We start from the raw sequence: 223596 nt of genomic DNA, 5'->3' as shown, positions 1-223596 counted from the left end.
CCCTAACTACCTAAATCAAAATTTTAATGTTCCTCAGCCCAATCAAGTCTGGGCTAGTGACATTACCTATATTAATTTAAATGCCTCTTTTGCTTATCTCTGTGTTATTATGGATTTATTTTCTCGTAAAATTATTGCTTGGAAGCTCTCTCTTAAAATTGATACTTCTCTTGTTAAGGATACTTTTATCAAAGCCTTTTATTCTCAAAAACCTTCTACTTCTCTTATTTTTCATTCTGACAGAGGTTCCTAATATACTTCTTTTATCTTTAGAAAGCTCCTTGATTCTTTTGGTATCATTCAATCTTTTTCTAAGCTTTCTCATCCTTGGGACAATGCTGTCGTTGAGTCCTTTTTAAATATATGAAAAAAGAAGAAATTCTTCGTAGGTCTTTTTCTTCCTTTGCTCAAATTAAGCTTTCCTGCTTTGAACACATTGAGGGCTTCTACAACCCCCTATACGTCCCCACTCTGCTAATAACATTCTTTCTCCTAATTCCAAAGAAGACTATTTTTTCACTTCTATTAAAACTTAATTTCACTTTTTCTATCTACTCTATTGACATTCTTCCAGTAGCTTGCATCATTTTTTCCACATAATTGACATTTCATTTTAGTTTCCTCCTTCGCCAGCTAAAAAACCATTAAATTTTTCATCATAATAGCTCTTATGTTATTTCTTTCCTTTTTTATCATCAATTGGCAAACTTTCATCTTTAATAAGTTGCCAGATAATTGCTAATCCTCTATCTGTAATTATTTTTTCTTCTCCAAGTCTTTCCAGAATTTTCTTCCCCATCATACTGGTCATTTCTCCTGAAACACATTCAATCTTCTTTAGAAAAGAAGGAATATCTGAAGCGGATATTTTTTCAATTTGCACATAACCACCTCCACCGCGTTTACTTTCTACCAGATAACCTCTCTCAATTGTAAATCTAGTATTTAAAACATAGTTAATCTGTGAGGGAACACAGGAAAATTTAAATGATAAATCCATTCTTTTTAAATGAACAGATCCATTTTCACTACCTTTAATAATATCTAAAATATAGGCTTCAATTACATCACTTAGGGTCTTCATTATTCTCACTCCTGACTATATTTGACTATATTTGACTATATTTTCGATGTTTTGTCAATACTTTTTTGAAATTTATATATATTACTTTTAAAACTGCTTTTTACATTCTTATCAAAAAGTCTCTAGTATTATTAATCACGCTCATCTGTCTATGCCATATTAAATGCTTTTCAGCCAACTCAATCGACTACATTCCTGTATTTTCAGAAGGATTCATTATTGACATGCAAAAAGTGTATTGTATAATTAAATAGTTCAGAATAAATAAATATCAACTCTATCCTTAAATTTATATTTACATAATACTTTAAACAAAGGAGAACAATTTGAATATAATAATTAATCTGTTTTTAGTTTCTTTGCTTTTTATATTAGCATTTATCATAATATTTTTAGCTTACAGAAAATATAGACAGAAAAAAATCATTACTTATACTAATAGCAATAGCATTATTGCTAATAATGGTATTAGTGAATTAAGAAAAGTAGTATTAAATAATTCAGAACAATATATTTATATTGAAGCAACAGATAAGAATAAGCCAGTTGTATTATTTTTACATGGTGGCCCAGGTATTGCCTATCCTTTTGGTGTAAATTCAAGAGGAATTTATCCTGAAATTACAGAAAATGCAGTAGCCGTTTACTGGGATCAAAGAGGTGCTGGAAAATCCTATAATAAAAATGTAAATGTAGCTGATCTTACTATAGAACAGATTGTAAATGACACGAATGCTTTGGTAGATTACCTTTGCAAAGAATTTAATCGTTCAAAAATATTTATTGTTGGCGCTTCTTGGGGGACAATACCGGCTATTAAGCTTATACAACAATATCCGCAAAAATTTTATGGTTATATTGCTTATGCTCAACTTCTTAATATGGATAAAGGAGATTTAGATACATACACTTGGCTACTGGAAACAATAAAAAAGAAAAAAAGAAATTCGTCTGTTAAAGCAAATAGGGTGTCCACCTTATAAGCAGAAAAAAGATTTAAAAATATTTAGTACAATTTGGGAGAATAATAATAAAATTGAAAGTAATAATGGAGAAAACAAAATTAGTATATCAAGGTTATTATCTGGTGTTATATTTTCACCTGATAATACTTTAATTGATATACCTATCTATTTTATTCATGGCAAATATGATAAAACTAGTTCTTTTAAAATTGCTTTTGATTATTTTCAAAACTTAAATGCCTACCATAAAGAATTTAAAATTTTAGAATGGTCTGCCTATATTCCGAGCCAAATAGATTTTGATAGTATTATTAAATATATTAGCAATATTATTAAAAAATATTAGTATATCTGTGTAATTACTAATTTCTTTCTTTTGATTTTTATTTTTGCTAGAACAATCAAATAGCTTCACCCACTTTTTAATAGCAAATCTAATTTTTATTGCTATTAAAAACCCCCTTTGAAATTTCCGTTAATAGAGTATTTTGCTCTTTTTATTAACGATTCACTCAAAATGGATATATTAACTATTCTTTTCCACTGATATTATTTTTTTATCTATTTATATGTGGATTATATGTGGACCATTTTTTTACTGCATCTTCAGCCATCTATGCTTTCGTATCTTTATGTTCCTTATGAAGGTTCATTTCTTTTAGCTGTTTAGCTTGATTCTCATTAATAATACCTGCAGATACTAAATCAGAAAATTTATCGGCTCCTTTTTAGCATTATCTTTGTTATTTTTTAAAAACTCTAACATTTTGTTTGCTATTGCTTTATCAATAATTCCCTTTGATACCGCTTCTTCAAATTTTGATGCTCCTTTACACTTATAGCCAATCTGTTTTGCTGTAATAGCATTAGCTTTCTGATTAGCTGAATTATCATTTGTAGCTGCAAATAAAGTAGTTCCTCCAATTCCCAATAATGTAAGTGCTGTTAATCCAATAGCTAATGTTTTTTATTTTTGCATTCATATACATTTTCCTCTCAAAATATTCATAGTATCCTCCTTAACTACTATAATATCTTACTAAACATATATGAAGTTCATAAGTCCTTTAAATGTGTGTTTTGTGTATATTAAATGAGAAATATGAAGTTTGAAAGTGGAAGAATAATATTTCAATTGCATTTTTCATTACTATTTTCCAGTAACAAAAAAATATATCTTTATACCATTCCCATACAAAGAATCAGCTATTTTAAACGAGCGAGCACATATAGTGGAGCAACTTTATGAAACACAAATAGCCTACTTCACTCTCTTAATAAAGGAAATGAAAGATGTAATAAAAATGCGCCACAATATACATAACCACCTTACCATAATTGATGGTTTTATAGAGAATCATCAATATGCTAAACTCAGGGAATATGTTTCAACTTGGCAATCTTACCTACCCAATAACCAGATAAAAAATATTGTAACTTATATATGATTAATATTTTATCTCATTTTGCTACAGAAAATAATATTAATTTTAAGGTTCGCTGTAATTTAAAAAATAATAACCAGCAAACAAATAATATTTCAGATGCTGACTATGTTCTCTCTATTCAAACTTAACGAAAAATACTATTGAGGATTGTTTGTGCATTAAAGAGAATAAGCGCTTTATAAAAGTAGCTATTGTAAGTATTACAAACCATTCATTAATGATAGCTTTTGATTATTAACTATAATAAAAGGACTGAATTTATAAAATGCAAATTCAGTCCTTTTTCAAACCTATTTTTCAATATAGATTCCTTGACTCCCCATCTGTTTCCAGGCAGCAATAAAATTTTCTTTATCGGTTCTATAGTCTTTTTCACCATAAGGATCATTAAGGTAAATAAAATCTTGATCATATCCAACTACTACAACACTATGCATGGAATATGTAATTTCCATTATTCCTTGTCGTGTAGGCCAAGCCTCCATATCAGCGGCAGGCATAAAATCTATTGTTTTAATAACCCAAACAGGAGAACCTAAAGCAATAGCTTTTTCAACCTCTTGAAAAGACTCTCCAGAAATATTTTTCACCTGATTCTTATTGACATATTTCACTAATACATCTTCAACGGGTTTATTGTAAACCCCTAACCCAGAATCAATACCCTCAATATCACCCTACAAAACCAATATTGAAATTGCCATAGAATCCATCTTCATCAATAAAGGGTTCTTTATTAATCTCCTGAGCTAATTGATTTTTACTAATATCATAACCGCTGTTACTCAGAATCATTGCTAAAGAAGTAACCTCACAGCCATTATATAAAGGAGGATCATCAAATTGATAAAGTAAAGGCATATCAATAAAAGCTTCTACTGGGTAAGATTGTGCTTCAACACTGACCCTATCATTATGTAAAGTAAAAACTGATTCAAACTTATTTATGGTATTTAATAAAGCAAAAGCTATAACAAAAAATCCTATTAATGCTATTAGGCAAATAATAATTATTATCCTATTTTTTACCTTTACTATGCATTATTATCCCCCTCCTAGTTTATTCTTAAAACATTTCTTATCTAATATCTTAAATCTATTATAATCCTCAAAGAGTCACTATTTCTATAGCTTTCTCAAAAAGCCTACGAAAAAAACACAATTTAAAAAGAAGCCAGTTAAATAACCAGCTTCTTTCTATATGATACAAATTTGTTTAACTTATGATTTAGTATAACGTAAGTTTGGCTCTCTAGCTGCTTTTACTTCGTCTAGACGCTTAATTCTAGTCATATGAGATGCAGAAGTAACAATAGACGCATTAGCCTTAGCCTCTGCTACAATCTTGCCTACAACCTCAGCAAAACCTTCAAGAGTCTCTTTTGTTTCAGTCTCAGTTGGCTCAACCATCATTGCCTCTGCAACAATTAATGGAAAGTAAATTGTTGGTGGATGATATCCATAGTCAATCATTCTCTTAGCAATATCAAGTGTATGAACACCTGTATCAGCAATATTTGCCGGAGTCATAATAAACTCATGCATTGCAAAACGTTCTGGTGCTTCTACATGTAAAAACTCACTTACGAGTTTCTTTAAGTAGTTTGCATTAAGCACAGCATACTGAGAAGCTTGTTTTAAGCCTTCAGGTCCAAGTGCACGCATATAAGTATATGCTTTAACAAGAACAGAGAAGTTACCATAGAACATTTTCATTCTGCCAATTGAATTTGGAATATCATATTCTAAGTAGTATCTTTCTTCATCTTTATTGTACTCTGCAATTGGTGCTGGTAAAAATTCAGCTAAGTGAGCTTTTACACCAATTGGGCCTGCACCTGGTCCACCGCCACCATGAGGGGCAGATAATGTTTTGTGAACATTAAGGTGAACAACGTCAAATCCCATATCACCAGGTCTTGTAATACCCATAATAGCATTAGCATTAGCACCATCATAGTAAATTTGACCACCTGCATCGTGAACAATTTTAGTAATTTCTTTAATGTTTCTTTTAAATAAACCAAGGGTACTTGGGTTAGTTAACATTAAGGCAGCTGTGTCATCACCAACAGCTTCTTTTAATGCTTCAATATCTACATCACCTTCTGGTGAAGACTTAATCTCAAAGATTTCGTATCCAGCCATAACTGCAGTAGCAGGGTTTGTACCATGGGCGGCATCAGGAACAATAACTTTTGTTCTTTTGAAATCACCTCTATTTTCATGGTAAGCTCTGATTACTTTAATACCAGCTAACTCTCCATGAGCCCCTGCTGCAGGTTGTAATGTTACAGAATCCATACCAGTTAATTCAGCAATTAATTTTTGCAATTCATACATTAACTGTAATCCGCCTTGCATTGTACTTTCTGGTTGGTAAGGATGCATCCAAATAAATCCTGGCAAACGGCTTGTATTTTCATTTAATTTAGGATTATATTTCATTGTACAAGAGCCTAATGGATAAAATCCTGTATCAACACCAAAGTTCATACTTGATAAGTGAGTAAAATGACGTACAACTTCAATTTCGCTTACCTCTGGTAAATCAGCCTCTTCTTTACGGAGCATTCCTCCTGGCAAAACATTTCCTTGATCTACTTTAGGTACTTGTAATTCTGGAAGACTATAACCTTTATGTCCTGGAGTGCTCATTTCAAAAATAAGTGGTTCTGCTTTATTTAGCATTGATAATCACCTCCACTGCGTTAACTAATGCATCCATTTCTCCTTTTGAACGAAGTTCATTAACAAAGAATAGACCAACATGATCTAATTTCTCGTTAAAATGACCTAAGTCAACTGGAGCTAAGAATCCATTTTCTAATAATTTTTCTTGTAAAACTTTAGCTTTAATTGGTAATTTTAGAGCAAACTCACAGTAAAATGGTTGATTATACAATAATTCAACTCCTTCAATTTTTGTAAGTGCATCTTTTAAGTAATGGGCATTAGATAAACTTTTTTCAGCTACTTCTTTTAAACCAGCTTTTCCTAAAGCAGATAATGTAATATTTACTGCTAAAGCATATAGGGCTTGGTTGGAACAAATATTAGAAGAAGCTTTGTCTCTTCTAATATGTTGCTCACGAGCTTGCATAGTCAATACATATGCTTTTTTTCCTTCAACGTCTTCTGTAACACCAGCAATACGTCCAGGTAATTTTCTACCTAGTTTAGTTGTTGTTGCAATTAAACCAATATTTGGTCCTGAAAATGAAGTAGGTCCAGCAAAACAGATACCATCTCCAACAGCAATATCTACACCTAAACTGCCTGGAGATTCTAAAACACCCATTGCAGATAAATCAGTTACAACTGCAATAACTAATGCTTTTCTCGCATGTGCTGCTTCAACAATTTTAGCAACATCTTCTACTGACCCAAAGAAGTTAGGGTATTGAATAACATAAGCAGCAGCCTTTTCTGTTGCCAAAGCTTCAAAAGCCTCAACCGGTGTAACGCCGTCTTTCATTTCAGCAATTTTCACAACTTGTCCTGGTCCATGGGCATATGTTTTAGCAGTTTCAATATATTCAGGATGAACACCAGCAGAAATAACTACTTCATTTTTTCTTTTATCACATGCCATAATCATAGCCTCTGCTAATGCAGTTGCACCATCATAAACTGATGCATTCGAAACATCTAAACCAAATAACTCACAAACCATTGTTTGGAATTCATAAATATTTTGTAATGTTCCTTGGCTGATTTCAGGTTGGTATGGTGTATAAGCGGTGTAGAATTCTGAACGGCTAATCAGATGATCTACAATAGTTGGTACAAAGTGGTTGTACGCACCAGCACCCATGAAACATGGGTTAGCATTTGTATCTTTGTTTTTTCCTGCCATTTTCATTAGCAGTTGTCTTGTTTCATATTCTGAAAGGCCTTTCGGCATAGCCATAGTATCTTTCAAACGTAAATCCTCAGGAATGTCTTGAAATAATTCCTCAATAGATTTTACGCCTATTTTCTGAAGCATCGTTTCTTTTTCTTGCTCCGTAATAGGTACATAATTCATAAAATCGCTCCTTCCAATTAAAGGGATTACCCTTTTTTGTAAAATGGTGTTTTAACTACAACTGCTTCTACATCTTTGCCACGAATTTCAACAGCGATTTTGTCATCAACTGCAACATCCATAGAAACCAAAGCTAAGCCTAAGTTTTTCTTTAATGATGGAGAATAGCTACCAGAAGTAATATAGCCAACTACATTACCATCTTTTTTCACTGGGTAATCATCTCTAGCAATTCCTCTGCCAACCATTTCTAAACCCACAACTTTACGTTTTCTACCTTCAGCTTTTTCTTTATCTAAAGCATCTTTACCAATAAAATCATCTTTGTCTAAATCAACAAAACGACCAATACCAGTTTCTAATGGAGAAATTTCATCACTTAGCTCATGACCATATAAAGGTAACTTCATTTCAAAACGAAGTGTATCTCTACAGCCTAAACCTGCTGGTTTAATATCTTCTCCGCTAACTTCTAAAATTTTGTCCCAAACAATGTTAATATCTTTACCATCATTTGATTCAACATAAATTTCAAAACCATCTTCTCCAGTATAACCAGTTCTTGAAACAATAGCCTCAACACCAGCTACTTTACCTACTTTAAAAGAATAAAAAGGAATATCTTTTAAATTAATATCTGTAATTTTTTGTAAAATTTTCTCGGCTAAAGGCCCTTGAATTGCTACTTCACCAGTCACATCTGATTTGTCTTCAAATACTACATCAAAGCCATCTTTATGATCTAAAATCCATTGATAGTCTTTTGGTGTATTAGATGCGTTTGGCACTAATAAATATTTTTCATCGTTAAATTTGTAAGCCAATAAATCGTCAACTGCTTTACCAGTAGGTAGCATTAAAACACCATACTTAATAAAACCATCCTTTACATTTGTTACACTGCTTGATAGTAAGTAATTAATAAACTTACTAGCATCTTTTCCTGTAATCCAGAATTCTCCCATGTGGCTAACATCAAATAAACCTGATTTTGTTCGAACTGCTTCATGCTCATCTAAAATACCTGAATACTGAACCGGCATATCCCAGCCACCAAAATCCACCATTTTAGCTCCTAGGTCATAATGCTTTTGATTTAAAGGGGTTTTTTTCAAATTATCTGACATAAATTGCACCTCCAAAATATTTTCAACATATAATAAACAAATAACTTGTAAAAAGGACACGAGAAAAAACTTGCGCTTTTTCCCTGTCCTTTTACCTGAAGACTTTTGCACTATCTAAGCGCTTATTCTCTTTGGTGTCTCACATGCGAGATCTCTCCAGAGTTCGTGTCCACCAACAGTACCTTGTACCTGAGAGATTCCTCAATTAACTCGCATTGTTAACAAGTTGCTCCATCGGTGTGGCTTTTCACCACTCTCCTGCTGATATTCATTCACCAATATGTTCTTACTTATAAGAATATAGTAAAATTGAATAAAAATCAATCTTTAATAAGTGTTTCCAAATGTTATATTTTTCTCAAGCTATGTAATATCCTGCTTAAACTTCATTTTTTTCAGAGCATAGTAAAAAGGAATTCCCAATCCATAGAGAATTACTATCTCGCCTAAGAAAACCCCTCCGGCTGAAAACCAGAAAGGAATCCCTGCAAATACAGTTAATTCAATACCCACTATTAAGCTATTGGCAATTAACGGTGGTAACATTACCCAGCCAATTTTACGATGCCTTAGCTTATAAACAATCCCTACACCAACAGCTGTTGCTAAAGTGCCAAAAATAACATCCGGCAATCCAAATGGGCTAAACAAATTAGCAATTAAACACCCTACTATTAAACCTGGTAAAGCTGAACGTCTAAAACATACTAAAACAATTAAAGCTTCTGCTATTCTAAATTGAATAGGTCCATAGCTAATAGGCAATACAACTGTTAGTACAGCATATAAAGAAGCAATGATTGCAACTTCAGCAAAAAAACGACCTTGTGACTTAAAAGTAATCTTCATTTTATCTCCCCCGTCCTTGATTATTGTCTTTGTATATCTTATCATAAATGGAGATAATTTTATACTGGTAAGAAAGTAGGCGTTAAAATGAGACAGGTAACAATGGGCATTCTATACAAGCCGACTACTCAAAAAACCTAATCGGTAAAAGAAATTAAAACAAACCATTTCCTGGTTATTTTGAATTTCCAGGAGGTAAATTAGAATACCCTGAAACCATCTTAGAATCTCTTGAAAGAGAGCTTTATGAAGAATTAAATCTAACCATTCCATATGCACATTTTCTTTTTAAAAATAACAGTGAAGATTTTATACTCTATTTTTCTTTATTGGTGATTCTTTTAATAATTTAGAGGATTATGAATACGAAACTGCTTATTGGATTTCTATTAAAGACTTAAAAAAATATAATTTACTACCACATAATCGCCCTTTAGTTCCCCTGCTAGAAAAGTATGAACATTTTTTAACTTCAAACCTAACAAAAAAGAACTCTCCAAAAAAGAAAAACAACAATTACTTAACATTCAGATAAATGAAAATCTTTTTTTATGGTACAAAAAGAATAAAAGAGAGCTACCCTTTAGAGAAAATAAAAACCCTTACTATATTCTATTGTCAGAAATAATGTTGCAACAAACACAAATGCAAACTGTAATCCCTTACTTTAGCCGTTTTATAGAAGCTTACCCAACACTAGAAGCCCTCAGTCTAGGAACTGAAGAAAAAGTATTAAAACTTTGGGAAGGTTTAGGCTACTATTCTCGAGGTAGAAATCTCCTTAAATGCGCCCAAAAGGTTAGACAAAGAATTTTAATAGTCGACTACCCCAATCTTTTGACGCCTTAAAAAAATTACCTGGCATTGGTGACTATACAGCTGGTGTAATTGCAAGTATTGCATTTGGAGAAAAACCCCTGCTGTTGATGGTAATCTACTAAGAGTATTCAGCCGTTTATTCGGTCTTAAAAAAATATTTCAAACCCTAAAACAAAACGCTATTTTCAAGAAAAATTAAAAATATTATGTCCGAAGATAATTCTGGAGACTTTAATGAAGCATTGATGGATTTAGGTTCCCTTGTTTGCGCCAAAAAAATCCAGCCTGCACCAGCTGCCCATTTAGCCCAATTTGTATGGCCTATAACAACAATGCCATTGAAGCGTTTCCGGTGAATAAAAAGAAAATAAAAAACAGTTAGTTATTTAGAAGTTGGCTATGTAACCTATGATAACTGTCTTTTATTTGAAAAAAGACCGAGTAGAGATTTACTAGCTAATTTAGATGGGCTTACCTGCAGATGAAAATTTAAAGGAGTATTTCCTCAAAAAATACCATACGGAAGTTACTTCGGGAAAACCATTAAACCAAAAACCCATCATTTTACCCATAAAACTTGGCATCTGACACTCTACCCTATTAAGCTCAGTAAAAAAATAGAAGCCCCTAATATTTTTTGGATAAAAAAAGAGGATATAAATACCCTCTCCATTCCTACAGCATTTAAAAAGCTTCTTTAATTTAAATTTTATATTTAATGAAACCATGGGTCTCATTAAAAAGTTTATCTTCAATTGTAATATTAATTGGTTTTTTAAATAGAGGTCCTGCAATTACAGCCGTATGAAATTCTCCACCTTCACCAGAGGGTTCAATACCCTCTAACTTCATTCTATCAACAATATTATGGGTTAATACCTCACCTAAATACTTTTTATCAACAACATCTAGCTTAATACTTGTAATAATTGCTTTAAAGCATAAGTCTATAAACTGTCTTGTATTGGCTTCTCTGCCTTTTAACCATAAAGGCATAAGAGCGTCCATGCCAACCTTTTCACAAACCATTTCCTGCCATTGACGATGAGCTTCTAAGTCCATATCTCCAAAAACGCCATAGTCGATGCCTTGTTTTTTTAAAATAGCTAGTTGCTTCACAAAGGGTACAGTCCTTTCCACCACTCCATGATGTGAAAAATCTTTTCATGTTTAGCCTCCTATAAACTACCAACTTAAATAACCATATCCTGATTGATCCAAGCCCACTTTCATGTAGCGGCCATTTCTAACTTTAAAACGCCATAACATACTATCATCCAATTTTAAAATATGGATTAACATACACTGAATAACCCCTAAATGGGTAAACACGGCTATAGTTTCTTCCTCTGTCTTTAAAAAATCTTCTATCAACTGATTTACATATTTGCCGACTCTATTATAAAATTTCTTAAAAGACTCTCCTTCAGGAAAGCTAAAATTCAGAAAATCCTCACTCCAGGCCTTTTGTTCCTCTGGAAATCGATTGCTAATTTCACTATAGCTTAAACCTTCAAAAAGACCAAAATTTATTTCTTTAAGTTGACTTTCTGCTCTGGAAAAAGCAAATTTGACGTTTCTTCTGCCCTAATTAATGGACTCGAAATAATCTGACTAATATTTTCTTTTCGCAAGCAACTTTTAGGCTCTTTTAAAATAGCCATTCCCTCTTCAATTAAAGGCAAATCCAAATGACCACAGTAACGACCTTCTTTATTAGCACTTTTCATACCATGGCGAATAATAATTAATATTTTCATAAAAAGCCTCCTCGTTGTAAAAGAAATAAGCTAATAAGGTAAACAAGTTGAGTTAATTCTACAACAGCTCCAATAGTATCTCCAGATACACCACCTATTTTTCTGCTGAAAAATCGACTGGCTAAAAACGCAAAAACAAAGATAATACTATAAATGACTAAGCCTCCATAAGAAAAACAAACAACAAAAATAATTGCACTTATTAAAAGCATTGGAAAACAATTCTTTAAATTAGCATAGGAAACAAAATCTTTCGACATACCATAACTTCGATATATATAGTTGTTTGTAGCCCCTGTCACAAGACAACTTACACGACCTGCAACAGGCTATTAGAAAAATCCCTATAGCGCCGCCTATGGACGGTGGTAAAAAACCAATAAAAATACCATCTAATATTAAAATAAATAAGATTGCCAACAAGCCATTGGTTCCTAAACGGCTATCCTTCATAATCTCAATAATCTTATCTTTTTCCCTATAGGAAAACACCCCATCAAAAGTATCTCCCAAACCATCTAAATGAAGACCACCCGTTAAAAATACATAAATTATTAAACAAATAAAACCAACAATAAGTGGCGGAAAAAGAAAAGAAAATAAATAATAAATTAATGCTAATATAGTCCCTAAAATAACCCCTACTAAAGGACTTAACATTGCACATTTTCCAAAATCTGTTTCATTAAATTTTATCCGAATGGGAATAGGAATTTTCGTTAGAAATTGTAAACTCATAATGAATCTTTTAATCCACTTCAAAAAATCCGCCCCCTTAACCTTCATAGGTATTCCGGAAATACAAAAATAAACAGTGTCAGCTATACTACCAATCTTCTGATTGACTCGACCTACTAAATCTCTAAAAAATCGACTGCTTCTATATTCTTGCACAAGACCTAAACCAATTTCATTGGTTACTAGAATAGCAGTACCATTAATTTTTCTTAAAAATTCAATTAATGCTTGGACTTCCTTATCAACCAGCGCTTCAATCAGCTCTTCTTTAGCTGTATCTAAATCCTCAAAATTTACAATATCTTCCATTTCTTCGAGAAATAAATTGGTCACCATTATTGTTAGACAATCCAATAGAACATGACCTTTGAGTGGCACTAAATCAGAAAAACCTTTATAAGCTTCTATTGTTTGCCAATGGTTCGGTCGCATGGCTTGATGTTTTTTATTCTGTTTACCATTTCTTCATCAAAAGGAATACCAGTAGCTATGTATGTAACAGACTTGCCATCTGACTCCAGCTCCCTCATCCAACGTTCTGCTTGACTGCTTTTTCCGCTTCTGGCACCGCCGGTTACTAAAACAATTTTGCCCATTTATCTCACTTCTCTCTATTGTTTCCTTAAATCAACCATGTTCTCTTTTTCCATTGCTACACCATCAAGAGTTCCCATACCTTTCATTAGTGCCAAAGCACTATCCATTATCTTAAAAAGAAGAGGGCAACCTTGGATATATACTTCTTTTATCTTTAGAAAGCTCCTTGATTCTTTTGGTATCATTCAATCTTTTTCTAAGCTTTCTCATCCTTGGGACAATGCTGTCGTTGAGTCCTTTTTAAATATATGAAAAAAGAAGAAATTCTTCGTAGGTCTTTTTCTTCCTTTGCTCAAATTAAGCTTTCCTGCTTTGAACACATTGAGGGCTTCTACAACCCCCTATACGTCCCCACTCTGCTAATAACATTCTTTCTCCTAATTCCAAAGAAGACTATTTTTTCACTTCTATTAAAACTTAATTTCACTTTTTCTATCTACTCTATTGACATTCTTCCAAGCTCTTGAGGTGTTGAGGCAATGCCCTCTTCAAAAACACAATTATCGCTACACATAACAATCATAGCCTTTTGTTTCAATTGATTATCTAATTTCCCTGTTATCCGACTGATTCTAACAGCCATTTTCTCCAAATAGCCTAAACTACCCAAGGGTTTTGCCAAGCCATCAATCTGCTGTGTCATAGCCTCTCCAACTTCATAATTTACAGAATTAATTTCTTTTTTAACTTTCTCAAATGAAATCATTTTTCTCCCTCCTTACAGGTAACATGTAAAATAAAAGGTCTTTTGGTAACAGGATTCTCTATAATAGTAGCCGTAAGCCCATAAACATTCTTCAATAATTTAGGATTTAATACAGTTTCCGGAATACCCTTAGACACAAGCTTACCCTTATCTAATAGTAATAGCTCATCACTATATTGACTGGCTAAATTTAAATCATGAAGGACAACAATTGCTGTTAGACCTTCAACATCAACTAATTGTCTTAATAAATTCATAATGCCAATTTGATGCTGAATATCCAATTGAGAAACAGGTTCATCTAAAAGCATAATAGGTGTTGCCTGAGCCAGTGCTCTAGCCAAGATTATTCTCTGCCTTTCACCACCGCTAATCTGTTCAACTAGCCTATTTTTAAGGTGTACTGTGTTGGTTTTAATCATAGCCTCCTGAACAATATCATAATCTTTTTTTGATTCTCTTGCTAAAGGAGTTAAGTAAGGCATTCGGCCCATTAAAACCACTTCTTCATTTCGGAAGTCTGCATCAATACTTGTATTTTGAGGCACTAAAGCAACCTGCTTTGCAAAGTCTTTATATTTATAAAACTCAATTAATTCTCCTGCAACCTCTACTTTTCCAACATGGGTTTCCAGTTGTTTAGCAATGATTTTTAATAATGTTGTCTTACCAGACCCATTAGGTCCAATAATACTATAGAGCTTCCCTTTTTCTACCTTAAAATTAACATCATTTAAAACTTGTTGTTGATGATATTTAAATTTTAAAGATTCAATATTCACCATAGTATTTTTATTCATCAACTCTGCCGCCCCCTTCTATTTTTAACCAAAAGAAAAACAAAGAAAGGCGCTCCAAAAACGGCGGTAATTGAACCAACAGGCATTTCACTAGGCAGTACCATTAAACGAGCTACTGTATCACAAAAGACTAAAAATGCAGCTCCATAAACAATAGAAAAAGGTAATAACACCTTATAATTACTCCCCACAATTAGGCGGGTTATATGGGGAATAATTAAACCAACGAAACCAATAATACCGGACATAGATACAATAACACCTATAATCAAAGCAGATACAATAATTAGTATTTTCCGTACAAGTTTAACAGGAATACCAAAACTCTGAGCATGTTCATCGCCTAAAAGAAAGGCATTTAATTCCCTTCTAAAAATAAGAAAAACAATACTACCTATTAAAACAAAAGGTAAACATAATACGACTTGTTGCCAACTAGCCCCTGCTAAACTCCCCATATTCCAGAGGATAATTTTATTAATCTCATCATGATTCATAAACATAAGCATTGAAACACAGGCAGTTGAAAAGAAATTCATAGCAACGCCTGCTAAAAGCAATGTAGACATATCCTGAGTTCTACTTAAACGAGTAATAATAAATATAATTGCAATTGTAATCAATGCCCCAACAAAAGCAAAAACAGGTACAAATAGTGAGCTAATAATTAGTTGACTCCCTAAAACAATGGCTATTGTAGCTCCTAAAGCACCTCCAGATGAAACACCTAAAACAAAAGGATCCGCCATTGGATTTTTAAAAACTCCTTGAAAAACAGCGCCGACTACAGAAAGCCCTGCGCCAATTATTGCGGCTAGAACAACCCGTGGTATTCTTAATTTCCAAAGTATTAGTGCTGCTCCTTTAGAAACACTGTCTCCAGAAAACCATTCATTAACAAAGGGTATTTTAGAAAATACAGTATCTACAACTTCTTTTAAACCAATATCTGCTGCTCCTAACATAATAGCTATAAGCATTAGTAAAATCAAGGCAACTACACTCACAAAAAAAGCTATATTTAATTTTAGTCTACCTTCCAATGTACCCATAACACACTACCTATCTTTCTTTACTTGCTAAAAATCTCCGGATGAATAATTGCTGCTAGAGCTTCTAAGCCTAAAGCCAGTCTAGGTCCAGCCCTATTAATAAGATTACTATCAATTAAATAGACTTTATTATTTTTTACAGCGTCTAAATCCTTATAACCCTCCGTATTTTTCAAATCATCAATGGTCCCTGCCATATTATTTAATATTAAAATATCAGGATTTTTTTCAATTAAGCTTTCCTTATTGTAGCTCCACCTTGTACCATCTGCAGCAATATTAGTCCCACCAGCCATAGTAATCATTTCATTGATAAATGTTTCTCCAGTTGCTGTAAAATCACCTTTAATAAAGCCTAAAACATAATAAACACTAGGTTTATTCCCAGTCTCTTTAACTTTAGTTTCCACAGAGGAAACTTTGCTTTTCATTCCGTCAATAACTTCCTTGCTTTTATCTTTTCCATTAAGTACTTTTCCTATCATTTCAATATCATCATAAGCACCATTAAAACTCTCTGAAGAATATGTTACTACTAATGGTATCCCAAGCTGTTTTAATTGTTCCTTAGTCCCTTCATCAACAAATGCCGATGCTAAAACAACATCAGGTTCAGCCCCTGCCACTAATTCCATATTGCGCGTTGTTAAATTCCCAACGACTGGAATAGACTCTACTGATGGCGGATAATCACAGAAAGAGGTTCTTCCTACTAAAACATTTTTCTTGCCAATGGCTGTTACAGTTTCTGTAACCACTGGTGAAAATGACACCACTTTTTTAGGTTCTTTTTCAATAGTTACTTGGCTTCCAGTACTATCTGTAATAGTCAGGGGATAATTCACACCATTTACTGAACCACTTTCCTTATTGCCACACCCCCCTAAAAAAATAGCAAACCCCATTATTAATACAATGGTCATTAAAACTTTTTTCATTTTCTTTCCCTCCTAAAATAAAAAATCCTCTTCCAAAATGGAAGAGGATTTTAAAATCACTAACCTAACTGTCATATACCTCCTGCCGAAATATACAGTCTAAGCCTGTAGTATGATATCCTGACTTACACATCCTATTCTGTTCTTGCCTTCCCATCCGAGACAGTGGCATATTAAGAACATCATCCGTGTTTACAGTAGCGGAGGCTGTAATGGATTCTCACCATTTTCCCAATACTAAAAACTCTTATTTATTTAGTTTGTTAATTTAATTGTAAATCAATTCACAGCATCTTACAATACTCTTTAAAAACTTTTTATGATTTTACAAAACTACATATTTTCAGCAAATTCATTTTTAAATGCTTTAGCTAACTTTTCATCCCAGTTTACTTCAACACCACCTGCTGCTTTAGGTTTTAAGCGTCCAATAAAGAAACGCAAAACTTCAGGCTCATATTCAAATTCTAAGCCTCCAACTAGATGTCTGTTTTTATAAAGCCACTTAATGCGATCCACAACATACTCAATATGAGATATTGTAAATGTTCTTCTAGGAACGGCTAAGCGAACTAACTCTAATTCAGACATTACTTCTGTACCGTCAGGTAAACGTTCAGTAGAAATAGTTCCTCGCTCCATGCCTCTTGCTCCAGATACAATAAAGATGTCTCTCTGCAGCTAAAGCACCTGCTGGAAGTCCTCATGCTTTAAATTCGGCAAAAACTTGCAAGCGTCAATGTGAGCACCTACAGCACCTGGAGGTGCTCACTACAGGAATTCCTGCTTCCTTTAAACGCGTTACAAAATAATCAATTAAATCAGTAGCAGAACCTGCAATATAAGTATCCGTCATTTCACGTAGCTCAACAGCCATAGATTCAATTTCTCTTGTAGAGGATACCACCATAGGTTAAAAAGCCTTCATAGACAGGAATTAATGGCGCCATAAGATTATACATATCCTTATTGCTTGTTGCAATTAATCCCCCTCTTGACATACAGCTTTTACGCGCTGACATATAGATTAAATCTGCCATACTCAGCATTTCCTCAATAATTTCAGCAATTGATTTATTTTTAAACTCAGATTCCCTCATTTTAATTAAATAAGCATTATCGCCAATTAAACTTGTATCAATTATAACTTTAATGCCATTTAAATCAGCAACTCTCTTAACTGCTCTTAAGTTTGCCATTGAAAAAGGGTTGTCCTCCCAATAAGTTTGCAGGCGCTTCCATTCTAACAAAAGGTACATTATCTTTACCAACTTTTTCAATTAATGCCTCAAATTTATCTATATCAATATTACCTTTAAATGGATAATCACTCTCAGTATTAAAAGCTTCATCAATACAAATTTCCTCTACTTTACCGCCACAAATCTCAAAATGAGCACTTGTTGTAGTAAAATGTTGGTTCATAGGAATAAAATCCCCTTCCTTAACAAAGCACTTAGCAATCATATGCTCAGCAGCTCTGCCTTGATGAAACAGGCAACGTATATTTCATTTTAAAAACATCTTGAACTGATTTTTCTAGCTTATAAAAGCTTTCAGATCCTGCATAGGCATCATCAGCTTCCATCATAGCACCCATTTGTTTATCACTTTGTGCATTGGTACCTGAATCAGTTAACATATCCAAAAACAACTGACTTGAACGAAGTAAAAAAGTATTAAATCCACCAACTCTTATAGACTCTAGACGTTCCTCAACATTAGGAAATGGTAATTTTTGAATAACCTTTACTTTGTGCATGTCTAACGGGATCATTCTTCCATCTGATAATTGAATCATAATTATTTACACCTCTTTAAATTATTCATTATGTTCTATCCATTTTACCATAAATAACCTCTAACCTAAATAGGCTTTTAGTTTAATTCACTTTTAATAGTTTTATGGAAACATTTAAATTAACTATTTTCTATTTTTCAGTTTTCAAAGCAAAAAACAACAAAATTAAGATATTTAAAAATACAGTCTACACTTTTAAAACCGTAGCTAATAACCACTTAAGTTGCTCATCTAATGTTGTAGTTTTATCAAAAGAAATCCTATAATAATATGCTTCAATTTCTTCTTTACTTAAATCTTTTACTTGAACAAAGTCATGCCACTGCTGAATCATTATGTTCTCAATACTCTCAAAGTTACTCTTAATTTGATCCGCATTTATAAAAACACCTTTTTCAGTAAGTAATTCAAAACACTTATTGTAAAGTATTTTCTTATACTAATTTTCTAAATGATGAATCGATAATGCTGAAATAACTGCATCATACTTATCTGTAAATTCAAACTTTAGTATAATCGCCTGAAATATAATTTATATTAGGCATATTTTCAAAACGCTTCCGTGCAAGATTTAGCATATTTTCTGCCTAATCTACTAAAGTACGCTCAGCTTTAGGATACTTAGAAAGCGCAAATGCTGACATTAGCCGAGTTCCAGCTCCTAAGTCAAGAATTTTAGGTGTAGAAAACTCACAGGCAAGTAAAGCTACTGCTGATTCATAAAAAGTATCATATAAAGGAATAAATTTTCTTCGGTTTTGATCATAAGCTTCATTATAATTATTAAAAGCCTCAAATATTTTTTCATCCATAATAATGACCTCCAATTCATACAACATTTATCCTCATCTACGCTACGGTAATTCTCTATAACTAATTTCAGGATAATGTTATCTTATCTTTGTTTGTGTCTTATCTTTCCAGTTAATAGCCTGCTTTGGACACCAATGAAGACAGGCTAAACATTGTTCGCGATAATGATTAAAAATGGGGTTCCCATCAATTAAATCAATATTTTGTCCAGGACAAACATGAACACAAACACCACAATGATTACATTCTTTTGAAACTGAAAAACAGCAATCCCTTTCTGCAAACTTCACATAGAATCGATTATTTATAGTATTTACAAGGCTATTGGATTTTTTATTCTATTCTTTTTTTGCTTATTAATATCATTTCTTCTCCCTGCTTTTTAACAATCTTTTCTTAACAGTTTTAGGTTTTATCTTGAATAGTGGTATATAGTTATTTACCATTTTTAGGGAAAAGCCATAAGCAATTCTAGCGCCTTTTTCTAAGAATACTCTGAACAGCAGGTAGCCCATTGCCAAGAAACAGGCCATATGTTAATACAACAAATATATAACTTTGGGGGATTAACATATAGATTATTAATAAATTGAAATACTCGATTAGGTATTCCACCGAAATAAACTGGGAAAACAAAGCCAATAACTTGACTCTGACAAGAATTGTATTCTTCTAGCCCTTGACTCATCGAAATTAACTCATTAGCTTCTATCTTTGTTTTTATTTCTTTAGCTGTCTTCAAACTATTACCTGTACCAGAAAAGTAAAAAATAGTTTTTGACATATTTTACTCACCTCTTAATTAACTCTATCAAACTTCACTTGAACTGTAAACTCTGTTTGTTTACCTTTCAGTTACTATGGTATAATGAATTATGGAAAGCCATAAGGAGTGACACAATGAATAAAAAAAGAATGGGCATCATTATTGGATTTACACTAATTGCACTAGCAGTTTTTCTCTATGTATTCCTTAATGGAACCCGCTGGCACAATGAAATGTTTTCAACAAGATATCCAGTTCAAGGTATTGACATATCCCATTACCAGGAGAATATTGACTGGGAAAAAGTAAGTCAAGAAAATATTATTTTCGTATTTATGAAAGCCACTGAAGGTCATGACTATGTTGACCCAAATTTTAAATTCAACTGGGAAGAGACAGGGCGCTCGGGTATTAAAAGAGGTGCTTACCACTTTTTTTCAATGAGAAGCTCTGGTGCAGAACAGGGAGCAAGAATAAAAGAAATTGTTCCCTACGATGAAAATAGTATGCCGCCTGTAATTGACATAGAAATACCTACAAATTATAATGAACTTCTTGTTAAAAAAGAGCTTCAGGATTTAATTCTACAATTAAAAAAATATTATAATAAAGAACCTATTCTTTATGTCACCTATGACACCTATAATACCTATATTAAAAATGATTTCCAGAACTCCCCAATTTGGATTAGGGACATACTAAAGCCACCCCTTTTATATGGTGGTAGAAATTGGACTTTTTGGCAATTTACTGATCAAGGCAAAATCAATGGCATTGATGGCTATGTTGATAAAAATGTTTATAAAAGCACTTTAGAACAATTTAATGACTCATTTTCAAAATAAAAATTGTAAAAACAACTTATGAAAAATGTTGTGTTTTATTTATTATTAATAGGATAAAATAAATTCATACTATCAATTTATTAATACATTATTTTGCTTTCCCACACCCTTTCTTGTAACATCGGTTTTGTAATAGCGCATCTTTTTTGGAATGCTTTTTTTGTTTTTATATCTCTAAATTCCCCAGGACAAGTCCAACAAAACAACTTTACATTGCAATTTAAGCACTCTTCTAAATTAGCAGGATGTATTTTTCCAACATGCTCACAAACATAATCATTAGTATCGGCTTTTAGCATATCACTTATTTTCTTGAAATTCAAAAGATTTCCCATAGAAAAATTTTCATTCATATAACTAGGACAAGGATATACCTCTCCATTATTTCCAACAATTAATTCATTTTTCCCTGCAGAACAAGTCGTTATTCCAAATGGTTCTCCATTTGGTTTCAAGTATTCTTTTGGAAATATATATCGTCTTCAGTTTTTTCAGTAAAAATAAAACGGTTATTTGCGCCTCTGCCTATAGCAGAAAAGATTCTACAAATTGGCGTTGTCCCTAACGCTACATTCAACTCACGAAAGGCATTCATTAAATGCTCATTTTTATCTGAAAAAACCATTGATAAATTTATGTTCTTTGCCCCACTTTCTTTCAGCAAATTGATTTTTTGGCATACTTTATTAAATACCCCTTTACCTCTCACAAGAGCACATGTAGATTCATCAATTCCATCAACACTTATTTCGAAACTATCGCACATTTTGACAAGTTCAGCAATATTATCATTATTGATTAGTAACGAATTAGTAGAAAGTATTATTTTCCCTTCATATCGTTCATATAGGTATGATAAAATTTCTATAAAATCTTGCTGAAACATTGGCTCACCACCACTGAGCATTATATTTACGGGATTCCATTCAATTACTCTTTATCAATGATAAGGCGCCACTGCTCAAATAGCAAATCATCTATACAGTAGACTGTATTATCTGCATCAACACAGCAATGCGTACATCGCAAATTACAATTATTTGTCAGTTGCAATGATATAATTTTATGCATTTCAACTTTGTGGTAATTCTCTGGCACAAGAATATTCATTTCTATAAGATTATCCAGTGTGCTTTTTGCAAATGAATAATCCTCTTCTGAATCAAATAAATCTTTACTCATTGTTGCAATATTTTCCAACTCTAATATTTGTTTCAAAATTTCATAAACTTCATTTGAAACTCTTATCCAACCACAAGTTTCACGATTTGCCAAAATAACTTTCCCTAAATTAACAATTATTTCGACATGATTCCCAATAACCATTTATAATTTCCTTTCATATTTGTGCCTCATTAATTTTTTTGTATAACCCATTTTGCCTCATTAAATTACTGTGAGTGCCACTTTCAATTATTCTTCCATCATTCATAACATAAATTCTATCTGAAAATTTGGCTATTTCCATTCTATGAGCAATAAATATTACAATTTTATCTTTAAATAAATCCTCTAAGTTTGTCATTAATTCTTTTTGTGATATATTATCTAATGAAGAAGTTGATTCATCAAAAATAATTACATCACAATTTGATAACATAGCCCTAGCTATTGCTACTCTTTGTTTTTGGCCACCAGATAACTTATTTCCCCGTTCTCCTATTGTCATCGGATGCTCAGTCATTAATAAATCAACACCTGTTTTCCAAAAAAATCGATTTAATCCGTCATTTGAAAATTCTGATTTATTAAGAAGAATATTTTCCCGTATGCTAGCATTAAACAGTAGAGGGTCTTGATTTAAAATGCAGATTTTCTCTCTAATTGATTTTATAGTATATAACTCAAAGTTCTTTTCGTTAATTAAAACTTCTCCACTTTTAGGCACCCAAAGTCGATATAAAAGATTTAACACTGTTGATTTTCCACAGTCACTCTCTCCAACGAGAGCAACAGTTTCTCCTTTACAAACTTCCAAGTTAAAATTATCTAATGTGCACTCATCTTTTCCATAATCAAAATTAATATTTGAAAATTTTATTTTTTGAATATTATCTTTTAATTCAATACTATTAGCTAAATCTTGGCAAATTTTAATTTTGTCAAATTCAGAATATATTCTATCCAAAGATACATTAGTCTGTTTAATTTGAATATTTGCTTTAATAAAGTACATACATGGAGCAATTAATAGTGTGATATACTGTGCAAATGCAATTAATTATCCTAATGTTATTTGCTTGGATATAACCATTAAGCCACCTAAAAAATATGTAACTATGACAATTATTGAACTTGTTGTATTAGCAAATTGTAAGTGAAATGCAATTAATAAATTAACTTTTTTGGATTCATCTACAAAATCACCTTGCTTTTTCTTATTACTTTCTCAAAATATCTTGTCGCATTAGTTAATGTTACTCCTTTTATATTTGAGACAAATTGTTCTTGAAGATTAGACTGTTCACCTGCAATTTTTCTTATATGTTTTATTCTTGCTTCTACTTTTTTTGATATCTTATCTTGAATTACAAAAGTAAAAACCTGAATTATTAAAACAACTCCTAATAAGATTGGACTAATAAACATTAGGATAAAAAACACAACAATAGCTGTTATCGCATTAGTAATAAATTCAAAAATAATGTTTATACCAAAATTTTCTATTTGAAAAATATCATTATCTAAAATTCGCAAAACATCTCCTGTTTCTAGGCGAGATAAATAGTATCCATCTGATTTTGATAATTTATTAAGTAAGCTCAATTTTAATTTAGTCGATATTTTTAATTTGAGTTTTTCATAAAAATTATCTAAAAATAAATTAATCCCATTAGCAAATATTATTCCTACAATGTATGTTGCACAAAGGATAATAAGGACTTTTTTTATTATTTTCACCTATTCCTATATCAATAATCTGTTTTATAACTTCTGGCAATGCTATGTTAATTACCATAACAATTACCATAATAACAAAAGAACCAAGAAGTGACCATTTGGCTGACTTTACAATTAAGTGTAAATATTTCATCAAGGAATCATATTTTTTTGGTCATGATATTTATTCCTCATATTATGATTTACTAATTGTGTTAAACTAGATATTGTATAAAAGTCTTCTATTGAAACTTTTTTATAATCAACAATGCTAGGTTATGATACAACCTTATATGCCCAATGGCAACAAAATAAGCATACAGTAAGCTTTAATGGAACATCAGGACAAGGAATAATGAACCTTATTACCCTTATTGAAAGAGAAAGTCAAAATTTACCAAAAAATGAATTTTTAAGTGATGAAAATACTTTTATAGGTTGGTCAACACAAGAAGATGGAAATATAGAGTATACTGATGAAGCACTATTTACAATGGGAACAAGTGATGTTACTTTGTATGCGGTATGGGAAAAAATTGACATAACATATACATTAGCTTGGAAGAATGTCAATAGAGTAGATAGAAAAAGTGAAATTAAGTTTTAATAGAAGTGAAAAAATAGTCTTCTTTGGAATTAGGAGAAAGAATGTTATTAGCAGAGTGGGGACGTATAGGGGGTTGTAGAAGCCCTCAATGTGTTCAAAGCAGGAAAGCTTAATTTGAGCAAAGGAAGAAAAAGACCTACGAAGAATTTCTTCTTTTTTCATATATTTAAAAAGGACTCAACGACAGCATTGTCCCAAGGATGAGAAAGCTTAGAAAAAGATTGAATGATACCAAAAGAATCAAGGAGCTTTCTAAAGATAAAAGAAGTATATTAGGAACCTCTGTCAGAATGAAAAATAAGAGAAGTAGAAGGTTTTTGAGAATAAAAGGCTTTGATAAAAGTATCCTTAACAAGAGAAGTATCAATTTTAAGAGAGAGCTTCCAAGCAATAATTTTACGAGAAAATAAATCCATAATAACACAGAGATAAGCAAAAGAGGCATTTAAATTAATATAGGTAATGTCACTAGCCCAGACTTGATTGGGCTGAGGAACATTAAAATTTTGATTTAGGTAGTTAGGGCAATCAAAATTGGGAATAGACCTCGGATGAATAAACCGAAGTTTGATAGTAGGCATTTTAGGAAGATTCATGTCAGTCATCAGGCGGCTCGCTCTACCAATACTGATGTTGATGCCATAGTCATAGGAAAGAAGAGCCTTAATCTTAGATGGGCCAATACGTCTCTTAGTAAGATGACAAATCTCCGAGAATAAGCTGACGGAGTTTTTAATTCTCAATAGTTCTAGGAGAAAGTTTTTCCGAAAAGTATTTGTAATAGGAGCTGCGGTTCACTTTAAGGACATGACAAAGAAAAGAGATAGCGTGCTGAAAACGAAGGGTATGAACAGCCATTAATCTTTGTCTGAGTGAGGCGTGAATATGGCAATTGCTTTTTTTAAAATGATATTTTCCTCCTAGAGTCGAGCATTACGCTTTTGAAGATCCTTAATCTGCTTAGCGGTTAGAATAGTATCATCATCAATTCTAACCTGAGAATAAAGTTTAATCCACTTGTGTAAAGCAGACATGGAGACACCATATTCTTTAGAAAGTTGGGATTGAGTTTTACCGTTTTGGTGTAAATTAACAATACTTTTTTTAAATTCTTCATCGTATTTCTTGTAATTATTCATAATTTTATCCTTTCTTATGTGTCTACTTATTTAAAACATGTTTCACTTTTTCCTGTCTACTTTTTTAGTATATGTCCAAAAAATACTTAAGTCACTCTTTATTGCTATTGTATATGAAGTTAGACCTGCTTTTAAGTTAATTGTCTTTACTCTTCAAAATTAACAGTAAAATTTAATCTAAAAGTATTTAGTGTATTTTGATAAAAGATTGATAGAAGGTTTATTGAATAATTTCAATTGAAGCAAAGTTCCTAGGTTACAAGAAAAATAGCTAGCTGATTATTACTTCTTTAGCAGCTCTTCGCACTTCTAAACTACAACAATCTATTCGAATTTGTTTAGCTTAAAACATCTTTTTCTGATTTTTTCATGCATACTAAATATACTCAATATATTTAGTATAGTCACTTAATCATGCATGTTATCCTAATATTATAAGTTAAAGTGAGATATGTTAATGATTATTTATGCTCCGTTTTTCGAAACACTCAAAAAAGAAATATAACGAAATATCAATTAATATTTAATCATGGTATTCCCGCCAACACTCTTCAGTGTATGCTTAATGGTGAAGCAATCACTACCAAAACAATTGATACTTTATGTTTTATTTTAGAATGTGAAACATCTGATATTATTAAACATGATAATTCACAATAAAAGCAATGCTAACAATCAATAGAAAATTTTCCTGTTGATGTTACATTGCTTTTTTAATATCATTATATAAGAAGGATGCCTTAATAAAAACTAACCATAATTCAAAAAAATTGAGTTATATGGTGGAGATGAGGGGAGTCGAACCCCTGTCCGAAAAAATTTTCATACCAGTTTCTACAGTTATAGTCTATATATTGTTTTTAGTTCGCAACTGAGCCTATAGACAGGCTGATTACAAACGATCCTCTAATTACCTTATTTCTTCTTGAGGAAAAAAGAAAAGGGTTCCTGCATTAATTTGACACCATACAATTACCCGCAGGAAGATAATTGATGATGTAGCCACTTTAGGCAGCTAATGCTAATTTATTATTTTTAGCGTTTAAATTTTGTTAATCCGTTAATAGGCGGATTCACCCTAAACTGCAACTAGTATTTCCATTCCTCCGTCGAAACCAGTACATCCCCATATATATTAATTATAACATAGAAATTAAGAGCATTATACAATTTTATATTAAAGAAAAATATTTATTATATTTATTCAAATTATATTTTTTGATATGTAGTCAAGAAAATAGAACAAAAAAGTTAAACAACATCAAAGAAATAGGTTTAAAAAGCATTGGCTGTAATTTAACCTAAAGATTGGATATAAACCTCTTTCAAGTCCTTATTTTGGTAGGATTCATTAACCCAATTGCAATAAAAATTATCTTTTATCACTTACTGTATTGCTGAGGTAGCCCTCGGCTGTAAGAATTAGCGTTGATTAGAATCAACAAAACAACCATTCATTTTTGCTCCAACATCCAAAAGCAGTACTTTTCTGGTTTAAGAGATTTATGAACGTTAATTGATAAACCCAACTATCCTTATCAGCTTTCTGAATTCTAAGCCTATTTTGACATTTATATTATCTCATTATTATTTTATCATACTAAGTCTAAGAAAGTTGATTAACATTTTATTCTACACTCACTATATATATTATTATATATAACTAAATTAATGAAAGGATGAAAAAATGGTTACACTCAATGACACAAAAGGAATTATTCCTTTTTTAACCTTTTCAGGTCAAGCAAAAGAAGCTTTGGATTTCTACATTAGTATATTTCCAGACTCTAAATTACTGTCTATAGATTATATACAAAAAGATGAAAAAGGACTAGAAGGTAAAGTTTTAAATGGTACTTTTAAATTAATGAATCAAACATTTATGGTTATGGATATTGAAGAAAAGTACAGCTTGTGGACATATACTAAAAAAGTAGACAGGAAAAAGTGAAACATGTTTTAAATAAGTAGACACATAAGAAAGGATAAAATTATGAATAATTACAAGAAATACGATGAAGAATTTAAAAAAAGTATTGTTAATTTACACCAAAACGGTAAAACTCAATCCCAACTTTCTAAAGAATATGGTGTCTCCATGTCTGCTTTACACAAGTGGATTAAACTTTATTCTCAGGTTAGAATTGATGATGATACTATTCTAACCGCTAAGCAGATTAAGGATCTTCAAAAGCGTAATGCTCGACTCTAGGAGGAAAATATCATTTTAAAAAAAGCAATTGCCATATTCACGCCTCACTCAGACAAAGATTAATGGCTGTTCATACCCTTCGTTTTCAGCACGCTATCTCTTTTCTTTGTCATGTCCTTAAAGTGAACCGCAGCTCCTATTACAAATACTTTTCGGAAAAACTTTCTCCTAGAACTATTGAGAATTAAAAACTCCGTCAGCTTATTCTCGGAGATTTGTCATCTTACTAAGAGACGTATTGGCCCATCTAAGATTAAGGCCGTCTCTAAGTCTTCAACTAACCTTTCTCTTTCAGTAATTTGCACACCTGGAATGCCATAAGCTCTAGCTAAAGTCATAAAGTCTGGTTGAGATTCTGCTTCAAATAAAGTATGTGAATACCTTTCTTCATAAAAGAGTTTTTGCCACTGGCGCACCATACCTAAACTCTTATTGTTAACAACAACAATTTTAATGGGTAGCTTACAAGCACTAATAGTCATTAGCTCTTGGGGCTGTTCATTTGAATGCTGCCATCTCCAGCTAAGGCTATAGTTAATGTTTTAGGATTGCCTAATTGTGCGCCAATCGATGCAGGTAAACCAAATCCCATAGTTCCTAAACCACCCGAAGTTATAAACTTCTTAGGGTCATTTGTTTTAAAATACTGGGCCGCCCACATTTGATGTTGCCCTACTTCTGTTGTCATAATAGCAGCGCCTTTTGTAAGTATATTTATGGCATTAAGAATTTCTTGAGGCTTAATGCTACCTTCAGCTTCAAATTTTAATGGATGATTGTGTTGCCACTCAGAGATTTGATCAATCCAAGGATTTTGAGGTTCAAAATCCTCTCTTTTTATAACTCTTAAAAGTTTAAATAAACCTAAGGCACTATCATCATATAAAGCAACATCGGCTCTAATATTTTTACTAAATTCTTTTCTATCAATATCTAAATGAATAATTCTTGCACTTTTAGCAAAGAAATTTTCATCACCTGTCTGTCTATCATCAAAACGAACACCTATTGCAAATAAAAGATCACAATGATGAACTGCATAGTTTGCAGCACCCGTACCATGCATGCCAACCATACCAATATTTAATGGATGATTATCATCTAAAACACCTTTGCCCATTAAGCTATAGATAACGGGTGATTTCAGCTTTTCAGCCAACTTCTCAACTTCATCTACTGCATCTTTAGCACCACCACCGACAAAAAGAAGTAGTCTTTTCGCTTTTTTAAGAACACCTCCTGCTTGCGCTGGTATCTATTTTCACTTTCTCCCCAGCGTTCTGCTTTAAACTGAGATTCTAAAGGATACATAAATTGACACTTATCAATCATTACATCTTTAGGAATATCAATTAATACAAGTCCTTTTCTACCTGTATTAGCAATTCTAGAAGTCTTCTTAATCTCTTTTGCTAAATCCTCAACACGCTGTACAATTACTGCATATTTCGTTATAGGTTTAACAATATCTACAATTTCAGCTTCCTGAAAAGCTTGTTTACCTAAATAGCGTCTCTCAGTACCTGTCCTGTAACAACAACCATTGGAATAGAATCCATTTGCGCAGTTGCTATTGCCCTTACTAAGTTTGTAGCACCAGGTCCACTAGTTGCAAAAACTACGCCTGTATTACCAGTTGACCTAGCATAACCATCTGCTGCATGACCTGCGCCTTGTTCATGACGTGTTAATATATGCTTAATATTATCATTATGATATAAGGAATCATATAATGGCAACACACTGCCTCCTGGATAGCCAAAAACTATTTTAACTTTTTCCATTTCAAGTGATTTTAAAATAATATCTGCACCCGGGTATAACTTATTACTCATCTTTAAACACCGCTCCTGTATTAGCTGAAGTTACTAATGAAGCATATCTTTTTAAATAGCCAATAGCTAAATTATTTTCTTTCTTTCTAAGATGCTTCTCCCTCTCTTCTAGCACTGATTTTTCTACTAATAAATTAAGTGAATTTTTAGGAATATTTATTTCAATTAAATCCCCTTCTTCTACAAGACCTATTGGTCCGTCAGATGCTGCCTCAGGTGAAACGTGTCCAATAGATGCTCCTCTTGTAGCGCCTGAAAAACGGCCATCTGTATCAAGGCGACAGTCTTATCTTGTCCCATACCAGCAATTGCAGCTGTTGGTGAAAGCATTTCTCTCATACCTGGTCCTCCTTTAGGACCTTCGTAGCGAATTACTATTACATCCCCATCTTTTATGGTTTTATTAAAAATAGCTTCTACAGTTTCCTCTTCTGATTCAAAAACTCTAGCAGGTCAAGTATGAATCATCATTTCTTCAGCTACAGCACCTTTTTTAACAACACAACCTTCTGGAGCCAATGAACCCCAAAGAATTGCTAATCCACCATCTTGACTATAAGCATTTTCTTTGCTGCGAATTACTTCTGAATCTGAAATATAAGCTTTATCAATTTGCTCTCCAACAGTTTTACCACTAACGGTTAAACATTCTCTTCTAATCAATCCTTCAGCATTATCAAGAGATTTTAAAACCCCTCGGATACCACCGGCTTCATATAAATCGGAAATAAAATGATTTCCTGCAGGTGCCAACTTACAAATTTGAGGTGTAATTTGAGCAATATCATTAAGGGTCTCAAAGCCAACATCAAATCCTGCTGCATGAGCAATTGCTGGTAAATGTAAAACAGTGTTAGTTGAACAACCAAGAGCCATATCGGCAACAATTGCATTATGGAAAGCCCCTTCAGTCATAATATCTTTTGGTTTCACATCTTCTTCAACTAAATCTAATATTTCTCATACCTGCAGTTTTTGCTAAACGGATTCGCTCTGAATAAACGGCTGGTATTGTACCATTGCCTGGTAATCCCATACCAATAACTTCTGTTTAAACAGTTCATAGAATTTGCTGTAAACATCCCTGAACAAGAACCACAAGTAGGACAGGCGGAATTTTCCATGTCACAGAGTTCAGATTCATCAATTTTACCTGCTGCTACTGAACCAACAGCTTCAAACATATCTGTTAAACTTATTTTTTACCTTTATGTTTTCCTGGTAACATAGCACCACCACTAATGAAAATAGAAGGGATGTTCAGTTTGGCAGCCGCCATTAACATGCCTGGCACAACTTTATCGCAGTTTGGAATAAATACTAATCCATCAAAGGTATAAGCACTGGCCATTACTTCAATTGTGTCTGCAATAAGCTCTCTACTTATAAGGGAATATTTCATACCAGTATGGTTCATAGCTATGCCATCACAAACTGCAATTGTATGAAATTGTAAAGGCACGCCGCCAGCCATACGAACCCCAGCTTTAACGGCTCTTCACCTATTGCACCTAAATGAATATGTCCTGGAACAATATCATTTTGGGAATTTACAATACCAATTATAGATCTTTTTATCTCTTCATCTGTTAAGCCAGATGCTTTAAATAATGAGCGATGGGGAGCCTTAGCTACTCCTGACTTCATTTTTTCACTTTTCATGTTACACCTCGTCTTCTATTCTTCTACGTATTTATTTTCATACAATTATTCAATGCTTTATTAAAGCTTTGCGACTAGGCCCTTGTGGTCTTCAAATCCCTTGAAAACTTTAATATAACTCAGCAAACCATGATCAAACACTGAAATTACTTTTCCTATTTTATTAATAATGCTCATGATTTTCCCTCCTTAAAATTGTATAAAAAAACTCGCACCCAGCTTCACGCCAGGGGCGAGATATTCGCGTTACCACCCTGTTTTATAACTCAATCAGCATCTATCAATAACTAGTGCTATAACGGGGCACACCCGTTTTCTCCTACTGAATTTCAGAGAATCTGCTAGAAGGGATATTCTCTTTAGTGATTAAGTATAGACTTCACACCAAACATCTACTCTCTTGACTCTCTGCTAAAAAGACATTGTCTTCGTTTCTCCTGTACTTGACATTTTACGCTGTTTTCCTTTATTTGTCAATGTTTTTAACTACATTTAGTACATATTTTGTGTCTGTTTTAAGTTTATTCTACAGTTACACTTTTAGCTAAATTTCTAGGCTTATCAACATCATTTCCCTTTAATAAAGATGCATAATATGCTAGTAATTGCAAAGGCACTACTGTTAGAATAGGAGCAAAGTCTTCTAAAGCATCTGGAATAGGATAAAAATGGTCTACAGTTCTTCTCAATTGACCTTCTCCTTCAAATCCAATACCATAGGTAATTGCCCCTCTAGCCTTTACCTCAATTATATTACTGATTGATTTCTCTAATAAATGCTTTTGAGTTGCAATACCAATAACAGGAACATCATCAGTAATTAATGCCAATGTGCCATGTTTTAACTCTCCAGCCGCATAGGCTTCTGCATGAATATAGGATATTTCCTTAAGCTTTAAAGCGCCTTCAAGAGAGCTAACATTATCAACGCCACGGCCAATAAAGAAAGCACTGGTGTAGTCCTTTAAACCAGCTGCATAAACTTCCATAATATCGCTTTGCTCTAAAATACTTGTAATTTGTTCTGGTAACTTTATTAAAGCTTCAATCCAGCTTTTTTCAAAAGCAGCATCAATAGCCCCTCTAATTTTACCTAACTGTAATACTAATAAATATAAGGCAATTAATTGAGTTACATAAGCTTTAGTTGAAGCAACAGCAATTTCAGGACCAGCTTGAGTATAAATCACTTCATCTGATTCCCTAGCAATTGAACTGCCTACTACATTTGTGATAGCCACAATTTTTGCCCCTTTTGATTTAGCTTCACGTAAACCAGCCAATGTATCCGCTGTTTCTCCTGACTGACTTACAACTATTACTAGTGTCTTATCCGTAATAATAGGATCATTATATCTAAATTCCGAAGCAAATTCTGCTTCGACTGGAATTCTCAAATATTTTTCAATAAAATTACCGCCAACTCGTCCAGCATAACTTGCTGTACCACAGGCAACGACAGCTACTTTATCAATACTTTTAATAAAATCATCTGTTAGATTTAAATCCAATTGCACAGTACCATCTTTAATACGACCTGCTAAGGTTTTTTCCACGGCTTCTGGTTGTTCATGAATTTCTTTAAGCATAAAATGAGGATAACCTTGCTTTTCAGCGGATTCTAAATCCCATGTAATCTCAGTTATTTCTTTATCAATAGCATTCCCCTCACCATTATAAAAAGCAATGGTTTTATTTTTAATATGAGCCACTTCATCTTCTTCAAGAATATATACATCTTTTGTATACTCTAAAATAGCCGGAATATCCGATGCAACAAAATACTCTCCATCACATTTTCCAACTACAAGAGGACTGGCTTTTCTAACAACAATCATTTCTTCTGGAAATTCTTTGGAAAGAACACATAATGCATAAGCCCCTTCAAGCATAGACACTACCTTCTGTACAGTTTCTAAAAAATCACCTGTATTATAAACTTCAAGTAAATTAGGAATTACCTCTGTATCAGTCTCAGATAAAAAATCACACCCTTTTTCTTGAAGGGCTTCTTTTAATTCCATATAATTTTCAATAATTCCATTATGAACAACACAAAAAGTACCCTCACAGCCCATATGGGGATGAGAGTTCTCATCAGATGGTTTGCCATGAGTAGCCCATCTTGTATGACCAATTCCAATCGAACCTCTATTCTCACAATTTAATTTTATTTCAAGTTCTTTTAATCGACCTTGAGCTTTTGTTACATTAATATCACCATCACAAAATAAGGCGATACCAGCTGAATCGTAACCTCTATATTCTAAACGGAAAAGACCATTCATTAAAATATCTTTAGCCTCTCTTTTACCGAAATAACCAACTATGCCACACATATTACTTCCTCCTTTGGCAAATACTTAGCTCTCTTATTTTATATTGTTTCCCCTTAAAAAGCAAGACTAGGTCACGCTTCTAAAGATTACGAAAACCAGAGTCACTTAGACTCAATAGTTCTCATTTCATAAAAAACCAGATAGGGATTTCCAATGGCCTCACCTATTAAATTAGAATCATAAGTAAAAGACCATTCTAATAATAATGTTTTACCTTCTTTTATTAGCTTTCTAAAAATCTGTTGTATTGAAGGAATATATTTTTCTATTTCCTTTAGTTCAAAATCTGTTAAAAAATGACTCTGACCAATTATCTCCCAAGGTTCTTCATTATCTTTAATCAATGTTACATCCACCCTTGATTCATCTACTAAATGCCACAAGTCTCCCTCTACTGCTTCAATAACTTGTTGTATCTGAGAAATACTTAATGTACCACTTTTTACTGTAACAAAAAAGGATAGTACACTACCATGCCTATCTCTTTATATTTTCTATATAATTCTATTAATTTTTTGTTTGCTTCTTTTGTTCCAATACCTACATATCTTGTTAAACCAATATCTCTACCCTTATAGACTGCTGTTCTGATAGTCCAAAGAAATCCCTCAGGTAAAATCGCCTGACCTGTATATTCTTGCCAAGGAACTGTTGGTAAAGAAGAATCCTTAAGTTCATAAAAACCCATTAATTTATTCATTTACTTCCCTCTAAAAATCTTTCCCTTTATCCAGCAATTCTTCAATAACACCTTCATTATTATAAACAGATACAAAGTCTAATTTTGGAGAAGCATACATCCCTGTATAAATTCCATTTATTTCAACAGCTAAATAACGAAAAGGTCTCTCTAGACATTCAAGAACAGAAGGAATGGAATTCCCATGAGTAGCAATTAAGAAAATTTTTCTCGTATCTTCCAATTTACTGCCATAATTGTTTCCATTGTCCTTATTTAAGCGAATATCAGCAAAAGCAAACATACGATCCATAGCCAATTTTAATTATCCCGGTATAGAACCATAAAATACAGGCATCGCTAATAATATCTTGTCCGCTTTTTCTACTTTATTATAGATAGGTGTCAAATCATCTTTCAACACACAGCTTTCATGGGTTCTACAATAAAAACGACTCTGACAACCTCTAAAATTTAAATCATTTAAATAAATAATTTCACTATCATAGTTTTTCGCCAAAAAAGCATCTACTAAATAGCCTAAAGATGCTTTTTCTCGGACCACCAAATAAAACAAGTACGTCTTTCTTTTCCATAATACTTCCTCACATTAAAATGAGGTTGGAATTACAATAAGCCTGATTCTGTCAAGGATAATCATCTATCTTACCTGTTAAAAACAGATACCCGCTTTCAGTTCCTATTCCCTTTAGCAGGTTCCCCTCTCAGAGGGTTTCTGACAAAATGGGGTTTACGTCGTCTCACTCTATTTGTTACCAAATAGACTCGTCTCTATAGCACTTTATGACTTACTCATTCCCTAGTAGGATATTTTCAGTCTCCGTAAGGTTACCCTCCCCAAGGTTGCCCTTGGCATTTTCTCTACAAGCAGGCTCCACGCCTTGTGTAAACCACATCGCAGCTTGTGCCAGCCAGGACTTTCCTCACAGATATTTCTATCCGTGCGATTATCTCGTAATTCCAATTCCTTTATTATTCTATCAAAGAACTATCTTTTTGGATAGGACTTTTAAGATATACGCTATTATTAAATACTGGTTTTTCTTTACCATCAATTAAAATCTTTACTTGTTTAACACCGGCAGCATCAATAGCTGTACTGACAACAGACATCACCAGCAAATTATCACTAGTTAGTCCTCGGCTAATTTTGGTAAATTCTTTTGATAGGTTTAGTGTTAATGTATTCTTTTCTACTGTAGCACTAAGTACTTTAGTGCCTTCTGGTACTAAGTTTTCAAGATACCCTTTATCTTGACCAGCAAACAAAGCTTCTAATACTTTTTCGACTGTAACAGGAACGCCTAAATAAGTTTCAACAGCTACTAATTTAAAACTACTACCATTTATATAATATAAAATTGCTTTACTATTGCTGTCTTTCTTACTACAGCTAATAAACAAAGCAATAATAGCTAATATTAAGACAGCAATTGTTAGTACAGGCACAAGTTTTCTACTATTCATTACTGGTTTCCCTTTTTATTTTTTCATAAGATTCTTGAGTATTCATATTATAAAAAATGTGTTTTCCAAACTCCTTATAAATTATCCTATCATCTACTCTGACTACATTAAGTCCTTTAAGTAGGTATTGAAGCTTTTTTATTTCGCCTTTCAAAAAAGAATAAAAAAAACCTTCAAGTTCCTTATTGTATAAAGCAGCTAGAGTCTCAAAGTACTCTCCGTCAAAAGGTATACATCCCCATGCATCACCAATTCTTTTTTCCAAAAAAGGAATCAGTTCACCCTTTATAAAAGGCATATCACAAGCAACTACAAAGGAAAGATCCGTTTCAGCATAGTGAAGACCAGTGTAAATACCACCCATAGGCCCTTTCCCTTTTATAATATCTTCCTTAAAAGTAACATTTTCTAAAAAACTATAGAACTCAGGTTCATTTGTAATAACCATTACATCTTTAACAAATGAACGAATAGCCTCTACCACATAGGCAATAATAGGCTTTCCTTCATACAGTAGCAAACTTTTATTCTTACCCATACGACTACTTTGTCCACCTGATAATATAATCCCTGTAATCATCTCTACTCCTCTGGTATAGGATATCCTAAACGTCTATAAGCTAAATGGGTAGCCACTCTTCCTCTAGGGGTTCTATTTATAAACCCTAATTGAAGAAGAAATGGTTCATACACATCAACTACTGTTGAACCTTCTTCTCCAACCATAGCAGCAAGGGTATCTAGTCCAACAGGTCCACCACTAAATTTTTCTATTAATAAAATAAGAATTTTTCTATCAATTTCATCTAAGCCAAACTCATCAACCTCAAGCATATTGAGAGCTCTTATGGCTAGAGCCTTATCAATATAACCATCGCCTTTTACTTCAGCAACATCTCTAACTCTCTTTAAAAGTCGATTTGATATACGAGGTGTTCCTCTTGAGCGACGGGCAATTTCAGTAGCTCCTTCAGGGTCAATATCAATGCCTAAACGCTTTCCATTATGCTCAACGATAGCTTTTAATTCTTCAGTATTATAGTATTCCAAGCGACTGATAACACCAAATCGATCTCTCAAGGGATTACTTAAAAGACTAATTCTAGTCGTTGCTCCAACAAGAGTAAATCGAGGTAAATCAATTCGAATTGATCTTGCACTAGGTCCTTTACCAATAATTATATCTAGAGCAAAATCTTCTAGTGCAGGATATAAAATTTCTTCTACACTTCTATTTAAACGATGTATCTCATCAATAAAGATTATATCATTTTCTTGTAAATTAGTTAAAATAGCTGCCAAATCCCCAGCTTTTTCAATTGCTGGTCCAGATGTTACCTTAATTTGAACACCCATTTCTCCTGCCACTATATTAGCTAAAGTGGTTTTACCTAATCCTGGTGGTCCATAAAGTAAAAGATGATCTAAATTTTCATTTCTATTTTGTGCCGCTTTAATAAAAACCTTAAGATTTTCCTTTACTTTTTCTTGACCTATATATTCTTCAAGGGTTTTAGGTCGAAGACTTACTTCAATTTCTCTATCTTCTTGTAGAAAATCTCCATCCATTAATCTTGTTTCCATCTATTTACCTAACTCCTTTAAGGCTAATTTAATTAAATCATCTGTTTCATAAGTTTTATCTCTCTTTAATAACTTCTTTAACACTTGATCAATTTCTTTTTTACTATAACCTAAGAATATCAATGCTTCTTCAGCATCTGTTAAGGCTGTTCTATTATCTTTTTCTATTTTCATTTCCAGTTCCATTGTATCATCTATTACATAGTGATTTAATTTATCCTGTAACTCAACTATCATTCTCTGAGCTGTCTTTTTACCTACTCCCGGAATCTCAGTCAATGCAAAAACATCTTCTCTTTGAATAGAAGCTATTAGCATATCCTTGTCCATTGCAGATAAAATAACCATCCCCATTTTAGGTCCAATACCATTCATATCAATTAAGACTTCAAAAACGTCCTTGGTTTCCTCTGACATAAAACCAAATAAAGATGTGCCATCTTCCTTTTGCTTATAGTGTATAAATAGAAGAACATTTTCATTTTCCTTTAATTGAGTCAAATCAGAAACAGTCAGAAATACTTCATAACCTACATCTCTTACATCAAGTAAAATACTCTGCTCTTTCTTTTTAAATACATTGCCCTTTAAAAAACCAATCACTTTATTTCCTCATTTCTATTTATATATGCTGTTAATTTTATAAGAATGGCCATGACAAATTGCAACCGCAATAGCATCTGCTGCATCATCTGGCTTAGGAATCTTATCCATTTTCAGAATAATTTTAACCATTTCTTGCACTTGTCTCTTTTCAGCCCTACCATACCCTACAACACTTTGCTTAACCTGCAATGGCGTATAAGAAGCAAGGATCATATTCTTTTGAGCACTTAACAAAAGGCTTACACCTCTTGCCTGACCTACTGAGAGAGCCGTCTTAGCATTATTATTAAAAAATAAATCCTCAACAGCCATATGTTCTGGTTCATACTTTGTAATTAGCTCATGGGTCTTATCATAAATATGAAGTAATCTTTTTTCCAAATCCATTTTAGCTGGCGTGGTAATCACACCAAAGTCCACGAGTTTAAAATGATTACCTTCATAGTCTAAAATACTAAACCCGCAAATTGCAGTACCAGGGTCAATGCCTAGAATACGCATTATAATTGCCACATAATTTCTTCACTAAAGTCAAAATTACTATAGGTATCTTGGACATCATCATTATCTTCTAGTAAATCCATCATTTTGATTAATTGCTTAGCCTGTTCAATATCAGTTATTTCAATAGTATTCTCAGAAATTTTTGTAAGCATTGCTTGTCCAATAGCAATATTTTTATCTTCAAATATTTTGCGAACTTTATCAAAATCTTCCATAGCTGTGAAAATAATTAACTCATCACCTTCAACTACAACATCTTCTGCACCTGCCTCAATAGCTTCCAATGTTAAAAAATCTTCATCTTGGTTTTCAAGTGTAATAGTTAGTTGACCTTTTCTTTCAAAAAGCCAAGCTACAGAACCAGTTTCTCCTAAATTGCCACCACATTTATCAAAAATATGTCTAATTTCGCCAGCGGTTCTATTTCTATTATCTGTCATGACATCAACAATAACAGCTGCGCCCCCAATGCCATATCCTTCATAGACCAGTTCTTCATATTGGGTACTATTATCTTCCCCAGAAGCTCTTTGAATTAGGCGTTTAATATTATCATTTGGCATATTGTTTGCTCTGGCATTTTGCAAAGCCAATTTTGAGTTTCCCTCTGGGTCGATTCCGCCTAATTTTACAGATACCATAATTTCTTTACCAATTTTAGTAAATATTTTTGCTCTTTTGGCATCTTGCTTTCCTTTTTTGTGTTTAATGTTTGCCCACTTTGAATGGCCAGCCACAACAATCACTCCTTTTATTTTAGAAAAAAATATCTTTCCAAATTCAGCATAGAAGGCATTTCTCTCTTATGGTTATTTATTTTATATAATCTATTTATTTTCTCAATTATGTCTGGACTTCCTTTACCTGTTGCTATATATGTATCCAATGCATCATAAGTAAATCCGAATTCATCTTCATCTGTTTGAGCACTAATTAAGCCAGCATCAGGAACGCGATTAACTAATAGTTCAGGTAGTCCTAGATGATGTCCTAAAGCAACTACTTCTCTCTTTAGCAAATCTCCAATTGGCTCAAAATCTGCTCCACCATCTCCATATTTTGTAAAATAACCTGTTATCCATTCACTTTTATTCGTTGTTCCAACAACTAAATAACATTTCAAGGCACTTTCAAAGTAGAGAGTGGTCATTCTTAGACGTGATTTAATATTCCCATAGGCCATTGGATTATCATTTTTTTCTATAGCAGGATTGACAGCATTAACTAAAGCACTATATGTTTCATCTAAGTTAATTACTTTATATGGTATGCCTATAGTCTCCGCCAATAAAATCCCGTGTTCAACATCTTCTGGTTTACTTTCACAAGGCAAAACAATACCAAGTATATTTTCTTTTCCTAGGGCTTTAGTACAAAGGGTTGCCACTACTGAAGAATCAATTCCACCAGAAATACCAATAACAACTCCTCTGCTATTGGCTGTTTTTACTGTATTTTGTATAAATCTAATAATTTTTTTTTCAATTTCAAAATAATCTAGTTCCATTAGTAACCTCAATCCTTATTTTTCATTATAACATAATTAAGGATTACATTCATTGCTAATCGCTGGAGATAATTGCATCAGTCATTAATGCAATATCCATTAAAAGAGGTTTGCGCACCTCATCTTTTGGACAATCGTTTTTGCACTTAGACTTAATTTCATGACAACGAATACTGCCATACTTATCTTCAATTTTATCATAAAACTCATTTAAAATACTGTAAAGATTCCCTCTTTGTCTTGGGTCTCTTTCACTTACTATAAAATAACTGATTACAGCTGTAGTCGCAACAATACCGCCACAAACTTCTCCTCTTTTGGCAAAACCGCCACCCAAAGCCGCTAAACAATTGTGGTTCAATATGTCTCAGTGAAGCATACGTATTTCTAAAACTCTTTAGAATAGATTCCGCACAATTATAGCCTTTGTTTAAATAATTTGCTGTTATTTTCCCAATCATATTTTCTGTCATTTTCCACCTCATGGCCATAATATAAGGGAAGGCTGAGTATTTTGTGTATCAGCTTTCCCTTATATAATCTACTTACTGATTAATTTCAGCGTTTCACCGACTTTTCTAGTCAATACTTCTAAATTTTTAATACATTGTGGGTCAACGGTTTCATCAAAAGGAGTTTTGTCCTGGCTCCAGATAGAAGCACCAGCATAAATGCCTAAAGAAGCACCAATTGGAATAATACCATTAGTATGAAAGAAACCATGCATAGATGTAATGGCAATTTCTTGACCACCATTCCGAGTGCCACCGACAGCAATAGCAGCCCCTAATTTATCATAAAAGGCATTAGGGTTATCCCTTATTAAAATATAGTTTGGTCTAAAACGACTAAGGACAGCACTTAATTGTGGTGTCATACCCATTCCAAATACAGGACTTCCTAAAATAATAACATCCGCATTAAAAACCTTCTCATAAAGAGGCATCATGTCGTCATCTTCATATAATGGACAGTATGTTAACTCTTTTTTAATACATTGGTTACAGTGAATGCAGGGATTGATTTTTTTACCTCTTACTGTGTAATAAAATGTTTCACAATCATATTCTTCACCTAAAATTTTCAGAGCATGTTGTACAGCAAAATCAGTTTCATTCTTTCTAGTACTGCCACAAATACCAACAACTTTCTTTTTCATTAAAGATGCACCTGCCTTTTATTTTTAAAGAAACTTTTTAAAATAATATCTTCTCTTATGCCACCTGCTTTAAAAATGTTTCCTGTTGTCATATTAAAAATTTCAACTTGAGCCGGTGAATGGATGTTTAAATCCATTTTATAATGGACATATACTAAAAAAGTAGACAGGAAAAAGTGAAACATGTTTTAAATAAGTAGACACATAAGAAAGGATAAAATTATGAATAATTACAAGAAATACGATGAAGAATTTAAAAAAAGTATTGTTAATTTACACCAAAACGGTAAAACTCAATCCCAACTTTCTAAAGAATATGGTGTCTCCATGTCTGCTTTACACAAGTGGATTAAACTTTATTCTCAGGTTAGAATTGATGATGATACTATTCTAACCGCTAAGCAGATTAAGGATCTTCAAAAGCGTAATGCTCGACTCTAGGAGGAAAATATCATTTTAAAAAAAGCAATTGCCATATTCACGCCTCACTCAGACAAAGATTAATGGCTGTTCATACCCTTCGTTTTCAGCACGCTATCTCTTTTCTTTGTCATGTCCTTAAAGTGAACCGCAGCTCCTATTACAAATACTTTTCGGAAAAACTTTCTCCTAGAACTATTGAGAATTAAAAACTCCGTCAGCTTATTCTCGGAGATTTGTCATCTTACTAAGAGACGTATTGGCCCATCTAAGATTAAGGCTCTTCTTTCCTATGACTATGGCATCAACATCAGTATTGGTAGAGCGAGCCGCCTGATGACTGACATGAATCTTCCTAAAATGCCTACTATCAAACTTCGGTTTATTCATCCGAGGTCTATTCCCAATTTTGATTGCCCTAACTACCTAAATCAAAATTTTAATGTTCCTCAGCCCAATCAAGTCTGGGCTAGTGACATTACCTATATTAATTTAAATGCCTCTTTTGCTTATCTCTGTGTTATTATGGATTTATTTTCTCGTAAAATTATTGCTTGGAAGCTCTCTCTTAAAATTGATACTTCTCTTGTTAAGGATACTTTTATCAAAGCCTTTTATTCTCAAAAACCTTCTACTTCTCTTATTTTTCATTCTGACAGAGGTTCCCAATATACTTCTTTTATCTTTAGAAAGCTCCTTGATTCTTTTGGTATCATTCAATCTTTTTCTAAGCTTTCTCATCCTTGGGACAATGCTGTCGTTGAGTCCTTTTTAAATATATGAAAAAAGAAGAAATTCTTCGTAGGTCTTTTTCTTCCTTTGCTCAAATTAAGCTTTCCTGCTTTGAACACATTGAGGGCTTCTACAACCCCCTATACGTCCCCACTCTGCTAATAACATTCTTTCTCCTAATTCCAAAGAAGACTATTTTTTCACTTCTATTAAAACTTAATTTCACTTTTTCTATCTACTCTATTGACATTCTTCCAGGGAATAATACTTGAATTAAATATTAAACTAAATATAATTATAGAAAAAGATAGCTTGAAAAATCTACTTTTAATCTTATGTATTTCCATTACCTCCTATATTTAATTCCTTGTTTTCAACAGCTCTCAATAAAATTACCCTTAACACCCAGATTATTATCTTTTTCATTTTACAATCCTCCGCCTACTCCTTTAAGAAAAATATTTTAAACCATTAAAATAAAAATCACAAGCGAAAATATTCTCACTTGTGATTTATTAATTTAATCTTTTTCTTCACCCTAAATAATTGCTGATTTTTTATGAATATGCTAAACACCATTTCAGTATTCATAAAGTCAGTTCCTTTTCATTTCATTATGATTGTATTTGTTTATTTAGTTGAACTGTTATTATGGTTATCTTATTATATAAAAAATATTTGTCAAGAATTAATTGTGATTTTGCTTTTTAGATCTGTCATTGAATTGATATCAATATGGTAAATATTCTATGCCATTTTATTAGCTTCTATTCAAGTTATCTTTTATGCTTATAGTATTTAGAGCTAAATATTAACTGTTTACTTTCCATTAGTAATTAATAAATCTATGAGTTTTAATCCTTAATCCAAATCAATTGTACTTAATTTATATAAAATTGAATTTCTATCATGCTAATATTGTTCTTAAGGATTTCAAAACTGATTCTTCAAGAAATTTTAAATTAAAAAGCCCTAAAACCAAATTGGTTAAGGGCTTTTTCTTGGCGTGTCAGGAGGAATTCTAATCTCCGGCCTACAGATTAGAATTCATTTAACAAACGACTTTATTGCGTTTAAGTACCATTCTAAAAAAATTATGAATTATTTATCTTCTTTTATTTTCTTTCATTATTTTTCTCATAAATGAAATTTTTTTATTAATCTTTTAAACGTAAAGTTTTGCCTCATTAATTGTATCAAACAAAATCACAAGCTATCATCAATGTTATTGATTATTTAAAAATTTATTATAACGCTAAATGCATTCATTCTAGTTTCAATTATCTTACCCCTTTTGAATTTCAATATTCCAACGATTTCACTTAACTCTTGTATCTACTTTTCTTTTGTCACTCCATGCTTCCCTATGTTTTTCATATATTTGACAATAACATAATATATTAATTAAAAAATTTAAAAACTAAATCCTTCAAAACATCTCTTTCTCTAATCAATCTATCTTCCCCATTCGAATCAATCAATATCTCTGCTGGCTTCAACCTACAATTATAATTTGAAGACATTGAAAATCCATAAGCACCTGCATTTTCAACAGCAATTAAATCGCCTTGATTCATTACAGGTAGTATTCTATTTTTAGCAATAATATCACCGCTTTCACAAATATTACCTACAATAGTTACTTCTTCAACTTTTTTATCGCCATCATTTATATCCTTAACTAATGAAATTTCATTATAAGAATCATACATTACAGGTCTTGATAATACATTAAAACCCAAATCAGTACCTATGTATTTAGTATCATAATTTTTCTTCACTGAATATACAGTTCCTAATAAAAGTCCACATTCAGCTACTAAATACCGACCTGGCTCTACCTTGAAAACAACATCCTTATTTTCATATGTTATTAAAAATTCATCAATTAACTTTGTCATTCCTTTGGCTAATTTAGATAAGTCTAACCTATATTCTTCTTTTCTATACGGAACACCAAAGCCACCTCCAAAATCAATAAATTTTAGTTGTTTAAAATTTTGAGCAATATCCAATAAACATTTGACACCAGCAAGATAGTCCTGATAATCTAGGAATAGTGACCCCATATGTTGATTAATACCGATTAACTTAAGATTATACTCCGTTAGAATTGTTTTCACTTGAGGAATATAGTCAATTTGAACGCCAAATTTTGTTTTATTTCCTGCTGTTACAACCTTTTCATGATGCCCAACTCCAATACCCGGGTTAAAACGAACTGCAACTTCGCCACCTCGATTTATTTCCCCGAATAGCTCAAGTTGCTCAATTGAATCCACACTAACAAGAACCCCTTAATTTATTGCATATTGCATCTCATCTGCAGATACATTATTTGAAATATAAAAAATTTGATTACTCTCAAATCCTGATTTCTTTTGCAAATATATTTCTCCTGGAGACATAGCATCAACATCAATATTTTCATTTTTAATTATTTTAAGCAACTCAATATTACTGTTTGCTTTTGCTGAATAGTTAACCCTATAATTCTTTATTTTTAATAAGTTTGCTATTTCTTTACATCTGTCCCTGAGTATCTTTTTATCATACACATATAGAGTACTTCCATATTTTTTCACTAGTTTTTTTGCCTTTTCATCTGTCTGATAGAAACATTAATTCACTCCTTAATTATTTATGATGTTTATTACAACAAGTCTATTTTCAGAATAAAAATAACTCAGTTAGCTTGTTTTGATTAACACATTATACAACATCAATTATCCTATACTTCATTTTTTATTATATATGCTATTTTATTAGTAATATATGATACTAAGGGTTTACAAGCTTGTTCATGTTTTTCATCTTTATATCGACTTGCATCTTGAGGACACAAAAAATTCACACCCACAATCTCATAACAATTCAGACTGCCAAATTTTTCTTTGATATCTTCATAAAAGATTTGCAGTTGTGTATACAATTCTTTTCGATTTTTATTATCCTCCTCGTTAATAAGATATAAAGAAAGCGCTGCAGTTGCACTACTATTGTTCCACAAGTATTTCCAGTACATGCGAAACCTCCTCCAAAACCTGAAAAAATATTTTCATCAATTTTATCTAATTCATCAAAAATACTCTTTAAAGCCAGAAAAACAGACTGTAAACATGTATAGTCATTATCAAGAAACTCTGCTGCAACAAAGCCAATTGATTTATAATTCTCATTATCTTTATTCATCAAGTCGCACCTCAGTTAGTTTTTTATTGTTCTAAATAACCTTAAAATAATATCCCTCTATACTTTAGAAGCATTTATGTTTTTACCCAGATATTCATTATTATACATAAAAACTCAAGATTATAAACACTCTTGAGTTTTTCATAATTATAAATGTCTAATCATGACTATCTGTTAAAATTTTTTCACATAAGAACTCTGTCCTCATCTTTTATTAAGAACACATACATTTCATATCTAACAGAGTTTTGCCTTTAAAATAACTCATCTAATTTTCCATTGATTTATTACTATTTGCTTTATCTTTTTAAATCTTCATCATCAATTCTTTTTTTGCATTCTTTTTCCACATTGCAAATTCTTGTGGCGTTTTTGCTGCTTTTAATAGGTAATTAGTATTAATTAATATTGGCTCCCCATGACCAAAGAGTGCATAATTAATATCATATTGCATTAATTTATAAGCATCTTTAACTATCTGTTCAGTATCAATATTAAACTTTTCTGGCACTCCAATAACAAGTCCTTTATTTACTTTATTTCTGACTACGTCTTGAAAAAACATTATTTTTCGCTCAGCTTGATACAATGCAATACTACCTGGTGTATGTCCTGGCACATGTATTGCCTGCAAACCACCTAATGAATCAATTATATCTCCATCTTTTAAAACAATATCAATGCTAGAAATATTGCAATCAAACCTTTTCATTAATTTTTGTTCATAAGCCATCATACTTCGATATAGCCCACCTATTATTTTTTCCTGCAAAATAAAAGGTTTATCCTCTGAATGAGCTGCAATTAATATGCCAGTTTGTCTTTTTAACTGTTCTCCTCCATCTATATGATCACAATGACAATACGTGAGAATTATTTTATGCAACAATTTAATATTAAACCCTTGTTTTTCAATTTGTAAAATCAATTCATTGGTTTCTTTAAATAGTCCAGTATCAACTAAATCAAAACTATCGCCCAATTATCTAAAAGAAACACATTAGCACCCATTCTATTAGTAATTAAATAGACATCATCTAGTATTTCTATCATAGTTATTCCCCTCTACTCAATTCATCAATATTCTTATTTTCCTCACCTAAAATAATTTCAGTTAGTGATTCCTCGATAACATCTTCTAATATACAATGAAGCCAAACAAGCTCGGCTTCATTTTGTATTATTGATCCCCTAAATATATGATGCTCTGCGCGAGTAAGCTTCTTTTTCACACTATTATATGTTTCATTTATTAGTTTCTGAGTATTTTTAATAATATCTATTCTTTTTTTAAGTAATTTTATTACTTTATTATTATCTATATAATCAATAAATGATAATGCGACATTTAACGGGTTATTATAAGTGGAATGAATAATAAACTGTTTTGAAAGTAACTCAAAAAATTTATTTTGTCCTTTATCTGTTATTTTATATATTGTTTTATCTGGCCTATTTGACTCTTTTATTATTTTTTCAATCGTAATTAAATCTTCTTCTTCAAGCTTATTGACTGCATAATATAAAGATCCTTTTTTTGGAAATTAATATATCTTTCCATTTTTCTTTGTTTGAATATTTGTTGCATTTCATAAGGATGTCTAGGATCCTCCATAAGCAAACCTAAAACAACTAATTTAATAGACAAATCATCACCCCTTTTATTTAATACTAAAATTATTAATCTCGTTCATGCATTAAGAATTTCCCAAGTAATAAAAAATTAGACAATGGAAAAGTAAATGGTTTTAAAAGTTGCAGGATTCATTCCCTAACTGATTGCTGAATATATTGGTTATTATTAAACTACAAATATATTTAAAAAACTGACAATAAATTTCTTTCAATCTTTAAGTTAAATTCTGACAGAGCAATTTTTAAAAGTGGCATAACGAGATTCATTAATAGTAAATATTTTTAAATGTCTCTATATAATTCTATATATTCTTATTATAGTCAAATTTGACTATGCGTCAAGAAGAAATTTTGCAATAGCTTTAAATCAAAAGTATAATATTTAACATATTATTATCAAAACATTTTCACTTTTTCTATGATATGGAGTCAGTAAAATGGAGCAAAAAAGTTAGACAGAATAAAACTTAATCCATAAATACTCATTCAAAAAATTACCATGTAAGCATACCTATCCAACCATAATATTTTCTCATAGGAAAAATATTATTCTATTGCAATCATATTAAACACAATATAGCAAACACTTAAAATCCACACCATACTATTATTATCAAATAGAAATATCATTCTACTAATAACTCTCGAACTAAAAACCATTCCATAACGCCAAAACACATAAAATAATTGTTTAGTAACATTTTTACAAAAAAAGTAAATAATATAGATTTAGGAGTTGTATAATTATATTATAAGTGATATATTTAACTATATCAATCTTATGTTAATTATCTCAAAATAACAAAGAAGCCAATCCATTGTGGATTGGCTTCTTTGTTATTCTATATTCTTATTTATCAAATAAAAAGATATATCTTTTCAAAATATGGCTTAAATAGTAAAATTCCCTAAACTTATTGTTTAGGGGCATCCTACATTATTATATTATTTCAACAAAAGGTGGTTGGTGTAGTCATTTTAATTACTACTCAATAATAATACCACAACTATTTATTTTTGTAAATAACTTTTTTATCAATTACCCTCTTAATCTATCCATATAATTCTACATCTTATCTACGCATTATTTCTTTATTAAAATACCATCATTTTCTACTACAATCTATTAAGATATTCCTGCTTTTAAAAGCATATAAACAAAAATATACATCACTTATTTTTTAAACCTTTTTATTTCAAAGAGTACAACTTAAATTTTTAAATGAAGCAATATTCTCTTATTTTATAATTTACTAGCAGTAAAGAATATCCTATTAAATGGAAACAATATCTTCCCATCTTTTTGTGCTGGGTAATATTCTTTTAACAATTTTTAATACTCCTCTAAAAATTCTTCTTTTATACTTTCATTAGTAAGGCAATCCAAATATGGTCTTAAACCTGGACCACTATACCATTTTAAATATCCTTATGACAATCCATAACATGGTAGTAATCAGCCTCCCATAAATCTAGCTTCTGTGCTATCCCACATAGAACATCATAATAATAATCAGCTGTATGAGTAGAATAAGTTGAATAAATAGATGCAAAATACTATTCCCACTTTGACATTTTTCTAAGTTTTTGCAACCCTATATGAATTGGCATTTTTTGTGCATGGCACCTGTACAGCTAAAATGCCTCCACTATTTAACATTTGAAATAATCTTTGCAAAAGTAAATGCTGATCTGGAATCCACTGAATAGCAGCATTAGAAAACACAATATCAAATGTTCCCAATTCTGATAAAGCAAATTGTACATCTTTGCAAATCCACTGTATATCATTATCTTTTTCTTTTGCTTGTTCAATCATTGATTCCGAATTATCAATACCAATTATTTCTGCACCGGGACATCTATTTTTAAGAACAAAAGTACTATTACCTGGTCCACAACCTATATCAATAATTCTTAAAGGATTTTCTTTTTCAATTTTCCCAACTAAATCAATTGATGGTTGTGTACGCTCTTGCTTAAAAGTTAAGTATAAATTAGGTTTCCAATATGACATATTCATATCTCCTCATAAACTAACTACTTGTCACACTTGTGTCATTTCTGTTTTTTATTATAATGGTATGCGTAGAAAAAAGTCAACATTTAGACCAAAAGTGCTACAAACCTTATTTTAATGTGTCTTGGAGGAAGCTATGAAGACAATCAATCCCTCTGTCAAATATTCAAAATAACAGTTAACTAATGAATTAATCCATCTCATGAAAAAATCATCCTCCCAAATAAGCATAACTGAGCTAGCAAATAAAGCAGGTGTCAGTAGACGAATATTTTATCGCCACTTCAAATCTAAAGAGGATATTCTAATATATCAACTGAGTAAAATAAGCAACGAATATTATCATAGGCTTGTAAACGCACATTTATTAGATACCTATATAATAGCAGAAATTTTTTTCACAGCCTGCTACAATCATCTTTCGTTTTTAAAAGCATTACATAAACAAAAGCTAATGTTCTTTTTATTTTATGAAATTAATAAGCTATTACCACTTTTACACAAAAATGTTGTAACCAAAGAATTTGATGAAAAGTTCCAAAATAATATTGCATATGTAATTTCATTTCAAGCAGGGGGATTTTGGAGTATTCTAAACCATCGGATTGAAAATGAAGCTAATATAAGTCCAAAAGAAATTGCCAAGATTTTGTCAGATATTAATCTCCAATTGATATAAATAAAACAATAACAGAAACTATACATTTAATATTTACAAAGTCTACTTTAAATATGATTTTCTTCATCACAAGATACTAGAATTTGAACATTTTTTTTGCTTCTGCCATCTGATATCACTTCCTTCTTGTTGCCATCAATTAATGAATCTCATTATATTAAATCTAGATACTTTCATTATCACAAAAGAATATCTACTTAATATTAAAATTACCTCTTGCTATAAAAAGTTAAGGATCCTAAACTTAATTTAGAAACTAAAATTTTAGGAGGTATTAGAATGAAAACATTAACTATAATTTATTGGAGTGGCACAGGTAATACAGAAACAATGGCAATGACCATTAACGAGGCTGCAAAAGCTAAAGGTTATGAATCTGTTCTAAAAAGTGTAGAAAATGCTACCCTAGAGGATGTCAAAAAAAGTAACTACTTAGCATTTGGTTGCCCAGCCATGGGAGCTGAAGAATTAGAAGATGAAATGGAGAGCTTCATGAATAACATGACTTCTTCTGAGCTTATTAAGAATAAAAAACCATATTATTCGGCTCTTATGACTGGGGTGACGGAGAATGGATGACAGACTGGGAAACAAGAATAACCACAATGGGACTCGAGCTTATAGTCCCACCGGCTTAATTGTTAATGAAGCACCAGAAGATGAAGATTTAGAAAAGTGCCGCCAGCTAATAGATGCATTTGAAAATAGTAATTAGCTATGATTTTAAACTTTCATTCCATGAAAATTTAAAAATTAAAAACCTAAAACTATTTTTCTAGCAAAACCTAAAAACACCTTAAGAATAATTCTTAAGGTGTTTTTAGGTTTTTGATATTTTATTAAGGGATAGACTTTTAATAGGCTTCTAACTGCAACCTAATTCCTTATCAACGGCGTATTGAGCAGCCATGTTGTCTCCAGCGAACTCAAACTTGTCAATAATATCTAAAGCGCAATCTTCTTCTTGAATTCGCTCTCTGATAAATGAGTGTAAAAAAATCTCACTTGCATAGTCTCCGTTTTTCTTTGCTATATCATGCATTTTGTATATTGATGCTGTTACCTTTTTTCATGCTCTAAAACTGCTTTTGCAATTTCAAGGGGAGTTTCTTGAGTAACTACCGTATCATTGATTGCTTTTAATGTAAGCATAGCATCTCTTTTTGTACAAACTCAATAAATTCATCTGCATGTTCTAGCTCTTTCTCATATTGCTTTTTCAACCAACTTGCATATCCTTTATAGTTAAGTTCATGCATTTTAATTGACATAGCAAGATAGAGGTAGGCAGAGCTAATCTCAAATTGAATCTGTTCATCAAATTCATTAAGTTAGCTTGCACTAACTATATTCTCTTTTCATTAAAAAGTCAATAGTTCTAAACATTTTTATTTTTTTTAGCAACACATAAAAAAGTAAGTTAAAGCATTTTTAAATACTTTAACTTACGTAATATTCTCAGTATATTTAATTACATGATTTTTTCTAAACTAACTTCTCAATCCATTCTGCCTTTGCACCTGGCAAACAATCTACTGGAGGAATCTCAATCATTGTATAACAACCAGGCTCTTGTCTCATAGTGGCTCTAGCACAAGCAACCATAATTTGAGCTGTTAATGCCGGATTATCCATAGTCATTTTAAAACTAATTCTCTGATTATTTACATCAGAACTCATACCAATGCGCTGAATATCTACACAGTGACTTGAGCTTTTCATCTCATTAATATTTTCAACTTCAATAACATGAGTTTCATCATTTATAAAGTAAAGATGATTTTTCACTGTTTGTGCTACTTTTGAAAAAATCGGTACCCTCTTTTAATTGCACATATACCATTCTTCTATGAATTCCTGCTCCCATTGGTATAGTTAATGAAAAGGCATCCTCTACACCTTCAATTTCACGAACAACAACAGAATGTCCCATACTCATTCCAGGTCCAAAATTAGTATACGTTATGCCCTTAGGAACCATAGCTTCCATTAATGCACGCATTACAGAATCACTGCCCGGATCCCAACCTGCAGACAAAATAGATACGCTTTTGTTTTCTTGAGCAATTTTTTCTAAATTAGCTTGAGTCGAAAGCACTTCACTATGAATATCAAAGCAGTCAACTGTATTGATTCCTTTTGCTAAAAATTCAGACTCAATAGCTGGCGCGCCAAGAGAAGGGATACTTAAAATAGCCACATCAATTTTTTCTTTTACTTGATCAACGGATTTTACAATTGGTACATTAATACCTAATGCTTCCACCTCGTGTATTTTTTGGATTGCTACTAAATTTAAATCAGATTCATTTAATGCAGCCTGTACCACTTTTTTCCAACATTTCCGTAGCCTACTACTAATACATTTGTCATTTTTTCACATCATTTCTTATTTTAGAATAACTATTATTATATCATAATTTTATTTTTTTAAACATTTTTCAAATTTTATTGCTTTGAACCATTAAATAAAATCAACTTCCTTAATCTTCTTTATACTTCATTTTACAGATAGACTGAGTCATTGTACCCATAGGACAATAAACACACCAGCTTTTAGGTTTAAAAAGAAGCATGCTAATTAAACCTAATAAAGTAGAAGTTAACATAATACTATAAAAGCCAAAGGCAAATTGAGCAAACCAAGGGGCCACACCACCATAATAGGCCCAATGCCAAGGAACTTTAAATGTCCAAAAAGCGTTACAACCGCCTTTAAATCATCACCTCTAAAAACTAAAAAAGTATTAATAATCATTATCACAAACATAGTCATAAAAAATAACAGAAAGCCATATCTAAAATAGGGACTCCGCATCCACTTAGGCATAGATTTATTTCTAGACAACTTAAAACGATTACCCAATAATAGAAGTAATTTACCTCTGCCACAATAGTTATTGCAATAGCCTTTTTTACCACCAAACAATGCAAAAATAATAGGAATCATAAAACAGAGCATGCCTAACCAAGCAAATACAATATTAAAAAAACCTAGTAATAAATATACAATTGTAAAAATATAAAGATAATCTGACCATCTTTTTTGCGCATTTTTGTTAGTTCTCATTATTTATTGTCCTTTCTCTCATAACAATAGTATCTGCTGGATATGCCTTAATACATTTTCCACATCCAACACATGCTTCAAAATTAACCATTGCCTGTATTCCCCTAGGAATTTTAATAGCCCCAACAGGACAAGCAGACAAACAAGTACCACAAGCAACACAATATTTTTTCTTGACAAAAGCATTTTTCTCATATTCTCCCTACTTTCAGCTTTAGACTTTAGGTATTATTATACAAATAGTTATTACTAGACTCAGCGACTTAATCACATTAAGATTCCTTTAATAAAGAATATTGCCAAATCTAATAATTTAAGACAAAAACATATCATCTATTTCATATATTGAAGGTAAAAAAATTTAGAAATTAAATTGACTACACTAATTATTTCAGCTACCTACTTAGAACTATGGTTAGATGGTATTCTTTCAACTTTTTATCCAGGAGGGATTAATAATAGTCTCATTTCCAGATAAACACAGCCGGAATCTGGAAATGATATTTTTACAATTAAAATTATTGCTGATACTAAGGAATCAAGAATTTCCATTGAAAGTATTGTCTACAAAACATGGTTCAAAAAAGAGTTATTGCCTTAATTATTTCTAATCATAATTAAATTCTAAGAAAAGTAAACTATCCTTCTCAAGGACTTCATTTTGCAACACTTAATTTTAAAACAGATTCAGATTTTTATATTCATGCTGACAACTAGTTTATAAAAACACAACTTAATCAAAATAGAAGTCTGCTTTTATAAAAGCAGACTTCTATTTTGATTAAAAAATCTTTAAAGCTATTAATCACCATCATTACCATGGCGTTCTTTATAAGAATGTCCACACATCCTTTTTCTACGTTGATTTTTATTTCTTTTATCACTGTTGTAATAGCAATCTTCATTCCATGATGTTAGTAATTTTTCTAAAAGATTACTCAAATTAAACTGTTCTTCTTCAGATAAAGAAGAAAAAAGCTCTTTAAATTTAGTTTGTTGATCATTCATACTTTCTTTAAGAACTGCTTCTCCAAGATCTGTTATAGAAATAACTACCGAGCGTTTATCTTCTAGATCTTTCGAACGACTAATCAACCCTTTTCTTTCAATTTTACATAGAAGTTGACTTAATGAAGCCGCCCTTATTCCCATAATCGCCAAAAGCTCTCCTTGAGTAACAGATTCCTTTTTAGATATTAGCATCAATATTCGGAATTGGCTAGGATGCATACTGCCACCATACTGATGCCCTCGACTTAAGCTATGTGAGCACCGTCGAAAAAGCGTATATAGTTTTTGCGATACATCTTTGTTTTCATTTATAGTGTTATCCATAATTACACCTCCTTTAAATACTTAGGTACCTCGCATTTATATATTAGCACCTTTTTACTAAAAAAGCAAGGCAATTATTAAGGTACCTATTTATTGGTCATATTAAGAGAAAAAGTAAAATAGTAAGCTAAATCATAAGACTATTGAAATACCTAACAAGCAAGGTAAGTAAAACTTCATATCTAAAAAATGCTTTCTAGAAGCTAGTATTCTTTTTTATAAAAAGGTCTTCTTCTAACCTCTTATAAACTAATATTTCACATAACATGTCACTAAACGTTTCATTTTCAAGTTCAGCATTAGGATTTATGCATTAAGAATTACATATTTTTGCTTAAAAACCATACTTTTTTTAAATTTTTAAAGATATCTAATACTTTCTTTAACTTTTTTCAAAATACTTCATTTCTTTTTGAGTAATAAATTAACAATTGTCATTTCTAAGAAAAACTCTTTCTCCATTTTTCTAAAATACCTCAGTAAAAGGTATTTTCATGAAAATTTAATTATTTTGAAACAAAATAATTAGGGCATTTAGCATTAATAATAAATGCTACCTCTAAGTGTATACCAGAAGCAAATAAAATAATATAATTATTACCTCTTGACATTTGCACTATCATAAAGTATAAATAAAGAATCTGTTATTTAAAATCCAGGAACTCTATTTCTAAATTCTATCATAGAAGATTGGCATTTATAAAAACAGTTTAGATTATATTTATGAAAGAGGTCGTAAAATGACAACTACAACTAAAGGTACATTAGGTGCTTTGGTATATTCTTTAATTATTGGTTTTTCTTTTTTATTTTTGAAAATTGCATTAGAAAATAGTAATACAATTGATGCTTTAGCTCACCGATTTTTGTTTGCATATATTATTATTGTTATCATTGCTCTTATTAAAAAAATCTTTATTAATTAAAGGTCGTGAATTGCTTTCTATATTGCCACTGGCTACTTTTTCCTGTTTTATTTTTTTGTTTTTCAAGTTTTTGGCGTTGAGTTAACAAACACATCTGAAGCAGGGGTTATTCAGGCAGTTATACCTATATTTACTTTAATTTTAGCTAGTATTTTTTTAAAGAAAAAACTACATTATCGCAAAAAATATTTACAATTTTATCTGTTGTAGGCGTAATTTTAATATTTAGTATAAAAGGCATGAACGATGGAGGCAGTAAATTAATTGGTATTATTCTTATCATAATTCATAATGTCCTGTTTGTCATTTGCTATTTACAGTATTCTTGCTAGAAAAAACTCAAAAATATTCCGTATTCCGTTTAACTTATGTAATGACACTAATGGGTTTTGTTTTTTTCAATATAATGGCTTTATTTAATCATATAATTAATCCTAACTTAGGCAGTTATTGGCTACCGCTTATTAATCCTTTATATTTAATTTCAATATTATATCTAGGTTTATCAGGATCATTGGCATCATCATTTCTTTCAAATTATTCACTTTCAAAAATCAATGCAGTAAAAATGAGCATTTTCGGAAATCTATCTATTGTAATCACCATTTTTCTGGGGTTATTTTCTTACATGAAGGTTTTTCTTTAATGCAAGTTATTGGCACTATTATTATAATTATTGGGGTTATTGGTACTAATTTACCCGAAATATCATGGAACAAATTAAGTATTGGATAAAATAATTGTAAGGCAATTAACTCAAGTATAAGAACATTTTTTTGACAACAAACTAATTTACAATTTGCAATAAAAAAGAAAGGCTATAATCATTTGATTGTAGCCTTTAAATCTTCTTATCCTCCAGCAAGAACAGACATTAAAATTAGAGAGTGATTGTTTCTTTACATAAAGTTTATCCCCTGCTAGGAAACGAATATCTCTTCCATTTAAAAGAATCCTTGACCAATCTGTTATGGTTCCATCTTCTAAATAGAGTTCTTTTCCAACTTCTCCTTTATACAGTTCATCTAATATTTTTAAAACTGTAAAAACAGTAGGCGTATTATTTTCTGAAAAAGGAATATCAATTGTTAAGTGCCCCTTTTTAAAAATATCTCTATAAAAACCCACACCTTTTACTTCTATTTGAATCAAAACAGTTCACTTCCTATCCCATTATTTATGCAGGAAGATCATTAATAGTATCCTCTAGTCCTAGCTCTTTTAATTTCTCAATTGTTGGAATACCATTCTGGGTCCAATTTCTAGCTTCATAATACTCATCTAACATAGTGTCTTAAATTCTCTTGAGAAATCACTTCTCCTTTAGATACTCCAAATTTTAATGGTTCAACCATAATTCTCTCTGGCATAGTATCTTCTTTTCTAGAGAAACCGTCTCTCACATTAAACATTCTACAAATATTATTCAGACGCTCTCCAACAACCCAAATTTCTTCTTCAGAATAACCCCAGCCAGTTGTAGCTGTCAGTAAATCACCGATTAATTTTTGAGCTGTTTCTGCTAATGCTAAGGTTGCTGGAAACTCGCATAATGTAGCAACATCATAGGTTCCACAAAAATCTTGATTAAACTTAGTTAGAATACCCTTCCCCTTAATATCCAAACGTTCTACAGGATAAGGAACTGGCAACCCAAATACTTCTTGATTTGAATAACCTTTATTATGGTCTGCACCTGTGTAACACAGGTAGCAAAATTCAAACCATGAGCCTTTAGACCTCTAACATCATAAGCAGGAAGTTCCAAGCCTTTTACATGTAGTGCATAGTAGTCAGAGCCGTTACCAATAATTTCTGCAGCTCGTTTAGTACAATCTGCAAAAATTTCTCCAATACCTTCCTCTATAAGCTAACTTACGAAGCATAGTCAATGCAGCATCTGCATTACCAAACTTTAAATCTGCAATATCATTTGTTTTATAAAGGCCTTTTTCAATTAGCTCCATAGCCATGGAAATTGAAACACCTGCTGAAATAGAATCAATTCCTAATTCATCACAAAGTCGATCACCTGCAATTATTGCAGCTGGATCAGAAACCCCAATCATGGATCCTAAGGAATACATTATTTCATACTCTGGTCCTTACGATGAAATACCAGCATAGTCTCCCTCTTCAGACATTCTTACTTGGCTGCAGGCAATTGGGCAATTATAACATGGGTTACGGGTTTTATCAAAACTAGCTAGAGCTCTCTTGGTCCAATAGTTTCTTCCCATTCTTCTTCAGTATTATTTTGCCAATTATAGGACGGAAATACACCTAATGCAGCAGTTGCATCAATAGCACAGGCAGAGAACCCCGTTTTAGAGAAAACAGGATACGCCATTGGACTTGCTTTAAATTCTTTTAAAATAGCTGAAATTGCGCTTTTAAATTTAGCAGAGTCAGCAATTTGCACTTCATTTGTACCTCTAATAGCTTAATTATCACAAACCCCTTATTTAAAGCCATCTCACAACACCCGAATATACAAAAGTAACAATTTAGTAACATTTTTACAGAAAACACTTTTTACCTAAATACAGATTTAATATTATATATAGCAAAAAATATTAACTTAGGGGTTGTATAATTTAATATATCATGTTGTATTTTTATTGTACTATTTTTCATTTAATAGTACCCCAAATTTTGTAGCATAGCAAAGAAGCCAGCCCATTATAGATTGGCTTTTTTGTTGCCCTTTTTTAACTAACAAAAAAAGACATTTCTTTCCAGACTATGTCTTCTCTTGTTAGTGAATACCACTTATCATTAATGGGTACATTAAAAATTATACCACATCATATTTTATCTGTATAGCAAAACTCCTTAAGCTATTTGTGAAGTGAACCCCAAATATTGGACAAATATAAGGAGGTGCATTTTTCATGTCAAAATACAGTGATGAAGAAAAACTAGAAGCAGTACTAAGGGTATTAGAAAAAGGAATGGGCTTAAGAGCAAGTGCAAAAATATTAGGGCAGATAAAAAAGCAGTCTATGGATGGGTAGAAATGTACAAACAATATGGGCCAGAAGGTTTAATAATGAAAAAAGTAGTTATTCTGGTAATTTTAAAGCATCTGTAATAGAATATATGCATGATAAAAAGCTATCTCTATTTCAAACAGCCATTCATTTCGGGATACCATCTGACTCAACGTTGATAGTATGGAAGCGAATATACTATGAGGAGGCTTGGAAGAATGTCAATAGAGTAGATAGAAAAAGTGAAATTAAGTTTTAATAGAAGTGAAAAAATAGTCTTCTTTGGAATTAGGAGAAAGAATGTTATTAGCAGAGTGGGGACGTATAGGGGGTTGTAGAAGCCCTCAATGTGTTCAAAGCAGGAAAGCTTAATTTGAGCAAAGGAAGAAAAAGACCTACGAAGAATTTCTTCTTTTTTCATATATTTAAAAAGGACTCAACGACAGCATTGTCCCAAGGATGAGAAAGCTTAGAAAAAGATTGAATGATACCAAAAGAATCAAGGAGCTTTCTAAAGATAAAAGAAGTATATTGGGAACCTCTGTCAGAATGAAAAATAAGAGAAGTAGAAGGTTTTTGAGAATAAAAGGCTTTGATAAAAGTATCCTTAACAAGAGAAGTATCAATTTTAAGAGAGAGCTTCCAAGCAATAATTTTACGAGAAAATAAATCCATAATAACACAGAGATAAGCAAAAGAGGCATTTAAATTAATATAGGTAATGTCACTAGCCCAGACTTGATTGGGCTGAGGAACATTAAAATTTTGATTTAGGTAGTTAGGGCAATCAAAATTGGGAATAGACCTCGGATGAATAAACCGAAGTTTGATAGTAGGCATTTTAGGAAGATTCATGTCAGTCATCAGGCGGCTCGCTCTACCAATACTGATGTTGATGCCATAGTCATAGGAAAGAAGAGCCTTAATCTTAGATGGGCCAATACGTCTCTTAGTAAGATGACAAATCTCCGAGAATAAGCTGACGGAGTTTTTAATTCTCAATAGTTCTAGGAGAAAGTTTTTCCGAAAAGTATTTGTAATAGGAGCTGCGGTTCACTTTAAGGACATGACAAAGAAAAGAGATAGCGTGCTGAAAACGAAGGGTATGAACAGCCATTAATCTTTGTCTGAGTGAGGCGTGAATATGGCAATTGCTTTTTTTAAAATGATATTTTCCTCCTAGAGTCGAGCATTACGCTTTTGAAGATCCTTAATCTGCTTAGCGGTTAGAATAGTATCATCATCAATTCTAACCTGAGAATAAAGTTTAATCCACTTGTGTAAAGCAGACATGGAGACACCATATTCTTTAGAAAGTTGGGATTGAGTTTTACCGTTTTGGTGTAAATTAACAATACTTTTTTTAAATTCTTCATCGTATTTCTTGTAATTATTCATAATTTTATCCTTTCTTATGTGTCTACTTATTTAAAACATGTTTCACTTTTTCCTGTCTACTTTTTTAGTATATGTCCAAAAGGTAAACTCTTATCATAATGTAAAGAAGGCTATGCAGTCAGTATGGATAGTATGTGATAAGTGGGACAGTGACAAGATAGAACACATAAGCATATTCGATTCAGAAGATAGAGCATTGAATGATTATAAAAGAAGAAAGAGGCATATGTCTATTAATTTTACCCTCCCTTCTATAGAAAAACTGCTTATGTATATTCCTTACCTTAGCGACGGTTTCCTGCATTTCTCTTTTCAAGTTCCTAAAGGTGGGAAGGATTAAATATTTCTTTATTATTCCTTATTTTCTCTTGTTAATACCATGATTCAATCCTCCTAGTCATTAAACTAAAGTTTTACTGTTGGAGTAAATGGTACTTTAGTTAAGCCATTAAAGCCCCTAGACTTATAGTCATTCTCACCATGTAATAGTACAGCAACCTCATTAAATACATTGTCTCTCTTCTTCCGTTTTATATTCCTGTTTTGATTTTAACAAAATAGTCCTATCGTCGGAGTATCCCTCAGAATGAATAATAATATCATATGTATCTTTTAACATATTTTGAATATATTTAATTAATTCGTGTTTTCTTCTATTCCGCTGTTGGAATTCCAGGTCATCAACTTGCAATAACCCTACTCTCATCTCCTCATATCCTCATCTGTAAATACGTTCAAATAACCAAGTTGACAACACCTGCTACTAATCGCTTCCCCTCTATCGCCAAACTTTTCGGCAACATCATCAAGTTTAAAATTACTTGTGATGATTGTTATTAAATTCTGATTGTTGCGATAATTAATCAAGTTGAACATTTCACTAGCTACGAATACTGTTAAATGTTTTCTTGATTTTTTCAACATAATCACTTGAAGTTATGAATTTTACGATATGCTGTTTAATCTAAGAGCTTTAGCATCTTGCAAGCCAGTAAGGTTTTTCCTGCTCCATATGAGCCGTAAATGTAATAGCCTAACCAATCGCTATCCATGCTATTTGAATTTACTTTTTTTAAGCAGTTGTAATTGCCTGCTTGTTCTTGTAAACGTCAAAATCAATGGTGTCAATTTCGTCTATGTATTTAGCCGGGATAGTTGATTTAAAGGATTTGGCTTTCATGCAATCACATAGACTATATGTGCCTTTACTCCCAAGCATATAGCCAGTGTGTCTTTGCACTTATTGCATTGATAGCTTCTAGGCGTGTTATTTATTTTTAATTTATCGAGCATATTCTTAATCACACTTTATCCTCCATTCCACTGTCCCATTTCCTTTTTGGCTCAAACGGCAATGTTTGTCTTTTAGGACTACCCTTAATTTCATATACAATTTCCCAGCTATTCACGATAGAATTATTAAGCATCTGCTCTCGTTCTGAATCATTACTTGCTTTATTAAGCTGATTAACTAGTAACCTGATAGCCTTATCCGTGTTTTTAGCTTTAAGTGATTTTCTAAGTTCTAGAAATTCAAGAAATACTGTATTCAAGATTCAGATTCAAAATAAACCGCTTTCTTCTTTTCTTGTTTTCGCACTGATTTTAGTTTTGATGAATCGTCCAACGTATCGTTAAAGATAGGGGGTACGATTATATCCATATCTATATCTATATCATTAATATAAGTATTAAGTATTAATAGTATATTAATCAATCCTTGTGTTAAATCTCCGTTGTCGTACTTTCTCATCGAATTAAGTACATCCCTAATCAAGTTCTTATTTTAACCCTCTTCAAATCTCTTGTAATACAGTCCTCTATAGGCTTTCCACCCTTTGTAATACCATATGTTTAGGTACTTTAATATAGCTTCTTGCTGGTCTCTTTTGAATGCTTAATAACTCCGTATTTCTCAAATCTTTCAAGCAAATACTTAATAGTATCATCAGTGTACCCAGTGTAAAATGATATTTTTTAAGTGTAATTTGATAGATTCCAAGTAAATTTGAATTAGGGTTGGTAAGTAAAAATAACATAAAATATCTATCTTCTGGTGTAAAGTTGGTGACTTTTTCATCTTCCCAAAAATAACTGTTTACGTTTCTGTTTGCCATTTTTAACACCCCACCTTTATGGGCGATTATACAAAAGCCCTCCAAGGCTACTTACTGCTCTGTAAATATTTGAATATTGAGAGTAAAGGGTAAATGGACCCTGTATAACATTTACTAATCCAAATTCCGAAATAGCCTTTGCTACGGTCTGATAATCTTTATTGTTTTTCGCAAATTCATCTTCATTTAAAATTACGTTGTCATAACATTCATGGAATATATTTAGCACTTCAACAACTTCTTTATGTGATTGTTTTAAAAGTTATCCTTCCATTTTAGAATCATCTTTGATTGCTCTGTTTTCATTGCTAATTTAATTATTTCATCAGAAGATTTTTGCGCTTCTGTTAGATCAGTTAACTTTCTTTTTCCTTTTCCCCTGTTACAGTCAAAACAAGAGAAGTAATAAGATTTTTTATTCCGTTAGTTCCACCCTCTGCAACCGGCTTTATATGGTCAACTTCTAATACCACTAAAGGTGATTGCCTACCACAATATTTACAAGCAAACATATCTTTTTTAAAAACTTCAAATCCAGTTTTTTCACTTAATGATTTTCTGTTATTTGCCATTTTATTCCTCCTTAACTTTCACTTTTATAGTCTCATATTTTGCGATTCTTTCATCTGCCAATTCATGAAAATATTGCACATCTCTTTTAGCTAAATACTGTCTTATTGAAGCTACACAAGGCTTAGAATTACAAATATAATCATCACATAAAGCCCTGTATCTTTCCGATTCTTCAATCAATAATTTTAGCTCTTTTTTCGTCAATTAAACATTTAATTGTTGTTATTAAAATAACTCCTCTCCATTCTCTTTTTGTTCAGCCTTTAAACTCGCTAGGAGTACCCTTAACTTTCCCAGCCATTCATGATTGAATTGTTAAGCATATCAGTTCGCGCTCTTCATCACTGTTAGCCTTAAAGCATTAATAATATATTAATGAAGCCTTGTGGTAAGTCTCCATTGTCGTATTTTTTTATTGCATTGAATATACCCTTATTCTTTTATATTTGACTTTCTGTATCCATAAAAGAAATTATTAGCTCTTCCTTTGTAATATCTTCGTTTTCTTTTTTCTAATCTATATTGACTTGTTTCTTTAGATAACTTATGCTACCAATATAGATAATGACACATTAATATACTTATCTTTATATTAAGACACGAAAGAATGCTAGTAAGCTCTACTGTGTCCTTTTAGTAGTAAATGACACAAATATATGTGCATAGGAAAATGAAATGCAAAAAAAGTTGAAAAATCAACAAATAAACATTTAGGAAATCATAAGAAAATGAATGTAAAACAATCATTTTCAATTCAATTAAAAAGTTGCGAAAATTAGGAGAAGTTACACAAGCTGAATTAGCTAGTTATATAGGTGTTTCAAAAGGGAGTATAGGATTTTATGAAAAAGCTGAAAGAACACCTGATATTGAAGTTTTGGCAAAAATAGCAGACTTCTTTGGTGTTACTTTAGAATATCTATTAGGTTGGAGCGACAATCTATTTAGAGAAAATTTAGATGCTGGAAATCAATTGAAACTCTCTGATACTGCAATTGTTAACATTTTTTGTTTAGATGAAGAAAATTATAATCTAAAACGTTTATTTAATCATTTTCTTGAAAGTAAATATTTTTTTGAATTTATGTTTGCATTAAATGACTATTGCACAGGTACATATAAAAAATATTTTAATGATGGTAAGGATTATGTTACCTTTCATTTAACAAAAATTATAGAGTTATTTAATGATATTTTTAATGATTATACCGAAATTGAAAATACTCTAGAAACTATAAAATTATGTGAAGAAATGGGCTGTACAATAGAAGAATATGGGCACAAGAATTATGAAAACAAAATTAGTAAATTAAACGAGTATGAAAAAAATAACATGCCTTCCCTAGCAGAAATTGAACGGATGTATTTATTGCCTTATGAATCAGAAATAGATACGCAGTCTCATAAAATTAAAATGAAAATCCGCAAAAAATACAGTATCATTTTAGCAGTATTATCTGCCACATAACTATAAAATTCAGAGTATTCATTAATAAAGTAATTAGTATGGATTCTGTCTAAGCTCTCTCCTAAAGCAGGGGAACCAAGAAAAATACAAACAGCAAAAAGTACAATACCTTGTGGTACTCCACTTTTCTTAAAGGAAAAAGTATTTTCAATAAAGCTATTTATATAACTATAACGAAAGCCGTACATTACTGGAAATGCTAGAATAGGGATAAATGTTATAGCATAATGCGGAAAAACATACCCCAACTGCAGCATTGGCTACAAAAGTAAGCACAAAGCCAACAAAGGTAAATGCTATAATCATTTTTCCTGATGTTGTTTTTATCTTTTTAAGCATTAACATAATTGGTGTAACAGCCATAAAAGCAATCAATGTTGTAGTACCTAAGGCACCACCTTCATTTAAAAAGAAAAAATCTCGCCAACCGCTGAAAAACATCATTCTCTTATCGACAAGGAACAAAACCACTTTTTATAAACATTGTACGATCTATATAGGCTGCCAATGCTCCATTGGCTACTAAATAGATTATAAATGGTAACATAATAATGGCTACACCTAATATAAATGTTAACGGATAAATTAATAAACGTTTATATTTTTTAATAATAATAGAGTGAACTAATATTACAAAACAAAATGCTAGCCATAGCATAGGAATATTCGGTCTCATTAATAAAACAGCTCCGAAGGTTCCTCCCAAAATAAGAATTTGGTGAATTTTCAAGCTATAGTTCTGTAGTGGGTATTTAGCCAATATATAAAGTGCAATAAAGCAAAATGGTAATGCAAATTCCTCTACCATATTACCTCTATCGAAAATAAAAACTGTTGAAATTATAATAAAAAGGGTACTAAAAATTGCAATGTTTTTGTTAACATGCATTTTAAACATCTTATAGCAAAACAGAAAAGCGATAAATAATAGAATTCCTTCAAAAACCCATAAACTTAATGTTCCTCCATAAATACCCAACATTTCCATAAAATAAAAAACTGGACCTTTACTATCCCGGATATCAATATAAGGGGTAAATCCTTGATTCATTAACCAGCCAACATAATTATAAATAGAAGAATCATCCCACGAAGGAGCTTTTCCCGCTCCAGGCGCAAATAGACTCTGCAATAATAACAACAATACACCTGATAATATTACAAAATACGGAAATAACCTTCTTAAACAGACGACAAGCTTACTTTCTTTTTCTAGTGATATGTTTTCCATAGTTCAACTCCATTACTTAGTAAATCTTAGCTTAATTGTTGTAAAAACACTATTGCGCATGGTTTTAAAAACACGCATTTTACTTTCACCCAACTTTTGATCATAGCGGAGTTCAAAAGGAGCCTCGTCAAACCGGGCTCCTGTTTTATGTAGCTTATATAAAACTTCTATCATACAAGCAAAACTATTTTCTTTAATAAAATCATATCCATAAATTCCAATAGCTTTATCGACAGCATCATATGTATAGCAACGGTAGCCACAAGTGTAGTCTTTTACATTAGGAGCTCTCATCATTAAAGTATAAAAGGATTTTGCTCCTGAGCTTAAAAAATTTCTATGTTTTGGAACACCTACAATTGAAGAATCCTCACAGTGTCTGGAGGCAATAACAACATCTTTGTTTTCTTCCTTTATTTTTTTAGCATAGAATGAACATATCGTGGCTCATGAGTGTTATCTGCATCCATAATTAATCCTAAGTCACCTGGTTTTCCATTTTTATGGAAATGGCGGAGACCAGCATTAAACCCTGCTCCTAAACCAGAGTTTTGTTCATGAGCAACTAAAATTACATTTTTTATTTTTATCAGCCATTTTTTTGAATAATAGCTTTGGTGTTATCTTTGCTACCATCATCAATACCTATTGTATTTAAGTTATATCCTTCTTCGTTAATTTTATTCTCTTCTGCAAGCCAAGAATTTATTAAGGTTTCAATATTTTCATCCTCATTATAGCTTGGTAACAAAACAAATAAATTATTCACTTTTTTCATTTCCTTTCTCTCTCAATAGATTAAATGCATATTTTCTTATATAGTAAAGAACAAAGAATGGCAATGCAACTGAAAAGCCTTTGCTAATTAATAATCCTAAGTCACCTAAATTTTCTAAGCCTATCGGCTTCATAAATAGCCATATAATAGTTGCAGCTAAGACAAAGACCAAATAGGAATATAATTAAACCTGGCACTCCCAATTTTGTATCAAACACCTGCTTAGAAGACAAAGCATAGGATAATAAGAATCCGGCAACATTTCCAGCTACATTTGCTGTAGTTAAAACAGTTGTTTCAATAAGTCCATCTTGTCCAAGAGGCGCTAAACCCGTAATTAAGAACACAATGGCTGTATCCAGAACCAGTGCTAAACATGAAGCTATGAAATATATAATAGGTGCTTTATATTTTTTTAAAAGTGCTTTCATTTCTTTCATTTTTCCCTTCTCTCTTATTCTTCAAGTACCTTTCGTTTTAGCAGAAAGAAAAACCTAAAACAATATTTTTAATAAAGTATTGTTCTAATTAATAACCAAAAGACATCTCTTAAATAATTCATGTTGAATATTCAACTGATCCAATATTCTACCTATAGTAAAATCCACAATATCATCTATAATATCATCTATAGTTTTTGGATGATTATAAAAAGCAGGCATAGGAGGAATAATAGCCACTTGAGATTGAGCAAGTTTTAAAAGATTTTCTAAGTGAATTGCACTTAAAGGAGATTCTCGAGGCAATAAAATTAATGTTTTCCTTCCTTTATAATAACGTCTGCAGCCCTTTCAAGTAAGTTTCGAGATGATCCATAAGCAATAGCAGATACAGTTGCCATAGAACAGGGTGCAATAAGCATGCCATCTGTTTGAAATGAACCACTAGCTATGGTTCCACCAACTTGATTAATATCATAGTAAGTCAATTCATCTTGACTGGCTTTAAAAAAACTTCGCAACTGTTCTGAAGTAAGTAAAACATCCTCTTGAAGTTCCAAGCCCAACTCCTCTTTAATTACTAGTTTTCCAGCAAGGGTAATGGTTAAAAAACACGCTGCTTTTTTCAATCAAAACTTCAATTAAGCGTTTTCCATAAACAGCGCCACTGGCTCCTGTAATACCAACAATATAATTTCCCACAGTATGCCCTCCTATATGCCATATGCTTTTAAATCGACAATCAGAATAGACCACTCTTTCAAAGCCTCTGCTTTCTTCATTTAATGTGGCATCAATAGCAGTTTTAGTCTGAACCCCTCTCATATCAGATGAAGGGTCTAGTTCATGGCCTTGAGAATTAGGAACATGAAAAACATCTCTTTCTGGTATCACACGGGTAGATAAAGCTCACATTATATCTGTAGGATTATAAATATCTAAATCTGCATCTACAACAATTACATTTTTAATATTTACATAAGTCATCATTGCAGCTAAAGCAATATTCTTTGGTTCTCCTGGGTTTTTCTTATTGATACGCACTAAAGCTATAAAACCTGATCCATAAGGAGGAATGTGAACATTAATAACACCAGAGCTAACATAGCTTGTAAATTTCTTTAACAATGGCTCTCTTGGCAAAACATTGCCTAAATTAATATGTTCAAATGAAGCGCCATTAATAGTTTGATATATAGCATTATTTCTATGAGTAATAGCTGTCACCTTAATAATGGGACTAGACCAGGAGCGCTATAATGTCCTGTAAATTCTCCTAAAGGCCCTTCAGCCTCTCTCCTTAGGCATAATAATGCCTTCCAATAACAAATTCAGCTTTACCGGGGCACCTTAATGTCCGAGGTAATACTTTTAACAACCTCAACAGGCTTCTCCCCCTTATTGCTCCAGCTATTTCTGCTTCATCTCCCCCCCATATCGTAACCCTGCGCCTATATAGATAACAGGGTCTGCTCCAATTACTATAGAAATAGGCAATGGTTTTCCTTCCTTTTCTGCTTCATCATAAAAATCTTTTAAATGACGCCACTCATTAATCATAATACTCAATTTATCTTTTCCTTTAACTTGCATTCTCTAAAAAGAAAGATTTTGAACTTCACTATACAGACCTTTACTAACAACAACTCCTCCTGTAATAAATGGACCACCATCTTTTGGTGCATGAATAGGAATAGGTATTTTTTCTAAATCTACAGCATTACCTATATAAATATTTTCCTGACACACGCCTTTTTGAAATACAATTGGTTTTATTGGCTTTTCTAAAGAATCCCCTAAAAAATCTGTAATTTCATTTTTTCGCAACCTAATGCCAAAGCAATTCTATTCATGGAACCTAATATTCCACCACAAACAGAAAAATCTTTATCCTTAACATTCTTTTAAAACGGGGGGGCAGGTCCTTCTTTTTTCTAAGGTTGCTATTACAGCAGACAATTCATATTTAGAGTCCACTTCATTATCAACAAAAACTACTTCATTATATTCTTTTAGCACATCAATAAATGATCTTAAATCTTTAATTTTATTCATGGTAACCTCCTACTGTTTGCCTTGCTTATAGCACAACTTGTTATTTCCACTAGTTTATTAACTAAAGCTTTGCCTTTGTCCAAAGCAAAAGAATCATTTTCAGCACCTTCTGCACCCTGATCAGCAGACCAAATAAAGGCACCTGAGTACCCTCTTGTTTCATTGCTGATAATATTTATGCCTCTTAGCCATCATCATATTTAAAATAGTTGTAACCGTCGCTTCCTGACCACCATTACGGGTTCCACCAACAGCCATTGCAACGCCAAACTTATCTCTTAATGGTGTTTTTGGCTATATGGAACAAAGAACGCATTCTACTAAAAAAAGCCCCTAATTGAGGCGTAGCATTAAGAACATAAACTGGTGAAGCAATTACATAGGCATCACCAGTTAAAAATACTTCTAATAAATCATTCATATCGCCCTTAATCACACAGTTGGTTTTATTTTCCCTACAATAACCACAGCCATTACAGGGTGCTATTTCTTTACCATTTAGCATAATATATTCAACTTCTACTTCTCAGCTTAATTCATATACCTTTAATGATTCTTTAAGAACATATTCTTGGACTCCCGCAAATGCCAATTACTTTAATCATCTTCTCCTCCTGTAATTATGTTTCATAATTATATATTGCTATGAAATTAGCTCACTAAATTATAACATGGTCATAAAAAAGTCAATAAAAACCCTAGTGTCAAATACAATAGGGGCTAGTTTATTTTATATTTTTATAATTTAAAGTTACCATTAATTCATATAACTGTCTATTTTTTTTATTAACAACATCTAGAATAACACCTGTAAAAAAACTGAATACAGCAATTAATAAAAATACTAAAGAAACAAATAATGTTGGGAATCTCAGAACCAAACCTGTTTGAAAAAATTCTATAAAAATTGGAATAAATAAAATTGCACTGATAATTAATGTTAGCAAAGAAAACATACCAAAAAATTTCAGAGGCATATAATCTTTAAATAAAGAAAAAATAGTTTTCATAACCTTCATACCATCAGATATTGTATTCAATTTAGATTCGCTACCATTAGGTCTATCTCTATAATCTACAGGCACTTCTCTTATTCGCATATTTTTATCAAGAGCATGAATGGTCATTTCTGTTTCAATTTCAAATCCTTTTGCTTGAATTGGAAAAGTTTTAACAAACTCTTTATTAAAACCTCTGTAACCAGTCATAATATCTTTCACATTATTTTTAAATAGCTTGTTAATTAGAAAACGTACTGTTTTATTCCCAGAATTGTGAAAAGCTCTTTTATTTTCTGTAAAATAGGTTGAAGATAGACGATCACCAATAACCATATCTGCTTTATTCTCTAAAATCAGATTGGCAATTTCTCGAGCATGGTCAGCAGGATAAGTATCATCTCCATCAATCATAATATAGCAATCAGCATCAATATCCCTAAACATACTCCTAATAACGTTACCTTTACCCTGGCGATACTCGTAACAGACAACAGCTCCTGCTTCTAAAGCAACTTTATCCGTATCATCTTTGGAGTTATTATCATAAACATAAATTGTAGCTTCTGGTAGGGCCTCTTTAAAATCAGCCACAACTTTAGCAATTGTCAACCCCTCATTATAACAAGGTACTAAAACAGCAATTGTCTTCTTATCCATTTCAGACTCCTCTCAATATTTATCTACTTAATCCATTGTACAAAAAATCCTCCTTCTATTCAAGTTTTCAGTAATTAAAAAGCCATCCTTATTAAGAATGGCTTAAACACTTTTTAACGTCTTCTTTTTCTTGGTGGTCTTCTATCTGGTTTGCGTTCAGATAAAACAGCTTTTATTCTACGACCTTTAATTGTCGTATTAACCATGGCTGTTTCCACATGCTCCACCTCTTCCGCTGGCACATCAAAATAGCTGACTTTGTCATTAACTGTAATTTTACCAATTACTTTTCCTGAAAGACCTGTTGCATTAGCAACTGCACTTAAAATATTATTAACGGAAATATCATTTGCTTTACCAATATTCATTTTAAAAGTAACCATATTTTCATCACTATGAGAGCGACTCATATTTTCTTTAGTTAGCAATGGATTATTTTTCTTTTTAACTTTAAGTTTCATTTTAATAAGAGCGGAAGCAATATCAATAGTTGTATAATTTTCTTCCATTAAAGAATCAATTACAGCTGCATACTTTGATAAATCTTTACCTTTTTCTAAAATTTCTTTAATATCTTCTATTAATTTATTCTGTTTTGTTTCAAAAATATCATCATTTGTCGGAATTGCTTTTAATTTTATTTTTTTGCCAGTAAAGCGTCTAATTTCATTTAACGCATATATTTGTTTTTTGCCAACAACAAATGTATAAGCTTCACCATGTTTACCGGCTCTGCCAGTTCTGCCAATTCTATGAACATAATATTCCTCATCTTGGGGAATATCATAGTTAAATACAATCTCAACATCATCGACATCAATACCTCTAGCAGCCACATCTGTAGCAATTAAAATATCATTAGTCCCTGATTTAAATGAATTTAAAATCTGAGTTCTACTACTTTGTCTAATATCACCATGAAGACCAACTGCTAAGTAGCCTCTACTCTGAAGTTCACTTTGAAGCTCTTCTACCTGTCTTTTCGTGTTGCAAAAAACAATTGAACGGGTGGGATTATAAACATCTAGCGCATTACATAATACATCTATTTTAGCTCCTCTTGGTACCTCAAAGTAATATTGATCAATAGTTGGTACAGTTAACTGTTGATGCATAGGTTTTAACTGTACTGGGTCCTTTTGAAATCTTTTAGCAATTTTCATTATTTGAGCAGACATAGTAGCTGAAAATAAAATAGTTTGTCTTTCTTCAGGCACTTCTTTTAAAATAGTTTCAATATCTTCTTTAAAGCCCATTGTAAGCATTTCATCTGCTTCATCTAAAATAACCATTTTAACTTGATCTAGTTTTAAAACATTACGTCTCATTAAATCCATTAAACGACCAGGTGTTCCTACTACAATGGCTGAGCCAGTTTTCAAAAGACGAATTTGTCTATCAATCGGTTGACCTCCATAGATTGGCGCAGTTTTAATGCCCTCTCTATATTTAGAAAATTTTCTAATTTCATCGGAAGCTTGTATTGCCAACTCTCTAGTTGGGCATACAATGAGAACTTGGGGTTTTCTTGAAGACCCGTTCTCAATCATTTCAATAGCCGGAATACTAAAAGCCGCAGTTTTACCAGACCCTGTCTGAGATAGACCAATCACATCTTTTCCTTCTAATATTAAAGGAATAGCCATTGACTGAATAGTTGTAGCCTCCTCATACCCAATATCATTAACTGCTTTTTGTATGGCTTCTGATATACCTAACTCTGAAAAATTTTTCTGTTCCATATTTACCTCTTTCCTACTCGGTTTTCTTTTACATTAAAGATACTTAATAAAATAGGAAATCTGCTTTCAGGAAACCAATACAAATCATCCAATGTTATAACGCCCTATCTTCAATACACTTAATCATAACATATCCCTATATACTTGTCATGCTATAAAAGACTACTTAAACCTATATTCCTGGTACTTTTCATAGTCTTTTTCTGACATTCTACCTTCATTAGAATGCCTTCTTTTTTATAAGTGGTTGAAAGCACAGTACTGACTTGATTAAAATAAGCCTCAACATCTCCTTTAGAATGAGCAATTCACAAAGCAGATAGTCTTTATATAAGTACTCCTTAACTATTCCTACTAATTCCTCAATACCTATGTTTTCTTTAGCTGAAAGATATATACCTTCTCTTACAATTTTAGGAATAACCATATCTAAGCAATCATTTTTATTAAAAGCATAAATCATAGGAATAGAATCTACGCCAATATCATCAAGGGTTTTTTCAGTAACCTTTATTAAGTTTTCCATCTTAACATAAGAAGCATCAACAACATGTATTAATAAATCAGATTCTATTACTTCTTCTAAAGTCGAACGAAATGCCTTAACTAAATGATGGGGAAGCTTATCCACAAAGCCAACTGTATCTGTTAAGAGAAAACTCTTTTTATCCTCTAATACAATTTGTCTCACTGATGTTTCTAACGTTGCAAATAAAGCATCTTTTTCAAGAACTTTTTTAGTTTCTTTGCAATGTCCAAATAATTCAATTATCCGATTCATTATTGTAGATTTCCCCGCATTTGTATAGCCTACTAGACTTACAATAGGTAAATGTTGCTTTTTTCTTCTATTTCTTTGAACTTGTCTTTCTTTAACTAAAGTTTCCAGTCTTTTATTTAAAGTGACAATTTTCTTTTCAATTTGTCTTCTATCTAATTCAAGTTTAGTTTTCCCGGCCCCTCTATTTCTTAAAGTTGAGCCACCACCCTGTCTACTTAAATAGAGTCTTGAGCCAATTAATCTTGGAAGCATATACTGAAGTTGAGCCACCTCCGCCTGAAGTTTCGCTTCCCTAGTTTTAGCCCCATAAGAAAATATTTCTAAAATAACCATAGAACGATCAATAACACAGATAGCCAAGGCTTTACCTAAATTTCTTATTTGTGAAGGTGATAACTCATCGTTAACAATTAAAACAGTAGCTTCATTATCCTCAACAACTGCTCTGATTTCCTCTATTTTACCTTTCCCTACATAGGTGTCTTTATGGATTGCCTTTAAATTCTGGGTAACCTGTCCCTTGACATTAATGCCACAGGCTTCAGATAGTTGCTTTAGCTCTTCCATAGAATAATCAAAATCCAATGCTTCCTGATTATTAATATTAACACATACTAATATACTTATTTCTTCCATATAAATTCCACCTGCTCTTTCATTCCAATTTTAACATTATTTGAAAATAAAATCCTCATTTATAGGCATTCCTCATTTAATTGCCTACTATATTAACAGAACAATATTAATGATATAATTAAATTAATAAAGAAAACTTGAAAGGAGATTGCATAATGATTAACTGGTTATTAGGATTAGAAGTTTGGCAACAAGCTTTAGTTGGTACTTTGTTTACTTATGGCATGACTGCCCTTGGGGCGGCTCTGGTTTTTTTAAAAACATTGGCATTGGCAAAAATATTCTAAGTCTAATGTTAGGGTTTGCTTCTGGCGTCATGATTGCTGCAAGCTTTTGGTCACTCCTTGATCCTGCTATCCAGCTGGCTGAAGAAAATGGTAGTATTACCTGGCTAGTAGCTGGTATCGGATTTGCTCTAGGTGGTCTCTTTTTATATCTAGCAGATCGCCTTATTCCTCATATCCACTTTGGTAAACATAAGAAACAGGAAGGGCTGCCGAGCCATATAAAAAGAACTATTCTTTTAGTATTCTCCATAACCTTACGCAATATTCCTGAAGGCCTGGCTGTAGGTGTTGCTTTTGGTGCAATTAGTCAAGCAGCTTCTCCTGAAATTGCTCTTTTAGCAGCAATTTCAGTAACTATCGGTATTGGTATCCAAAATTTCCCAGAAAGGGGCAGCGGTCTCTATTCCTTTACGCCAAGAAGGTTTAAGTCATCCAAAGGCTTTTTCTATGGTCAAGCTTCCGGGTATTGTAGAGCCCATTGCAGGTGTTATTGGCGCTTTACTCGTTACTAAAATAAATCTACTTTTACCTTATGCATTAGCATTTGCTGCTGGAGCTATGATTTATGTTGTATCAGAAGAACTTATTCCTGAAGCTCAACAAACTACTTCCGGTAAAAATCATTTTGGTATATTTGGACTGATGCTAGGTTTCATTTTAATGATGGTTCTTGATGTAAGTTTAGGTTAGAAGAACTATCTTTTGCTAAACTTAACATAAAACACACACAAAAGACACATGCCTCAAGCATACTAATACTTGTAGAACACCCTATACAAATTTTTTCATTTTAATACCCTTAATATATTTAAGGAAACAAGAGTACCGGAATACACCATCCGGTACTCTTGTTGTTTTAATTGGAATTTTTTTAAAATTATACTATAATGTAGAAATGTAAATATTTAAAATGGAGTTAACATGAAAAGAAAAAACAACAGAAAAAAGGCCATTACACTTAAGGATAAGAAAATCCTAATTATAGGAATTCTTCTAGTAGGTCTATTGATGATAGGCGTATTTATAACTTTAATGGTACAACCTCCAGTAAACCACTTTACAATTGGTAATGGCAAAAATTTAAAAGGAATTGATGTTTCCAATCACCAAGGTAAAATAGACTGGCAGGCACTTCCCCATGATAAAATCAACTATGTTTTTATAAAAGCAACAGAAGGCACTACATATAATGACCCTTTCTTTAAAGGTAATTGGCAAAATGCTAGCGAGTACAACTTTCTCAAAGGTGCTTACCATTTTTTCACTGTAGGTACTAGTGGTGCTGACCAGGCTAAAGCATTTATTGCTCAGGTCCCAAAAGAAAAGAATGTACTGACACCTGTAATTGATTTAGAGTTAATAGGTGAAAATAGAGAAGAAATTATTACAGAAATAAGAGTATTTGTTAATAAAATTGAAGAGCATTATGAAGTCAAACCAATTTTCTATATTAATAAAAATACTTTTCATACATACGTAGAAGGTGTTTTTAATGACTATATGATATGGTATGCAGACTATGCTGATGAACCAGCTTTGGATGAAAGTATTTGGACATTCTGGCAATACACTGAATCTGGCTTAATAGAAGGAATTAAAGGCCCTGTGGACTTTAATATTTTCAGAGGAAATAAACAGGATTTAGAAAGTATTATTATACAATAACAAAGCTGTTTTGAATCATTATAAATTTATTTGAAAAAATTACTTAGTTAACTGTACCTAGTTAGCTAAAAAATATCCCATAAATCACCCATAAAAGCACCTTAATTTTATTGAGGTGCTTTTACTTTTAATATGAAAATGGTATAATTAGGTGTTGTAACAAATCCAAAAAGAATACCATACTTAAACAACAAAGGAGAAAACATGAATCAAATAAGAAATATAGCCATTATAGCCCACGTTGACCATGGTAAAACAACTATGGTAGATGAGCTTTTAAAACAATCGGGTACTTTCAGTGCTCACGAACAAGTAGATGATAGAATAATGGACTCTAATGATCTTGAAAGAGAAAGAGGTATAACCATTCTCTCAAAGAACACTTCTGTCTATTACAAAGGAAATAAGATTAACATTGTAGACACACCAGGTCACGCAGACTTTGGTGGTGAAGTTGAACGTGTTTTAAATATGGTTGATGGTGTACTCTTATTAGTCGATGCTTTCGAAGGGCCAATGCCTCAAACTCGCTTTGTATTGTCTAAAGCTTTGCAGCAAAATTTACAATCAATCGTAGTCATTAATAAAATTGATAGACCAGGCGCACAGCCAATGGAAGTAATCGACAAAGTTTTAGACTTATTTATAGAATTAGATGCAAATGATGAACAACTAGAATTTCCTGTAGTTTTTGCATCTGCAAAACAAGGTATTGCAACGCTTAACTTAGATACTCCTGGGGAAACTATGGAGCCTCTTTTTGAAACCATTATAGATATTGTAGGCCCTCATAAAGGTAATAGTGAAGGTCCATTTCAAATGTTAGTTTCAAATATCGAAGGAGATGAATACTTAGGTAGAATTGCCTTAGGTAGAATCAAAAGAGGACGACCAACAAGACTTCAACCTATTATCATTACAACAACAGATGAAGGTAAACGACAAGCTAAAATTGGTAAAATTTTCACCTATTCAGGGCTAAACCGGGAAGAGGTTGAAATAGGAGAAACAGGTGATATTGTAGCAATTTCAGGTTTAGGCGATATTAACATAGGTCAAACACTTTGTGATGTAGATCATGTAGAACCATTAGCTTTTACAGATATTGATGCGCCTACAGTCTCCATGACATTTTCCGTAAATAACGGTCCTTTTGCAGGTCTTGAAGGTGATTATGTTACTTCAAGACACTTAAGAGACCGCCTTTTTAAAGAAGTAGAAACAAATGTAAGTTTAAAAGTTGAAAATACAGACTCTGCAGAAAGTTTTAAAGTTTCAGGCAGAGGAGAGCTTCACCTTTCAATTCTTATTGAATCTATGCGTCGTGAAGGCTATGAATTTGTAGTTTCAAAACCGTCTATTATCTACAAAGAAATCGACGGTGTCAAAAATGAGCCAATTGAAAACTTAGTTATTGATGTTCCAGAAGAATTTATGGGCGCCGTTATGGAAAAAGTTGGTCTTAGAAAAGCTGAGCTTGTCAATATGACAACAGGTAATAAAGGCTACACACGTTTAGAATTTAAAATACCTGCCAGAAGCTTAATTAGTTACCGTTCAGAGTTTATGACAGATACTAAAGGTAATGGTATTATGAACCATAGCTTCCTTGGTTATGAACCAGCAAAAGGCGAAATCACTTCTAGAAAAAAAGGAGTTATTGTAGCATTTGAAAATGGTACTTCAACAGATTATGGTCTATTTAATGCTCAGGATAGAGGGACATTATTTATTGACTCTGGTGTCGATGTTTATGAGGGCATGATTGTAGGCGAAAATGCAAGAGGAGAAGATATTACAATTAATGTCTGCAAACAAAAGCATTTAAGTAATATGCGTTCTTCTGGCGCCGATGAAGCATTAAGAATTAATCCTAAGAAAAACCTAAGCTTAGAACAATCTATTGAGTTTATTGAAGACGATGAATTAGTTGAAATAACCCCAAAGAATATTCGTCTTAGAAAAAATCTTAAATAACACTTTAAGAGCTAAGGCAACAAGACGTAAATTAAATTAATAAATAACGTAAATTAAAAAAGGCATGAATATTTATTCATGCCTTTTTATTTTAAATCTAACCCCTACTCTTTTCTATTAATCTAAGGTGAAACGCAACTCAAAAAAATCGGCGTTATCCTTATAAACAATATTTTTCTTAATAGCAAAAATTTCACTTTACCGCCTTAATATTAATCCTTCTAAATGTTTCAAAACAGCTTCCATCAGGATTGTGTCGTCTTATCTTTCATAATTTCAACAATAGTATTACGAAAATCCTCTTTTTTATTCTCAGGAACATATTTCAGAAAGGGAACTATACTTGGTTGATCTATCCATTTAATCATTTCATTACTATTTAAAAAATACCTATCAGCATTTTCATAAGAAATATCAAATTGTTTGAGGCCTGCCTTCTCAACTAAACTCATATAATCATCTTTTTCAGGCATATACCAAGGCCATTCAAAACTACTGAAATAATCTTGATATAAAGGCATGTCAATTACTTTTCTTATAGTGTCAAGAAAAGTAGCGCAATTACCGTTTCCAGCGAAGTCCCATATTAGCATTCCATTTTTCTTTAATGCGGTAAAGCTATTTTGCAATAGCTGTTGACGGTTATTAATCCAGTGCAAAGCCGCATTTGAAAATACAATATCAAAAGAATCTTTATACTCAATATCGTTAATATCCAAGCAAATAAATGTTAAATTTTCTGCTTCAAGTTTCTTTGCTGTTTGAATCATATTAACAGATGCATCAATACCTATTGCTTTCCCATCAGGACTAATGTTGATAATTTTTTTGATAATATGCCATCACCACAGCCAAGATCTAAAATAGCTTCATTCCCTTTGATATCAATTCCTGATATTAGCTTATTTCCCCATTCCCTTTGATGCTTCGAAGCTTGTTTGTATTTTTCACCATCAAATTCAAATTTACCCATTATATCCCCTATTCAAAAAATAAATATTACGCAACTTTGCCACAAATCAAGACCTTATGTAAATGAGCTCAAAATATTCTTAATAAGGAGACTTATGTCAACTAATCAAATCATTGCATTTTTATCATTCGGTTGTATTATAGTTAAAATAGCACATATAGTTAATATTGTTATGCATTTTTTATAGAAAGGTTTTATTCTACACTCTGATCGTAGAATAAATAGACTACTCTTTCCCATCAAGTTTTTAATTTTAATAATACTAGCAGATGGACAGCCATCTCTTATTCACTAAGAATTCAAACTGTCCATCTTACTTCATAATTCAAAAACAATTACTACTCTTTTTTATCTTCTAACTGAGCTAATAACTTTGCTATATCTTTATTCTTTCCATAAATAGTCATTGCTAATATAAATACTGTAATCCCTAGCCCTGAAACAAGAAAAACTAATAGGTCTTTGTTCTTCTTACCTTCACTCAGCACTTTTTCATTATTTAATTCATCAGTGGTCTTTTTTAAGCCTTCAATGGTTTTATCTCTTTCAGCAATAATATTTGTAATTCTATAATTCTATCTTTGAAACCATCTGTATTCCGATTCACTACTCTAGTAGATGCTGGCGTTATAAGTGTTTCCTTAACGGGTTCAGGCTTTGTGTCTTGAGGCTCTGCAACAATTGGCTCGCCAACTTCATTATCTGATATTCTCATTATAATTTTAGCTGTAGGTTCAAATTGAAAAGCCTTATAGTTAAAATCAATATTTAAAACTGTAGTATTATTTTTAGTTAAAACTACAAAACTCTGAACATTTTCAACAGGAATTATATTGTAGGCAATATCAGGATTATTAATGGCCCTATTTCCACCCCCCCCATCCTCAACATCAAAATTGGACACCACTAATTCTTTTTGATGCACCGGCAGTTCCTTCATAAACATAATTAATTTGAATAATCTGAGCATAAGGAACTTCTTCATAAACAGAATTCCCCTCTTCATCAATAGAAGCCATCTGGCTAATATAGTTAGGGCCTTCAGATAAAACATTTGCAGAGGTAACTCTTAAGGTTCCAATTAAATCACCTGTATCAACATTATCATAAATATTAATGACTTCATTAGGTCCGTAGATATGGTTTATTGGGTTATCTGTAATGGTATCACCTGTACCACAACCTGTTTTATAATAAATAATAAGCCTAATAAGGCTAATAAATGCTTTTTCATAATGTTCTTCCTCCTTTAATTCATTTATCATACAAAGACAAATGAAAATAGATCAATAATTTGACCTTATTTGGAGTCTCAGTATTAAATTTTATATATAGCAATAGTAATATAGTCTTATGTAATTAATAAGACTTACATTTTGACTTCAAATAAAATCACTTTTATATCTATAAAAAACTAGGAAACATTTATGTCTGTAATAATCTTTTAAACCATTCATAAAATAATGATTCGTATTTTAAAAAATATATGCTAGTTTGTTTATAATGATGAGAAATAATATATAATAATTGCAATAAAAAATAATGAATTTCATTAACTTTAAACTAGACCTTTTTTAGAATACTTGTCCTTTTATGAAACAGGGTTTTATTACATCTTAATTAATACTTCCACTCCTTTCTTTCTATGTTTCCAGTCTATTGATGCAAAAAATCACAAGGAAAAATAACTTCACTTGTAATTATCATTTTTTATTTTTGTAATTTCTTAATACATTGGTTATCAAAATATTCTTCATTTGACCAAGCCCATTCTTAAACTTTGCGCTCAACTTTTAAAGAAACAATTAAGAGTTCATTTAACCTATATTAGCAAATACCCATACTACACTTATATAAATGAACTCAAAACTTTCTCATATAGGAGATTTATTTCAATTAGTTAAATCATTTTATTTTATCTTTCAATCGTACTATAGTCTTAAATAGTACAGCTTGTCAATCTTGTTTTACATTTTCTCAATAGAAATATTTTATAGAATATCCTAATACACTTGTGTTATGTAATATGTATATCTTTGATAATACTAAATTTTTTTGAATCCCACACCATTCTGCTATAAGCAAAGCATATATTTTAGCGCCATTAACTAATTCTTCAATAGCTAAATGTTCTTCAACAGTATGGGCATATTTTGACTGGCCAGGACCAACAACCATAACAGGAATATTATACTCATTAATAAATGAGCCATCACAAACAGCAAACATCCCTGTAATTTCTCCCCCCAGTTGGTGTTACTTTTCGTACTACTGATTGTAATGTTTTACAAATATCTGAGTTCACAGAAATATCAAAAGACAGCCAATTAAAAAGCCATTCTACTTTTGGTGGATGCTTTCTAAGCCATGGGTCAGTGTTTCCATAGGCTTCAACTTGTTCTTCAACTTCTTTTTTATTGCTTCAGGACTGTCTTGAGGATGATAAAAAATCGCATAGCTCATTTCTACGTTATCAGGAATAATTCTAGGACCTGTTCCACCATTAATAGTAGCACCATTAATACAAAAATTTCCCGTTTTATATAAAGGGTGTTTTTTAGTCTGTCCCCATCGAATTTCTAAGTACTTAAGCGCTCTATAAATAATCACACCTTTTTCAATAGTATCAACGCCTACAAGTTCCCCAGCTCCTCCATCTCTCACTACTTCCCGCCGTAAACCAGCATGGGTTGCTTTACCTTCTACAGTCCACTTCATTTCAAAAATACCTGAAGAAGCCGGATTAATATAAAATGGTTATCACCACATGTAGGTTCTGCAACAATAGCAGCGTAAGCTGTATAGCCTTTTTTAAGGCAAGCGGTAGTTCCTAACAAATTACTCTTAGTTTCCTCACCTACAACACTGTGAATTAAAACATCACCCTTAGGTTTTAGATTATTCATCAATAGGGCTTTTAAGGTAAATAGAATGGCAGCATTACCACCTTTCATATCAACTGCTCCTCGCCCCCAAATACTCCCGTTTTTAATAGTTCCACTAAAAGGAGGTTCTTGCCATTGATTGTGATTACCAGGAGGCACTACATCTACATGACCATTAAACAGTAAAGATTTACCATTACCATCACCTTTATAAATGCCAACAAGATTATTGCGCCCTTCGGCCTCAGCCCACACATCTGTAAATAAACCAATAGATTTCATAATACTTTCCATATAGGCATTTACTAAAGTTTCTCCATTTTCTGATTCCTCTAAAGGCCCCTCATACAAAGGGTTAACACTAGGAATTCTAACAGTTTCGGAAACTGCTCTAATAAGCTCTTCTCTTAGAACCTCTACACTGTTACATATTAAATTCTCTATTTTTTTATCCATCATGAGATATCTCCCTTTCTAATGCTAATCTTCAATCCACTTTTGCATTCCTTTTCTACCAATACCTGCTTTATAGCCTCCATCAATTTGAATATCTTCACCCGTTATATATAAGCAATCATCTGTTGCTAGAAAATGGGCCAAAGCAGCAGCAACCTCTTCAGCTTTACAAGGCCTTGTGCCCCCCTAAAGGCCATGCATATTGACTCATTTTAGTTCATTTTCGCAAACCTCTTGATAGAGCATAGGAGTATCAATACTAGCAGGACAAATAGAGTTAACACGAATGCCTCGATCTGCTAATTCAAGAGCTACAGTCCTCGTTAATAAAATAATAGCGCCCTTTGATGAGTTATAGGCAGCATAGCCTGGAAATGCTTGAACCCCAGCATTGGAAGCCAAATTAATAATAGCGGATTGACTCGGCATATAGGGTGCACAATACTTAATCATTCTGAAATAGCCAAAATAATTTATATCAAATAATTTCTTAGCTGTTTCCACATCTATATCAGGCACATCTTCTTCAGGAATAATAATAGCTGCATTATTAATTAAAGCATCAATAGTACCATATGTTTCTATTACATAGTCTACTAAAGACTTAACATCATCTTCCTTACTCACATCTATTTTAATAAAGTCAGCACCAATTTTTTCACTTTCTGCAATACCTAGATCCTCATTTATATCCGCCATTATTACTTTTGCTCCCGCTTCAGTAAAGCGCTTAGATATAGCTAAACCTACACCTTGTGAAGCACCACTAACAATCACTACTTTTCCTTCTAAAGAAAAACATTTTAATTCCTCCTTTTTATTGACTCGCTTTATAATAAGTATAATCGGTTAAGCCAACAATAACTTTTATGTAGCCCTCTAACATTTTATTAGTACTCTCTCCTTACCTGTATCCACAATAAATGGTCTTGGCACTAGAGAAACCTTTTGGACATATACTAAAAAAGTAGACAGGAAAAAGTGAAACATGTTTTAAATAAGTAGACACATAAGAAAGGATAAAATTATGAATAATTACAAGAAATACGATGAAGAATTTAAAAAAAGTATTGTTAATTTACACCAAAACGGTAAAACTCAATCCCAACTTTCTAAAGAATATGGTGTCTCCATGTCTGCTTTACACAAGTGGATTAAACTTTATTCTCAGGTTAGAATTGATGATGATACTATTCTAACCGCTAAGCAGATTAAGGATCTTCAAAAGCGTAATGCTCGACTCTAGGAGGAAAATATCATTTTAAAAAAAGCAATTGCCATATTCACGCCTCACTCAGACAAAGATTAATGGCTGTTCATACCCTTCGTTTTCAGCACGCTATCTCTTTTCTTTGTCATGTCCTTAAAGTGAACCGCAGCTCCTATTACAAATACTTTTCGGAAAAACTTTCTCCTAGAACTATTGAGAATTAAAAACTCCGTCAGCTTATTCTCGGAGATTTGTCATCTTACTAAGAGACGTATTGGCCCATCTAAGATTAAGGCTCTTCTTTCCTATGACTATGGCATCAACATCAGTATTGGTAGAGCGAGCCGCCTGATGACTGACATGAATCTTCCTAAAATGCCTACTATCAAACTTCGGTTTATTCATCCGAGGTCTATTCCCAATTTTGATTGCCCTAACTACCTAAATCAAAATTTTAATGTTCCTCAGCCCAATCAAGTCTGGGCTAGTGACATTACCTATATTAATTTAAATGCCTCTTTTGCTTATCTCTGTGTTATTATGGATTTATTTTCTCGTAAAATTATTGCTTGGAAGCTCTCTCTTAAAATTGATACTTCTCTTGTTAAGGATACTTTTATCAAAGCCTTTTATTCTCAAAAACCTTCTACTTCTCTTATTTTTCATTCTGACAGAGGTTCCTAATATACTTCTTTTATCTTTAGAAAGCTCCTTGATTCTTTTGGTATCATTCAATCTTTTTCTAAGCTTTCTCATCCTTGGGACAATGCTGTCGTTGAGTCCTTTTTAAATATATGAAAAAAGAAGAAATTCTTCGTAGGTCTTTTTCTTCCTTTGCTCAAATTAAGCTTTCCTGCTTTGAACACATTGAGGGCTTCTACAACCCCCTATACGTCCCCACTCTGCTAATAACATTCTTTCTCCTAATTCCAAAGAAGACTATTTTTTCACTTCTATTAAAACTTAATTTCACTTTTTCTATCTACTCTATTGACATTCTTCCAGTAATTTATCTTTTGTAGCTACTACAATAATATTTTCCTTACCTACTTGCTCTAATATATCCGGTGTAAACTGCTGGTTGCCTCGACCAAATAAATAACCTTGACTACCAATAACAGTCACTATAATTTTAATGCCTTTTTCACCCTTCTCTTTAATTAAACGTTGAATATCCCCACTACTTAAGTCTGCGCCAATTAGTTTCCTATTTAAAATAGCATCAACACCTAAAAGAGTGCCTTTAAAATTTAATAAATTAGGTATTTCCTTAGTAGTGCTTCCTGGTCCAATAAAATATAGTATATTTCTTCCATATAACGGGAATAGGAGCATCGCCTATAGCCTTTCGTATATCTCGAGCCATATCATCCCCTCCAGCAAAAAGAAGCAAATCAATATTTTCAGCTAAAATCAATTCTGCAGCCCTTTTTGTATCCGAGGAGGAGGTAATTGACCCCCCTCCTCTAAAACCCCTTTAATAACAGGCTTATATCCAACTGCAAGCACTTCATTAGCCCCCATGTCATAAGGGTGTAAGTAATAAATTTAATATCCCCATTATAATGCTTTTTCACGTAAGTCAAAGTATCCACCACTCGGCTAGCAGCTTTTGTACAGCTCCTCTTTTAAAAGCCAAATCTCTAATTTCTGCTCCATCACTGCCTTTTAAACCACTGGGGCCACCAATCCCTGCATAAGGGTTAACAATTAAACCAATTTATTTCATTTAAATCGCATCTTTCTTTTCACCCATTGTCTCCAAGTAGTAGCAATTTTTTTCATAATCATCTACATGAGGATTTTCAATATTATGAATCGGAGCATTGTAGGGAGCATTTTTAACAAACTCTGGATTTTCATAAGCTTCTTTAGAAATCTGTCTCAAAACTGTACAAAATTCATCAATATCATCCTTACTATAAGATTCACAAGGTTCTAAAGAAAATGGCTCTGGTACAACCCAAGGATGATGGGACATCCAATAATGCTCATAACCAAAATCAATAAGCCTTCTAGTTACATCTTCTGTACCAACTCCTGTATCTTCCTTAAGTTTTTGCCAACTATAGCGAACCTGTTCCATTCTGCGTTTACCCTCAGCATACCAAATAGTTACACCTGGAATTTTCTCTATTTGCTTCATCATATATTGATTATTTAATACAGAAATAACAGCTGCTTCTTTAATACCAGCTGGTCCCAACTGCATAATCCACATATAGGCTCTAACAACAATAGAAGCGTTGCCAATAAAAGAACGCACTTTACCAATACTGCCATCTTTAGTAATAAGAGAATGCTTTTCGCCATCATAAGCTACTCTAGGACTCGGCAAATATTTTTCTAAATATTCTAACACCCCTAATGCACCACAGCCAGGTCCCATACCACCATGGGGCGAAGAAAATGTTTTATGAAGATTATAGTGAATCATATCAAACCTGCTTCTTTTGCTCGAGATACACCCATTACCCCATTAACATTGGCTTTATCATAATAACAAATTGCACCATGTTCATGAGCAATATCCACATGCTCTTTAATCCTTGGATTAAAAATTCCTGTATCTTCAGGATTGGTAATATAAATAGCTGCAGTTTTATCAGAAATAGCTGCTTTAAAAGCTTCTAAATCAGGGTAACCATTTTCATCAGGCATTAGTGTAATAATTTTAAAACCAGCAACAGCCGGTGTGGCAACGTCACAAGGATGAGTAAAAATAGTAGTAATGACTTCACCTCTTTTAAAGTCACCTTTTTCCTTAAAGTATTCCCTAATAATAACCGCTGCTGCAAAGGTTGCATGAGCCCCACCTCCTGGCTGAAAGGAAAAAGCATCCATACCGGAAATTTCCTTGCAAAAGGACTCAGTCTGATGGTAAATTTCAAATAATCCTTGGAGAGTTTCCTCTGGTTACAAAGGATGAATTTCTGTCATATTAGGATCTCTACTCATGAGATGTTCCTGCGCTTTAGGACTATACTTCATAGTGCAAGTCGCTTGACTAATACCAGGTACAATATCGGCTCCTAAAACTTCTTGGGATAAACGCATAAAATGTCTATTAACTCTCATCTGATGAACCTCGGGTAATTTAGGAGGCTCTTTACGTCTTAAACTAGAAGGTAAAATGCTGATACCATCTCCTACTGCTTTTTTAATACCCTCACTTGCTTCAGGTACTAAAACGCCTCGTTGCCCTGGAACACTTAATTCAAAAATAAATTCTTCATCCCACTTAGCTTCATGAAATTTCCTCAAATATGACATATAATCTCTTCTCATTTTTCATCCCCCCCTTAGTCCACTATAGCCTTTAAGGCATCTACTAATTCATCAATTTTATCTTTTGTATGAATCTCAGTCACACAGTAAAGATCACAATCTGGAAGGCCTTCTTTTTCCAAATCCGAACCTTCAAAAATACCTTTATCTAAAAGCTTTTTGTTAATAGCCTTCACCGTCATCTTAGAGTCCTTAAAATCCACCACAAACTCTTTGAAAAAAGGTGTTTCAAATTTTAATTGAACCCCTCTAATATCATTAATTTTCTTGGCAGCATACTGAGCATTTTGCATAATAGTCTGGTCCCACTTCAGCCATACCCTGAGGGCCCATTAATGTTAAATAAACACCTACTCCAATTGACCATAAATAGTACCTGTCCCTGTTAAATTCTTTGCCTTTTTCTCGGACAGCATAATGAAGTCGTTCCACTAAAACTGGAACCCAACCAACCTCTCTTCCTACTGTAGTTTCTACCACCCCATTCATAATATCTTTAAATTCCATCATATACTTCATTTCATCTGGTGTTGCTATGAAACCGCCACAACAGCCTCCAGCAGCCATATGCATTCCTAATGACTGGAAATCACCAATAGCCATCGTTGCTCCATATTGTCCTGGAGCCTCAATAACCCCTAGTGAAATAGGATCTACACTAACAATAAATTCTGCACCTGCATTTTTAGCCATTTCACCTATTGCCTTACTATTAGTTTCCACAAAACCTAAATAGGAGGGGTTCTCAATTAAAACAGCTGAAACATCAGCAGTCAGTTTTTTCTCTAAATCCTCTAAATCCATTCCCCCCTGTTTTCTCATTACAATTCACTTCAACAATATCTAAAACATTAGCATCATGAGCAGATCCTGTATAATTTGTTATCAGTGACTTTGCATCGACACTCAAAGTACTTGGAATCAATATTTTTTTGCGACCATTTAAGCGATTAGCCATACATAGGCTTGGTAGCCATGGCCTGATAACCATCGTAAAGAGGCACACTCATAACATCCATATCTACTAACTCAGAAATCTGACTACAGTACTCAAAAAAGCTTGATACTTACCATGATCAGCCCATGTTTCAGCGCCATAACAGGTTAAGAACTCTCCTCTGCCTAATATTTCATCAACAACAGCAGGTACAAAATACTGGCAGCATCCAGCACCTAGAAAATTAATATACTCTTTACAGTTCTTATTTTTTTGCCAAAATGTTTTCCACATGACACTTTATTGAATATTCATCTAAAATAGGTTCCGGTAAATTCAAAGCCCTTTTTAATTTTAGATTTTCTGGAATTTCCTCATAGAGTTCCATTTCGTCTTTAGCGCCCACTGCCTTTAACATCTCAGCCTTAATTTCTGGTACTGAATTAGGTATATAAGGATAAACAACTTCTTTGTTACCCATAACTAAACCTCCCTTTATTTCCTCAATTTTTTTTATTTAATATATATTAATTCTATTATTTTCCTTTCATTCTCAATGCCTTAACTTCAGCTATCTTTTCTTTTGTATTAGTTTCAATAAGAAATGCTGCTAAGATAACAGCTATTAATAATACAGCAGCTCCTGAAAGCATAGCTACTTGTAATCCCTGTGTATCTGCTATCATACCTACAAAAATCACCCAAAGTGCTCCTCCAATAATTTCTGCAAATCCTAAAATTAATCCTTGAGCAGTTCCTGCTAATGTTCAGGTAACGTTTCTGGTTGGTATTACGGCCATAAATAAAGGTGTCATACAACCTGGTATGGATGCAAATAAACAGAATATAATTAAGGCAACTGAAGAATTAGGAAAGAAAAACATGCTTAAAGGTACAATAAAGGATAAAAAGTAGAAAATAAGCAATGTTGGTTTTCTGCCAATATTATCTGAAATTTTAGGTATCATAAATGCATAGAAAATGCCAATAAAGCCCATAACTGCAATAATAATACCTATTGTTTCAATATCAAAACCACCAATTTTTTCCCCCATACAATGGTCTAAAAGTAAGCAGTATCCAATAGCCAGCCATACTACACATGCCAATTAAGAAACACAATACTACATTTCGGTATTTTAAAACGGCACTAAAATTTTTAAAGCCACTTCCCTTTGCACTAACCCCTGGGGTGGCTCTACTTTTACTTCCTTAATAACTTTTAACATAATAAAGCCCACTATAAATGTGGGAATGCTAGCCACTAAAAATGCAGCTCGCCAATTAACCCAGCCTGCCATTTGAGTGAGTAAAATGGTAAATTCATAGGATTTCCAACCTAGAATTTTCTTTTCACTTAATTTTTCATCTTTCATTTTAATACCCTCCTTTATTTTTCATAAACTATTTTTCCACCAGTAACTGTCATAACAACATCTACAGAACCTAATGCTTCTGGCTCCACTGAAAATAAATCTTTCTCTAGGACTTGAAAATCTGCAACTTTATTAATTTTAATTGAACCTATAACTTTTTCAAATCGTTCTTGATAAGCCCCTCCATAAGTATACACTTTAATACCTTCTGCTACACTAACCCCTAGTTCAGGACAATGTTTATTACCCGTTGTGGCAGAACGTCTCGTTACAGCTGCCTCCAAACCTTTTCGCCAGTTAGGATAAGTAATAGGACAATCAGAACCGCCAGAAATCCAAAGACCACAATCTAAAAGCTCTTTCACGCCATAAATGCGACTGGCTTTCTTGCCAATAAAGGGTGTTGTTGCCTCATATATTAATGTCCCAACTTCTGGTTCTAAAGTTAAACCAACATCATAGGGAATGGCTTTTCTAGCCCAAGCATTGGTAATCATATCACCATGAATAACATAGTGTCTTTTTGATGGCCCTGGATAAGTTTCAATATCTTTAATAAAACCATCTAATGAAACATCAATAGAGCGATTACCGGTTGCATGAATCCCCACTTGATAGCCTTTTTTATGGGCATAGAGAATAATTTTATGGAGCTCTTGTTCTTGAGCTTCATCTGTTTCTCCCGGCAAACAAGAACTTCATCTAAATCCTGGTCTATTGGCATAGTCTTCCAAAAGCCATGCGGTATAGCCCACAGGAATACCATCTGCAAATATTTTCAACATAGGAATATTCATCCAGTTTTCATCTGTAATCTTAGGAAATTTAATAGTTTCAAAACCTTTAACTACATCATCATAATTTAACACATCATAATCCCCCATTAAAAGTCCAACGGATACTCTAGCTGTTATTTCTTTTTTTCAGCCATTTCCCCCATAAACAGAAATCGCCCTCTGGCCTAAGGCACCTCCAAATGTAAGGTCACCTCCTGGCCCGAGAGCAGAATCATTATAACTTGTTATTCCATTTTTATTTAATTCTTTTTGAGTTTATTGAATTGCAAGCTTAAGCTCTTTATCTGTCAACCTAGGAAATTTTTTCATAATAACCCCTTGAGCTTCAAACTCTCTGAAAACACCAGTTGGATCTCCATTACCATCCCGTTCAATTTCTCCACCTGCTGGATTTTCAGTATGTCTATTAACATCACATACTTCTAATGCTTTACTGTTTACAACTAATGTATGCAAACTAAAATCATATAATGCAATAGGATGATCTGGGCTAATATCATCAAAGTCCGTTTTTCGTGGCACACGACTTGGATCATCTTTACACTCTAACAAATGACCTACAGTAAAACCTACTTCTTTAATCCAGGTTCCTTTAGGCGCTGTTTTTCTTTTTTCATAAACCATTTCCTTAATGTCAGCTATAGATTTTACATTAGAGTAACTAATATCCAAAGCAATTGGTGGTTTTGAAACCCCATACCAAATCCCATGCATATGAGCATCATGGGCCCCAGGTAAAATCATTTTACCTGCTAAGTCAATTACCTGAGTTCCAGGTCCAATAAAAGGTTTAATGTCACTATTTCTCGCCTACATTTATTATCCAACCATCTTTAATTGCAATTGCTTTTTTAAAACTGAAATGCTTATCTACAGTCACAACTTTTCCATTCACAAATATCATATCTGCATGTAACATAATAATGACCCTCCATTCTATTTTTCTACTTTCATCATAAAGCTTCCAGTAAAAGGAAGGTCAAGAACATTTTATAATTTATTACAAAGGATTCTTTTCTACAGGAAAATAAACAGCTGTTACATACTCATCTTCACAATCTGTAGTAATAGGATCTACAATGTATTCTTCTACAGGCGCACCACTTAAGCGATACGCATTAGCAAGACCCCATTCTAAAAAATTTTCATAAACACGAATTAGTTTTCTATAATGCCCTTTATAAATTGTCTTTGCTGCCAAAAAGCCACCATATTTTTTACACAGGATAAATTGGCTTTTTTACCTTTGAGAATTGGCATAAAAACTTCCAAAGAACCTTTTCTATAAATTGCTTCTTAAGCAATATGGGATGCTTCTCCAATATATTCCCCACGAAAAGTAGCCATAAAAGAACCTTGCGCAAATAAATTACAACGATCTCTAATTTTAACTAAATCTGCATATCGGTCTACAAAAAGTTCATTTAAATTATAATCATAATCAGCAACTGTATAAACAATATAGGACTCAGGAACGGCTACTAATTCAAAATGATAAACATCTTCAGTATCATTTAAGCCTTCTTCATAATAATCTTCATTCATTAGTAAATAAACTTTAATAATACGATTTAAAGCTTTCTCTATACTCTTTCTTTGCTTTGCTAACCCCTTAATTTCTTTTTTTATAGTTTCTTTCTTCTTTTCTAAAGTAAGAATTAACTGCTCTAATGTTTTATCTTCTTTAAATTCAGCTATTTCATTTAAAGCAAATCCTAAATGTTTTAACTCCTTAATTAAAATAATCTGTAAAATCTGCTTTTTTGTGTAGTAGCGATAACAATTTTCTACACCTCTGCTCTCTGGTTCAAGTAGTCCTTTATCCTCATAAAATCGCAATGTTTTTGTAGACATATGAAATAAATCTGCAATTTCCCCAATTGTGTAGACTTTCTTATCTAACATCTTTATAGCCTCCTATTATGATTAAGCCACTATAATAAACCTTTTTCTATAATTGAATAAATTAAATCCATATCTAAATACTTTCGTATTCGCTCTGCTAACTCCTTATACTGCTTTTCTTTATAGGTGTGTATATCAACACCACAGCTTTTTTACATTTATACTATTTTTTAAAGCTAAAATAGATATCAGTTTTTCTACAATTGCTTTTTCATCTAAAATACCATGAACATATGTGCCATAGCAGTTACCACAGCTAGCAATAGGATAATCGTTAAATTCTGTCTTTCCCATATGAACTTCGTAACCTCTAAATCCAGCCCCCCCTCTAATGGTTTAAACAAACCTGTAAGTGCATTAATTTTACCCCTTACTTGCTTAAGTACTTTTTCTTTTCCTAATGTTGTCGCGCCTGATAAGAGCCCTAATCCATTACAAGATCCTCCATTTTCAACATTGGAAGGATCCTCAACATATTCTGTTAACATCTGATAACCGCCACAAATGCCTAAAATCGGAGTATCATTTTTTCAGCCTCTATAATAGAGTCTGTAATGCCTGATTTTTTTAACCATCGCAAATCCTCAATAGTATTTTTACTGCCAGGAATAATAATTAAATCATATGATGAATCTTTCTTAAAAGAAGTTAAATAGTGAATGTTAACCCCTTCCATTCTTTCTAGAGCTGCAAAATCCGTAAAATTAGATAAACTCGGCAAACGAATAACAGCAATATTTAAATAATCTCCATAACCCCTCGCCTTAAAACGCTCTGTAATACTATCTTCATCTTCAATATCCATTTCTAAATAAGGAAGAATCCCTACCATCGGTTCATTTAAAAGTTTTTCTAGCTTTTCATTGCCTTCTTTTAAAACATCTAAATTCCCTCTCATTTTATTAATAATAAGACCTTTAAAATAACTTCTTTCAGCCTCGTCAAATAACATAACTGTACCATAGAGAGCATCATACACACCCCCCTCTATCAATATCACCAACAAGGAGAATAGTTAGCCATTCCCATATTGACTAAATCATTTTCAAAGCCTAAATTAATCTCTGCTGGGCTTCCAGCCCCTTCAATAACTACAATATCATTTGCTTTTAATAAATCCTCATAGGTAGCCTTAACCTGCTCTCTAATCTCTTCCTTATACTGCCCATACTCACCTATTTTCATATTTCCTACAACCTTACCAAAGGCAATAACTTGTATCCCCCCTCATACCTGCAGGCTTTAAAAGAATAGGATTCATCCTAACATCTGGTTCTAAACCACACGCTTCACTATGTACTACTTGGGCTCTGCCCATTTCTAATCCTTCTTTAGTAACATAGGAGTTTAAGGAAATATTTTGCGCTTTAAAAGGAACCGCCTTATAGCCAGCTTCTTTAAATACTCTACAAAGACCTGTTGTCACAATTGATTTCCCTGCTCCAGACATTGTGCCTTGAATCATAATTGGTTTTCCCATTATGCTTCCCCCTTCCTTTATACTATTCTTTATGCAAATCATAGCATGTTATTTTCTCCAGGTCTATACCCTTTACTTATAGAGTTCTTCAATAAGCAAAAATAAAAACCATCACTAGTTGCTCTAGGATAACTTTATTTATTTATTCATAACATATAAAAAGATGTAACAAGAAATTGTTACATCTTTTTAATCATCTTAATTAATTTATTTGGAATTTTTTAGGACCTTCTTCATAACTGAATGTTTCTACCTCTTCAATATCAATATAAAATAATTTTAGTTCAGGATTATCAGCAGATTTTAAATAGCCTTAATATTAGGATTTTTGTCCAAATATTCTTTTTTTAAATTCAAATCATCAATAAAAATGGCTTTCCCTCTTACTGATGTAACAGGAGAATACCCTTCATGGTGGGAACAAAAAGAAACCTCAGATTTTTTTACTAACTGTTTATAAACAGGCTTATTCTCATTGGTAAAAAAATAGATTCTATTATTATCAGTAAAAAGGTATTGAAATATTCTTGTTTTAATTTTCCCTTCATCAAACGTCGCTAAAACACCATTAGGATGCTCATCGAAAAACTTTCCATAATCAAACATTATTAAAACCTTCATTATATTAATTTCATTTATTTGCAATAAATTGCTGATAGACTTATAATACTTCTATATAGACCAATTGTAAAGAAGGCACTAAAAAGTGCTATAGTATCCCTAAAGATACTATAGCTATAGCAAGGAGGTTTTACTATGACAAAAGAATATCCAAACTGTCCAGTTGAAATGACTTTACAATTAACGGGAGATTCTTGGAAAGCTCTGATTATTAGAGAACTTTTACATGGTACTATGCGTTTTTCCCAGCTTCAAAGAGCTGTTGGTAAAATAACACAAAAAGTTTTAACATCAAATTTAAGAACTATGGAAATAAATGGATTACTTACAAGAAAAGTATACGCAGAAGTTCCACCTAGAGTAGAATATACATTAACAGATACAGGTAAAAGTCTAAAGCCTGTATTGAAAGCCATGGAAATATGGGGAAACCTATAAAAAGCATTGTCATAAAAAATAATAATACCCCTAACTATATTTATTATTGATGAAAGGAAATGATATTAATATCTTCAAAAAAATGTGAAAATTGCAATCATATTAGAATTATTGCTGATGGCCCTTATATTGTATCCTCTGACATTCCTTTAAATGAATATGCTATTATGGGCCGCCTGATGCAGAAAATAAAACGGTTCATGGCGATACAATAAAAAAAATAAAAGAATTATCAAACAGAAGAAGAATATGCCCTTTGTCGCTGTGGCAATTCTGCTAACAAGCGGGCGCGCCATTCTGCGATAGCACACACACTAGGCTCTGACGGAACAGAAACTGCTTCTAAAAGACCCTATCTTGAGGAGGCAGTCTGTTTTTTTGAAGGAGCTGATATGAATTTATTAGATGCCTGTGATTTATGTGCCGCTGTTAAATTCTGTTCAAGAGCAGGAGGTGTTAGAGCACAGTTACATAAGACAGGAAACAAAAGAAGGGAAAGCAATCTTCACTAGAGATGCCTTAAACTGTATTGGAGGACGCTTAACTCCACAGACTAAGGATGGGAAAATAATTGAAGATGAAATGCCAACAGAAATTAGTGTTGTAGAAGATTATTTTACCAATAAAGAAGGGCCCCTTTGGGTGAAAAACTATATAGAAATTATAGGTGATGACAATAGTGCCTACGAAAAAAGAAATCGAGTCACCCTTTGCCGTTGTGGAAAATCTCATAACAAACCATTTTGTGATGGTCAACATCTTGAAGAAGAAAAGACCTTAAATAATAAATTAAAATGTCATTTTTTTTATTTTTTCAATAGCTTTTATTGTATTTTCACGACTACCAAAAGCAGTTAAGCGGAAGTACCCTTCCCCTTCATCTCCAAAACCAACTCCTGGAGTACCTACAATACCAACTTCATTTAAGAGTAAATCAAAAAACTCCCATGAAGACAGATTTCCGGGTGTCTTTAGCCAAATATAAGGTGCATTAACACCTCCAAAAGTTTTAATGCCAATACTCTCTAATCCATCGCGAATAATTTTTGCATTTTCCATGTAATAGCTAATGTATTCCTTAATTTCCTTCTGCCCTTCAGGTGTATAAATACTCTCTGCTGCTTTTTGAACAATATAGGAAACCCCATTAAATTTAGTGGATTGTCTTCTAAGCCAAAGAGAATGCATATTAATAGCTCCACCATTTTTAGTATAGCCAATTAATTCTTCGGGGACAATTGTATAAGCACATCTTGTTCCTGTAAAGCCAGCTTGTTTGGAAAAGCTTCTAAATTCAATTGCAACTTCTTTAGCACCTTCAATTTCATAAATACTATGAGGTACATTTTCCTCTGTTATATAAGATTCGTATGCTGCATCAAATAAAATTAAAGACTTGTTAGCTTTAGCATAGTCAACAAATACCTTTAACTGGTCTTTAGTTAATACTGTTCCTGTTGGGTTATTAGGTAAACAAAGATAAATCATATCCGCTTTTTCCTTTGGTAAGGAAGGCGCAAAATCATTTTCTTGATTACAAGGTAAAAACTCAATTTTTGAACGACCGGTCATCACATTAGTATCTAAATAGACTGGGTATACAGGGTCCGTAATAGCCACAGTATTGGAAACATCTAAAATATCACCAATATTTCCTGTATCACATTTAGAGCCATCACTAATAAATACTTCTGAACGCTCTAAATTTATACCTAAAGGTTTATATTCAAACTCAATAATCTTATCGATTAGAAACTCATAGCCTTGTTCTGGGCCATAACCTCTAAATGTTTCGCTGGATGCCATTTCATCGACAGCATTATGCAATGCTTTAACAACAGTTTTGGATAAAGGTTTTGTAACATCCCCTATTCCTAAACGAATTATTTCTCTATCAGGATTTTCCTTTTGAAATTTACTAACTCTTTTAGAAATATCTGAAAAAAGATAGCTGTTTTTTAAATCTAAAAAATGGTCATTAATTTTAATCATCGTGCACTCTCCTTATATTTCAATTTCACCATCAAATACTTTTGTTGCTGGTCCAGTCATATAAACATGGTTATCCTCTTGATTCCATTCAATTTTAAGAGAACCACCTTTTAATTCTACAGTAGCAACTCTTTCACTTAAGCCATTTAAAACAGAGGCTACTAAAACGGCACATGCTCCCGTTCCACAAGCTAATGTTTCTCCAGAACCTCTTTCCCAAACTCTCATTTTAAGTTTTTTTCTACTAATAACTTCGACAAATTCTGTGTTTATTCTATTAGGGAATTTTTCATTGAACTCAAAGCTAGGTCCAATTTTATCTAATTCTAAATGATTAATTTGCTCCATATAAGTAATGGCATGAGGATTTCCCATAGAAACACAAGTAACTTCATAGGTCTTGCCATCGACAATAATAGGTTCATTTACTACAGGATTACTTTTAAAATTAACTGGGATTTTTTCAGGTTCTAAAATTGGTCCCCCCATGTCTACTCTTGCACTTTCCACAATTCCGTTTTTTATATTTAAAGCAATCACCTTAGTACCACCTAGAGTCTCAACTGAAACAATTTCTTTTTTTGTTAATCCATTGTCATAAACATACTTTCCAATACAGCGGATAGCATTACCACACATTTCTCCTTCTGAGCCATCATTATTAAACATCCGCATTCTAAAATCTTCTGTTTCTGAAGGCATAATCAAAACTAAACCATCAGAACCAATACCAAAGTGTCGGTCACTAATTTCAATAGAAAGCGCGCTAGGATTTTCAACATTTTCCTTAAAACAGTTAACATATATATAGTCATTTCCTAAACCATGCATTTTAGTAAATTTCATATAACTTTCCCTCTCCTTTATTAATCATTTATAGGATTAAAAAGAGCTTACTCTAAAGACTCCTTTATAATTCATTTTAATATTATACCATAGAAAAACCTATCTTAAAATATTAAACCTACTGGACAATGGTCACTTCCCATAATATTTTCGTAAATAATTGCTTCTTTTATTTTATCCTTATACTCTTCAGAAAATAAAAAATAATCAATACGCCAGCCAACATTCTTCTCTCTGGCTTTAAAGCGATAGGTCCACCATGTATAGGCATTTTCTTTTTCTGGATTTTGAAATCTAAATGTATCAATAAAACCACTGTCTAAAAGCTCTGTCATTTTGGCTCTTTCAGCATCGCTAAATCCGGCATTTTCCCGATTGCTCTTAGGATTCTTTAAATCTATTTCCTGATGGGCAACATTTAAATCACCACAAATAATTACAGCCTTTGTTTTTTCAATTCATCAACATAGTTTCTAAATGCATCTTCCCAAGCTATCCTATATTCTAGACGTGCCAATTCTCTTTGAGAATTGGGCACATAGACATTTACCAAGTAAAAATCTTTTATTTCTAACGTAATAATACGTCCCTCCTGATCATGTTCTTCAAGTCCCATTCCATAAGTTACATTTAGGGGCTTTTTCTTAGTAAAATCGCAATCCCAGAATAACCTTTTCTCACAGCACTGTTCCAATACTCTTCATAATCTGGCAAGTCAATAATAGCTTGTCCTTGTTCCATTTTAGTCTCTTGTAAACAAACAATATCTGCATCTAACTCTTCTATAATAGCTTCAAAACCTTTTTTCAAAGCAGCTCTTAATCCATTAACATTCCACGAAATAATTTTCATTATAATCTCCTCTTTTTTCCTTTTCTTAATTCGTTTTACCATCTAGTTAAACAAATGTGAGCTTCTCCTTTACAAGGTTTTTCAAATAAGCTAAAATTAGCTTATATAGAATAAAGGAGGATACAAATTGGAAACTCAAAAATCAAAAATAGCCGCCGGTCTTTTTGGTATTTTCTTGGGAGCCTTCGGTGTATATAATTTTTACCTTGGCTATACTGGGAAAGCAGCAGGTCAACTTTCAATGACAATCGTCGGCTTATTAACTTCATGTTTTGGTATTGGTGTACTGCTGATATTTGCAGCTGAAATTTGGGGCCTAATTAAAGGAATTTTAATCTTAACTGGTAGTATTAATACAGATGCTAGAGGTATAAATTGTAAGAGATTAATTTAAAACAGAACATAAAAAGCTGTAGCATAATGTTACAGCTTTTTATGTTTTTTTAAGTTCTAAATTCTGGACCTGAAACACCATCAGGAATTACCAAAAATTGAAAGCCTAACTCTTTAAGCCCACTAATGACTGCCGGCAAAGCATTGATAGTGGTTTCCTTTGAATTTGCATCATGCATTAGAATACTAATAGTGTTTTTTGTTTTTGACTGATTAATAATATTATTCTTAATCTCTTCAGCAGAAACATTGCTTCTTTTTGCATCGCCTGAATCTACATTCCAATCTACATAAGTAAACTTATTTTCTTTAAGAGCCAACTTAACTTCAGCAAATACATTATCTTTCAAATAGCCTGTATTGGAACCTCCTGGAAAACGATATAGGGTAGGTTCTTTAATACCTAAATCCATAATTTTTTCTGGTAGTCAAAACATCATTTATTAAAGTATCTTTTGAACTGTATATTTGATTGTATTGATGGGTATCAGAAATGAACAAAAGCACCATGACCATCTGTAGCAATAGCTTTTGTTGCTTCAGGATAGTTATCAATCTTACATCCTAAGAGAAAAAAGTTAGCTTTTACACCAGCATCCTTTAAAGTTGATAATAGAATCATTGTATTGTCAGATGGACCATCATCAAATGTTAAGAAAGCATTTTTTAGCAGGATACCCTCAGAAATATTATAGGCAACTAAATCTCTCATATCTTTATTTTCTTTTTCTAATATTTCATTTCTTTGTTCAAGTGTTTCCAATCTACCTTTCATGGTCTCTAAATCTTGTCCTTTTGCATAAAGGCCTATAGCTAAGCAAAGGAGTAAAATCCCACTAATTATAGTTGCAATTAGCACCACTTGCCGTCTCGTTAATTTCTTTTTTCTTCTTCACTATTCGATCTCATCTTGACAAATCTCCCAAATAAATTCTAGCTTTAAAACATCTTAATACCAAACTAACAAAAACCAACACTTATCTTATACCCTATTGTCTTTTTTAAATACTCTTTTTAATATTTTCTCACCTACAATAACTAATAAAGAAGCTGTTAAAGTAAATAAAACAGCTACAAAAGCAAGAAACCATGTTAAACGAGCTAAGCCAAAGAAACTAATTGTAGCCGGTATAAAGAAGCAAGCTACAAACAGTAAAGACATTGTACCAATTAATACAATCCGCCAAATATTTAGCGGTTTACTAATCTTAGCCAATACAAATAATTGGATTAATCCCGTTGCAAGTACAAGCATTGTTGCCATTTCTGGTGGTGAAAAATTTAAGTGTGTCACCATATTCAAAAAGTTAATGGATAACAAACTAAAGGATACCGTTATCCCTCCAGGTATAGCTATTGATAGAATCTTTGAAAAGAAACTACCAGAAATCCGTTCTTGATTTGGTTCTAACGCTAAGAAAAATGCTGGTATCCCAACAGCCAATGTGCTTATTAATGAAATTTGAATCGGTGTAAAAGGATACGCAAATCCAAAAATTGTAACAAATACTGACAAAATAATACTATAAACCGATTTCACTAAAAATAAGCTTGCAACCCTTTGAATATTATTAATAACCCTTCTTCCTTGGGTTACAGCTACAGGTAAAGCTGCAAAATTTGAATCGAGGAGCACTAATTGAGCAACAGCCCTTGATGCTTCACTTCCAGAAGCCATGGCAATACCGCAGTCAGCCTCTTTCAAAGCTAAAACATCATTAACGCCGTCACCAGTCATACCAACTATATGACCTCTTCTTTGCAACGCTTGAACCATTTCTTTTTTCTGTTGAGGTGTAACCCTCCCAAAAACTGTATTGTTTTCCATAATTGCTTCTAAGTCTTTTGGGTCTTCAGGCAAAGTTCTAGAATCAATGTAGTTTTCATGGTCATGAATCCCTACTCGTCTAGCAACAGTTGCAACAGTTGTTGGATTATCACCAGAAATTATTTTAAGTGTTACATCCTGTTTTTTAAAATAATCTAAAGTAGCTTTTGCTTCTTCTCTAATTCTATCTTGTAGCAATATTAAAGTTTCAATAACTAAGCCTCTAGGATGTTTATTTTTAGTTACAGTTTCCTTAGTTATTGCAAAACAAAGAACACGATACCCTTGTTTTGCAAAAATTTCTACTTTATCTAAGAGTGCTTTATCTTCTATTAAAATATCAGGCGCCCCCATAATATAAGTCATACCATCATCAACAGTCATAGAAGCCCATTTTCGTGTTGATGAAAATGGTATTCTATCGGTAATTTTCCAAAGCAATTGCACCTCATTTTTATAGTAATCAATTAATGCTTGGGATGTTTCATTTTTATCTTTGCTCATATACGCATAAGTGGCTAATGCCATATTTAACTTTTGAAAAGACTCATCAAGTGTAATTACTTTTGCTACATCTAACGAACCTTCTGTTAAAGTTCCTGTTTTATCTAAACAGAGAACATCAACTCTAGCTAAACTTTCAATTGCTGGTAGTTCTTGAACAAGAGTTCGGTGCGTAGCTAAACAAATAATACCTACTGCAAAAGCAACACTTGTTAAAAGAACTAAGCCTTCTGGAATCATACCTATAATACCTGCAACAGTTTTAAGAATAGCTTCATTCCAAGTTTGCTTAATAATAAAGAATTGACTAATAAACAATAATAATGCCACAGGAAAAATAATTAAAGTTAAAAATTTAATTATTTTATCAATAGAATCACGCAATTCTGAATGAACAATTTTAAAACGTTTTGCCTCATGACTCAACTGGTTAATATAGGTTTCTTTTCCCACTCTAAGAACTTGCGCTTTTCCTGTTCCGGCTACAACAAAGCTACCTGAATAGCCACAATCCTCTACTTGTTTTTCAATTGAGTCTGATTCTCCTGTTAATAAAGACTCATCAATTTCTAATCCAAAAGCTTCAACAATAATCACATCTGCTGGCAGTTGCATGCCAGGAATAAGCATAACCAAATCGTCTATGACTACATCATCAATTGGAATAACTTCTTCCTTGCCTTCTCTAAGCACATGAACTTGTTCATTTTTTAAAAGAGACATTTTTTCAATTGTTTTTTTCGCTCTATACTCTTGAATAATACCAATTAATATATTGGCAATTACAATTATAATAAATAAGGCATTTCTTGGTTCTCCAGCAATTAGTACTAATACAACTAAAACAATATTTAAGCCATTAAAAAAAGTGAATAGGTTAGTTCTAAAGATATCCCACAACGTTCTTGTAGGTGCCTTAAGAATCCGATTGACCTCTCCCCGTTCTTCTCTAATTGCTACTTCTTCATTTGTAAGCCCAGCATCAACCAACGCACTTTGTTTCTCCAAATGAGTTTTTGCTAATGCCTCATCCTGTTTAAAACTCAATGATTATATCCCCTCTTCTTACTCTCTTATCCCCTTAATTATAGCATTATTCAATTCCAATGAATACGTCTTTTCCCTCTATTTTGACTTCATAAGTCTTGCAATTATCTACTTTTACTTTAACAAATGCAATCTTACCTCTCTTAACAACTTTTCCATCTCTAATATCAAATTGACTGCCATGTTTTGGACAAGTGATCACATAGCCTTTTAGAATCCCATCTCCTAAGGATCCGTCCATATGAGGACAAACATTATCAATGGCATAATACTGATCCTCCACTCTAGCTAATAGCATTTTATTGTCATTTACAACAACAATTCTTTTACTGTCATTTGCAATAGCATCAACCGCCAATACTTTAGTATAGTCCATTATAAATTCACCCTCCTTTTTATTTTTTGGACATATACTAAAAAAGTAGACAGGAAAAAGTGAAACATGTTTTAAATAAGTAGACACATAAGAAAGGATAAAATTATGAATAATTACAAGAAATACGATGAAGAATTTAAAAAAAGTATTGTTAATTTACACCAAAACGGTAAAACTCAATCCCAACTTTCTAAAGAATATGGTGTCTCCATGTCTGCTTTACACAAGTGGATTAAACTTTATTCTCAGGTTAGAATTGATGATGATACTATTCTAACCGCTAAGCAGATTAAGGATCTTCAAAAGCGTAATGCTCGACTCTAGGAGGAAAATATCATTTTAAAAAAAGCAATTGCCATATTCACGCCTCACTCAGACAAAGATTAATGGCTGTTCATACCCTTCGTTTTCAGCACGCTATCTCTTTTCTTTGTCATGTCCTTAAAGTGAACCGCAGCTCCTATTACAAATACTTTTCGGAAAAACTTTCTCCTAGAACTATTGAGAATTAAAAACTCCGTCAGCTTATTCTCGGAGATTTGTCATCTTACTAAGAGACGTATTGGCCCATCTAAGATTAAGGCTCTTCTTTCCTATGACTATGGCATCAACATCAGTATTGGTAGAGCGAGCCGCCTGATGACTGACATGAATCTTCCTAAAATGCCTACTATCAAACTTCGGTTTATTCATCCGAGGTCTATTCCCAATTTTGATTGCCCTAACTACCTAAATCAAAATTAATCTAAATAAGAATGGCAAATAAAAAAACTTCCAACCAAAGCAAAACAATGGCTAGAAGTTTATATTCTCCACAAATTAATACACTCTATTCAATTAAAATGTATACCACCGTTCAAGCTTAAGCTTCGCAGAGCAATGAAATTGTATTAGATTATACCTTGAATCGACATAGCCTGCTAACCAACTCATAGTGTCTCCACTACTCCGCGGCAACGATCCTTATCTATGCGGTAACCTCACCTACCGACTTATTTAGTTCCTTTAATAATATAAGAATAAAAAGACACTTTGTCAATTCCTCTGAATTATTTAATCTGTTTTTTATTAAAATTATCTATAATTTGTTTTGTTTTAAAACGATTTTTATAACTTTCAATTAATGATAAGGGTTTCTCTCTTTTAGACTTATTCTCAAATATAAGATCTAAAAGATAAGTGGCTTTTTTCAGTCCTTAAAAACATGGAATGACAGCCACCACAGTAGCTAATGACTTCATTAGCTGGCATTGCTGCTGTTGCCATTTCTAATGCTTTATTGCTAATTGAGGGTCTCAGCATACCAACCATGCCTCCCATACCACAGTATAGAGTTTTCTCTTTACAATATTTTGACTCTTTAATAGAGTAGCCTTTTTTTATTAATAGCTTTCTAACACTATTATGAATTAAAGGAACATTTCTAACAGAATAAGAATCTTGAATAGAGACTACTGCATCCTTAACCAGACTATCTTTTTCTATTTTCAGGCGCTCAGCCAATACATGCCAGAGAGAGACAACCTGTATATTAGAGTGATTGCTAATGGTTTTATAACAGTTTCTAGATTATAATAACTAAAATCATTTTCCGGCAAATCATATTTTTTCTAAAATGCTCCATTTCACCTAACATTAATGTTGGCTTGCCACAACAATTACTAATGCCTCTTAACTTGCCTCCATGTAGGGTGCTAAGAAAAATTAAAACTTGTTCTACATCATAAGGACTATAAGCACTTAGGTTACAACCAGCCATAAAACCAATATTACTCATATTTTTTAACCTGCTTTCCTCTAAATATAGGGCTTGATACCTAAGTCTGAAAAGCCACAACTCCTAAACGACCTTTTGAGTTTGCCTTGCCCTTATTAGTATTCGCAATCTCAATTCTTAGTTCATTTAAAAGTTCTGGAATAGGTAAATTTAAAGGACAAGCAACTTTACATGAACCACATAAAAGACAACTATAGACTAAATCAAAATTCAATTCAACTTCCAGTTTTTCAACAATGTCAATTGGATTCCTGCCAAAATTTGCAAGCATAGGACAATACTTTAAAGCAACTTCGACAACCTGTACAGGCTGTTTTAATCTCCTTAATTTGCTTCTTTATATTTTCATTATACAAAACTCTATTCGTTATTTTCTTCACTTAACTCCTCAACAGAAATACCTTTCATTTTTGCTATTTTCTTAACAACTCTAAAAAGAATATAAAATAAAAGACTAGCAATTATTAACTGACCAATAAAAAAAGGCGTAACCCCCGTTCGCACTAACTCCCCAGCAAAATAAGCATATAAAAAGCCCCTGGTAACATAGCAAATGCAGAAACAACAGTAAATTTAATAAAAGATATGTTTGTTAAGCCATAGGCATACCCTTGAATATTGTGAGGAAAAATTGGAATTAAGCGAGTAATTAAGACAAACTCAACACCATTTTTAGCAATCCCTGTTTCCATAGTCTCAAAGACCTTCTTATGCTGAAATTTCTTAACAATAAAATCTCTAGCCAAATAGCGGCTAATCAGAAAACTTAATGCTGTACTAATAGCGTGGCCCCTATAAGAGCAAATAGGGTTCCCTTAATTGAACCAAAAATAACCCTCCTACTATTGTGAAGACACTTGCAGACAATAAAAAACAGCACCTAATACAAAGATACCAATATAGACTAAATAACTTATACTACCAAAACTAGCTATCCAAATTTGAAGTGATTCTACATCTTTTAATAAATCAAAACCACCTGTAGCTGTTAAGACACTAAATAGAATAACTACTATTATAATTAGGCTAATCCAAATCCCTATTTTTTTCTTTTTTGTCACTGTAATAGCCCTCCTTACTTAAGTGTATTCCATGTCTATAACAATTGCAATACTGATAATTTTATATTAAACGAAGGATTATCAAATGTTTCTATAAAGGTCTTTTGTCCATTGAAAACACCTATTAAATTGTATATACTTTAGAGGGTAAAGATAAATTGTCTATTCAGGGAATCACTATTTCTAGCCTCAGTGGTTCCCATTCTTTCTGCAAAAAATAATATTTTATTAAAAAGGAGAATAAAATTCTCCTTTTTTTATTGACAAAAAATCAATCTATATATAATAGTTAAGCAGCTAATTAATTAAGCAAGTTAACTAAATAAGGAGGTGTTGAATTCCAATGGATGAAAAAGAAAAAATGGCCCTTGAATTAATCAATGTTATCCGCCATTTTAAGCAACATAAACATTATATGCCAAAAGATACTTCAAAAGAGTGTTTAAGCCCTGCCCAATTGACTTTTCTACATGTGTGTCTTATGGGGAGAAACAAAAAAAGCACCCTAAAGGTGTAAAAGTCTCTCATATGGATAAAATTATGAATGTTACATCATCCTCTATTACCCAGCTTATTAATGGTTTAGAGGAAAATGATTTTATTACCAAAACAATTAATAAAAAGGATAGACGTTCTATCTACATTAAATTATCTAAAAAGGTGATTTATTTTTAAAAAATCACCAAACCCATATGCTGAAGCATTTAACAGGTCTTGTTGATTACATAGGTGTTGAAAAAATGGAATCATTTGTTGAGACCTTAAAGGATATTATGTTATATACCTCAGAAGAAAGGAGCCACTAATTTGACAAAAATTTTACGTTATTTAGAAAAATATTGGATTGCTGTTATTTTAGCAATTATCTTTATTTTTGCACAAACTATGTTCGATTTAAATCTACCTAAATTAATGTCACAAATTATTGATAATGGTGTTCTAAAAAATGATACCACTGCTATTTGGAAAACAGGAGGTATTATGCTTCTAGTTACTTTATTAAGTGCTACAGCCACAATCTTGGCCAGCTATTTGTTAGCTCGAGTTGGTTCAGGATTGGCAAAAAAATGTTCGTAAATCCGTATTTGAAAAAGTAACCTATTATTCAAATGATGAAATGAATAAAATTGGCACAGCATCCCTTATTACTAGAACCACTAATGATATTACTCAATTACAACAATTTATCATTATGTATAGAATGATGATAGGGGCCCCAATCATGATGATTGGAGGAATAATTATGGCTGTATCTCAAACACCAAAACTATCTTGGATTATTGTTGTTATCGTTGCTATTATTGTTGTTATTATGGCCTTTATGCTAGTACTAATTGTTCCACTATTTAAGAAAAATCAAAAAAAGCTAGATAAACTCAATTTAGTTTTAAGGGAATTTTTAACAAGTATGAGAGTTATTCGAGCATTTAATCGTTCTGATGATGAAAAGAAACGCTTTAAAAAAGCTAATAAAAGTTTAACAAACACTTCTCTGAGAATTAATTTGATTATGGCTATTCTCTTTCCAGCAATGATGCTAGTTATGAATATCAGTACAATTGCCATTGTCTGGTTTGGAGGATTTCAAGTAGAAGCAACAACTATGGAAATTGGTTCATTAATGGCCTTTATCCAATATGCAATGCAAATTATGTTTTCTGTTTTAATGTTTTCCATGATTTTCTTCCTTTTACCAAGAGCTCAAGTGTCTGCAAAGAGAATTAATAAAGTACTAAATTCTCAAAGCACTATTAAAATTACAGAAAAACCAGTAACTAAATTTAAAACACTAAATGGTATTCTTGAATTTAAAAATGTTACTTTTCGACACAAAGGTGCAGAAGAACCAGTTCTAAAAAATATAACATTTACTGCTAAGCCCGGTGAAACAAGAGCTATTATCGGTGGTACAGGTTCTGGTAAAACTACTTTAATTGATTTAATTCCACGTTTTTACGATATAGAAGAATGTGAAATTCTAATTGATGGTGTATCAATAACCGATATGGATATGGAAACTTTAAGACATAAAATAGGTATGGTACCCCAACAAACCGTTCTTTTTTCAGGCACAATTGCAGAAAATATTCTCTATGGCAAAGAAAACGCTACAGATGCAGAACTAGAAGCTGCTGCAACAACAGCACAATGTTTAGAGTTTACCAATGAAAAGCCAGAAGGTTTTGAAACAGAAATTGCACAAGGCGGTACAAACTTATCTGGTGGTCAAAAACAACGTTTGGCTATTGCCAGAGCTCTAGTGAGAAAACCTGAAATATTTATTTTCGATGATAGTTTCTCAGCTTTAGACTTTACAACATATGGCAAACTGAGAAAAGCATTAAAAGAAAATATAAAAGATACGACTATGATTTTAGTAGCTCAACGTGTAAGCAATATTATGGATGCTAACCAAATACTCGTATTAGATAGTGGTAAAGTAGTTGGCAAAGGAACCCATGAAGAACTTTATAAAAATAATAAAATTTATAAAGAAATTGTCTTGTCACAATTATCAGAGGAGGAAGCAGCATGAGTGAAGTAAAAGAAAAATCTAAAAGCAAAATTCCTCAAGGCGGACCTCCTTGATCTTCTTTAGGGAGACCTGCTGAAAAAGCCAAAAACTTTGGTCAAACCTTAAAACGTTTAACAGGCTATTTAAGACGCTATAAATTTCATATTGTTGTCGTATTCTTATTTGCTGTAGCCAGTACAGTCTTTGCCATTGTTGGCCCTAAAATTTTAGGAAATGCTACTGATGTTTTGGCAAAAGGCGTTGTTGGCATTACAATTTATAATCAGGTGCATAAAGAACTACCACCTGGAATTCAGTTGTCAGAAGGTACTACAGGGGCTTCTGTTTTAAAAAACATGCCCGCTGAAATTAAAGATAAAATTCCAGCAAATTATCTTGATTATATTGAAAATCTCAACTTAACTGTAAAACCAATTATTGATTTTGGCGCTATTGGTCAAATTCTCCTATTACTATTAGGACTCTATTTACTAAGTGCATTGTTCTCCTATATTCAAGGTTTCATTATGACTAATATTACTCAGAAAACTGTCTTTAATATGCGTAATGATGTCAGTCAGAAACTTGATAAATTACCTATGAAATACTTTGATAATCATACCTATGGGGAAGTTTTAAGCCGAGTAATAAATGATATTGACACAATCAGTACTACATTACAACAAAGCTTAACCCAAATTATCACCTCAATTGTTACTATAGTTGGTGTTGTGATTATGATGATAACAATTAGTCCTATACTAACATTAGTAACAGTTCTCACATTACCTCTTGCTGCTTTTATTACAACAAAAATTGCGAAACATTCGCAAAAACAATTTATTGCTAACCAAAAAGAATCGGGGGGCTATGAACGGCCATGTTGAAGAAATGTATACTGGCCAAAAAGTAGTAAAAATCTTCGGACAAGAAAAACGCTCTATTGAAGAGTTTGATGATATTAATGAAAGACTGTACTCAGCAGGTTGGAAATCACAGTTTATTTCAAGTATTATTATTCCTCTATTAAACTTTGTAAGTAACCTAGGCTATGTTATTGTCTGTGTTGTTGGTGGTATTTTAGCAAGTATGGGACAACTAACTATTGGGTAATATTCAACCCTTTATTCAATACTCACGTTCCTTTACACAACCAATTACCCAAGTAGCTAGATCTTTAACACTATACAATCCACTGCTGCTGCTGAAAGAGTATTTGAATTACTGGATGAAAAAAAGAAGAAGTTCCAGAAACAACTACACCATTGCCAGTAGATACATTAAAAGGCAATATTCATTTTGATCATATTAAATTTGGTTATGAGCCTGATAACATCTTAATGAATGATTTATCCATTGATGTGAGGGAAAGACAAACAGTAGCAATTGTAGGTCCTACTGGAGCAGGTAAAACAACATTAGTTAATCTCCTAATGCGTTTCTACGAATTAAATGGTGGTGCCATTACTATTGATGGTGAAAACATTAAGGATTTAACTAGAAGTGGTCTTCGCAGTCTTTTTGGAATGGTACTACAAGACATTTGGCTATTTAATGGAACAATCAGAGATAATATTGCTTATGGTCGTAAAGAAGCGACTGTTGATGATGTTATTGATGCCGCTAAAGCAGCATATGCTGACCATTTTATTAAAACATTGGCAAAAGGCTATGAGACAATAATTAACGAAGAAGCGACGAATATATCGCAAGGTCAAAAACAGTTAATTACAATTGCCCGTGCCATCCTAGCTAATCAAAAAATATTAATTTTAGATGAAGCTACTAGTAGTGTTGATACTAGAACTGAGCTACTTATCCAACAAGTCCAACAAGCTATGGGAGAATTAATGAAAGACAGAACAAGCTTTGTAATTGCTCACCGTCTTTCAACTATAAAAATGCTGATTTAATTTTAGTAATGGATAAAGGTTCAATAATTGAACAAGGCACACATGAAACTTTACTAGCCCAAGGTGGCTTCTATTACAATTTATAAAACAGTCAATTTTTAGGACAATCATCTGCAGCATAAATAAAATACTTACCAGTAAAAAAGGAAGATTATGGTCTTCCTTTTTTACTGGCTATTTATGATATAATATATGAAAAACTTAAGGAGATTTAAAATGAATTTAGAAAAATCAATTACTTTTCTTTCATTATGATAACAATAATTTAGATTGGATGCATAAACATAAAGATTTAAAAAAAGAAGCAGAATATGAATTTCTATTATTCCTTGATGCTTTAATTAACAACATTAGAACTTTTGATAAAGCAATTGAGCCTACTGATAGTAAATTCCTATTTAGACTGAATAGAGATATTCGTTTTAGCCACAATAAAAGCCCCTACAATCCTTCTTTTAGAGCCCATATCGACCCAAAAGGAAAACAATTTATTCCTTGCTGGATACTTTCTCCAATTCAATCCTAAAGGAATTTCTTTCTCAGCTGGTGGTGTTTATGCTACTCAATTTCCAGAAGCAACAGCAATGGTTCGGGACTATATCATTACCCATGGAAAAGAGCTAACACAAATTATTAACAATAGTACCTTTAAAAAATTTTTCAGCTCTCTGGTTTTAAGCTAAAAAACTGCCCTAAAGGCTATGATAAAGACAGTCCTTATTTTGAATTACTAAAACATAAAAACTGGTATGTTGAATCAGCTATTAATGAAAATGAATTGCGCAAAGAAGAAGAGCTAATACTCACTTTAACAAAAAAATACAAAGCAATAAAACCTTTAAATGATTTTCTTAATAAAGCTTTAGTAGATTTTATATTACCTAATAGAAAGTAAACAGAAAATATATCCCACCGCTACCACAAGAGGGTTTTCGCAATTATTTATTTCATCATCCTATAGTTTAACAATCTCTTTTTGGTGATTTTGAGTAATTTTATTATGAAAATAAAAAATTAAATAGTCAAAAGAATACCATCTTTAAATCACTTCATTCTCTCTTATTGTCTTTTCTATTGCTATAATAAGAGAACAATTTTACTTGGATGAGGTGTATTATGAAAAACAAAGATAAGTTAATTAATAAAAGGGATCTGATATCGGAGTAACTAAAACTCTATTTATGAAGGAAAAAAATAATCATATTTCGATTTCTCAAATTGCCAAAAAAGTTGGTATTGGCAAAGGTAGCATCTACTACTACTTTTCCTCCCGAGATGAAATTATTAATGCCCTTATTGAAAGAATCTATTAAATTAAAGTTAAAGATTAGAATACAATTGTTAATAACCCATCTCTTAGCCCCTACGAAAAATTTGCAAAAAGTCTTGAAAGTTATCTCAATCATCTGCCTCTAATAAATTGCCATAATTGAAAGTGTAGCGGTCCCTAATGGCATAAAAAGTAATGGCCACCAATTAAAAATCATTGCTAAAAGCTCTTGGTTTTCTAAATTTGCCAGAAAGGCTGCCAAAAAGTAAAAACAATAATAAATAAAGGAACAATAATTAAAATTTTACGTGAAAAAAATCCTCTTAAAATTTTAAGTTTTCTGAATAACATTCATGAATAATTCTTCTAAGTTTTCATTAGTATTTATTTTACTTTCATAACCAAGAACGCCTTAATTAATAATACCAATATAATCTGCTACTTGCTCAACCTCAGATAGAAGAAGACTAGGCAATATAACTGTAATACCTTTTGCAGGAAATGAACGAATTAAAGCCCTCATATCTTTAATCCCCATAGGATCAAGCCCATTAATAGGTTCATCTAAAATAAGAAGTTTTGGATTCCCAAGTAATGCAATAGCAATACCTAATCGCTGTTTCATACCCATTGAAAACTGGAATGCTTTTTTCTTTCCAGTCTCCTTTTAATCGACTATACTAAGAACATCCATTATAGTAGATTCTTTCAACCCTAGTATAAGTGTGTGTATTTTTAAATTCTTCATAGGCAGTTAAATTGCCATAAATAGCCGGAGACTCAATTAGTGCTCCCTATAATATTATATAAATCTTTTCGCTCCCAAACCTTCCCCTGGAAATAGATCTGATCGGCTGTAGAGTCTAAAATACCAGCAATCATTTTTAGCTATTTCTTTATTAAATGACTTTGTTAGATTATTTGTTTCTAGAATATATTTTTCCATATTACCCTTCCTTTCGCTTTATAGCTTTTATTTTAAAGCCTAAGTTTAAGGAAACTGTAAGGTCTAAAAAAGAAAAACCTAATTTAAAATATTATTTAAATTAAGTTTTATATTTACACTATAAGTAATCAGATAAATTTTGACCACCATTTTTCATTCCTACAATACCAAGAAATAATTTTTTCCATTTCTAACTGGAAGCTCCTATTTGGTTCAAAATTAAATAATTTATTAAGTTTACTATCATCAATGCTATAGGCTTTATCATGAAATAAACGATTCTTAACAAAGGTAATTCTACTTTTCGGTAATCCTAGAATCCGGACAATTAATTCAACAACTTCAATATTTTTCTTCCTTATGCCACTGGCTATATTATATATTTCTCCTTTATGACTATCAAATAAAATCTCTACTAAAACATTAACATGATCCTCTACGCTTAACCATTCTCTTACTTCCTGTCCTTTACCATACACTGGTAACAACTCCCCCTTAAGACCTTTAATAATCATTTTAGGAATTAGTTTATCTGGAAATTGAAAAATTCCATAGTTATTAGTAGACCGAGTAATATTAAGTGGCAAATTAAAGTTATTTTTGTAAGTTAAGGCAACTAAGTCAGCCGAAGCCTTTGTTGTTGCATATGGATTTGAAGGATTTAGTGGTGCTGTTTCATCAAAAAGTATTTTAAAGCTATTAGTTGGTCCATAGACCTCATCTGTAGAAATATGCAGAAACTTCTTATTTCCAAGACTACTCCAACTATCACCTTCTTTATTCACTAGCCAAGCTTTTTTTGCACTTTCAAGAAGGACCTGGGTTCCCAAAACATTTGTTTTTATGAATCCTTCAAAATCTACTAAACTTTTATCTACATGTGATTCAGCAGCAAAATGAGCCACTTTATTGATTTTATAAATTTTAAAAATTTCATCAACTAATTCTTTGTTAGTAATATTTCCTTCAATAAATGAATAACGGTTATCACTTTTAACAGTTTCTAAAGAAAATAAATTATTGCCATAACGCAAACAATCTAAATTCACTACATTTTTAATTTGCGGATTACGAAGCAATGCCTTTATAAAATGAGAGCCGATAAAACCGGCTCCCCCTGTAACTAATATATTCATTCTTTTAACCTCTGTTAAAATGAGCATCCATTAATACAATTCCATCGTCGATTTTATCTCTTGAGGAAACTACAAAATCAGCTACATTAAACACATGAAGATATAATTTTGAATTAATAGTATTACTAAATGCAATATCAATATAGTATTGTCCTGCACCTAAATTTAACTTTTCAATGAAAAATTTTAAACTATCACTATTAGTAGCATCAAATTGATGATTAGAACCATAATACTTACCAATCAAAAGCTCACCTCCTCTTAAGAAATTAGGGTATTCTGCTTGATACTTCCAAATTTCAACTATTAAATCCATTGGTATTTTTTTCTCAACCTTATAATCTAATTCTAACTGGAAATCTTCATTAAATTGATATTTTATCCTATTGATTCTAGCATTATTTAATTTAACTGCACCAGAATCTTCTTTTACAGCAAAGTGCTCACTGCTATTATTTTCATAGCCAATGCTGTTAAAATGATATGCTTGAGTAATGATTTTAGGATCACCCATTTTATGAATAACACCATCTTTTAGCCATATTACTCTATCACAGAAACTATTAACTGCTGAGAATGAGTGTGAAACTAAAAGAATTGTTTCCCCCTTATTCTTCAATTCAATAATTTTTTCTAAGGATTTTGATTGAAAATCAATATCCCCGACTGAAAGAACTTCATCAAGAACAAGTATTTCTGGTTCCACTTGGACACTCGCAGCAAATGCTAAACGAGCAAACATACCGCTGGAATAGAACTTTACTGGATGATTAACATATTCTCCAATATCTGCAAATTTAATAGCTTCTTCAACATATTGTTGCATCTTATCTTTATCAACTAACATGATAGTAAAGAAAAGCTTTAAATTCTCAATCCCTGTCATTTCCATATTAAAAGTGGATCCCAGCTCCAACAAAGAGACTACATTCCCATTAATTTTAATACTTCCACTAGTTGGTGTTGAAACACCTGAAATTAGCTTTAGTAAAGTAGATTTACCAGCACCATTGCTTCCAATAATGCCTAGAACCTCTCCTTTATAGACATCAAATGTAACATCTTTTAAAACGTCATGAGGTGTATAAAGCTTTTTACCAAAGGCAAAAATATCAAGTATCTTATAGATATTTTTCTTAAAAAGCTTATAGGATTTATTTAAGTTAACTACTTCTATTACTTTATCATTATTCATCATAATAAATCTGCAAACTCCCCTTTATATTTCCTAAATAATAGGAAACCTATTAAATTAATTACTATGACAAAAACCCAGAAATAAGCTACATAGCTTATTGAATTCAAACCATAATTAACTATATTAAACTCAGGATATAATATTGTACTTCTAAATCCTGTAATTATATAGAAAAATGGATTTATTTTTAAAATAGTTGCAAGTAATGTTCCATTAGTTTTAGTAAGTACATAGTCCATAGCCCAAAGAATAGGCATTAAATACATTAATAATTGGAGCACAATACCGAGCAATTGATGAAAATCTATTTGTAATGTAGTAAGTGTTGCGAATATGTAATTAAAGCCATTTAATAATAACAAGGTAGCTAACATATAGTAAATTAATTGTAGCCAATATATATTAGGGAAAAAGCCAAATATACATGATATTACAATAACAATTGCAAACATAATAAGAAAATTAAAAAAGTTAGCCATTAAAGTAATTAAAGGAATATTATAGAGACTGAATTTCACTTTTTTTACTAAATTAACATTACTTAGCATACTGCCACTGCCTGACATCATAGCTCCAGAAATAAAAAACCAAGGAACTAAGGCTGAAATAAGTTGAAGTAAAAAAGGAATGTTAGGATCCGCACTATCTTGCTTTATTAGATGCCCAAAAACAAACCAATAAATTAAAATTGTTAGCGTTGGCTTTAGTAAATTCCAAAAATAGCCAAGTGACGTTCCTAGGAACTCTTTTTTAAATTCATATCGTGATAAATTAAAAATTAATTTAAATCTTTCAAGCATTAACTCTCACCTTTTATTTCTTTATCTAGCACATCATCATATATTTTTGCAATATTTACTGAATTGTATTTAGCAGGCGGATTAGGATTTTTACTTAAATCTACCTTACCAGTAGTAACATCATACAAGAAATTTGCAATGATTACTTTATTGTTAGTTAGGCAATATTGCCCAGTCTCTGTTAGAATATTTTTTGAAATACCTCCTGACGTTAAACCTACAATTTTAGTCCCCGATCCTAAATAGTCAGAAATTTTTGCTGCAAAAAAAATATTTTCCTGCAGCACTTCTGGCGGAAACTCAGCATCCACATGAACTAATAAGTCAGCATCTCTCATTTCTAGCAATGATTTTTCGTAACTAACTTGTTTTCCATAAACTATCAAAGACGATAAATCATGAAGAGAAATATAGTCTCTTTCAGATTGTGGCAAGTTCCCTAAAATTGTAAATTGTAATTTATCTTTAAAATACTCTTTTTGGCTTTCTAAAGCTTGTAAAAAATATCTCAAACTTCTGATATCATCTGTATGTCCTGCAAATAATATTTTAATTCTACTATCTTGAAAATTTGAGTTCTCCGGTATGCCTACAATTTCTTCATATCTTGATTTATATAAATTCAAATCATATGGATGTGGTAAAATCAAAGCTTTATGAATTAACTCATCATACCGCTCACCTAACATATAGCGACATTGGTGCTCACTATTAAAAATTAGTTTTTCAGCTAATGAAAAAATTTCATTTTGTAACATAATATGACCTTGGTTTTTCTTTTTATATGCCGTTTTCATAAGCTGATGTTTGATATTTAATTTAATGCCTCTCAAACTTCTAATACTCGGCCTACACGTATATTCATAAGCGAACTTTTCATATGGATTATTAGCAATTGGATCTCCAAAACTTGCCAACCAAAATTTATTTGAATTTCTTTTTTTAATAGCTAATGCTATTTGATGGCTTTCAAGAGGCATAGAGCGGGACATCATGAATCCGTATTCTGCCATTTTATCATTACTGAATAATGCAATGCCTTTATCCCTAAAGCCTTCTAAATCACTTGTATTACTAGGAATAACTTTAATTCTATCACTTCTCAAAAAAATATTTTTACCATAGCTCCATAAATCACTCTGATTCTGATAAAAAACTTCATAATCGTACTTTGAAGCATTAATTAGTTTAAAAGTTACATTTCCTTCTGAACTATTTAACGGAGGAAAAAAATAAGAAAAAACAATACCCTTCATTTACTTACCCACCCTTTCAAATAATTCTAATGCCTTTAAAATAATTGCTTCCATATTATAGTATTTATATTCAGCTAATCGTCCTACTAATACAAGATTCTTAATTTTAGATAATTCATCATAATATAGCTTATAGTTTGATTCGTTTTCATTACTTGGAATTGGATAGTAAGGTTCATTCCAATGTTCAGCATATTTATTACAAGGTCCTGGATATTCTGTTAGTGTAACTGTTGTTCCTTTAATATCTTGTTGTGATGTAAGAGTCTTCATTTCAGAACGCCTTGTTTCTGGTCGTTTATCTGGCCAATTTAATGTGCCGGTTTCCTGAATTTTATCAACATTATGATTCTCAATTTTAAATTCTAATGATCGGTATGAAAGTTCACCAAACTCATAATTTAAAAACTCATCTAAAGCCCCCGTATACACATAAGTGCCATTAAATACTTGGTTGTTATAGTAAAGCGTTTTATTATTTTTATCAAGGACAACAACCTTCTTTACATCCTCTCCCAGTAAAATGTCAATATTTTCATGATTTAACATAATTTCAAAAATTCTTGTATAGCCATGTTTAGGCATAACTTGTATTCTATTTGTAAAGTGTCTATTATCATAACTAATACGAACAGGGACTCTGCCTGTTACAGCCGGTGATATTTCTTTTGGATCCAGACCCCACATTTTTGTTGTATAATCAACAAAAATATTGTCATAAACAAATTGAGCTAATTCATTTAAATCCTTGTTATCACTGTTTAGCATATCTAAAATAGGAACTTTACTATACATACCATATTGGGCAATTAAAATATCTTTAAGTTTAGTTGCTTTTTCTGAGTCAAACATAATATCAATGCCAGTTAAGTTAAAAGGTAAAGGAACTTCTTTCCCTTGAATTTCTACGTTCACTCTATGTTCATATTGATTCCATTCAGTGAACTGTGACAAAAAATCATAGGCTTTATCGGTTTCCATATATGCAATATGAGGTCCATATTTATGGATTAATATACCGCTATCATTTTTATAATCATACATATTGCCTCCAATATGTTTTCTACGATCAACAAGCAATACTTTTTTGCCTAATTCAGCATATTTCCGTGCCATAATTGAGCCAGCATAACCTGCTCCCCCTACAATTACATCATAGACTTTATCTTGTCTATCTAAGGGTTTTTCCCATGTTTTAGCTTTTATTTCTTTTCTTCGACATAAACCATATTGCAATATATTAAAAGAAGATGTACTAAAGTTATGTTTTCTGCCTTTCGCAATATAAGCACGATGGTTTAAAGCATCATATAAATCTTTAGATGTTTCCTTTAAATATGCATCAAATACTCTTGCTAAAGCATTACCTTCTTTTTGTTTTTTACCCTCTCTAAAAAAAGCTTGAATCATATAGTGGGTATTTAACATATAAACAATTGTTTTTCTAATATATTTTTTATAAGCAGCATTGTCATAAGTATTTTCATTGTAGTAACTAATAACTCTTTTTAATACATTCTCATGAAATGAAAAGTTTCTTAATAAACTGGATTTTGCAACTGATTGGTCTTTTCTACCAATAAAATAACAATAAATAGGTGCATCGAAATAATAAACATTTTTAACATGCTTAATAAAGAAAAGATTGTATTCCATGTCTACATATGGGCTTTTTTCACTTAAACGATGAGGACTATCTTTTAAAATTTGTGTGCGATAAGTACTTGCAGCCATTGTATAGTATTTTTCTTGATCAGCTTTTGTAGAATTATCTAATAAATAATTTCCATAAATAAAATTTACTATTTCTTGATTGGGGAAATTATAGTGAATAATAGTCTGATACCCTTTGTAGGCCTCTTCCCTACTATATGCAGAAATAATTAAATCCACATCTTTTTTTACAAGGTCTTTTAAATTTTTTACTAACTGAATAAAATTAATTTTGTTCAGCCAGTCATCAGAGTCAACAACTCTAAAAAACTCTCCTTTAGCTGCTTCAATACCTGCATTTACAGTAGAGCCATGTCCCCCATTTTCCTTATCAATAAATCGGACAGTCTCTGGATACTCTCGACTATATTTCTCCATAATATTAATACTATTATCCTTTGAGCCATCATTAACACAAATGATTTCTAAATCATCCTTTATACTATCATCAAGCATGCTGTCTAAGCATCTCCCTAAATATTCTTCCATATTATAAACAGGAACTACTACTGTGAGTACTTTCATTTACACATTCCTTTCGCACTTTATTGTTTTTCTATTAACTATATATTGTATTTTTTCCAAGTCCCTCGCATCATTTCCCATGCGATAGCCAACTTAAAGAAAAATGGTCTGTAAATTCTTTTATTAAAATTATGTTTTCTCCCTAAGCTAATGTATTTTCGAATAGCCATTTTATCATAAAGATAAGGGCTTTCCTGTTTTAACCACTGATCAAAATCTAACATGACTTTTTGTAATTGACTATTATAACCTTTTTTCAAATGATAGCCATAAATTGCATATTGAGTATTTAATAGTCGTACTATCATTATCTCAGTTACTAATTTATGAATTTTTGTTTTAAATAAATGCGTATTGTAATACTCTATAATTGAGTGTACAACTTTTGAATGGTCATTATAATTGTTAACAAAACTCTGAGAAGAAATTGACTGATCAGCTCTGCCAATGCAGTAATTATAAATAGGTAAATCTAAATAAATAAAATCATTTACCTCATTAATGTAAAAAACATTAAATTCAGTATCTACATAATATGTTTTCTCTAGTAATCTTTTTTTACAGTTTTTAAGTACTTTAGTCTTATATGTAACCATAGCCATAGGAACATAATTAATATTTTCTTTATTTGAATTACCACTAAAAATACTATATAAACTTTCAAGTGGCATTATTTCATTAGATTTAATATTAAGTTTTTGCTTTAAACAACTATTTTCAAAAACTTTGTAATAAGAAGTAATAATTAAATCAACCTCTTCATTTTTATCTAAGAAAGCAATCAGTTTTTTTAGATTTTCAGTATTAAAATAATCGTCAGAGTCCAATATTTTTAAATATTTTCCTTCTGACTTATCTATTCCAAAATTAATTACTGAACCATGTCCACCGTTTTCTTTGTTAAATACTCGTATAATATCAGGATGTTGTTTATAGTAACTATCCATAATTTCTTGGCTTTTATCTTTTGAGCCATCATTAATTAACAATATTTCAATAGAGTCATTTAACTTGGCATCAAGAACAGATTGAACACATCTGTCAATATATTTTTCCATGTTGTAAATTGGAACAATAATTGATAACTTCTTCACCTATGACTCCCCTTCCTAAGCTATTTTAGCATACCCAATTTTTTTAGTCAAACAGGTATTAAGCCCCTTAAGTAGGCTGAAAATCCTATATTATCTCCGTCAAATATGAACTATTTTATATTCATAAAATCTAAGAGTCGCACTAAACCTTCTTTGAGAGTAAATTGACTTTTAAAGCCAATTTCAGTTGTTGCTCTATCAATATTAGATACCGATTTATCTACCTCTCCCGCCCTCTTTTCTTTATGAATAAGCGGCATTTTTTTACCCATTAATCCCATAAGTGTCTCAGTTAACTTATTAATTGTAGTGCCTGCTCCTGTTCCTAAATTATAAACTCTATGACCTTTATTTTTGCTTAATAATGATTTATAAATTCCCTGAGCAATATCGCCTACAAAAATAAAATCTCTCAATGCCAGTCCATCCCCAAAAATTACAGGAGATTCGTTATTAACTAATTTACTAATAAAAATAGGGATAACGCCTGCATATACAGATTTCGGATCTTGTTTTGGTCCAAATGCATTAAAAAATCTTAGTGAGATAATATCAATACCATAGGTTTCGCTGTAGAAATTAGCAAAAAGTTCCTGCACAACTTTATCAATTGCATAAGGAGATAATGGATTGTATCCAGCAGTCTCAACAATAGGCATTTCCTTAATATCGCCATAAATTGCTGAAGAAGAAGCCTGAACTATTTTTTTAACATTGCTTTTTTTAGCAATGATATCAAAAAGTGCCACAGTTCCCATAATATTGTTATCACTTACTTTTCTAGGATTATTTACAGATTCAATAACAGAAGGAATGGCAGCTAAATGAACAACAGCATCTACACCTTGTAAGGACTTTTCAACTAATGCTTCATCTTTTATATCGCCTTCATATACTGTAATTTTATCTCTAAATGCTTCTATATTTTCCTTTTTCCCTGTAGTAAAATTATCAATAATAACGACTTCTTCATTGTGATTAATTAAATACTCTGTCAAATTAGATCCAATAAAACCAGCCCCCCCAGTTATTAGTACTCTACTCATATTACTCTCCTCTTTCTTATTTCCATAATAAATAGCAATTAAATTAATTACATTTGCCTATGTATTCAATTCCCTTAAATATGGAGAGATAATACTTCTCCATATTAAAAAACTATACTTTATTATTATACCAAAATTAACAGTCATGTTAAACAATTAACTTCTATTTATATCTTTTCCTTAGCTTGATATCACTTATATAATTAGAAGTTAAAATTAGCTAACTTTTTTATTGACAATTAAGCTATAAAGTAATAAACTTTATACATATCCCCCCACGGGTGTTGTAATCGGAGGTGAATTATGAAACAAAATTATGATATTAACGGTATGAGCTGTTCCTCATGCTCTGCTAATATTGAAAAACCGTTAGCAAACTTACAGGAGTAAACAATGTTAATGTAAATTTATTAGCAAATAATATGAAAGTTGATTTTGATGAAAAAAAGATTTCAAGTGAAAATATTATTAAAGCAGTTACAGATATTGGTTTTGGTGCAACACTAGTAGACAAAGATAGAAAAGAAGAAAAAACAATTCAAAAGAAAAAAATATACTTAATGATGAACTTAAGAATATGAAAAACAGATTAATTGTATCAGGTACTTTCCTATTATGGCCACAGAAGCTATTTTAAGAAAAACAAATAAACTCATTATAGAAAGTCATCTATCCGGTTGTGTCAAAGAAGCATTTGAAACTGGTAATGAGCAAGAAAAAATATAAGAAATTGTGGAACTATTCAATAAAATTGCAAAATAAATTAGATTGAAACAGCAAAGAGTCTTGGTAAAACTACCAAGACTCTTTGCTGTTTCATATTACTTATTTGATTTTTTCTTAAAATCATAAAACTACCTAAGGTTAACAAAGATATTCCTAAAACATATAGCTTTTCATTACCATTACCTGGTAGTGTACCACCACCAGTTATTCCAGAACCAAATTATTATCACCGCCACCATTATCAGAAGCTACAACAGTAATAATGCGTTCTCCTGTTGTTTCTATGCCATAAGGGCTAATGTGAGACTTTATAGACAATTACATAGGTCCCTGGTGTATTAATATCTACACTACCTGATACAATAACAATACTACTCGTAATATCCTTTGGTGTTAAGCCGTCTTGGATTTTCCCCATCTCTTGTTGGGTCATAGGCTGTTACACCAGCTAAAGGATCAAAAAGTGTACCTGCTGTAATCTTTATATTGGTTAGTCCATCAATTACAGGGGCTTCTGGATTAATCCAATGAATAACTTGCTTATAGACAATGCTTCCAGAATAATTGAAAATCGGTATATTCATTTCTTTTAAAAAAGGTCTACTGGATAACGTAATAGTTGTTGTATCTGCTGTATTTTTAAACATATTCGGATAATAATATTCTGTACTACCTGGTAATAAAACAGGGTCATTAAAATTTTTAAATTCTAAATAATAGCAGGTTGCAATGTTACCATCTGCTGTATTTATGGGCTCTTGTCTATCTGAGGATCCTGTAGCATGAGGGTTGTATAGAACAATGTTATAGTCTCTCCCCTTATAATAATATTCCGTCTCACCTGGATAATCAAAACTAGCTCTTGTTTCTAATGCAAAATAATCCTCTACGGTATCTGTCCAAGGACTACTATTATTATAGCCATTCGTTAGGTCATTTGAATACATAAACTTTTCATCTGCTCTAGTATAGAAAGGCAATGAAATATAAGAATTGCCAATATCCTCTTTCCAATTATAATCAACACCAAAAATAGCCTTATCTCCATTAAAATCAATAATTGCTTCTTTAATTGGAATTCTGTTTTTCTGGGCTTGATTGTTCATTCACCCTTAAAGCCCAAATATCAGGCAGTTTATTAGCTACAAAATCAGCACCCCAATTTCCATGAACAGACCAATCTGGATTTAATTGTTCTTGCATTTTCGTAAATATGAGGACTAATACTTCTCATAACATAATTTGCTCCATAAACATCTGCTTCAGCTGGCGTCAAACCATGATAGATTAAAAACTCTCTTCTTAAGTCAAAGTAAGGTCTTCCTCCTCTAAAATCCATAATAGGGTTACGAATAACATAAAAGTAAAACTCTGAACTATCATGATTATTTCTAAACTGCTGTAGTTTTGCCTCTAATAAAGGCTCAATAAGTGCTAAATTTGTCAATTTGTTATATTGTTATAATAGAGACTTAAAGAATTTAAATTTAGTTAAATTAACAAGATAACGTAAAGAATCTGATGTCACATTGGAAAAAGATAAATCTAGACTCTCAAGTTTAACTAAATTAGCAATGGCTGAAATAGAGTTTGGATTACTTAAATCACCATTAGAAATATTGAGCATGGATAGATTAACTGCATATTGTAGTCCCTCAAGAGACTTAACTCTAGGTTCTGTAGAACCCATCTTATAAGGACCATATATACTAAGAGATGTTAAAGTCTCTAAATCAGCAACTGTAATATCTGTATCAACAGGCCTTGACAATTGTTCATTAATAGCTTTTTCAAAACTACATCAGGAACAACATTTCCCACTAATGGTACAGCTCCGCTACTTTTAGAGGAAAGGGTGTTCACAACCTGTTTTTTATTAACTATAACTTCAATGCTTTTTTAACTGGTTTAACCTCTGACGAAAGACTTACAAAAATTTCTGTTTTCCCTGCTGCCAAAGCTTCCCAGTTACCCTTATTATCAATAGTAATAATATTAGCATCACCACTACTATAGTTTAAACTAGTCTGTTTTAATGCTTCCTCCAAAATTTCTTCGTTAATAGCGCCTTTTTCTCCTACAGTTGCTTCTATTTTTGTTGGTTCAACTTTAATAACATTACTATCATTAGTAAATCCAAACAGCACAGCTAACATAAACACTGCCAATAAGACACAATAAACTTCTTTTTCATTTAAAAAGCTCCCAACGTATTTTATTTAGCCCCCTTGTAGTCATTATTATTTTCTATTAACCATTTATCATTTTCTTGTTCAATATAGCGTTTCCCATCTAATATATCTTTGTAAATTAAAAAATAGTCCTTATAAATTTCTTCATATTCAGGTTGTCCTTTAAAGTAATATTGACCATCTTTAAGTAGATAAAAACTATTAAAACTATTAACTTTCTCTTCTTCCCTCAAATTCCTTAAAATATAGAAATAATTTGGCATATCAACAGATGCTGCAGTTAATCCTTTTTCTCCTAAGGAAGCCATATCAATTACAGTTTCTATTGTTTTTAAAGCTTCCTTATTGCTCCAAACAAATGCCCCGACTTCATGTCTTTTTTTTGCTTTTCTTCCATAGTTAAAGAATCTGCATAAGGAAACATTTCTAATCTCGGTTGATGATCCCCATAAAATACAACTATAGTCTCTTTATCTCTTGTTTTTAAATAATCCATTAAAATCCTTAATGAATCATCTGTTTCTTTTAAATTTCTAAGATAACCATTAAATTCTTCAAGAGTACTTTTTCGTGTTGATTTATCCCCCGGTATACGTTACATTGTAGTTGGGGTTTTTATTGGCTCCAAAAGGTGCATGGGTCTGAACAGATACAGCTTGAATATAAATAATATCAGGTTTTTCGCCACTTTTTTTATTATTATCTATATTTTCAAGAATAGAACCAAAACGTTGATCTATTCGCCTTTTCAAATCCTCTTTATCACTTACTAGTTCTTTAATATCACCTTTATTATTAAACTGAGAAACAAAATAAAAATAGGCTCATACTTCCATAGCAGTTCCCTTACGAACCTCCCGCAACATTTTTAATAATAATACCTGCTGGTGTAAAAAAAATATAAAGGTATACAAAAAACTATTGTAACGCCTAAACTACTTATTCTTTGTAGTATAGTTAATTTAGGCACCATCATTTTTCTCATTAAAAAAATAGCAATAATAATTAAAACGGCAACAATAGTACCTGTTTTAATTAGAAACTCCGTTGACAAAGCATTAGCCATATGCGCCCCTTCTCCAATAATTAAAAAATCTGATGGTGAAGAACCGGTGCCTCTAAAATCATATTTAATCTTTGCAGCTACTCCTAAAATAATACTTACTATTAAAAGAATAGAAGAGCCAATATATTTATTATTAAAAAGAATTAATAGAAATATAAAGCATAAACTAATAATTAAAAGATTAACTAAAAATGCAAATGGATTAATAATCATCGCTATAATACCCTCTAAAGGATTTAAGCGAGCTAATAATTCCACACCTATTAATATAAATAAAATATATAAAGGTATTAAGCCATATTTTAATTTTACCTTTAAGTCGCTTTTTCTTCTCAATTTCCAATTACAATCCTCCTAATAATCATTTTTATTATTATTTCTAGTTATCATTTAATTTCTATATATTATATTATAACAAAACAAATGCTTTTTGAAAATGATTTCTTTTATGCTTACAAATATTTTACTTAAAAGATATCCTCTCATTTGATTGTATAATCTCCTCTAGTATTCTGACGTTAAGGCATTAACTTCTGTTAAAAATGATTTGAAATCTGCGGGATTACTAACCATTTCCTTCAAACTAGTTTCTAAATCTGCCGTATACTTTACATCCAATAGTCTTGAATCTATAGCTAGCAAAAGTTCTATAAACTTATTGCCTTTATCTGTTGTAACAATTGATTTTCCTTTATTTTGTATATATTCCCTCTTAAAAAGAGTTTCAATAATAGAGCCTCTTGTTGCAGGTGTCCCAATTCCTTTAATATCTTTTAAGATTTTTTTAATTTCCCCTTTTTCTTTATTATGAATATTTTCCATTTTTGAAATTAGGGTTGCTTCAGTAAAAAAGGTTTAGATTTGCTTTCCACTTCAGCCACTTGATATCTTATTGAATATAGACCTGATTCAAAAATAGCTTTATATTTATGGTTTACATTTTTATAGACTTTCAAATAACCTTCATTTAATAGCTCTTTCTCAATCGTCTTAAAAAGATATTTTTCAAATTTAGCTGTATAAATAATGTCATTATAAGAATAGTTTTCACAATAATTTGAAAAAACATGCTGGTAATTTCTGTATAAATATTAATTTCTTTTTCACTCATTACATTATAGTTAGGAATAACACCTGTTGGCGTAATAGCTTCGTGAGCTGTTATCTCCCCAATATTCTTATTATTAAGATTTTTAAAATCTATATAAGGATATTTTTAAAATTTTTCGAACTTACTTAATTTTTTATCAAGTTTTAAAGCTGTATTTGCAGTAACAAAATTACAGTCAGTTCTAGGGTAAGAAACAGCTTTGTATTTTTCGTATAAAGATTGAACAGTATTCAAAGTCTCCTCCGCTTTATATCCCCATTTATTATTGGCATTCTTTTGAATATCCAGTAGGTTGGGAAGTGGCGGTGGAACTTTAATCTTTTTTCTTCGATTCATTTCTATAGGTAACTTATCTGGAAAATTTTCAATTAACTTTTCGGCTTCTTCTTTTTTCCGAAACTTTTTATTATCTAAAGTCAGTAAAATATCACTATCTTCAATCTGTGCTTTAATTACATAGTGAATAGATTTTTTGTGGGCTAAATTCTCTTTAGTTCGATCATATATTAATTTAAGAGTTGGTGTTTGTACTCTCCCTGCAGACAATACACTACCACGTCCATATTTCACTGTTAAAGCTCTTGTAATATTCACACCTACTAATTAAATTAATCACTTATAGATCTAGAATAAGCAGAAGCTTTCAATCCATTATACTTTTCTCCAGGCTCTAAAACAGCAAGCTGTTCCTTAATACCTTCAGCGGTCATATCTTTTAAAATTAAACGCAGACTGGGTTTTGTACATTCTAAATATGAGTAAAGAGTACTAAAAATCAACTCACCCTCTCTATCAGGATCCGTTGCATTTACAATAGAATTAATGTCGTTTCTTTTAAACAAATCTGCAACAGTACTAAGTTGTTTTTTCGTCTTTTCATTTACTGTATAATTCGAAATTATTTTATTGTGTATTTGAATAGGTAGAGAAACAAGATTCCAATTCTTGTATTTTGTATTAATTTCCTCAGGGTTTTTCAACCTGAGTAAATGGCCAATTGCATTGGTGAAAATATAATCAACACTCTCATAATAACCATTGTGATATCTTGCTGTTGGATCAATAGCTTCTACCAAATCCTTTGTAACACTTGGTTTCTCCGAAAAAATTAATGTTTTCAATCTTTATTACTTTCCTCATTATTTTGTCCAGTTACGTTTTAAACATTTACTAAATTAATCTAGTTATAGTTAACTATTAACTATTAACTATTAACTATTAACTATTAACTATTAACTATTAACTATTAACTATTAACTATTAACTATTAACTATTAACTATTAACTATTAACTATTAACTATTAACTATAATTTGTAGTAAGCCGTTTAAATAATATCTCTTGTTCATTATATCAAGAAGCAAGCCATTATTGATAATATTTATCTTTAATATATAAAAAACAAAAAACTGTGTAAACAAAATTTTCTCATCTTTGTTTACACAGTATCAATTAAATCATCAAAACAATATTTCGTATAGATAAAAAGCTTCTATTTGCCCTATTACTCTAAATGTTTTTTAATTCTAGAAAATATTATTTATTTTTCCTTTTCTTTTTTAATTGAAAAATAGCAGCCAATTAAGCCTATGCTTAAAATCATTAAATCTAACAAATAATAACTACCCTCTCCTGTTTTTGGCAATTTGTTTGTTAAGTCTTTCCCATCAATTTGACCAATTTTATTATTCGAATCTTGGTCTGGTAACAATGTATTATCCCAAATTTCATACAATTTAGTATCTTCTGTTTTCATTGTAAATAAAGCACCATCAACATATTCTGCTAATCCTGTTTTTATTGTTGACCAGCCTTTGTAAATTCATTAGTCGGCAATTTTGTGTTGCTCCTTCTGGCATTGACAGCGAACTCATTGTCTCACTACCCCCCCCATTACTATCAAAAGTAACTGTATGTAGCGGATGTCCATACTGCACATAAGGTTGCATCGCTTGTTCCCATTGTATAAGAATCCTGGTCAACATATACTGCATTACCATCTTTAATTGTTGCCCACCCATTAAAAGTATAACCAGCCTTTGTGAAGCTATTAATTGGTAATTTCGCAATATCTCCTTCTGGAATGGATAGAGAATTCATCAATCCTTCGCCACCATTACTACCGAAATTTACTGAATAAGATTTCTTAAAATTTAATTGTATTTTTTCATTAGTTACCAAATGATTATTTGTGCTAGGAAACAGTCCGTTATTAGCTGGTTTTATTTGTACTTGAGCATAAATTGTACCACTCTTTTTTACAAGGCCATTTTGGATATAGTCACTAATATTAACAACATTATTATTCATATTCTTATAATTAACTAACTCTAATTCTAAGTTAAAATCTGATGATAAATTAATTACAGACCCATAGGAGGCTTGGTTTATTTCAACCAATGAAAATAAATCAAGCTTTGATAAATCAGATTCCTTGGTAATTTCAAATGGAGAAACAACTCCTATTATTCTTAATTGTGATTGTGGATTATAAGTAAACACTATCTTAGGGAAACCCAATGCATTCAAAGTACTAGGGTAACTATCTGGTAATAAGTTTTCCCACAACTCACAAGTTACTAAATTTTTTAAATTTCCAAATTCATTTGGTAAACTTGTTAATAGATTAAAATAAATTACCAAATTCCTTAATTCTATTAAATTGCATATTTCGTCTGGTAAACTTGTTAATCTATTATCCTCTAATAGTAAATTTGTCAAATGAGCCATATTACCTATTTCTGTTGGCAAAACACTAAGTAAATTATAGCTTAAATCTATAAAAGATAGATTTAATAAGGAACCTATTTCTGTTGGCAACTTTGTTAGTTGATTATGACTCAAATTTAGTGAATTCAACATCGTTAAGCTTCCTATTTCCGAAGGTAAACTTGTAATTGAGTTTGTAATTAAATTAAAAGTTTCTAACTTCGTTAGATTTCCTATTTCAGATGGAATAGCACTGATAGATTTATTAGAAAAAACTCAAATATGATAAGTTATTCAAATCACCAATTTCAGCAGGAATAGTTTATATGTTATTACTAGCTAAATCCAAATATTCTAATTCAGTTAGAACTCCAATTCCTGACAAGTCAGTAATATTTTTTTCTGTAGCTTTAATATTAGTACAGTTAGTTACCATTTCGCTTGTTAAAACTGCATTAACATCTCCACTAGCAACTGCTTGAGCCAAATTAATATCAGTAAAATTCTCTTTTATTGGTTTTCCAATTCCACCATTTGTTGCCCCACTCATTCCCATTCCTATTTCAAGGGAAATTACTATAAATATTATAAATAATATTTTTCTATATTATTTTTTTCACACTTTTCCTCCTCATAAGCCACAAAAATAACTATTATCTTTTTCTATTAATAATCGGAAAACAAAAAACAACCCCAATTAACATCATTAAAGCAACTTGTTATTAACATTGAAAATTCACCTGTCCTAGGTAGCAATGTTCCTGTTGAATTGTCTATTATCACATTATTTGAATTATCATTTCCATTTTCTAGCCATTGTGCATATAGCATTATATTTTCATCTGGCATTTTCGTTATAGCAAAATCCCATGTTCTTCCACTACCATCCTTTGCTGTATTCCAACCTTTAAAACTATAACCTTTTTCTAGTTGGATTCTTTACCTCACAATAGCTAGTGATCCACTTTTCACACTTTGAGACGGCGGTATATTCCCTTCTCCTCCATTTAAACCAAATGATAACACATATGCTATTTCAACATCTAATGGTTTTATTGCCATTCCTGAAAATGTTGCTTTAACCTTTCCTAAGGAGATTTCCTGTTCAAATGTAAAGCTCACGGAACTCACTTGATTATTAAGATTATTCCAAGTAATATCATTCCCATTAATTACATAATCTCCAAAACTACTATTCGGTGGTACACTATCACCATTTTGATTTTTAATTGGTGATGCTAATGTAAATGAAGAATTACTTGACATTTTTTGCAAAGTAATTTGTTGATTATCCAACGTTAAATCAGTCAAATTTACTAAGTTTACTAGTTCTAATGGTAAAGACATAATTTTATTATTTGCCAATAATAATTGCTTTAAATTAACTAGTTTTCCTATGCCAACTAGATTTGTAATTCCTTTAGACTCTGAATTTAATGTAGTACAACTATTAATCATATTTTCTGTCAATATTGCATTAACGTCTCCACTGGTTAATTGCTCTGCTATAGCCAGTGCTAAATTTTTGTCTGCGAATACCTCAGCAATTGCTTTATCATTTATTTTCCAAACAGCATATAAAGTTACATCGTTTGTTCTCATGGTATAAGAACTTTGGTCTGCATATTCCACACTACCTGTTTGGCTTGTTGACCAGCCTGCAAAGGTATAACCGCTCTTGTAAAACTATTACTTGGTAAATTTTGGCTATTTCCTTCAAAAATTGAAAATCCAGCCATTGTGCCTGTGCCTCTATTGCTATTGAAACTTACAGTGTAAGAATCTCCAAAAGGCTGCGTTACCAGTTCCTGCATAATTAATTGTGCGCGTCCCAATAGTAATTGCTGGCTGTTCAAATACAAAACTCAACGATAATACTTGGCTATTAAGACCTGTCCAAGTAATATCATTTCCTTGTATTGTATTTTCATAAGTATCACTCACAGAACTACTTGGTGGTATAACTATACTATCCATATTTGTAATAAGAGAAGTAAGCGTAAATGTAGAATCAATCAGTAAGTTTCATTTTAGGCAACTTAATCATTTGATTCTCAAGGCTTAAATAACGTAAGTTTTCTAAATTTCTTAATTCAGGCGGAATACTTAACAAAGAGTTTCTTTCAAAGTCTAAGGAATACAGTTTACTTTAAATTGTCTATTTCATGAGGAATAGCCGTTAGCTTATTGCCATAGGCTGCAAAAGCATCCAAATTAACTAACTCACATACTTCTGTTGGTATACTTGTTAATAAATTATTGCCTAGGTTAAGACCCGCTAAGGTATTTACTAAGTTCTTAATTTCACCAGGTATACTAGTTATCTGGTTTACACTTAATTCCAAAATACGTAAGCTAGGTAAATTGCATATTTCTTTTGGAATTTCCACTATTTGATTCCTAGCTAAATTTAAAGCATATAAGCTGTTTAGGTTTCCTAATTCAATTGGAATTCCTGTTAGTTTGTTCTTTTCCATCAATAATTCATTCAAATTTGTTAATAATTCTATTTCTTTTGGAATTTCTGTTATTTTATTATTTTTAAGATCTAATATCTTTAGATCTGGCAATAAACAAAGTTCAGTGGAAAAACTTGTTAATGAATTACCTGAAACATCTTTAATTCCCATCCTTCCAGCATTTAAATAAGTACAATTATTAATCATTTCACTATTTAACCTTGCATTTATATCTCCACCTGACACGGCATTTGCGACTACCTGAGCAAGATTAGGATCAGGAAATAAATTTGCTATTATTTCACCATCTGGACTCCATTGAGCATATAATACAGTATCGTTTTCTGGCATAACACTTATATCAAAATTTCAAGTATCACCACTTCCATCTTGTGCTGTATTCCATCCTTGAAAAACATATCCTGTTCTTGTTGGATTAGTAACTACCGTAGCTTTATCTCCACCAACTATTTGCTGTGAATCAGGCTAGGTACCACTACCTCTATTTAAATCAAATGAGAGATTATAATATGGAACAATATTTAAAAAAACTCTAGCTTCAGTTACGGCTGCAGGGCTATTATTAGGAAACAAACCGGTTCCTGTAGCACTTACAGCTGCTGATATTTGAGCAGAAGTTTTAGCATTATTTCCAACAAAATAATCATCTATATTTATTGACTCAAATGTAGCTGCATTTCTATAATCATCTAATATAAATATATGGCTTGGTGATACAATTTCTCCTGATTGTAATAACACCATCTTTTTTAAATCTAAATTATCTAGAGCATCTCGAGTTAATTTGTTTGAGTGTCAAGGCCAGTCTTAAGCAACAACTGATCTTGTGTTCCTGCAGATACTGGGAGCAGATTATTTAAAAACCATTTTTCAGTTTTAGCTGGAAGAGAGTTAAAACTAATTGGCAAACTAGTAATTTGGTTGTCAGATGCACAAATATAATTTAGATTTGATAAATTACCTATATTTTCAGGCAGCTTAGTCACCTTATTTGCTGAAAAATTCAACCAAGTTAATGTAGTAAGATTACTAAGACTTTCTGGTAAAGTTGTTATTTTATTATTAGATAATTCTAACGTATGTAAATTCGTAAAAATTTCTATACCATCAATGTTAGCAAGTCCTTTATCATTTAGCATTAAATCTGTTGTAGATAAAAAACTAGCGTCCATAACATCTTCTTTATTTTTCCCAAAATAGCCAGCAATAATAGTAGCTGTATATGTATCAGGAAATTGTTGTTCAAAAGTAACATTGTCAGCAGCTAGCAAATTAGGCATACACATTAAAAAAACAATACCTAAATGTAATATTCATAGGTACGCTAATGACTTTAATCCTAAAACCATTATCCTTTTATTAGTTATTTTGCCTTATGCGCTAATAATATTAATTATTATTTATAATTATAATATTTATTTTTTATTTTTTCTTATTAATAAATAGGCTAATATGCTACTAAGCAGAATCAATACTACAATAATGACTACACATATTGTGAGTACATTATCTACTGGTTTTTCAGCATTAGCAATTTTTTTAGATGTTTTATCGTCAACTGTAAAATTCAAGTTGTTATCCCAAGTCTTCCCTGCTATTTCAACAGTTGCATGCACAGTATATTTCCCAGGTTGTATTGTGGTATCCTTCCAATAAATAGGCAAATCTACATTTGAATTTGGAGCCATCTGTACTGGTTTTGTTTCATCAGACTGTAATATTTCTTGGGAATTTTCTTTTCTAACTTCTGTTTTAAAACTCATTTCCCCAATCATTGTGGCCTCAGTATTTTTAATATTAACAGTGATTGCAGGTATTTTTCTTAACTGCGATACTTTAGCATTGCTAATCTCTATATTTGGGTTAGGAATTTCCCCCTTAGTTAATTTAACACCTTTTACAACTGCATACTTATTATAAACACTTGATTCATTTGGATTATTGAAAGAATCCCCTTTTTCACAGAATTGAATTCCACCTAAAACTACTCCTTCATGAATATTGTCTGGTATATTTAAAGTTGCTGTAACTCGAATTTGCTCCATAGGTGGAATAACTATTTCTTTAGAATTTAATACTAATAAAGAAGATAATGGATTTTTTAAAGTAGAATCCAAAGGATACTCAGTTGAGGAATAATCAATAACTCCATTTATAGTTGTCCAAGCGTTAGTTACCGCTCCCTCAAGCACTAGCTGTTTATTAGTTTTATTTGTAAGCAAAATTTCAAGCTCTTGTTGTTTTACTGAATTAATATCAAGATCAAAAAATGATGCTGATTTACTTATCTGGTTATCAGGCTGGATTATTTCAGATACAAATGCTGTATCATTTCCCAAAATAGCACTTAATGGAAAAAATAATATTAGAAAAAAAAATAGCACTCCAAAAATAATACGTAATTGTTTCATTTAAACACTCCTATTTATATTTTGCGTCAAAAAGTGACCGTTATTTTCTAACAGTCACTTTTAAGTTCTAATAAAATCTCACCGCTATAGTGCTGGTGGAACATCATTTAATGTCCATATAATACTAGTACTATATGTTTGAGCTTTTGCTTCACCCGGTAATACAATTAATGAAATACTATTTCCTGTCCAGCTAGTTTTCCATTCTAATAAACCTTGATTAGTATTTGCTTGAGCATCTTGAACCACTGAAGGAACACTAACACCACTACCATCAACAAAATCAACATAAATTATTGGTTGTACGTATGGTGCAGTAGCCTCAACGGAACCAGGAGTAACTAATTGTGTAGAACCATTAATTAGTTTGATATTATTCCCGCCCAATGTATGTTGAGCATCCATTGACTTCATTTTACCTGCTTTAACAGTAACATTATAACCATTAGTACCACCTCTAGAATCTGTTACACCTAAATCATAACTATCTTCAGCTCCTAATGTTGCTGTTACTGTACTAATAGCCACTGGCAAAGTTCCAAAAGTAAAATTAGCCGGTACATAATTCATAGTTAATGTTCCTAGAGAAAAAGTAGCGGATGCAGTTGTAGTTGTTGTTGATACTACAGTATCTGCAAATAAAACAGAAGTAGGTAACGCTAATCCAAAAATTAGTCCCAATAATAAAACACTTATTTTTTTCTTCATTCTAACTCCCTCCTTTCTTAACTCTATTAACACAGAATACAAATTATGCTATTATTACGCGCGTATTACCTATTCAAGTAATATAAGTAGTCTATCACGGACACTTATGCATGTCAATATAAAAATAGAAAATCCTGTTGTTATTATCAAATTCGGTATAATTTGAGGAATTATAAATGGTTAAAATTGAACGTACAAAGGAAAATATTAAGATTAAAAACTAGAAAATTACTAAGTGTAAGATAGGATGCAAGGAAGCATTAGTATGATTCAAGTAGCTCTGACAGATATTCTAAAAAAATAAGCAACATCCAAAAGATATTGCTTTCAATCAAAACATATATAAAAATATAATTTCATACAGCGATGGTTAATGATTTTTCTATATTTCAAAATAGATTATAGGCTATTTTATTTTTTAAAGGTTCGTTAATTAGCTAACCAGTGAGAAAGAATAGACTATATATTTGATAAATTAAAACAAATAGTAAACTGTGCTGCATGTGTATTTTCACTATAACCAACATGTAACTAAAAGACATTTTGGAGCCGCTATACGCAATATAACGTTCTTCCCAATAATTAGGATTATATTTTTCTTTAGCAAAATGTAATGCTTTAAAATCATATAAGCCATTAATTTTTCTATAAACAAAATTAAAAAATCTTTCAATACATAATTTCGATTCACCATTTTTTTTGGTTGTATTGGTTGTATTGGTTGTATAATGGAGACAAGCCCAAGCTAGCATGTTCAACCCCTTCTTTTCTAAGTTCAAAAAATACTTCTACTATTATTTTTTCCAAACACCCCTTAGGTCCATTTTTTTATAACGAGTAGTTTCAAGTAAATATGCTGACTTATTAGAAAATGGTAATAAAATAACAAAACCCACCATATTATTATTAGAGTAAACACCATAAAAATACGTCTATCTAATAAATTATTTAAGCAGACACTGCCTAACATAAAAGATAATTCTAACGTGTTTTTATTTTCTAACCATTCCTCAGAAATTTCTTTTATTTTCTTTTCTAGTTCATAGTCTCTTCCAAAAGCGTGCTTGTATTCCTTAACAATAATCCCTTCTCTTTGACTGCGATTATAAGAGCTCCTAACAGTAGCTATCTTGCCACCTTTTAAGGAAAATTCTGAAAGATTAAAACATGCGTCTTCACCATACTTTGCTATCCTAAAATTATTTGCTTTATATAAATTTAAATAATGACCAGTAATATTTAAAAACAAAACAGACCATCCATTTTGTTTGCAAAAATTTTGTATTTCATTCAAAAAAATCTCACTATCATCATCACTGCAAATAATATCTCCACAACAAACAAATATGCCTCTAACCACTTTATAAGCAACGGCAGCATCTAAATTCTTACTATAAAATATCTTTTTATCAGACTCAAGTGTTAAATAGGATATAGGGTTTTGACCATGCTTTACTACTAATTCCCGTAATCGATTATTATTAATTTCTTGACTATGCCTAATAAATAAAGTCGTATTTATTAAGGAAACAATATAGAAAATACTAATCCAATTAATCAAGAAAACTATACCAATATAATTATTAATTATTAATTATTTTATCCGTAATCACAATGTTTGAATAATCTAAAAGAAAAAATATTTTGAATATATTAACCAATTCAAACATCTGGTTTCTAAATATAAATTCTAATACTATTATATTAACAATAAAAAAGAAAACTAACCCCATAAAAACTTTAATGGCTTTTTTATATTTAACAAGGATACTTTACGTTTAAAATCTTTTTTTTGAAAACAATAAAATAAATAGTATCATAATATTAGTCACTGTAATCAGTAATGAAGTCTCATGTCAATGAAAAAGTCTCATATATAAAGAAAATAATAATAAAACAACTATTAAATACCAAGCTATTTCTACATTTCTATACAAACGTATAGCAATAAAAAAGTCAAAAGTCCCATAATAAAATTAATAATACCATTTGCTAGATAAAGATTATTATTAAAAGCAACATATTTGAAATATAGCCCAAACAAAAAGGCCAAAAAATTAGAATGTTCCTCAAAGCCAGTACAATAATAAAAACAATTGCAATATTAATTAATAATCTCTTAAATCTCTTATAATTTTACATTTAGCACCTGAAATCTTTCTGAAAAATGAATATAATAAATTGTTTTATTACTATATAAAACTCTGACATTACTGACATTTTGAATTATTAAAATCAATAATTCGCATGTTATAAATACGCTTAACTTAATCATCTTTTCTCTGTATGTTGCATTAGTACAATGCTTCAATGATATATAGCAAATATCAAATATAGCTAATACACATTACTGTTTTTGTTCATTTATTCGATTTGAAAAAACATCAAACCGCTTATTTTTTCCTATATTAAATTTCCTATATTAAAATACAGTTCCATTTTGTAAATAATTCTAACAATTATGTATCGTTTTATATTATACTGTAAATTAATCCTTATATCACAGATAAGTAGTCATATTCAAAAATATTAGATTGTTTGAGAGCTATTAATAATCTTTCAATCTCTAGTTTAAAGCCAATATTAAAATAAAAAGAATGTCTAATACATATATTTAGCACTGGAATTTCTTTTACTCTACCTGAAGCAAGCATTAAAAACCCATAAACAATAAATCCAAAGGCAATACCTTTTGCAATACTGAATGTTAATAACATCATAATAATTGTAATAAATGCAGCAAACGTAGTTTCTTTATCTTTGAAATCAATTTCTCCAAACGATTGAGCCACGAGACAGCCAACTGTAATAAGTGCTGGCGCCGTAATCCGAGGCTTTACAATAGCAAAAACTGGAGCAAAAACAATAGCTATTAAGAAAAAATCCCCGTAAAAAATGATGTTAATCCAGTTTTGCCACCAACTTCAACACCTGTTAACGATTCAACACATGTTGTAACAGATGAAGTTCCCATCACAGCACCTACAGCCGTTGTAATTGAATCTGCAAATAATGCTTTTCCAATATTTTTCGGCTGTCCATCTTTTTCTATTAATCCTGCTCTCTTTGTTACTGAAAGTAAAGTCCCTGTTGTATCAAAAAAGTTTACAAATAGTACTGTTGCAATTACAGTTAATGAACTTGCAACTTTCTCAGCTGAAAACAAACCTGGTATAGCACCAAAACATTGACCAAACAAATTCAACTGGCGGTGTCCAAGAAACGATAGATTGAGGAATTTTAACCCCTAAATCCCAAATACTATTAGTTGCACCAATTGTATACGTTATAACTAAAACACCAAAAATTGAAAGAAATACTTTTGGATCTGTTAAGTTCCCCATAGCTACAAAAGTACCTTGATTTTGAACAATAATACCTGATTTTTTGCAAGCCAATAAAAGCAATAAAAACCAATTCCAACACCAACCGCTGATTTAAGAGAATTAGGGATTGCACGAACAACTTTTTCTCTAAGACCTGTTACCGTAATAATAATAAAAATAATTCCTGCTAAAAATACTGCTGCTAAAGCTTCTTGCCAAGCGAATCCCATTCCGCCCATAGCAACTGGAGCAGCTACTGTAAAAGCAAAAAAGTATTCATTCCCATACCTGGAGCCAATGCAACTGGTAAATTTCCCATAATCGCCATTAGAATAGAGCCAAAGGCACCCGACAATGCTGTAACAAAAGCTAATTGTCTCAGATATGCTTGAGGATTCCCATTAACATTAATTGCAATACTCAATATCTCAGGGTTTACAACCAAGAATGTATGCGATGGCCAAGAATGTTGTGAAGTCAGCTAAAAGTTCAACTTTAACTGTAGTGTTATTTTCTTTTAACTTAAAAAGTTTTTCAAACATATAACAATTTCTCCTTTACCTTTTATAATAAATAGGCCTCTCAATCTAATATTTTTGAATATGGCTACTTTATTCCATGCCTTGAGAGCTACTATTAATTTTTTTATTTTAAATATAATAATAAAGGGTTGCATAAATAAAAAAAGTATGTTATATTTATCCACAGATATTGTTTATATCTATTTCCTTTTTTGTATTTTTATACAACCGATTTTTTTAGTATATTGCACATAAAATCAAAATACAAGTTTTTTTAAAAAAATATTAAGAAAATGTTTTCATTTTTTATAATCTATAGAATGTTAAAAAGATACTAAACACATGAAATATTTTACTAAAAAATCAACATTAATACCTATTACAAAAATCCTATAAATCTAAAGCATACTCTCAATTAATTAAAATCGCTTGTTTATTTTGAATTAAACAAGCGATTTACTCTGTTCATATATATAACTATAGTTTTTTTATTTTAATCCAAATTTTAATTAATTATTTATATACATTTCTTATAGCAAATATTCACAGCAACTACTATCTTTTGTATCAATTAATTATATATAACATTATGAATCTTGAATACTCAATTAATTTCCTAAAAAGCATTCCTTTTTCTTCATTCTTTATTTAATGGTAGCCCTTATTTATTTCTCCTAGGGCTAACGGATATATTTTTCTTATGCAATAAATACATCGTTTGGTGACTAAATGCTTTAAATTTGTCTCCTAATTATGTTTTAATTACCCATATTAACTTCTAAACCATCAATTTCAACATTAGAATTGAGAATACCTATTCTGATGTAAGCACTGTCAATTTTAAAATAGTCTTTACTTGAATGAGATTTAGGAATATCAGACATTGTATTGTTACTATTGAATTTAACTTCAGCAATTCCTTGTTCTCTATCTAACCAGTTTAACTCATCAAAATATTTTATACCAAAATATCCTTCATTAGGATAATTGGGATTTTTTACATAATCCTCACTTCCAATACTAAATATATCTTTACCATTTTCTAGATTTTCCTTATATTTTTCATTTCCATTAATTTTAAATTTCAGATAAATATTATCCCCTTCAATTCTATAGCCTAAATAATCTTGATTGCCTGTGTGATTACTAGTAGGAAACGCTCCAATTGGACAATAAAGAGCATCATCTTCATCTCCTTTTTCAACTACATTCATAGTGCAGGATAATTTACCCGGAGTAATATTAGGTTTATTTTCAATAAGATTTCTAAATGTTGTTTTATTACCCCTAATATCTTCTTCTTTTTCACAACTGCACCTGATGAAATAAAAACCCCACCAATTTCTTCACCTGTAGATGCATTTTTACTATATAAATCTGCATCTAATATTTCTTTATTACTTGCTACATAATAATCTATACTAGTACAATATTCTCCTTTTATAATTTTACTAATACCTATATCCATATTAGGAAGGCTTTTAACAGAATTTACATTAGTAATTTCTACTTTCATCGTTCCTATAGGAATATTAAAATTCCAACTTCCATTTATATTTAATGAAGCACCTTTCTTTTCCGGATTTATCACTTCAAAGATATTGTTAATCTCAAGTGGAAGCGTAAAATTTTCTCCAGCTACTTCACCTGGATAGCTCATAGTGAACCCACCTTCATAAGTGTCTTGATCTTTTTTAAATAGTTTATTTGTTCCACGCCCTGTCTCATTAGCAAACTGCAGATTTTCATCATTCATTTTTATTTCACTTGCAATTTCTGGAGAAGAGCAGTCTTTAGGCAATCCCTTTACACTGTAGAGAACGCCTATTTGTCCTCCATTAAAATAACTTCCTGTTACAATAATTGTAATCCCTTTATCTTCTGCTGTAATATTTTGGGGAGTTATTTTTCCTTCAGCTTTTAGCTTACTACCAATTGTGTCCTCCATTTTATCTATAGTAGGAAAATATGATAAAATAGATGGCATAGCAGCTACCATTAATACAGTCAGTACAATTGCACTTATTCCACTAACCATTATTTTAAATAAAGTTTTCTTTTTCCTATTTTTTTTGCATCCCTTTTTTATAGCTATTGTAACTTCTTTTGGCACTTCAATACTATCAATTTCCTGTTGTAACATTTTTCATACTCTTCTTCCTTTCTAATATTGATTTTTAATTGCTCTTTTCCTCTCGCTAAGTAAGTTTTTACTGTTCCTTCTGGGATATCCATTGTAAAAGCAATTTCTTTAATAGACAAGTCATGATAATAATAAAGCAAAATAACTGTTTTATATTTTGTTTTTAGGTTTTTAAGTTGACTATTTAATTCTAACCTTTCAATTACAGTAGCCTCCATTTCATTAGAAGATTTTAATTGATAAACTGCTTCTAATGAAACAACATTTTTTCTTTTTCTTAATTCAGTATATGCCGTGTTTATTAAAATCCGTATAACACATGTTTTAAAATATCTGATTTCCTTTAAACTTTTGATAGATTCAACAACTTTACATGCTGTTTCTTGTACTACATCTAATGCATCTTCTTTGTTATTCATATAAATATAGGCTGTTCGATATAATTGCTCCTGCATATGAATAAGCAATTCTTCAAGTGCAGCTTTGTTTCCTCGAATTGCTTTTTCTATTTGTTTTTCTTTTTTCATATTCTCCTCCTTTTTTCTTTCACGTTAATTAGAAGCATATCAAGCATAAAAAGTTTCATTTTTCTCTATTTTTATCCAAATTAAAATAATTAATAAAATTCTAAATTTCATTCAGTTATTGGATAAGGGTCTTTGTTCCATAATATAATAAAACTCCCTAAGCATAATGCTTAGGGAGTTTTACCTTAAATAAAAAATCACAATAAAAATTATTGATATCAAGACAGTAGCAATATTGACTTATATTTTTTATATTACCACCAGCATTGCCATTGTGCATATAGTTTTACATCATGCCCTGGCATTTTTTGTTTTATTAAAATCCCAGTTTTCTCCACATCCATCTTTAGCTGTATTCCAACCTTTGAAATTATAACACAACCTAAAAGGTCTATTAACATTCCACGCTTTATCCCCTTCATACAATACTTGATCTTCAGGCGTATTTTGGACATATACTAAAAAAGTAGACAGGAAAAAGTGAAACATGTTTTAAATAAGTAGACACATAAGAAAGGATAAAATTATGAATAATTACAAGAAATACGATGAAGAATTTAAAAAAAGTATTGTTAATTTACACCAAAACGGTAAAACTCAATCCCAACTTTCTAAAGAATATGGTGTCTCCATGTCTGCTTTACACAAGTGGATTAAACTTTATTCTCAGGTTAGAATTGATGATGATACTATTCTAACCGCTAAGCAGATTAAGGATCTTCAAAAGCGTAATGCTCGACTCTAGGAGGAAAATATCATTTAAAAAAAGCAATTGCCATATTCACGCCTCACTCAGACAAAGATTAATGGCTGTTCATACCCTTCGTTTTCAGCACGCTATCTCTTTTCTTTGTCATGTCCTTAAAGTGAACCGCAGCTCCTATTACAAATACTTTTCGGAAAAACTTTCTCCTAGAACTATTGAGAATTAAAAACTCCGTCAGCTTATTCTCGGAGATTTGTCATCTTACTAAGAGACGTATTGGCCCATCTAAGATTAAGGCTCTTCTTTCCTATGACTATGGCATCAACATCAGTATTGGTAGAGCGAGCCGCCTGATGACTGACATGAATCTTCCTAAAATGCCTACTATCAAACTTCGGTTTATTCATCCGAGGTCTATTCCCAATTTTGATTGCCCTAACTACCTAAATCAAAATTTTAATGTTCCTCAGCCCAATCAAGTCTGGGCTAGTGACATTACCTATATTAATTTAAATGCCTCTTTTGCTTATCTCTGTGTTATTATGGATTTATTTTCTCGTAAAATTATTGCTTGGAAGCTCTCTCTTAAAATTGATACTTCTCTTGTTAAGGATACTTTTATCAAAGCCTTTTATTCTCAAAAACCTTCTACTTCTCTTATTTTTCATTCTGACAGAGGTTCCCAATATACTTCTTTTATCTTTAGAAAGCTCCTTGATTCTTTTGGTATCATTCAATCTTTTTCTAAGCTTTCTCATCCTTGGGACAATGCTGTCGTTGAGTCCTTTTTAAATATATGAAAAAAGAAGAAATTCTTCGTAGGTCTTTTTCTTCCTTTGCTCAAATTAAGCTTTCCTGCTTTGAACACATTGAGGGCTTCTACAACCCCCTATACGTCCCCACTCTGCTAATAACATTCTTTCTCCTAATTCCAAAGAAGACTATTTTTTCACTTCTATTAAAACTTAATTTCACTTTTTCTATCTACTCTATTGACATTCTTCCAGAGGTAGAACCATTTTTTAAGTTTTCAAGACAACCTACTAATGCTGATAAATAGAAATCTTCTTCTTCCATAATTTCACAAAAAGGATATATTTCTTCAAAAAGCCACTGTCTTAATGGTTTATCGTCTGCTAATCCTCTTTGGAATGTTTGAAACATATGGGTATGAGCATTAACCATACCAGGCAATAGCCAACGTCCCTTAGCATCTATTACTTTTTCTGCTAGCTTATCATATTTACTTACTCTTTCAAGACTGTCACCTACATCGACAATTTTATCCTCTTCTAAATATACATGTCCATTTTTGTATTCTTTCCAGTTTTCATCAAATGTTAGAAGCCATGCATTTTTAATTAATTGTTTCATTACAACAACTCCTTCAAGTCATATTCATAATTAAATTCTTAAGCTTATATAAAAACCCTCAGTAGATCGCTATCTACTGAGGATATACGTCGGGCTTCATGACCACTTTGTTACTTATATTATAAAGCCTTTGAATCTAAAAAGCAATGTGTTTTTACAAACTAGTCTTTAATTCTAAAATCATATCTCTTAATTCAGCTGCGCCTTCAAAATCTAATGCTTTAGCTTTTTTAGTCATTTCAGCTTCAAGCTCCTTAATTAACTTCATCATTTCCCGTTTCTTCATTTTACCTATTGATTTTCGCTGCTGTTCTGCTTCTCCTTCATAGGTAATCTCAAGAATATCTCTAACTTCTTTAATAATAGTTTCTGGTTTTATTCCATGTTCTTTATTATACGCTGCTTGAATTTTTCTTCTTCGATTGGTTTCACCAATAGCTTTTTCCATAGAATCCGTCATTCTATCCGCATATATAATAACTTTACCTTCTGCATTTCTAGCAGCCCTACCTATAATCTGAATCAGTGAGCGCTCTGATCTTAAAAATCCTTCTTTGTCACCATCAAGAATAGCTACCAATGATACTTCTGGCATATCAAGACCTTCCCTTAATAGATTAATACCTATAAGAACATCAAAAACACCCATCCTTAAATCACGGATAATTTCCATTCTTTCAATGGTTTTAATTTCACTATGTAAATAACGTACTTTTAAACCATTATTTTCAAAATAGTTGGTTAAATCTTCTGCCATTTTCTTTGTTAAAGTAGTCACCAACACTCGATTATTTATAGCAATTCTTTTTTCTATTTCTGATTGTAAATCATCCACTTGATATTTTATCGGTCTTACTTCAACTACAGGATCCAATAACCCCGTTGGGCGAATAATTTGCTCAACAACTTTTGTGCTATGTGTAGCCTCATAATTTCCAGGAGTAGCAGAAACATAAACAGCTTGGTTAATTTTTCCTTCAAACTCTTCAAAAGATAAAGGTCTGTTATCAAGAGCAGAAGGCAATCTAAAACCATAGTCGACTAAAACATTTTTTCTTGAACGGTCTCCTGCATACATACCACCAACTTGAGGTACAGTAACATGAGATTCATCTACCATTAACAAAAAGTCATCTGGAAAATAGTCTATTAAAGTATTAGGCATTTCACCTGGTTTTTTACCAGTTAAGTGTCTTGAGTAGTTCTCAATACCTGAACAATAACCAACTTCCATCATCATTTCTAAATCATGCATAGTACGCTCTTCAAGTCTTTGGGCTTCCAAAAGTTTTCCTTCACTTTTATAATATGCCAGTCTTAACTGTAGTTCTTCTTGAATAGCTTTAACTGCTCTCTGCATTTTATCATCAGAAACAATATAGTGACTTGTCGGGAAAATAGCTACATGTTTCCTTCTCCCCATAATCTCACCTGTTAAAATATCAAACTCATACATTTTTTCTATTTCATCTCCAAATAATTCCACACGGATGCCCTGTTCCGATAAGTTAGCTGGAATAATCTCAATAACATCCCCTCTAATTCTAAATGTATTTCTAATAAAATTCATATCATTTCTAGTATACTGAATATCTACTAATTTAGATAATATTTCATCTCGTGAGATTTCTTGGCCTTCTCTTAAAGATAAAAGCAATGTCTTATAATCCTCTGGAGAACCCAAACCATAGATACAAGACACACTAGAAACTATAATTACATCCCGTCTTTCAAATAAAGAAGAGGTTGCAGAGTGTCTCAATTTATCAATTTCATCATTAATAGAACTATCTTTAGCTATATAAGTATCAGATCTAGGAATGTAAGCTTCTGGTTGATAATAGTCATAGTAGCTAACAAAATATTCAACTGCATTCTCTGGAAAAAACTCTTTAAATTCCCCACATAATTGAGCTGCTAATGTTTTGTTAGGGGCTATAATTAAAGTTGGTTTATTTACTTTTTCAATTACATTAGCCATAGTAAATGTCTTACCACTACCTGTTACACCTAATAAAGTTTGGTGGACATCTCCACCCACCATTCCTTTTACTAACTCATCAATTGCTTTAGGTTGATCACCCTTTGGTTTAAAAGGTGATTTTAGCTTAAATTTATTCATTTACACCTCTACTATTCATTAAAAAATTCAAGTGCTTTCTTTAACGCTAAATCATTATTTTCATCTGGCAAGTTCTTTCTATCAATTTTCAAGAAATCTTCACTTGTCATTACTAATTCTCTATCAGGTTTTAACCCGTTTTATTAATATCTCTCTTATTAGGGGTTAAATAGCACTTTGTGGTTAGACGAATACCTCCGCCTGCTGGAGTTGGAATAACAGATTGCATAACGGCTTTCCCATAAGTAGTTTCTCCAATTAATTTACCCGATTGCCTATCTTGAATGGCACCAGCTAAAATTTCTGAAGAGCTAGCAGTATTGCCATCAACTAAAACTGCAAGTGGTACATCTAGAAAGTTAGCGCCACTTACATTAAATGTTTCAAGGGAATTAGCATCTCTGCCTAATTCATATAATACGGCTCCTTCAGGAACAAAGTATGAAGCTACCTTTATAGCTTGTTCCACTAATCCACCACCGTTGCCTCTTAAATCCAAAATAACTTTCTTCGGTTTTTTATCCAATCCTTTTATTAGAGTTTCCAGCTCACTACTTGTATTTTCAACAAAAGAAGGTATTTCTACGTAAAGAGTATCTGATTCAGATTTTAGGAAACCTCCCGAAACACTTGGTAAACTTATTATTTCTCTAGTAATGGAAAGATTAATTTCCTTATTTTCAGATGGTCTAAAAACAGTTATTGCTACTTCCGTATTAGGTTCCCCTTTTAAAATCCCACTAATCTCTTCAGTCTTTTTCCCATTCCATCAAGGTCACCAACATGTAAAAATAAGTCACCTTCTTTTACCCCAGCCTTTTCTGCTGGTGTATTAGAGTAAGCCTTAACCGCCTCAACATAGCCAGCAGCATTTTTGCCTAAAAGAATACCAACGCCTCCATATGAGCCAGATATTTGATTAACAAAATTTCCGAATTCTGCTTTGTTAAAATATTCTGAGTAAGGATCATCTAAAATGATGAGACAATACCATTTGGCACTCCTTGTAAAGCCTTTTTATTCTCAACAGGTTCATAAAAACGATTATTAACAGCATTATAGGTAAACATAATTTCACTTATCTCGCTGGAATATCTTGATAAACTGATTAATAAAACAACTGCTATAACACCAATTATAGCAAAACAGTTATTGTTTTAGCAACAATTCCAAAAACCTTTAATGTCTTCTTCTCTTGGACATATACTAAAAAAGTAGACAGGAAAAAGTGAAACATGTTTTAAATAAGTAGACACATAAGAAAGGATAAAATTATGAATAATTACAAGAAATACGATGAAGAATTTAAAAAAAGTATTGTTAATTTACACCAAAACGGTAAAACTCAATCCCAACTTTCTAAAGAATATGGTGTCTCCATGTCTGCTTTACACAAGTGGATTAAACTTTATTCTCAGGTTAGAATTGATGATGATACTATTCTAACCGCTAAGCAGATTAAGGATCTTCAAATAAGCAGATTAAGGATCTTCAAAAGCGTAATGCTCGACTCTAGGAGGAAAATATCATTTTAAAAAAAGCAATTGCCATATTCACGCCTCACTCAGACAAAGATTAATGGCTGTTCATACCCTTCGTTTTCAGCACGCTATCTCTTTTCTTTGTCATGTCCTTAAAGTGAACCGCAGCTCCTATTACAAATACTTTTCGGAAAAACTTTCTCCTAGAACTATTGAGAATTAAAAACTCCGTCAGCTTATTCTCGGAGATTTGTCATCTTACTAAGAGACGTATTGGCCCATCTAAGATTAAGGCTCTTCTTTCCTATGACTATGGCATCAACATCAGTATTGGTAGAGCGAGCCGCCTGATGACTGACATGAATCTTCCTAAAATGCCTACTATCAAACTTCGGTTTATTCATCCGAGGTCTATTCCCAATTTTGATTGCCCTAACTACCTAAATATGGATTTATTTTCTCGTAAAATTATTGCTTGGAAGCTCTCTCTTAAAATTGATACTTCTCTTGTTAAGGATACTTTTATCAAAGCCTTTTATTCTCAAAAACCTTCTACTTCTCTTATTTTTCATTCTGACAGAGGTTCCTAATATACTTCTTTTATCTTTAGAAAGCTCCTTGATTCTTTTGGTATCATTCAATCTTTTTCTAAGCTTTCTCATCCTTGGGACAATGCTGTCGTTGAGTCCTTTTTAAATATATGAAAAAAGAAGAAATTCTTCGTAGGTCTTTTTCTTCCTTTGCTCAAATTAAGCTTTCCTGCTTTGAACACATTGAGGGCTTCTACAACCCCCTATACGTCCCCACTCTGCTAATAACATTCTTTCTCCTAATTCCAAAGAAGACTATTTTTTCACTTCTATTAAAACTTAATTTCACTTTTTCTATCTACTCTATTGACATTCTTCCAAGCTAATGTATATGTTATGTCAATTTTTTCCCATACCGCATACAAAGTAACATCACTTGTTCCCATTGTAAATAGTGCTTCATCAGTATACTCTATATTTCCATCTTCTTGTGTTGACCAACCTATAAAAGTATTTTCATCACTTAAAAATTCATTTTTTGGTAAATTTTGACTTTCTCTTTCAATAAGGGTAATAAGGTTCATTATTCCTTGTCCTGATGTTCCATTAAAGCTTACTGTATGCTTATTTTGTTGCCATTGGGCATATAAGGTTGTATCATAACCTAGCATTGTTGTTTTATTAAAATCCCACTGTAATCCACACTGCCATCTGCTTCTGTATTCCATCCACTAAATGTATAGCCTTCTCTTATTGGATTATCTACAACTCTTGCTAAATCTCTTGTTCTTATTACTTGATTATTTGGAGTAATTCCGTTATTACTATTTAAATCAAAATATAATATATGAACTCTTTCTATTGCAACTACTGTTGATTCAACACTTCCAACTATTCTATTAGATGAATCTATAATATTCATTTTCACTTGTTTTATTCCTGTAGTTGAAAAATCAGGTGCCGGATCTGCTTTTACTACTCTATACCCGTTCTCTGCAAAGGATACTAGTGTGCTGTCAGCTGGTACTGAGTCACCTATACTTATTACTTTAGTTGTTGGTGATGCTATTTTTATTAGACTGCAATCATCTATAAAGTTACCATTTATAATAATAATTATCTGATACTCTATATTCTTGAAACCCTAATTTAATTTCGCTAGAATTTTCTGGGTTTATATGCCCTTGATGATATCCCCAAGCTGAATTATTATCAAGAAATTCAGTTGTTCCATTTTCATCACTTACTATGTTACTTTCATTATTCACCCAAACTCTAGCAGTATCTATGCCATGTCTGCCTCGATGCCAAAATGACCATTTATACAAAGAATTCTTTTCTGTTTGAATAGTTCTATAATATGATGCAAAGCCAGTATTTGGAAAATTACCATTAATTTCTGCCAAAACTTTTCCACTATGGCTTGGAATTCCATTATCTACGGCCTTTGTCTTTACAAACCATTATCTTATCTTCATTCGGTATTCCATGCCATCCATTACTTTGATTTACGCTTACTTGCGTAACACCAATATTACTAATTGAACCATAAGAGTCTTCAAATCCTCCATTTATCAATAAGTTTTTTCCTGTTTCTGACACTGATTAGCGGGTATATTCTCTAAAGGTTGTAAGCCTACAATTGAGGCTTCTTCTTTAACCTGTACAACTTGCTCTTGAATAGTATCAGGCTTTTCCGTCTGATTAGTTACAGGCTCCTCCGCCTTTAATGAACAAGGCTGAGTAAAACTCAAACTAGTGAATAACATTGCTATTATCAATAGACACATAATAGCTTTTTTAAACATGGCTAGACTTTGACTTTTCATGATTTTCCCTTCTTTCACATTAAATATTTAGCCAGTCGTTATTATGTTTTTCAGTGTACTCTATAATATGCTTGCTTGTCAATAATAATTTCAAAAAAAGAAAACAATCTATTTTAATTTAATAGCCTTATGATTAGAACACATCTAAAATTAAGAATATATTCAATGAAAAAATAAAAAAGCCTAGAGAAAATCAATCCCCTAGGCTTTTTACATACCATTATGTCATCTGCATTTAATCACAGCTTGATGTACTATAATACTAAAAATAATCCTTGCCGTGTCATTGGAAATGTGAAAATTAAAAATAAAAAAGAAATGCAATTCTGGACTGTTGAACAATTTAATAGATTCCATAATGTAATTGAAAAAATTGTTGCCACAGATAAAAAATAAAGCTAGGATTGCCTATTTAAAGGTATCCTAGCTTTTATGGTGCCGAAGGGGGGACTCGAACCCCCACGGTTTCCCGTACGATTTTGAGTCGTATGCGTCTGCCATTCCGCCACTTCGGCAACACCTCTTTAATACTAACAAAGGATATATTAAATGTCAATGGTTTTTAAATAGCTGTAAAACCTCCATCACTTAAAATAGTTGCTCCAGTAATAAACCTGCATCATCACTGGCAAGAAAAGCTGCTGTTCCAGCTATCTCTTTTGTTGTTGCCATACGTTTCATAGGTATTCTGTTTAAAAAAGATTGATCTACAACATCCATCATGTCTGTCTTAGTTGCACCAGGACAAAGTGCAATAACTCTTATATTATCCTCTGCATAGCTTATGGCCATACTCTTAGTCAATTTGTATTAAAGCGCCTTTTGTGGCACTATAAGCATGTAAAAAAGGAGCACCTACTACCCCAGCAGTTGACGCAACATTAATAATAACACCAGTTTTGCTTTTTCTTAAGTAAGGTAATGCTTCTCTTGATAATAAATAAGGCCCCTTAACATTTACCTGAAAAATATAATCCCAATCATCAGGACTTACAGTTTCAATAGTTCCATTCACTGCAGTACCTGCACAATTAAAAAGAATATCGATGGAACCAAACTCATTATAGGTTTTTTCTACAGCCTCTTGCATATTCTCTGCACAAGTTACATCGCTTTTAAAATAGATAACATTTTTACCTTGGCTTCTTAATTCTTCTTCAAGAGCCTTACCTTCAACATCTCGTCTTCCCATAAAAAACATTGGCTCCTTCTTCTGCAAAACGTCGCACCGTTTCTTTCCCAATACCAGCAGTTCCACCTGTCACGATAGCTGTTTTTCCTATTATTCTCATCATTACTCACTCCTTAGCTAAATCTATTTTAAAACTTATTTAAAACATACTACCACTGAGTAGCTAAAATGTCAACTAAAACAAAATTAATCCTATTAAAAAGCCTATTAAAAATAAAATGGAAATCCCTAACCAAAGAAGGTTTTTTCTTTTAAAATATTAACAATGTATGTATAAGAAAAATACTTAGTAAATTTATTTTCAATAAGTGTCTCATACTCTTATATGGATTCAGTTGTAAAAGGTCTATAAACTTCATCTAATTCTCCTTTTTCAATTAATGAGTCTTCCAATAAATTCATTAAGCCAAAATAATTTTCTAATGTTACAAAAGGAGTATACTGATTTACTTTTTGTAAGTATATAGAAAACCACTCCTTATGTTTAAAGAACATGCTCACTAGTTGAAAAATCCTTTCCATAAAAGAACCTTGGTAATAGAGGGAATAAAGAAGTATATATTTTATTTTCATCTAAAAAAGTATTGCTGTTTTAGGTACATTACTTTTTCCAACAAATAAATAATCTGTTGGAGGGTTATGGTATCTTCCTTTCTATTAAAAATTCACCAATAGAATAACCAATACCTAAATCATAAACTAAAACATAGGTATTCCCCTCTTGATGATGGGAAACTGGTACTAATTCATCTAGCCTATTTTCAATTAAATGATGATAATCCTTTTTGTCTAATGGATTTTTTCCTGAAATTACTAACTCATAACCATTTCTGACCATGACCATATTATCTACCATCGTTCTCTAACAATCCTTTCAGATATTCTATAAGTTTAATTAAACAAAAAGGCATATTATAAACAACATCAATCTGAATTCTATTCCCTCTTAAATCCATAATAACCTCTAAATTCTCATTTCTAATAAGTGGCATTTCCAGAAGCCCCTGTCTAAATTTTTCATAACTAATATTAAATTTTTTATCTATTGTTATGAAAACTGATTCTTCTAACAGCTCTTCTCCAACTAAATTAAAGGTAATAACTTCGAGAGAGGCCACTTCAGCTTTATGGCGAAAATAAGTGGATAATGTATTAATTTGAATTAATGCCATAAATGCAATGATAAGCATCAGAAAAATAGGAAACAAAATAACAGCTTCAACAACTAAGCTAGCTTTTTCTTTTCTAATAATTTTTTGAAACAGCTTGGGATACATAATAACGACCTCCTACTATTTCACAATCTAGTATTTTAGTTCCATCTGGTAAACACTTTAAAAAAAGTAAATTAATGGACACCGTCCCTTCACAATTAAAGCCTGTATATAATTCAGCTCCAAAATCTTTATTGACTAATGTCTGAACCCTTGAAAGTTTTTCATCTTCATTTCGATACAAAAGCATTCCCCTTAAATGATCTTTATAACTCAATTGAAATGATTCACAAATATTTGTACCAGAAGGAACAATATGCACAAAAGGCACCATCCCATTTTCATCAGTTAATAACGTTGCAGAATCAGCAATACCTGTTAGTAATCCTCCTATCAAACCATAAAGAAGACGACTGATAGGTTCTGGTGGGCTTTTCGGATCAATTGTCATATAACCTACACCATTTAAAAGAAAACGAATTAAAAATAGTTCTAAAACAACTTTTCCTTTTCCACCTTCTCCTGACATAATCCATTCCACATCACCACGCCCTTCTCCTATCATGGTAGAAAAACTCTTCAAAATATATTCATCTAATAAAAGTTGGTCTCTAAAGTCTATAAATGCACCTTCTAATACCTCCTCAATAGATTTTGTTGTCTCCTTTTACTTTTATTAAAATAATCTAATGGATTCTTCTTAGCGTTTTCAAGATTATCAGCTTCATCTCCAAAAACTTCCTTCAGTATATTAAAGCTCTCCAGCCAGTTCCCAGTATTTTGTTCTTCATCCTTATTTAAAACCTCTAATTCTCCATCCTTAATATCTTCAGCTAAAATTAAAAGTTCTTTATTCTCTTTATACATTTTCTCAATTAATTCATCTAAATCACCTTCACCATTTTTCTCCGCTCTTCTAAATCTTTAATAGCGTGAACATTGTCAGCCACAGTTTCTTTAATAACAGTTTCCATATTACCGCTAGACTCGCCTAAAAGTGTCAGTAATTTCTCTAAATCTAAAGCATCATTTATGAAACTTATTTTATCTATTAATGTTTTTCTTATTTCAATAAAGCCATCTATTTTCATTTCTTCTAAAACTTGTTTTTTAGAACCTCTCCTGTTAAATGTAACCGTACTTCAATTCTATGATTTTCTAATGTAATATCCTTTCCATAAAAATTATCTAATAGCAAAGCTTCCTGATCCTCATAATATTCTATGGCGTCTCCTAAGGCAAATAAGCTATATTGATTTCGCAGTGGCTGATTGTATTGAGACAGTATACTATCACAACTACCATACAATGTTTCCTTTAAAATATTAGTCGTATACTTAATAGAAACAATATCCACCAATGCTCCTAAAAACAAAAAAAGATAGGTAAAAATAGTGCTAAAAAGACTGTTATATTGCCTCTTTCTTTTTTATCATTTTCTCACCTCAATAAAAAAATTAGGAAAAAGAATCTAAAGTTCTTTTTCCTAATTAAGATTTAACTGCTTTTTTACATTAATAAAAACCTGGAAAGACAACATATCTGAGGATTGTAACAATAAATACATAGATTGTCAAAATAATTGATGAGTAAATTAAAATCAATCTAGGGATTTTATTAATTAACCACCTTATTTCCGGATAAATAATATACTCAACTAAAAATGCTAATGTTCCCCACCCCAATGCAGTTGATAAGGATATTCGTCCTTGATAATTAAAGGGTAAATCTGCATAGTCCCAAGTTCTTTCTCCAATAAAATATTGCTCATAATAGCTACCAGCTAATTCTACTAAACTCAAAACAATGGCACTGACTATAAAGTATACAATAGGCTTCTTCTTAAGTTTGCCAATTAAATAAACTATAATGAGTCCACCTAGTCCATAAATATGAATAATTGGTAAACCATAAGCTAATGTACCTCTCATAGTCCATTCCCCAGTCATTCCATATACATAGACAGTCTCTACAATCCAACCTAAGAATGAGAAAATGAAAAACTCCCAAAAAAGTCTTGGATAAGCATATAAACATCTATTCATAAGATCTTTAACCTTTTTTTAGTAGCAACTTTCATTTTTCCCCCTTTTATAAATATATTACATATAGGATTTTACTATTAAAATATTACATGGTGCGTGGGTTGCTAAATATTTTGCAGTCGAACCAATCATAAAACGTTTTAATGGTGTTTTAGTACTGGCACCAATAACAATTAATGCACCTTCAAAGTCTTCTAATTCTGTTAATATTAGGTTTTTGGAGTGATCAGATTCAATAGTAAGCGTTACTGTTTCAACACCGTATTCTTTAGCCTCGGCAACGTAAGTCTCCAGGATTGCTCTTCTTTCCTTTATTTCTACAGCAAATTCCTGTTCTTGTCGAACACTAGGTGTTACACCTAGTTCAATGGTTGTGTTAATAACATCTGTATCTGGAATAAAAGGTACTGCTGAAACAATATGCAGTGTACTACCTTCCGTTTTAGCAACATCCATCGCTTTCTTAAAAACCTCATAGGCTTGTGGTGATGTATCTACTCCAACGACAATATTTTTGTAACCATTCATGATGACACCTTCCTTTATTTTATTTAATTATAAGTTTTTTTGTTCTCTCAGGTATAATTTCGCCAATGACATAAGCTAGTTGATTTCTTTTTTGCATTTCTTTTAAATAATCTTCTGCTTGATTTTTATTAAAAGCCAAAACAAGCCCCCCAGATGTTTCTGGGGTAACTAAAGTCATTTCCATATATTCCTCTACCTTAAAATCAACTCTATCATTCACAAAACGTCTATTGTTTTCTGCGCCTTTTGGTATTAAACCCATTTTAGCATATTCTAGGGCACCTTGTAAAAAATTTAATTTTTTTGAATCAATTAAAAATGAAATAGAGGCTGTTCCTACCATTTCAAGAAGATGTCCAGTAAAGCCAAAACCTGTAATGTCCGTACAGCCATGAACCTGGCCTACTTTATGCGCTACTTCTGCTGCTAGCTTATTTAAAGTTTCCATTGATTGAGACGCCTCATTTATTTCTTCCGTAGTTGCTAGTTCTCCTTTAATAGCCGTCGTAATTAAACCAGTTCCCAAAGGTTTAGTTAAAATTAAAACATCTCCAACTGCTGCACCTTCATTAGTCCAAATGCCTTTTGGATGAACAATACCAGTAACTGAAACCCCATACTTAGGCTCATCATCTTCAACTGTATGTCCTCCTAAAAGCGAAACCTCTGCTTCCTTCAGCTTGTCAGCACCACCTTTTAGAATATCCCCTAAAATACTGACGTCCAGACAGTCTACTGGAAATGTTACTACATTCAATGCAGTTTTGGGAATCCCTCCCATAGCATAAACATCACTTAAACCATTGGCAACAGCTATTTTCCCAAACATATAAGGATCATCTACCATCGGTGTAAAAAAGTCTACTGTCTGAACTAATGCAATATCTTCAGTCAACTGGTAAACACCAGCATCATCATAGGTATCGCCACAAACTAACACTGCCGGGTCTTCAAAACGGCTTAAATCCTTTAGTACTTCACTGAGGACCCCCGGCCCCACCTTTGCTGCTCAACCAGCTGCTTTTACTTTTTGTGTTAATTTAATCATACCTATACCTTCCTAACTTTCTATAAAACCTTTTTGCCAAATACGTCATATAAATATCGCCTTTTGAAGCAATTTCAAATGGTGAATGCATACTCAGTAAACCAGTTCCAATATATATATAATTTCCATTCCTAGTTCTGATAGATATTGAGCAATAGTTCCACCGCCACCTTCATCAACTTTTCCTAATTCTCCAAACTGGTAAATAACGTTATGTTTATCTAAAATAGACATTATTTCAGCTACATATTCTGCACTGGCATCGTTAGCATCGTATTTACCACCTGAGCCTGTATATTTTGAAATAACAACACCATTACCAATAGTTGCCTTGTTATAGTTATCAAAAGCGCCTGGATAACTTGGATCATCGCAAGCACTAACATCTGAAGACAAGGCCTTTGAATTATATAAAACCTCTAGAGGAGCAACTTTTTCTCCTATTTTCTCAATTAATAAAGTGACAAGATACTCTAAAACTCTTGATTTAGCCCCTGTATCACCACTGCTGCCAATTTCTTCTTTATCAAAAAACAAGCTAGCACAGATTTTTTAAGAGACTTAGATTCAAACAAACTTTCCATTAATGTATAAGAACAAACCCTGTCGTCTTGTCCATAGGCACCAACCATACTTCTATCCAAACCAACATCTCTCGGTGTAAATGCTGGTACAATTTCTAATTCACTTCTTAAAAAATCTTCTTCTATGCCATATTCTTTTCCTAAATAGTCTAATATTAATTTCTTTATTCTACCTTTTCTTCTTTATTCTTGGCTTTTTTCAACAGGCATACTGCCAACTAAAACATTGAGTTGTTCACCCTTAATTCCCTTCTCCATAGTTTCTTGTATTTGTGTTCTAGCTAAGTGAGGAAATAAATCTGTAATAGTAAATACTGGATCAGTATTTCTATGACCGATTGCAACAGTAACTTTTGAACCATCTTTTTGTAAACTACGCCATGAAGAGATAGAGGCATTGTAACCCACTGATATTTTTTAATACCACCATAATAGTGGGTTTTAAACAAAGCAACACCTTCTTCTTCATATAAAAGCTGACTTTTAATGTCTAATCTTGGTGCATCAATATGAGCACCAAGAAAATGCATTCCCTCTTTAAGCAAGCCAGAAATAGTTCCCATAAAAAAAGGATTTATTTCTATGATTAAAATAAAAAGGTTGATTTTCTAGCAATTTATCTACGGTCTTTAAATCAACATAATTTCTTTTTTTGCTTCTTCTTCTAAATAATTAACTGCTTCTCTTTCAGTTTTTACAGCTGTCAAGAAAGATAAGTAGCCTTTACTAAATTTAAAAATTGAATTTTTATCTTCAACTTCATCCCAAACATTCTTTTTGGTATATTCCATTTCACATAACTCCTATCTTCCATGGGGACAAACACTTAAACACTTACCACATATACGTTTCTCAAATGTATTTCTAACTTTACTTAAATGAACATCGCAGCGTTCTCCAATAAACCGTTTTTCAAGAGAATCAGTAGCCTTAAAAGAGGCGCCTAGAATTGCGCCTGATGGACAGGCCTCTTGACAAGCAGTACAGTTTCCACAATAATCTCCTTCAAAAGGCTCATTGCAAAGTAATTGTGCATAAGTAAGAATAGTTACTAAACGAAGTCTAGGACCATATTCTTTTGTAATTAGTGAAGCATTTTTCCAATCCAACCTAAACCAGCCAAATGAGCAGCTAACCGGTGAGAAAAATACCATTTAGACGGCTATCAGTTACTCTTTGCGATGCAGGTATAGGAAAGGAACAATGACCTCTTCCGCTTCTAAATGAATAGCTATTTGTAATGCTAGGTCATCAAGCTTTGTATTTAAAATTTTATAATAATAAAGATAAGTATGAGTAGGCCCTTGGGCTAATTCATTTACAATTTCCTTTGGATAAGGAACCCCTAAAACAATGGCTTTATCTAAATTTAAATATCGAGGATCATAATTTTCTTTAATATATTCTTTTGCAGGTAAAAGATTGGCTACTCCAAATAGAGTAGCCCCATTATTTTTAGCAATTATTTCATAATACTTATTTAAGTTTTCCATTTTCAATCCTTCTGTTTTAGCATAAAATTTAAAAAAGTTTCACTTAAAGGACTCAGTGTTTTAATTTTATGATGTATCAAATATATTTGTCGGTTTAAATCAACATATTTAATTGGTATTTCCTTAATTTCATTTAAAACTATACTATCCCTAGCAACAATACTCGATACCCAAGCAACAGCATTGGAATTCTTTACAGCTGTAATCCCTGCTCTACTGCCACTCAGTTCAACATAATATGGGAAATGGTGCAATTTATAGTTATGTTTATCTAAAGTCTCTTCTATAGTTCTTCTAACACCAGAGCCACGTTCTCTAAGCACCAGCGGGTATTTAACTACATCCTCTAGAGTTACTTCTTCTAATTCAGTTAAAAGATGATCGGTACTTGCAACAAGAATAACCTTATCCTTTTTAAACGCTGTAGACTCAATACGACTATCTTCAAGTTTAGCACCTACAACCCCAATATGAATATCCTCACTTAGTAATTGTTCACCAATATTTTCCGATGGTCCTGTTGAAACAAAAACATCTGCTAATGGATAGGCTTCTTTAAAGCGACTCATATAGGCTGGTAAAATGTATTCTCCAGGCACAGTACTAGCTCCTACTAAAAGTCTACCTTTTTCCATACATTTAAGTTGTTTCATTTCCTCAATTAATTGTTCATGAGCTTTAATAATCTTTTCAGCATACATATAAAATTGCTTGCCTGCTTCAGTGAGTTTAGTGCCTCTTTCTTTGCGTTCAATCAAAACCAAGTCAATTTCATTTTCCAAGTTTTTAATCTGCCAGCTAATTGCAGGCTGAGTCATATAGAGTTCTTTGGCTGCGCCTGTAAAACTCTTTTTTCTTACGACAGTTACAAATGCCAACAAATGTTTATAGTTAATCATAATATTACACCTTTCCAGTGAATTTATTATCTATCATTACTGCATAGTATACCATGAAACTATGATTTTTTCTATTATTACATAAACATTCATTATGACTATATGCCTAAATAAAGAGACACTCCTCTAGCAAACTTGCTTTTCTCTTCCATAGGCAAACCATATTTACTCAAATACGTTTCAATGAATCCAAAGACATCTTCTTCTCTGCCTTCTTTTAATTCTACCTCTACTTCACAAATAGGAGACTGCCGCTTACCAGAAGAAATACGACCATGATCTACTGCTAACTCTAAGGAAGACTCGCCAAACTCAATGTCCATTTTTCTTCTAATGAAATCTGTTTCTAAAATAACATTTAATTTTTCTCCTTTAGTAATGTCCTTCAAGTTTTCTTTTTCTTTTTCAAAAACATCAATAGAGAACTCTTTGTTTTTTAAAGGCACATTCCACTCATTTCTAAAAAACACACCTTTGCTTTCTGAAAAATGACCTGTTTTCAATGTAGCAACGTATTGTCCATTCTCTTTTCTAACACGAAGTGAATATTTAACATTTAAAAGATCAAGGGCTGCTGTATCGTAGTAATAGGCGTGCATAGAAACAATGGAAAATTCCCCAAGACTATTAATTGCCGAATCACTTAAAATGGCTTTCATAAGAGTTTCGTTTTCTACTCCCAACTTAATTTCAAATTCCGTTCCCATATTTATCCCCCTGTATTTTCAATATAATTTCCCTTGAAATGAAATTCCTTACTATTTTCCTTAATTTCAAGTAAAGCTCTTTTGACTTCATTATCTCTTAAATTACCGGAAAAATCAATAAAAAAGACATATTCCCAAGGTGTTCCCAACATTGGCTTAGACTCAATTTTCATTATATTTAAATGATGTTCTGCAATGGTTTTAATAATAGGGTGAAGAGAACCTTGCTTATCATCTAAAACAAAATCAATACTAATTTTATTAGCCTCATCTGATACTTCCATTGATTTTTTAATAATACCAAATCGCGTATAATTCTTTTTATTATGATAAATATTTTCTTTTAGCACCTTTAAACCATAAACTTCTGCTGCCCGTTTACTAGCAATTGCAGCTTTAGATGGATCCTTCCTTTCTTTAACATAAGCAGCACTAATAGCTGTATTAAAATAGGGAACTTGATGCCAAGGTTTATCCTTTAAATATTCGCTACATTGTAAAAAGCACTGGACATGAGAATAGATAGTTTTAATTTCATCAATTGTGCCTATACCTAACAAACAGTGTTCTGCAGCTACTGCTGCTTCACCTACAATATAAACAGGTGATTTTTCAAGCAAGCGCACCGCATCTAACACACCGCCACTTGATGTGTTTTCTAAAGGAATTACACCATAATCAAGACTGCCATCTAAAACCCCATTAACAACTTCCTCAAATGTCTGATAACAAATAGGTTGACTATCTCTAAAATAATCTAAAGCAGCCATTTCTCCATAAGAACCAACCGTACCACTATAACCAACTTTAGGGTTTTTAGTAACTTCTGAAACTGGAAGATTGCCTAAAACAGATTGCCAAGTTGTGGCTTCATTAACTAATAGGGTGCTCTGATAAGAACGACTTATTTGCATGAGCTGTTTTAAAAAATCTTCTAAATAGGGGGCATATTCTTTATTAGATAAGTGAAGAACATTTTTTTCAGTAACCATTTCTTCTCTTTTAGAATCCAGAATAGGAAGATTTCTTTCTTTTTTATAGGTGGCAACTCGACTTGCCAAACCCATTCTTTTCTCAAAAAGGGCTACTAATTTTTCATCTGTTTCATCAATTGTTTTCCTTATTTCATTTAAATCTAACTCCATTTTTTATCCTCCAAATAGGCATTAAACAAAGTAATTGCAACTGCACTTTCGACAACTGGAATTGCTCTTGGAATAATACAAGAATCATGTCGTCCTTCAATAGTTAATATCGTATTTTCCATTGTTACTCGATTAATCGTCTCTTGAGCCTTGCTAATTGAAGGTGTAGGCTTAATGGCAACTTTGCAAATGATAGGCATGCCATTAGTAATACCACCGAGAATACCTCCATTGTGGTTGGTTTTTGTAACAATGCTATTGTTTTCCATTTGAAAAGCATCATTTGCTTCTGAACCAAATAAATCTACTATTTCAAAACCAGCTCCAAAACTGACGCCTTTAACAGCCGGAATAGAAAATAAAAGACTAGCCATTTCACTCTCTATTGAATGAAAAAATGGATTTCCCCATCCAGCCGGTAATCCAATAGCCACACATTCAACAATACCACCTACTGAATCTTTTTCCTTTCTAGCCTCTAAGATACAAGCTTCCATTCTCTCTTCTACACCAAGAGAATCTGAATCTGCTATAACTGGTAATGTTTTATGTCTTAATAATTCTAATTTTTCTTGAGTTAAATCTTCCATCAGAAAAGATCTATCCTCTACATTATGTATTTTTAGAATATGAGAACCAATTGTAATACCCATGTCTCTTAAATATTGTTTGCAGATGCTTCCAGCAAATACAAGTGGTGCTGTTAAACGTCCAGAAAAATGACCGCCACCTCGGTAATCATTATGGTTTCTATAATGGATGGCACCTGAATAATCACTATGTCCTGGTCTCATCTTTTCAACTAATTCACCATAATCCTTACTTTTTGTATCGCCCGTATAAATAAGACCACACAACGGTGCCCCTGTAGTACACCCATTAAAAAGACCACTGACAATTTCCGCTGAATCAGACTCTTTTCTCGGTGTACTCATTTTATTTTGTCCTGGTTTTCGACGATTCATTTCTAACTTAATATAATTTTCATCAATTTTAAATCCTGGCGGTAAACCATCCATAACAATACCAATAGTTTTACCATGGGATTCTCCAAATAAAGACAAGGTAATATTGCCAGTATAAACGCTATTCATTAACAGTGCCTCCTAACATTTTATAGTCTTCCCAAAAATTCGGATAAGATTTCTCTACACTTTCCCATCCTTTTAACGTTATTGGGTGTTCTATTCTCTGGGTTGCCATAGCAAGTGTCATAGCAATTCTATGGTCATTCCAACTTTCAACCACAACATTGCCACCTAGATTAGGAACCCCTTTAATCAGTAATCCTTCAGACTCAACGATAATCTCTCCACCTAACTTATTCAGTTCACTAGCAGAGGATTCTAAGCGGTTTGACTCTTTAATCTTCAGTCTTTCAGCACCTATAATGTGAGTAATTCCCTCACTTAATGTCCCTAGCAAGGTTAAAGCCGGTACTAAATCTGGGCATTCTGTAACATCAATGGTAATCCCTTTTGTTTTAGAGGGATAAAAAACAATTGCTTCCTGTCGTTGTTCTAAGGAGCCACCCATTGCTTCAATAATTGATAAAATGGCCTTGTCTCCTTGTAGTGAATCCTCTTTTAATCCATAACAAGTAATTGGCTTTTTGCCAATCACTGCACCAACTGCATAAAAAGCTACTTGTGAATAATCCCCTTCAACTCTATGGGTACCACTTTTATATTCCTGCCCACCTTTTATTTTAAAACTGATGTAATCAGCAGCCACATTAATTTCAATTCCATAATCTTTCAAAACAGCTAATGTTAAATCAACATAAGGCTTAGATTCTAAAGGTGTTGTCAAAATAATTTCGGAATCTTCAGCCACTAAAGGCAGTGCATAAAGAAGTCCAGTTATAAACTGAGAACTTACATTTCCCCTTATTGGATATATTCCACCAATCAGGTTACCTTTAAGATTTAAAGGTAACAACCCTTGATTTTTTTGATAGTCAATCTCTTTCAAATCAAAAAGCTCGTAATAGACATCTAACGGTCTTTCAACAAGTTTACCTCTACCAATTACAGTAGTTTCCTCTCCTGTTAGTAGAAGGAGAGGAATTAAGAATCTAAGAGTAGAACCAGATTCAGCACAATCAAAAATACCATTGCCTGAAACAAGGGGGCGTCTTACACCTTTAACTACATAATTGCTAATATTATCATTTATAGGTTCTTCTAAAAATAAAACCCCCATACCTTGAAGGGCATTAATAGTACTTACAATGTCAACTGACTTAGCAATATTTTCTATAAAGCTCTGACCCTCACTTAGCGCTGCTCCAATTAAATAGCGATGAGCAAGGCTTTTAGATGGTGGAATGGTAACACCGCCTTCTAATTGGCTAGGTAATAATGTGATCTTACTTTTCATCTCTCTTCTACAATCCTTTACTTAATATTTCTTCAACTTGTTCCTTAGTCATTTCCTGCATATAACTTATCCCTATTTCTTTTAGTAAAATAAGATTTATATGAGAACCAACTACCTTCTTATCATACCATAAAGCCTCTAAAACAGCCTCTTTTTTTTCAGCTGAAAAAACACTTGGTAGGCCTAAGGAAACAACAAGTTCCTTTAAAGAGTCATAGGTTCCTTGTTTAGTTAAACCTAAAGCTTCACTGCCCTTAGTAATAGTACACATCCCAATAGCTACCGCTTCTCCATGAGTATAGCCTTCATATCCTTCCATTTTTTCTATGCCATGAGCAAATGTATGACCAAAATTCAAAAGCGCTCTTCTGCCAGCTTCTTTTTCATCTTCTTCAACTACTGTTTTCTTCCAAAAGCAACAGCGTTCAATTAGTTCATCCATATCTAAAAAATCAAAGTTTTCTTTCCTATAGCTATTTTTTTTCATTAGTTCAAATAAATCTTTATCAAAAATAGCACCATACTTAACTGCTTCTCCCATGCCATCAATAAAAAACTTAGTAGGAAGGGTATCTAGTGTACTACTATCAATAAAAACTGCTTTTGGTTGATGAAAAGCACCTACTAAATTTTTCCCCGCTGGTAAATCTATCCCAACCTTACCACCTACACTGGAATCAATTTGAGCAAGTAGGCTAGTTGGCACCTGAATAAAATCAATGCCTCTTAAATAGGTAGCTGCTACAAAACCACCTAAATCACCAATAACACCACCGCCTAAAGTTATTACTAAATCTTTTCGACTGATGCCTGCCGCCAACATTTTATTATATAGAATAATGGCACTATCTAGAGTCTTGGTTTTTTCACCATGTGGTAAAACCAACTTCTCTACAAAAAAACCTGCATCTACTAAAGACTGCTCTACGAGCTGCCCATAAAAGCCATTTACATTTTCATCTGTAATCATAGCAATTTTCTCACCTTTAAAAACAGACTTTACTTTCTCGCCTAAATTTTTAAGGCTATTCTTTTCTATTGTAATACCATAACTATTTATACCTAGGTTTACTTCTAGTCTCACTGGTCTAATCCTTCCTTAATCTCTCGAGCTTTTCTTAAAAAGATTCTGATGTTTTCTTCATCATCTAATTCAATATAATTTTTCAATTCATCTAAACGTAAAATTAAATGCTCAATCTCCTTAATATTCTCTTCTTTATTGGCTAAAAAAAGTTCACTCCAAAGATTCTCATTAATTTTGGCAACTCGAGTAACATCTCTAAAGCTACCCCCAATAATTTTGTCACTGTCCTTAAGATAATTGCTAATATAGGCACAGGCCATAATATGAGGCAAATGGCTTGTATGAGAAATAAGCTGATCATGAAGTTCTGGAGATAGCTCATAACAAGCGCTTGCACCTAATAAATAGCCTAATTTTTCTATTAAGTGTATAGAGGCCTTCCCGTTTCTTTCTGTAGGGGTAATAATAAAATTGGAGCCGAGAAAAAGCTCTTCTCTAGCTTTTAAAAAACCACTTCCCTCTCTTCCTGCCATAGGATGTGTTCCTAGAAACTCAACCCCTTCACCTAAAATAGCTTGAGCTTCAGCTACAACTCCTTTTTTTATACCACCAACATCAATAATCAGTTGCTTATGATTCAAAATATGTTTATGTTTTCGTAAAAAAGATAAGATAGCTTTGGGATAGAGTGCTAAAATAACAATATCTACTTCTCTTAATATTTCTGGGTTTGTAGACCCTTTTACAATTACGCCTCTTTCTAGTCCTAGTCTAAGGCTTTCTTCATTAGTATCTACGCCGACTATTTTTGTCACCTTGCCTTTAAGGCTGAGTGCTACGGAACCACCAATGAGCCCTAACCCAACAATTCCTATCTTTTTATCCATCGATCTCTGACATTACTTTACGTAACACATTAATTTTATCTACCATTTTAGCAAAAGTTTCAGGTAATAATGATTGTTGTCCATCGCTCATAGCTTCTTCTGGATTATTATGAACCTCCACAGTAATACCGTCTGCACCAATGGCAGCAGCAGCTCTTGAGAGTGGTTCTACTAACCAGTTAATACCGCCAGCATGACTTGGATCAATAACAATTGGCAGATGACTTTTTCTCCTAATAACTGGAACTGCACTTACATCTAAAGTATTTCTTGTCCAGCTTTCAAAAGTACGAATCCCTCTCTCACAAAAAACTACATTTTCATTACCACCAGCCATAATGTATTCAGCTGCCATCAAAAACTCTTCATAAGTAGCACATAGTCCTCTTTTTAAAAGAACAGGAGTTTTTGACTTTCCAACTTCTTTTAGAAGATCAAAGTTCTGCATATTACGTGCCCCAATTTGAATTACATCAACTCTATCACCAAATTTTTCAACTTGCTTTGCAGACATCATTTCAGTAATGATTGGTAAGCCTGTTTCTTTTTTTGCCATTTCCATAATCTCAATACCTTTTTTTCCTAATCCTTGGAAACTGTAAGGGGATGTTCTTGGCTTAAAGGCACCACCTCTTAAGAAATTTGCACCACCTTCTTTGACTGCTTTAGCAATGGTCATAAACTGTTCTTCACTTTCAATAGCACAGGGTCCTGCTATAATTGTAAAATGACCGCCCCCTATTTTTTGTCCATCAATATTGATTACAGAGTCAGCCGGATGAAAAGCTCTATTAGCTTTTTTGAAAGGTTCTTGAATTTTCATTACTTTCTCAACAGCATCATTCATTTCAAGTTGACCAATATTAATAGTACTAGTATCACCTATTAAACCAAAAATAGTTTGTTGTGCGCCTTTTGTAACACTTACTTCAATGCCTTGCTTTTCAACAAGTTCTTTGACTTTTCCTAGGGTTTCCTCGTTAGTACCTAGCTTAAAAACAATAATCATTTTCATTCCTCCAATTTTCTTTAAAGCATAAAAAAGAGACTCTTAAAAGAGTCTCTACCACTACAACTTTACATTTTTATATTCTTATTCTCCGACTCTAATCAATACTATATTTATTTCATTAAAATTTGACCTAAGCTAAAAAAATAGCCTACGCCACTAAAATAAAAGTATTGAGTTGTGATTGATTTTACTTGATTCATAATGCAACCACCTTACTATAGTCTTCGACACTATAATACTACACTGTTCTTATTTATATGTCAACAAAAATATTTTTAAAAATTTAATATTCATTTAAGGTTCAAAGTATATACTATTCATTATATATCAAAAAACCTTTACTGCCTGACGCCCAAAGCCTAGAAAATCATTTAGTCTTTATGAAGTTGATAGGCTAAAATATTCATGCTATAATTATTTCAGCTGTTATTATGTCAACTGAAATGATTTCTTATATTTATGAAGCAAAAAATATTTAAAAATTGGCTAATTATAATCTTTGTGGCACTGATAGCCATAATCCCAGCCACACCTCTAAAAGCTGAAAGAGCTATTGATGTTGCCAGAGAAAAAGGATTTAAACTTGAAGAAAAATATCAACCTGCCGGCTCTATTATTACTGAAATAAACACAGGACAAATCCTTTGGCAGGAAAATGCCAATAAACTATTGCCTCCAGCAAGTATGTCAAAGCTAATGACTCTGTTGCTAGCTTATGAGGCTATTGGAGCAGGAAAATTTAACATAAATACAGTCGTAGCTGCCAATAAAAAACATTTAGATATTTCCAGTCGCCACTCGCTAAGTAATAACAAGATTTTGCCAGGAGCAAGCTATACAGTAAGTGAACTAATTGATTTAATTATTGTGCCTTCTTCTGCAGCTGCTACTTATATGCTTGCTGATTTAATTGAACCCAATCCAGATAAATATGCGGCTCTTTTAAATGAGAAAGCAACTGCTTTAGGAATGACTAACACCACATACTATAACGCTACTATTGGTGTTATTAATAAATATTAACCCCTTATCAACCAACTAATCAATCTCTAACTAATGATAACATGACTTGTGCTTCAGATTATGCTCTGTTATGCACTTATCTTGTTAAAAACTATCCCGATTTATTAAATCACACTAAATCTCCCAATATTGTGGTTAAAAAAGGAACCCATTTTGAAGAAAAATTTGATACCTATCAGCATTCCCTTGAGGGTGCTAAATATGGTTTGAAAGGAACAGATGGCATAAAAACAGGTTCTGCCTTAAAAGGTTTTAACTATTCATCAACTGCTAAACGTGGCGATACTAGGCTAGTAGAAATTGTCTTAGGCGTCTCAACATGGGAAGATCAAGCAGGTGAAGATATTCGTCATTTAATTGGTAATGCTATTATGGAAAAAGCCTTTGCTGAATATGAATATAAAATGATTTTACCTAAAGGTAAACATATCATCAATGAACAAAAAATTATAACAGAAGAGGATTTTTGGGATTGTGTACCAAAAAATCAAGATATTCCACTAACTCTTGAGAGTAACAAAGTAAAAACAAATTTAGAAAGACAATACTTACCAGGCCATGAAGCCCCCCAAATGTGGCTTTTGTAGCTGCACCATTTTCTCTTATTGAGTTTATTAGTGAGCTTTCATCTTTTCAATTAATGCTTTTAATTGCAGCTGTTTTAATAATACTGGTATGTATAATAATATGCATTTGGAGAAGAAATAAAAAACAAAGAAGAAAAACTAAAGGCGGCAGCCAAAAAAGGGAAGACGCTATACTAAAAATCATTCATAAGTACCTTTGTCAATTTTACAATTACCCTGTATAATGATAATAAGATTTTAAAGAAGGTGATGTTATGAACTGTCCAAATTGTCAATCCGACCATGTACATTTAGTCAAGGAAGTTGATACTACAACAAAAGGTTATGGTGCGGGCGAAGGTTTTTGTGGTTATATTTTATTTGGTCCAATAGGTCTTCTCTGTGGTCTCTGCGGTGCTGGAAATAGCCGGCTCCAGACAGCGCGTCATTATTATGAATGTGATAGCCTGTCATTCACGGTTTAACAGCTAATGGAGCGTTGGCTCAAATGGATGGATTTTGGCAAAAGAATAGGTTGCCATCAGAAACCAGATCGAAGTTTTTTATTAATGGCTACCAGTTTCCAGTCTGTGCTCGTTGCACCGGCGTTATTATTAGCTACATTTTAGCAATACCCCTTGTTATGTTAATACCTATTAAACCCATTATAGCCCTCATAGGCTGCTCAATCATGCTTTTTGATTTTGGCTATTACAATTTTCTAAGGTATTTTGCCTTCAACAAATAAGAGACGCCTTATAACTGGCATTTTAGGGGGCGCTGGATTAATGTACTTCTATATCCAAATATTTAAACTAATTCTAAGTCTTTTTATTTAAAACTATAATTATCGAAGGAACTACTACACCTAGTGGTTCCTTTTTTATTATTTTTTTAATAATATATTGACACTACTGTAACTACCGTATATACTCAACATATACAGTAAGGAGAGGAGGATTCATGAATATAATAATAAGCCACTCCAGCGATAAACCTATTTATGAGCAGATAATCACCCAATTAAAACAAAAAATAATTACAGGTGAATTAAAAGAAGGAGACGAACTACCTTCCCTAAGATTTTTAGCAAAGGAATTGCGAATCAGTGTAATTACAACTAAAAGGGCTTATGAAGAACTTGCCCATGAAGAATTTATTATTTCAAGACCAGGGAAAGGCTACTATATAGGTGAAAAAAATATGGAAAAAGTAAAAGAGGTGCAGCTGGATACGATTAAAATCCATCTGGAAAAAGCTATTCAACTAGGGACAACAAGTGGGCTATCACTTAAAGATCTCTATCAAGTAATGACAGCACTTTATGAGAAGAAGATAAACGAAAAATAGTATTGAAGTAAAAACCTTACAAAACATTATTCTGGATTTACCCTAAAAAATATTAACTTGGAGGTACCTTCTGGTTCCATTGTAGGTTTTGTAGGTGAAAATGGATCAGGAAAAACTACAACTTTAAGAGCTATTCTCAATCTAATAAAATATGATGAAGGTCAAATTAAGGTATTAGGCTTGGATTCTATCAAAGATGAAAAAGAAATTAAGGAACAGGTTGGCGTTGTTTTAGATGATCCTTTTTTCTATGAGAATACTAAGCTAAAAGAAATCAATACTGTAATGAAACATATTTATAAAAATTGGGATACAAATCTATATGAAAATTATTTGAAAAGCTTTTCATTAGATATAAACAAAGCTTTCAAAGAACTTTCTAAGGGCATGAAAATGAAATTAAAAATATCTATAGCATTAAGTCATAGACCTAAACCGCTCATACTAGATGAACCTACCAGTGGTTTGGATCCTGTTTCAAGAGAAGATATTTTAGATTTTTTCATGGATTTTATACAGGATGAAGAAAACAGCATCTTTCTCTCATCGCATATTACAAGTGACTTAGATAAAATTGCTGATTATATTATTTTTATCCACAATGGAAATATTATCTTAAAGGAAAATAAAGATATTCTTTTCAGTGACTATGGTCTAGTAAAATCTTCTGAAGAAGATTTTAGAAAAATTAATCCTGAATACGTTGTTAATTATAGAAGCAATGCCTTTTCCTACGAAGTATTAGTTAATAATAAGCAACAGGTGCTAGCTGATCAAACACAGTTAACCATTGAAACAATAACTATTGAAACAATAATGTTATTATTAATAAGAGGTGAGAAATAATGAAGGGTTTACTTATTAAAGATTATATTAATATTAAAAGCTATTTAAAACTCTATTTAATCATGATACTTATTTTCTCTGCTATTACCCTTTTAAATAAAGAACTTTCCATGGTTTATGGCATAAATATTTTTATTACATTAATGATTGTTACAACCTCATTTTCATTTGATACAACTTCAAAATGGAATGAATTCATACTAACTACCCCTATTGCTAAAAAGGATATTGTTAAAGGAAAATATTATTTAACCCTTTTAGTTGCATTAGTATCTTTACTGTTAGCTTTCATTATAGCTCTTATAATGAATCTAACCCCTTTTATTGTCCCTACAGTACATATTATGGAAATTATGTTAACATTAGGTATCATCTTCTGTATTACCTTAATTATGATGGGGGTTTTCTTCCAATTATTTTCAAATTTGGACCAGAAAAAGCTAGATTGATTTTATTTGGAGGCCTTGCTCTAATAATGCTAATCTTATACTTATTGCTACCACTACTAAATTCAATATCCATTAATAAAAATTTAGAAAAGGTATTGCCTATTATCGTTTTAGGAGCACTCCTAATTATAACTATTCTAGTGAGTATAATTTCTTATAAAATTTCGCTGAAAATATTAAAAAATAAAGAATTATCATAATAAAAGTTGAGGCGTAGCATTTAATGCCACGCCTCAACTTTTATTTTTATTATGATTTAAATCAAATCTAACATTATCTATTAAAGAACTTTTAACAAAAACATTTCCTGTGGCTGTTCATAAGGAGTATTATCTAAAAAAAGACTACCTCTGTCTTGATAACCAAGTTTCCTATACAAGTTTCCTATACAAGTTTCCTATAAAAATGTTGTGCATCCTCATTAACCTGAGTAGATGTCATAACCATTTTGTAGCCAAGGCCAACCATTTCTTTTTCCCAAAGAAACATCGCGTCTCGACCTAATCCTTTCCCCGCGCTTGGCTTCAGGAAAATAAATAAGTGTTAAAAAAGGAATTATATCCCACATGAGATTATAACGCATAATCCCAACAGATTCATTTCCATTTGATACTACATAAGCCCGTTTTTCTCGAATTTTTAAAAGAAACTCCTGTTCACTTAACTCCTCATCATATTTAAACCAAAACCCTTTATCATTTTCTAAAGCATATCTCATTTTTACCATCTACCTATCTCCTTCCCAAAAGCTATCGTCACTTTATAAAACCAGCCATTCTAAACAGTTTAGTAAATAAATTAATTATTACTATAGTTCCAATAGCTAGTCCAAAAACGGCAACAACCTGAAGTATATCATTTAAGCTCCGTAAAAAATCAGCTAGAAAGCGACCAGTTAACAACACAAAGAAACCATGAAATAAATAAATATGCAATGTATTTTTACCTATTTCAGTATAAAAGCGATGCTTTGACGTTGTTATTACAAGAAAACATAATGACAATAATAAAGCAACAACTAAATTAATTCCTCTCTGTAATAAGGCTTCCCAAATAGAACTCGATAAGGACCAATAAGAACTAGCCCCATAAAGGGATATAGTTTCCATGTTGCTGCTAAAAACTGCTATTAATATAAATGCAACTAAAAAAATAATCCCAAAAAATATTTTAGTGCTAGTTTGTTTGCTATTTTCAAAGTAAGTCATTTGCTTTTTAGGTAAAAAATAGCCTAGTAAAAAGAAGGAAAAAAATACAATAACTCTAGAAAACGCAAGATAACTGCCAATATCAGGAATAAAGCCTACTAACAAACCTGCAACAATCATTACTATAATAAATCTAAAGGGATGTTTAATTTCTTTAATAAAGGGTATACATAAAGTCCAGATTGCAAATGCTAATAAATACCAAGTAATCCAATAGGGACTCATAATTTGAGGTGTATAAGGAATCTCCGTTCCATGTTGACCAACAAAATAATTAAAAGCAGTATATAAAATTTGAAAAATAATATATAGTTTCAAAAAGTAAAAACTTCTCCTAATTGCTTTCTCAGAGGAATCAATTTTTTGAGAAAAAAAACTACTAATGAAAATAAACAAATGCATGTGAAAAAAATAAATAAAATCGTAAAGAACTTTCAAAAAGCCGCTTGTATAATAAAAGCTGTTAATAAAATGACCTATTACCACTAAAAATATTAGGATGGCCTTCATATTATCAATATAGCTATTTCTTTGTTTTCTTCCTAATTCCATAAAACTGTCCCTACTCCTATCATTTTTTAATCTTACTTAAGAATAATATCAAAAATAGCATTTTGTTTCAAATTTTATATGAAAATTATAATAAAATACTACTTTCTTGAATGAAAGCACCTCGTTGTGTATACTATAAATATCAGAATAAATATATTTGAGGTATTAGTATGCTATATGGTAAAAAATATAAATAAGAATAAAGATGAAGATGAAATTCTAGAACCTATATTTGGCTCTAGAGCAGAATACCAAGATATTCCAAAATATAGACTATCCAATGAATCAATTGAACCAAGGATAGCTTATCGAATTGTCAAAGATGAACTATTGGATGAAGGTAACGCTAGACAGAATTTAGCAACTTTTTGCCAAACTTATATGGAAAATGAAGTAATTACCCTTATGTCAGAAACACTAGAAAAATGCCATTGATAAATCAGAATATCCTCGCACTGCCGAATTGGAAAATCGCTGTGTAAACATGATTGCTGATTTATGGCATGCTGATAAAAAAGAAAAATTCATAGGTACCTCTACAATAGGCTCTTCAGAAGCTTGTATGCTTGGTGGTCTTTCTATGAAATTTGCTTGGAAAAATAGGTCTGAAAAACTAGGACTTAATATACATTCTAAAAAACCAAACTTAGTTATTTCCTCTGGCTATCAAGTCTGCTGGGAAAATTTTGTGTCTATTGGGATGTAAAAATGCGTATAGTCCCAATGAACATTAAACATATGAGTATAGATATGGATAAAGTTATGGATTATGTAGATGAATACACAATTGGTATAGTAGGAACTCTAGGCATTACCTACACTGGAAAATTTGATGATATTAAAGCCCTTAATGAAAAAGTGGAAGCTTATAACCAAACAACAGATTATAAAGTTTATATTCATGTAGATGGAGCTTCTGGTGGTTTTTTCACGCCTTTTGTTGAACCAGATCTTGAATGGGATTTTCGTTTAAAAAACGTAGTCTCTATTAATGCCTCCGGTCACAAATACGGCTTAGTCTATCCAGGTGTCGGATGGATACTCTGGCGAGACGAAGCTTTTTGCCGGAAGAACTAATTTTTAAAGTCAGCTATTTGGGTGGTGAAGTACCAATAATGGCAATTAACTTCTCCCATAGCGCCAGTCAAATTATTGGTCAATACTATAACTTTATACGCTATGGTTTCAAAGGCTATCAAAAAATACAGGAGAAAACGAAGAAAGTAGCTACCTTTATTGCAAATGCTATTGAAGAGACAGGGCTTTTTGAAATCTATAATGATGGCAGTAACCTGCCCATTGTTTGCTATCGCTTAAAGGACGAAACAAAAATTAAATGGACACTTTATGGTTTATCAGACCGCCTCTTAATGAAAGGCTGGCAAGTGCCAACCTACCCCCTTCCAAAAGACTTAGATAATATTGTAATTCAAAGAATAGTCTGCCGGGCTGATTTAGGCTACAATATAGCCGAAGCATATGTTGAAGATTTTAAGAATGCTATCAATGAATTATATAAAGCACATATTCTCTTCCACGATAAAAATAAAAAGAAAGTTCAGGGATTTACCCATTAAACAAAATGTCTGAACAAGGGAGGATTAAGAATGTCAATAATTAGCGATATTAATTTAATTATGCAACCTCAACAGCAAATTATAACCATCCGAAAAGCCAAATGGTGATACATGTAAAATAATTTAATAATTTAAAAAAGTATTGTTTTACCTCATAATAAATGATTAAATAGTATTAACTAATATTACAAAAATATTTTGAGGTGAATGAAATGAAAAAATACTTTTATTATGCCTATCCTTTCTTCTACTTTTTTCTCTTGCTGGGTGTTCAGAGAATAAAAAAATCGTCGACGATGCTAAAGAAATTTTTGAGGAAATCATTTAACCTACAGAGTTTGCAATTAAGGAATATTATGCTCACGTTATATATTATGAGTTATTTGTTTCCTTTGAATTTGTTGGCAAAATTGAAAATATTAGTAATAGAGATATCCGTCCATACAGTATTGATATTGAATTAATTAAAGCCAATGGTTCTGTAGGCCAAACTATAAACATTACCCGTCAATCCAACTTCAATTACTGCTGGAGAATCAAAATACTTAGCTTCATCAGCAACAGTAGATTCGCAGTTCAAGGTTAATGAAGCTAACTATAAAAACTATATTATTAAAAAATGGAACGGAGAACATTTAAAAAATTATAAGCCTCAATACATAAAACTAGAAACTACTGATGTATCCTTTGAAAATGCAAATAATATAGTTCTTCGGGATAGCATATCCATTGATCAGGTAAAGGGAAGCGTTTTCAATCAAAGCGATAAAAAATAGTTTCAACTTAATCAACAATATTCTTCTATGATCAAAATGATCAAATAAGTTTTATGACATCTGCAACGAGTCCTGAAACACTCTTACCCCAAGAAAATGCCATTGTTCGCTGGACAACTATACTCCCTCCTAATTTTATTAAAGAAAATGTAAAAAAATATCACTACTGAAACATATGGACTTATAGAAAGAGATTAGGTTAAAGACAAGAACCCACAACTTTTTAAGGGGTTTTTGCCTTTCTTTTTTCTTATTTTCTCCATGAATAAAAAATGAATACCTAACTTTCACTTTTCTTTATTTAGCCCCTTGAATTCTACTCTAACAAATGTTATGGTATTCTTAAAGAATTGTTTATATTTATTAACTTCAAGGAGGCATATAATGGAAATAAAAATCAATCAATTAATACACCCTTTGGCCAACACCTGTTTTCATGTTGAAGGAGTCTATCATTATAAAATAAAACCCGGCCTATCAGGTTGGTAAAAATCAAGACCCTTTCCAGGATTTATTTTTCCTATTAAAGGAAAGGCAGAATACCATTTTGAAGGTTCACTTTACAGAGCGGAGGTTGGAAAAGTTATTCATGGTGGGCGCTAATATGAATCTTCACAAACGTGTTTTAGGTAATCAAGAATGGGAGTATATTTCTGTTTTATACAACCTAACATCCCCAGAAACAAAATCATTAAATTTGCCTAGAATGCATTTTGAATTTACGATTGGACAAAATCTACGTTTAAATGAGTTCCTTAAACGTCTATGGCTAATTAATAAACAGCCAGGATATTTACCTAAGTTTCAAGTTGACACCCTATTTCGCCAAGTACTTGAAGAGGTTTTTAGAGGCGCACAAAAGCAAACAAAAGACGATATGAAAAGTCTCTTTGATAAAATTTCTACCTACATCCACGAACACTATATGGAAGAATTATCAGTCTCAAAAATAGCAGACTTAAATGAGATTAATGAAAATAGACTCTATTATATCTTTACTAAATATACAGATACGGGTTGTCATGATTATATTCTTAAGTATCGTCTAAATCGTAGTAAAGAACTACTAATAACTACAGACACACCTATTAATGAAATTGCTAGAAATGTAGGTTGCCAAGACCCTCTTTATTTTAGCCGGGTTTTCAAAAAACATAGGTGCCTCCCCTAGCAATTTACGAAAACAATTCATGAATAGTCCATAGAGTATTCATGATTCCCCCATTCCAAAAACAGGAGTAGTTTGTTTGCTATATTAAAAGGTTAGTATAACAAACTACTTTTATATTAGAGGGAAAAATGAAGAAAATTGCAATATATGGAAAAGGTGGTATTGGGAGACGTTCCTCTACCTCTTACTATTTATTTAAGCATCTTAGGTATGAAACCTATTATTATACACTTGGAAAAATATTATCCAGAAGATCATGTCCATAATAAGAATATAGCCTCAATGGGGAGGGGGGAGGGATCCCCATGTTTGTCAAATGCTTAACTTAGAGCAAGATGTTTTAGTTTTAAATCAACTAAATTTAGATATTACTGAGATGTTCGATTTTTATGGACAAATAGGTTATGAAAAACAATTAATTTACTAACAAGAATATTAGATAGCGTTAATGCCAAAAATAATAACAATAAAGGAGCACTAAAAAATGCTAATCTTGTTGAATTTGGCTGTATAGGGCTTCTCTTTTATAGTCATGTAGCATTGGAAAGGACTGGGATTGATGATAAAATGCCAGCTCTACTCTACACATATAACAGAAACAGATATTGCCTTAGGTGACACATCAAGACTTGAAGAAAGCATTGCCTATATAATTGAGAAGGATAATCCACAAGTTATCTTTCTTTTACCGTCATCAATTCCTCAGGTAATTGGAACGGATTTAGTAGCAATTAGTCAAGAATTACAACCTCTATATCCTCAAACCCCGTTACTGCCTATTAGTTATGGTGGATTTAACATAAAACAACACCAAGGCATTAAAAAGGCTCTTTTATTGCTGGCAGAGTCATTAACTATTGAAATAAAAAAATCTATTCAACCTACTTTTAACATTCTCGGTTCCTGTGCTGATTTACTTAATTTTCAAACAGATGTTAGAGAAATTGTTCGACTCCTTAAAGGGGCTTTTAAGATGAAAACAAATTGTATTTTAACATCAGAAATTCGTCGAGAAGGTGAAGCAACTGAAAAATTTTTAAAAGAAAAGTTTAACACACCCTACCTATTATCTCGAACCTATGGAATAGCAGGAACAAAGAACTGGCTTTATACGATTGCCCAATTATGGGCAGTGATGACATTCCTTATTTTACAGAAAAAGAATGGATGAACGTTGTTAAAAACCATAAGAAAGGAATCCTAATGGTCAGCAGCGAAGCTTTAGAACAGGGCAATAAAAACAGAGATTTACAGATACGTAACCCTGATACACAATGGCGCTTAAATCCTTATATTCCTTCATTAATGGGATTTAGAGGGGCAATTAATTTAGCTAACCTCTGGATTAGCAAAGAGAGAATTAAACTATAAAAGCCAAGAATACTAAATAATATTCTTGGCTTTTTTGTTAATTAAAAAGTCAGCTGTTCATTCTCTTAACAATCTCTGGCATTGTAACCTCCGTTACAGCTTTTTCACTAATTTCAGATTTTTCAAAAAAGAACTCTGTGACAAACTGTTTGAATTAATTCATAATCACGGGTAATAACAATGACAGCTATGCCATCTTTTGACAATTGATTTATTAAATCAGCTACTCTTAATAAATTTTTACTATCTAAACCAGAAGTCGGTTCATCTAATATTAAAATATCTGCGTCACTCATATAACCTACAGCAAAAGTAAGACTTTGCTTCTGGCCGCCTGATAAGGAAAATGGATGTTGATCCTTTAGCTCCCATAGATCTAGAGACTTTAAAAGATTCTCTGCTTTAGCTTTTTTATCAGCTGTTATTTTTGTTCCCATTAACAATTCATTATAGACACTATCAGAAAAAAGTTGATAATCACTGTCTTGAAGAATATACCATAATTTTGATAATCTTTTTCTTTTCCAATTTTTCTCCAGAAATATAAATTGACCCATTTTTTCAGCTAATAAACCATAAAGAGTTTTGGCAAAGGTTGTTTTGCCAACGCCATTGTCGCCTACTATCGCAACAATTTCTTTTTTCTTTATAGCAAGATTTAGATAACTAGAAACGTAGAAACATTTTCTAATCTTACTGCTTATTTTTCTTCTATAGTTGGTCTTTCCCTGGAAACAAAAATCTTTATAGCAGGTAGCCTTAAACCTAAATCGTAGATAGACTCTAGGTCATAATTACATAATTCCTCAGGTGTTTACATTCACATGTTATTTTTCCATCTTCTAACATAATAATACGATCACAGATTGGCATAAGATAATGAAGTCGATGATCTGCTACAATAATTGCTTTGCCTAAATCCTTAAGAGACTTTAAAAGCATCCCTAAATCTTCAGATGCTTTCATATCTAAATTAGCTGATGGCTCATCAAAAAGAAGAACACCAGGATTATTCATCATAGCAGAAGCAATTGCTACCTTCTATTTTTCTCCTCCAGAAATTTCATGAACTTTCCTATTTAAAAGATTTTCTATGCCTAACTTATTGGAAAGATATTCAATTTTTTCTAATATCTCCTGCTTTTCAAAACAGTAATTTTCCCCACTAAATGCAATCTCATCTCTCACATGAGAAGTAAAAAACTGACTCCTCGAATCTTGGAATACACTACCCACTAATTCACCAAATTCACAAGGAGTATATTCACTCCCTTGTTTTTCGTTAAGATAAATATTTCCTTCTAATGTGCCTTCAAAAAAGTTAGGTATCAATCCATTAATAACTCTAATAAGGGTTGTTTTTCCGCCACCACTAGGTCCCATAATAACAATAAGCGCTCCTTTATCGATAGATAAATTAATATTTTTCAATTGACTCTTTGTATCATTATATTTAAAAGATACATTTTTTATTTCTATAAATGGCTTTTTATCTACCATAAACTACCTCCATTGCTATAAATACCTGCAATAACGATACTGCTAATTAAAAGAATAATTATTAGATAGTCTAAGACATTCATTTTTAAGCTATAGATACTCGTTCTAGCCTCATCATTATCAATGCCTTTAGTCATAGCTGCTGCTGCTAGTTCTTCAGAAATTCTTAGGCTCCTCATTAAAAGTGGAACAATTGTATACTCAAAAGTATTCAGTGGATGCAACCAATTTTTAGGATTGGTTAAAGAAAGTCCTCTCATTTTTGCTGAAATTTGAATAGATTGACATTCAAACTTCATTACAGGGAGAAATCTTAAACTTACTACAAATGTAACTAACATGTTCTTTGGTAAACGCCACTTTTGCAATGCTGACATAATTTTCCCTGAAGGATTTTTACTCAAAATACTGGCCGCCATAATAATTGGCATAAAGCGAAGTATAAGAGAGGTGAAAAAACCTAAAAAACTTATTGCCTGTCCACCGGTATTTATAATCAGAAACTGTAAATAGCCAACTATAGTAAAGATTATAGTAAATTTTATTACTGACTTTATCTGACCTTGAATTATTAGATAAATTGCCATAAATACAAATAGACTTACAATAACTGTCATATTACTAATAAAAATTGCAATCGTAGCAATTAATAAAAGCAACACCTGTGTCCTTGGATCAAAAACCACTTTTTTCATTAAGTAAACGCCCTCTTTCCCTAACTAATAAACTTCTTTAATTGCTCCAGACTTTATAAAGCGCTTTTTTAGCAACTTGTAACCAAATAAACACCCTAAAGCCCCGAAAACTACTCCTAGCACTACAATGACTATAATCCACATTGGATTATAGTAAAGACTTGCAATAATAGCCATTGCTTCTGGAGAAAAAGAAGTGCTAAAGTTTTCTTCCATATATGCTCTGCCAAATACCCAGAGCATTACAGCACCATGAAGTCCATAAATACCACTAAAAATAGCCCAGGCTAATGTTGCTTTGCCAATTGAATAATAGCCATTGCTGTAAGATAATATTAGTTCTCCAATAATACCAGCAGGTATCATTGTAATCAACATTTGAGGAGTCCCCATAACAATATAAATAAAACACATAATTGCTGTTGATACTAAAAAAGCACCTTTTTTGGACTTTAAATACAATTAACAAATAAATCAACGCCATAAAAAAGAGCCTATAGCTGAGCCTGCTATGTAAGCAAACTGCAAAAACGGCATTACCACCATACCTGCTATCATCATCACTGCAAACATTACAGCTGTCAAAATACCAATTGTAATATAGTCTTTCATTACCATTTTATCTTTCTTTTTCATTTTTTCCTCCTATTTTCTTTTTCGGCTATTTTATTGCCTGTATTGCACCAGATTTTATAAAATTTTTTTAATAATTTATAGCCAAAAAAAGCAACCAGCAATACCAAGAACAATACCTAATGCAACCATAACAACAATCCAAACAGGACTATAATAAAGGCTTTCAATAAGCCCTCTACTTTCAGCAGGTATGGTATCGCCAAAAGTTTCTTCCATAAACGCTTTTCCCAATACCCAAAGCATCGCCGCACCATGAATACTATAAATACCACAGTATCTCGACCAAGCCAATGTTGCTTTTCTAATTGAATAATATCCATTCATATAAGATAGAATAAATTCAGTTATAATGCCTGCAGGTAAGACGGTAATCAACATTTGAGGCGAACCCATAATAATATATATTAGAGATATAATTATAGTTGAAATTAGAAAAGCACCCTTTTTTGCACCTTAAAAACTATCACTAAATAAATTGGCGCCATAAAAAAGTAACTAAAGCGGAACCTACAACATATGAAAATTGTAAAAAGGCATTACAAGCATACTAACAACTAACATAATAGCAAACATTACTACAGCGAGAATGCCAATTATTAGGTAATCTTTCATCATAAATTTATCTTGTTTTTTCACCAATATCACTCTTCTAATAAGTTTAGTATTCTTAACTTTTATTATATCATCTCATTCTAGAATTGCAATAAAAAGTTTAGAATTTTAAACTTAATTTTAAAAAAGTGATTCTTAAACCTAATAAACTTTACTCAACTATCATATTTTAAAAAATATAAATTTTTAATATAATAAAACCACTTAAACACATGTTTAAGTGGTTTTATATTGGCACTATTTAGAAATGTCCAATTCTTAAAAATAAACTATCTTTTAATGGAAATTTAATAAAACGATATTCCACATAAGTACATTTTTTAATTAAAAATATACTTCTTTCCTTTATTTACTATTTAGAGCACAAAATAAAAATCTTTCATAAATAAAAATGCAAAAAACACATCGATTGAAAATTATTTAATTATCCTGTATTCTTTGTGCTGCTAAATAACCAGATTGAATGACTCCTTCAAAGGTTGGATAAACCATATAATCACCTGCTAATATTAATGAGCCATGATTCAATTTATCTAATTGCAATAGTCTACCATAAGCTCCTTTTGACATAACTGTATAGCCATAAGGAAAGCGTTCAATATCATAACCAGTTATCTTACTACTTGCTGACTCAAAAACCTTATCTAAATCCCTGTATATATTTTGTATTATTTCCGCATCACTTATGGTATCCAAAAGGCGATCTTTGCTTTTTGCTGGTGCAATATAAACTGATATAATATAATATCCTAAATCTTTTTTCAGAATTATAATGCCTTTCAATCCAAGTAGCATCATAAATATCCGTAAAGAAATAGCCATCTGGAACTGATAAATCAAAGGCTTTATTAAATATAGGAGTATCAGAAAAAAAGTGCAACTGTTGCATAAGAGGAATATTCAATTTGTTTCATAATATGTGCCTTTTCTTCTGTAATAACAGTTGATGCAATATTCGTTTCTTCCGTAGAAGGTACAGCTAAAACAATTTTATTAGCAAGTACTTGACGTGAATTTTCACCATTTCCCATATATTCAACAAGATAATCCTCTCCCTTTTTTGTAACACTCACAACCTTGCTATTCTTCCTTATTTTATCACCTAACACTTCTCCTAATTTATTAGTAAGTTCCGTTACACCTTTCTCAAATGAATATGAAGAAGACTTTTCTTTTTTAGCTAAAAAGTACTCATTTTCAATATCTTTATCAGAAAATTTACTATAATCAACTGTTTCTTCGTAACTTACATCTTCATAGTCAAATGCTGCTTCTGGAATAAAATTCAATGCAGATATTTCGTCCATATTAGCCCCAAACAATCCTTTTGTAGTCACATTATACTTACTAATATATTTTTCCTGAACGCCATTTTTACGAAGCCACTGACCAGCAGTAATATTGTCTAAATATTTATTCTGAGTCGTATAGTTAAGCTGAGGTATTTCATTATATTCATCGTATTTATCCAATACAAGTTTAACAAAATTCTGATAATCCTTTATATTACTATTCTCAACTAGGTACCTTTTTTCTCCTTAGTAGCCATAATAAAAATGCTTACCATCAAACATTGCATCCATAGGGGAAGGAATTTCTTTTGGCTCAAGGCTCAATTCCTCAATCATTTGAGCTAATACTGTTTCTGGTGTCCCTAAATATTCATTTCCTTTTGCATAAGTAAAAGAATTATGAACACCAGAAACAGTACGTCCCCCTACCGTATCCTTTTGTTCTAAAATCAGAACATCTTCATTTTTTAAAAAGTAGCCACTTGTCAAACCAGAAATACCGCCAACAACAACTACTACATCATGTTTTTCTATTCTTTGTTCTCCAAGTACTGCATTATTTGATTTCAACGCCTTAAAACAACCAACTAAGAGTATGCTCGTCATAAACAATAACGCTAAAATCTTAAAATATTTTTTTCATATCTTAACACCCCTAATAATATTGATAAATATTAAAATCCTTATTATATTTAATTGATAATACAATATGCTAAATACCATCACATTTGCATAGCAGTATTTTCTAATGCTCGTTGTACATTATTTCAATCATTATAGCAAACAGATACTTTTATTACCAGCCTTTAGTGGATATTATTAAGCAAAATTAGCACCATAAAAAATCATCCTAAAAATGCTATTTTATTAGAATCCCAGTTGTTCCACCAGTCTCCATTAAAATATAAATATAATTATTTTTTTGATACTATATACAAAGTCACATCATTTATTACCAGTGAAAATAAAATCTAATTAACACACGCAATATTCACATAATCTTTATTTGATTAGCTAACAAAACATTCTCAGCATTCTATTAAATATTAATTTAGGGGTTGCACAACCGAATATAGTATGATATATTATTATTGTATTATTTTCTTAATTGTACTTTTCATATAAGTATTCTTTAAGTGCAAGAAAGCCAATCCACAATGGACTGGCTTTTTGTTATTCTCTATTTAAAAAAAGTGGTTGATGTAGTTATTTTAATTTCTAATAAATAATAATAAATCTTCAATTTTTTAGCTAAAAGCAAAAACTAACAAGATATTTTAAACAAAAGTGTTTTTATAAGCAGATTATTCAGTTTAGAATCAAAAATGCATTCACAATCAAATCTAGATGACCTAGTATCCATTGAAAAAGAAATTGCAAAAAAGAAGAAAATTATTGGAAAGAGATGCATGTTAGAAATTAATCTAGCTCTTTTGCTTGTTGATTATCTGTCTATAGCAAAACTCCCTAAGCTCATTGCCTAGGGAGTTCTACCTTAAATTAAAAATTTAAATATGATATGTTAGTATCATATTAATAGTAACGTTAATTATACTTTTTGTAAATAGCTTATTTACCAATTACCTCCTTGACTATTGTGCATATAGCTTAACATTGTTTGTCGGCATTCTGTTTTTACTTAAATCCCACTTAGTTTCTTTTCCATTTTTTCAGTATTCCAGCCTATAAACTTATACCCTATTATCTTTGAATCTAAATGATAATGTATAGCTTGTCATCTTAAGGCGTATTGATAAACTCCCTGTTAAATTGCATGCCCACTATTGTTTTGCCTTTATCATCCGTATATTATGTTAATATAAATTCATGTTTTGGAGCAAGCTCTCTTTTTGACTAAACCTACATAATCTGAAAGCTTCATATTTGACAGTACTTCTCTATTCGTTATCTCAACAGATGAATTCCCTTTTAAAATCAATTGGTCTTGATCTCAACATAAATTACTTATTGATAATAAGTTATTACTTAGTTCTAAAGGAATATTTTAAATTTTTTAAGCTTTTAAGCAAACTTGTCAACTGCTTTCCCTAAATATCTATTAATAATCTGAATGATTGGAAAGCCTGCTTCTGTCATTTCCATAAATTTATGTGCAAACTACTGTCTAGGATACATATTGTCATTTTAATTGCTACAAATAATAACAACATGGTTTTTTATTTTTTTTACATTACCACCAACATTGCCATTGGGCATATAGTATTACATTATGATCAGGCATTGTTGTTTTATTGAATTTCCAGTTTTCTCCACTTCCATCTTTTGCTGTATTCCAGCCTTCGAATGTATAAAAAAATCTGAAAGGATTTTTTACTGCTTGTGCTTTTTCTCCTTCATGTAATATTTGATCTTCTGGCATTCCCCAACAGCCTCCATTAAAATCAAAGGATAATGTATATGTTAGATCAATCTTTTCCCATACAGCATACAAAGTAATATCATTTGTTCCCATTGTAAATAGGGCTTCATCTGCATACTCTACAACTCCGCCCTCTTCTGTTGCCCAGCCTACAAATGTGTTATCATTACTTATAAATTCATTTTTTGGTAAATTTTGAGTTTCGCCTTCATTAATGGTAATAGGGTCCATTGTTCCTTCTCCTATTGTTCCATTAAAGCTTACTATATGCTTATTTTGTTGCCATTGAGCATATAGTGTAACATCACAATTTGGCATAGTTGTTGTTGCAAAATCCCATGCTAATCCACTTCCATTTGCTGTTGTATTCCAGTCATTAAATATATAGCCTTCTCTCATTGGATTACGTACAGGAGTAGCTAAGTCTCCTGTTTTAATTACTTGATTATCTGGATCTATTCCGCTACTACCGTTTAAATCGAAAGATAATGTATGTTCTCTTTCTATTACATTTACTGTTGATTCAACATATCCAACAACTGTATTTGAAGAATCAATAATATTCATATTTACCCGTTTTGTTCCCGTAGTTGAAAAATCAGGCACTGGATTTGCTTTTTCCGCTCTAAATCCATTTTCTTCAAAAACACTAATGTCTCGCTGGTACTGGATCCCCCCACATGTATAGTTTGAGTTGTTGGTGATGCTATTTTGATTAAACCACAATCATCTATTAAGTTACCAATGCTAGGATGATTATTAGTTGTTTTAAAGGCTTTAAATCCAATCTTAATTTCATTAGAATCATTAACATTAAAATAGCCTTCATGGTATCCCTATTCATTATTATTGTCTGTAAAATCCATATTTCCTGCAACATCACACATACTATTTTCTTCGCTATTTATCCAAACTCTAGCAGTATCAGCTCCTGCTCTACCTCTATGCCAAAAAGACCATTTATAAAGTGAATTTTCGGTCATTGGTACAACCTGATATACAGAAGCAAACATATAAGCATTGATTTCACATAAGTATTTCCCGCTATGTGCAGGAACACCTATATAATTACTTTCCCATATTTCCATTCGATTGTCAGAAGCTGTGGTTTTCCGCAAAGGAATGATATTTGACGTATTAATTACATCAACCGTCCAAGCATACTTCCCATTAACTACAAAGGTAGGATTCACTCCTTGAAAATTACATTCATCAAAATCCCCATTTCGCAATAAATTATTTACGGTTTCTGTCTGAACAGTTGCTGTTTGATTATTAAGAATATTTTCTGCTTTTAAAGAATCAGTCTGAAAAAAATTAAGCTAGTAAACAACATAAAAACTAGTAATAAACATAGTATAGTTTTTTGAATGTAGATAATAAATTTCCTTTCATAAATAAACGTCCTTCTTTCTTATAAAATAATTAGCATATCATTTTTATGTTGCTATAATTTTATAATAACAGATATCTATTTGTCAAATTAAAATTTAAAATGAATTACACAAAAACATCATTGACAACTGCAATATAAATCCCCTTACTTAAAACCAATAAACCCCTTACAAAGGCACTTTCCATCTATAAGGCTGCTAATCTCAATAAAACGCCCAATAGTAGCTGGTAGGACTCTAAACGTGACACTGTCAAAAAAAGATTAAAGCACTTTTTGATTAACTCTTCCTAAAATCCTCAGACAAAGAAATGTAAGATAAGGTGAAGGGACTTTCTTTTGTCCAAAATCCCAACCTTTGCACTTTTGGTAAACTGATTCAGGAATAAACAACCCCTCTGCAGTTTGCTTTCCTTTAATAATTTCCACCATTTCCTTGAATCGGGGATCTTTTTTAGCGTACTCAAACCGGCTTAAACAATCTGTGACACTAATAATATCATACCAAATTGCAGGTGCTTTTAGCTTTCTAAAATCTGTACCCATATAGAACATATATGGATGTTTTTCAAGACTATTTTTGCCGTAAAGAAAGTATAGCATCAATATTTTTATTAGCTAAATCTGTATCTTTATATTCAGTTACCTCTGCAAATAAGCGAAGCATTAAAAGTGTAGCATATGGGCAACAGTCATCTTTGCGTCCAGGGCCTCTAAACTTTCCAAACTCTTTTGATACTGTGCAAGGATACCCCTGTACTTGTGGAAGATTTGCCAAATAATCTACACCAGGTTTGATATATTCCTCATAAGAAACACCTGACTTGAGTAATGCCAACAATAATAAAGGGCTGTCGCATAAACACCAATCAAATTCATCTTCACCTATACCACCAAAATGCTTTGGGATCTTAATAAGTGATTGATATATTCCGTTTTCATCCTTATGCTTCATTATTTCATTAATTGCTGTTCTGATTTCGGGTTCAGAAGTATCAAATCCAATATCAAGTAAAAACAGTAGTTTATGAATTGGTAACGCAGGATTTTTATGGTTGTTAACTAAAATATTATGATAATTTTCAACGTCCATAAGATAGCCTTTTATTTTACTATCCTGCAATGCTTCTGATTTAAGTTCAGATAATTAGTCTTTTTTCAAGTCATAAGTTTATTATTACGCTATATTGAAGCCATGCTTCGCTGTTGGATTGTAAGTAATCTATAATATCCACAATAATCTCCTTCTATTTTTATAATAATCAAATTAACCTAAAATGCTTTATTAATTTTATCATGGCTATACAAGTTAAATAACACCACTTTCCCCAATGCTCCATTATGTTGATTTCAAACCAGTTATATTTTAATAGTCAAGATTCCTAGTACAAATCATTTTACTATATCTTCTTATGATAAATCAAGCAATACGCTATATAATGTCTACTTGTTGGGCAACATGCATCTGCTTTGCTAATTTAGTAAAACATTAACACTTTTCATATATCAATTTATTAATTTTGCAAAACTATTTAACAATTTTGTAAAATATGATAAAAATAAATATGAGGAGTGGTTAATTTAAATAATATAAAAGATATTTTTGCTAAAAACTTAAAATTAATGAGAAAGGATTGTAATTTGTCCTTAATTAAGTTGGGAGAAAAAACAAAAATATGCTATGCCGCTAAACGCAAAACAATTTCCTAAAGCAAAGGATTTAGAAATATTATCTGCTTTTTCGGTAAAGAGTTCCATACTATGCTTATTGATGGAAGTACACATTTAAATAACGATAAAACTTACTTAATTCCGATTCTTGGTAGTATTACAGCTGACATGCCTATTTCAGAACAACCTGATATATTAGGTTATGAGGAAATGAATGTCTCATGGAAAAAACAAGGTGAATTTATCGCTCTAAAAATAAAGGGAGACAGTATGTTGCCAGAACTTAAAGATGACGATACTGTTATTATTAAATTACAGCCTACTATCGAAAATGGAAAAATTGGAGTAGCACAGGTAAGCAGCAATGAATATACAATTAAAAAAATAATATTTAATAATGACGGAGTTACATTAATGCCTTTAAATATACAGGGTGGCTATAACCCTTTATTTTTTCACAACAACAAAAATGAAGAATTACCTATTAAACCGATTGGTATACTGGCAGAAATTAGAAGGAGATTCTTATAAAATCATAAATTTTAATAAAATATAGAAAAGGAATAAAACTGCATGAAAAAAGCCATATAATAAACCAATTCAGAAAAAATATTTATAATATAATATGTAATGATAGTATTGATAATTTTGCCAGTAATATATTTTATATGATAATTATTTTTTTATTATACTCAGTGTAATCTCAATTATACTTGAAACTTTTTTTAAAGGTCCTTTATTTATGTTAATTTATAATGTAATAGATACGACAAGTGTTATTGTATTTACAATTGAATATATATTACGTTTATGGACTTCCCCCTTAATGTTTTCATCTATTCCAACAAATAAAGCAGTATTTAAGTATATAAAATCACCAATGGCCATAATAGACTTACTAACAATTTTACCATTCTATTTACCCTTTATATTTCCTGTTGATTTAAGAGTATTAAGAGTTATTCGATTGTTAAGAATTGCAAGACTATTCAAGCTTCATCGCTATTCTAACTCTCTAAAAACAGTAATTAATGTTTTTAAAAAAATGCTAATCAGCTAATTTCTTCACTTTTTATTGTGTTTATACTTATGATTATTAGCTCTATTTTAATGTATAGTATTGAAAATCCAGTACAACCAAATTCTTTTCAAAATGCCTTTTCTGGTCTCTGGTGGGTAGTAGAAACTTTAAGTACTGTAGGTTATGGTGATATGTACCCAATAACATCAGCGGGCAGAATGCTAGGAGGCATTATTGCTTTTTAGGCATTGCCTTAGTCGCTGTCCCAACTGGAATAATAACTGCAGGCTTTGTAGAGGAATCACATAAAGACAATACAAATAAACAAAAAATAACTCCGTCTCAATTATATGATTCGGCCTGTGAAATTTTGCAGGATAGCAACTATAAATCTAACGCAAACTTCTTCAAAGAAAAGTCGTTATCTGCTGGTGGAAATGCATATGCAGTAAAGCTAATAGAAGAGTTTTACTAAACAATGCTTGTTCTGCGAAAAAACTGCCATGTGACTGTATTGTTAAGATGCCTTGAAATCACAGGAACTAGTCAAGCTCTTGTTTTTTTGAGAAAATAAAATGTTGCCACAGATAAAAATAAAAGCTAGAACAACCTATTTAAAGGCGTTCTAGCTTTTTTGGCGGAGAACTTCACCTACCATCAAAAATCAACAAGTTTTCTCATTGTTTTATACTGCCAGCGAACTTGTAGTTTATTTGAATATCCTGATGTATTTCGCCGTTTTTTCGTACCTTTCCGAAACGTAGATACTGTCTATCAACTCGACCACTACAGAACGGGTAAGGGATTGTATCTCGGTGTACTGGCTAATGCTGTCCACACAACGGGACACATCATTTTCTGAACTTGAACATTTCGCAAGGCTTGCCTGTAAATCACCGACACTGCCTTGCATGGTTTGTTGCTCTCTCTCGTAATCAGACATCAATCGCTTGAATATACTGGTCGGGCACATTTTCGGAACATCGTTCCTCAAAAAGCTTTTTGCTTAATCTGTCAAGCTCCTTAATCCGGCTTTTGCTTCACATAAGCTCTTTTCTAGTGCCAGCCGTTTTTCTTCCTGCTCACGGTTACCATACTTCATCAACCGTTTTATCAACTTTTCCTGCTCGGATGCTGCCAGCTTCGCGTTATTCCTAATATCCTGTAAAACAACATCTTCCAGCAGGGATAGCGCAACCGAATGGATGGAACAGACATTTTTACCGCGATTGACATAGCTACTGCATTTGTAGACCATGTATACCTTATCGCGCATTTGTTTGGTGTTGAATGTCATTGCGCTGCCGCAGTCGGCACATTTAAGTACTCCGGCAAACAAACTCACTTCACTTGTGTGGTAAATCTTCCGGCGGACATTCTTTTTTTATTCGCGTCTGAACTGCTTCCCATGTTTCCATATCGACAAGCGGCTCATGGGTACCTTGTACACAAATCCATTCGTCCGAGGTTGTCAGGGGTGGCGCTTGCCGGTTTTGAATGAAGTCACAGAGCGTTTGTTTTGTACCGTGTTTCCGATATAGACTTCGTTCTTCATCATTTGCAGAATGGTTGCGCTGCCCCCCCATGTGTTGCTGACCTTTGGGTTGGGATGCGTTTTCCCTTTCTTGCCATAATGATATACCGCCGGTGAGGGAAATCCCTCTTTATTCAGGATGTCGGCAATATGTCTGCCGCTATCGCCGTCTGCAAAGTCTTTGAATACTCGTTTAACAATCGAGGCTGCATCTTCATCAGGGACAAGCAGATGCTTATCTGTTTGGCTTCGCATGTAGCCTAGCGGCGGCTGACTGCCCATGAACTTGCCCTGCCTTGCACTTGTTTGGCGGGAAGAAAGCACCTTTTTGGATATATCTTTCGCATACATTTCATTGAGAATATTCTTAAAAGGTGCTATGTCGTTGTCTGCATTTTGGCTGTCATAACCTTCATTCACCGCTATATATCGGACACCAAACTGCGGAAAGAAAAAGTCTGTATACTGGCCGGTCATTACATAGTTTTTGCCCAGACGGGACAGGTCTTTCGTAATGACAAGGTTGAGTTTTCCCATTTCAATGTCGCTAATCATGCGCATGAAATCTGGCCGCTCGAATGTGGTGCCGGAGTAACCGTCGTCGATGTAGATGTCTCTTAAACGCCATCCCCTTTCTTGAATATAGGAAAGCAGCATATCGCGTTGATTAGAAATACTCATGCTTTCCTGGTTGCCGTTATTATCATCACTAGAGAGGCGACAGTAAATACCAACATATAGCTTTTTGTGCTTTCATAGTCATTCCTCTGAAGCTATGAAAAAGCACAATCCTGATATTGATTTTCACTTCCGTTACCATCAGTATAGCATACGGGAGCCGCCTTTTCCATGAAACGCATTCTCCCTTTTGCGAGTTCAAAGAGAATATCTGCAAGATTTTTATTGCCTGTACATATACTTTTTACATGAACAATTGTTTTGCAGGCTTTCATCTTACCGGCGGCGGTGAGTTTCGCCTACAACTGCCGACGCATATCTTCATCCACCACATAACGCTGCCCGCCGCTGTCATCATAAAGGGGGGTGCATGCAGAGCTTTGCGATATAGCCGGAATAGTGCCGAATAACACGGTTCATAGCTTCTACATTGCCGCTGGCTGCGGATTGTATAACATCAAACGGTAAAAGTTTATATCTCTTCATTTTTAATATCCTCCAAAATCTTTCGCAGTAGTTTGAGCGAACTCATTCGTTGATAATTGACTGTGCCGCGTATCATCCCAAGGGCTTCACCAATCTTCCGGTCATTCATATCAAGGAAATAATACAGTAGTAAAATGTCACGCCGCACTTCGGGCAATAGCCGGATGGCCTCCGCCAGCAATTCACTTTTTGATTGCAAGGTCATATCCGAGAACAGTAAAACGCTGCACATCAGTGATGAAATCATCTGTATAGGAAAGTTGTGCGAGTTGCGGCTCGTTCACTTCGGACAAGCTTATTTCATGTTTTGCCCGCCGTTTACGGTCTTGGTAAATATTGCGGGCAGCATATTTGAGAACGATGGTACAGAAAGAGTCAAACCGGTGCTGAATGCGCACTTTGTCTTGCGAGGTAAGCTCCACTTTGTTCACCTCCTTTCCGTGTGGAATGGAAATGGGTGTGGCTACCCCTTTCGCCTCGACCACAGGGGAAGCAATGGGATTTGCAAAAGTGGAGATATGTTTTTTCAAAAGCAAGAGGGTTTGGGATACTTCCCAACAAGCAAAAATCATCGTGTAGCCTGCAGGCGAAAACGGCGATTTTACGGAAGTGGCTATCCGCTTCCTATGCTTGCTCTTCTTCTGAAAGCTCCCGAATATGAAAAAGGGGGAGAACGCAAAAATGCCCAGCTGAAATGTAATCAGCCGGGCATCCAGTAGTTTTGACTATAGACCCTATATCTACACTGTATATGCCATACTCATAAGCGCATATATACAGTAAATGAAACGGGCTTTTTTGATAATCGTATATTAGGCGGGTCATGCAGATAAAAAATAACATGGTGATACCTCCCATACCGCCGTGTTCTAAAATAGAGTAACTTTAATACACCCTCCGAAAATAAAAGACGGCGGCTTTGATTTTTCAAAACCGCAATTTGGGGCTTGCGCGCCAGCGCTTAACAACGGTTTTGCTTACGTTGTTGCAGAATGCCAGCAATCTGGTTTGCGCTTGTTATCATAAAGAAAGAGCCGATAAATGCGTTTATCTCACATTTTATCGGCTCTGCGTCTTAGCGTCTGGCTCCTTGATAACTGACATATTCATTTTTCTAATTGAGATTATTGTTTCTTCTTTGCACTTCGGACAAAACAGGGGGAAGTTTTCAAGTACCGTATCTTCCCGTATTTTTAGTCGGGTTTTATTTTCACAGTTGGGGCAGTATATCCATTCTATATTAATCACCATCCTAAATTTGGCAGGAAGTTGGGGAACTACTCACAAATCATAAGCATCGACATAAGGTTTGTATGATTTCCATATTGGCATAGTAACATTTAGGTGATTTCCATCATCCAAAACCTCATTAAAACCGGCAATCCATTCCGGCATTCCCTGCTTCATATGGCCTTTAACCATCTTTATTGTTTCGGGTTTGTTGAACATATCTTTCATTGCAAAGGCCAATAAAAGTTCGGATAGCGGAACATATTTGCAGGGAATATTTTTTTAGTGCTGATGCCTTGTGCTTCACATACCTCTACACCCTCACGGAAAGCATACACCATTTCTTTTACAGCGTGGTAACTACCTGCAAAGTTTTCATAGCTCCCGGCTTTTGCTATTCCACCCGCACTAAGTGATTGCTGTAAATAATGCACTTTCAGCCAACTCAAAATATCTGATTTTACCTCAACGGTAAGCCCTGCTTGCTTGAAAGCCTGCTCCAATTTTGTGAGGCGTTCCGTTGCATCACCATCTTTTCGCCTAAAACGGTTCCGTCATTGAATACTACAGCTTCCACTTTATTGCCATTCCTGCCACCGCCAACCTGCGAGGGAAAACCATAAAAATACTGTGCTGGGGACACAAAGCCTTATTAACCTCGTTGTCTATATCCCAATGGTTCAGCATAGACACGGTGTTGGGGCAATCACATAATTTTGGCAATACGCTTGCAAGCTGTATTCGGTTGACCATCACTAGAACCGCGTCATACGCACTGGTAATAACATCTGTGAGGTTGGGCGCCTATAAGTGAAATGTTTTTGCTTTTTGTCACGCAAATCCTGTATATCAAATTCGTATTTTTGTTCACAGCTTGCTATTTTTTCCGGCCTAACGTAAACCGTAACATTATGGTTGGCGGATAAGAGCCAAGCATATGTGAGACCAATCGTACCCGCTCCAACAATTAATATTGTCATTATGTCTCCTTTATTGAATAAATTTTATTCATTTTTTGGCAAACGCTTGCGGCTCATTCTATCATTTTCATAATTAGCTTTTGGGTTTCACTTATCTTTTTGTCGTCTGGTATATCGGCAATAGACCAAACACCCAACTGGCCATAAATACAAAATGCAGCTACAGCTTCGGGATTGTCTATAGCTATTTCGTTCTTGCTCATAGCGTCAACCAATTCATTCAGAATAATAGGATACAATTTGTCACATAGGGCTATTTGCATTTGTGTATGAAAATGTGAATTGCCGGGCTTATTGAAAAAATCATTTTCTTGGTTTCCGTTATTGATTTCTGCAATCGAAACCAATGAACTAAGGCGTCCTGCTATAGGTTTTGTTCTGTCGCAGTAAAGCGCTATAAACATTTCTACGCCGTCATTAACATAATTATCTAAAGCAGCGGAATATATTTCTTCTTTTGACTTAAAATAGCGATAGCATAAGCCTTGCGATACATTCATCTTCTTCGTAATGTCGAGCATGGATGTTTGCTCATATCCTTTTTCATAAAACAGTTGTAGCGCCGTGTCAATAATTTCTTGTTTGCGTATATCTGGGTCTTTTGTAATTTTCTGCATAGTATCACCTCATAATCTATAGTATAGCAAAGGATACCAAATACGTCAATGAATAACATTTATTCATTTTCCAGCACTATTGCTTTATGCGTCTTAGTGTAAGGTGTTTTTCAATCAATCTGCATAAATCAATATCATTGTCAATAACGAGTATTTTTGTGACATTATTTTTCAGCCGACTTTCAACATCAAACACAAATTTCCTTTATCTATATTGTCTATCTACATAACTATAAAATGGCAAGCATAGGAACTGGATATCCAGTTACGTAAAACACCTCATTCAGTTGGAAGTGGTGTTTTGCTCGTTGGGAGAACCCAAACCCCTTAATAATTCTCCGTAATATGATATAATAAGTAAATTGGCAAATGCGTAATTTATACTTTAAGGTGGATTAAATGAAGATAGACAAAAACATGCTTCATCTAAGATTTGATGAAGATTCTCGGAAGAACTATGAAAACAATAAAATTGGATATAATAAAAAAATCAGTAGTATTATATAAGAAAAGCCGTGAAGAATCAAAATGAGATACGTGCTTTTTGTGCGGCGCTCCTTCCACCAGCTTTTGTAATTCGCATTCAGTGCCACGGTTTTGTTTAGAAAATATTGCTGTAAACGGACACCTTTTTTATTCTAATACATTTATTGATTTGCCTTTTTTCAACATTGAAAAAGGCTTAAATGAAGCTGGGACATTTAAGATTATTTGCAGAGATTGTGAAAATCGTTTTTCTCGGATTATGAAAATAAAGAAAACTATTCAGATACTTTATCAGATAAAATTATGGCTCAGATTGCTGCTAAAAACACTTTGAAAAATATAAGTAAGAGAAAACAAGAAATAGCATTATACGCAAATATAGAAAAGCTAACCGGGAAAAATCTTTCTCAGCAGCAAAATGTCAACCAACTGGATTTGGAAGATTATATCAATGAGTTCACTTATGCAAAAAAGCAGCAAAAAGCAAGTGGAACGATAATTATTTTTTTGGCTTTTTTCAAAAGGCTTGACTACATAGTTCCATTGGCTTTTCAAAACAATATAACCCTTATTTCTGATTTTGACGGCAACATAATAAATAACATATATAATATGTCTCCTGACTACCACACCAAAGACATTCACCTTTGCGTATTTCCACTATCAAATTCAACCGTAGTATCTATTTTTATCAAGCAAGGAGAAAAAACGATATCGCAACTTTATCCGACAGTTAAAAAAATTAGACGAACTAGATGCACTGTCCGCAATTTGTTATATTATTTTGGCATATTCTGAAGATGTTTTTCTATAAGGGAATGGATAGTCGTGTGATGCAGAACAAAGAATTACTTAGTGTAATGCAACAGGCAAATATTTCTGCAATAGAAAACCCTTTTATCAATCCTATAGCAAATGCCATTGATGTTTTTGATTTGAGTTCTAGAGCAAGGATACCCAATTTGCTACAAGAGGTATATAAAGTAAAATGCCCCTAGTTTCAATTACTATTTACAGATTAGCATCAACTGCCGTTCCGACAGCCAAATATCATGCAGTATTTTCTTAATCTCCGCTATGTCACCAATATACAGGCTGCCCGTTTGGTGCAAACGTTTGATAATCTGATTGATATTGCCGCCTATGCGTTGAAGCTGGGCGGCATGTTCTTTAATTTCGGTATGGTCAACATGGATAATGTAGCCGTCAATGGCTATTTTGCGGATATAGGCGCTGAGGTTTGCCATCCCCAACAAGGCCATTTTTTAATGAATGAGGTCTTTTTCTTCCTCTGTCACGCGGACGAGATAAGCTGAACAGAACGCTTTCTATTGGGTTTATTCATATCTTTTAATCCTCCTATCATCTGTAGCAAAAAGGTGCTGAAAACAAGCCTTACTTGCTTTATATGGCGTCTTTAATAAGTAGGCAATGAAACAATCCCTTACGGCGCATGTTGCAGCAATACCGCAGGGAAAATGTGCATAAACTGCACCATGTTGAAAAGCCAGTCCACAATGGGATTTTTCTGCGAACAGGGTTCGGAAATCGAACTCCTGAAGTTCGGTTTTCAAACTTCAAGAAATACGATTATCGCACTTGTGGCGGTTCGATAATCAAACTGAAATAATACTTAAAGAGTAATATCTACTTGAACTATATCTATTCTATCCATTCCTTTCCGGCCAGAAAAGGAAAAGCCTGTGTTGGAAAATCCAATATAGGCTATGAGGTAAAGTCTTTGACGTAAATAATGTTGGCTTTACCTAATCCCTGCCGCTTTGTTTCAATTAAGCCTATGCCCCGTGAGTCCAGCTCTGAAACTAAGCAGTTGGCCTTTTCACGCGCACAATGAAGATGCTGCATAACTTCATCCAGCGTAAAATAGATATATACCCTGCCCAGCTTGTCAATCCAGTTGTTCTTGCGGGATAATGTCATGCGGTCAAGCATCAGTCCATATAAAACCTTGCTGCATGAAGACAGGCTTGCAAAGCGTTCATCCGTGAATAAGACTTTTGATATTCGGTAAAAGGCGAACTGCTCTGATTGTCGAAAGTAGTAATAATCAAAATTGCTCATAATGCCTCCATAACGTAAAAAGCGGGCGTATCATCCCAAAAGATGACACGTCCGCTTTTCTGTTCGTGGACAAAAACTTTCCGCGCCACCAACAACAAGTCGTTGGTTTCACGAAAGTAAAAATCAATCAGAATTGCGCTGTTTCAGCGTCTTTCTTGTGATTTTTATGATTTGGCGGAGAAGGAGGGATTCGAACCCTCGATACAGCTATAAACCATATATCCGCTTTCCAGGCGAACGCCTTCAGCCACTCCGGCCACTTCTCCAAACGTTCCTTAAACAGTATAGCAATTATTAAAAATTATGTAAAGAAATTTCTTCTTATTTCCCTTAAATATGCTAATACAAAAGATTATTTTTTCTCTTTGTACAATATGATTTAATTGCATAATATTGTTAAGAATGTTATACTTTAATCGATTAGTGGCAATCCACAATTATCCAATCTATTTTTACCTAATTGCGCATGCAAATGGTAAGTAGACTATGGGTTTCATGGGAAACGATGGAGCCTTCCGTGTTTGAAAAGGAGAATGGCTTTGTGTAAGAAGCTAGCGATTGTTAATCGTATTTATTTGAATGTTAAAAAATGAGTAAGTCAAACAGACTTTTTCTTTATTAAGGAGAAGTTTGTTTGACTTTTTATTTTCCTTGAAACAAATATATTAGGTGGTGAAAGAATGGTAAGTAAAAATTTATTAAATGACAATACAACAAATAGTCATGGTAGAAGAGAACGTTTAATTTTATTGGGACTATTTTTTTTGCTTTTTATTGTTGTTTTAATCTCCTTAAGGTTAGGCCGTTATGGTATGACTTTTTCAGATATAGGAAGCGCCTTAATGTCTTCGGGAAATCCTGAGTCCATGGCCAGTCAAAACAGTGCAGTCCTCTTTATTATAAAGCTACCTAGAATTTGTCTGGCAATCCTAGTAGGTGCTTTGCCTTAGCTGCAGCAGGCGCAGCTTACCAGGGTCTTTTTAAAAACCATATGGTCTACCCTGATATTCTAGGGGTTTCTTCTGGTGCTAGTGTTGGTGCATGTTTAGGAATCCTTCTTTCATTTAGCGACTTATCCATTCAGATATTAGCTTTTGTTTTTGGTCTTGGAGCAGTTTTTTAGTGTTGAGCATTAGTACAGCAGTTGGTAGAGGCAACAGTAATCTCTTAATAATGAATTTTTAGCTGGAACTGTTATTTCAGCTCTCTTTAGTGCCATTACCTCTTTGATGAAACATTTAGCTGATACTGATACAAAGCTACCAGAAATTACTTTTTGGTTAATGGGAAGTTTTGCTAAAACTGGTATCTGGAAGAATGTAGTTATTATGCTAATTGCTTTCTTAGTAGGTGTTCTTCCTATCATGCTGTTACGTTGGAAAATAAATGTAATGTCCTTCGGAGAAGAAGCGCAAGCTATGGGTGTTAATACAAAAAGAGTTCGCCTTACTATTATTATCACTGCAACTCTGTTAACTGCATCCTCAGTAGCCCTTTGTGGGCATTGTAGGTTGGGTTGGTTTAATTATGCCTCATATATCAAGATTTATTGTAGGACCAAACTATAAATATTTACTGCCTACAGCCATACTTACAGGAGCAACCTTTATGCTAGTTGTCGATAATGTAGCACGATCCATCGCTCCTGGAGAAATTCCACCGGGTATTTTAACAGCCATTATTGGAGCCCCTCTATTTATCTACCTATTATGGAAAGGAAGAAAGGGTTGGCTATGATTTTAGATATTAAAAATATTACCTGTGGCTATGGTGATAAAAAAGTAGTGGAAAACTTTTTAATTACCACCTCAGCATCATCAGGTAATGCTTCATAGTTTACATGGGTCTCATTTTTACCATAGGTGACTAAATTGTATTGGCTATCAATTACCAAGACATCTTCTGTTTTCCCCTCGTTAAGGAAACGTAAAAAACCTCCATAACCATTACTACCCCCCCTTTTTTGACTATATTGGCTACCTTTTCCTTTTCCCATTTCAGTCATTTGATTCGTATTGGGGGAAAAGTAGTCAATAAGATATTTACTGATAGACTCCGCATTTTTCAACATACTACTCCTATAGGTTGTTATGATATTTTCAGAATAAAACCGAGTAAATAGAACGCCTATCATTACTGTTAAAATTAAGATAGAAATGCCAAAATAAATAATAAGTTTTAAAGCAATCTTATTTTTCATTATAATACCTCAAACTTATAGCCTACGCCCCAAAATGGTTTTAATTTCCCAGTTCGGATGTGGTAACTGGTCAAGTTTTGCCCTTAAACGTTTAATATGTGAATCTACGCTCCTATTATCACCATAATAATCATAGCCCCAAAGTTTATTCAAAAGATTATCTCTTGTAAAAACTCTATTGGGATTACTCATAAAAAGCCATAGCATTTCAATTTCTTTTTTTGTTAATATTATTTCTTCAGAACCAAGCTCAGCTTTATAGCTGGATAAGTCCACCATTAAATTATCAAATGAAATTTTTCAGCTTCAACAGGTTCTTCTTTATTAATTCTTCTTAATATTGCTCTGACTCTCGCCATAACTTCACCAGGTGAAAAAGGTTTTACAATATAATCATCAGCCCCTATGTCAAACCCCATAATTTTCTCAAAATCTTCACCTCTTGCAGTAATCATAATAATAGGAGCTTGAGACGTTTTACGAATTTCCCGGCAAACTTCGAAACCATCCTTTTTAGGCATCATTACATCTAATAAAATTAGATCAAATTTTTTCTCAAAAAAGCATCTAAGGCACTTTCTCCATCAAAAACTTTAGTAACGCTAAATCCTTCTTTTTTAGCATATTGTTCTAATATAGAAGCAATTTTTTTCATTATCATCAGCAATTAATAAATTCACCATGCTTAATCTCCTCTCAAAAAATTCTACTAGCTATATTTATAATACCATTTTACACCAATTTTTTGTCTTTTTTATGTTTTTTTAATAAATAAGAATACCATTGTTTTTGTTTTGGACATATACTAAAAAAGTAGACAGGAAAAAGTGAAACATGTTTTAAATAAGTAGACACATAAGAAAGGATAAAATTATGAATAATTACAAGAAATACGATGAAGAATTTAAAAAAAGTATTGTTAATTTACACCAAAACGGTAAAACTCAATCCCAACTTTCTAAAGAATATGGTGTCTCCATGTCTGCTTTACACAAGTGGATTAAACTTTATTCTCAGGTTAGAATTGATGATGATACTATTCTAACCGCTAAGCAGATTAAGGATCTTCAAAAGCGTAATGCTCGACTCTAGGAGGAAAATATCATTTTAAAAAAAGCAATTGCCATATTCACGCCTCACTCAGACAAAGATTAATGGCTGTTCATACCCTTCGTTTTCAGCACGCTATCTCTTTTCTTTGTCATGTCCTTAAAGTGAACCGCAGCTCCTATTACAAATACTTTTCGGAAAAACTTTCTCCTAGAACTATTGAGAATTAAAAACTCCGTCAGCTTATTCTCGGAGATTTGTCATCTTACTAAGAGACGTATTGGCCCATCTAAGATTAAGGCTCTTCTTTCCTATGACTATGGCATCAACATCAGTATTGGTAGAGCGAGCCGCCTGATGACTGACATGAATCTTCCTAAAATGCCTACTATCAAACTTCGGTTTATTCATCCGAGGTCTATTCCCAATTTTGATTGCCCTAACTACCTAAATCAAAATTTTAATGTTCCTCAGCCCAATCAAGTCTGGGCTAGTGACATTACCTATATTAATTTAAATGCCTCTTTTGCTTATCTCTGTGTTATTATGGATTTATTTTCTCGTAAAATTATTGCTTGGAAGCTCTCTCTTAAAATTGATACTTCTCTTGTTAAGGATACTTTTATCAAAGCCTTTTATTCTCAAAAACCTTCTACTTCTCTTATTTTTCATTCTGACAGAGGTTCCTAATATACTTCTTTTATCTTTAGAAAGCTCCTTGATTCTTTTGGTATCATTCAATCTTTTTCTAAGCTTTCTCATCCTTGGGACAATGCTGTCGTTGAGTCCTTTTTAAATATATGAAAAAAGAAGAAATTCTTCGTAGGTCTTTTTCTTCCTTTGCTCAAATTAAGCTTTCCTGCTTTGAACACATTGAGGGCTTCTACAACCCCCTATACGTCCCCACTCTGCTAATAACATTCTTTCTCCTAATTCCAAAGAAGACTATTTTTTCACTTCTATTAAAACTTAATTTCACTTTTTCTATCTACTCTATTGACATTCTTCCAGAGGTATATTCTTCTATCATTTTCTCACCGCCTTTTTTCATTATATAACAAAAGATAGGAGACACGTCTTTTTGTGTCTCCTATCTTTATACTATTTCAGTTTTATAAGTAGAAAAGGCTACTGATTAAGCTTTATTGATACTTGTTGAAAGAGCAAAATGCTTTTATTTAAGATGATTTCTGTTTTTCTTTTTATAATTCAGATTTAGTTTTTTATGGTTAATTTTATAGAAAGAAAATATAAAAATAATAGAATAATGGTATTTAATGTAAATGACTAATAAACAGTCGAGCAAGTGTTTCATATCTAAACTTTGCTTAATTAAATATATCTTTCGTTCACTTTGCTATAATATTGGTTATTGTTTTTCAGTGGAATATAGATAATTTATTATAGTGTCAAGGTGAACTTGGACAAAAAAATTAATAGAAATTATTGGAATACTGAAATCCATAATGAAAATAATCTAAACTAAAATGAATACATTTAGTGTTTTTTAAAAGTTTTTAAATAATCGACAATATTATATGTTTTTGTTTGATATAATTTATTAGGTCGAATTTTATGCTTAAAAGAGTCGACCGCTGTATTATCATAAGGACTTGCCTGTGAGAAAGTCTATGAATAAAATGGTAAATAGCAGAACTTACATAAAAAGGATAACCTGTGTATTGAATTCTTTAATTTGCATGAATAGTCAATCATATAATAATTGTTTCTTTTTTGAAAAATCTGTATTTTAATAGCATCCTATTATACCTTTATGGATAAAGATAATTTCAAAAAGTATATTTCTGAGAATTTCATTTTCAAATTCAAGATTTAAAGGAGTGTAATAAGGGAATTCATTGTAGCCTAAATGTAATACTTCAAAATACTGACAAACTTTTAAATATCTAGTTCTTTTGCTAGCTTTTTATTTGTTTTTCAGCATATAACAATTAATTCACATTAAATAGTATAATTATATGATAATATCTAAGATGTTGACAAATATAATATAATATTATATTATATTAATAAAAAAATTATAAAATGTATTTTCCTAAAATGATGAAAACTTATCAGAGTGGTATTTTTATTAGATTGTTGAATACTTTTATTTGTATCTTGAGTGTAATTTGCATAAATATAAGGAGTAATGATTAAAATGAATACAAAGAAAAAATTTTTTGGACCGGTATTAATATTATTTTTAGTTGTTTTTTTGATGTTTTGTTGTACATCGATTGACAACTGGATACAAGGAGCACAGGTGATGCTTTATCCAACGGAGCTTCAAAATAAGGGTTTTGATGATGTAAATTATGGTTCAAATGGTAATTAGTTGGATGTTAGATCCAAAAGATGTTCCTGGCTGGTCAACAACTGATATAAATAATCAAATTGAGATTTGGGCAACCCCTTTATATAGAGCAGTGTCTCATAATGGTCGTTTTATATGCGAACTTAATGCTAACTCTCCTGCATCTGTGTATCAAAATCTTTCAACAGATTCAGGGTCTTTGTATAGATGGTCTTTTTGGCATAGGGCAAGATATGGCGGGATGGAGTATGCGGGCGCTTTAATAAATGGTGATAAAGCTTTTGATATTGATAATCAATTTGAATTTATAGCTGATAGCACTGTACGTTATTTGACTTATCATGAAGGGTATTTTGCAACACCTCCGTCACTTTCTATAACAAGAGTTGAATTTAAGGCTTATAGTAAAAAACCTTATGATAGTGATGTTGCTGGGAATCTTATTGATGGTTGTGATTGGGTTAAGATTGCTTCGCCAGTAAACAATACAATTTATTTAGGTGATTCAGCTCCAGATGATAATAGCTTAGTGACTTCCTTGTTGCAAGGTTATAGTGCTAATGTAGTTCAACCGGTTGATTTTTCAACTATTGGAAAAAACAATATCTATAGATATTATGGATATCAGAAATAATAAAAAGTTGGTACTATAACTTCATTTGTTAATGTAAGAGAGAAAAACAAACTAAATTTTGATAGTAATGGAGGAGAAGGAATAATGTCTCCTCTAAGCCTCAAGGAAGGTGCTAAACAAAATTTACCAAGTAATAACTACACAAAACGGGTTATGCATTTAGCGGTTGTAATACAGCAAAAGATGGAAGTGGAATAAAATGGGACTTTGCAAGTACAGTGATGCCAAATAATTATGTAATTTTATATACCCAATGGGAAGAACATGGCTATGAATTAAGTGTTGAAAACTTCAGTGTGGATATAAAGGAAGTAGACAGTTTAAATGAAGCTACTGGAAGAATGTCAATAGAGTAGATAGAAAAAGTGAAATTAAGTTTTAATAGAAGTGAAAAAATAGTCTTCTTTGGAATTAGGAGAAAGAATGTTATTAGCAGAGTGGGGACGTATAGGGGGTTGTAGAAGCCCTCAATGTGTTCAAAGCAGGAAAGCTTAATTTGAGCAAAGGAAGAAAAAGACCTACGAAGAATTTCTTCTTTTTTCATATATTTAAAAAGGACTCAACGACAGCATTGTCCCAAGGATGAGAAAGCTTAGAAAAAGATTGAATGATACCAAAAGAATCAAGGAGCTTTCTAAAGATAAAAGAAGTATATTAGGAACCTCTGTCAGAATGAAAAATAAGAGAAGTAGAAGGTTTTTGAGAATAAAAGGCTTTGATAAAAGTATCCTTAACAAGAGAAGTATCAATTTTAAGAGAGAGCTTCCAAGCAATAATTTTACGAGAAAATAAATCCATAATAACACAGAGATAAGCAAAAGAGGCATTTAAATTAATATAGGTAATGTCACTAGCCCAGACTTGATTGGGCTGAGGAACATTAAAATTTTGATTTAGGTAGTTAGGGCAATCAAAATTGGGAATAGACCTCGGATGAATAAACCGAAGTTTGATAGTAGGCATTTTAGGAAGATTCATGTCAGTCATCAGGCGGCTCGCTCTACCAATACTGATGTTGATGCCATAGTCATAGGAAAGAAGAGCCTTAATCTTAGATGGGCCAATACGTCTCTTAGTAAGATGACAAATCTCCGAGAATAAGCTGACGGAGTTTTTAATTCTCAATAGTTCTAGGAGAAAGTTTTTCCGAAAAGTATTTGTAATAGGAGCTGCGGTTCACTTTAAGGACATGACAAAGAAAAGAGATAGCGTGCTGAAAACGAAGGGTATGAACAGCCATTAATCTTTGTCTGAGTGAGGCGTGAATATGGCAATTGCTTTTTTTAAAATGATATTTTCCTCCTAGAGTCGAGCATTACGCTTTTGAAGATCCTTAATCTGCTTAGCGGTTAGAATAGTATCATCATCAATTCTAACCTGAGAATAAAGTTTAATCCACTTGTGTAAAGCAGACATGGAGACACCATATTCTTTAGAAAGTTGGGATTGAGTTTTACCGTTTTGGTGTAAATTAACAATACTTTTTTTAAATTCTTCATCGTATTTCTTGTAATTATTCATAATTTTATCCTTTCTTATGTGTCTACTTATTTAAAACATGTTTCACTTTTTCCTGTCTACTTTTTTAGTATATATCCAAAATTCACAGTAAAGAAGAAAAGCTATCAATAGTAAAGCGATACTTGTCAGGAGAATCTAGAAAAAACCTCTCAAAAGAAACTGGAATAAGTGAAAGCAACATCCACAAATGGGAGTAACAATAATTAGCAGAAGGAGAACCTAATCAGTATGAAAAACACAAGTATTGCTAGATGCTCATATTAAAAATATTCATACCCACTATCCTTCAATGTGGGATACCGACAACTGCGAGATAAACTTGAATTAGAGGTTGATTGGCAAGTATGTGATGTGTCTGTGTGGCGTTCAATGAAGCGGCTCAATATTAGAGGATATACACGTAAAGCCCGTTACCTGTATTTATCCTAATATTTTAAATCGAAAATTTAACACACTAGATTCTCTCAGAAAAGTGGTTTCAGATATTACATATATTAAACATAAAGGAAAATGTTACTATCTAATTTGTTATTTAGATTTATTCAACAATGAAATTATAGAATGGGAATTAAGTGATTCTCTTGGTATGAAATTTGTTCTAGACTCCGCAAAAAGGTTTCTGGAAAAACAAAGCGTACTTGATTACCCTATCCTTTTACACCGTGACCAAGGTATTCAATACACTTCATCAGCTTATCAAGCCTTGCTTAGAGAATATAATGTTGTTCAAAGTATGTCAAGAGTCGATAACCCAAAAGATAATGCCATTACGGAAAGTTTCTTTGGCAGGTTTAAAGATGTTTTGCGTTTTCAATTCCGCCCCGTTATTGGTTAGAAGATGATTTACGCTCTGTAGTCGCTAAAACAATTCACTATTTTAATTATATTAGGCCTGTTCGGAAACTTAATGGAAAACCACCTGTCCGATTTAGAATTGAACAGGTGGTTTAATTCAGTCTTTTTATGCCTCTTAATTATTGACTACTTCATTAATAAAAAACTAAGAACTAGGTAGTTTGATAACTATCTAAGTCTAATACAATTATTTATATTAAATACTAAGCCTATTCCTATCTGCTAAACTTAAAATGATAATTAACACGCTTCATAGGTTTTTAGACCACTTTTTATTCTCTCTCATTTCTATTAATCACATTCTATACTACTTTTCATTTTAACATGATTTAAAAAATCATCTAGACTACAACTGCTGCAGGTACATCAGATAACGTCCATACTAAAGTACATAAATAATCTCCGGCTTTTGCTTCTCCAGCTTTAACATTTAAAGTAATTTTATCTCCTGTCCAATTTGCAGCCCAACCCAAAAGACCTTGGTCACTCAAGTGGGATGTGGATAGAACTGTAGATGGAATAGCAACTCCTAAATTAAAATTATCAGCATAAATTGTACCTGAACCATTAAATACTAATGGTTCAGTTCCTATACCAGCAGTTGTAGAATCTTGAACAAGTGTAGGCTTTATTAATTTTATATTACCTCCATCTAATTCATCCAATATTATTGAATGTAGTTCATCTTCTTCATAAGATATCATTCCAGTGAGAGCTTGAACTGTTAATTTATAACCATTTATGCCACCTCTTTCATCCGTTACATGCGCTGTATAGGTGGTAGTATTTGGTAATGTTGCGCTACTAGCTTTTACTGCATTTACAAAAATATCTCCAAAAGCAAATGCACTAGGGATAGCGTCCAATGTTAAATCCCCTGTTTTAAATTTTGCAGTAACTTGTGTTGTTCCTGTAAGGTTTGCTGCAAATACTGAAACTGGCAAAGCAAATCCTAATATTAGTAAACTTGCAAATAATATTAAAACTTTTTTCTTCATATAAAAAATCTCTCTCCTGTCACATACACGATGTGTTTTCATTTTTCGCTAATGTTATTTTGAGTAATTGAAGTCTTTTTCTTAAACAGTAGTAGCTCGCTATTTTATTATAAAATATTTTTCAGTATTTTATATATTTCTTTAATTTTATAGTATAGTCATTGCAGTAATAAGTCAATGCTTTTTTAGTGAAATTTCCTTGTATTATAATAAAAATAATACATTTATACTGTTTTTTATAAAGCTATTTATGCTAAAATATATTTAGATGAGTTATACTAAAAAGTATTATGATACATGTTTTAATCATAAAAATATTATTGAATTGGCAAACAAACGCCTTATAGAATACAATTAAAAAACATAACAATAACAAAAAAATATTTTATGAATAAGAAGGTAAAATAATGACAAGTCAAATTCTAACCCTATTAAAAAAATATTCTATATTTATTAATAATAGTTATATTATTTATTAACTTAAACTTACTCCAGCCTAATTCTTTAAAGGCAGAAGAGCCTGCTTCTTTATTAACATTAGATAAAGTTCCTGATTCTTTTGCTTTTGGAGATATTTTTGTAAATGCAGTAAAAGCTAGTAGCGCAACATTACCAAATACTACCACCTATACAGCGCATGTAACGGATGAAAGAGGTGGCATAAATGGTTATAAATTAACAGTTCAAGCTCTCACTGGAATGATATCTTATGAAGAAGATGAACTACATTCAATAATATTGGATGAATTAGATGGAGGTAATATAAAATTAATAAAGCCTACACTTGTTCAAGATTCTACAACTGCTGGTATAGGAACTGAACCATTAGTATTTAATGGTTCAGGTACAATTTATGCTGATAATTTTAATTTAGGAGTTGCTATTCCATCTACAGTTCTATCCACATCCCACTTGAGTGACCAAGGTCTTTTGGGTTGGGCTGCAAATTGGACAGGAGATAAAATTACTTTAAATGTTAAAGCTGGAGAAGCAAAAGCCGGAGATTATTTATGTACTTTGACATGGTCATTAGCTGATGTGCCATAATATTTTGATATGGACATTAGTAAATGTTCTTGTTATTGTTTAAATAATTGATTTTTTAAACTTGGGGTAATTGTGGATACAGTTATCCCAAGTGTTTTTGGTAAGGGGGATGGAAATATGTTGAAAAAAATATGTATTATAACTATAATAGCTCTTTTTTCTTTTATATTTGGTGCATGTCAAATACTAGCAGATGATGAATATATGACAATGGAAGCAAACTTACCTAGCAATCAAATTCACACTAATGAAACTTTTTTTGATTTATCTATTCAGCCTGAAATGAGTCAGGTTCTTGAGGTAACGCTTGTTAATAACAAAGATGCTGATGTAGAATTAGAAGGTGAAATAACAAATGCTTGGACAACAATGAATGGAGAAATTGATTATTCACCTACAAAATATCCTTTAGATGTAAGCTTACAAAACCCTTTAAGCACAATACTGGAATTGAATGAAAAAGAAATAAGTTTACCAGCTAAAACTACAAAAAAAATTACAGCCAATTTAAAAATTCCGAAAGACATAAAAAAAGGAATAATACTAGGTGGAATTCAATATAGAGAGAAAAAAAATAAAAATGATATAGCAAATAAAACTCAAGTAGATAATATAAGTGCGTTAATCAAAGGCGTAAAACTAAACTATGATATAGCTCCTGAACCTAATATTATTATTAATAAAGCAGGTGTTACAAGATATAAAAGAATACCAGTAATTACTATTAATGTTCAAAATACTGAAGCTTCAATAATAAATAATATGATTCTTAAAACGGAAGTTAAGAAGGCAGGATCCTCAGAAATTTTGCAATCTGATGAAAGCTCTAAGATTGCTATGGCACCAAATTCTAATGCTGACTTACCAATATATTGGAAAAAAAATAATATAGATCCAGGGAATTATGTAGTAGATGTTACAGTGAAAATCGGAGATAAGGATTGGAAAAAACAATTATCTTTTACAGTAGATCAAAAGACCTCTGATGATACTACAAACGTTGTTAATCCTCCTGATTATTCAATTTTTCTTTATATTATTTTTAACATTGCATTAGTAATTTTAGTATATTTTTTAATAAAAAATAGAAGGAATAAAGAAAATAGAAAGTGATAATAGTATAAATATGCTTTTTACACCAAGTAAATAGGAGGATTAATAATGAAAAAATTAGTGTCAGCAATTTTAACTTTGATATTGTTTTTACATTTGGAATTTCTGTAATATCAGCTAGTTCACAAAGTCAAAGCACTATTATTACAGCTAAATTTGTTAAAGGTGATTTAAAGTTACTTGAAGTGCCAAGTGTTTTTAACTTTGGTTCGATTTCGCTTAACGGGCATTATGTTACTAATACTTATCTTGACTCAATGGTTAATAGTAATGTAAGAGTGAGCGATGAGCGAGGAGTGTCAAGTGGATATAGATTTACGGTTCAAGCCAGTCTTCCTATGAGAGTTTATTATACAGATGGTCAACATACTGTATTTGCAGATGCTTTAAGCGGCAGTAATATATGTCTGAAAAAGGTGAGTTCTTTGACTCAAATAACTGGAGAAATTACTTCGGGAATATCTGCAGGAACACCACCAAAAGTTTATTCCAATATATATGCAGATGTTTTTATTAACAATGTCAGTATGCCATCTAATGTTGTGAGAGCTCCACGTACTGATGAAGGACTGCTTCAATGGAAGGCAACGTGGTCTGTGGAGATAATATAGCCCTTATTGTTTCACCAGGTGATGCAATCCCCCTCGATTATTCAACCACCTTAATTTGGACATTAACTGACGTACCTGATTAATTATTTTTTATATTGATGAATTACAGTAAATTGATATTTAATTTTTTAATAAATAATTTTTTGTGTTTATATAATATATATGGAGGAAATAATGACAAAAATAAAGAAAAGATTATTTGTTTTTTTAGTTTACTTATGAGTGTTTGTATTTCATTTTATTGTACAAACTATACTAATGCTGCTGATGCTATTGCAACTGTTAATTTTACAAATAGTTATAGTCCTAGTCCGGATCCTAAGGAAGCTGATTGGGCAGTTTATGTTGATCCAAAAATTAATTTAAATTTAACAACCCCTTTTGCTACATCAAAAATAGAACTTGTTGGTGCAAATAATTTACCGCTTAGTGCATATAGCAACTTGAACATAGCAGTAAAATTACAATCTTGGGTTATACAGAAAATCTAAATCCAAATATTAAAGACTAAGATTCGAGCTATTTATTTGCATTATATACTACAAAAAATGATAAATACAACCTATTAACGTTTCAAAATAAAATAAAATTTTTTTCATATTCTAATTCCTCTCAATAGAATTAAAAAGCTTTCCAAATTAATTTGGAAAGCTTTTTAGCATACTTACTTAATGTAATCCATAACTTTTAACTTACCACTTTTTATTTCACTAGTAAGTTCTGTGATTTTTGTTTTAACTGCTTCTGGAACTTTTGATTCTAAAGCTGGATTGTAGGTTAAAGATACAATGTCATCTGCAACACCTTTCAAGTAATACTCACCATTAAATTTTCCATCCTTAACATCTTGTGCTACTTGGAAAATAGCTTTAGGCATATTAACCTCACCACACGCAATTAATGATTCTGGATATTGCTCATACTAAGGTGCAATAGAGCCAATAGCATATTTGCCTTTCTCTTTTGCAGCTTCATAGCAACCACGTGCAGCATGATCCGCATTAACCATTAAAATACTTGCACTTTGTTGGAACATTGATAATGATTGCTCTTTAACTTTATTAGCATCATCAAAGTTACCCGTTGTTGCACTTAATACTTTAATATCTGATTTAATGTATTTTGCACCTGCTTCATAACCAACCATTGAATTTTTAATTGGTGGAATTTCTTGTCCGCCAACAGTCCCAACTGGTTCTCCATCATAAAATAGTGCCGCAAAAGCACCTTGAAGGAATCCAGCTTCCCATGCATTATTTTCAATAGATCCTAGGTTTTTATTATTTGATACCTGAGAACTAGTTGCAACAAATTTCACATCTGGATATTCCTCTGCTACTACTTTAGCTCCATCAGAAAACTCAAAACCATGTCCAATTACTAATGTACAACCTTCTTTAGCATAGTCTCTTAAAATCTTTTCATAATCAGATGGTTGTGTATTTTCATTAAATACAATTTCTGCACCTAGCTTATCTTTGGTTCTAACCCTTCATAAGCCGCTTTGGTTCCATCCACCATCGGTTTTAGAACCAGTTAATGCCATGCCTACCTTAAATCCATCTCCTGAACCACTGCTACTATCACCACAAGCTACAAGCCCAAACAATGAAAATATTACTAATATTCCTATTCCTAACCACTTTTTCAATTGAGTCACTCCTTTTGCTAAAAAATTTATTACAACTATAATATAGTTTTAATACTTATACTGCTATGATGTTTTCTTTAACCTCTTCAGTATGTCTTTTTGTTCCAGCCATCATCATACCAATTTCTGTAACATCAAATTCTGCTTTCTCAAGAATACCCATGATTTTACCTTCATACATCACAGCTACTCTGTCACTTAATGATAAAATTTCATCTAATTCTGTTGAAACTAAAAGAACACCACATCCTCTATCTCTTTCAGCTAAAATTCTCTCATGAATATATTCTGTAGCGCCAATATCTAGTCCACGTACAGGATACGCAACAATTAAGAAGTCTGGTTCTCTATCTAATTCTCTTCCAAGAACCATTTTTTGCTGGTTTCCACCGGACAGTTTCCCTGCAAACTCTTCGATATTTGGTGTCTTTACATTAAACTCTTTTACCAGTTCTTCAGATTTCTTATTGATAAATTTCCAATGAAGCAATCCTTTTGAAGAATAAGGAGGGTGGTAGTAACTAACCAATAGCATATTCTCAGCAATTGACATATCAGAAACCATTCCTCTTTTATGTCTATCAGCAGGAACGTGAGAAACTTTCTTTTCAAGAACCTTTCTAGCACTTGCATTAGTCATATCTTCACCTTTAATCTTAATATGTCCGCCTGGCTCAACTTTGCAAAGACCTGTAATCGATTCAATTAATGCATCTTGACCATTGCCATCTACTCCTGCAATACCTAATACTTCATTTTCACGAATTGTTAAATTTATATTTTGAAGTGCACCATGTTGATGTTCATCATAAGGTGTTGAAACATTTTGCATTTCAAGTACAGGATTGCCAGGCTTATATGGCCCTTTCTTTAATTCAACTAATATTTTTCTACCAACCATTAATTCAGCTAAAGTTTCTTTGGTTGTACCTTTTGCTGGTAAAGTATCTTGTGTTTTACCTAAACGTAATACAGTTATTTCATCACAAATTGTTAGTACTTCATTTAATTTGTGACTAATAAAGATTAGAGTTTTCCCCTCATCTCTTAACTGATTCATAATTTTAAATAATTCTTTAACTTCCTGTGGTGTTAATACAGCAGTAGGCTCATCTAAAATAAGAATCTCTGCCCCTCTATAAATAGCTTTTAAAATTTCGATTCTCTGTTGTTCCCCAACTGTTAAATCGCCAACTAAAGCCCAAGGATCAATTGTCATATTATATTGCTTACCTAAAGCAACAAACTCCTTAGCTGCAGTTTTAAGGTCAAGAACTTGTTTGTTCCCCTTTTTTTCTAAAACAACATTTTCAATAACAGAAATTGCTGGAATCAACATAAAATGTTGATGTACCATTCCAATTCCCATTTCAATTGCAACTTTTGGAGAATCTATTTTCACCTTATTGCCATTTAAAAAAATGTCACCACTTGCAGGCTCATATAAACCATATAAAATATTCATTAAGGTAGATTTTCCTGCACCATTCTCACCCATTAAGGCATGAACACTACCTTTTTCCACCTTAAAATTAACGTCATCATTAGCAAGAACATCAGGGAACTGTTTTACAATTTTCTTCATTTCTAAAATAGTTGCCATGATTTCGCCTCCTTTCTAGTGCTCTCTAAGCGGTGATTTACTGTCATTTTGAATTTTCAATGACTCTTTCACTTCAAGCCATTTTGCTCTTCCATAAGCAGATACCATAACAGCCTCACCTAAACCAGCACCTAAACGTTTTACTGTATCAAGACCTACTGTATCCTCTTTAACACCTGCTGCTTTTTGGTCACGACTCCAAACAGTGCCACCATTGTAGCAACCGCCTAGTCCACCAAATGCTAACATCTCATGCATTAAAAAGAAATTTAAAATATTGGTATTAACTAGCTCTTGTCCACCATGACGTGTGCCACCTGTAGATATTGCTGAGCCAACCTTATTTTGCAAACCAACAGGGTATACTAAATAGATTGGACGAAGACGATTAAAAACCGCCTGTAATTGAGCTGTAACATTCATATCATAAACAGGTGATCCTACTAAAAGAGCATCTGCTTCTAATACTTTCTTTTCCAATTCTTGTAAATCATCTTTAATAATACACATAACATTTTTACGGATACAGGCATCCAGTGTACACAATACCCAATTTTTCCTCTAACAGACCATATTTCAGCTTCTATTCCAGGGATTTTTGTTGCCTCACTCAATGCTTCTTCCAAAGCGAATTGAGTTACACCTTTTCTAGGGCTTCCACAAATACCTAAAATTTTTGGCATGATATTTTCCTCCTTACCAATTGGCTTTTTCTGGAGATAGTTTAAACGTTCCTGACATAAAGAAAGTAATCCATCTTCATCTACAGTCAATATTTTTCTATCTTTCATAACAATTTCACCATCGATAATAGCTGTCTCCACATCACTACCACAACAATTGAATACAATACTGCTTAAATAATCGTGTATTGGCATAATATGAGATTTTTTAATATTGACTAAAATTAAATCAGCCTTATATCCTTCTTCTATTAATCCAATGCTATCATCTAGCACCGCTTTTCCACTTTCTGAAAAAGCCATATCCAACATATCATAACGATCGAGAACTTCTGGGTCAAGGTGATTATTTTTCTGTAATAAAGCACCTGTCTTCAATACTTCAAACATATCTTCACGGTCATTACTACCTGGACCATCTGTTCCTAGAGTAACGGTAATGCCTTTTTCCCTCATTAAAGGAATTTTTGCTGTCCCATCTCCTAAAATCATATTGGCCACAGGATTATAAATAACAGATGCATCATATTTCTTAATTGTATTAAGCTCCTCATCTGAAAGCCAAATACTATGAGCTAATTGTGTTCTTTTGCTCAAAACACCTAGCTTTTCAAAAAAGGCACATTTCTCATTCCATACATTTACATAGTTTTATCAACGACACCTTCAGTTTCAGCTGTATGAATATGATAGGTTGTATCATATTTTTCCGCAAGTCCATATGTGTCAACCATAAGTTGTTCACTAATTGCCCAAGGATTTAACGGTCCTAATGACACTTTACTGCGGCCATTATGCGTATTGCGTATTATGGTAGGTTTCTAAAAGCCTTATTGACTCACTTTTAATGTGTGCTCCATCTTCCAGTAGAGCATCATAGGCATTAATATCTCCGAAAGTTCTGCAATAAGTTCCTCTAATACCACTTTTAATCATAGCCTCAATTGTCTTATCATCAAATTCAGGTTTTATATGAACATAGTGTTGATCAATAACACTGGTAGCCCCGCTTTTAATATTCTCTACTGCTCCTACTAGGGCAGAAAGGTAAAAATCATCTTCTTCCATAATAGTTATAAAAGGCCAAATATATTCTTTTAGCCATGTAAAAAGACTCCTACCATCACTAAAACCTCTTGTAAATGTCTGAAACAAATGGGTGTGTCCATTTAAAAAACCAGGCATTAACAATTGTCCGTTAGCCTGAAGAATTTCTTCACCTTCACCTTTGTTTAAAAGGTAGGCTTCGTCATTAACAGTTCCTATTTTTGTGATACGATTTTCTTTAATAAGCACGTATTGTTCATGTAAAACAGTCATGTCTCTTTTGCTTTTTATTTTTAAAAGAGAACAATTGTCAATAAAGATTTTCATATTCTACTCCTTAACGTAAGCAGTTCCACTTGCTGCTGGTTGATGTGTTTTACCAACCAATCCACAAAGTGCAATTATTGTAATTACGTATGGTAGCATACTAATTAAATCATTTAGCCAGTTCCAACCTAGTGATTTTACTAAATACTGGATTGACTCTGCACCCCCAAAAATTAGAGAAGCGCCAAATGCTCCAACAGTTGTATATTTTCCAAAAATAACAGCAGCTAAAGCAATAAATCCTTTACCACCAACCATGTTTTCAGCGAATATTTTAACATCTAATAAAAGGATTGCTCCTGCTAAACCAGACATTAAGCCCCCGAATATAGTTGTGCCATAACGGATTCTGTTAACATTAATACCTACAGTATCACAAGCTTTTGGATGTTCCCCTACGCTTCTTATTTTTAAACCTAAGTTGGTTCTAAATAAGATAAATTGTAAAACAAATACTAAAATCGCCATAATATATACCATAATGTGCTGTGATAAAATAGTATCTAAAAATGGTCCAATTTTAGGTATTCCAGCTAAGAAATCAAAATTCATTACAGGATAGCCTACACTTTGTCCAACGTTAGACTGTACCGCTCTAAATATAGTTGAGGTAATTCCTAAGCCTAAAATATTAATTGCAACCCCAATTACAATCTGATTAGAACGTAGAGTAATTGTTAATACTGAGAATAAGAGTGCCATTACACCTGCTGCTAACATACCCGTAACAGAACCAATTAAGGTACTACCTGTAATAGCTGTTCCCATCCAAGCAGATAAAGCACCTGTTAATAAGAAACCCTCAGCTCCAATATTAACAATTCCAGCTCTCTCATTAAATACTAAACCAATTGCTGCAATAGCAAGAGGTGTTGCAATTCTCAAATCCTGAGCAATAAAGTTTGCAAGAATACTACTAGCGCTTTCAGGAAGGAGTAAACCACATAATAATATAGCGATTAGAATGATTCCAACTATAATGCCATACTTTTTAGTTTTCTTTTTCATAGTCTATTTCTCCTTCTTCTTGTTACTATTTGCACTTTTAATTAATCTGCGTTTATTGTATTCAGCCAGTAAGAATCCACTAGCAATAACAAAAATAATAACAAATGCTTGAATAACACTTACAATATAGGGAGAAATTGTTCCCTTACTTCCCATAGCCAATCCACCATTCTTAAGAATAGCAAACAGCACTGCTGCTAAGCCCATTCCCGCTGGATTTAATTGTCCTAAAAGGGCTACTGCGATTCCGTCAAATCCATAGTTTGATGAGAAGTTAGGTAAGATTCTTGATTGAACACTTAACAATTCACAAACACCAGCTAAACCACCAAAGCCACCTGCCATAAACATGGATAACATCGCATTACTTTTTACTTTCATCCCTGCATATTCTGCGGCAGTTGGATTAAGACCAACCACTCTCATTTCATATCCTCTCTTCATTTTGAAGAAGAAAATATAATAGAATACTAGTCCTAGTATTGCAATAATAATGGAAAAAGTTAAATCGGACTTTGAAATTAAAAATCCTTTTGCAAATCGGGCTGTTTCCAAAAACTCAATACTTTGCGGGTTTCCTGATTGATCATTAAATGGTCCATCGTAACCAACTAAGTATCGAACTAAGTACAACGCAATGTAGTTTAACATAATGGTTGTAATAACTTCATTGGCGCCAAAGGAAGTCTTAAGCCAACCTGCAATAAATCCCCATAAACCCCCAGCAATAAAACCTACAATAATTGCTAGTGAAAGATGGATAAACATCGGTAAACCTTGTACATAAATGGCCACTAAACCAGAAGCAAGTCCACCTAACAAGAATTGTCCTTCAGCCCCAATGTTTACTAAGCCACATCGGGAAGCAATAGCATATGCTAAGGCTGTAAAGACAAGGGGTGCTACTTTTGCTAGCATATCACCAATTTGAACCGGCCCACCTAACGCACCTTTTAGAAAATCTTGAACGGCTCTAGGCACGTCTTGCCCTAATATTAAAATTAAAAGCATACCCATGCATAAAGCAAGTACGACTGCTACAATTGGAGTTAAAATTTTAATGGTCATTTCCATTTTAGAAGCATGTCTTTTCACCTACGTCACCTCTTTTTCATTTTATATAAAAATAAATACAATAGCTGTCAACATAATATGACAATCTTACTTTTCAAGTTGCGGGATCTTGCTTAAAGTTCTCCTTTTGTCTCATCTAGGCGAATGGATTATGCTCAATCTATTGTATTTACCTTATATCTGTTATCTGTGTCTATTAATTTTAAGCCATAAGAAGCATTACTCTATAATTTCTTCTTTGCTTACAGGGAACTGTGTAATTTGTTTGCCAAGAGCATGATTAACACTATTGATAATGGCTGGTGCCACTGGTGTTACCGCACATTCAGATATACTCTTTGCTCCAAATGGTCCACCTTCATCTCCAGTTTCTATAAAATCAAGCGTAATATCTGGCATTTCATGAGCCTTATACATTTGATATTTCTTTAAATTCCTTTATTGTAGTTGTCCAGTAGCAGGGTCAAAAGTCATTTTTTCTCTCAAGGCATATCCAGTACCCATTTGGATACCACCTTCTAATTGACCTTCAACACCCATTCTATTAATAACTCTACCTACATCATGAACTGCTACATAATCCAGTAATTTAATATCACCAGTTTCTTTATTGATTTCTACATGAGAGAAACGGGCTCCATAGGATGTTCTCCCAGCAAAAGATTCATGGGGCTGAGTCACAATTAATTCTCCAATTTTGTTTCTTTGGGCATACACTGCAATGTCACCTAAGTTACCTAGCGTTTTACCATCAGCAACAATTTGACTGTTTTCTATTGTAATTTTAGCTTGGTCAATTTCATACATTTGACTAGCCACTTCTAAAATACGTTCTTTAATTTGCTCAGCTACTTTTAATGCACCATAGCCTTCAACAAAAACACCACGGCTAGCATAATCTCCTAGGTTCCATGAACAAGTCTCTGTATCAACTCTAGTAGGCTCTATAATACGAGGATTAATACTTAAAACTTCAGCCATAATCATTGTTTGTGCTGTTAATGAACCATTCCCCATATCATGACTGGCTGACCAGTAGTTAAAGGTACCATCTTCATTTAAACGCAGTGTTAAGTTAACCGGATCTTGGCGAGCACCAATAACATTGACTGCAGAGCCTACATAACCTCCTGTATTTGTATAGATTTTAAAATCAATAGCCGTTAATGTACCATCTTTTTTAACACCGGATTTCATAAACATAGTAGCACCATTTCTGGTTCTTGAAGAAACCATATTATCAATTCTAATTCTACTTAAAACAATCTTAACAGGTAGTTTAAAATGCTTTGAAGCTCCTCCAGCAACTAACTCTGAACCAATTCCAGTTTACTATCAAAAGCTCCCCCCTAAAGTAGGTTGAATAATACGAACTTTATTTAAAGGCATTTCAAAAACATCTGATGCTAATACTCTCACAGCAAATGAGTTTTGTTTAGATGTATAAATAGTCATTTTACCCATTTTATAATCACCAATAACCGTATGGTTTTCCATCGGCACTTGGCTTACCATAGGTATTTTCACTTTATCTTCAAAAATAAAATCCGCCTCAGCAAATCCTTTTTCCATTTCTTCTTCTGATGCTCCAGCATTAATAGTCAACACATTATTGCCAGCCATTAAGCCTTCATGAAGAACAGGTGCTCCTTCTTTAAGAGCCCCTTCTTCATCAAAAACAGCAGGGTATTCTTCATAAAAAACTTTTACTAATTTAGCCGCTTTTTCTGCAATTTTTTGTGTTTCAGCAACAACAGCCACACGATCTCCTACAAAGTGGACTTCCTGTGACAAAACCGTTTCTGATTTAATAATATCACGATCTTTAAAGCGCAGGGCACTATTATATTTTGTACTAGGAAAATCTTCATAAGTTAAAACCCCTAGAATACCTTCAACTGCTAATGCTTCTGTTTTATCAATACTTGTTACTTTACCATGAGGTATTGTAGATAAAACTAATTTACCATAAACCATATTGGATAATTTAATATCACCTGTGTATTCAATTTCACCTGTTACTTTACCTACAGCATCATGAATTGGAAGGCTTGAACTAATAACTTTATACATTTACTTCCCCTCCTTCATTGCAGTTGCTGCCATTTTTACAGCATCAACAATCTTCGCATAACCAGTACAACGACAAAGATTGTTTTTAAAACTCTCTCTAATTTCCATTTCAGTTGGGTTGCTATTTACATCCAGCAATGCTTTTGTAGTCATGACCATTCCAGGTGTACAAAATCCACATTGAACAGCACCAGCATCAATATAGGCTTGTTGAATAGGATGCAGTTTTTCGCCCGCTGCTAGACCTTCAATTGTAGTAATTGATTTGCCTTCTGCTTTCTTAATGTTTGATGACACAAGAATTAACTGCTTTCCCGCCTAGAATAACCTTACAGGCTCCACAATCCGCTGTTCCACAGCCTTCTTTAGTGCCAGTTAATCCTAATACTTCTCTTAATACATATAACAGAGTCCAACTTTCATCTACTGATACATTGACCTCTTTACTATTAATTAATAACGTCATGTCTCTCATTGTACACTATAGCCTCCCTTAAATTGAAAACATTTTCACAAAAACATGTATTTCAAATGCCTATTTTCCTAAATCATACCATATTACTCCTTTTTCTGCCACTATTTTCCTCTTTTCTTTAGCTATATTTTTCCAAAAAATTAAAATCTTTTTTGTAAAAACCTTTCATTTTTACTATAATGGAAGTACTATGATAGATAATAGTAGATAAAAAGAATTTAAGTAATTTTTTCTAAATAATTAAAATAAATTCCAGAGAGGTGACTAAATGATTTATATATTCGGCCATAAAAATCCTGACACAGATTCCATAGTGGCATCTCTTGTCTTAGCCCATCTAAAAAAGAAGTTAGGCATTAAAACCCAAGCTTGTCGTTTAGGTCCTATTAATGAAGAATCCCAATACATTTTAAATAGATTTAAAATCAATGCTCCTCGCTATCTAAAAAATGTTAAAACACAGGTAGCTGATATTCCATATACAAAAGCGTCAGTAGGAACCTTAACTACTAGTATTATGGAAGCCATTCATTTAATGGAAAAAGAAGAACTCCGTTCTCTTGCTGTTGTGAGTAAGCACAACCATGTTATGGGCATTGTTGATTTGCAAGAACTAGCCCTGACTTTCATTAGAACTTATGAAAAGGAGCTAAATGCCCCTTTCAATAATATTTGCGAAGGCTTATCTTCCAGTCCTTTAACTAGGACAACACCACCCTTCTATATTAATGGAGAAATCATTGTTTTAGCCTATCACTATGATACTCTTAAAAAGAAAGATATTTTAAAAGATTATCATATTGCTATTGTTGGTGATCGCCATGATATTACAGCATTGGCTATTGAAAAAAATGTTTCTTTAATTATTGTTACTGGTAATCATAATTTACCTCAAGAATTAATTGACAAAGCTGATGCTAAAGATATTACCATTATCTCTACCCCTTTTGATAGTTATGAAACATCAAAAAAACTACCCCTTTGCAAAACAATTGCAACCTATTTAAAAAGAGATGCTGATTATTTTGGTGACCAAGATTATCTTTCTTGGGTAGTAGAGGACATGAAAAATAAACCTAATCAATCAGCCTTCCCCGTAGTTGATGAAAAAAACCGCTACTTAGGAATGCTTTCTCGTAAAAATTTAATTGGCGCTCAAGGTAAAAGTGTTATCCTTGTTGACCATAATGAATATATTCAAAGTGCTGAAGGCCTTAGGGAAGCTGTTATTTTAGAAATTTATGATCATCATAAATTAGGGGATATTAAAACCACTTATCCTCTACAATTTAAAAACCTGCCATTAGGCAGTACCAGCACCTTACTCCTGCAAGAATTTTTAGAAAGACATATGATGCCTGATGATGCTTACTGCGGTTTAATTTTAGGAGGAATCATATCTGATACTTTAATGTTAACTTCTCCTACAACAACTGATACCGATAGAAGATATGTTGCACTTTTAGAAAAACATTTAGACCTTGATGTAAATGATTTTGCTAGAGATATGTTTAAAGCAGGAACAGCCCTAGGCACTATTTCAACTAAAGAGCTTTTCTATAAGGATTTAAAATGGTTTGAAAGTGATGAGAAAAAAGCTTGTATTAGCCAAATATTCACATTAGATATCGATACCCTAAAAGAAAGAGAAGAAGAATTAGAAAATCTAATGATTAAAATTAAAACTGAAAATAAAAATGCCTATGTTATCCTTTCAATAACAGATATTCTCAAAAAAGGTTCCTATATCTACTATGAACCTGATTCTAAGTATTTAGCGACTTACTGTTTTGGACCTAATATTCATAAAGGCAAATTCCTGGAAGGCATTGTTTCTAGAAAAAAACAAGTTATGCCTAAAGTAATGGAATTTATTAGTAGCAGTAACTTGTAATGAAAAAAGTAATACTCTTAACTGGAGGCACTAAAGGCATAGGCAATGCTATACTGAATCAACTTATAAAAAAGACCTCTTATTACATTGGCTTCACTTACTTAAATAGCAATGTAATTGCTAAAGAAATTAGCAATCAGTACCAAGATAGAGTGCTTCCTTATCAAAGTGATTTACAGGATTCTCACGCTAATAAACACTTTCTAGCAGCAGTCTTAAAAAAATGGGGACAAATAGACGGCCTTATTAATAATGCTTCAATTTCTCTTGAAGGTCTTTTAGAAACAACACCTGTAAAAGCAATCAAGAATTGTCTAGCTACTAATATTGAAGGTAGTTTAATTTTAACCAAAGATACCATACCCTATTTAAGACAATCATGTAATAAGCCTTTTATTTTAAATATAAGTTCTATTTGGGGTGCCAAAGGTGCCAGTTGTGAAACAGTATATGCTATGACTAAGGGTGCCCTTAACCAAATGACAACTTCCTTAGGAAAAGAATTAGGCCCTTGTCATATTCGTACAATGGGTATAGCTCCTGGCTATATTAATACAGATATGACAGCCTCTTACTCTCAAGAGGATATCATAGAATTTCTTAAAGAAGTTCCTCTTAAAAGAATAGGTAAACCTGATGAAGTAGCTGAGCTAGCAGTATTTATGATGGAAAAAGGCACTTACCTAAATGGTTTAACAGTTTCCATTGATGGAGGCTATGGTATTTAAACAGAATAGTATTATAATAGTAAGAAAACTGATTCAGCCAAAACTGAATCAGTTTTCTTTTTTACAATCTGTATATTTCCTTGTATTTTAATCTGAATTTAATGTGTTTAGAATTTCAAACTTTGTATTTCCAACTAAAGATTTTTATGATGAAGATGGCTATAATCTACGTACAAGGCATTATTTATGTGAACTTAACTAATTTAACGGGAGTGAGTAAAATGAACGAAAAACTATCCCTTGGCAGGCTTTCAGTACTGAGCTTACAACACGTCCTAGCCATGTATGCTGGAGCTATCGTTGCTCCTATTATTGTAGGGTGGTGGTATAGGCCTAAGTCCAGATGAAATCTCCTTTTTAGTAGCGGCCGGATTTATTTACTTGCGGGATTGCAACTATTATTCAATCCTTTGGTATCGGAAATTTTATTGGTATTAAATTGCCTGTAGTCATGGGGGTTTCCTTTGTCACAGTAGGTCCCATGATTGGCATTGGTAACAAATTTGGAATTACAGCTATTTTTGGAAGTGTAATTGTAGCCGGTATTTTCTCTTTTCTAGTAGCCCCTTTCTTAAGTAAGCTGGTGCGCTTTTTCCCAAATATTGTAAATGGCTCCATTGTCACAGTTGTTGGTTTGAGTTTAATTCCAACAGCCATGAGAAATGCAGCTGGCGGTGTAACTAATCCAGAATTTGGAGCAATGAAATATCTCTTAATCTCAATACTTGTAATTTTAATTATATTAATCGTTAATCGCTTTTTCTGGGTTTATTCGAACCTTAGCTGTTATTATTGGTCTTGTTTTAGAAACTATTGTAGCTACAGCAGTAGGTATGTCTGATTTTTCTCAGCTTCAGTCAGCAGAATTTTTCAGATTTATTACACCTTTTGCTTTTGGTTTACCTACTTTTAATATTCAAGGCATTATTTCCATTTGTATTGTAATGTTAGTGGTTATGACAGAATCTACAGGTATGTTTTTTACAATCGGTAATATTGCCCAATACTAAAGTAGATCAAAATGCTTTAAAAAGAGGCTATCGAGCTGAAGGGTTAGGCGCTGTTTTAGGTGGTGTTTTCAACTGTTTCGCTTATACTACATTTGGTCAAAATATAGGCCTTCTAGCATTAACAAAAGTCACCAATAGAATGGTAACTGTTGCCGCTGGTATTATTTTACTTATTTTAGGTACTATTCCTAAATTTGCCGCATTAGCTACTATTATTCCTCCAGCAGTCTTTGGTGGTGCAGCTGTTGTTATGTTTTCCATGGTTGTTATGGGTAGTATTAATATGCTTAAGAAAGCTGATTTAGATGATAACAAAAATATGTTAATTGTAGGTGTTTCAATTGCTTTAGGGCTAGGACTATCTGTAGTTCCAGGCTTATTTTGCTGGCTTACCTGAATCTATCCAAATGCTTACAGGGAAAAGTGGTATTTTAGTGACTGCTCTAACGGCTATTCTTCTAAATATTCTCTTTAATTACAAAACATTATTTAAAAAACCAAAAAGAAGAAGAGCTTCATTAAACTATTACCCCCTCCTTTAAAAAGGGATTCCAAATTCTTGGAATCCCTTTTTCTTTATATATTCAACTTATTTTTTCTTATCATATTTTTCAATAATACCCTCAAGGAGTTGGCGTATCCTCTGCTCCATCATCTGATTACATTCTTCAACCTGTTTTTTACCACTGCCTTCTGGTGGCATAAATGGTTCACCATACTCACAAACAATTTTATGAAAACCACCACAATTAGTCCCCCATACAGATGCTGGAATAATGGGAACTTGAGCTTTACAGGCAATATAGGCTGGCCCTTTCTTAAAAGGCCCTAATAACTCCCCTGTTTTATTTCTAGTACCTTCAGGAAAAATACCAATAAGATGACCCGTACCCAGTAATTCAACAGCTAAATTTAATATTGCTCTTGGATCCCCATCGCGATCAATGGGTTTTGCTTTTAGAAATCTAAATAAGAGGCCTAGAGAACCTCTAAAAAGACTTTTCTTTGCAATAAATGTTAAGGGCTTTAATTTCCCAGAAGCTAAAATAAAAGGATCCTTATTGCTAATGTGATTAGAGACAATCATATAGCTTCCTTTATTAGGAATGTTCTCTTTGCCTAAATTTTTTAAACGCCCAATTATTTTAAAATAAAGTTTGGCTCCAAAAACAACAATATAGTATAACATTCGTTACAACGCCTTCTTCCTTAATTATGTGCTTTTTATATTCCTTGCTTCCGTAATAGTCTAATTGCTCTAACATATAGGCAATAGAAAATTCTAAATCCTTGGTAAAAGCTTCTCGCTGAGCCTTACCTCCTTTAGTTGGTGGCATCATAGGTTCTCCATAGACAATTTCCTTTTTTCCAAAAAAGTATTGAGACCCTTTAATAGCCACTGGAATAACAGGAATTTGCGCTTTAATAGCAATCAGAGCTGCTCCCTGTTTAAAAGGCAAAAGAGGACGATCTGTCTTATTTCTCTGACCTTCTGGAAAAAGGGTAATAGGCTTGCCTTCTTTTAAAAATAAGACCATTTGCTCAATAGCCTCTCTTGGATCCCCACCTCTTTTTACAGGCCAAGCATTTACCTTTCTTAATATCCAATTTAAAATATTATTATCAAATAGAGAATCCTTAGCTAAAAAAGCTACTTCTCTTTTCATTCTTAATGCTACTAGAAAAGGATCAAAATTGCTTAGATGATTAGATACTAATAGGAATGATTACTCTTCAAAGAGATTGTTTTTTTTGATAATATTCTGTCCGCCCTGTTAAAAAACAAAAAAATGACAAATATGCCAAGCGATTCGATAAAACATATAAAACACCTCTATTTATTTATTTAACCTTGTTTTTATTATATCAAATAAACCTGAGATTTGTTACAATTAAAGTAAGTTTTAAATAGTGACTAATGAAAAAAGAAATTCGGAGGTTCATAAATGGAAAAATTTAGCAAAAAAATTAATAGAAAAAATACTAAATCCTATAAATGGGATACATTAGAAGAGAAATTCGGAAATTCAGAAGCAAGACCTTTTTGGGTAGCCGACATGGATTTCAGAGTACCAGAAGCAATTGAAAAAGCAATAAAAAAGAGAGCAGAACATCCTGTTTTTGGCTATACTATCCAAACAGATTCTTTTTACCAATCTATTATTGATTTTGTTAAAAGACATCATAACTGGACTATTAAAAAAGAATGGATTTATATTACGCCAGGTGTTATGGCCGGGGTCGGCTTTGGCATTCAGTCACTAACTGAAGTTGGAGATGAGGTTATTGTACAGCCTCCTGTCTACAACCCATTTTATGAGGTTATTCTAGCCAATAAAAGAAAAATTTTTAAAAACCCCCTTCTTTTAGAAGAAGTAGGATTTAAAATTAACTTTAAACAGTTAGAGGAAGTCTTAAAAGAAGGAAAACTCCTGCTTCTCTCCAGTCCTCATAATCCAACAGGCCGTGTATTTACCAAAGAAGAATTACATGAAATAGCTACTTTAGCAAAAAAATATAATGTGCCTATAGTTTCAGATGAAATTCACAGTGATGTAATTTTTGATAATAGAAAACATTATCCTATTGTTTCAATTGATTCTTGGGTTGAAGGCCATTCCATTACAATGATTGCTCCAAGCAAAACATTTAATGTACCCGGTCTATCAACATCCGTAGCCATTATTCCTAATCCAGAAATTAGAAAAAATTTCAGTCAGGCTTTTAATGCAATTGGTGGTCATGAGGGAAATACATTTGGAGTAGAAGCTTTAGAGGCAGCCTATACTGATTGTGATCAATGGCTTTTTGATTTAAGGACTTACCTAACAGGCAGCAGAGATTTTGTTGTTAATTTCTTAAAAGAAAACCTGCCTCAAGCTAAAACCTATGGAACTGAAGGCACATTTTTAATGTGGCTTGATTTAAGTGCCTATGGCGATAATAAGTCTATTGAAAAAGCCTTAATATTTAAGGGAAATATTGCTTTAACTAATGGTTTAACTTATGGTGAAGAAGGTAATGGTTTCTTTAGACTCAACATCGGTTGTTCAAGAGAAGAATTAGAAAAAGGTTTAATGAGCATTTATAAAACATTAAAGGGGTGTTAAAATGATTCAATTAAAAAATACAGTTGATAATCCAAAAGGCATTTGTGCCTATTTATTATTTGAAGAAGATTATGAAGAAAAGCAACAGTCATCCTTATTCACTGAATTAAAAAACAAGGATGTATTTTCTGGTAAAAAAGATAGTTTTTATACTACATCATTTATTGAAGATCATGAATTAAAAACTATTTGTTTGCTGGGTTTAGGTAAACGCAAAGAACTCACAGAGGAAGCTTTGAGAATGGCTGTAGCTAAAGCTACAAAACAAGCCAATAAGCTAAAAGAAAGAGAGCTTACATTTTTCTTAGATCAAGTTTTTATGAAAGATAAATGGATTAGAGCTATTGGTGAAGGTTTAACATTAGCCCAATATGCTTTTGATAAATATCTTTCAGATAAAAAAGAAAAAACCCTGGATAATATTGTGTTAGCTATTCCAGCTGCACCATCCTTTAAAGATGCTTTAGATGAAGGTATTTTCTTAGGGGCTATGACTATTGAAGCTAGAGAATTAACCAATGAACCTGGCGATGTTGTAACACCTGTCTACTTAGCTAATAAAGCCAAAGAATTAGGTAAAGGGGCAGGCTTCTCAACTACAGTTTATGATAAAAAAGCTATAGAAAAATTAAAAATGAATGCTTTTTTAGCTGTAGCCA

286 protein-coding genes, 2 tRNA genes, 2 other RNA genes, 50 pseudogenes and 4 riboswitches (2 of these 344 cut by a window edge) are annotated in these 223596 nt (G+C 32.3%); of the genes and pseudogenes, 77 read left to right on the top strand and 263 right to left on the bottom strand.

Translation table 11 applies throughout. The features are described from left to right. Positions 1–536 (top strand): annotated as a pseudogene (locus AZF37_RS01850) (IS3 family transposase) (it extends 614 nt beyond the left edge of the window). A gap of 137 nt (positions 537–673) precedes the next feature. Here the strand turns inward: AZF37_RS01850 and AZF37_RS01845 are convergent. Further along, the gene (locus tag AZF37_RS01845) at positions 674–1084 is read right to left on the bottom strand and encodes a CtsR family transcriptional regulator (protein WP_088369325.1); all 411 of its coding nucleotides are present in this window, start codon (positions 1082–1084) and stop codon (positions 674–676) included. A 326-nt stretch (positions 1085–1410) separates the two neighbouring features. Between AZF37_RS01845 and AZF37_RS01840 the strand changes: the two genes are divergently transcribed. After that, positions 1411–2067 carry an alpha/beta hydrolase gene (locus tag AZF37_RS01840; RefSeq protein ID WP_088369324.1) on the top strand — a complete coding sequence of 219 codons (657 nt, stop codon included), beginning with the start codon at positions 1411–1413 and terminating at the stop codon, positions 2065–2067. 682 nt (positions 2068–2749) lie between these two features. Here the strand turns inward: AZF37_RS01840 and AZF37_RS01835 are convergent. The 7 genes from AZF37_RS01835 to AZF37_RS01800 form a co-directional block, all read right to left on the bottom strand. Further along, complete coding sequence (locus AZF37_RS01835) at positions 2750–2980, bottom strand: hypothetical protein (RefSeq protein WP_088369323.1); 231 nt, start codon at positions 2978–2980, stop codon at positions 2750–2752. An 807-nt stretch (positions 2981–3787) separates the two neighbouring features. Next, on the bottom strand, positions 3788–4159 hold the full coding sequence (locus tag AZF37_RS01825; protein WP_281178932.1) for a C39 family peptidase: 372 nt from the start codon (positions 4157–4159) through the stop codon (positions 3788–3790). 10 nt (positions 4160–4169) lie between these two features. Beyond that, positions 4170–4358 carry a C39 family peptidase gene (locus tag AZF37_RS12080; protein ID WP_088369320.1) on the bottom strand — a complete coding sequence of 63 codons (189 nt, stop codon included), beginning with the start codon at positions 4356–4358 and terminating at the stop codon, positions 4170–4172. 360 nt (positions 4359–4718) lie between these two features. Next, complete coding sequence (gene gcvPB, locus AZF37_RS01815) at positions 4719–6188, bottom strand: aminomethyl-transferring glycine dehydrogenase subunit GcvPB (RefSeq protein WP_088369319.1); 1470 nt, start codon at positions 6186–6188, stop codon at positions 4719–4721. Beyond that, on the bottom strand, positions 6178–7527 hold the full coding sequence (gcvPA, locus tag AZF37_RS01810) for an aminomethyl-transferring glycine dehydrogenase subunit GcvPA (protein WP_088369318.1): 1350 nt from the start codon (positions 7525–7527) through the stop codon (positions 6178–6180). The genes gcvPB (AZF37_RS01815) and gcvPA overlap by 11 nt, the downstream gene beginning before the upstream one ends. A gap of 26 nt (positions 7528–7553) precedes the next feature. After that, positions 7554–8654 (bottom strand): glycine cleavage system aminomethyltransferase GcvT, encoded by a 1101-nt coding sequence (gcvT, locus tag AZF37_RS01805; protein ID WP_088369317.1) that lies wholly within the window; start codon positions 8652–8654, stop codon positions 7554–7556. Positions 8655–8820: 166 nt separating this feature from the next. Beyond that, positions 8821–8925, bottom strand: a riboswitch (glycine riboswitch). A 92-nt stretch (positions 8926–9017) separates the two neighbouring features. Beyond that, positions 9018–9503 carry a QueT transporter family protein gene (locus AZF37_RS01800; protein WP_162473817.1) on the bottom strand — a complete coding sequence of 162 codons (486 nt, stop codon included), beginning with the start codon at positions 9501–9503 and terminating at the stop codon, positions 9018–9020. Between the two features lie 173 nt (positions 9504–9676). On the opposite strand from AZF37_RS01800, the pseudogene AZF37_RS01795 reads away from it, so the two are divergent. The 4 genes and pseudogenes from AZF37_RS01795 to AZF37_RS13060 all read left to right on the top strand — a co-directional run. Then, a pseudogene (locus AZF37_RS01795) lies at positions 9677–9856 on the top strand (NUDIX domain-containing protein); the annotation flags it as partial. 274 nt (positions 9857–10130) lie between these two features. Then, positions 10131–10352, top strand: coding sequence for a hypothetical protein (locus AZF37_RS01790; RefSeq protein WP_088369315.1), 222 nt, complete (start codon positions 10131–10133; stop codon positions 10350–10352). A 2-nt stretch (positions 10353–10354) separates the two neighbouring features. Next, a pseudogene (locus AZF37_RS13065) lies at positions 10355–10444 on the top strand (hypothetical protein); the annotation flags it as partial. Between the two features lie 390 nt (positions 10445–10834). Continuing rightward, positions 10835–11023 carry an NUDIX domain-containing protein gene (locus tag AZF37_RS13060; RefSeq protein WP_162474080.1) on the top strand — a complete coding sequence of 63 codons (189 nt, stop codon included), beginning with the start codon at positions 10835–10837 and terminating at the stop codon, positions 11021–11023. A 1-nt stretch (position 11024) separates the two neighbouring features. On the opposite strand, the gene AZF37_RS01775 is transcribed toward AZF37_RS13060, so the two are convergent. The 15 genes and pseudogenes from AZF37_RS01775 to AZF37_RS01720 form a co-directional block, all read right to left on the bottom strand. After that, positions 11025–11462 carry a Dph6-related ATP pyrophosphatase gene (locus tag AZF37_RS01775; protein WP_162473815.1) on the bottom strand — a complete coding sequence of 146 codons (438 nt, stop codon included), beginning with the start codon at positions 11460–11462 and terminating at the stop codon, positions 11025–11027. A gap of 45 nt (positions 11463–11507) precedes the next feature. Then, positions 11508–12052: pseudogene (locus tag AZF37_RS11295) on the bottom strand (histidine phosphatase family protein). A gap of 26 nt (positions 12053–12078) precedes the next feature. Beyond that, positions 12079–12384: an adenosylcobinamide-GDP ribazoletransferase gene (locus tag AZF37_RS12075; RefSeq protein WP_088369310.1), complete on the bottom strand. Its 306-nt coding sequence runs from the start codon at positions 12382–12384 to the stop codon at positions 12079–12081. After that, positions 12314–12820 (bottom strand): adenosylcobinamide-GDP ribazoletransferase, encoded by a 507-nt coding sequence (locus AZF37_RS12070; RefSeq protein WP_281178931.1) that lies wholly within the window; start codon positions 12818–12820, stop codon positions 12314–12316. The genes AZF37_RS12075 and AZF37_RS12070 overlap by 71 nt, the downstream gene beginning before the upstream one ends. A 99-nt stretch (positions 12821–12919) precedes the next feature. Continuing rightward, positions 12920–13350 (bottom strand): annotated as a pseudogene (locus tag AZF37_RS12065) (bifunctional adenosylcobinamide kinase/adenosylcobinamide-phosphate guanylyltransferase); the annotation flags it as partial. An 81-nt stretch (positions 13351–13431) separates the two neighbouring features. Next, entirely contained in the window at positions 13432–13602 is a 171-nt protein-coding gene (locus AZF37_RS10840; RefSeq protein WP_172793060.1) for a hypothetical protein, read from the bottom strand. Between the two features lie 251 nt (positions 13603–13853). Continuing rightward, complete coding sequence (locus AZF37_RS01750; protein WP_088369309.1) at positions 13854–14123, bottom strand: nicotinate-nucleotide--dimethylbenzimidazole phosphoribosyltransferase; 270 nt, start codon at positions 14121–14123, stop codon at positions 13854–13856. Next, a complete protein-coding gene (locus tag AZF37_RS01745) occupies positions 14120–14923 on the bottom strand; it encodes a heme ABC transporter ATP-binding protein (protein ID WP_088369308.1) in 804 nt (267 codons plus the stop codon). The genes AZF37_RS01750 and AZF37_RS01745 overlap by 4 nt, the downstream gene beginning before the upstream one ends. After that, on the bottom strand, positions 14923–15975 hold the full coding sequence (locus AZF37_RS01740; protein WP_088369307.1) for a FecCD family ABC transporter permease: 1053 nt from the start codon (positions 15973–15975) through the stop codon (positions 14923–14925). Before AZF37_RS01740 ends, AZF37_RS01745 begins: the two co-directional genes overlap by 1 nt. Positions 15976–15995: 20 nt before the next feature. Then, positions 15996–16913, bottom strand: a complete 918-nt coding sequence (locus tag AZF37_RS01735; RefSeq protein WP_088369306.1) for an ABC transporter substrate-binding protein — start codon at positions 16911–16913, stop codon at positions 15996–15998. A gap of 93 nt (positions 16914–17006) precedes the next feature. Beyond that, positions 17007–17185, bottom strand: a riboswitch (cobalamin riboswitch). Positions 17186–17246: 61 nt separating this feature from the next. Then, positions 17247–18714 (bottom strand): annotated as a pseudogene (locus AZF37_RS13055) (tryptophanase). Positions 18715–18901: 187 nt separating this feature from the next. Continuing rightward, positions 18902–19048 (bottom strand): hypothetical protein, encoded by a 147-nt coding sequence (locus AZF37_RS10240; RefSeq protein ID WP_162473813.1) that lies wholly within the window; start codon positions 19046–19048, stop codon positions 18902–18904. 253 nt (positions 19049–19301) lie between these two features. Beyond that, positions 19302–19526 (bottom strand): hypothetical protein, encoded by a 225-nt coding sequence (locus AZF37_RS01725; RefSeq protein ID WP_088369305.1) that lies wholly within the window; start codon positions 19524–19526, stop codon positions 19302–19304. A 78-nt stretch (positions 19527–19604) separates the two neighbouring features. Beyond that, a pseudogene (locus AZF37_RS13050) lies at positions 19605–19844 on the bottom strand (EFR1 family ferrodoxin); the annotation flags it as partial. 167 nt (positions 19845–20011) lie between these two features. Next, positions 20012–20311, bottom strand: coding sequence for a flavodoxin domain-containing protein (locus tag AZF37_RS01720; RefSeq protein ID WP_088369304.1), 300 nt, complete (start codon positions 20309–20311; stop codon positions 20012–20014). 116 nt (positions 20312–20427) lie between these two features. On the opposite strand from AZF37_RS01720, the gene AZF37_RS01715 reads away from it, so the two are divergent. Continuing rightward, positions 20428–21138: a GH25 family lysozyme gene (locus AZF37_RS01715; protein ID WP_088369303.1), complete on the top strand. Its 711-nt coding sequence runs from the start codon at positions 20428–20430 to the stop codon at positions 21136–21138. Between the two features lie 80 nt (positions 21139–21218). On the opposite strand, the gene AZF37_RS01710 is transcribed toward AZF37_RS01715, so the two are convergent. The 5 genes from AZF37_RS01710 to AZF37_RS01690 all read right to left on the bottom strand — a co-directional run bounded on the left by AZF37_RS01710 (position 21219) and on the right by AZF37_RS01690 (position 24039). Then, positions 21219–21593, bottom strand: coding sequence for an SPASM domain-containing protein (locus tag AZF37_RS01710; protein WP_162473812.1), 375 nt, complete (start codon positions 21591–21593; stop codon positions 21219–21221). Next, positions 21590–22045, bottom strand: a complete 456-nt coding sequence (locus AZF37_RS01705; RefSeq protein ID WP_088369301.1) for a radical SAM protein — start codon at positions 22043–22045, stop codon at positions 21590–21592. The genes AZF37_RS01710 and AZF37_RS01705 overlap by 4 nt, the downstream gene beginning before the upstream one ends. A 23-nt stretch (positions 22046–22068) precedes the next feature. Then, positions 22069–22464 carry a hypothetical protein gene (locus AZF37_RS01700; RefSeq protein WP_088369300.1) on the bottom strand — a complete coding sequence of 132 codons (396 nt, stop codon included), beginning with the start codon at positions 22462–22464 and terminating at the stop codon, positions 22069–22071. 13 nt (positions 22465–22477) lie between these two features. Then, entirely contained in the window at positions 22478–23314 is an 837-nt protein-coding gene (locus tag AZF37_RS01695) for an ATP-binding cassette domain-containing protein (RefSeq protein WP_088369299.1), read from the bottom strand. A gap of 179 nt (positions 23315–23493) precedes the next feature. Beyond that, positions 23494–24039, bottom strand: a complete 546-nt coding sequence (locus AZF37_RS01690; RefSeq protein WP_088369298.1) for an ABC transporter transmembrane domain-containing protein — start codon at positions 24037–24039, stop codon at positions 23494–23496. Positions 24040–24286: 247 nt separating this feature from the next. On the opposite strand from AZF37_RS01690, the gene AZF37_RS01685 reads away from it, so the two are divergent. Beyond that, complete coding sequence (locus AZF37_RS01685) at positions 24287–24625, top strand: InlB B-repeat-containing protein (protein ID WP_088369297.1); 339 nt, start codon at positions 24287–24289, stop codon at positions 24623–24625. Here AZF37_RS01685 and AZF37_RS01680 read toward each other — a convergent pair. Beyond that, a pseudogene (locus tag AZF37_RS01680) lies at positions 24615–25764 on the bottom strand (IS3 family transposase). The gene AZF37_RS01685 and the pseudogene AZF37_RS01680 sit on opposite strands and share 11 nt — an antisense overlap. Before the next feature lie 444 nt (positions 25765–26208). Here AZF37_RS01680 and AZF37_RS01675 point away from each other — a divergent pair. Continuing rightward, positions 26209–26424: a helix-turn-helix domain-containing protein gene (locus tag AZF37_RS01675; RefSeq protein ID WP_425425436.1), complete on the top strand. Its 216-nt coding sequence runs from the start codon at positions 26209–26211 to the stop codon at positions 26422–26424. A gap of 120 nt (positions 26425–26544) precedes the next feature. On the opposite strand, the gene ssrA is transcribed toward AZF37_RS01675, so the two are convergent. After that, positions 26545–26892: a transfer-messenger RNA gene (ssrA, locus tag AZF37_RS01670) on the bottom strand. A gap of 559 nt (positions 26893–27451) precedes the next feature. Here ssrA and AZF37_RS01665 point away from each other — a divergent pair. After that, a complete protein-coding gene (locus AZF37_RS01665; RefSeq protein ID WP_088369296.1) occupies positions 27452–27715 on the top strand; it encodes a VOC family protein in 264 nt (87 codons plus the stop codon). 42 nt (positions 27716–27757) lie between these two features. Continuing rightward, positions 27758–28161 (top strand): annotated as a pseudogene (locus AZF37_RS11285) (transposase); the annotation flags it as partial. Between the two features lie 33 nt (positions 28162–28194). Here the strand turns inward: AZF37_RS11285 and AZF37_RS12060 are convergent. The 20 genes and pseudogenes from AZF37_RS12060 to AZF37_RS10235 form a co-directional block, all read right to left on the bottom strand. Continuing rightward, a complete protein-coding gene (locus AZF37_RS12060) occupies positions 28195–28458 on the bottom strand; it encodes a thiamine pyrophosphate-dependent enzyme (protein WP_088369295.1) in 264 nt (87 codons plus the stop codon). Then, a complete protein-coding gene (locus tag AZF37_RS01650; protein ID WP_088369294.1) occupies positions 28458–29231 on the bottom strand; it encodes a thiamine pyrophosphate-dependent enzyme in 774 nt (257 codons plus the stop codon). Before AZF37_RS01650 ends, AZF37_RS12060 begins: the two co-directional genes overlap by 1 nt. A 247-nt stretch (positions 29232–29478) precedes the next feature. Then, positions 29479–29811, bottom strand: a complete 333-nt coding sequence (locus AZF37_RS12050; protein ID WP_088369292.1) for a thiamine pyrophosphate-binding protein — start codon at positions 29809–29811, stop codon at positions 29479–29481. After that, positions 29804–31473, bottom strand: a pseudogene (ilvD, locus tag AZF37_RS01635) (dihydroxy-acid dehydratase). The gene AZF37_RS12050 and the pseudogene ilvD overlap by 8 nt, the downstream one beginning before the upstream one ends. 521 nt (positions 31474–31994) lie before the next feature. After that, on the bottom strand, positions 31995–33812 hold the full coding sequence (gene glmS / locus AZF37_RS01630) for a glutamine--fructose-6-phosphate transaminase (isomerizing) (RefSeq protein ID WP_088369291.1): 1818 nt from the start codon (positions 33810–33812) through the stop codon (positions 31995–31997). A 101-nt stretch (positions 33813–33913) separates the two neighbouring features. Then, the gene (locus tag AZF37_RS01625; protein ID WP_088369290.1) at positions 33914–34195 is read right to left on the bottom strand and encodes a hypothetical protein; all 282 of its coding nucleotides are present in this window, start codon (positions 34193–34195) and stop codon (positions 33914–33916) included. 59 nt (positions 34196–34254) lie between these two features. Continuing rightward, positions 34255–34512 (bottom strand): hypothetical protein, encoded by a 258-nt coding sequence (locus tag AZF37_RS01620; protein WP_088369289.1) that lies wholly within the window; start codon positions 34510–34512, stop codon positions 34255–34257. Positions 34513–34522: 10 nt separating this feature from the next. Then, positions 34523–34810, bottom strand: coding sequence for a hypothetical protein (locus tag AZF37_RS01615; protein WP_162473811.1), 288 nt, complete (start codon positions 34808–34810; stop codon positions 34523–34525). 6 nt (positions 34811–34816) lie between these two features. Continuing rightward, complete coding sequence (locus tag AZF37_RS01610) at positions 34817–35056, bottom strand: flavodoxin family protein (protein WP_162473810.1); 240 nt, start codon at positions 35054–35056, stop codon at positions 34817–34819. 63 nt (positions 35057–35119) lie between these two features. Next, an RNA gene (gene rnpB / locus AZF37_RS01605) (RNase P RNA component class B) lies at positions 35120–35472 on the bottom strand. Positions 35473–35484: 12 nt separating this feature from the next. After that, entirely contained in the window at positions 35485–35979 is a 495-nt protein-coding gene (locus AZF37_RS01600) for a GerMN domain-containing protein (protein WP_088369286.1), read from the bottom strand. Further along, complete coding sequence (locus tag AZF37_RS01595; RefSeq protein ID WP_088369285.1) at positions 35972–36559, bottom strand: molybdenum cofactor guanylyltransferase; 588 nt, start codon at positions 36557–36559, stop codon at positions 35972–35974. Before AZF37_RS01595 ends, AZF37_RS01600 begins: the two co-directional genes overlap by 8 nt. A 2-nt stretch (positions 36560–36561) precedes the next feature. After that, on the bottom strand, positions 36562–37563 hold the full coding sequence (gene ruvB, locus AZF37_RS01590; protein ID WP_088369284.1) for a Holliday junction branch migration DNA helicase RuvB: 1002 nt from the start codon (positions 37561–37563) through the stop codon (positions 36562–36564). Beyond that, positions 37564–38166: a Holliday junction branch migration protein RuvA gene (gene ruvA / locus AZF37_RS01585; RefSeq protein ID WP_088369283.1), complete on the bottom strand. Its 603-nt coding sequence runs from the start codon at positions 38164–38166 to the stop codon at positions 37564–37566. 15 nt (positions 38167–38181) lie between these two features. Next, a complete protein-coding gene (ruvC, locus tag AZF37_RS01580) occupies positions 38182–38670 on the bottom strand; it encodes a crossover junction endodeoxyribonuclease RuvC (RefSeq protein ID WP_088370637.1) in 489 nt (162 codons plus the stop codon). After that, the gene (locus tag AZF37_RS01575; protein WP_088369282.1) at positions 38670–39410 is read right to left on the bottom strand and encodes a YebC/PmpR family DNA-binding transcriptional regulator; all 741 of its coding nucleotides are present in this window, start codon (positions 39408–39410) and stop codon (positions 38670–38672) included. Before AZF37_RS01575 ends, ruvC begins: the two co-directional genes overlap by 1 nt. A gap of 14 nt (positions 39411–39424) precedes the next feature. After that, a complete protein-coding gene (locus AZF37_RS01570) occupies positions 39425–40180 on the bottom strand; it encodes an NAD+ synthase (RefSeq protein ID WP_088369281.1) in 756 nt (251 codons plus the stop codon). Between the two features lie 55 nt (positions 40181–40235). Next, complete coding sequence (locus AZF37_RS01565; RefSeq protein WP_162473809.1) at positions 40236–40541, bottom strand: C-GCAxxG-C-C family protein; 306 nt, start codon at positions 40539–40541, stop codon at positions 40236–40238. Between the two features lie 180 nt (positions 40542–40721). Beyond that, a complete protein-coding gene (locus tag AZF37_RS01560) occupies positions 40722–41339 on the bottom strand; it encodes a flavodoxin family protein (protein WP_088369279.1) in 618 nt (205 codons plus the stop codon). Continuing rightward, positions 41339–41524 (bottom strand): methenyltetrahydromethanopterin cyclohydrolase, encoded by a 186-nt coding sequence (locus tag AZF37_RS10235; RefSeq protein ID WP_172793059.1) that lies wholly within the window; start codon positions 41522–41524, stop codon positions 41339–41341. Before AZF37_RS10235 ends, AZF37_RS01560 begins: the two co-directional genes overlap by 1 nt. Positions 41525–41561: 37 nt before the next feature. Here AZF37_RS10235 and AZF37_RS01555 point away from each other — a divergent pair. Beyond that, a pseudogene (locus tag AZF37_RS01555) lies at positions 41562–42711 on the top strand (IS3 family transposase). Between the two features lie 1180 nt (positions 42712–43891). On the opposite strand, the pseudogene lysA reads toward AZF37_RS01555, so the two are convergent. The 7 genes and pseudogenes from lysA to AZF37_RS01530 form a co-directional block, all read right to left on the bottom strand. After that, positions 43892–45049, bottom strand: a pseudogene (gene lysA / locus AZF37_RS01550) (diaminopimelate decarboxylase). Between the two features lie 173 nt (positions 45050–45222). After that, positions 45223–45456 (bottom strand): C-GCAxxG-C-C family (seleno)protein, encoded by a 234-nt coding sequence (locus AZF37_RS13045; protein WP_425425452.1) that lies wholly within the window; start codon positions 45454–45456, stop codon positions 45223–45225. Next, entirely contained in the window at positions 45366–45683 is a 318-nt protein-coding gene (locus tag AZF37_RS11275) for a hypothetical protein (protein WP_245612006.1), read from the bottom strand. Before AZF37_RS11275 ends, AZF37_RS13045 begins: the two co-directional genes overlap by 91 nt. Before the next feature lie 307 nt (positions 45684–45990). Next, complete coding sequence (locus AZF37_RS01540) at positions 45991–46665, bottom strand: MBL fold metallo-hydrolase (RefSeq protein ID WP_088369277.1); 675 nt, start codon at positions 46663–46665, stop codon at positions 45991–45993. A 73-nt stretch (positions 46666–46738) separates the two neighbouring features. Next, a complete protein-coding gene (locus AZF37_RS11270) occupies positions 46739–46915 on the bottom strand; it encodes a hypothetical protein (RefSeq protein WP_245612005.1) in 177 nt (58 codons plus the stop codon). A gap of 254 nt (positions 46916–47169) precedes the next feature. Beyond that, the gene (locus AZF37_RS10230; RefSeq protein ID WP_162473807.1) at positions 47170–47331 is read right to left on the bottom strand and encodes a structural protein; all 162 of its coding nucleotides are present in this window, start codon (positions 47329–47331) and stop codon (positions 47170–47172) included. Between the two features lie 1566 nt (positions 47332–48897). After that, the gene (locus tag AZF37_RS01530; RefSeq protein ID WP_162473806.1) at positions 48898–49335 is read right to left on the bottom strand and encodes a methyltransferase domain-containing protein; all 438 of its coding nucleotides are present in this window, start codon (positions 49333–49335) and stop codon (positions 48898–48900) included. A gap of 205 nt (positions 49336–49540) precedes the next feature. On the opposite strand from AZF37_RS01530, the gene AZF37_RS01525 reads away from it, so the two are divergent. The 3 genes from AZF37_RS01525 (at position 49541) to AZF37_RS11265 (ending at position 50732) form a co-directional block, all read left to right on the top strand. After that, a complete protein-coding gene (locus AZF37_RS01525) occupies positions 49541–50017 on the top strand; it encodes a TetR/AcrR family transcriptional regulator (protein ID WP_088369275.1) in 477 nt (158 codons plus the stop codon). A 279-nt stretch (positions 50018–50296) separates the two neighbouring features. Next, positions 50297–50596 (top strand): flavodoxin domain-containing protein, encoded by a 300-nt coding sequence (locus AZF37_RS01520; protein ID WP_245612004.1) that lies wholly within the window; start codon positions 50297–50299, stop codon positions 50594–50596. Then, positions 50589–50732: a hypothetical protein gene (locus AZF37_RS11265; protein WP_245612003.1), complete on the top strand. Its 144-nt coding sequence runs from the start codon at positions 50589–50591 to the stop codon at positions 50730–50732. Before AZF37_RS01520 ends, AZF37_RS11265 begins: the two co-directional genes overlap by 8 nt. Positions 50733–50882: 150 nt before the next feature. Here AZF37_RS11265 and AZF37_RS12045 read toward each other — a convergent pair whose 3' ends face one another. The 6 genes and pseudogenes from AZF37_RS12045 to AZF37_RS01490 form a co-directional block, all read right to left on the bottom strand. Continuing rightward, complete coding sequence (locus tag AZF37_RS12045; protein WP_088369274.1) at positions 50883–51059, bottom strand: ferritin family protein; 177 nt, start codon at positions 51057–51059, stop codon at positions 50883–50885. A gap of 97 nt (positions 51060–51156) precedes the next feature. After that, entirely contained in the window at positions 51157–51327 is a 171-nt protein-coding gene (locus AZF37_RS13040) for a ferritin-like domain-containing protein (RefSeq protein WP_088369273.1), read from the bottom strand. Between the two features lie 175 nt (positions 51328–51502). Then, positions 51503–52390 (bottom strand): annotated as a pseudogene (locus AZF37_RS01505) (diaminopimelate dehydrogenase). A gap of 110 nt (positions 52391–52500) precedes the next feature. Further along, a pseudogene (locus AZF37_RS01500) lies at positions 52501–53087 on the bottom strand (4Fe-4S binding protein). Next, positions 53077–53259: pseudogene (locus AZF37_RS01495) on the bottom strand (4Fe-4S binding protein); the annotation flags it as partial. The pseudogenes AZF37_RS01500 and AZF37_RS01495, both read right to left, overlap by 11 nt. Before the next feature lie 629 nt (positions 53260–53888). Beyond that, positions 53889–54422, bottom strand: a complete 534-nt coding sequence (locus AZF37_RS01490) for a MarR family winged helix-turn-helix transcriptional regulator (RefSeq protein ID WP_088369271.1) — start codon at positions 54420–54422, stop codon at positions 53889–53891. Positions 54423–55162: 740 nt separating this feature from the next. Here AZF37_RS01490 and AZF37_RS11255 point away from each other — a divergent pair. Both AZF37_RS11255 and AZF37_RS11250 read left to right on the top strand, forming a co-directional pair. Further along, a pseudogene (locus AZF37_RS11255) lies at positions 55163–55558 on the top strand (EamA family transporter). A 163-nt stretch (positions 55559–55721) separates the two neighbouring features. Then, a complete protein-coding gene (locus tag AZF37_RS11250; RefSeq protein WP_342668698.1) occupies positions 55722–55994 on the top strand; it encodes a hypothetical protein in 273 nt (90 codons plus the stop codon). A 146-nt stretch (positions 55995–56140) separates the two neighbouring features. Here the strand turns inward: AZF37_RS11250 and AZF37_RS01480 are convergent, their stop codons facing one another. The 6 genes and pseudogenes from AZF37_RS01480 to AZF37_RS01460 all read right to left on the bottom strand — a co-directional run bounded on the left by AZF37_RS01480 (position 56141) and on the right by AZF37_RS01460 (position 57770). Then, the gene (locus AZF37_RS01480; protein WP_088369270.1) at positions 56141–56500 is read right to left on the bottom strand and encodes a ubiquitin family protein; all 360 of its coding nucleotides are present in this window, start codon (positions 56498–56500) and stop codon (positions 56141–56143) included. A gap of 25 nt (positions 56501–56525) precedes the next feature. Then, a complete protein-coding gene (locus AZF37_RS12040; RefSeq protein ID WP_162473805.1) occupies positions 56526–56636 on the bottom strand; it encodes an aldehyde ferredoxin oxidoreductase C-terminal domain-containing protein in 111 nt (36 codons plus the stop codon). Beyond that, a complete protein-coding gene (locus tag AZF37_RS12035; RefSeq protein WP_088369269.1) occupies positions 56626–57057 on the bottom strand; it encodes an aldehyde ferredoxin oxidoreductase C-terminal domain-containing protein in 432 nt (143 codons plus the stop codon). The genes AZF37_RS12040 and AZF37_RS12035 overlap by 11 nt, the downstream gene beginning before the upstream one ends. Next, positions 56979–57158 (bottom strand): aldehyde ferredoxin oxidoreductase C-terminal domain-containing protein, encoded by a 180-nt coding sequence (locus tag AZF37_RS13035; RefSeq protein WP_425425451.1) that lies wholly within the window; start codon positions 57156–57158, stop codon positions 56979–56981. Before AZF37_RS13035 ends, AZF37_RS12035 begins: the two co-directional genes overlap by 79 nt. Positions 57159–57174: 16 nt before the next feature. Continuing rightward, a pseudogene (locus tag AZF37_RS12030) lies at positions 57175–57441 on the bottom strand (aldehyde ferredoxin oxidoreductase C-terminal domain-containing protein); the annotation flags it as partial. Between the two features lie 113 nt (positions 57442–57554). Continuing rightward, the gene (locus tag AZF37_RS01460; RefSeq protein WP_088369266.1) at positions 57555–57770 is read right to left on the bottom strand and encodes a hypothetical protein; all 216 of its coding nucleotides are present in this window, start codon (positions 57768–57770) and stop codon (positions 57555–57557) included. 472 nt (positions 57771–58242) lie between these two features. Here AZF37_RS01460 and AZF37_RS12025 point away from each other — a divergent pair, with 472 nt between their 5' ends. After that, on the top strand, positions 58243–58365 hold the full coding sequence (locus AZF37_RS12025) for a hypothetical protein (protein WP_281178891.1): 123 nt from the start codon (positions 58243–58245) through the stop codon (positions 58363–58365). Beyond that, complete coding sequence (locus AZF37_RS01455; RefSeq protein ID WP_088369265.1) at positions 58358–58600, top strand: transposase; 243 nt, start codon at positions 58358–58360, stop codon at positions 58598–58600. The genes AZF37_RS12025 and AZF37_RS01455 overlap by 8 nt, the downstream gene beginning before the upstream one ends. Here AZF37_RS01455 and AZF37_RS01450 read toward each other — a convergent pair. The 8 genes and pseudogenes from AZF37_RS01450 to AZF37_RS01405 all read right to left on the bottom strand — a co-directional run bounded on the left by AZF37_RS01450 (position 58590) and on the right by AZF37_RS01405 (position 62609). Beyond that, positions 58590–59739, bottom strand: a pseudogene (locus AZF37_RS01450) (IS3 family transposase). The gene AZF37_RS01455 and the pseudogene AZF37_RS01450 sit on opposite strands and share 11 nt — an antisense overlap. Positions 59740–60241: 502 nt before the next feature. Next, complete coding sequence (locus AZF37_RS01440) at positions 60242–60445, bottom strand: hypothetical protein (protein WP_088369263.1); 204 nt, start codon at positions 60443–60445, stop codon at positions 60242–60244. After that, a complete protein-coding gene (locus tag AZF37_RS01435; protein ID WP_162473804.1) occupies positions 60442–60606 on the bottom strand; it encodes a hypothetical protein in 165 nt (54 codons plus the stop codon). The genes AZF37_RS01440 and AZF37_RS01435 overlap by 4 nt, the downstream gene beginning before the upstream one ends. Positions 60607–61040: 434 nt before the next feature. Then, positions 61041–61292 (bottom strand): hypothetical protein, encoded by a 252-nt coding sequence (locus tag AZF37_RS01430; protein WP_088369261.1) that lies wholly within the window; start codon positions 61290–61292, stop codon positions 61041–61043. Next, complete coding sequence (locus tag AZF37_RS01425; protein ID WP_162473803.1) at positions 61289–61492, bottom strand: hypothetical protein; 204 nt, start codon at positions 61490–61492, stop codon at positions 61289–61291. The genes AZF37_RS01430 and AZF37_RS01425 overlap by 4 nt, the downstream gene beginning before the upstream one ends. A 67-nt stretch (positions 61493–61559) precedes the next feature. Then, complete coding sequence (locus tag AZF37_RS01420) at positions 61560–61856, bottom strand: hypothetical protein (protein ID WP_088369259.1); 297 nt, start codon at positions 61854–61856, stop codon at positions 61560–61562. A gap of 356 nt (positions 61857–62212) precedes the next feature. Next, the gene (locus AZF37_RS01410; RefSeq protein WP_088369257.1) at positions 62213–62428 is read right to left on the bottom strand and encodes an HNH endonuclease; all 216 of its coding nucleotides are present in this window, start codon (positions 62426–62428) and stop codon (positions 62213–62215) included. Position 62429: 1 nt separating this feature from the next. Beyond that, the gene (locus AZF37_RS01405) at positions 62430–62609 is read right to left on the bottom strand and encodes a hypothetical protein (protein ID WP_162473802.1); all 180 of its coding nucleotides are present in this window, start codon (positions 62607–62609) and stop codon (positions 62430–62432) included. A gap of 586 nt (positions 62610–63195) precedes the next feature. Between AZF37_RS01405 and AZF37_RS01400 the strand changes: the two genes are divergently transcribed. Further along, complete coding sequence (locus AZF37_RS01400; RefSeq protein ID WP_162473801.1) at positions 63196–63897, top strand: helix-turn-helix domain-containing protein; 702 nt, start codon at positions 63196–63198, stop codon at positions 63895–63897. A 168-nt stretch (positions 63898–64065) separates the two neighbouring features. Here the strand turns inward: AZF37_RS01400 and AZF37_RS01395 are convergent, their stop codons facing one another. The 15 genes and pseudogenes from AZF37_RS01395 to hflX all read right to left on the bottom strand — a co-directional run bounded on the left by AZF37_RS01395 (position 64066) and on the right by hflX (position 73218). Further along, a complete protein-coding gene (locus AZF37_RS01395) occupies positions 64066–64341 on the bottom strand; it encodes a hypothetical protein (protein WP_162473800.1) in 276 nt (91 codons plus the stop codon). 4 nt (positions 64342–64345) lie between these two features. Beyond that, complete coding sequence (locus AZF37_RS01390; RefSeq protein ID WP_088369253.1) at positions 64346–65128, bottom strand: hypothetical protein; 783 nt, start codon at positions 65126–65128, stop codon at positions 64346–64348. Between the two features lie 12 nt (positions 65129–65140). Continuing rightward, on the bottom strand, positions 65141–65425 hold the full coding sequence (locus AZF37_RS01385) for a glycosyltransferase family protein (RefSeq protein WP_088369252.1): 285 nt from the start codon (positions 65423–65425) through the stop codon (positions 65141–65143). Positions 65426–65541: 116 nt separating this feature from the next. Continuing rightward, a complete protein-coding gene (locus AZF37_RS13030) occupies positions 65542–65700 on the bottom strand; it encodes a glycosyltransferase (protein WP_425425450.1) in 159 nt (52 codons plus the stop codon). A gap of 17 nt (positions 65701–65717) precedes the next feature. Continuing rightward, on the bottom strand, positions 65718–65906 hold the full coding sequence (locus AZF37_RS01375) for a glycosyltransferase (protein ID WP_088369251.1): 189 nt from the start codon (positions 65904–65906) through the stop codon (positions 65718–65720). A gap of 101 nt (positions 65907–66007) precedes the next feature. Continuing rightward, a complete protein-coding gene (locus tag AZF37_RS01370; protein ID WP_088369250.1) occupies positions 66008–66346 on the bottom strand; it encodes a hypothetical protein in 339 nt (112 codons plus the stop codon). Between the two features lie 84 nt (positions 66347–66430). After that, positions 66431–67048 (bottom strand): annotated as a pseudogene (locus AZF37_RS10835) (UbiX family flavin prenyltransferase). Positions 67049–67147: 99 nt separating this feature from the next. Beyond that, positions 67148–67573: pseudogene (locus AZF37_RS10830) on the bottom strand (UbiD family decarboxylase); the annotation flags it as partial. Between the two features lie 183 nt (positions 67574–67756). After that, positions 67757–68095, bottom strand: a pseudogene (locus tag AZF37_RS11240) (UbiD family decarboxylase domain-containing protein). A gap of 47 nt (positions 68096–68142) precedes the next feature. Continuing rightward, positions 68143–68211, bottom strand: a complete 69-nt coding sequence (locus AZF37_RS12620; protein ID WP_342668697.1) for a hypothetical protein — start codon at positions 68209–68211, stop codon at positions 68143–68145. Positions 68212–68239: 28 nt separating this feature from the next. After that, the gene (locus AZF37_RS10815) at positions 68240–68401 is read right to left on the bottom strand and encodes a hypothetical protein (RefSeq protein ID WP_172793049.1); all 162 of its coding nucleotides are present in this window, start codon (positions 68399–68401) and stop codon (positions 68240–68242) included. Positions 68402–68672: 271 nt separating this feature from the next. Then, positions 68673–68912 (bottom strand): annotated as a pseudogene (locus AZF37_RS01360) (flavodoxin family protein); the annotation flags it as partial. A gap of 214 nt (positions 68913–69126) precedes the next feature. Further along, positions 69127–70059: a glycosyltransferase family 2 protein gene (locus AZF37_RS01355; RefSeq protein WP_088369248.1), complete on the bottom strand. Its 933-nt coding sequence runs from the start codon at positions 70057–70059 to the stop codon at positions 69127–69129. 113 nt (positions 70060–70172) lie between these two features. Further along, positions 70173–71801, bottom strand: a complete 1629-nt coding sequence (locus AZF37_RS01350; RefSeq protein ID WP_088369247.1) for a DEAD/DEAH box helicase — start codon at positions 71799–71801, stop codon at positions 70173–70175. 162 nt (positions 71802–71963) lie between these two features. Then, positions 71964–73218: pseudogene (gene hflX / locus AZF37_RS01345) on the bottom strand (GTPase HflX). 155 nt (positions 73219–73373) lie between these two features. On the opposite strand from hflX, the pseudogene AZF37_RS01340 reads away from it, so the two are divergent. The 3 genes and pseudogenes from AZF37_RS01340 (at position 73374) to typA (ending at position 77187) form a co-directional block, all read left to right on the top strand. Then, positions 73374–74195 (top strand): annotated as a pseudogene (locus AZF37_RS01340) (ZIP family metal transporter). Positions 74196–74426: 231 nt separating this feature from the next. Continuing rightward, on the top strand, positions 74427–75170 hold the full coding sequence (locus AZF37_RS01335) for a glycoside hydrolase family 25 protein (protein WP_088369246.1): 744 nt from the start codon (positions 74427–74429) through the stop codon (positions 75168–75170). A 204-nt stretch (positions 75171–75374) separates the two neighbouring features. Continuing rightward, positions 75375–77187 (top strand): annotated as a pseudogene (gene typA, locus AZF37_RS01330) (translational GTPase TypA). 205 nt (positions 77188–77392) lie between these two features. On the opposite strand, the gene AZF37_RS01325 reads toward typA, so the two are convergent. The 9 genes from AZF37_RS01325 to AZF37_RS01295 all read right to left on the bottom strand — a co-directional run bounded on the left by AZF37_RS01325 (position 77393) and on the right by AZF37_RS01295 (position 82238). Continuing rightward, the gene (locus AZF37_RS01325; RefSeq protein ID WP_245612001.1) at positions 77393–77917 is read right to left on the bottom strand and encodes a methyltransferase domain-containing protein; all 525 of its coding nucleotides are present in this window, start codon (positions 77915–77917) and stop codon (positions 77393–77395) included. A 20-nt stretch (positions 77918–77937) separates the two neighbouring features. Beyond that, positions 77938–78120, bottom strand: a complete 183-nt coding sequence (locus AZF37_RS11235; RefSeq protein ID WP_245612000.1) for a hypothetical protein — start codon at positions 78118–78120, stop codon at positions 77938–77940. A 338-nt stretch (positions 78121–78458) separates the two neighbouring features. Continuing rightward, positions 78459–78608: a hypothetical protein gene (locus AZF37_RS10220; RefSeq protein WP_162473798.1), complete on the bottom strand. Its 150-nt coding sequence runs from the start codon at positions 78606–78608 to the stop codon at positions 78459–78461. 32 nt (positions 78609–78640) lie between these two features. After that, positions 78641–79045, bottom strand: a complete 405-nt coding sequence (locus AZF37_RS01320; RefSeq protein ID WP_088369244.1) for a hypothetical protein — start codon at positions 79043–79045, stop codon at positions 78641–78643. Then, positions 79011–79385, bottom strand: coding sequence for a hypothetical protein (locus tag AZF37_RS01315; RefSeq protein ID WP_088369243.1), 375 nt, complete (start codon positions 79383–79385; stop codon positions 79011–79013). Before AZF37_RS01315 ends, AZF37_RS01320 begins: the two co-directional genes overlap by 35 nt. A gap of 712 nt (positions 79386–80097) precedes the next feature. Then, entirely contained in the window at positions 80098–80349 is a 252-nt protein-coding gene (locus tag AZF37_RS01310; RefSeq protein WP_088369242.1) for a M20/M25/M40 family metallo-hydrolase, read from the bottom strand. Between the two features lie 111 nt (positions 80350–80460). Continuing rightward, the gene (locus tag AZF37_RS01305; RefSeq protein WP_088369241.1) at positions 80461–80838 is read right to left on the bottom strand and encodes a peptidase dimerization domain-containing protein; all 378 of its coding nucleotides are present in this window, start codon (positions 80836–80838) and stop codon (positions 80461–80463) included. Then, entirely contained in the window at positions 80835–81464 is a 630-nt protein-coding gene (locus AZF37_RS01300) for a M20 family metallopeptidase (protein WP_088369240.1), read from the bottom strand. Before AZF37_RS01300 ends, AZF37_RS01305 begins: the two co-directional genes overlap by 4 nt. Positions 81465–81668: 204 nt before the next feature. After that, on the bottom strand, positions 81669–82238 hold the full coding sequence (locus tag AZF37_RS01295) for an SDR family NAD(P)-dependent oxidoreductase (protein WP_162473797.1): 570 nt from the start codon (positions 82236–82238) through the stop codon (positions 81669–81671). A gap of 250 nt (positions 82239–82488) precedes the next feature. On the opposite strand from AZF37_RS01295, the pseudogene AZF37_RS01290 reads away from it, so the two are divergent. Then, positions 82489–83638 (top strand): annotated as a pseudogene (locus AZF37_RS01290) (IS3 family transposase). A 20-nt stretch (positions 83639–83658) separates the two neighbouring features. On the opposite strand, the gene AZF37_RS01285 reads toward AZF37_RS01290, so the two are convergent. From AZF37_RS01285 to AZF37_RS01230, 17 genes and pseudogenes are all read right to left on the bottom strand, one after another. Beyond that, positions 83659–84006 (bottom strand): NAD(+)/NADH kinase, encoded by a 348-nt coding sequence (locus AZF37_RS01285; protein ID WP_088369238.1) that lies wholly within the window; start codon positions 84004–84006, stop codon positions 83659–83661. Between the two features lie 390 nt (positions 84007–84396). Further along, positions 84397–85959: pseudogene (gene gcvPB, locus AZF37_RS01280) on the bottom strand (aminomethyl-transferring glycine dehydrogenase subunit GcvPB). Positions 85960–85973: 14 nt separating this feature from the next. Continuing rightward, positions 85974–86252 (bottom strand): hypothetical protein, encoded by a 279-nt coding sequence (locus tag AZF37_RS11230; protein ID WP_245611999.1) that lies wholly within the window; start codon positions 86250–86252, stop codon positions 85974–85976. Continuing rightward, complete coding sequence (locus AZF37_RS11225; RefSeq protein WP_245611998.1) at positions 86218–86781, bottom strand: PLP-dependent aminotransferase family protein; 564 nt, start codon at positions 86779–86781, stop codon at positions 86218–86220. The genes AZF37_RS11230 and AZF37_RS11225 overlap by 35 nt, the downstream gene beginning before the upstream one ends. Beyond that, positions 86726–86917: a hypothetical protein gene (locus AZF37_RS11220; RefSeq protein ID WP_245611997.1), complete on the bottom strand. Its 192-nt coding sequence runs from the start codon at positions 86915–86917 to the stop codon at positions 86726–86728. Before AZF37_RS11220 ends, AZF37_RS11225 begins: the two co-directional genes overlap by 56 nt. Before the next feature lie 66 nt (positions 86918–86983). Continuing rightward, positions 86984–87190: a hypothetical protein gene (locus tag AZF37_RS11215; protein WP_245611996.1), complete on the bottom strand. Its 207-nt coding sequence runs from the start codon at positions 87188–87190 to the stop codon at positions 86984–86986. Next, the gene (locus tag AZF37_RS11210; RefSeq protein ID WP_245611995.1) at positions 87162–87377 is read right to left on the bottom strand and encodes a hypothetical protein; all 216 of its coding nucleotides are present in this window, start codon (positions 87375–87377) and stop codon (positions 87162–87164) included. The genes AZF37_RS11215 and AZF37_RS11210 overlap by 29 nt, the downstream gene beginning before the upstream one ends. A 55-nt stretch (positions 87378–87432) precedes the next feature. Continuing rightward, positions 87433–87597, bottom strand: coding sequence for a hypothetical protein (locus tag AZF37_RS10210; protein WP_162473795.1), 165 nt, complete (start codon positions 87595–87597; stop codon positions 87433–87435). Between the two features lie 66 nt (positions 87598–87663). After that, the gene (locus AZF37_RS01270; RefSeq protein WP_162473794.1) at positions 87664–88005 is read right to left on the bottom strand and encodes a hypothetical protein; all 342 of its coding nucleotides are present in this window, start codon (positions 88003–88005) and stop codon (positions 87664–87666) included. A gap of 30 nt (positions 88006–88035) precedes the next feature. Next, positions 88036–88272, bottom strand: a complete 237-nt coding sequence (locus AZF37_RS01265; RefSeq protein ID WP_088369236.1) for a hypothetical protein — start codon at positions 88270–88272, stop codon at positions 88036–88038. A 14-nt stretch (positions 88273–88286) separates the two neighbouring features. After that, positions 88287–88961, bottom strand: coding sequence for an amidohydrolase family protein (locus AZF37_RS01260; RefSeq protein WP_088369235.1), 675 nt, complete (start codon positions 88959–88961; stop codon positions 88287–88289). Positions 88962–88970: 9 nt separating this feature from the next. Further along, on the bottom strand, positions 88971–89141 hold the full coding sequence (locus AZF37_RS01255) for a hypothetical protein (protein WP_162473793.1): 171 nt from the start codon (positions 89139–89141) through the stop codon (positions 88971–88973). 183 nt (positions 89142–89324) lie between these two features. Beyond that, positions 89325–89831 (bottom strand): amidohydrolase family protein, encoded by a 507-nt coding sequence (locus tag AZF37_RS01250; RefSeq protein ID WP_281178927.1) that lies wholly within the window; start codon positions 89829–89831, stop codon positions 89325–89327. Between the two features lie 238 nt (positions 89832–90069). Further along, positions 90070–90270, bottom strand: coding sequence for a GyrI-like domain-containing protein (locus AZF37_RS01245; RefSeq protein WP_088369232.1), 201 nt, complete (start codon positions 90268–90270; stop codon positions 90070–90072). Between the two features lie 95 nt (positions 90271–90365). Then, on the bottom strand, positions 90366–90974 hold the full coding sequence (locus tag AZF37_RS01240; protein WP_088369231.1) for a MerR family transcriptional regulator: 609 nt from the start codon (positions 90972–90974) through the stop codon (positions 90366–90368). Between the two features lie 29 nt (positions 90975–91003). Then, a pseudogene (locus AZF37_RS01235) lies at positions 91004–92454 on the bottom strand (cobyric acid synthase). A gap of 303 nt (positions 92455–92757) precedes the next feature. Next, the gene (locus tag AZF37_RS01230; protein ID WP_245611994.1) at positions 92758–93060 is read right to left on the bottom strand and encodes a pyridoxamine 5'-phosphate oxidase family protein; all 303 of its coding nucleotides are present in this window, start codon (positions 93058–93060) and stop codon (positions 92758–92760) included. Between the two features lie 150 nt (positions 93061–93210). Here AZF37_RS01230 and AZF37_RS01225 point away from each other — a divergent pair, with 150 nt between their 5' ends. The 3 genes from AZF37_RS01225 (at position 93211) to AZF37_RS01220 (ending at position 94371) form a co-directional block, all read left to right on the top strand. After that, a complete protein-coding gene (locus tag AZF37_RS01225; protein ID WP_088369230.1) occupies positions 93211–93513 on the top strand; it encodes a winged helix-turn-helix transcriptional regulator in 303 nt (100 codons plus the stop codon). A 59-nt stretch (positions 93514–93572) separates the two neighbouring features. After that, positions 93573–93728 carry a hypothetical protein gene (locus AZF37_RS10205; protein ID WP_162473792.1) on the top strand — a complete coding sequence of 52 codons (156 nt, stop codon included), beginning with the start codon at positions 93573–93575 and terminating at the stop codon, positions 93726–93728. Positions 93729–93918: 190 nt separating this feature from the next. Further along, complete coding sequence (locus AZF37_RS01220) at positions 93919–94371, top strand: CDGSH iron-sulfur domain-containing protein (RefSeq protein WP_088369229.1); 453 nt, start codon at positions 93919–93921, stop codon at positions 94369–94371. Here AZF37_RS01220 and AZF37_RS01215 read toward each other — a convergent pair. The 3 genes and pseudogenes from AZF37_RS01215 to AZF37_RS01205 all read right to left on the bottom strand — a co-directional run bounded on the left by AZF37_RS01215 (position 94303) and on the right by AZF37_RS01205 (position 97203). Continuing rightward, on the bottom strand, positions 94303–95505 hold the full coding sequence (locus AZF37_RS01215) for an LL-diaminopimelate aminotransferase (protein WP_088369228.1): 1203 nt from the start codon (positions 95503–95505) through the stop codon (positions 94303–94305). The genes AZF37_RS01220 and AZF37_RS01215 overlap by 69 nt on opposite strands. A gap of 12 nt (positions 95506–95517) precedes the next feature. Then, positions 95518–96351 carry a diaminopimelate epimerase gene (dapF, locus tag AZF37_RS01210; protein ID WP_088369227.1) on the bottom strand — a complete coding sequence of 278 codons (834 nt, stop codon included), beginning with the start codon at positions 96349–96351 and terminating at the stop codon, positions 95518–95520. Positions 96352–96455: 104 nt separating this feature from the next. Beyond that, positions 96456–97203 (bottom strand): annotated as a pseudogene (locus tag AZF37_RS01205) (exodeoxyribonuclease III). 127 nt (positions 97204–97330) lie between these two features. Between AZF37_RS01205 and AZF37_RS01200 the strand changes: the two are divergent. Then, positions 97331–97597, top strand: a complete 267-nt coding sequence (locus tag AZF37_RS01200; RefSeq protein WP_088369226.1) for a TM2 domain-containing protein — start codon at positions 97331–97333, stop codon at positions 97595–97597. A gap of 49 nt (positions 97598–97646) precedes the next feature. Here the strand turns inward: AZF37_RS01200 and AZF37_RS01195 are convergent, their stop codons facing one another. The 4 genes from AZF37_RS01195 to AZF37_RS01180 form a co-directional block, all read right to left on the bottom strand. Further along, on the bottom strand, positions 97647–98009 hold the full coding sequence (locus tag AZF37_RS01195) for a polysaccharide deacetylase family protein (RefSeq protein ID WP_088369225.1): 363 nt from the start codon (positions 98007–98009) through the stop codon (positions 97647–97649). 74 nt (positions 98010–98083) lie between these two features. Beyond that, positions 98084–98458, bottom strand: a complete 375-nt coding sequence (locus tag AZF37_RS01190) for a polysaccharide deacetylase family protein (protein ID WP_162473790.1) — start codon at positions 98456–98458, stop codon at positions 98084–98086. 120 nt (positions 98459–98578) lie between these two features. Further along, positions 98579–100975 carry an HAD-IC family P-type ATPase gene (locus AZF37_RS01185; RefSeq protein ID WP_088369223.1) on the bottom strand — a complete coding sequence of 799 codons (2397 nt, stop codon included), beginning with the start codon at positions 100973–100975 and terminating at the stop codon, positions 98579–98581. Between the two features lie 46 nt (positions 100976–101021). Next, positions 101022–101351, bottom strand: a complete 330-nt coding sequence (locus tag AZF37_RS01180) for a Rieske (2Fe-2S) protein (RefSeq protein WP_088369222.1) — start codon at positions 101349–101351, stop codon at positions 101022–101024. 105 nt (positions 101352–101456) lie between these two features. On the opposite strand from AZF37_RS01180, the gene AZF37_RS01175 reads away from it, so the two are divergent. Further along, the gene (locus AZF37_RS01175) at positions 101457–101675 is read left to right on the top strand and encodes a transposase (RefSeq protein WP_088369221.1); all 219 of its coding nucleotides are present in this window, start codon (positions 101457–101459) and stop codon (positions 101673–101675) included. Between the two features lie 177 nt (positions 101676–101852). Beyond that, entirely contained in the window at positions 101853–102095 is a 243-nt protein-coding gene (locus tag AZF37_RS10200) for a hypothetical protein (RefSeq protein WP_162473789.1), read from the top strand. Positions 102096–102192: 97 nt separating this feature from the next. Continuing rightward, a riboswitch (M-box (ykoK) riboswitch) is annotated at positions 102193–102350 on the bottom strand. 156 nt (positions 102351–102506) lie between these two features. Here the strand turns inward: AZF37_RS10200 and AZF37_RS01170 are convergent. From AZF37_RS01170 to AZF37_RS01150, 6 genes are all read right to left on the bottom strand, one after another. Then, positions 102507–102854 (bottom strand): hypothetical protein, encoded by a 348-nt coding sequence (locus AZF37_RS01170; protein ID WP_088369220.1) that lies wholly within the window; start codon positions 102852–102854, stop codon positions 102507–102509. Positions 102855–102915: 61 nt separating this feature from the next. Further along, entirely contained in the window at positions 102916–103128 is a 213-nt protein-coding gene (locus AZF37_RS01165; RefSeq protein ID WP_088369219.1) for a hypothetical protein, read from the bottom strand. A 40-nt stretch (positions 103129–103168) separates the two neighbouring features. Then, positions 103169–103399, bottom strand: a complete 231-nt coding sequence (locus AZF37_RS01160; RefSeq protein ID WP_088369218.1) for a 4Fe-4S dicluster domain-containing protein — start codon at positions 103397–103399, stop codon at positions 103169–103171. Positions 103400–103488: 89 nt separating this feature from the next. Beyond that, the gene (locus AZF37_RS10195; protein WP_162473788.1) at positions 103489–103632 is read right to left on the bottom strand and encodes a hypothetical protein; all 144 of its coding nucleotides are present in this window, start codon (positions 103630–103632) and stop codon (positions 103489–103491) included. Then, the gene (locus AZF37_RS01155; RefSeq protein ID WP_088369217.1) at positions 103632–103934 is read right to left on the bottom strand and encodes a TVP38/TMEM64 family protein; all 303 of its coding nucleotides are present in this window, start codon (positions 103932–103934) and stop codon (positions 103632–103634) included. Before AZF37_RS01155 ends, AZF37_RS10195 begins: the two co-directional genes overlap by 1 nt. A gap of 36 nt (positions 103935–103970) precedes the next feature. Then, a complete protein-coding gene (locus AZF37_RS01150) occupies positions 103971–104189 on the bottom strand; it encodes a hypothetical protein (protein ID WP_088369216.1) in 219 nt (72 codons plus the stop codon). Positions 104190–104532: 343 nt separating this feature from the next. Here AZF37_RS01150 and AZF37_RS10190 point away from each other — a divergent pair, with 343 nt between their 5' ends. From AZF37_RS10190 to AZF37_RS01120, 6 genes and pseudogenes are all read left to right on the top strand, one after another. Then, positions 104533–104706: a hypothetical protein gene (locus tag AZF37_RS10190; protein ID WP_162473787.1), complete on the top strand. Its 174-nt coding sequence runs from the start codon at positions 104533–104535 to the stop codon at positions 104704–104706. 11 nt (positions 104707–104717) lie between these two features. Then, entirely contained in the window at positions 104718–104864 is a 147-nt protein-coding gene (locus AZF37_RS01145; RefSeq protein ID WP_088369215.1) for a MarR family transcriptional regulator, read from the top strand. A gap of 132 nt (positions 104865–104996) precedes the next feature. Next, positions 104997–106725 (top strand): annotated as a pseudogene (locus AZF37_RS01140) (ABC transporter ATP-binding protein). 59 nt (positions 106726–106784) lie between these two features. Continuing rightward, positions 106785–108703: pseudogene (locus AZF37_RS13025) on the top strand (ABC transporter ATP-binding protein); the annotation flags it as partial. Between the two features lie 179 nt (positions 108704–108882). Further along, positions 108883–109512, top strand: a pseudogene (locus AZF37_RS13020) (DUF2461 domain-containing protein); the annotation flags it as partial. 307 nt (positions 109513–109819) lie between these two features. Continuing rightward, positions 109820–109927, top strand: a pseudogene (locus tag AZF37_RS01120) (TetR/AcrR family transcriptional regulator); the annotation flags it as partial. Positions 109928–110218: 291 nt separating this feature from the next. Here the strand turns inward: AZF37_RS01120 and AZF37_RS01115 are convergent. From AZF37_RS01115 to AZF37_RS01080, 8 genes and pseudogenes are all read right to left on the bottom strand, one after another. Then, positions 110219–110775: pseudogene (locus AZF37_RS01115) on the bottom strand (ATP-binding cassette domain-containing protein); the annotation flags it as partial. Positions 110776–110961: 186 nt separating this feature from the next. Further along, positions 110962–111969 (bottom strand): dTDP-glucose 4,6-dehydratase, encoded by a 1008-nt coding sequence (gene rfbB / locus AZF37_RS01110; RefSeq protein ID WP_162473786.1) that lies wholly within the window; start codon positions 111967–111969, stop codon positions 110962–110964. A 4-nt stretch (positions 111970–111973) separates the two neighbouring features. Continuing rightward, positions 111974–113167: an ABC transporter ATP-binding protein gene (locus AZF37_RS01105; RefSeq protein WP_088369210.1), complete on the bottom strand. Its 1194-nt coding sequence runs from the start codon at positions 113165–113167 to the stop codon at positions 111974–111976. Beyond that, on the bottom strand, positions 113164–113967 hold the full coding sequence (locus AZF37_RS01100; protein WP_088369209.1) for an ABC transporter permease: 804 nt from the start codon (positions 113965–113967) through the stop codon (positions 113164–113166). The genes AZF37_RS01105 and AZF37_RS01100 overlap by 4 nt, the downstream gene beginning before the upstream one ends. After that, entirely contained in the window at positions 113967–115223 is a 1257-nt protein-coding gene (locus AZF37_RS01095) for a glycosyltransferase family protein (protein WP_088369208.1), read from the bottom strand. The genes AZF37_RS01100 and AZF37_RS01095 overlap by 1 nt, the downstream gene beginning before the upstream one ends. Beyond that, positions 115224–117461 (bottom strand): UDP-galactopyranose mutase, encoded by a 2238-nt coding sequence (gene glf / locus AZF37_RS01090; protein ID WP_088369207.1) that lies wholly within the window; start codon positions 117459–117461, stop codon positions 115224–115226. Between the two features lie 38 nt (positions 117462–117499). Further along, positions 117500–118555: a glycosyltransferase family 2 protein gene (locus AZF37_RS01085; protein WP_088369206.1), complete on the bottom strand. Its 1056-nt coding sequence runs from the start codon at positions 118553–118555 to the stop codon at positions 117500–117502. 110 nt (positions 118556–118665) lie between these two features. Then, on the bottom strand, positions 118666–119601 hold the full coding sequence (locus AZF37_RS01080) for an NAD-dependent epimerase/dehydratase family protein (RefSeq protein WP_088369205.1): 936 nt from the start codon (positions 119599–119601) through the stop codon (positions 118666–118668). 422 nt (positions 119602–120023) lie between these two features. Between AZF37_RS01080 and AZF37_RS01075 the strand changes: the two genes are divergently transcribed. Together AZF37_RS01075 and AZF37_RS10180 are read left to right on the top strand one after the other, a co-directional pair. Next, positions 120024–120182, top strand: a complete 159-nt coding sequence (locus tag AZF37_RS01075) for a hypothetical protein (RefSeq protein ID WP_088369204.1) — start codon at positions 120024–120026, stop codon at positions 120180–120182. 34 nt (positions 120183–120216) lie between these two features. Further along, positions 120217–120327: a metal-sensitive transcriptional regulator gene (locus AZF37_RS10180; protein ID WP_162473785.1), complete on the top strand. Its 111-nt coding sequence runs from the start codon at positions 120217–120219 to the stop codon at positions 120325–120327. A gap of 295 nt (positions 120328–120622) precedes the next feature. Here AZF37_RS10180 and AZF37_RS13015 read toward each other — a convergent pair whose 3' ends face one another. The 35 genes and pseudogenes from AZF37_RS13015 to AZF37_RS10155 form a co-directional block, all read right to left on the bottom strand. Further along, positions 120623–120745 carry an immunoglobulin-like domain-containing protein gene (locus AZF37_RS13015; RefSeq protein WP_162473784.1) on the bottom strand — a complete coding sequence of 41 codons (123 nt, stop codon included), beginning with the start codon at positions 120743–120745 and terminating at the stop codon, positions 120623–120625. Beyond that, positions 120699–121433, bottom strand: coding sequence for a hypothetical protein (locus AZF37_RS01070; RefSeq protein ID WP_088369203.1), 735 nt, complete (start codon positions 121431–121433; stop codon positions 120699–120701). The genes AZF37_RS13015 and AZF37_RS01070 overlap by 47 nt, the downstream gene beginning before the upstream one ends. A 44-nt stretch (positions 121434–121477) precedes the next feature. Further along, entirely contained in the window at positions 121478–121774 is a 297-nt protein-coding gene (locus AZF37_RS01065; protein ID WP_088369202.1) for a hypothetical protein, read from the bottom strand. Positions 121775–121786: 12 nt separating this feature from the next. Continuing rightward, on the bottom strand, positions 121787–122098 hold the full coding sequence (locus tag AZF37_RS01060) for a leucine-rich repeat domain-containing protein (protein ID WP_088369201.1): 312 nt from the start codon (positions 122096–122098) through the stop codon (positions 121787–121789). A gap of 109 nt (positions 122099–122207) precedes the next feature. Beyond that, on the bottom strand, positions 122208–122483 hold the full coding sequence (locus tag AZF37_RS01055) for a hypothetical protein (protein WP_088369200.1): 276 nt from the start codon (positions 122481–122483) through the stop codon (positions 122208–122210). Between the two features lie 59 nt (positions 122484–122542). Next, a complete protein-coding gene (locus AZF37_RS01050) occupies positions 122543–122827 on the bottom strand; it encodes a hypothetical protein (RefSeq protein WP_088369199.1) in 285 nt (94 codons plus the stop codon). Positions 122828–122850: 23 nt separating this feature from the next. Then, positions 122851–123111, bottom strand: coding sequence for a sulfatase-like hydrolase/transferase (locus AZF37_RS12020; RefSeq protein WP_162474078.1), 261 nt, complete (start codon positions 123109–123111; stop codon positions 122851–122853). Then, the gene (locus tag AZF37_RS10165) at positions 123098–123271 is read right to left on the bottom strand and encodes a hypothetical protein (protein ID WP_162473783.1); all 174 of its coding nucleotides are present in this window, start codon (positions 123269–123271) and stop codon (positions 123098–123100) included. Before AZF37_RS10165 ends, AZF37_RS12020 begins: the two co-directional genes overlap by 14 nt. A gap of 116 nt (positions 123272–123387) precedes the next feature. Then, positions 123388–123921, bottom strand: coding sequence for an LTA synthase family protein (locus AZF37_RS01045; RefSeq protein WP_088369198.1), 534 nt, complete (start codon positions 123919–123921; stop codon positions 123388–123390). A gap of 168 nt (positions 123922–124089) precedes the next feature. Further along, positions 124090–124422: pseudogene (locus AZF37_RS01040) on the bottom strand (DNA topoisomerase); the annotation flags it as partial. A 379-nt stretch (positions 124423–124801) separates the two neighbouring features. Continuing rightward, complete coding sequence (locus AZF37_RS01035; RefSeq protein WP_088369196.1) at positions 124802–125290, bottom strand: DNA topoisomerase; 489 nt, start codon at positions 125288–125290, stop codon at positions 124802–124804. Positions 125291–125304: 14 nt separating this feature from the next. Continuing rightward, on the bottom strand, positions 125305–125817 hold the full coding sequence (locus AZF37_RS01030) for a toprim domain-containing protein (RefSeq protein WP_088369195.1): 513 nt from the start codon (positions 125815–125817) through the stop codon (positions 125305–125307). A gap of 419 nt (positions 125818–126236) precedes the next feature. After that, a complete protein-coding gene (locus AZF37_RS01025) occupies positions 126237–126452 on the bottom strand; it encodes a hypothetical protein (RefSeq protein ID WP_088369194.1) in 216 nt (71 codons plus the stop codon). Positions 126453–126595: 143 nt separating this feature from the next. Beyond that, positions 126596–127558 (bottom strand): InlB B-repeat-containing protein, encoded by a 963-nt coding sequence (locus tag AZF37_RS01020; RefSeq protein WP_088369193.1) that lies wholly within the window; start codon positions 127556–127558, stop codon positions 126596–126598. A 169-nt stretch (positions 127559–127727) separates the two neighbouring features. Then, positions 127728–127961 (bottom strand): hypothetical protein, encoded by a 234-nt coding sequence (locus tag AZF37_RS01015; RefSeq protein ID WP_162473782.1) that lies wholly within the window; start codon positions 127959–127961, stop codon positions 127728–127730. A 110-nt stretch (positions 127962–128071) separates the two neighbouring features. Next, positions 128072–128341, bottom strand: a complete 270-nt coding sequence (locus tag AZF37_RS13010; protein WP_088369191.1) for an InlB B-repeat-containing protein — start codon at positions 128339–128341, stop codon at positions 128072–128074. 3 nt (positions 128342–128344) lie between these two features. Further along, positions 128345–129037, bottom strand: coding sequence for an Ig-like domain-containing protein (locus AZF37_RS01005; protein WP_088369190.1), 693 nt, complete (start codon positions 129035–129037; stop codon positions 128345–128347). Then, complete coding sequence (locus AZF37_RS01000) at positions 129004–129267, bottom strand: hypothetical protein (RefSeq protein ID WP_162473780.1); 264 nt, start codon at positions 129265–129267, stop codon at positions 129004–129006. The genes AZF37_RS01005 and AZF37_RS01000 overlap by 34 nt, the downstream gene beginning before the upstream one ends. A gap of 282 nt (positions 129268–129549) precedes the next feature. Continuing rightward, positions 129550–130215, bottom strand: coding sequence for a leucine-rich repeat domain-containing protein (locus tag AZF37_RS00995; protein ID WP_088369188.1), 666 nt, complete (start codon positions 130213–130215; stop codon positions 129550–129552). An 18-nt stretch (positions 130216–130233) separates the two neighbouring features. Continuing rightward, positions 130234–130335: an InlB B-repeat-containing protein gene (locus AZF37_RS13005; RefSeq protein ID WP_088370635.1), complete on the bottom strand. Its 102-nt coding sequence runs from the start codon at positions 130333–130335 to the stop codon at positions 130234–130236. Between the two features lie 15 nt (positions 130336–130350). Next, on the bottom strand, positions 130351–130629 hold the full coding sequence (locus tag AZF37_RS00985) for a hypothetical protein (protein ID WP_088369187.1): 279 nt from the start codon (positions 130627–130629) through the stop codon (positions 130351–130353). A 35-nt stretch (positions 130630–130664) separates the two neighbouring features. Next, positions 130665–131165, bottom strand: a complete 501-nt coding sequence (locus AZF37_RS00980; protein ID WP_088369186.1) for a leucine-rich repeat domain-containing protein — start codon at positions 131163–131165, stop codon at positions 130665–130667. 135 nt (positions 131166–131300) lie between these two features. Beyond that, the gene (locus tag AZF37_RS00970; RefSeq protein WP_088369184.1) at positions 131301–132296 is read right to left on the bottom strand and encodes a WxLIP family cell surface protein; all 996 of its coding nucleotides are present in this window, start codon (positions 132294–132296) and stop codon (positions 131301–131303) included. Between the two features lie 84 nt (positions 132297–132380). Further along, positions 132381–133004 carry a WxL domain-containing protein gene (locus AZF37_RS00965; protein ID WP_088369183.1) on the bottom strand — a complete coding sequence of 208 codons (624 nt, stop codon included), beginning with the start codon at positions 133002–133004 and terminating at the stop codon, positions 132381–132383. Positions 133005–133441: 437 nt separating this feature from the next. Continuing rightward, the gene (locus AZF37_RS00960) at positions 133442–133756 is read right to left on the bottom strand and encodes a phosphatidylglycerol lysyltransferase domain-containing protein (protein ID WP_088369182.1); all 315 of its coding nucleotides are present in this window, start codon (positions 133754–133756) and stop codon (positions 133442–133444) included. A 62-nt stretch (positions 133757–133818) separates the two neighbouring features. Then, positions 133819–134565 (bottom strand): DUF2156 domain-containing protein, encoded by a 747-nt coding sequence (locus tag AZF37_RS00955; protein ID WP_162473779.1) that lies wholly within the window; start codon positions 134563–134565, stop codon positions 133819–133821. A 934-nt stretch (positions 134566–135499) separates the two neighbouring features. After that, positions 135500–135796: a hypothetical protein gene (locus AZF37_RS11185; protein WP_245611989.1), complete on the bottom strand. Its 297-nt coding sequence runs from the start codon at positions 135794–135796 to the stop codon at positions 135500–135502. A gap of 80 nt (positions 135797–135876) precedes the next feature. Further along, positions 135877–136209: a solute carrier family 23 protein gene (locus tag AZF37_RS11180; RefSeq protein WP_245611988.1), complete on the bottom strand. Its 333-nt coding sequence runs from the start codon at positions 136207–136209 to the stop codon at positions 135877–135879. After that, complete coding sequence (locus AZF37_RS11175) at positions 136157–136402, bottom strand: hypothetical protein (protein WP_245611987.1); 246 nt, start codon at positions 136400–136402, stop codon at positions 136157–136159. Before AZF37_RS11175 ends, AZF37_RS11180 begins: the two co-directional genes overlap by 53 nt. Continuing rightward, positions 136351–136569, bottom strand: a complete 219-nt coding sequence (locus AZF37_RS11170; RefSeq protein ID WP_245611986.1) for a solute carrier family 23 protein — start codon at positions 136567–136569, stop codon at positions 136351–136353. Before AZF37_RS11170 ends, AZF37_RS11175 begins: the two co-directional genes overlap by 52 nt. Before the next feature lie 14 nt (positions 136570–136583). Next, complete coding sequence (locus AZF37_RS11165) at positions 136584–136754, bottom strand: hypothetical protein (RefSeq protein ID WP_245611985.1); 171 nt, start codon at positions 136752–136754, stop codon at positions 136584–136586. A gap of 855 nt (positions 136755–137609) precedes the next feature. Further along, positions 137610–138065, bottom strand: coding sequence for a hypothetical protein (locus tag AZF37_RS00940; RefSeq protein ID WP_088369179.1), 456 nt, complete (start codon positions 138063–138065; stop codon positions 137610–137612). Then, positions 138062–138994, bottom strand: coding sequence for a DUF4179 domain-containing protein (locus AZF37_RS00935; RefSeq protein ID WP_088369178.1), 933 nt, complete (start codon positions 138992–138994; stop codon positions 138062–138064). The genes AZF37_RS00940 and AZF37_RS00935 overlap by 4 nt, the downstream gene beginning before the upstream one ends. After that, positions 138943–139521, bottom strand: coding sequence for a sigma-70 family RNA polymerase sigma factor (locus tag AZF37_RS00930; RefSeq protein ID WP_088369177.1), 579 nt, complete (start codon positions 139519–139521; stop codon positions 138943–138945). The genes AZF37_RS00935 and AZF37_RS00930 overlap by 52 nt, the downstream gene beginning before the upstream one ends. A 291-nt stretch (positions 139522–139812) precedes the next feature. Then, positions 139813–140010 carry an InlB B-repeat-containing protein gene (locus AZF37_RS10155; protein ID WP_162473778.1) on the bottom strand — a complete coding sequence of 66 codons (198 nt, stop codon included), beginning with the start codon at positions 140008–140010 and terminating at the stop codon, positions 139813–139815. A 37-nt stretch (positions 140011–140047) separates the two neighbouring features. On the opposite strand from AZF37_RS10155, the gene AZF37_RS13000 reads away from it, so the two are divergent. Both AZF37_RS13000 and AZF37_RS12995 read left to right on the top strand, forming a co-directional pair. Then, on the top strand, positions 140048–140266 hold the full coding sequence (locus tag AZF37_RS13000; RefSeq protein ID WP_088369221.1) for a transposase: 219 nt from the start codon (positions 140048–140050) through the stop codon (positions 140264–140266). A 176-nt stretch (positions 140267–140442) separates the two neighbouring features. Next, positions 140443–141027 (top strand): IS3 family transposase, encoded by a 585-nt coding sequence (locus AZF37_RS12995; protein ID WP_425425424.1) that lies wholly within the window; start codon positions 140443–140445, stop codon positions 141025–141027. A 184-nt stretch (positions 141028–141211) separates the two neighbouring features. Here AZF37_RS12995 and AZF37_RS00920 read toward each other — a convergent pair whose 3' ends face one another. The 3 genes from AZF37_RS00920 to AZF37_RS00910 all read right to left on the bottom strand — a co-directional run bounded on the left by AZF37_RS00920 (position 141212) and on the right by AZF37_RS00910 (position 144366). Then, positions 141212–141601 (bottom strand): amidohydrolase family protein, encoded by a 390-nt coding sequence (locus AZF37_RS00920; RefSeq protein WP_088369176.1) that lies wholly within the window; start codon positions 141599–141601, stop codon positions 141212–141214. A gap of 154 nt (positions 141602–141755) precedes the next feature. Beyond that, complete coding sequence (gene uvrB / locus AZF37_RS00915) at positions 141756–143723, bottom strand: excinuclease ABC subunit UvrB (RefSeq protein WP_088369175.1); 1968 nt, start codon at positions 143721–143723, stop codon at positions 141756–141758. Positions 143724–143853: 130 nt separating this feature from the next. Continuing rightward, positions 143854–144366 carry a S41 family peptidase gene (locus AZF37_RS00910; RefSeq protein WP_281178926.1) on the bottom strand — a complete coding sequence of 171 codons (513 nt, stop codon included), beginning with the start codon at positions 144364–144366 and terminating at the stop codon, positions 143854–143856. Positions 144367–144997: 631 nt separating this feature from the next. On the opposite strand from AZF37_RS00910, the pseudogene AZF37_RS00905 reads away from it, so the two are divergent. Next, positions 144998–146077 (top strand): annotated as a pseudogene (locus tag AZF37_RS00905) (DDE-type integrase/transposase/recombinase). Here AZF37_RS00905 and AZF37_RS00900 read toward each other — a convergent pair. The 5 genes from AZF37_RS00900 to AZF37_RS00885 form a co-directional block, all read right to left on the bottom strand. Then, the gene (locus tag AZF37_RS00900; protein WP_088369297.1) at positions 146067–146405 is read right to left on the bottom strand and encodes an InlB B-repeat-containing protein; all 339 of its coding nucleotides are present in this window, start codon (positions 146403–146405) and stop codon (positions 146067–146069) included. The pseudogene AZF37_RS00905 and the gene AZF37_RS00900 overlap by 11 nt on opposite strands. Next, on the bottom strand, positions 146399–146656 hold the full coding sequence (locus AZF37_RS00895) for an InlB B-repeat-containing protein (RefSeq protein ID WP_162473777.1): 258 nt from the start codon (positions 146654–146656) through the stop codon (positions 146399–146401). The genes AZF37_RS00900 and AZF37_RS00895 overlap by 7 nt, the downstream gene beginning before the upstream one ends. Before the next feature lie 175 nt (positions 146657–146831). Then, positions 146832–147140, bottom strand: a complete 309-nt coding sequence (locus AZF37_RS00890) for a hypothetical protein (protein ID WP_088369171.1) — start codon at positions 147138–147140, stop codon at positions 146832–146834. Positions 147141–147168: 28 nt separating this feature from the next. Beyond that, positions 147169–147312 (bottom strand): hypothetical protein, encoded by a 144-nt coding sequence (locus AZF37_RS10150; protein WP_162473776.1) that lies wholly within the window; start codon positions 147310–147312, stop codon positions 147169–147171. Next, entirely contained in the window at positions 147309–147563 is a 255-nt protein-coding gene (locus AZF37_RS00885) for a hypothetical protein (RefSeq protein WP_088369170.1), read from the bottom strand. Before AZF37_RS00885 ends, AZF37_RS10150 begins: the two co-directional genes overlap by 4 nt. A 222-nt stretch (positions 147564–147785) precedes the next feature. Between AZF37_RS00885 and AZF37_RS10145 the strand changes: the two genes are divergently transcribed. Then, entirely contained in the window at positions 147786–147959 is a 174-nt protein-coding gene (locus AZF37_RS10145; RefSeq protein ID WP_162473775.1) for a hypothetical protein, read from the top strand. 37 nt (positions 147960–147996) lie between these two features. Here the strand turns inward: AZF37_RS10145 and AZF37_RS00880 are convergent. The 28 genes from AZF37_RS00880 to aroF all read right to left on the bottom strand — a co-directional run bounded on the left by AZF37_RS00880 (position 147997) and on the right by aroF (position 163723). Further along, a tRNA-Leu gene (locus AZF37_RS00880) sits at positions 147997–148078 on the bottom strand. 73 nt (positions 148079–148151) lie between these two features. Beyond that, entirely contained in the window at positions 148152–148367 is a 216-nt protein-coding gene (locus tag AZF37_RS12015; RefSeq protein WP_088369169.1) for an SDR family oxidoreductase, read from the bottom strand. Then, positions 148360–148755: an SDR family NAD(P)-dependent oxidoreductase gene (locus AZF37_RS12010; protein ID WP_281178889.1), complete on the bottom strand. Its 396-nt coding sequence runs from the start codon at positions 148753–148755 to the stop codon at positions 148360–148362. The genes AZF37_RS12015 and AZF37_RS12010 overlap by 8 nt, the downstream gene beginning before the upstream one ends. Continuing rightward, positions 148736–148858 carry an SDR family NAD(P)-dependent oxidoreductase gene (locus tag AZF37_RS00865; protein WP_088369167.1) on the bottom strand — a complete coding sequence of 41 codons (123 nt, stop codon included), beginning with the start codon at positions 148856–148858 and terminating at the stop codon, positions 148736–148738. The genes AZF37_RS12010 and AZF37_RS00865 overlap by 20 nt, the downstream gene beginning before the upstream one ends. Before the next feature lie 218 nt (positions 148859–149076). Continuing rightward, positions 149077–149277, bottom strand: a complete 201-nt coding sequence (locus AZF37_RS00860) for a hypothetical protein (RefSeq protein ID WP_162473773.1) — start codon at positions 149275–149277, stop codon at positions 149077–149079. Positions 149278–149392: 115 nt separating this feature from the next. Beyond that, on the bottom strand, positions 149393–149611 hold the full coding sequence (locus AZF37_RS00855; RefSeq protein ID WP_088369165.1) for a hypothetical protein: 219 nt from the start codon (positions 149609–149611) through the stop codon (positions 149393–149395). After that, the gene (locus AZF37_RS00850) at positions 149601–150032 is read right to left on the bottom strand and encodes a hypothetical protein (protein WP_088369164.1); all 432 of its coding nucleotides are present in this window, start codon (positions 150030–150032) and stop codon (positions 149601–149603) included. Before AZF37_RS00850 ends, AZF37_RS00855 begins: the two co-directional genes overlap by 11 nt. Then, on the bottom strand, positions 150001–150534 hold the full coding sequence (locus tag AZF37_RS00845) for a hypothetical protein (RefSeq protein ID WP_088369163.1): 534 nt from the start codon (positions 150532–150534) through the stop codon (positions 150001–150003). The genes AZF37_RS00850 and AZF37_RS00845 overlap by 32 nt, the downstream gene beginning before the upstream one ends. Positions 150535–150602: 68 nt before the next feature. Further along, positions 150603–150836 (bottom strand): hypothetical protein, encoded by a 234-nt coding sequence (locus AZF37_RS00840; RefSeq protein ID WP_088369162.1) that lies wholly within the window; start codon positions 150834–150836, stop codon positions 150603–150605. A 17-nt stretch (positions 150837–150853) separates the two neighbouring features. Continuing rightward, a complete protein-coding gene (locus AZF37_RS00835) occupies positions 150854–151060 on the bottom strand; it encodes a hypothetical protein (protein WP_088369161.1) in 207 nt (68 codons plus the stop codon). Positions 151061–151065: 5 nt separating this feature from the next. Then, positions 151066–151329 carry a hypothetical protein gene (locus tag AZF37_RS00830; protein WP_172793058.1) on the bottom strand — a complete coding sequence of 88 codons (264 nt, stop codon included), beginning with the start codon at positions 151327–151329 and terminating at the stop codon, positions 151066–151068. Between the two features lie 154 nt (positions 151330–151483). Beyond that, on the bottom strand, positions 151484–152014 hold the full coding sequence (locus AZF37_RS00825; RefSeq protein ID WP_088369159.1) for a putative ABC transporter permease: 531 nt from the start codon (positions 152012–152014) through the stop codon (positions 151484–151486). Positions 152015–152071: 57 nt separating this feature from the next. Next, complete coding sequence (locus AZF37_RS00820; protein WP_088369158.1) at positions 152072–152542, bottom strand: universal stress protein; 471 nt, start codon at positions 152540–152542, stop codon at positions 152072–152074. 19 nt (positions 152543–152561) lie between these two features. After that, entirely contained in the window at positions 152562–153590 is a 1029-nt protein-coding gene (gene selD / locus AZF37_RS00815; protein ID WP_425425435.1) for a selenide, water dikinase SelD, read from the bottom strand. A gap of 93 nt (positions 153591–153683) precedes the next feature. Continuing rightward, entirely contained in the window at positions 153684–154127 is a 444-nt protein-coding gene (locus AZF37_RS11160; protein WP_281178888.1) for a zinc-binding metallopeptidase family protein, read from the bottom strand. Continuing rightward, positions 154064–154300: a hypothetical protein gene (locus AZF37_RS12005; RefSeq protein ID WP_281178925.1), complete on the bottom strand. Its 237-nt coding sequence runs from the start codon at positions 154298–154300 to the stop codon at positions 154064–154066. The genes AZF37_RS11160 and AZF37_RS12005 overlap by 64 nt, the downstream gene beginning before the upstream one ends. Before the next feature lie 155 nt (positions 154301–154455). Then, positions 154456–154737, bottom strand: a complete 282-nt coding sequence (locus AZF37_RS11155) for a hypothetical protein (protein WP_245611984.1) — start codon at positions 154735–154737, stop codon at positions 154456–154458. 66 nt (positions 154738–154803) lie between these two features. Continuing rightward, a complete protein-coding gene (locus AZF37_RS11150) occupies positions 154804–154965 on the bottom strand; it encodes a hypothetical protein (protein ID WP_245611983.1) in 162 nt (53 codons plus the stop codon). Between the two features lie 12 nt (positions 154966–154977). Beyond that, positions 154978–155283 (bottom strand): 4Fe-4S double cluster binding domain-containing protein, encoded by a 306-nt coding sequence (locus AZF37_RS00805; protein ID WP_162473772.1) that lies wholly within the window; start codon positions 155281–155283, stop codon positions 154978–154980. A 60-nt stretch (positions 155284–155343) separates the two neighbouring features. Continuing rightward, the gene (locus tag AZF37_RS00800; RefSeq protein WP_088369155.1) at positions 155344–155667 is read right to left on the bottom strand and encodes a hypothetical protein; all 324 of its coding nucleotides are present in this window, start codon (positions 155665–155667) and stop codon (positions 155344–155346) included. A gap of 2 nt (positions 155668–155669) precedes the next feature. Continuing rightward, positions 155670–156566, bottom strand: coding sequence for a selenium metabolism-associated LysR family transcriptional regulator (locus AZF37_RS00795; protein WP_088369154.1), 897 nt, complete (start codon positions 156564–156566; stop codon positions 155670–155672). 98 nt (positions 156567–156664) lie between these two features. Further along, positions 156665–157273 carry a CYTH domain-containing protein gene (locus tag AZF37_RS00790; RefSeq protein WP_088369153.1) on the bottom strand — a complete coding sequence of 203 codons (609 nt, stop codon included), beginning with the start codon at positions 157271–157273 and terminating at the stop codon, positions 156665–156667. Positions 157274–157275: 2 nt separating this feature from the next. Further along, positions 157276–158418: a chorismate mutase gene (locus tag AZF37_RS00785; protein WP_088369152.1), complete on the bottom strand. Its 1143-nt coding sequence runs from the start codon at positions 158416–158418 to the stop codon at positions 157276–157278. Continuing rightward, a complete protein-coding gene (gene aroC, locus AZF37_RS00780) occupies positions 158409–159512 on the bottom strand; it encodes a chorismate synthase (protein ID WP_088369151.1) in 1104 nt (367 codons plus the stop codon). Before aroC ends, AZF37_RS00785 begins: the two co-directional genes overlap by 10 nt. Continuing rightward, positions 159505–160800: a 3-phosphoshikimate 1-carboxyvinyltransferase gene (aroA, locus tag AZF37_RS00775; protein WP_088369150.1), complete on the bottom strand. Its 1296-nt coding sequence runs from the start codon at positions 160798–160800 to the stop codon at positions 159505–159507. The genes aroC and aroA overlap by 8 nt, the downstream gene beginning before the upstream one ends. A 7-nt stretch (positions 160801–160807) precedes the next feature. After that, positions 160808–161884: a 3-dehydroquinate synthase gene (gene aroB, locus AZF37_RS00770; protein ID WP_088369149.1), complete on the bottom strand. Its 1077-nt coding sequence runs from the start codon at positions 161882–161884 to the stop codon at positions 160808–160810. Then, positions 161881–162714, bottom strand: a complete 834-nt coding sequence (locus AZF37_RS00765) for a prephenate dehydrogenase (protein ID WP_088369148.1) — start codon at positions 162712–162714, stop codon at positions 161881–161883. The genes aroB and AZF37_RS00765 overlap by 4 nt, the downstream gene beginning before the upstream one ends. Next, positions 162707–163723 (bottom strand): 3-deoxy-7-phosphoheptulonate synthase, encoded by a 1017-nt coding sequence (aroF, locus tag AZF37_RS00760; protein ID WP_088369147.1) that lies wholly within the window; start codon positions 163721–163723, stop codon positions 162707–162709. Before aroF ends, AZF37_RS00765 begins: the two co-directional genes overlap by 8 nt. 462 nt (positions 163724–164185) lie before the next feature. Here aroF and AZF37_RS11145 point away from each other — a divergent pair, with 462 nt between their 5' ends. The 6 genes and pseudogenes from AZF37_RS11145 to AZF37_RS11135 all read left to right on the top strand — a co-directional run bounded on the left by AZF37_RS11145 (position 164186) and on the right by AZF37_RS11135 (position 168160). Beyond that, positions 164186–164749: a serine hydrolase gene (locus AZF37_RS11145; RefSeq protein WP_245611982.1), complete on the top strand. Its 564-nt coding sequence runs from the start codon at positions 164186–164188 to the stop codon at positions 164747–164749. 131 nt (positions 164750–164880) lie between these two features. After that, positions 164881–165336 carry a DUF1958 domain-containing protein gene (locus AZF37_RS11140; protein ID WP_245611981.1) on the top strand — a complete coding sequence of 152 codons (456 nt, stop codon included), beginning with the start codon at positions 164881–164883 and terminating at the stop codon, positions 165334–165336. A 487-nt stretch (positions 165337–165823) separates the two neighbouring features. Further along, on the top strand, positions 165824–166063 hold the full coding sequence (locus AZF37_RS00740) for a DUF2085 domain-containing protein (RefSeq protein WP_245611980.1): 240 nt from the start codon (positions 165824–165826) through the stop codon (positions 166061–166063). A 215-nt stretch (positions 166064–166278) separates the two neighbouring features. Continuing rightward, the gene (locus tag AZF37_RS00735) at positions 166279–166665 is read left to right on the top strand and encodes a GntR family transcriptional regulator (RefSeq protein WP_088369144.1); all 387 of its coding nucleotides are present in this window, start codon (positions 166279–166281) and stop codon (positions 166663–166665) included. A gap of 57 nt (positions 166666–166722) precedes the next feature. After that, the gene (locus tag AZF37_RS00730) at positions 166723–167511 is read left to right on the top strand and encodes an ABC transporter ATP-binding protein (protein ID WP_245611979.1); all 789 of its coding nucleotides are present in this window, start codon (positions 166723–166725) and stop codon (positions 167509–167511) included. Continuing rightward, positions 167511–168160 (top strand): annotated as a pseudogene (locus AZF37_RS11135) (ABC-2 transporter permease). Before AZF37_RS00730 ends, AZF37_RS11135 begins: the two are co-directional and overlap by 1 nt. A 221-nt stretch (positions 168161–168381) precedes the next feature. On the opposite strand, the gene AZF37_RS00720 reads toward AZF37_RS11135, so the two are convergent. Together AZF37_RS00720 and AZF37_RS00715 are read right to left on the bottom strand one after the other, a co-directional pair. Next, positions 168382–168687 (bottom strand): hypothetical protein, encoded by a 306-nt coding sequence (locus AZF37_RS00720; protein ID WP_245611977.1) that lies wholly within the window; start codon positions 168685–168687, stop codon positions 168382–168384. Between the two features lie 28 nt (positions 168688–168715). Beyond that, positions 168716–169720 (bottom strand): acyltransferase family protein, encoded by a 1005-nt coding sequence (locus AZF37_RS00715; protein ID WP_088369141.1) that lies wholly within the window; start codon positions 169718–169720, stop codon positions 168716–168718. Between the two features lie 177 nt (positions 169721–169897). Here AZF37_RS00715 and AZF37_RS12990 point away from each other — a divergent pair, with 177 nt between their 5' ends. The 5 genes and pseudogenes from AZF37_RS12990 (at position 169898) to AZF37_RS11130 (ending at position 174615) form a co-directional block, all read left to right on the top strand. Then, positions 169898–170155 carry a hypothetical protein gene (locus tag AZF37_RS12990; protein ID WP_425425434.1) on the top strand — a complete coding sequence of 86 codons (258 nt, stop codon included), beginning with the start codon at positions 169898–169900 and terminating at the stop codon, positions 170153–170155. 28 nt (positions 170156–170183) lie between these two features. Further along, positions 170184–171297: pseudogene (gene gad, locus AZF37_RS00710) on the top strand (glutamate decarboxylase). Positions 171298–172662: 1365 nt separating this feature from the next. Beyond that, entirely contained in the window at positions 172663–173244 is a 582-nt protein-coding gene (locus AZF37_RS00705; RefSeq protein ID WP_245611976.1) for a helix-turn-helix transcriptional regulator, read from the top strand. 559 nt (positions 173245–173803) lie between these two features. Further along, positions 173804–174415, top strand: coding sequence for a nitrogenase component 1 (locus AZF37_RS00700; protein ID WP_245611975.1), 612 nt, complete (start codon positions 173804–173806; stop codon positions 174413–174415). 32 nt (positions 174416–174447) lie between these two features. Beyond that, positions 174448–174615: a hypothetical protein gene (locus AZF37_RS11130; RefSeq protein WP_245611974.1), complete on the top strand. Its 168-nt coding sequence runs from the start codon at positions 174448–174450 to the stop codon at positions 174613–174615. 122 nt (positions 174616–174737) lie between these two features. Here AZF37_RS11130 and AZF37_RS00695 read toward each other — a convergent pair whose 3' ends face one another. The 15 genes and pseudogenes from AZF37_RS00695 to AZF37_RS00635 form a co-directional block, all read right to left on the bottom strand. Next, the gene (locus tag AZF37_RS00695) at positions 174738–175265 is read right to left on the bottom strand and encodes an ATP-binding cassette domain-containing protein (RefSeq protein ID WP_281178924.1); all 528 of its coding nucleotides are present in this window, start codon (positions 175263–175265) and stop codon (positions 174738–174740) included. A 133-nt stretch (positions 175266–175398) separates the two neighbouring features. Next, on the bottom strand, positions 175399–175635 hold the full coding sequence (locus tag AZF37_RS00690; RefSeq protein WP_162473771.1) for a P-loop NTPase family protein: 237 nt from the start codon (positions 175633–175635) through the stop codon (positions 175399–175401). A gap of 21 nt (positions 175636–175656) precedes the next feature. Beyond that, the gene (locus tag AZF37_RS00685) at positions 175657–176115 is read right to left on the bottom strand and encodes an ABC transporter ATP-binding protein (protein WP_088369138.1); all 459 of its coding nucleotides are present in this window, start codon (positions 176113–176115) and stop codon (positions 175657–175659) included. Further along, positions 176109–176810, bottom strand: coding sequence for an energy-coupling factor transporter transmembrane component T (locus AZF37_RS00680; RefSeq protein ID WP_088369137.1), 702 nt, complete (start codon positions 176808–176810; stop codon positions 176109–176111). The genes AZF37_RS00685 and AZF37_RS00680 overlap by 7 nt, the downstream gene beginning before the upstream one ends. A 24-nt stretch (positions 176811–176834) precedes the next feature. Further along, the gene (locus AZF37_RS00675) at positions 176835–177272 is read right to left on the bottom strand and encodes an MptD family putative ECF transporter S component (protein ID WP_088369136.1); all 438 of its coding nucleotides are present in this window, start codon (positions 177270–177272) and stop codon (positions 176835–176837) included. Between the two features lie 12 nt (positions 177273–177284). Next, positions 177285–177446 (bottom strand): hypothetical protein, encoded by a 162-nt coding sequence (locus AZF37_RS10140; RefSeq protein ID WP_162473770.1) that lies wholly within the window; start codon positions 177444–177446, stop codon positions 177285–177287. Positions 177447–177521: 75 nt separating this feature from the next. Continuing rightward, positions 177522–177881: pseudogene (locus tag AZF37_RS00670) on the bottom strand (MptD family putative ECF transporter S component); the annotation flags it as partial. Positions 177882–177953: 72 nt separating this feature from the next. Beyond that, complete coding sequence (locus AZF37_RS12000; RefSeq protein WP_281178887.1) at positions 177954–178082, bottom strand: hypothetical protein; 129 nt, start codon at positions 178080–178082, stop codon at positions 177954–177956. Positions 178083–178478: 396 nt separating this feature from the next. Further along, entirely contained in the window at positions 178479–178856 is a 378-nt protein-coding gene (locus AZF37_RS00665) for an FAD-dependent oxidoreductase (RefSeq protein ID WP_088369134.1), read from the bottom strand. Between the two features lie 65 nt (positions 178857–178921). Beyond that, the gene (locus AZF37_RS00660; RefSeq protein WP_088369133.1) at positions 178922–179530 is read right to left on the bottom strand and encodes an FAD-dependent oxidoreductase; all 609 of its coding nucleotides are present in this window, start codon (positions 179528–179530) and stop codon (positions 178922–178924) included. 66 nt (positions 179531–179596) lie between these two features. After that, the gene (locus tag AZF37_RS00655) at positions 179597–179956 is read right to left on the bottom strand and encodes an NAD(P)-binding protein (protein ID WP_088369132.1); all 360 of its coding nucleotides are present in this window, start codon (positions 179954–179956) and stop codon (positions 179597–179599) included. A gap of 1585 nt (positions 179957–181541) precedes the next feature. Further along, entirely contained in the window at positions 181542–182456 is a 915-nt protein-coding gene (locus AZF37_RS00650) for an InlB B-repeat-containing protein (RefSeq protein WP_088369131.1), read from the bottom strand. 110 nt (positions 182457–182566) lie between these two features. Continuing rightward, a complete protein-coding gene (locus tag AZF37_RS00645; protein ID WP_088369130.1) occupies positions 182567–182962 on the bottom strand; it encodes a hypothetical protein in 396 nt (131 codons plus the stop codon). Positions 182963–183387: 425 nt separating this feature from the next. Beyond that, positions 183388–183729, bottom strand: coding sequence for a hypothetical protein (locus AZF37_RS00640; protein WP_172793057.1), 342 nt, complete (start codon positions 183727–183729; stop codon positions 183388–183390). Beyond that, the gene (locus tag AZF37_RS00635) at positions 183698–184216 is read right to left on the bottom strand and encodes a hypothetical protein (protein ID WP_172793056.1); all 519 of its coding nucleotides are present in this window, start codon (positions 184214–184216) and stop codon (positions 183698–183700) included. The genes AZF37_RS00640 and AZF37_RS00635 overlap by 32 nt, the downstream gene beginning before the upstream one ends. A gap of 668 nt (positions 184217–184884) precedes the next feature. On the opposite strand from AZF37_RS00635, the gene AZF37_RS00630 reads away from it, so the two are divergent. Further along, positions 184885–185325, top strand: a complete 441-nt coding sequence (locus AZF37_RS00630; RefSeq protein ID WP_088369127.1) for a LexA family protein — start codon at positions 184885–184887, stop codon at positions 185323–185325. A gap of 130 nt (positions 185326–185455) precedes the next feature. Next, positions 185456–186060: pseudogene (locus tag AZF37_RS12610) on the top strand (ion transporter). 464 nt (positions 186061–186524) lie between these two features. On the opposite strand, the gene AZF37_RS12985 reads toward AZF37_RS12610, so the two are convergent. The 12 genes from AZF37_RS12985 to AZF37_RS00560 all read right to left on the bottom strand — a co-directional run bounded on the left by AZF37_RS12985 (position 186525) and on the right by AZF37_RS00560 (position 191340). Then, complete coding sequence (locus AZF37_RS12985; RefSeq protein WP_425425449.1) at positions 186525–186728, bottom strand: DUF4368 domain-containing protein; 204 nt, start codon at positions 186726–186728, stop codon at positions 186525–186527. A gap of 93 nt (positions 186729–186821) precedes the next feature. Then, positions 186822–187154 (bottom strand): recombinase zinc ribbon domain-containing protein, encoded by a 333-nt coding sequence (locus tag AZF37_RS00610; RefSeq protein ID WP_088369123.1) that lies wholly within the window; start codon positions 187152–187154, stop codon positions 186822–186824. Between the two features lie 7 nt (positions 187155–187161). After that, positions 187162–187401 carry a recombinase family protein gene (locus AZF37_RS12980; RefSeq protein WP_088369122.1) on the bottom strand — a complete coding sequence of 80 codons (240 nt, stop codon included), beginning with the start codon at positions 187399–187401 and terminating at the stop codon, positions 187162–187164. Beyond that, complete coding sequence (locus AZF37_RS00600) at positions 187287–188078, bottom strand: recombinase family protein (protein ID WP_281178923.1); 792 nt, start codon at positions 188076–188078, stop codon at positions 187287–187289. Before AZF37_RS00600 ends, AZF37_RS12980 begins: the two co-directional genes overlap by 115 nt. Positions 188079–188381: 303 nt before the next feature. Continuing rightward, positions 188382–188447 (bottom strand): helix-turn-helix domain-containing protein, encoded by a 66-nt coding sequence (locus tag AZF37_RS11120; protein ID WP_245612065.1) that lies wholly within the window; start codon positions 188445–188447, stop codon positions 188382–188384. Between the two features lie 52 nt (positions 188448–188499). After that, complete coding sequence (locus AZF37_RS12975; protein ID WP_172793055.1) at positions 188500–188718, bottom strand: RNA polymerase sigma factor; 219 nt, start codon at positions 188716–188718, stop codon at positions 188500–188502. Further along, on the bottom strand, positions 188696–189085 hold the full coding sequence (locus AZF37_RS10135; RefSeq protein WP_162473765.1) for a hypothetical protein: 390 nt from the start codon (positions 189083–189085) through the stop codon (positions 188696–188698). Before AZF37_RS10135 ends, AZF37_RS12975 begins: the two co-directional genes overlap by 23 nt. A 487-nt stretch (positions 189086–189572) precedes the next feature. Beyond that, positions 189573–189764: a cysteine-rich KTR domain-containing protein gene (locus tag AZF37_RS00575; RefSeq protein ID WP_425425433.1), complete on the bottom strand. Its 192-nt coding sequence runs from the start codon at positions 189762–189764 to the stop codon at positions 189573–189575. Between the two features lie 30 nt (positions 189765–189794). Further along, the gene (locus AZF37_RS10130) at positions 189795–189971 is read right to left on the bottom strand and encodes a hypothetical protein (protein WP_162473764.1); all 177 of its coding nucleotides are present in this window, start codon (positions 189969–189971) and stop codon (positions 189795–189797) included. Further along, on the bottom strand, positions 189968–190246 hold the full coding sequence (locus AZF37_RS00570) for a hypothetical protein (protein ID WP_088369117.1): 279 nt from the start codon (positions 190244–190246) through the stop codon (positions 189968–189970). Before AZF37_RS00570 ends, AZF37_RS10130 begins: the two co-directional genes overlap by 4 nt. Positions 190247–190498: 252 nt before the next feature. Beyond that, complete coding sequence (locus tag AZF37_RS00565; RefSeq protein WP_088369116.1) at positions 190499–190723, bottom strand: ketopantoate reductase family protein; 225 nt, start codon at positions 190721–190723, stop codon at positions 190499–190501. Positions 190724–190776: 53 nt separating this feature from the next. Then, on the bottom strand, positions 190777–191340 hold the full coding sequence (locus tag AZF37_RS00560; protein ID WP_088369115.1) for a TetR/AcrR family transcriptional regulator: 564 nt from the start codon (positions 191338–191340) through the stop codon (positions 190777–190779). Positions 191341–192129: 789 nt separating this feature from the next. Here AZF37_RS00560 and AZF37_RS00555 point away from each other — a divergent pair. Then, on the top strand, positions 192130–192624 hold the full coding sequence (locus AZF37_RS00555) for a hypothetical protein (protein ID WP_088369114.1): 495 nt from the start codon (positions 192130–192132) through the stop codon (positions 192622–192624). Between the two features lie 20 nt (positions 192625–192644). Beyond that, a complete protein-coding gene (locus AZF37_RS00550) occupies positions 192645–192824 on the top strand; it encodes a hypothetical protein (RefSeq protein WP_162473763.1) in 180 nt (59 codons plus the stop codon). Between the two features lie 9 nt (positions 192825–192833). Here AZF37_RS00550 and AZF37_RS00545 read toward each other — a convergent pair. The 3 genes and pseudogenes from AZF37_RS00545 to AZF37_RS00530 form a co-directional block, all read right to left on the bottom strand. Continuing rightward, positions 192834–193171: pseudogene (locus AZF37_RS00545) on the bottom strand (plasmid mobilization protein). A gap of 383 nt (positions 193172–193554) precedes the next feature. Then, positions 193555–193908: pseudogene (locus AZF37_RS00535) on the bottom strand (replication initiator protein A); the annotation flags it as partial. A gap of 172 nt (positions 193909–194080) precedes the next feature. Further along, positions 194081–194174, bottom strand: a tRNA-Ser gene (locus AZF37_RS00530). A 161-nt stretch (positions 194175–194335) separates the two neighbouring features. Next, a riboswitch (molybdenum cofactor riboswitch) is annotated at positions 194336–194454 on the top strand. Positions 194455–194588: 134 nt separating this feature from the next. On the opposite strand from AZF37_RS00530, the gene AZF37_RS11115 reads away from it, so the two are divergent. The 4 genes from AZF37_RS11115 (at position 194589) to AZF37_RS11105 (ending at position 195645) form a co-directional block, all read left to right on the top strand. Next, positions 194589–194858, top strand: coding sequence for an iron ABC transporter permease (locus AZF37_RS11115; protein WP_245611972.1), 270 nt, complete (start codon positions 194589–194591; stop codon positions 194856–194858). Beyond that, positions 194825–195031 carry an iron chelate uptake ABC transporter family permease subunit gene (locus AZF37_RS11995; protein WP_281178886.1) on the top strand — a complete coding sequence of 69 codons (207 nt, stop codon included), beginning with the start codon at positions 194825–194827 and terminating at the stop codon, positions 195029–195031. Before AZF37_RS11115 ends, AZF37_RS11995 begins: the two co-directional genes overlap by 34 nt. Before the next feature lie 106 nt (positions 195032–195137). Continuing rightward, a complete protein-coding gene (locus AZF37_RS11990; RefSeq protein WP_281178970.1) occupies positions 195138–195476 on the top strand; it encodes an iron chelate uptake ABC transporter family permease subunit in 339 nt (112 codons plus the stop codon). Then, positions 195436–195645 (top strand): iron chelate uptake ABC transporter family permease subunit, encoded by a 210-nt coding sequence (locus AZF37_RS11105; protein WP_245611971.1) that lies wholly within the window; start codon positions 195436–195438, stop codon positions 195643–195645. Before AZF37_RS11990 ends, AZF37_RS11105 begins: the two co-directional genes overlap by 41 nt. Before the next feature lie 28 nt (positions 195646–195673). On the opposite strand, the gene AZF37_RS00520 is transcribed toward AZF37_RS11105, so the two are convergent. After that, the gene (locus tag AZF37_RS00520) at positions 195674–196108 is read right to left on the bottom strand and encodes a hypothetical protein (protein ID WP_088369110.1); all 435 of its coding nucleotides are present in this window, start codon (positions 196106–196108) and stop codon (positions 195674–195676) included. After that, positions 196108–196791: pseudogene (locus tag AZF37_RS00515) on the bottom strand (response regulator transcription factor). Before AZF37_RS00515 ends, AZF37_RS00520 begins: the two are co-directional and overlap by 1 nt. 190 nt (positions 196792–196981) lie before the next feature. Here AZF37_RS00515 and AZF37_RS00510 point away from each other — a divergent pair. The 4 genes and pseudogenes from AZF37_RS00510 (at position 196982) to AZF37_RS11985 (ending at position 200465) form a co-directional block, all read left to right on the top strand. After that, a pseudogene (locus AZF37_RS00510) lies at positions 196982–198131 on the top strand (IS3 family transposase). A 1188-nt stretch (positions 198132–199319) separates the two neighbouring features. Next, positions 199320–199496: a hypothetical protein gene (locus AZF37_RS00505; RefSeq protein ID WP_162473762.1), complete on the top strand. Its 177-nt coding sequence runs from the start codon at positions 199320–199322 to the stop codon at positions 199494–199496. Then, on the top strand, positions 199477–200109 hold the full coding sequence (locus AZF37_RS00500) for a hypothetical protein (protein ID WP_088369108.1): 633 nt from the start codon (positions 199477–199479) through the stop codon (positions 200107–200109). The genes AZF37_RS00505 and AZF37_RS00500 overlap by 20 nt, the downstream gene beginning before the upstream one ends. A gap of 221 nt (positions 200110–200330) precedes the next feature. Beyond that, positions 200331–200465: a hypothetical protein gene (locus tag AZF37_RS11985; protein WP_281178885.1), complete on the top strand. Its 135-nt coding sequence runs from the start codon at positions 200331–200333 to the stop codon at positions 200463–200465. A 15-nt stretch (positions 200466–200480) separates the two neighbouring features. Here the strand turns inward: AZF37_RS11985 and AZF37_RS00495 are convergent. Continuing rightward, positions 200481–201630 (bottom strand): annotated as a pseudogene (locus AZF37_RS00495) (IS3 family transposase). 71 nt (positions 201631–201701) lie between these two features. Here AZF37_RS00495 and AZF37_RS12970 point away from each other — a divergent pair. Both AZF37_RS12970 and AZF37_RS00490 read left to right on the top strand, forming a co-directional pair. Then, a complete protein-coding gene (locus AZF37_RS12970; protein WP_162474076.1) occupies positions 201702–201827 on the top strand; it encodes a helix-turn-helix domain-containing protein in 126 nt (41 codons plus the stop codon). 275 nt (positions 201828–202102) lie between these two features. After that, positions 202103–202465, top strand: coding sequence for a DDE-type integrase/transposase/recombinase (locus AZF37_RS00490; protein ID WP_162473761.1), 363 nt, complete (start codon positions 202103–202105; stop codon positions 202463–202465). A 361-nt stretch (positions 202466–202826) separates the two neighbouring features. Here the strand turns inward: AZF37_RS00490 and AZF37_RS00485 are convergent, their stop codons facing one another. Both AZF37_RS00485 and AZF37_RS11100 read right to left on the bottom strand, forming a co-directional pair. After that, positions 202827–203483 (bottom strand): WxL domain-containing protein, encoded by a 657-nt coding sequence (locus AZF37_RS00485; RefSeq protein WP_162473760.1) that lies wholly within the window; start codon positions 203481–203483, stop codon positions 202827–202829. A 431-nt stretch (positions 203484–203914) separates the two neighbouring features. Next, entirely contained in the window at positions 203915–204109 is a 195-nt protein-coding gene (locus AZF37_RS11100) for a hypothetical protein (protein WP_245611970.1), read from the bottom strand. On the opposite strand from AZF37_RS11100, the gene AZF37_RS00480 reads away from it, so the two are divergent. The 4 genes from AZF37_RS00480 to AZF37_RS00465 all read left to right on the top strand — a co-directional run bounded on the left by AZF37_RS00480 (position 204057) and on the right by AZF37_RS00465 (position 206745). Then, positions 204057–204530, top strand: a complete 474-nt coding sequence (locus AZF37_RS00480; RefSeq protein ID WP_245612115.1) for a WxL domain-containing protein — start codon at positions 204057–204059, stop codon at positions 204528–204530. The two genes, AZF37_RS11100 and AZF37_RS00480, sit on opposite strands and share 53 nt — an antisense overlap. 72 nt (positions 204531–204602) lie before the next feature. Further along, positions 204603–205643, top strand: a complete 1041-nt coding sequence (locus AZF37_RS00475; RefSeq protein WP_088369104.1) for a DUF916 domain-containing protein — start codon at positions 204603–204605, stop codon at positions 205641–205643. A 257-nt stretch (positions 205644–205900) separates the two neighbouring features. Continuing rightward, the gene (locus AZF37_RS00470) at positions 205901–206254 is read left to right on the top strand and encodes a hypothetical protein (RefSeq protein ID WP_162473759.1); all 354 of its coding nucleotides are present in this window, start codon (positions 205901–205903) and stop codon (positions 206252–206254) included. 95 nt (positions 206255–206349) lie between these two features. Further along, positions 206350–206745 (top strand): hypothetical protein, encoded by a 396-nt coding sequence (locus AZF37_RS00465; RefSeq protein ID WP_162473758.1) that lies wholly within the window; start codon positions 206350–206352, stop codon positions 206743–206745. A gap of 173 nt (positions 206746–206918) precedes the next feature. On the opposite strand, the gene AZF37_RS00460 is transcribed toward AZF37_RS00465, so the two are convergent. From AZF37_RS00460 to AZF37_RS00405, 14 genes and pseudogenes are all read right to left on the bottom strand, one after another. After that, on the bottom strand, positions 206919–207131 hold the full coding sequence (locus tag AZF37_RS00460; RefSeq protein WP_088369101.1) for a hypothetical protein: 213 nt from the start codon (positions 207129–207131) through the stop codon (positions 206919–206921). A gap of 45 nt (positions 207132–207176) precedes the next feature. Further along, a pseudogene (locus AZF37_RS00455) lies at positions 207177–207728 on the bottom strand (BMP family protein); the annotation flags it as partial. Positions 207729–207746: 18 nt separating this feature from the next. Next, a complete protein-coding gene (locus AZF37_RS10120; RefSeq protein ID WP_162473757.1) occupies positions 207747–207905 on the bottom strand; it encodes a hypothetical protein in 159 nt (52 codons plus the stop codon). A gap of 55 nt (positions 207906–207960) precedes the next feature. Beyond that, complete coding sequence (locus tag AZF37_RS00450; RefSeq protein WP_088369099.1) at positions 207961–209508, bottom strand: ABC transporter ATP-binding protein; 1548 nt, start codon at positions 209506–209508, stop codon at positions 207961–207963. A 15-nt stretch (positions 209509–209523) separates the two neighbouring features. Continuing rightward, a complete protein-coding gene (locus AZF37_RS00445) occupies positions 209524–209988 on the bottom strand; it encodes a flavodoxin family protein (protein ID WP_245611969.1) in 465 nt (154 codons plus the stop codon). After that, positions 209970–210791 (bottom strand): annotated as a pseudogene (locus tag AZF37_RS11095) (amidohydrolase family protein); the annotation flags it as partial. The pseudogene AZF37_RS11095 and the gene AZF37_RS00445, both read right to left, overlap by 19 nt. 41 nt (positions 210792–210832) lie before the next feature. Further along, positions 210833–210970 carry a hypothetical protein gene (locus AZF37_RS10115; RefSeq protein WP_162473756.1) on the bottom strand — a complete coding sequence of 46 codons (138 nt, stop codon included), beginning with the start codon at positions 210968–210970 and terminating at the stop codon, positions 210833–210835. A gap of 13 nt (positions 210971–210983) precedes the next feature. After that, the gene (locus tag AZF37_RS00435) at positions 210984–211565 is read right to left on the bottom strand and encodes an amidohydrolase family protein (protein ID WP_088369098.1); all 582 of its coding nucleotides are present in this window, start codon (positions 211563–211565) and stop codon (positions 210984–210986) included. A 3-nt stretch (positions 211566–211568) separates the two neighbouring features. Further along, positions 211569–212573: an ABC transporter permease gene (locus AZF37_RS00430; protein ID WP_088369097.1), complete on the bottom strand. Its 1005-nt coding sequence runs from the start codon at positions 212571–212573 to the stop codon at positions 211569–211571. A 3-nt stretch (positions 212574–212576) separates the two neighbouring features. Then, positions 212577–213668: an ABC transporter permease gene (locus AZF37_RS00425; RefSeq protein ID WP_088369096.1), complete on the bottom strand. Its 1092-nt coding sequence runs from the start codon at positions 213666–213668 to the stop codon at positions 212577–212579. Positions 213669–213866: 198 nt separating this feature from the next. Continuing rightward, positions 213867–214064 (bottom strand): hypothetical protein, encoded by a 198-nt coding sequence (locus AZF37_RS00420; RefSeq protein WP_088369095.1) that lies wholly within the window; start codon positions 214062–214064, stop codon positions 213867–213869. 21 nt (positions 214065–214085) lie between these two features. After that, positions 214086–214970 carry a xanthine dehydrogenase family protein molybdopterin-binding subunit gene (locus AZF37_RS00415; protein WP_342668727.1) on the bottom strand — a complete coding sequence of 295 codons (885 nt, stop codon included), beginning with the start codon at positions 214968–214970 and terminating at the stop codon, positions 214086–214088. A gap of 12 nt (positions 214971–214982) precedes the next feature. After that, positions 214983–215720 carry a xanthine dehydrogenase family protein molybdopterin-binding subunit gene (locus AZF37_RS00410; RefSeq protein ID WP_088369093.1) on the bottom strand — a complete coding sequence of 246 codons (738 nt, stop codon included), beginning with the start codon at positions 215718–215720 and terminating at the stop codon, positions 214983–214985. Beyond that, positions 215721–216195 (bottom strand): annotated as a pseudogene (locus AZF37_RS00405) ((2Fe-2S)-binding protein). It lies immediately after the preceding gene. A 268-nt stretch (positions 216196–216463) separates the two neighbouring features. Between AZF37_RS00405 and AZF37_RS00400 the strand changes: the two are divergent. The 4 genes and pseudogenes from AZF37_RS00400 to AZF37_RS00380 all read left to right on the top strand — a co-directional run bounded on the left by AZF37_RS00400 (position 216464) and on the right by AZF37_RS00380 (position 220224). Next, positions 216464–218089 (top strand): putative manganese-dependent inorganic diphosphatase, encoded by a 1626-nt coding sequence (locus tag AZF37_RS00400; RefSeq protein ID WP_088369092.1) that lies wholly within the window; start codon positions 216464–216466, stop codon positions 218087–218089. After that, a complete protein-coding gene (locus AZF37_RS00395; protein ID WP_088369091.1) occupies positions 218089–218817 on the top strand; it encodes an SDR family NAD(P)-dependent oxidoreductase in 729 nt (242 codons plus the stop codon). The genes AZF37_RS00400 and AZF37_RS00395 overlap by 1 nt, the downstream gene beginning before the upstream one ends. Positions 218818–219205: 388 nt before the next feature. Continuing rightward, positions 219206–219827: pseudogene (locus tag AZF37_RS00390) on the top strand (solute carrier family 23 protein). Next, entirely contained in the window at positions 219814–220224 is a 411-nt protein-coding gene (locus AZF37_RS00380) for a solute carrier family 23 protein (RefSeq protein WP_162473754.1), read from the top strand. Before AZF37_RS00390 ends, AZF37_RS00380 begins: the two are co-directional and overlap by 14 nt. A gap of 192 nt (positions 220225–220416) precedes the next feature. On the opposite strand, the gene AZF37_RS00375 is transcribed toward AZF37_RS00380, so the two are convergent. Both AZF37_RS00375 and AZF37_RS00370 read right to left on the bottom strand, forming a co-directional pair. Then, positions 220417–221016, bottom strand: coding sequence for a lysophospholipid acyltransferase family protein (locus AZF37_RS00375; RefSeq protein WP_088369088.1), 600 nt, complete (start codon positions 221014–221016; stop codon positions 220417–220419). Then, positions 220973–221539, bottom strand: a pseudogene (locus AZF37_RS00370) (lysophospholipid acyltransferase family protein); the annotation flags it as partial. The gene AZF37_RS00375 and the pseudogene AZF37_RS00370, both read right to left, overlap by 44 nt. A gap of 234 nt (positions 221540–221773) precedes the next feature. Between AZF37_RS00370 and AZF37_RS00365 the strand changes: the two are divergent. Together AZF37_RS00365 and AZF37_RS00360 are read left to right on the top strand one after the other, a co-directional pair. Continuing rightward, entirely contained in the window at positions 221774–222937 is a 1164-nt protein-coding gene (locus AZF37_RS00365; protein WP_088369086.1) for a MalY/PatB family protein, read from the top strand. A gap of 1 nt (position 222938) precedes the next feature. Next, on the top strand, positions 222939–223596 hold the beginning of the coding sequence (locus AZF37_RS00360) for a leucyl aminopeptidase (protein ID WP_088369085.1). It continues 788 nt past the right edge of the window; 658 of the gene's 1446 nt are visible here — the first part of the coding sequence; its start codon is at positions 222939–222941; its stop codon lies off the right edge, out of view.

The sequence above is a fragment of the endosymbiont 'TC1' of Trimyema compressum genome (assembly GCF_001584725.1).
In the GTDB taxonomy this organism is placed as follows: domain Bacteria; phylum Bacillota; class TC1; order TC1; family TC1; genus TC1.
Note: the sequence above shows the minus strand (reverse complement) of the source record. Positions and strands in the feature narration are given on the sequence as shown.

Bases quoted from the DNA above. Each gene is read 5' to 3' on its own strand.
- AZF37_RS01845 (WP_088369325.1), bottom strand. From the start codon at position 1,084: ATGAAGACCCTAAGTGATGTAATTGAAGCCTATATTTTAGATATTATT.
- AZF37_RS12080 (WP_088369320.1), bottom strand. From the start codon at position 4,358: ATGCCTTTACTTTATCAATTTGATGATCCTCCTTTATATAATGGCTGT.
- gcvPB (WP_088369319.1), bottom strand. From the start codon at position 6,188: ATGCTAAATAAAGCAGAACCACTTATTTTTGAAATGAGCACTCCAGGA.
- gcvPA (WP_088369318.1), bottom strand. From the start codon at position 7,527: ATGAATTATGTACCTATTACGGAGCAAGAAAAAGAAACGATGCTTCAG.
- gcvT (WP_088369317.1), bottom strand. From the start codon at position 8,654: ATGTCAGATAATTTGAAAAAAACCCCTTTAAATCAAAAGCATTATGAC.
- AZF37_RS01800 (WP_162473817.1), bottom strand. From the start codon at position 9,503: ATGAAGATTACTTTTAAGTCACAAGGTCGTTTTTTTGCTGAAGTTGCA.
- AZF37_RS01790 (WP_088369315.1), top strand. From the start codon at position 10,131: ATGTTGCAACAAACACAAATGCAAACTGTAATCCCTTACTTTAGCCGT.
- AZF37_RS12070 (WP_281178931.1), bottom strand. From the start codon at position 12,820: ATGAGTTTACAATTTCTAACGAAAATTCCTATTCCCATTCGGATAAAA.
- AZF37_RS10840 (WP_172793060.1), bottom strand. From the start codon at position 13,602: ATGATACCAAAAGAATCAAGGAGCTTTCTAAAGATAAAAGAAGTATAT.
- AZF37_RS01750 (WP_088369309.1), bottom strand. From the start codon at position 14,123: ATGATTTCATTTGAGAAAGTTAAAAAAGAAATTAATTCTGTAAATTAT.
- AZF37_RS01745 (WP_088369308.1), bottom strand. From the start codon at position 14,923: ATGAATAAAAATACTATGGTGAATATTGAATCTTTAAAATTTAAATAT.
- AZF37_RS01740 (WP_088369307.1), bottom strand. From the start codon at position 15,975: ATGGGTACATTGGAAGGTAGACTAAAATTAAATATAGCTTTTTTTGTG.
- AZF37_RS01735 (WP_088369306.1), bottom strand. From the start codon at position 16,913: ATGAAAAAAGTTTTAATGACCATTGTATTAATAATGGGGTTTGCTATT.
- AZF37_RS10240 (WP_162473813.1), bottom strand. From the start codon at position 19,048: ATGATTCAGCAGTGGCATGACTTTGTTCAAGTAAAAGATTTAAGTAAA.
- AZF37_RS01725 (WP_088369305.1), bottom strand. From the start codon at position 19,526: ATGGATGAAAAAATATTTGAGGCTTTTAATAATTATAATGAAGCTTAT.
- AZF37_RS01720 (WP_088369304.1), bottom strand. From the start codon at position 20,311: ATGTCAAAAACTATTTTTTACTTTTCTGGTACAGGTAATAGTTTGAAG.
- AZF37_RS01715 (WP_088369303.1), top strand. From the start codon at position 20,428: ATGAATAAAAAAAGAATGGGCATCATTATTGGATTTACACTAATTGCA.
- AZF37_RS01705 (WP_088369301.1), bottom strand. From the start codon at position 22,045: ATGCTCAGTGGTGGTGAGCCAATGTTTCAGCAAGATTTTATAGAAATT.
- AZF37_RS01700 (WP_088369300.1), bottom strand. From the start codon at position 22,464: ATGGTTATTGGGAATCATGTCGAAATAATTGTTAATTTAGGGAAAGTT.
- AZF37_RS01695 (WP_088369299.1), bottom strand. From the start codon at position 23,314: ATGTACTTTATTAAAGCAAATATTCAAATTAAACAGACTAATGTATCT.
- AZF37_RS01685 (WP_088369297.1), top strand. From the start codon at position 24,287: ATGCTAGGTTATGATACAACCTTATATGCCCAATGGCAACAAAATAAG.
- AZF37_RS01665 (WP_088369296.1), top strand. From the start codon at position 27,452: ATGGTTACACTCAATGACACAAAAGGAATTATTCCTTTTTTAACCTTT.
- AZF37_RS12060 (WP_088369295.1), bottom strand. From the start codon at position 28,458: ATGACTATTAGTGCTTGTAAGCTACCCATTAAAATTGTTGTTGTTAAC.
- AZF37_RS12050 (WP_088369292.1), bottom strand. From the start codon at position 29,811: ATGAGTAATAAGTTATACCCGGGTGCAGATATTATTTTAAAATCACTT.
- glmS (WP_088369291.1), bottom strand. From the start codon at position 33,812: ATGTGTGGCATAGTTGGTTATTTCGGTAAAAGAGAGGCTAAAGATATT.
- AZF37_RS01620 (WP_088369289.1), bottom strand. From the start codon at position 34,512: ATGAATAAATTAATGGGTTTTTATGAACTTAAGGATTCTTCTTTACCA.
- AZF37_RS01600 (WP_088369286.1), bottom strand. From the start codon at position 35,979: ATGAATAGTAGAAAACTTGTGCCTGTACTAACAATTGCTGTCTTAATA.
- AZF37_RS01595 (WP_088369285.1), bottom strand. From the start codon at position 36,559: ATGATTACAGGGATTATATTATCAGGTGGACAAAGTAGTCGTATGGGT.
- ruvB (WP_088369284.1), bottom strand. From the start codon at position 37,563: ATGGAAACAAGATTAATGGATGGAGATTTTCTACAAGAAGATAGAGAA.
- ruvC (WP_088370637.1), bottom strand. From the start codon at position 38,670: ATGCGTATTCTAGGCATTGACCCTGGTACTGCAATTTGCGGGTTTAGT.
- AZF37_RS01570 (WP_088369281.1), bottom strand. From the start codon at position 40,180: ATGGAACTAGATTATTTTGAAATTGAAAAAAAAATTATTAGATTTATA.
- AZF37_RS01560 (WP_088369279.1), bottom strand. From the start codon at position 41,339: ATGAAAAAGAAAGTTGTTGGTATTTGTGGCAGTACTAGAAAGAATGAA.
- AZF37_RS10235 (WP_172793059.1), bottom strand. From the start codon at position 41,524: ATGTTTCACTTTTTCCTGTCTACTTTTTTAGTATATGTCCATTATAAA.
- AZF37_RS11275 (WP_245612006.1), bottom strand. From the start codon at position 45,683: ATGAATAAAGATAATGAGAATTATAAATCAATTGGCTTTGTTGCAGCA.
- AZF37_RS01530 (WP_162473806.1), bottom strand. From the start codon at position 49,335: ATGTCATATTGGAAACCTAATTTATACTTAACTTTTAAGCAAGAGCGT.
- AZF37_RS01525 (WP_088369275.1), top strand. From the start codon at position 49,541: ATGAAAAAATCATCCTCCCAAATAAGCATAACTGAGCTAGCAAATAAA.
- AZF37_RS01520 (WP_245612004.1), top strand. From the start codon at position 50,297: ATGAAAACATTAACTATAATTTATTGGAGTGGCACAGGTAATACAGAA.
- AZF37_RS11265 (WP_245612003.1), top strand. From the start codon at position 50,589: ATGGATGACAGACTGGGAAACAAGAATAACCACAATGGGACTCGAGCT.
- AZF37_RS12045 (WP_088369274.1), bottom strand. From the start codon at position 51,059: ATGCATGATATAGCAAAGAAAAACGGAGACTATGCAAGTGAGATTTTT.
- AZF37_RS01490 (WP_088369271.1), bottom strand. From the start codon at position 54,422: ATGGATAACACTATAAATGAAAACAAAGATGTATCGCAAAAACTATAT.
- AZF37_RS11250 (WP_342668698.1), top strand. From the start codon at position 55,722: ATGACACTAATGGGTTTTGTTTTTTTCAATATAATGGCTTTATTTAAT.
- AZF37_RS12040 (WP_162473805.1), bottom strand. From the start codon at position 56,636: ATGTTAGATGAGTATTATGAAGCTAGAAATTGGACCCAGAATGGTATT.
- AZF37_RS12025 (WP_281178891.1), top strand. From the start codon at position 58,243: ATGTCAAAATACAGTGATGAAGAAAAACTAGAAGCAGTACTAAGGGTA.
- AZF37_RS01455 (WP_088369265.1), top strand. From the start codon at position 58,358: ATGGGTAGAAATGTACAAACAATATGGGCCAGAAGGTTTAATAATGAA.
- AZF37_RS01440 (WP_088369263.1), bottom strand. From the start codon at position 60,445: ATGAGAGTAGGGTTATTGCAAGTTGATGACCTGGAATTCCAACAGCGG.
- AZF37_RS01425 (WP_162473803.1), bottom strand. From the start codon at position 61,492: ATGAGAAAGTACGACAACGGAGATTTAACACAAGGATTGATTAATATA.
- AZF37_RS01420 (WP_088369259.1), bottom strand. From the start codon at position 61,856: ATGGCAAACAGAAACGTAAACAGTTATTTTTGGGAAGATGAAAAAGTC.
- AZF37_RS01410 (WP_088369257.1), bottom strand. From the start codon at position 62,428: ATGGCAAATAACAGAAAATCATTAAGTGAAAAAACTGGATTTGAAGTT.
- AZF37_RS01395 (WP_162473800.1), bottom strand. From the start codon at position 64,341: ATGATGTTTTTCAGCGGTTGGCGAGATTTTTTCTTTTTAAATGAAGGT.
- AZF37_RS01390 (WP_088369253.1), bottom strand. From the start codon at position 65,128: ATGGAAAACATATCACTAGAAAAAGAAAGTAAGCTTGTCGTCTGTTTA.
- AZF37_RS01385 (WP_088369252.1), bottom strand. From the start codon at position 65,425: ATGATGAGAGCTCCTAATGTAAAAGACTACACTTGTGGCTACCGTTGC.
- AZF37_RS01375 (WP_088369251.1), bottom strand. From the start codon at position 65,906: ATGAAAAAAGTGAATAATTTATTTGTTTTGTTACCAAGCTATAATGAG.
- AZF37_RS01370 (WP_088369250.1), bottom strand. From the start codon at position 66,346: ATGAAAGAAATGAAAGCACTTTTAAAAAAATATAAAGCACCTATTATA.
- AZF37_RS10815 (WP_172793049.1), bottom strand. From the start codon at position 68,401: ATGAATAAAATTAAAGATTTAAGATCATTTATTGATGTGCTAAAAGAA.
- AZF37_RS01355 (WP_088369248.1), bottom strand. From the start codon at position 70,059: ATGGATAAGAAGACAATTGCTGTTTTAGTACCTTGTTATAATGAGGGG.
- AZF37_RS01350 (WP_088369247.1), bottom strand. From the start codon at position 71,801: ATGGAACAGAAAAATTTTTCAGAGTTAGGTATATCAGAAGCCATACAA.
- AZF37_RS01335 (WP_088369246.1), top strand. From the start codon at position 74,427: ATGAAAAGAAAAAACAACAGAAAAAAGGCCATTACACTTAAGGATAAG.
- AZF37_RS01325 (WP_245612001.1), bottom strand. From the start codon at position 77,917: ATGATTCAAACAGCAAAGAAACTTGAAGCAGAAAATTTAACATTTATT.
- AZF37_RS11235 (WP_245612000.1), bottom strand. From the start codon at position 78,120: ATGGGTAAATTTGAATTTGATGGTGAAAAATACAAACAAGCTTCGAAG.
- AZF37_RS01315 (WP_088369243.1), bottom strand. From the start codon at position 79,385: ATGATAAATGAATTAAAGGAGGAAGAACATTATGAAAAAGCATTTATT.
- AZF37_RS01310 (WP_088369242.1), bottom strand. From the start codon at position 80,349: ATGTTTGCTGTTTGTGATGGCTCATTTATTAATGAGTATAATATTCCT.
- AZF37_RS01305 (WP_088369241.1), bottom strand. From the start codon at position 80,838: ATGAAGTGGACTGTAGAAGGTAAAGCAACCCATGCTGGTTTACGGCGG.
- AZF37_RS01300 (WP_088369240.1), bottom strand. From the start codon at position 81,464: ATGATGGATAAAAAAATAGAGAATTTAATATGTAACAGTGTAGAGGTT.
- AZF37_RS01285 (WP_088369238.1), bottom strand. From the start codon at position 84,006: ATGCTCCTATTCCCGTTATATGGAAGAAATATACTATATTTTATTGGA.
- AZF37_RS11230 (WP_245611999.1), bottom strand. From the start codon at position 86,252: ATGCAAAATGCTCAGTATGCTGCCAAGAAAATTAATGATATTAGAGGG.
- AZF37_RS11225 (WP_245611998.1), bottom strand. From the start codon at position 86,781: ATGAGAAAACAGGGGGGAATGGATTTAGAGGATTTAGAGAAAAAACTG.
- AZF37_RS11220 (WP_245611997.1), bottom strand. From the start codon at position 86,917: ATGGCTAATCGCTTAAATGGTCGCAAAAAAATATTGATTCCAAGTACT.
- AZF37_RS11215 (WP_245611996.1), bottom strand. From the start codon at position 87,190: ATGTGGAAAACATTTTGGCAAAAAAATAAGAACTGTAAAGAGTATATT.
- AZF37_RS11210 (WP_245611995.1), bottom strand. From the start codon at position 87,377: ATGGGTAACAAAGAAGTTGTTTATCCTTATATACCTAATTCAGTACCA.
- AZF37_RS01265 (WP_088369236.1), bottom strand. From the start codon at position 88,272: ATGAAAGATGAAAAATTAAGTGAAAAGAAAATTCTAGGTTGGAAATCC.
- AZF37_RS01240 (WP_088369231.1), bottom strand. From the start codon at position 90,974: ATGTTAGATAAGAAAGTCTACACAATTGGGGAAATTGCAGATTTATTT.
- AZF37_RS01230 (WP_245611994.1), bottom strand. From the start codon at position 93,060: ATGTTTGATTATGGAAAGTTTTTCGATGAGCATCCTAATGGTGTTTTA.
- AZF37_RS01225 (WP_088369230.1), top strand. From the start codon at position 93,211: ATGACAAAAGAATATCCAAACTGTCCAGTTGAAATGACTTTACAATTA.
- AZF37_RS10205 (WP_162473792.1), top strand. From the start codon at position 93,573: ATGATATTAATATCTTCAAAAAAATGTGAAAATTGCAATCATATTAGA.
- AZF37_RS01220 (WP_088369229.1), top strand. From the start codon at position 93,919: ATGCCTGTGATTTATGTGCCGCTGTTAAATTCTGTTCAAGAGCAGGAG.
- AZF37_RS01215 (WP_088369228.1), bottom strand. From the start codon at position 95,505: ATGATTAAAATTAATGACCATTTTTTAGATTTAAAAAACAGCTATCTT.
- dapF (WP_088369227.1), bottom strand. From the start codon at position 96,351: ATGAAATTTACTAAAATGCATGGTTTAGGAAATGACTATATATATGTT.
- AZF37_RS01195 (WP_088369225.1), bottom strand. From the start codon at position 98,009: ATGGATTTAGGTATTAAAGAACCTACCCTATATCGTTTTCCAGGAGGT.
- AZF37_RS01180 (WP_088369222.1), bottom strand. From the start codon at position 101,351: ATGGACTATACTAAAGTATTGGCGGTTGATGCTATTGCAAATGACAGT.
- AZF37_RS01175 (WP_088369221.1), top strand. From the start codon at position 101,457: ATGAATAATTACAAGAAATACGATGAAGAATTTAAAAAAAGTATTGTT.
- AZF37_RS01165 (WP_088369219.1), bottom strand. From the start codon at position 103,128: ATGAGTAATATTGGTTTTATGGCTGGTTGTAACCTAAGTGCTTATAGT.
- AZF37_RS01160 (WP_088369218.1), bottom strand. From the start codon at position 103,399: ATGCTTGCAAATTTTGGCAGGAATCCAATTGACATTGTTGAAAAACTG.
- AZF37_RS10190 (WP_162473787.1), top strand. From the start codon at position 104,533: ATGGATGAAAAAGAAAAAATGGCCCTTGAATTAATCAATGTTATCCGC.
- AZF37_RS01145 (WP_088369215.1), top strand. From the start codon at position 104,718: ATGGATAAAATTATGAATGTTACATCATCCTCTATTACCCAGCTTATT.
- rfbB (WP_162473786.1), bottom strand. From the start codon at position 111,969: ATGAATATATTAGTTACAGGGGGAGCCGGTTTTATCGGCTCTCATTTT.
- AZF37_RS01105 (WP_088369210.1), bottom strand. From the start codon at position 113,167: ATGATGAATAATGATAAAGTAATAGAAGTAGTTAACTTAAATAAATCC.
- AZF37_RS01100 (WP_088369209.1), bottom strand. From the start codon at position 113,967: ATGCTTGAAAGATTTAAATTAATTTTTAATTTATCACGATATGAATTT.
- AZF37_RS01095 (WP_088369208.1), bottom strand. From the start codon at position 115,223: ATGAAGGGTATTGTTTTTTCTTATTTTTTTCCTCCGTTAAATAGTTCA.
- glf (WP_088369207.1), bottom strand. From the start codon at position 117,461: ATGAAAGTACTCACAGTAGTAGTTCCTGTTTATAATATGGAAGAATAT.
- AZF37_RS01080 (WP_088369205.1), bottom strand. From the start codon at position 119,601: ATGAGTAGAGTACTAATAACTGGGGGGGCTGGTTTTATTGGATCTAAT.
- AZF37_RS01075 (WP_088369204.1), top strand. From the start codon at position 120,024: ATGAAAGTTGATTTTGATGAAAAAAAGATTTCAAGTGAAAATATTATT.
- AZF37_RS10180 (WP_162473785.1), top strand. From the start codon at position 120,217: ATGGCCACAGAAGCTATTTTAAGAAAAACAAATAAACTCATTATAGAA.
- AZF37_RS13015 (WP_162473784.1), bottom strand. From the start codon at position 120,745: ATGGGGAAAATCCAAGACGGCTTAACACCAAAGGATATTACGAGTAGT.
- AZF37_RS01070 (WP_088369203.1), bottom strand. From the start codon at position 121,433: ATGAACAATCAAGCCCAGAAAAACAGAATTCCAATTAAAGAAGCAATT.
- AZF37_RS01055 (WP_088369200.1), bottom strand. From the start codon at position 122,483: ATGTTAGCTGTGCTGTTTGGATTTACTAATGATAGTAATGTTATTAAA.
- AZF37_RS01050 (WP_088369199.1), bottom strand. From the start codon at position 122,827: ATGGCTTCCTTAGGAGAAAAAGGATTAACTGCAGCATCTGTTGATATG.
- AZF37_RS01025 (WP_088369194.1), bottom strand. From the start codon at position 126,452: ATGAAAACAGAAGATACTAAATTGTATGAAATTTGGGATAATACATTG.
- AZF37_RS01020 (WP_088369193.1), bottom strand. From the start codon at position 127,558: ATGTTGAATTCACTAAATTTGAGTCATAATCAACTAACAAAGTTGCCA.
- AZF37_RS01015 (WP_162473782.1), bottom strand. From the start codon at position 127,961: ATGGGAATGAGTGGGGCAACAAATGGTGGAATTGGAAAACCAATAAAA.
- AZF37_RS00995 (WP_088369188.1), bottom strand. From the start codon at position 130,215: ATGCCAGAAAACGATACTGTATTATATGCTCAATGGAGTCCAGATGGT.
- AZF37_RS00985 (WP_088369187.1), bottom strand. From the start codon at position 130,629: ATGGTGTTATTACAATCAGGAGAAATTGTATCACCAAGCCATATATTT.
- AZF37_RS00980 (WP_088369186.1), bottom strand. From the start codon at position 131,165: ATGCCTAATTTGCTAGCTGCTGACAATGTTACTTTTGAACAACAATTT.
- AZF37_RS00970 (WP_088369184.1), bottom strand. From the start codon at position 132,296: ATGAAACAATTACGTATTATTTTTGGAGTGCTATTTTTTTTTCTAATA.
- AZF37_RS00965 (WP_088369183.1), bottom strand. From the start codon at position 133,004: ATGAAGAAAAAAATAAGTGTTTTATTATTGGGACTAATTTTTGGATTA.
- AZF37_RS00960 (WP_088369182.1), bottom strand. From the start codon at position 133,756: ATGCTAGCTTGGGCTTGTCTCCATTATACAACCAATACAACCAATACA.
- AZF37_RS11170 (WP_245611986.1), bottom strand. From the start codon at position 136,569: ATGGGCGGAATGGGATTCGCTTGGCAAGAAGCTTTAGCAGCAGTATTT.
- AZF37_RS00940 (WP_088369179.1), bottom strand. From the start codon at position 138,065: ATGAATGTAGTTGAAAAAGGAGATGAAGATGATGCTCTTTATTGTCCA.
- AZF37_RS00935 (WP_088369178.1), bottom strand. From the start codon at position 138,994: ATGTTACAACAGGAAATTGATAGTATTGAAGTGCCAAAAGAAGTTACA.
- AZF37_RS00930 (WP_088369177.1), bottom strand. From the start codon at position 139,521: ATGAAAAAAGAAAAACAAATAGAAAAAGCAATTCGAGGAAACAAAGCT.
- AZF37_RS10155 (WP_162473778.1), bottom strand. From the start codon at position 140,010: ATGTTTCACTTTTTCCTGTCTACTTTTTTAGTATATGTCCAAAATACG.
- AZF37_RS13000 (WP_088369221.1), top strand. From the start codon at position 140,048: ATGAATAATTACAAGAAATACGATGAAGAATTTAAAAAAAGTATTGTT.
- AZF37_RS00920 (WP_088369176.1), bottom strand. From the start codon at position 141,601: ATGAAACAATTAATTAAAAATGCATGGCTTCTAACATTTGATGAAAAC.
- uvrB (WP_088369175.1), bottom strand. From the start codon at position 143,723: ATGAATAAATTTAAGCTAAAATCACCTTTTAAACCAAAGGGTGATCAA.
- AZF37_RS00900 (WP_088369297.1), bottom strand. From the start codon at position 146,405: ATGCTAGGTTATGATACAACCTTATATGCCCAATGGCAACAAAATAAG.
- AZF37_RS00895 (WP_162473777.1), bottom strand. From the start codon at position 146,656: ATGAATATTATAGATTCATCTAATAGAATAGTTGGAAGTGTTGAATCA.
- AZF37_RS00885 (WP_088369170.1), bottom strand. From the start codon at position 147,563: ATGAAAAGTCAAAGTCTAGCCATGTTTAAAAAAGCTATTATGTGTCTA.
- AZF37_RS10145 (WP_162473775.1), top strand. From the start codon at position 147,786: ATGTCATCTGCATTTAATCACAGCTTGATGTACTATAATACTAAAAAT.
- AZF37_RS12010 (WP_281178889.1), bottom strand. From the start codon at position 148,755: ATGGGAAGACGAGATGTTGAAGGTAAGGCTCTTGAAGAAGAATTAAGA.
- AZF37_RS00865 (WP_088369167.1), bottom strand. From the start codon at position 148,858: ATGATGAGAATAATAGGAAAAACAGCTATCGTGACAGGTGGAACTGCT.
- AZF37_RS00860 (WP_162473773.1), bottom strand. From the start codon at position 149,277: ATGGAAAGGATTTTTCAACTAGTGAGCATGTTCTTTAAACATAAGGAG.
- AZF37_RS00855 (WP_088369165.1), bottom strand. From the start codon at position 149,611: ATGGTAGATAATATGGTCATGGTCAGAAATGGTTATGAGTTAGTAATT.
- AZF37_RS00850 (WP_088369164.1), bottom strand. From the start codon at position 150,032: ATGTATCCCAAGCTGTTTCAAAAAATTATTAGAAAAGAAAAAGCTAGC.
- AZF37_RS00845 (WP_088369163.1), bottom strand. From the start codon at position 150,534: ATGATAGGAGAAGGGCGTGGTGATGTGGAATGGATTATGTCAGGAGAA.
- AZF37_RS00840 (WP_088369162.1), bottom strand. From the start codon at position 150,836: ATGTATAAAGAGAATAAAGAACTTTTAATTTTAGCTGAAGATATTAAG.
- AZF37_RS00835 (WP_088369161.1), bottom strand. From the start codon at position 151,060: ATGAAAATAGATGGCTTTATTGAAATAAGAAAAACATTAATAGATAAA.
- AZF37_RS00825 (WP_088369159.1), bottom strand. From the start codon at position 152,014: ATGAATAGATGTTTATATGCTTATCCAAGACTTTTTTGGGAGTTTTTC.
- AZF37_RS00820 (WP_088369158.1), bottom strand. From the start codon at position 152,542: ATGAATGGTTACAAAAATATTGTCGTTGGAGTAGATACATCACCACAA.
- AZF37_RS11155 (WP_245611984.1), bottom strand. From the start codon at position 154,737: ATGGGAACTATTTCTGGCTTGCTTAAAGAGGGAATGCATTTTCTTGGT.
- AZF37_RS11150 (WP_245611983.1), bottom strand. From the start codon at position 154,965: ATGGAATATACCAAAAAGAATGTTTGGGATGAAGTTGAAGATAAAAAT.
- AZF37_RS00800 (WP_088369155.1), bottom strand. From the start codon at position 155,667: ATGGAAAACTTAAATAAGTATTATGAAATAATTGCTAAAAATAATGGG.
- AZF37_RS00795 (WP_088369154.1), bottom strand. From the start codon at position 156,566: ATGATTAACTATAAACATTTGTTGGCATTTGTAACTGTCGTAAGAAAA.
- AZF37_RS00790 (WP_088369153.1), bottom strand. From the start codon at position 157,273: ATGGGAACGGAATTTGAAATTAAGTTGGGAGTAGAAAACGAAACTCTT.
- AZF37_RS00785 (WP_088369152.1), bottom strand. From the start codon at position 158,418: ATGGAGTTAGATTTAAATGAAATAAGGAAAACAATTGATGAAACAGAT.
- aroC (WP_088369151.1), bottom strand. From the start codon at position 159,512: ATGAATAGCGTTTATACTGGCAATATTACCTTGTCTTTATTTGGAGAA.
- aroA (WP_088369150.1), bottom strand. From the start codon at position 160,800: ATGAAAAGTAAGATCACATTATTACCTAGCCAATTAGAAGGCGGTGTT.
- AZF37_RS00765 (WP_088369148.1), bottom strand. From the start codon at position 162,714: ATGGATAAAAAGATAGGAATTGTTGGGTTAGGGCTCATTGGTGGTTCC.
- aroF (WP_088369147.1), bottom strand. From the start codon at position 163,723: ATGATTATTGTTTTTAAGCTAGGTACTAACGAGGAAACCCTAGGAAAA.
- AZF37_RS11145 (WP_245611982.1), top strand. From the start codon at position 164,186: ATGAAGCAAAAAATATTTAAAAATTGGCTAATTATAATCTTTGTGGCA.
- AZF37_RS00740 (WP_245611980.1), top strand. From the start codon at position 165,824: ATGGATGGATTTTGGCAAAAGAATAGGTTGCCATCAGAAACCAGATCG.
- AZF37_RS00735 (WP_088369144.1), top strand. From the start codon at position 166,279: ATGAATATAATAATAAGCCACTCCAGCGATAAACCTATTTATGAGCAG.
- AZF37_RS00720 (WP_245611977.1), bottom strand. From the start codon at position 168,687: ATGGTAAAAATGAGATATGCTTTAGAAAATGATAAAGGGTTTTGGTTT.
- AZF37_RS00715 (WP_088369141.1), bottom strand. From the start codon at position 169,720: ATGGAATTAGGAAGAAAACAAAGAAATAGCTATATTGATAATATGAAG.
- AZF37_RS12990 (WP_425425434.1), top strand. From the start codon at position 169,898: ATGGTAAAAAATATAAATAAGAATAAAGATGAAGATGAAATTCTAGAA.
- AZF37_RS00705 (WP_245611976.1), top strand. From the start codon at position 172,663: ATGGTGGGCGCTAATATGAATCTTCACAAACGTGTTTTAGGTAATCAA.
- AZF37_RS00700 (WP_245611975.1), top strand. From the start codon at position 173,804: ATGATAAAATGCCAGCTCTACTCTACACATATAACAGAAACAGATATT.
- AZF37_RS11130 (WP_245611974.1), top strand. From the start codon at position 174,448: ATGGTCAGCAGCGAAGCTTTAGAACAGGGCAATAAAAACAGAGATTTA.
- AZF37_RS00690 (WP_162473771.1), bottom strand. From the start codon at position 175,635: ATGATGAATAATCCTGGTGTTCTTCTTTTTGATGAGCCATCAGCTAAT.
- AZF37_RS00685 (WP_088369138.1), bottom strand. From the start codon at position 176,115: ATGGTAGATAAAAAGCCATTTATAGAAATAAAAAATGTATCTTTTAAA.
- AZF37_RS00680 (WP_088369137.1), bottom strand. From the start codon at position 176,810: ATGAAAAAAGTGGTTTTTGATCCAAGGACACAGGTGTTGCTTTTATTA.
- AZF37_RS10140 (WP_162473770.1), bottom strand. From the start codon at position 177,446: ATGAAAAAGAAAGATAAAATGGTAATGAAAGACTATATTACAATTGGT.
- AZF37_RS00665 (WP_088369134.1), bottom strand. From the start codon at position 178,856: ATGATGCTACTTGGATTGAAAGGCATTATAATTCTGAAAAAAGATTTA.
- AZF37_RS00655 (WP_088369132.1), bottom strand. From the start codon at position 179,956: ATGACGAGCATACTCTTAGTTGGTTGTTTTAAGGCGTTGAAATCAAAT.
- AZF37_RS00635 (WP_172793056.1), bottom strand. From the start codon at position 184,216: ATGGACGTTGAAAATTATCATAATATTTTAGTTAACAACCATAAAAAT.
- AZF37_RS00630 (WP_088369127.1), top strand. From the start codon at position 184,885: ATGCTTATTGATGGAAGTACACATTTAAATAACGATAAAACTTACTTA.
- AZF37_RS12985 (WP_425425449.1), bottom strand. From the start codon at position 186,728: ATGCAAGGCAGTGTCGGTGATTTACAGGCAAGCCTTGCGAAATGTTCA.
- AZF37_RS12980 (WP_088369122.1), bottom strand. From the start codon at position 187,401: ATGGGGGGGCAGCGCAACCATTCTGCAAATGATGAAGAACGAAGTCTA.
- AZF37_RS12975 (WP_172793055.1), bottom strand. From the start codon at position 188,718: ATGACCTTGCAATCAAAAAGTGAATTGCTGGCGGAGGCCATCCGGCTA.
- AZF37_RS10135 (WP_162473765.1), bottom strand. From the start codon at position 189,085: ATGATTTTTGCTTGTTGGGAAGTATCCCAAACCCTCTTGCTTTTGAAA.
- AZF37_RS00575 (WP_425425433.1), bottom strand. From the start codon at position 189,764: ATGGTGATTAATATAGAATGGATATACTGCCCCAACTGTGAAAATAAA.
- AZF37_RS10130 (WP_162473764.1), bottom strand. From the start codon at position 189,971: ATGAAAGATATGTTCAACAAACCCGAAACAATAAAGATGGTTAAAGGC.
- AZF37_RS00565 (WP_088369116.1), bottom strand. From the start codon at position 190,723: ATGACAATATTAATTGTTGGAGCGGGTACGATTGGTCTCACATATGCT.
- AZF37_RS00560 (WP_088369115.1), bottom strand. From the start codon at position 191,340: ATGCAGAAAATTACAAAAGACCCAGATATACGCAAACAAGAAATTATT.
- AZF37_RS00555 (WP_088369114.1), top strand. From the start codon at position 192,130: ATGGCTCAGATTGCTGCTAAAAACACTTTGAAAAATATAAGTAAGAGA.
- AZF37_RS00550 (WP_162473763.1), top strand. From the start codon at position 192,645: ATGGATAGTCGTGTGATGCAGAACAAAGAATTACTTAGTGTAATGCAA.
- AZF37_RS11115 (WP_245611972.1), top strand. From the start codon at position 194,589: ATGGTAAGTAAAAATTTATTAAATGACAATACAACAAATAGTCATGGT.
- AZF37_RS11990 (WP_281178970.1), top strand. From the start codon at position 195,138: ATGAAACATTTAGCTGATACTGATACAAAGCTACCAGAAATTACTTTT.
- AZF37_RS11105 (WP_245611971.1), top strand. From the start codon at position 195,436: ATGCCTCATATATCAAGATTTATTGTAGGACCAAACTATAAATATTTA.
- AZF37_RS00520 (WP_088369110.1), bottom strand. From the start codon at position 196,108: ATGAAAAATAAGATTGCTTTAAAACTTATTATTTATTTTGGCATTTCT.
- AZF37_RS00505 (WP_162473762.1), top strand. From the start codon at position 199,320: ATGAATACAAAGAAAAAATTTTTTGGACCGGTATTAATATTATTTTTA.
- AZF37_RS00500 (WP_088369108.1), top strand. From the start codon at position 199,477: ATGGTTCAAATGGTAATTAGTTGGATGTTAGATCCAAAAGATGTTCCT.
- AZF37_RS11985 (WP_281178885.1), top strand. From the start codon at position 200,331: ATGCCAAATAATTATGTAATTTTATATACCCAATGGGAAGAACATGGC.
- AZF37_RS00485 (WP_162473760.1), bottom strand. From the start codon at position 203,483: ATGAAGAAAAAAGTTTTAATATTATTTGCAAGTTTACTAATATTAGGA.
- AZF37_RS00470 (WP_162473759.1), top strand. From the start codon at position 205,901: ATGGTTAATAGTAATGTAAGAGTGAGCGATGAGCGAGGAGTGTCAAGT.
- AZF37_RS00460 (WP_088369101.1), bottom strand. From the start codon at position 207,131: ATGCCTAAAGCTATTTTCCAAGTAGCACAAGATGTTAAGGATGGAAAA.
- AZF37_RS00450 (WP_088369099.1), bottom strand. From the start codon at position 209,508: ATGGCAACTATTTTAGAAATGAAGAAAATTGTAAAACAGTTCCCTGAT.
- AZF37_RS00435 (WP_088369098.1), bottom strand. From the start codon at position 211,565: ATGAAAATCTTTATTGACAATTGTTCTCTTTTAAAAATAAAAAGCAAA.
- AZF37_RS00430 (WP_088369097.1), bottom strand. From the start codon at position 212,573: ATGAAAAAGAAAACTAAAAAGTATGGCATTATAGTTGGAATCATTCTA.
- AZF37_RS00420 (WP_088369095.1), bottom strand. From the start codon at position 214,064: ATGTATAAGGCTCATGAAATGCCAGATATTACGCTTGATTTTATAGAA.
- AZF37_RS00410 (WP_088369093.1), bottom strand. From the start codon at position 215,720: ATGTATAAAGTTATTAGTTCAAGCCTTCCAATTCATGATGCTGTAGGT.
- AZF37_RS00400 (WP_088369092.1), top strand. From the start codon at position 216,464: ATGATTTATATATTCGGCCATAAAAATCCTGACACAGATTCCATAGTG.
- AZF37_RS00395 (WP_088369091.1), top strand. From the start codon at position 218,089: ATGAAAAAAGTAATACTCTTAACTGGAGGCACTAAAGGCATAGGCAAT.
- AZF37_RS00375 (WP_088369088.1), bottom strand. From the start codon at position 221,016: ATGTTATACTATATTGTTGTTTTTGGAGCCAAACTTTATTTTAAAATA.
- AZF37_RS00365 (WP_088369086.1), top strand. From the start codon at position 221,774: ATGGAAAAATTTAGCAAAAAAATTAATAGAAAAAATACTAAATCCTAT.